The sequence below is a fragment of the Methylobacterium sp. Leaf100 genome (genome assembly GCF_001422845.1).
In the GTDB taxonomy this organism is placed as follows: Bacteria; Pseudomonadota; Alphaproteobacteria; order Rhizobiales; family Beijerinckiaceae; genus Methylobacterium.
Genome location: NZ_LMMW01000003.1, coordinates 57,672 through 234,376 on the forward strand (window position 1 = coordinate 57,672; position 176,705 = coordinate 234,376).

Genomic DNA, 176,705 nt, shown 5'->3' on the forward strand with positions numbered 1-176,705 from the left:
CAATCCCGTCCAATCGGGACGCCGGGAAAACGGATGCGACACGCGGGGGCTACTCCTGTTGCCCCGTTCTACAACCCCAGAGCAGAACGGCCAAGCCTTGGCGGTCGAGCCTCGGGGGCCACGTCGTGATGGCCGCTCCGATCCGCTCGAGGGGACGGGCTGATCCGAGAGAGGCCGAACCATCTCACAGAGGCCAGGTCACCTCACAAAGGCCAAGTCACTTCATAGAGGCCAAGTCACTTCATAGAGGCCAAATCATCCGGTCCTCGGCCGCGTGACCGCCGATGCTCAAGGCCGGACGCGTCGCACCGGGCTGGCGCAGGGGGTGGTCGAGGACGTGGAGGCCGTACATCTGTTCGAGCCAGGGCTCGTCGACGAAGGGCCGCCGGTAGCGCAGGGTGCGTAAGGTATCGATCTTTCGCGATGCCGAGGCGCCCTGGTTGAACTCGTCGATGGCGAGCAATTGCCCGCACCAGCGGTTGCGGAACAGGCTGCCGATGCGGGCCGGGCCGCCGATGGTGTCGTCGAAATAGGCCGGCACCACGGGGAGCAGGCAATCGGCCTTCGCCCCCGAGAACAAGGTCAGGCAATCGACGCTGGAGCGGTAGATGTCGACATCGACGCTGACGAAGCCCACCGGCATGGCGGGCGTCAGCCCCGCGATGAAGCCCGGCAGGGTCTCGGCGATGTCGCCCCACACCATTTTGGCGTGCTCCGACAGCGCCTCGGGGTCGCGGGTCGGGAAGTCGCCCGCCTGCCAGATCTCGGGATGGTCGCGCACATCGACGAGCGGCGGTAGGCCCGCCCCGGTGTCGAAGCCGTAGATCGTGAAGCGCACGCCCGTCACCGCCGTGACCTTCGCGGCAAGCTCCGACAGCGCGCGTAGACCCGCCCCTTCGGCGACGCCGAACTCGATGGCGGCGACGTGGTCGATGCCGGAAAAGCGCGCGACGTCGGCCGCCGTCAGCAGGCCGAACAGGTAGAACGGCCGCGCCTCGACGTCGTAGCGCGCCCGCTCGCGCAGGTCCGTGGAGGCGGCGGCGCGGGCGCGCTCGGCGAGCAAAAACTCCGGATAGCGTCCGTTGAGCGGTGGAAGGGCCTCAGACAGGAGACTTCTCCTCGTGCGACTGCCACTGCACCGTGCGGGGCGTGGCGTCGCCCTCTTCGGCATGGCGCGAATAGTAGAAGAACGCCAGGGACTTGCGCGTCCGCCCCTCGGGGCAGGCCAGCGGCTCGGGGTGACCGTGATGCGAGGTCGACAGGGTGCTGAACACTGCGAGCCGGTTGAAGTGCGGCATCACCCGCGCTTCACACTTCGTGGCGTCGCGGTTCCAGAGCTGGAGGTCGCCGCCCCAGGACTCGTCCCAGTCCTTGTTGAGGTAGAGGATCGCGTTGAGCTTCCGGTAGAGCCCGAACGGCTCGATCATGTTGAAGTCCGCGTGCACCCGGAGTTTCCCGCCCGGCAGGATCTGGTGCATGCCGCCGCCGTTGAGGCACGGGTCGGAGATGAGGTCCTTCAGGCCCGTCAGCGTCTCCAGGAAGTGCAGGAACGTGTAGGAATTGAACGCGTAGCACATGTTGTGGATGAGCGGCGGTGCGCCCTCCATCCGCGAAGCGTGGCGCACCCCGAGCTTCTTCGGCTGATTGACCGTATCGCCCGCCTTCCAGTCGAACCACACCGGATCATCGACCCCCGGATAGGCGGCGTGGATGCGCTCGGCCACGTCGGCGGGCAGGAAGTCGTCGATCACCACGTGCGGGAACGGGTGCGCGCCGTTGTAGCCGGGCGCGTAATGCGCCGCCTTCTCCTGGAGGAACGCGTCCTCGAACTTGAAGAAGGGCTCGCCCACAGGGGGGAGGGGAGCCGGGGCCGCTCGCTTGAAGAGGTTCAGCATCGACGCGATGTCTCGAAAGGGTGGGGCAAGCGATGTCGGTCCGCGCCGTGGCGGAATCGTGACGCTCACAACAGGGAGGCGATGAGCGCCTTCTGGCGCGGCAGGCAATGGCCGTGGAGGTCGTAGCGCTCGAGGATGGTGCGGCGCGCCTCCAGCCGGATGGCGTCGTAGTCGCGCGGGCGCTCCAGCACGGCGCGGACCCGCTCGGCGAGCGCGTGGGCGTCGTGGAAATCGACGAGCAGGCCGTTGTGGCCGTCGACGATCACCTCCTCCACCGGGGGCGTGCGCGAGCCGATCACCAGGCACTCGGCCGCCATGGCCTCCAGCATCGACCAGGACAGGAAGTACGGGTACGTCAGATAGATGTGCGCCGAACTCACGTAGAGCACGTCGAGGAAGGTGGTGTAGGGCACCCGCCCGAGGAAGTGGACGCGGGTCGCATCGATCTCCAGCTCGGCGAGCAGGCGCTGCCGGTGGGTCTCGCCGTTGGGCAGCGGGTTGCCGTAGGCCGGCTCGTCGGCCCCGATGATCACGAAATGCGCCTTCGGCCGGGTCTTGCACAGCTCGGCGATGGCCCGGATGGCGGTGGGGAAGCCGCGCAGGGGCTCCAACCCGCGCCCGACATAGGTCACCACCTCGTCGGCGCTCGTCAGCACGCGCCCGTCCGGGAGGGTGAGCTTGCCCCGGGCCGGGCGGCGGATCGACACCGTGTCGATGCCGTCGTGGATCACGTTGAGCTTCTTCTGGATCGAGGCCGGATAGCTTGCGTACTGATAGTGCATCGGCGTCAGGCCGGCGTCGCACAGCTCGGCCGACATCACGTTGGCGGTGTTCTTCATCCGGAACACGAACGGCGCGTCGCGGTCCACGGGCTCGGTCGGTTCGAAGTCGGCGAGCGGCTTCGCGCGAAGATACCACTCGAAATAGCCGAGCACCGGCACCTTCGGGTAGAGGTCCTTGACGTACAGGAGCTCGCCCCAGCCCACGTGGCCGATGATGAGGTCCGGCACCACCTTGAGCTCGGTCTGGAGGTGGAGGAGCGCCTTCGTCACTTGTCGCGCGTAGGTGAACTGCGCCATCACCGGCATCTCGTTCTTGACGTCGATCTGGTACTGGACCCGCTTCGTCCCCATCGATTCGCCCCCACCGGCGGTGATGAAGTAGACGTCGTTCCCCGCCGCCGCCATCGCGGGGGCGAGGTTGCGGAACTGCGCCGGGATGTTCTGATGCACGAAGGCGATCACGGGCTTTTTCGACACGCGCGGAACTTTCAGCGGCTCAACAATCGACGCGCCCTATAGCGCACCGCCACATTCTCGGCCATTGCGCCCTGTAGCGACGGGGACCGAACGAGGGACCGAGGACCGATGCAACACCTGTTTTCGCGTTTCCTCGCGAAACCCGCGGCGAAGTCGGTCCCGGCCGAGGCCCCCGGAGTGGCCCCGCAGGCCGCCACCACCCTGCCGCCCCTCAACATCCGGTATTACACCGACTACCCCACCTGCAACCTCGCCTGCTCCTATTGCGTGGCCGGCCACGGCACCACGTTCCAGAAGCCGCCGACCTCGAAGTGGGACCCCGCGCGCTACCGCCGCGTCATGCACAACATCGCGCAGCTGCCCTATGCGGTGAACATCCGCATCGGGGTGGGCGGCGAGTTCTTCGTCTCCAAGGATCTGGTGGACGGCGCCCGCACCCTGTCGCAGAGCCCGAACCTCCACGCCCTCAACCTCATCACCAACCTCACCCTGTCGGTGCCGCAGTTCGAGAAGACCTTCCAGGGCTTCGACGAGGCGAAGATCGCCATGGTGGCGAGCTTCCACCCCGAGCAGATCAAGGACCACGAGGCGTGGTTCGACAAGGCGGCCGAGTTCAACCGCCGCTACGATTTCGCCGTCATCATGGTCGCCTTCCCCGAGGCCCTCGACGTGCTGGCCGACTACAAGGCCCGCCTCAACGCCCGCGGCGTCGACGTGTTCATCCAGCCCTTCGTCGGCCCCCACCAGGAGAAGTGGTACCCGCAGGCGTATTCGGACGCGGAGCGCGCACAGATCAAGGCGATGATCTACTCGCGGCACGATTACGAATACCTGCTCAACGCCAAGCGCCCCGGCGCGTGCAACGCCGGCTACCGGGCGATCTTCATCGACCCCATGGGCGTCGTCACCCCCTGCGGCATGGGCAAGTACCACGGCTCGCTCGGCAACCTCGCCGAATCACCCGAGATCACCCTGCGCAACGGGCCCGCACCCTGTCCGTTCTCCTCGTGCCAGTGCGATACGGAAAACGTGAACACCGTCGAGTTCCACACGCACTACGAGAAGAGCGGCGCCAACCAGCACCGCTACCGCTACCGCTTCGAGGACCTCGCGGCCCTCGACGAGCGCTACGACGAGTGGAAAATCCATTACTGAGAAAAAAACAAGCCGGCTCATGGGCTTGTTCGTTGCCTGAACGTCCCATTCAGGTGGAACTCTGTGATACTTCCACAACACGAATTTGAGGATTTCAGAGGCCTGTGCGGTTAACCCAAAATCCGGTTGCACCGCGCTCGGTTCTCTGAAAAAAGAGCCCAACCTTAAACGGAACACTCCTCACGAAGGGGTCCCCGCGGTGGGTGTCACGGTACTGGCAAGAATAGCCGGGCTGCGAAGCGAATTTCTGTAGAAGACCCCAGGAGAGCTTTATGGCTAGCTTCATTTTCGACGGCTCGGCGAGCATTACCGCTGCCAAGACCGATACTGTTGTCATCTCCGCCAACCCGGCTACCTTCACCAGCGTGTCCGAGTCCGGCGGCAATGTGGTGTTCAACTTCGGTGGTCGTCTTCTGACCGTCACGGGCACGACCTTCGGCGACAACACCACTCAGTACCCGAACATCAGCCTTCAGGGCGGCGGTACGTTTTCGACGGGTCAGGCAGGCCCCGGTGCGACTGCTGCCAATGCTCTGGTCATCGGTTCGACCGGTACGGTTGCTGCTAACGTTTCCCCGGCCGATGCGGCCCCGGGCGTCAAGGCCCTTTTCGGTGGCCTCGGTGTTTCTGACCCGAACGATGGCGCTGACACCTTCACCATCGGCAACAAGGGCAGCTTCCTTGTTTACGGAAACGCTGGTGCCGACACGATCCAGCAGACCGGCGCTTTCGATTCCACCAGCTTCGTTACTGTGTTCGGTGGCAAGGGTCAGGACGGCATCACTCTGAACGGTGGTGGCGGTACCAACACCAACGCTAAAATGGCGATCTATGGCGGTGAGAGCACCGACGTTATCTCCGTGACCAACACTGGCACGAACTCCAACACGACCATCTTCGGCGGCGTTGGCGCGGCTGATGCGGCTGACAGCGCCGATCAGATCACCTTCAACGGTGGTGGCCTGGTCAACATCTTCGGCAACGCTGGTAACGACACGATCTCGCTGGGCACCGCTGGTGGTGGTCTCGACTCGACCGCTGCTGTGACCATCCACGGCGGACGTGATGCCGACAGCATCTCGGTGAACGTTGCGAACGTGAAGGCCTCGGTTGTTGCCTACGGTGACGAGAACAACCTTGGCACTGCGAATGCCGACACGATCCGCGTATCTGGCAACGCTGGCACGACCGTGATCTTCGGTGGAACGGCTGCTGCTGACGCCGCTGATGGTAGCGACAACATCATCTATGCTGGTCAGGGCACGGCGACGATCTACGCTGCTGGCGGCGACGACACGGTGTTCCTCAACACCATCGGTGCCACGGCGGACTCGACCAGCACGGTGACCGCGTTCGGCGGAAACGGCAACGACACCTTCGTCGTCGCTAACACGTCAACGGCGACTGGCACTCAGACCATCACCCTCGGGGCTGGTGTGGATTCGGTTGTCATCGGTGGCTTTACCAACCCGGTGGCCCCCGTCGTTGCTGCCAACGGTGGCAACACTGATGTCACCTTCCAGGCCCTTTCTGCTGGCAACTCGGAGACTGTTTCCGGTTTGACCTTCACGGCCACCGAGAACCTGACGGACGTGCAGGTCGCCGCGAAGTTTGCGAACCTTGCCTCCGGATCGACCGCTGCGACGCTCAACACGGCTAACGCAGGCGTTGGTGGTATCTTCTCCGGCACGCTCGGCACCGCCACTGCTGCTAGCACGACGGCTGTCGTTACCTTCACGGGTGCCGTCGCTCAGTCCGCTGCTACGGCGGCCTACGCTGCCGTGTCGGGAACGGGTGTCACCATCACGGACTTCGTTGGTGTCGCTGGCGGCGATAAGCTGACGATCCAGAACGGCATCTCTGCTTCCGGTACGTTCAACATCGTCGACGCGTCATCTGCCACGACGCAGCAGGCTGCTCTCGATCTCGCCGTTCGGACTGGAACGACTGGTACTGTCTCCGCTGTTGTGTTCCAGGGCAATGCCTTCGTGGTTGTCCAGAACGATGGTAACAACGTGTTCAACGCGGGCACGGACCTTGCGATCAAGCTGACTGGCGTGACGGATCTCGCCGCTCTCTCGACTGCCACGACCATCGTCTAAGCTTTCGACGACAATCATTTAAGGGAGGGGTGGCTTAGGCCACCCCTTTTTTGCATGGAACGATGCCCCAGTCCTGACACAAGCTCATGTTCAGTGACAAACTATTGTTCAGCTGAGTCGGTGGTGCTGATGTCGCCGTCGATTGACCCGAAGCGCAATCACCCAACCGGATTACGGCATGTCTCAAATGCGGGTTAATTTGCTCGACCAGACATTGCGGTCGGCTATGAAGCCGCTTGGCTATGCTTTCCTGTTTAGCTTTGCCACAAATGTCCTGTACTTGTCGCTGCCGCTTTACATGGTGCAGTTGTACGGTCGAGTATTTGCAAGTCAGAGCGTAGCCACACTAGTAATCATGGCGCTCAGTGTGACGGGCGCTTTTCTGATCTCTGCATTTGTTGACCATTACAGGTCGGGAGTTTTAATTCATTTTGGCGTGCTGTTCGATCGCCTGTTGTCAAGGCATGTCTTCGGCGCTCTTTTCGCTGCTGAGCTAAAAAATAATGCTGGCCAGAGCCAAGTTATACGTGACCTCGACGTTTTTCGTCAGACACTAACCGGCAGCGGCATGGCCGTGTTTTTCGATCTCCCCTGGCTGCCAATTTTCATGGGCGCCTTGTTCCTGATCGATCCATGGGTCGGCCTACTCTGTCTCGTCGGCGGCTTAATCTTACTTGGTCTCGCGATTCTACAAGATCGCGTGTCGCGAAAAGCCTTGATGCATGTGAACAATGCCGCCATTCGAGGATATCAGTTCACTGACATGGCTTTGCGAAATGCTGAGGTCGTCAAAGCACTCGGTATGCTGCCCGCTTTGACGAAGCGTTGGCAGGTGGATCGCCTGACCATGATCGAAGGGCAGGCTCACGCCAGTGAACTAGCCGGAAAGATCGGGGAACTCATCAAGTTCACCCGCATGCTGATTCAGATCATGATCCTTGCCCTCGGCGCCTTTTTGGTTCTCAAGCAAGTCATCGGACCCGGCGTTCTGTTCGCCAACATGATCCTATCTTCTAAGGCCCTTGCCCCGTTCGAGCGGGTCGCTGCCTCGTGGCAAGGCCTCGTCGAGGCCGGGCAGATCTACAAGCGTTTGACGAAGCTGCTCGATGGCTACGAGCCTAACCCCGTCGCCACAGCGATGCCCCGGCCGACCGGTCTGATCGAGGTCCAGAACCTCGTCTTCACGCTGCCGAACGCCAAAGAGCCGCTGCTCAAAAATATCTCGTTCGCGCTCCGGCCCGGCGAGGCCCTCGGCATTATCGGCCCCTCGGGCGCCGGCAAGTCGACCCTGACCCGGATGCTCATCGGCATCTGGAAGCCGACGGAGGGTCATGTCCGCCTCGACGGCATGGAGGTCCATGCCTGGGACCGCGCCGCCTTCGGGCGCCACGTCGGGTACCTGCCCCAGGACACGGAACTGTTCACCGGCACCGTGCGCGACAACATCGCCCGGTTCCGCTCGGACGTGTCCGACGAGGCCGTGACCCGCGCCGCCCAGGAGGCCGGCATCCACGACCTCATCGTCCGCCTGGAGAAGGGCTACGAGAGCGAGCTCGGCGCCTCCGGCACAACGGTGTTCTCCGTCGGCCAGCGCCAGCGCCTCGGCCTCGCCCGGGCGCTGCTCGGCGACCCCAGCCTCGTGGTGCTGGACGAGCCCAACGCCAACCTCGACACCGAGGGCGAGGCCGCGCTCCTCGACGTGCTCGGCGCCCTTAAAAGCCGCGGCGTCACCGTGGTCATCGTCTCCCACCGGGCCTCCGTGTTCCGGCACGTCGACAAGATCCTGTTCGTGCGCGGCGGCGAGGTCCAATCCTTCGGCGACCGCGACGTGATCCTCGGCCAGCTCATGCAGCCCGCCGGGGTCCCCGGCACCGCCGAGACCCGCGCCGCCCCGCCGCCGGCCGTGGCGCAGGGGTAGGGCCACCCGCACCTGCCACACGGCAGGGCACCTCGGAGCCGCGCCGGGACTCCCTCTCCTTTCAGGAGAGGGGACCCGCGCCCGATCCCCGCTTCGTTCGGGATTCCCGCAAAGGGGAGGGAGGGGCGCCCAACATCGGCCGCAGAGCGGCCTCACCACACGGTTCAGACCGATCGCCCGAAAAGGCACTCCGATGAAACTCCCCGCCAATCTCGGCCAGACCGTGGGCACCGCCATCGGGCGGATCGTGCCCGTGAAGATGCCGGCCTTCGCCCTGGCGCCGGCCGCCCCCATTCCGCATTCCGCCGACGAGGCGGAGATTCTGCGCGAACTCGAAGCCCGGGTGAGGAAGCCCATCGTCGCCGGCATGGCCGTGGTGGTGGTGTTCGTGCTCGGCACATTCGTCTGGTCGGCGGTGGCGAGCCTGCACGGCGCCATCGTCACCCCGGGCTACCTCCGGGTCGAATCCAGCCGCAAGACCATCAAGCACCGCGACGGCGGCGTGGTCCGGGAGATCCTGGTGAAGGAGGGCGCCGTGGTGAAGCAGGGCGACGTGCTGATCCGCATGGACGACACCATGCCGCGCGCCCAGGCCGAGGTGCTGTCGAACGGCCTCGACGGCCTGCTGGTGCAGCGCGCCCGCCTCCACGCCGAGCGCGACGGCGCCGACAGCATCACCCTGCCGAAGGAGATCGTGGCCCGCGCGTCCGAGCCCGACATCGCCATGATGATCCGCGACCAGGAGAACCTGTTCAAGACCCGCAAGGCCTCGATGGAGAGCCAGTTCGACGTGCTGCGCAAGCGCATGGACCAGTCGCAGACGCGCCTCGCCGGCCTCGACGCCACGATCAAGTCCATCGAGAGCCAGTCCGCCCTGATCCAGGACGAACTCGTCGGCGTGCAGTCGTTGTACGAGAAAGCCCTGGTGCCGAAGGCCCGGGTGCGCCAGCTCGAGCGCTCGGCCGCCGAACTCGTCGGCAACCGCGGCGCCCAGATCTCCGAGGTCGCCCGCACCAAGGAGCTGATGTCCGAGTCCGAGTTCCAGATCGCCAGCATGCGCCAGACCCGCTACGCCGAGGTGGCCGAAGCGCTCCGCGACGTCCAGGCCAAGATCAACGACACGCTGCCCCGCCTCCACGCCGCCCGCGAGACCCTCGACATGGTCGAGGTCCGCGCCCCCGACGACGGCTACGTGCTGAACCTGACCCAGTTCACCAAGAACGGCGTCGTCACCCCCGGCGAGCGCCTCATGGACCTCGTGCCGACCGACGCCCCCCTGGTGGTGGAAGCCAAGCTCAAGCCCGACGAGGCCTACGAGGTCACCCAAGGCATGAAGGCGCACATCCAGCTCGCCACCTACGAGGCGCGCCAGCTTCCGCCGATCCCCGCCACCGTCACCAAGGTCTCGGCCGACCGCCAGCAGGACCAGCGCACCGGCGAGCCGTACTTCACCGTGGAACTCTCCATCGAGCCCGAGGCCCTCAAAGACCTCGTCAAGCACATTCGCCTCTACCCCGGCATGTCGGCCACCGCCATGATCGGCACCGGCGAGCGCACGGTCCTCGACTACGTCACCAGCCCGGTCCGCGATTCGCTGAAGGGCGCCCTCAAGGAGCGCTAGGCGAACCGCGCCGGCGCAAGGCACCCTTCCAACTTTCGCGGTTCGTCGAAGGTTTATCGGTGCGAGACCGCCTCGGGTGATTTCCGTCCGCTACAACTTTAGGGGCACCTGATGCCATCGGAAACGCGCGCCGACGCCATGGCGGGACTGAACGCTCGTTCTCTGGCTGCCAGGCCATGGGTCCAGCCGGGCTACCGTTACCGTCCCGCCAGCCAGCATGATCAGGCGGGACACGACTTTCGCGGCACGCATCCCTATTTCGGGTGGACACACGTGCAGATCGACGAGATCGAGCTGACGATGTTTTCGAGCAACGACGATGGCGTTGCCATGGTCTACCACGCGTTCGGACCGGACGCCTATGAAGCGGCCAGCGTCGCTGCGTGGCTGGCCATCGCGAAACATTCGGCAGCCGTGGCCGATGTCGGATCATTCACGGGCTTGTTCGGCATCTTGGCGCAGGTCGCTGCCCCCAATGCATCGGTGATCGCCATCGAACCCAATCCGGCCGTGCGTGCGCGCTTGTTCATGAATCTCGTGGCGAATGGTTGCTACCCGAAACTGAAAGTTGCCCCCTACGCCGTCTCGAACGCGCTCGGTACATTGTCGCTGCATGTCGCCTGGGGGCCGGACATCCTTGATACGGGATCGTCATTGAACGCTCCGCAGAACCGGCCGGACTGGCTCCCCATAAGGACGGAGATCGTGACGGCGGCGCCGCTCGACGTGATCCTGGCGGAACACGGATTTGCGAAGCTGGATCTGATCAAAATCGACGTCGAAGGCGTTGAGGCTATGGCTTTAGCCGGAGCTCGCAAGACATTGGCAGATCAGCCCACCCTGTTTCTGGAGGTTCAAGGGCATGAGAACTTCGCCGCCTGCTATGCAATTCTGGCAGCGCACGGCTACCGTGTCTCTGCAATCGATGACGAGAACCTGCGGCTAATTCCGTACGAGGGATCGTCTGCGGCTGAATGGTTCTCCGAGAACGTTGGTGCACGAGTAATGAATTATCTCTGCGTTGCACGTTCGGAGCATGAGGAAATGGCCCGCCATGGTCTCGCTCGCATACAAGCAAAGATCAGATAGTCGGCACAACCGAATATCAATGTAAAGTCAGCAATAATTACAAAAATATTACCAGTCAAACCCGCATATACTAAGCCTGATTAATTTGGGATCTAGTTTATAAGCTCCAGCATTTCCCGGGCAACATCAGAAGCGTCGGGTAGATATCGTAGGGTGAGGAAATTGGCTTGCTGCTCCAAAACCTGCAGGGCCGGGGGATAATGGTAGGTCGAGGTGTTTCCAGCCAATCCATCAATGAGCAAGTAGTTGGTGTTGATCTGCTCCGTAACATTGAGGCATGTGATACGACGGTTGGGGCAGAAGATACTGGCATGCAAGAATGAACCTGCAGACCCCATGATACGCTCGCGTGACGACATCAAGCGAATTTGATCAACGAAACTCAAGGTCTCCGGATAGACGATTTCGACACCTGCCTGATCGAGAACCGTCTCGATTTCGTGCTCATTGGTGATCCGGCCTACCGCTGACATTAGCCTGGTCTTCGAATAGTAAATCGGTGTGGTGTTTTGATTAATAGAACTCGTGGCTCGTATACGGTCACCCATCTTGCGGCACATGTCGCCATAGACCTGATAGCCCGCGGATTGTTCCTCCAGGCTCGTACTTGGAATGACGACAGAGCGGACGCGTGTAGGTTCGTGAAAATTTACGAAGTCCCGCGGCGATAGACCGAGCAGACCGAAGGCGGCGGCAATGAAAGGCACGCCGAACCATTCAGCCGGCGTTCCAGGTCCATGACACAGGATCGGAGTCCGGGGCGAACGAATGCGCGCCATGGCCCAGAAACGCGGGAGGGTGTTGATCAAGAAATGCCCAAAATGCGGGTTGATACGTCCACCGTAGATGTATGCTCCGTGGAGGGCCTCACACGCGATGTCTTCCGCGGTGAGGCTGGTCTCCAAACGTTGATCCGGCGGGATATGCGTGCGTTCACGGTAATCCGTCGCCGCGGCGATGGGGGTTCCGTCCTGTGCGAACAACCCCCAAGCCTGACCATGGGTGTAAGGTAAGTAGAATCCGTCCTGCACGACGGAGACGTCCGGTTCGAGGCCGCGAATTTCCGCGGTACCCCATAAGCTCGTGCAGGATCGGAGGAGGCTCATGGGGACTCAATAGTTGACGCGAAGCGATTCGTTGCCGATCATTTTCATAAATTTATTAATCATTGGCGCGCGCTCGAAAACAAGAATGCTGTCGTAGGCAGTCATTGCGATTGTTTGTCGCGTAAAGGCACTTGGGGCCACGGTACCGTCCTTGACGTGATCCGCATTGAGATCGTCGATAAGCCCTTTGAAACGTTCGACCATGGACCGCGGATCGTTACGACCGCCGCCGTAATCCGGCCAGTATGCGGTATGCATATCCTCGATCATGTAGATACCATTGGCGGCGATACGCTCGTAGAGAAACTCGAACGTCGCCGTGACATGCGCCATGTGATGGCTGCCATCATCGAGTACGGCATCGAAAACACCGAACTCATCGATCAACGATTGCAGGAAAGCGGGGTCGGACTGATCACCGATCCTTACGGCGACTTGCTCGTCACCGTACTGTCGGCAAACATCATTGATGTCGATGGTGACGATACGTGCAAGCGGCCCGAGCCAACGTTTCCACATCTGCGACGAACCGCCATTCCCGGCGCCGATCTCAAGAAATGTTACAGGCTGGCCGACATAGCGACCGAAATGGCGCTCATAGGCGAAGAAGTAGTGCCCCGATTTGTGGATTGGTCGACCGGTATTGGAGAGAAAGATTTCGTACAAGGACATGTGGCGTTCGGGCTCCGGATGTATCATGGACTCGTACGCTCGTTCGGGCACTGCGCGAGCGGGTCGTCCGTCAGTAGTTTGTTTGTCGTCGGATCCCCGCCTCTTCTGTTGGTGGGGAACGCGGTTTATCGAATTTATACCCGTTTGCTCGTGGCAGATCGGAGCAATTTCAGGGCCGGGCCGATTTCATCCTCGGGCCTGGAACCGTAATGCCTTGCGGCGGGATTGCTCAATCATCCGGAGCTGATGGTACGAAGCGTGCCTTCGACGCCATGCGCCTCCCTTCCCCCTATCGCTTGTGAACCCAATTCCTATGGTCTCGCTCGGTACCCGGTGTTAGGCCAACGTGCTACAGGAATCGACGATAGAGCGAACGAAGCCGATACCCTGATCCATGCGGTATGTGGGTGATTGGTCCGGCGTCACATGATAGGGATGGCAATGTAAGGACAGCAAACCGCCCTCAAGTCAGCTCTTAGACACGCCCGGAAAATATTGCATGTTCGTTAGGCGGCTATTTCGCAAAAGTTCTCGAGTCGGCAAAACCAATTCAAAAAGTTTCGATCATAAGTTTTACCGCACATATTATTCGGATCTATCGAATGTTTCGACCCCCCGTGCGTTGCTAAAGCACTACACGGCGCATGGTCGTCGGGAGGGACGTTACCCGCATGCATCCGCTCTCATGGACGCCTTGAGTTCTGAGCTAGGGCAACTACCAACTGATTTCCATGCTGAACGCTATCGTCAGCTCAATGGTGATCTTTCTCATATACGAGAGGACTGGGCGCTCGCGGAACACTACCTGCGTTTTGGTCGCGGGGAGGGTCGGGCGTACGCCCTCCCAGACGACTTCGACGCGGCATTCTATCAGCGCTACTATCACGACCTATCCGAGATTCCGGATGGCGGCCTGATCGAGCATTTCTTACAGTTCGGTCACCTGGAGGGGCGAGCGCCGAACCCGCGCGTGCTCATCAGACGACTCGAAGAAGAATTCGGGCGGCTTCCGGACGATTTCATTCCGAGCCATTACCGCCGGCTCTACGGAGACCTCTTCGATAAGGTCGCACCCTGGGAACTGCAGGAGCATTTTCTGCGCCATGGTCGGGCTGAGGGCCGCCCCTATCGCCGTCGGCGGAACGAGGCCGGCGAGCGGGATCTTGCCAATATCCGCGGGGCCGCCGCCGCAGCCGGTGTTTTGCCCGAGCCCGTGCTTGACCATTTCATGCTCTACGAATTTTCCATCCTGAATGCGAGCTGGCTTCCCCATCGCCCGGCTTCACGCTTGGAGGGTATCCACTTGTTCCTGGAACAGGGGGTCGAACGATTGGCACCCATGTCCATGAAGGCCAAGTTCGATCCACAATTCTACCGCTCGCAGTTTCCCGACAAGGCGTCCTTGGGTGATGTCGAACTCTATCGCGATTGGCTGAGTTTCGGGATCGTCGATGACGTTCCAGGCAGCGAAGGAAGCGCCCTGGCTCAACTGATCGGTGAGGACACGTTCCCCGACTGCTTCGATGACGTAGCCTATGATGCCAGCCAAGCTTTCAGCGAGAAGCCTTTTCCCGCGGGTCGGTTCGCTGCCCTCGCGCATTTCGTCGCCGGCGGCTTTGTCGAGCATCATCGAGTCGTGCGGGGGGCCGGTGCAGCTCGCCTGTTTGGCCAGATCGCCAACTATCATCTCATCCGCAACGATCACGATAGGACCCTGACGGCCGCCGGGCACGGACTTGCCGCCGCTCCCTCGGACCCATTGCTCCTACACCAACGCGCCGAAGCGCTGCGAGCACTCGGCCGCGATGGTGAAGCGACAGCCGACTATGCCGTAGCGGCCAATCTCCCTGGGGCGGGCTTGTGGACCCATATTCACGCCGCTTTGGGACTGGCTGCCAAGCCTGGTGCATCCGAGGAGGCACTCGACCGGATCGAACGATCGGCCAGAACCTTCCGTGGTGCACCAGAATGGCGGATCGCTGCGCATCAGACCGTCGCGCTTGTCTTCGCCAGCATCAGCCGGGACGCAAAAGCCCTTTATGCGCTCGGCCGGCGACAGGAGGCCGACGATCACCTTACCGCCTGTCTCGACCGGTTGACGGGGGTCATTGCAACCGTCGACCCCTTACCGGGGCGACTTCCGCCACTTCGCAACGGCCGGATCGTGGTCGTTGCCAATCGCGACCTCCCCCAGTGCGACCACTACCGCGTGGTGCAGAAATGTCGGCAGCTCGAGCATGGCGGATGGACCGTCGAACTTTTCAAGCAGGACGAGGCGGATCGATGCCGATCGAGCCTCGACTCTGCGTCTGCGGTGATCTTCTATCGAGTCGCAGCCTTTCCCGCGGTTTTGCATGCAATTCTTTATGCAAAGGCGCTCGGGCTACCGACGTTTTATGAAATCGACGATCTGCTGTTCGACCCGCGACATTACCCTGATCCGTTCGACAGTTTCGAGGGGCAGATCTCCGAACAGGATTATATTGAACTTCAGTATGGCGTACCGCTGTTCCGTTACGCCCTAGGCTTGTGCGACGCTGGATTTGCGTCGACACCTGCCCTGGCGGACGCCATGCGGCCGCATCTTCCTCAAGGATCCTGTCACGTTCTGCGCAATGGGCTCGACCAGCGCAACGAACCCTTCCTCGCACAACGGGCGGCCCCCTTCTCGGAGGGCTCCGTAACGCTCTTCTACGGATCGGGGACGAAAGCCCATAACCGGGATTTCACCGTCCTCCTTGCCCCCGCCCTGTTGGAAATTTTAGCCCGCCATCAGCATGTGCGGCTCGTGATCGCCGGCTACCTCCACCTCGACGTACGGTTTGACGCATTCGCGGGCCAAGTTCGACAACTCGGCTTTTGTCGGGACGTGGCGTCCTATTGGGACGTCCTTTCCGCCACCGATATCAATCTTGCGGTGCTCATGCGCAGCCCCATGGCGGACGCCAAGAGCGAGATCAAATGGTTGGAAGCCGCCATGTGCGGGGTTCCGTCGATCGTTTCCGGGACGCGCACCTACCGGGAATTGCTCAGCGATGGGGTCGACGCGGTGCTCGCCGATACGCCCGAAGATTGGCTTCAGGCCCTCGACCGGTTGATCATCGATCATACTCTGCGGCGGGCAATCGGGGAGCGGGCTCGTCTGAAAGCGTTGCGCGAGTACGGATTGGATCAGGCCGTCGCGGTTCTTACCCATGCACTGCCGCCGCCGCGGCCTGAGCCCCCCAATCTTATGGGAACCGCTCAGCCTCGCCCGAGAACCTACCGGCCGGTCGCTGGGCGAAAGCCGCGTGTTCTCATTCTGAATGTCTATTTTCCCCCGCAACTCGTGGGTGGGGCGACGCGCGTCGTTCGGGACAACCTGGATCACTTTCTCGATCATGCCGCTGACCGTTTCGAATTCGCGGTCGCGGCGGCTGACGATGGCGCTCACCCGGCCTACAGCACGCGCATCGACCATTACCGTGGCGCACCGGTGTACCGGATCGCGCCACTTCAGAGTGAGCATGGTGGTTGGCAACCGTTCGACGCGCGCATGCGCGAGCCCTTCGACGAACTTTTGGATCGCTTCGATCCCGATCTCGTCCACGTTCACTGCGTGCAGCACCTCACCGGTACCGTGGTGGAAGCCGTTCGGGCGCGTGGCATTCCCTATGTTGTCACGCTCCACGACGCGTGGTGGATCTCGGATTTTCAGTTTCTCGTCGATGCGGATGGACGCGTTCATGCGCCCTCCGCAGATCCGTTGATGGACGCCACGAACGGCTCCCTCGACCCGATCGCTTCTTTGAGTCGGCGTAGGAAGCTCGGAGACCTGCTCGATGCTGCACACGCTCTCATCGCCGTCTCGGAGAGTTTCGCCGGTCTTTATCGTGCGGCCGGACATCCCCGAACGGTCGCTGTGTCGAACGGGGTCCCGGTGATGGCTTTTGTACCACGGCGTCCGGGCCCGGCGGGACGCGTGCGCCTCGGACAGATTGGTGGTCGGACAACGCACAAGGGCGCAACCTTGATCGAATCCGTCGTGCGGACCGGAGCCTTTCCAAACCTTGATCTCACGCTTGTCGATCACGCGCGAGCGCCTGGGGAAACCTCCACGGAGATCTGGGGGAGCACACCGGTTCGTCTCATCGGGCGACAGCCGCAGGACTCCATCGCCGAGCTCTACGCCGAGCTCGACGTCTTACTCGCGCCTTCCTTGTGGCCGGAAAGCTATGGCCTTGTGACCCGAGAAGCGCGTGCTGCCGGACTTTGGGTCGTTGCGAGCGATAGGGGTGCCATTGGAGCGGATCTAACCGACAAGGTCGACGGGTTCCGTATTGATGTCGAATCGCCTGACTCCCTGCGTGACGTCCTAGTCTGCATCAACAACGATCCCGTGCGCTTCAGCAAAAGCCCGTCGGACGTTCGCAGTTCGGAACGGACCACGGCGGATCAAGGAAACGACTTGCTGAAGCTATACGAACGCATCGTCGTTTCGGAGGTAGGCGCTCAAATTATTACAACGCCTAAAAACTAAACATGATTTAAAAATAGGGCACCTAACGATAGAATTAAATAGTATTCAATACCGTATATGAACTATAGTGATCGATTTAATAGAATTTCAACGAATTATTCTCCACTGTCCCACATACACAAAACCTCAGGTTTTATATGCTCATCTACATGTGCCTGATAAACTTAGGGCGCTAAACATGGCGCTTGTCCAATCCCCCTCATAGGCAACATTTTGGGCGTGCTAAAAGAACGCATCAGTTGCGTTGCCACCACCGCCGCGGGGGGGCGTCCTTGGATTTGGCTTGCTGAATCGCCGATTCCAATCGACCAATCTGATCGTTTTTGGCCTGTAACGCCGCTCGCAATTCGGCGACCTCAGCGCCCTCAATGAGCAGGGCTGCGATCCGGGCCTCTGCTTCGGCCCACTTCGCGTTTGCGCTGCGAGCCAAGTCTTGTGCCGCATCGCGCTCCGCCTGGAGGCCAGGGATCAACATATTTCGGCCCTGGGCGTCCTCGAACCCTTTATTCGTTGCGTGCAAAGCCGGTACGAACGCGGCGCAGGCTGTTGCAAAGGCTGCATGGGTCTGATCCAGAACCACGGAGACCGGCTGCTGCCCAGCTCCTTCGTGCGCTGGTGTCAGCTCCCGCACGTAGGATGTCACGGCGTCCTGAAGCCATGGGTGGAGATGGTCGATGCTCCCGGACCCGGCCCGGCTCCGCCTGAGATCAGGATCGATGAACCTATCAAGCGCGGCGAGGTCTGCTTCCGACAAACGGGGGAGGGGCAATTGCAGGGTTTCGACCACCCGTCGCATCACCGACCGGCCGTCCGCCAGAAGATCCTCGTAGCGGAGGAAAACCCGGCGCATCCCACGGCTCTCACGCTCCGCCTCGAGGACGTAGCGCAGCCATGTCATCAGGGTGTTGGGCAAGGGAAAACCATCCCGGGCGTGCAGCGAACGCGCCACCTCGTCGGGGTGGCGGAACGGTAGGACAGCCACGGCGTCGAGGTCGAGGATCGCCGCAACGCGCCGCCATAGGGGCATCAGCTTGCAGGTGCGCGGATCCTTGACGACGAAAACCGGGGCGTCCCCGAATTCCGCTCGCACAATGTCGACAAGTTCATCGATGAATTCCTGCGCGGCCGGGGAATCGTACCAAGCGTCGGGAAACCTGTCCCAATCCCACCAATGCATGCCAGCCGATGCCAGCACCCGGTCGTGCAGGGCGACGATTTCCTTCGGTTCGAAATGCCCCTTTGGATTGTCGTCTGAGAGACCAAGCCCTTTGGCCGGCATAGTCGCTCCGAGCACGCCGAGCGCTCCCGCCACGGTGGACGTCCCGCTGCGATGCATCCCGATCACGAGGACGAGGGTCCGCCGCGGGCGCTCAGATCCGGATCCCGTCACGCTCATTCCACACTCACCTCACCATCCCGGGTTGGGATCCTGTTCACCGATACCAGTGCTCTTGAACGATCCCAAGCGCCTGCCCGAACTGAGCCAAGGCTCAGACGGTGGCAGGCCAAACGCCACTGCACCGCTCCGGGTTTCCCGGAGGCCATTTGGTTTGGGTCAGGCGGCCAAGGCTTGTGCCTCGGCCTTGGTCTAGTAGCGCGCTTCTGCCTCGGCGGGAGGCACGTTGCCGATTGGTTCGAGCAGCCTGCGGTGATTGAACCAATTCACCCATTCGAGGGTGGCATACTCGACGGCCTCGAATGATCGCCATGGTCCGCGCCGATGGATCACCTCGGCCTTGAACAGGCCGATTACCGTCTCGGCGAGCGCATTATCGTAGGAATCTCCGGCGCTACCGACGGCGGATTCGATGCCGGCCTCGGCAAAGCGCTCTGTGTAGCGGATGCTCACGTATCGCGAGCCGTGATCCGAATGACCGACAAGGGCGCTACCGGTGGAGGGGCGGCGCTCGTGCAGGGCCGGCTCCAAGGCATCGAGCACGAAGTCGGCCCGGGCGGAGCGCGATACACGCCAGCCTACGATTCGGCGCGCGAAGACGTCGATCACGAAGGCCACGTAGACGAAACCGCCCCAGGTTACCAGGTAGGTAAAATCCGCGACCCACGATCTGTTCGGGCACGCGGCCTTGAACTGCCGGTTTGGCCTGCCCCGTGAAAAGTGGTCCTCCCTGAGGTATGATGGTGTGGAACGGCTCTGCTTGCGGCAGCGCTGATCTGGGTTTTGATTCCGGATCAGTTCTCGAACGCAGAGGAACCGAACATGTCTAAGATCCACGTCGTCGGCCTCGATCTGGCCAAGCAGATCTTTCAAGTGCACGCGATCTCCTTGGAGGGCGCCGGAGTGGTGAGGCGGCAGTTGCGTCGCTCGCAGGTGCTGACGTTCTTTTCCAAGCTGCCATCCAGCCTCGTCGGGATGGAGGCGTGCGGTGGTGCTCACTTCTGGGCGCGTGAGATCGCAAGACTTGGCCATCAGGTGCGCCTCATGCCCCCGAGCTACGTCAAGCCTTACGTGAAGCGCGGCAAGACCGATGCCGGCGATGCCGAAGCCATCTGCGAAGCGGTGAGCCGCCCAACCATGCGCTTCGTGCCGGTCAAGACGGCCGAGCAGCAGGCCGCCGCCATGGCGCTGAAGACACGTGATCTGCTCGTACGCCAGCGGAACCAGGCGGTGAACGCGTTGCGGGCTCACCTGTCGGAGTTGGGTATCGTGAGCGGCACGGGGCTCAGCCGGGTTGCCGGTCTGATGGAGATTGTCAGAGACCCTGACGATGCGCGGCTCCCGGTCATCGCGCGGCAGGCGCTTAGGGATCTAGCCGATCACATCGAAGCGTTGAATGAGCGCCTTCACCGCTTGGACCGCGAGATTGTAGCCCAGTCACGGGAGGATGCGGATCTCCGGAGGCTGACGGCGATCCCTGGTATCGGACCGATCTCGGCAGCGTCGCTGAAGGCCCTCGTCCCTGATCCAAGTGGCTTCGTCTCGGGACGGCACTTCGCAGCTTGGCTTGGCCTGACACAGCGCGCTCATTCCAGCGGAGGCAAGGAGCGTCTGGGCCGGATCTCGAAGATGGGCAATCCGACCTTGCGAACCTTGCTGATTCTGGGCGCGACCACGGTCCTGCGCCACGCGCGCAATGGTGGCAAAGCTTCGCCGTGGTTGCAGGCGCTCCTGTCGCGTCGTCCTCCGAAGGTCGCCGCCGTTGCGCTGGCCAACAAGACGGCGCGCATCGTCTGGGCTCTCCTCACGAAGGGTAGCCATTATCGGAACCCCGGTCTCGCTGCATCGAGCGCAATGGGCGCCTGACGGCAACGACCGGACAGAGCTGACCGGCGGACCGCTGCCGGGCAGGGATAAGGTGTGCAACAGCAGCGATGAGACCCGACGGGACGTTACCCCGAAGTGAGACAGGCCTCCAAAGCCGATGCACTTCCGAGCGCGCAGGTATGATCTGCCACTCACCTCGCGGACTCCATCGAGGCCAGCGGTCTATGACCGCGCCCAAAGGCCGGACATATGACTGCACCGTTCGCGGTGGGGGATCTGTTGCTGAGCGCTCTTGTCCGCAGGGCCGTTCCACATATGGCTCTGAGCCATGAGGAGGGTGTCATCATGGGACGGAAGAAGCATCCGGCTGAAGAGATTGTTGCCAAGCTGCGGCGATGAAATGCTTCGATCGGGGTTCTAGGAAGGGTCGTCGCCCGCCGGGTGTCGGGCCAGATCAGCCTCCGGCCCAGGGCGCCACCCCGGGCCAATCACAGGGGCCTACCCTCCGCATCCCGGATCGTCTCGAAGCCGGTCATGCGAGCGGCCGGCCCGCCAACCGGCGCACGATCCTGCGGAGCCACGCGACCTGCGTGGCGCGGGCTCGCAATCTGTCGCGCGCCGTCATCAGGACCGTTGCGAAGCGACCACGGGCGGTAATGGCCTCGTCGTAGCGGACCAGCGGCATCAGGGCGTTGGCCCAATCGTCCTTGTAGGCCTCTTCGCCGACGGTAAAGTCGAAAACCCGCAGGCCGTCGTCGAAGGCCTGGCGCAGCAGAGTCTCGGTCATAAGGCGTCCGGTACTGAAACGGCGCCAGCCGTCCGCCTCCCATCCGATCAGGAGGAGATAGAAGCGGCTGCGATAGACGAGGCCGAGATGCGCTGCCACGGCCGTGCCCGAGACGTTGAGCGAACTCCCGTGGATTCGCCCCTCCGGAAGGTCGATCCGGGCCATGGCGTCGTAGAAATCGGAGAAGGCCGGGACGGCGAACCAATCCTTGGAGTGGGTCTCACGCCATCGCCGCGACTTCATCCGCTTCAGCGAGACGATAAGCGCCCGCATGCCGGCGTCATCGTCGGCGACGACGAAGGCAATGGGTCCCACTTCGGCGAGTCGGCGGCGACAGCGCTGCGTGTCGGCCCAGAATCTCGGGCGCAGGGTCCCTGTCAGCGCTTCGTATCTGTCCGGGAACGTCACGCTTCGCGCTTGCCCGGCAGCGTTGACGCCCGGCAAAAGGGCGAGGGGATTGGGCACCCGCTCCCCGACCGCTCCCTCGGGCGGGTCCAGGGTCACGGGCATCCGTGTCAGGCAAACGACGTCGTGGGACGGCAGGGCGGCAGTGATCCGGCGCCACAGAGCTTGCACGGCCGTGGCGTCGAGGCTGCGGGCGAAGTCGGGATCGATAGCGGGCGCGTTGTAGTCGGTGACGATCCCACCGAGAAATTCCAACGTGCGCAGGCCGTTCCGCCGAGTGATGCCGAGGGGCAGGACCATTTGGATGCGCGCATCCGCCATTACGACGATGGCGGGTTCTATGTGAGCCTGTGCGCCGAAGGTATCGGCCCAGGCCTGGAGCCAAGCGTGACGCGCGAAGGCGTAGCCCGCCAGGCCGGGCGTCTCGAGATCCGTGGCAGCGGCGCGCACCGACGGATAGATGCGGAGGGTCAACTCGTCCATCAGCGATGCCCCTTCGGCATTGTCCATCAAAGCAGCTTGCCGGCGACCTGCGCGACCTTGAGCCGGCGCGCGCCCGTATCGGGAGCGTTGCGCAGGCGCGCGACCGCCCAGAGGGCGCCGACTAGCCTGAGTTGCACCAGACCATGCGGCGACCGGGGCGGTCGCGGCGCACGTACAGGTCGTAATCCTCGCCCCCCGAGCGACTGAGGCGCGGATCGAACGGGTCGGCCTCGGGAAACAGGTATTGCGCCGCAGAAGCGAGTTGCCGGTGCCGATCCAGCGGTCGCTCGCCTGCGCGTCGTAGCCGATACCCAAGGCGGTGCCGCTGGGCTGAGGGGGCCGGCGTTCGTAGGTGCGGCCGCCAGCCGTCAGGCGGCGGACTTTTGCTCCCCCCAATGCCGATATCCATCGACGATCACTGATGCTCCGCCTCGCGAAAAGGCGTCCTGCTGATCGACGGTTTTGCCGTAACAGCAGGAACGCTGGCGGCGATGGATTCATCGGATGGGCCTGACCGACAGACGCCCGACCGCAGACTGATCGCAACGCCGCACGCGATCGTGGGCCCGCATGTTCAGCACCTCCAACGTTCGGGCTCGATCCCATAGGGGCGCTCGGGACTGAGCCGTGAATCGTACCAACGGCTAGCAAGCAGTCGCTCCTCGAGCCCAGCCAACAGGCCTGTCCGGTCGACTGGAAGAATGAGGCCGGGTGCCGGTTTCCACACCGTTCGTAGGTAAGGCGTGACCGCAACGATCCGGGCGTTGTGGACCGCGTCGAGTCCGAGACGAATCATGAGCTCGTCGGAGGTCAGAGCGTCGCCGCTCGTGCGGAGGACCCGTTGCAGGGCCGAGATCCGGATGACGACGTTGGTCGGTGCGGCAACGTCGACACAGCGCTGGGTATGGATCTGCCCGTGATAGGAGCCGTCGAACGTCCGGCCGAGATTTGGGTCGAGCACCGTCCCGTCCGGGCAAAAGAACGCCCCGGACCACGTGATGAGGGTTCCCGTGGCATCGGTGAGCAGACCCGAGGCGACGTCGAGGCGCTCGTCCCACAGGGCGAGGGCCGAGAGCTCCAGCAGATCGGCCTCAACGGGCGACGCCCCGGTATGCAGGTACAGCCATTCGGCGTCCGTGCTCGCAGCGGCCCGCAACACAGCCCCGCCGTCTCGCCAAGCCTCCTCGACACAGAGATTCATGACACTGTCGAGGGTGCGCCGTGGTCTCAGCGACCACATGCCGGTGTGCTGGCCGCTCTCGTTCGAACGCACGGCGACATCGCCCGACCGCCCGCGTGCCTCGACCAACCGATCGAGGACGAACTTCTGTGAGGCCACCGCTGCAGGCTTGTCCCCGGTCTCCGCCGAGGCCGTCGACCCGGGATTTATCCGCCAGGCGTAGAGCAGTTCCGGCACATGCACGGGCTCATGCCCGACGGCCCAGGCCCGGCCGATGGCATCCCAATCGTGGCACCAGGTCGCGCGATCATCGCTGTACGCGTCGATCTCGACGAGGAAGTCGCGCCGCCAAGCCATGAGATGGGTCTGATAGCAGCAGTTCGCAGACAGAAACGGATCGAAGGCGGGTTTGAAGAACGGGCTCGCCTTGGCGGAGGCGGGATTGGACTTGAACTCGTCCGAGTAGAACACCCGTGCCTCGGGGAAGCGCTCGATCCAGTGCGCCATCACCTGGAGCGCGTCGATGGTGAGGTAGTCGTCGGCGTCGAGGGGTACGAGGATCTCGCCCTCGGCCGCGGCGAGCCAGGTCCGGTTGGCGCCGGCGATGCCGGCGTTCGCCTCGTGCCGGATCACCCGGGCATGGCCCGCGGCCTCGACCTTGGCGAGCCAAATCAAGGTATCCTGCCGGGTCGATCCGTCGTCGACGATGACGATCTCGCGGTTGGTGTAGGTCTGCAATAGGCAGGATTGCAGCATTTCCTCCAGGAAGGCGGCCGGCTGGTCGTAGACTGGCACGCAGAGCGTGAACCGGATCGCGCCGGAGGTTGGGTAATGTCGGATGCGCCAGGCGATATGGCGATCAAGCCAATTCTCGAACGCGGCCGGGTCCGTCTCGACGGGGGCCCGCTCGGGCCGAAGCAGCACACGGTAGGTCGGATCGCGCTGGTCGAAGCCTGGGTTGAAGTACGGATCGCGCAAGCCCGGCCAGCGGGCGTAGAGCGCTTCCTTCTCGCAGCGATAGGTGCCGGTCTTCGAGGCACTCTCGTAATGATAGACCCGCACGCCCGGATCGACGACGCAGGTGCGGCCGGATTCGCGCAGGCGCAGGCAGAAATCGACGTCGTTGTAATTGAGCGGGAAGCGCTCGTCGAAGCCGCCGAGCGCCTGATAATCGGCGCGGCGCACGATGGCCATGGCCCCGGTGACGCCGAACACCTCGCGCCGACACTGCAGGAGATTGCCCGTGGCGCCGGCATGGCTCGGGGCGACGAACAGCCCCGCGTGTGAGGGCCCCTGTTCGAGGAGGATAACCCCGTTGTGCTGAACGGTGCCGTTCTCGAACAGGCAAAGGGGGCCGATCATGCCGACATCCGGATGCGCGAGCAGGAAGGCGACGAGTTCCTCGCCGCCGCGCGCCGTCATGGCCTCGACGTCGTCGTTCAGCAGGCAAACGAATTCACCCGCGGCGGCGGCGACGCCGATGTTGAGTTTCCGCGCGATGTTGAGGGAGCGGTCCTCGTAGTGCACCAAGCGAATACCCGGTGTCTCGGCGAGTTGCGCGTTCTGCTCAGCGGAAAGATCGCCGTTGTGGACGATCACGTATTCCCGGTTCGGATAGAACTCCGTGTTCTCGAAGCTCCGGACGCAGTTCAGGATCAGATTGATGCGCCGGTCCCGCACCATCCTGGACCCCGCCCCCGTGGGAATCACGTAGGACAGAAGTGGTGCCGCGGCCGGCAGGGTGTAGTGCGTGCGCCAGAATCCATCGCCGAAGCCGGGCGAGACGGACGCCCCCGGATCGCGCTGCCGGGCGAATTCGAGGAGCGACGCCTCCTGGCGCCCGACGCTGTAGGATTTCGTCGTCATCGACGTCGCTGTCGAGGTCGGCGACGCGCGCCAGACGTAGCCGATCACCGGCACGTGGATCGCCTTCTCGACATGGCGGGAGGCGCGCAGGACGAAGTCGTAATCCTGAGTGCCGTCGAAGTCCGGCCGGAACGCGCCCACGGTCGCGAGAAAGTCCCGGCGGTAGACGGAAAGGTGAGAGAGATACATGGTGTTCTCAAGAAGAACCGGCGACCAGCCGGGCTTCAGAACCACGTCGTAGAGTTCGCCCGTGTCCGAGATCTTGCACTCGTCGGTGTAGACGAGGTCCGCATCGGGCTCGGCCTCGATCGCCTTCCAGATCGCCTCGAACACGGTACGCGGCAGCAGGTCGTCGTGATCGACCAGCGCGACGTGCGTCCCGTCGGCCTCGGCGATGGCGCGATTCGTGCCGCCGGCAATGCCGAGGTTGCGCTCGGCGAACACCACGGTGACGCGGGGATCCGCGGCTGCGATCCGGCGCAGGGTTCGCAGCGTATCGGGCCGCTCGGATCCGTTGTCGACGATGATCCAGCGCCAGCCGACGTAGCTCTGATTGAGCAGGGTCTGAAAGAGTTCCTGGAGATAGGAAGGCTCGGTGTTGAAGGCCGGCGTCACCACGCTGGGGCGAAACGCCGGGTCCGACAGGCCGGCGGTGGCCTCTGAACGGGTGGGCTCGCACAGGTCGCGCAGACTGAGTTGCTGACCGATCCCGCGGGGGTTCAGGGGCGCCTCACGTCCCTCCAGGGTTCCTGTGCGCAACCAATGCACGAGGGGATTGATCGCGCTGGCGCGGACATCGGGGTAGCGCTCCAGGTAGGTCTGGCCGTGGAAGAACAGCGACGGCTCGCGCTCCTGGAGGTGCCCGCTCGTGAGGTAATGGGCAATGGGATCCATGCCGTCGGCGGCGACGTCGGGATAGGTGCGCAGATAATAGCCGACATCGAACAGGCCGCTTCGGGCGACGAGTTCATAATCGGAGGCGATACCAGCACCGGGCGGTAGGGCGCCGCGCAATGGTGGCCGCCGCCCCTCGACGAGGCCCACGCGTACCCAATGCACCAGGGGTGCGGTATCCACAGCATCGGGATAACGGGCGTGGTAGCCACGTCCATCGAAGAATTCCGACGGCTCGCGTCCCTCACGAAAACCCGAAGTGACGTAATGTGCCACCGGATCGAACCCAGCCGCGGCGACGTCAGGATTTTCGCGTAAGTAGTAGGACCGGTCGAACAATCCGCTGCGCACCGCAACGTCATAGTCCGAGCCGATCCCGGCTCCGACGTCGGTCAGGGCGCGGATCGGTGCGTCGCGACCTTCACCCAACCCGATACGCAACCAGTGAATCAAGGGCGCGATATCGGCGAGGCCTACGTCAGGGTAGCGCGCGCGGTAACCACCTCCGTCGAAGTACCCCGATGGCTCACGATTCTCGCGAAAGCCCGAAGTTAAGTAATGTGCGACGGGATCGAGGCCAGCCTCAGCTACATCCCGATTCTCCCGCAAGTAGTACGCTCGATCGAACAAACCACTTTGGATCGCGATGTAGTAATCGGAGCCGCCTTCCGGCTCGGCTATCCCGCTGTGGAATGGAGCATCGCGGCCTTCGGCCAAACCGATGCGCAACCAATGAATCAGGGGCGCAGTGTCTGCGAGCCCAACGTCGGGGTAGCGGGCGCTGTAACCACACCCGTCGAAGAACCCAGACGGCTCTCGGTTCTCTCGAAAACCGGAAGCGAGGTAGTGAACCACCGGATCGAGACCGGCTTCGGCAACATCCTTGTTCTGCGAAAGATAGTATGCACGATCGAACAGCCCACTTCCGTTTGCCAGGGCATAATCGGAGTCGTGACCTGGGCTCGGTAGGACGTGGATCGGTGGATGACGCCCCTCCGTACGACCGATACGAAGCCAATGGACGAGCGGGGCCATGGCTCCCGTCGCCACATCGGGGTAGCGTGCACTATAGCCACGTCCGTCGAAGAACGCGGACGGCTCACGATTATCGCGATAACCTCCCGTCAGGTAGTGCGCCACCGGATCCAAACCGGCCTCGGCAACGTCGGCGTTCTGCGTGAGATAGTGTGCCTCATCGAACCAGCCGCTGCGGGCCACAAGATCATAGTCGGACCCAGGACCGTGCAGCCCTGACGGGCCAACGGCTACGGGTGCGGAACGGCCTTCGTCGTGACCAACTCGCAACCAATGCACCAGTGGATTCACGCCCGCCGCTGCGATCTCGGGATGCCGGGCGAGATACGCGGCGCCGTCGAAGAATGCCGAGGGCTGAAGCCCATCCGCATGGTCGCTACGCAGGTAGTGAGCGACGGGATCCAACCCGGCTGCGGCCACTTCCGGATAGGTTCTTAAGTAGAACGCGGCATCGAACAGGCCGCTACGGGCGACAAGATCGTAATCGGTCCCGGGGCTGACGCCTTCGCTACTTCGGATCGGTGCAAAACGGCCTTCGTGAAGTCCAACGCGCATCCAATGGACGAGCGGGGCGAGATTGCTTGAGCGGACGTCAGGATAACGTTCAGCGTAGGTCTGGCCGTCAAAAAATTCAGACGGCTCCCGTCCTTCAGAGAAGCCGTTAGTGATGTAATGGAGGATCGGATCCATGCCGCTGTCCGCGACATCGGGATTCGCCCTCCGATAGTAGCCGACGTCGAACATCCCACTTTGGGCAACGAGCGCGTAATCGGTACCCGGCCGCGCAAGGGTCGGAGCGGTGCGGACGGGCGCTACGCGTCCCTCCGCGCTACCGAGGCGCAACCAATGGACCAGAGGATTGATGCGCGCGTCGCGAACGTCTCCATTCTCGGTGCGATAGCGGGTTCCATCGAAGAATGCCGATGGTTCGCGTCCGTCGAGATATCCGAATTGGAGATAATGGACGATGGGATCTTCCCCGGAGGCAGCAACGTCCGGATTGGCCGCGAGATAGTAGCCAATATCGAAAAGACCGCTGCGGGCGACCAAGGCGTAATCCGACCGGACTTCACCAGAGATCGGTGACCGACCCATGCGTACGGGGGCCGGCCTCCCTTCAGCTGCACCCGAGCGCAACCAATGGACGAGAGGGTTGATACCCTCGCTCTTGATCGCGGGGTCCGCCTCCCGGTAACCCGTGCCATCGAAGAACGCTGAGGGTTCACGCCCCTCGACGAAGCCGATGGTGAGATAATGATGGATCGGATCCGCCCCATTCTCGGCGACATCCGGGTTCTCACGGAGATAGTAGCCCCGATCAAATAACCCGCTGCGTGCAAGCAGATCGTAGTCGGATTGAATCGAGAGGTTGCTGTCGTGCCGCGTGCGGGTGCCGAACAAGGCTTTGATTGATTTCATTACGTCAGAATGTCCAGCAGTCGCACGGTTGAACTTCCAGCCGCCGGGACCCGCCTGCCCCCGAACAACCAGCAATGACGATACCCCTACGGCATCGTGACGATTCCGCGGGATGGGATGGCACCCCCGCGCGGATCGATCCCACATCCTTCCCCAAGCAGGCGTGGCCGCAGCCTAATGCATAGGCATTTTTCATCGTCCGTTGGTTGTCAAGCAAAACGCGGCGCTCACTTCTCTGGGGGTACAGGGTGGGTCACGCCAGAATCAATGGCCTTATGACCATACAGTCACGTAGCCGACCTCGCATCCGTCACCTCGGTCACCGATTTTCGCCATCGCGCATATCGAGGATACGCGTGCGGCCGTCATCCACAGACGCATCGTGCGATCGCCTGTCCGCGACGGAGACCGTGTCGGCTTTGGGCAGAACGGGCGCAGAGGGCGGTGCGAGATCCAGCCCGAGGAAGTAACGGGCGAAACCGATCCGAGCGGCTTCCGCGTCGGGAAACGGGCCGAGCGCACCGAGCCCACCAATCTCTTCGATGATCACATAGAGCCCATCGGCACGCTGTTCGTGACGCCAGTTCTCATGAAACAGATCACCTGCCATTGCCCCAACCCTTTCGGCCCTCACGCGGCGCAGCCTCCCTGCAGGTTCGAAGCTCCCTGCTCCTCACCTCAAAAGGCAGAGAAAAGGACCGAGGCGGCTGCGCTTCCGCCCCTGCATACAGGGTGGTCACATCGGTATCAGTTCGCTCGGCACGGCGCCGGGCAGGACCATTCGTCCTGAGACCCATGCCGGTCCACCGAGATCGAGGTGGGCAGCGATGACGCCCCACAGCGTCAACGGTAAACTCAGTCCGGCATCGGCGGCGCTTCCGCGGGGTCGAACATCGGATCGCGCGGTTCCGGCGCTGCCTGCTCGCGGACACGACGACGCGGAGTCGGACCCGTCGTACAATTGCTGCAGATGGACGAGGTCGCGCGACGAACGCGATCGTCGAAGGCCTTCTCGCGGACCTTGCGCTCGGCCTCGGCGCGATCACGCCGCGCCTGCGCTTCCTCCGATGACGTGGACGGCGCGTCCGGCGTGGCGGTTTCGAGCCGAGGCGCGGACGGCCTCGGCTTATGAGGACTCGGATCGGGTTGCGCCGAAGCACCCAAGGGTAAGCCTGTCAGCAGGCCCGCGACCAGAAGGACAGCACGCATTTCCGTAAACCTCACGCTGCCGGGACCCGTAGCATATCGGACATTCGACGTCGCCGAGGGGCCGGCATAAACCGCCGCCGCATCGGCAAGACTTGCCGGGGCGCAGCGCCGCCCGGGACGAACGATACGACCTAAGCCCTTGATTTTCCGAGACAACACCGACGGCATACGGATTGCTGACCCAGGTATGACCGATCTCGCGGACCCCAAGGCCGACCATGGACATTTTCAGTGCGCTACAAACCGCGGTGTCGGGCCTCCAGGCCCAGTCGTATTCGCTGAACAACATCTCGGGCAACATCGCCAACTCGCAGACAACCGGGTTCAAGCGGGTCGATACGAACTTCGTCGACATGATCGCCGAGCAGCCGTTGAACAAGCAGGTCTCCGGCTCCGTCGGCGCCTTCTCACGGTTGACCAACACCATTCAGGGCGGCTTGGTTTCCACCGGGATCGACACCAACATGGCCCTGAGCGGGCAGGGGTTCTTCACGGTTCAGACGAAGACCGGCGACGCGGCGGGTCAAGCCAGCTTTTCCGCAGCCCAGTACTTCACCCGCCGGGGCGATTTCAAATCCGACAACCAGGGTTATCTCGTCAACGGGGCCGGCGGTTACCTGACCGGCCAGAGTCTCGACCCCCGGACCGGACAGACCACCGGGACCGGCCCCATCAAGATCTCGACGGCGTCGCTTGCCGCCAAACCGACGACGAGCATTGCCTACGGCGCCAATCTGCCGATGACGCCGTCGACCAAGAATGCCGTCGCGGGCAATGCCGACTCGGCACTGCTCAAGACCCTGACATCCGGGGCCTACACCCCCGTTCTCACCGATCCGGCGGCCCCCGCCCTGGGAACGCCGATCAAGGGAAGCGATGCCACGAAATTCCTCAACGACACCCTCTCCGGGGGTTCGCTCACCGCCTATACCGATTCCGGCGCTCCGATGACCGTTCAGATGCGTTGGGCCAAGGTCCAGAACGGAGGCGCGGCCACCGCCGCCGTGACGGCCGATCCGACGGCGACGCCACCCATCGCCGCTGCGCCGGCCAAGCCCGCAACCGATGACGTGTGGAACCTGTTCTACCTCGGCAACTCGAATGCCGGCGCCGCGGACGACGCCTGGCAGAACGTCGGCCAAGCGTTCACCTTCAAGAGCGGCCAGCTCACGTCGCCGACCGCCCCGATCATCCCCGACCTTACCGTCGACGGGGTCAAACTCAGCAATGTCGGCCTCAACATCGCCGCAGGCGCCCTGACCCAGTACGCCACCAGCGAAGGAAGCGTCCGCACCGACACGGTGCAGCAGGACGGCTACGCGTCGGGTACCCTGACCTCGCTCTCGGTCACCAGCGACGGCAAGATCACCGGCACCTATTCCAACGGCAACTCGGCGGCCCTCGCCCAGGTCGGGATCGTGCAGTTCAAGAACGCCGACGCCCTCAAGGGCGACACCAACGGGACCTACACCCAGACCCTCGATTCCGGCGCGCCGATCTCCGGCCTCAACGGATCGTCCGTCGTGGGTGGCGAGATCGAACAGTCGAACACCGACATCGCGGCCGAATTCTCGAAAATGATCGTCACGCAGCAGGCCTACTCAGCCAACACCCGCGTGATGTCGACGGCACAGACCATGATGAGCGACCTGATCAATATCATTCGCTAACATCGATGCTATGATGAAAACGAAACATCAACCATCCAAGTCATCTTTCTAGGAATGCCGCCCCTGCGAACGTTTTCTGCCTCACTTTCCAGAGCAGATTAGGAACGCAAGGGGTACCCGGCCGCAGGACGAACACCCTGCACGCCCGCTTCAGGACCTCGCGCGAGGGGAAGGCCCGAATCGATGTCGCTGAACGCGATCAACACCGCCACGGCCGGCCTGCAGGCGATGCAGGCCCAGATCGGCGTCGTTTCGCAGAACATCGCCAACGTCAACACGGTCGGCTACGTCAAGCGTGTCCAGTCCTCCGTTGCCCAGAACGACGGAACGGGCATCAACAGCGGCGATGTCTCGCGAATTCTCAACGCCACGTCGCAGAAACAACTGCGTTTGGAGAGCTCCGGCGCGGCCTATACGAGCATTGCCGCCAACGTAGGGACGCAGCTCGATGCGCTCTACGGCGTTCCCGGTTCGAGCACATCCCTCGATGGAGTCCTCAACGGATACACGCAGTCCCTCCAGGCACTCGCCAACGATCCCACGGTGAGCTCCGTACGCGCCACCGTAGCCAGCAACGCTGCGACCCTCGCGAGCCGGATCGGCACCATCGCCAACGGCATCCAGACCCTGCGCACGGGGATGGAATCGCAGATCGCCAGCGACGTGAAGAGTGCCGGTTCCCTGCTCAGGTCCATTGCACAGCTCAACGTGAAGATCGTCGCCGCCAACGGCATCGGTGCCAGTCCCGATCTCCTCGATCAACGCGACCAGGCCATCAACCAGCTCGCCCAGTACATGGACGTTCAGGCGACCCAGGTGGGCGATGGCTCGATCACGGTGATGACCCAGTCGGGCGTCACCCTGGTCGATCACGGCGTTTCCGCATCGCTCGGCTTCGACAGCCGCGCGGTGTTGAGCCCCGAGGCCCTCTATTCCACGGAGGCGGGCAAGAGCGGCGTCGGCACGATCACCGCAACGACACCCGGTGGCGCTCGGATCGATCTCCTCGCCACGGGCGCCTTGCGCTCAGGCTCCCTCGCGGCCGCCGTGACCGCCCGCGACGACACCCTGGTCCAGGCACAGCGCCAGATCGACGAACTGGCGGCCGGGCTGGCGCAATCGACCACGGACCGCACGGTGAGTGCGCCAGGCGGCACGGCCATCGACATTGCCGGGCTGAAGAGCGGCAACCGCATCACTCTCACCCTCGCGAACGGATCGCAGATCGCCCTCGTCGCCTCGAAGGATGGCAACGCGGCGTTCAGGCCGGGCGACGTCGATGCCGGTTCAGTCCGGAGCTTCACCCTCGGCGCGAATGATGCCGCCATGGCGTCCAGCATCGGCGCGGCGCTGGGGGCGGACTATTCCGTTGCGGTCGCCGGCGGACAGCTCACGATCACCCGTAGCGCCGCCTCTACGGCTTCAGCCATCGCGACGGTGGGTGCCACCGTGACGGTGCCCACCACCGCGACGGAGACGAAGAGTTCGGCCAACACCGCCGAGATCGCCCTGTTCGTCGATTCGGGCCGAACCAACGGCCTCTACACGGGCAACTTCGATGGCGGCTCGCAGCTGACGGGCTTTGCCCAGCGCATCGCCCTCAATCCGGCGATCAAGGCCGATACCAGCGCCCTGGTGCTGTCCTCGGCGACGACCCAGTCCGGCGACGCAACGCGTCCGCAACGGATTTTGGACGGGCTGATCACCCGCCCCTACACCTTCTCGGCCGCTTCCGGCATCGGCGGCGTGCGGGCGCCCTTCACGACCAACGTGGCCGACTTCACCTTGCGCATCATCGACGCGCAGGGAGCGAACGCGGCGTCGAGCCAGAGCCTGGACGAAGGGCAGCAGATCGCCCTCGCGACGGCACAGAGTCGGTTCTCCAGCGAATCCGGGGTCAAGATCGACGAGGAGATGGCCAACTTGATCCAGCTCCAGACCGCCTACGGCGCCAACGCGCGGGTGCTCACGGCCGCCCGCGACATGCTCGACACGCTCCTGCGGATCTGAGCCGTGGTCCCGCCCAACGTCGTCCGTCCTCCGTTCCCGGGATCGCGCCCATGACCATCACGCCCTTCGCGGCCGGCAGCTACACCACCACCTTGAACACGCAGCGCCTGCTCGCGACCAAGGACAAGCTCGACACGCTCACCACCCAGCTGACCACGGGCCGGGTGGCGGAGACCTATGGCGGCTTGGGTGCCTCCCGTACCACGAGCTTGAGCGCACATGCCCAGGTCGCGCGCCTCGATGGTTACGCCGCCAGCATTACCGGCGCCCTCAACCGCATCACGCTCGGCTCGACCAGCCTGCAGAATCTGTCCAAGGTCACGTCGACAACGGTGAGCGGCATCGCCGAGGGATTGACCAACACGAGTTCGTCCTCGGCCCGCGACACCACCCGCCAGACGGCTGTGGCCAACCTCGACCTGTTCGTCGATACCCTGAACCAGAACTACGCCGGAACCTACCTGTTCGGAGGGCGCGCCACAGATACGCCACCCGTCATCTCAGCCGACGAGATCCTCAACGGCGACGGCACCAAGGCCGGCCTCAACGCCATGATCGCCGAGCGCAAGGCCGCCGACGGGATCACCGGGACGGGAAACCTCAGCATTCCGGCCACCGGGACGGCGGCGGTCACGGTCTCCGAGGGAGCGAGCGCGATCGGACGCGCGAATTTCGGGTTCACCCTGCTGGGCATCGACAGCTCCAATAAGGCCGCGTTCAGCGAAAATCTGGACGCGGCCAGTGCGCCGAGGGTGGCTCTCGGTTTCGGCACGCAGCCGACGGACGGCGATGTCGTGCGGCTCAGCGTCAACCAGCCCGATGGCAGTCAAGCCTTCGTCGATTACACGGCGCGGACAGGCCCCGCCCTCGGAGCCAACGAATTCCTGATCGGCACCGATAGCGGCGCCAAGCTGAAGTTGGCACTCGGGCAGAGCCAGATGGCGGCTCCCGCAAGTCTCGCCGCGCAACCCGTCGACGGCGCGTCGGTCCCGGTGACCATCGTGCAGCCCGACGGCACTCGAACCGTCGTAACCTACACGGCACGCACGGTCGCAACGGGCGCGGCCAACGAGTTCGTGATCGGGCCGGACACGGCCGGAAGCTTCGCCAGCCTGACGATGGCCGTCGGGGAAAGGGGGATCGCCGCCGCCCAGAGCAAATCTCCCCCGGGCGTGACCCTGGCCCTCTCGGGCGGTACCCCTGCCAGCGCCTCCCTGACGGTCAGCGCCGTCACGCCGCCCAAGGACGGCGACACCATCACGCTGACCCTCGGCCTGCGCGACGGCACCCCGACGACGATCACGCTGACGGCCAGGACCGTCGCGGACAGCAAGGATCCTTCGGTTTTCGCCATCGGCGCCAGCCCGGAGGCGACGGCCCTGAACATCCAGAAGGCGCTTTCCGACACGGTGAAGACGAGCGCCGGCACGACGCTCGCGGCCTCGTCCGCCGTCCTGGCCTCCAAGGACTTCTTCGCGGGCTCGAAGTCGGACGCGTTCGCCCCGCGCCGGGTCGACACCGCCACCGGCGGCTTCTCCACCAATCCAGCCGGCAAGACGGTGATCTGGTACACGGGCGACGAGAGCCTCGCCGATCCGCGTGGCACGGCAACCGTCCAGGTCAGCAGCGGCCAATCCATCGGCATCGGCGCGCAGGCCAACGAGGCCGGCATCCGCAACGCGCTGGCGGGCATCGCCGCCCTGGCGAGCGAGAGCTTCGCCAGCACCAAGGAACCGAACGACACCACCCTTTCGGCCGCGGACCGGACCTTGGCGTTGAGCGAACGGAGCCGTTACACCGCCTTGACCGACCGTGTCCGCACCGTTCTCACATCCAAACAGGACGATCAGGGCATCGCCCAGATCGCCACCGAACTCAGCCTCGCCGCGGCCCAGATCACCAACGCCAAGGCACAGAACGGCGCCACCAAGGCGCAACTGCAGAACACCCTCGCGGGCACGGATTCGATCTCCACCGAAGAAGTCGCATCCAAACTTTTGGCCATGCAGAACCAGTTGCAGGCGAGCTATCAGGTGACCTCGATGCTCTCGAAACTGACGCTGGTGAACTACCTGTCGTGAGCGACTGGGTCGGGCCGGCCTTTCTGGCAGGCTTGGTTCGCTTCGGCATTCACGGCTCGGGTCGCAGGACTCGCCCCGCACATCGGGCCCTTGCGGTATCGCGGGCCGCCGGTCCGGTTCGCGCGATCCCGGCGTCGATCGTTCTGGACCCGGGCGGCGTTCACATCGGAGTTCGCAACAGGCCGCACCTTACCGGGGCTTCGGATCCAAGGGTGGAAACGGGCGCGGTCGCGCCGCGTATCGTCGTTGTGGCTGCGTCACTCGCCCCGACAAGACCGGTTTGCGCAAAGCGCGATCCTGCATCCATGCCTCCGGTCGGAAACACGACGCAGTCGTGACCCGTCGCACCCAACGCCGAGATGGGCGCGACAGGCATCCCTCCTGGATGGTCGCGGGGAGGTCGTAGAGCGCCTCGGACTGACGGAGGCTTTCCGGTCGACCGAACGACGCCTGCATCCGTATCGTCGGCGGCGCGGCGCAACATCGGACCTCCTGCAGGAGCCGTCCCTTGCCCGGTGGGCTCGAGTGATCGACTCTGCGCCGCACCTCGATGATGTCCAGGGAGAACGAGAGATGGAATCGATCGGCCGGGATCTCGCCGAAATGCAGCGGGTTCCCCTCGCGGCATCGCATATCGCAGCCCTTCGGGCCGTTGGGGTCGAGCGGCATTACCCGGCCGGGAGGTTCCTGGCACGTGCTGGCGAGCCCGCTGATCGATTCGTCTACGTCGAAACGGGCGAAGTCGAAGTGGTGAACCCATTCACGGACGAGCGCCATCTTCCGTCGACACTCGGGCCGACGCAGTTCATGGGCGAGATCGCGTTCCTGAATGGCGGCAACTGGTCGATGCCGATGCGGGCGGTGCGGGATACCAGCGTGATCGAGGTGCCGCGACTGGAGATGCTGCGGCTGATGTCCGAGATCCCCGAGATGTCGGACATCGTCATCACGGTGCTCGCCGCCCGCCGTCGGCGGCAACTCGACACGCAGGACGGCACCTTGGTCCTCCTCGGCGAGGACGACGACCGGGCGGTTCGGCGGATTGCGGAATTCATGAGCCGCAACCGCCTGCCCTACAGGTCCTACGCGCTGGCAAGCCCGGAGGCCGATGCCGTGGCACGAAGCTGTTCGATTGCCGTCGACAGGCCTGCCGTGATCTTCGGACGCGACATCGTCGTGACCGAACCCACATCCGACAAGGTCGCGCATCTGCTGGGCCTCAACCACGACCTCGTCGACGACGAGGCTTTCGACGTGCTCATCGTCGGCGGTGGCCCCGCCGGCGTTGCGGCCGGCGTCTATGCGGGCGCCGAGGGGCTGCACAGCCTGGTGATCGAGGATGTCGCGATCGGCGGCCAAGCCGGGACATCGAGCCGCATCGAGAACTACATGGGATTTCCGACCGGGATCTCCGGCGCCGATCTGGTCTGGCGCGGCGAGGTCCAGGCGATGAAGTTCGGGACGCGGTTCGCCATGCCGCGCCGGGTCACCAGACTGGATCAGCTCGAAAACGGAGCGTTCTGCGCCACGTTCGAGAACGATCAACGGGTTCGCGGCCGTGCCGTGGTCGTTGCAACCGGTGTACAATATCGTCGCCTGCCGATCGATCGGCTCGAAGCGTTCGAGGGAGCCGGCGTCTACTACGCGGCAACGGAAATCGAAGCGCGTTACTGCCGGAATGCCGAGGTCATCATCATCGGCGGCGGCAATTCAGCCGGTCAAGCTGCGATGTTTCTCAGTCGGTCGGCCAAGCATGTTCGCCTCCTGGTGCGCGGACCGTCGCTCGCAGCCTCGATGTCGCACTACCTTTCGAGCCGTCTGGAAGCGGACCCGGCGATCACGATCGACTACGGCACCGAAGTCAGCGCTCTCCATGGCGAGCACCGTCTCGAAGCGGTCACCACCCGCAGCGTTGTCGATGGAACCCTTCGGACGAGCCCGGTCTGCGCCGTCTTCGTGATGGTGGGGGCCGCACCCAACACCGGATGGCTCTCGGGCCTCATCGAACTGGATGGCCACGGCTTCGTGCTGACCGGAGACGCGATCGGGGCAGGATCACCTTACGCGACGTCACATCCCGGAATCTTCGCGGTGGGCGACGTCCGCGCAGGCTCGGTCAAGCGTGTGGCCTCGTCCGTGGGCGAAGGCTCGGTCGTGATCTCCAAGGTCTGGGAGTATGTCCGGCACTGACGGCGCAGAGCTTCTCAATGGGAATGAGACATCGACGGCTCAGCGACGCCCCGGAACGTGGCGCTGCGACGAACCCACCGGCCAGGAAAGCTGGCTCGCCTATCCGCATTCGGTCGCGCGATGGGGTCTCGGGAGGTCGCATGCCTCAGCACGGGCCGATCGCATCGTTCGCTCGACCGGGTGCCTGGATGGAGGGACCGAGCACCGGCAGAGCGACCTCATTCCGAAGGCGCCCGATGTCGTTCACCCGCAAGCATTGTCGCCTGAGAAGCTGTCGTCTCCCGGTCCCGTGCTGGAAGGCTTCAAGCGAACCGCCATAGCCCCCGTAAGCGATCGACTACACTTGAGCGAAAAACTTCGTGCCGGCCACACCCGTGATGGTGAGGGCGATGAAGGCCATCTGGGTCGAATTCACTTTCTCGCCGAAGACCAGCGCGCCGAACACGACCACCCCGACGGCGCCGAGGCCGGTCCACACTGCATAGGCCGTCCCGGCCGGCAGACCACGCATGGCAAAAGCCAACAGGCCCATATTGACGAAGCTCAGGACGATCGGGACCGACGAGGTCGCCCAATCTCCCCGCACAGCCGCCCATTTGAGGCTCAAGGCCCAAGCGATTTCCGTGGCCACCGCCACGCTCAGAATGACCCACGCCATGGGGTGACTCTCCGATGCGGGCTCGAAAGAAAACGCTGCAGCCGGAAACCCGGAAGAGGCCGAACAGCTCCGCCGAGCACCGGGGCCCGACCCATCGAAGGCGAGAGACTTAGTGCACCGCAACATTCCTGTCGATGCCGCAAATCGAGGCATCGCACCTCACCCCGTTGCCGCATGGTTGGGCAATCGAGCGTCTTCAAACGCTGCGTCGGTTGACGGCCCGAATGCCGATCCGCGGTAGGACGCCGGATTAATCCATTCTGGTCTGAAGCCACGTTGTGCCCCTGCGCCTTGCGAGAAACCTTCCATCGACGGCTGCAGGCGACCGATCGAGCGTCTCGCCACCCCGGGATCCCGCGCGACACATCGTCCAAAGAAGCAACGAGAGCCATCGGACCCACGGCCCATGCCTCCCGTTCAATCGATCGCCCGACCACTACCGAGCAGCGAAAAGGTCGCGTAACGCATCGGGCGCGCGGGGGATTTCAAATTATCATATGATAATGCATCGGTATCACGCACATCTAGAAACGCTTCCAGCGTCGGCGGAGCAATAAGAGAGGCGGGTGCCTTGAAGAGCAGAGCGCTCGCGCCACAAGTGAAAGGCGAAGTTGCTATGCACCCGGTTTCCAACAACGCTCCCATGACCATGCTGCTGCGCAAGCTCGACAGCATCGCCACCCTCTCGAATGAGGAGCAGGAAGCCGTTCGCAATTTGCCGGCGCGGACGCGGACCCTCGAGCCCGGGCAGGATATCGTGCGGGAAGGCGACAAGCCCTCGCAATGCTGCCTGGTCCTCGAAGGCTGGCTGTGCCGCTACAAGATCCTCGGCGAGGGTCGCCGCCAGATCTTCTCGTTCCACATTCCCGGCGACACTCCCGATCTGCAGAGCCTCCACCTGCCGGTGATGGATCACAGCCTCGGCACCGTGACCGTGGCCACGGTCGCGTTCATCCCGCACGACAGCGTCCGTGACCTGACTCTGCGCTTCCCGCGCCTCGGGGCGGTGCTGTGGCGCGACACCCTGATCGACGCGGCGATCTTTCGGGAATGGATGACCGGCATGGGCCGCAAGTCGGCCNCTGCGCTTCCCGCGCCTCGGGGCGGTGCTGTGGCGCGACACCCTGATCGACGCGGCGATCTTTCGGGAATGGATGACCGGCATGGGCCGCAAGTCGGCCTATGGCCGGATCGCSCACCTGTTCTGCGAGATGTACCTCAAGCTCGAAGCGGTGGGCCTCGCCGGCGATCACCGCTGCCCCCTGCCGATCACCCAGACCGAACTCGGCGATGCGCTCGGCCTCACCACCGTGCACGTGAACCGCACCCTGCAGGAGATGCGGGGCCAGGGGCTGATCACYCTGCGCAGCAGCACCCTGGTGGTCAACGCCTGGAACGACCTGTGCCGCTCCGCGGAGTTCGATCCCACCTACCTCCATCTGAAGAAGCAGGCTGACGGATGAGCCTCCACCTCCAGCCTGTGCAGGTCRCGACGGGCAGCAACGATACCGAGAGCCATCTCGTGTTCGACGATGGGTTCCTCGTGGCGATCCTGGTTCACCTGTGCGAGCAGCACGGGTCGGACGCCGGCCGGTGGTTCCTCGAAGCCGGATTCGGCCGCGTCGACCATCCGAACCCGCCGACCTTCGCCAGCCTCGGCGCCGCCTCTTTTCCTGAACGTCTGCGACCTTTCNGGGCAGCAACGATACCGAGAGCCATCTCGTGTTCGACGATGGGTTCCTCGTGGCGATCCTGGTTCACCTGTGCGAGCAGCACGGGTCGGACGCCGGCCGGTGGTTCCTCGAAGCCGGATTCGGCCGCGTCGACCACCCGAACCCGCCGACCTTCCCCAGCCTCGACGCCGCCCAGGACTGGATCACGCACCGCCTCGCCACCACCGACGATACGACCTCCTAACTCGGGAAAAACGAGCGTTGTTCGGCCCCTCGAACGCCCGAAAGACAACGGGTCATCGGGCGATGAACGCAAGACCCACAAGGTGAAAGCCCTGGTTGGCCCCGAAGTGTCCGACGGTGTCATCCCGAAAGGCCGAGGGCAAGGGCGAGACGTTCGCGTGCCCGGCTCACCCGGCTCTTCACGGTACCGACCTGACACCCGAGCACCATCGCGGCCTCCGTGTGGAGCAGGCCGTCGACCATCACGAGCAACAGGGTCTCGCGTTGCTCCGGCGGGAGGTCGTTCAAGGCGAACTGTAGCTCGGCGAGGGCAACGCGGTGTTCCTGCTCGGGCGGCGCGGAGACCGAACCGGCGATGACGCCGTCGACGTCCTCGACCTCCCGGCGGAAACGCTTGCGCTGGTTCAGATGGATGTTGCGCAGGATCGTGAACAGCCACGCGACGAGGTTGGTCCCCGTGCGGAACTGGGATCGGTGCTCCCATGCCCGCATGAGGGTCGCCTGAACCATGTCGTCTGCCTCTGCGGCATTGCCGGTACGGAGCAGAGCGAAGCGTCGGAGACGTGGCACCACGGCGATGAGTTCGTCGCCGAACGCCTTCGTGATCTGACGTTCGGCCTCGGCGTCGAGCAGGGCGGCTCGCAGACGTAGCAGAACTCGGCCGAGCCTCGTATCGGCATCGACCGTATCCACGCTGGGAATGAGTTCGTTCAGCCGTGCCCCGATCTGATCCTGGACATGACGGGGCAATCCTTCGCTCGGCGAAGGTTCGTCGGTGACGATGCTTGTCAGCATTCTGGGGAGGAGTCCTTGTTCGGGATATCAGCCCTGAGAGGCTGCCCCTCTACGGTAGATTCTACCGGGCCGGTTCTGGATGATCGTTCACATTCACGTCAATGATCCAGATATACCGGTCTGCGGACCTCCCGGCCCGGAACCGTCCGTCCACGACCGCTGTTACGGCCTGGCTTGAATCGAGCGGTACGGAAGGCGGTGGGACGTGGTGGTTGCCGTCGACAGGCATGAGCTTCGGCAGATCATCGCCGGCCTCAGCGAGGGCGTGATCCTGGTCGAGCCCGACCAGACCATTGCCTATGCCAACGAGGCGGCCCTCGCGATGCATGGCGCGGAAACCATCGGCGAACTCGGCGAGACCGTGGACGATTATCGTGGGCGCTTCACACTGCGCTACCGCAACAACCACGCTCCGAACCAATACCCCATGGAGCGCGTCGTCTCGGGAGAACGTTTCCACGACGTCATCGTCGAGGTGACCCGAACGGACCGGCCAGAGGTCGATTTCGTGCACTCCCTACGCAGCCTCGTCGCCACCGACCGGGAGGGCAATCCGAGCTGTCTGGCACTCATCCTCAAGGACGTCTCGGAGCAGTTCGAGGCGGAGGAGCGCTTCGAAGCCACCTTCAACGCCAATCCGGCACCTGCAGTGATCTGCCGGCTGTCGGACCTGCGTCACGTCAAGGTGAACCACGGTTTTCTGGAGATGACCGGTTATACCCGCGACGCCGTGATCGGCCGCAGCGTCTACGAGGTCGACGTGCTGGCAGGCGCCCGCAGCCGGGATCTGGCGATCGCCCGGCTCAATACCGGCGCCACCATCCCGCAGATGGAGGCTTGCCTCGATCTGCCCGATGGCAGTTCGCGCTTCGTCATCGTCGCCGGCCAACCCATCGAGTTCGGCGACGAGCCCTGCATGCTCTTCACCTTCGCCGACCTGGAACTGCGCCGCAAGGCGGAGAAGGCCCTTCGTCAGAGCGAGGAGCGCTTCGCCAAGGCGTTCCACCTCACTCCCGTGCCGACCCTGCTGGCACGGGCCGAGGGATTCTCCATCACCGGCGTCAACGAGGCCTTCACCCGGGTGTTCGGTTACAGCGCCGACAAGGTCACGGGACGTACGCCCGCGGAACTTGGTCTCTGGGTGCACGACGCCGCACGAACCCGGTTCGAGACGGCGGTGGCGCGCACCGGCTATGTCCTCGGCCTGGAGGTCTGCCTCCGGCACGAAGACGGCACCAACTTCGATTGCCTCGTCTCGGCCGAGCGCGTGGAGATCGGCGACCAGACCTTCGCCCTTCTGGTGCTGCAGGACATCACCGAGCGCAAGCGCACCGAGCGGGAGCTTTTCGAAGCCATCGAAACCGTCATGGCCGACACCTCCTGGTTCAGCCGCGGACTCATCGAGAAGCTCACGACCCTTCGCCGGCCGGCGAGCGAGACCCGTGACGCCGTCGTTCCGAACGTGACGGGTCGCGAGCGCCAGATCCTCGACCTCATCTGCCGAGGACTGGACGACGATGGCATTGCACAGAAATTGGGGCTTTCGCGCAACACGGTCCGCAACCACGCCGCATCGCTCTACCGGAAGCTCGCCGTCCACAAGCGCTCGGAAGCCATCGTGTGGGGTCGCAACAACGGGTTCCCGATTTCGGAGGCTAGCAAATAAAAACTGCCTTACCAGTATATTTGCACCATTGCTCACGGGCCACGGCGGACCACTTGAGGGACGGGTTCGCACCGGACTTCGCGAAGCCAGTGGAAGCCAGTGCATGCGGAAGGCGATCTAGGTTTCTTCGTAGCTGGAAGGCCCGGAGAACGAAGCCGCCGGAGCATCGGCGCTCATGTCCGAAGTCGTGGGCGAGAAACCTCTCAGTAGTCACTACCGAAGCTCGAACTGAAACCGAACATTGCCGTTCAAACGTAGCTTCGCTCGCACGTTACAGCCGACGAACGTCATCGAAACGAGAACAGGAACACCATCATGGTCGACACGAATCGGATCACCGGCGCCGCGAAGGAACTCGGCGGCAAGGTGCAGGGCGCGGTGGGCGACCTCACGGGCTCGAACCGGGACTCGGTCGAGGGCCGCGCCCGCGAGGCGCAGGGTGCCGCCGAGAACCTGTACGGCCAAGCCAAGGACACCGCGCGCGATGCGGCCGACCACGTGGCCGAGACAGCCCGCGAGATCGGCGGCAAAGTTCGCGACACCGTCGGCAATCTGATCGGGTCCGGCGATGTCGAGGACCGCGCACGCCGGGCGCAGGGTGCCGCCAGCGATACCTACGAGCGCGCCGAGCGTTCCGTCCGCAGTGCTGGCCGCGAAGCGTACGACCGGGCGGAAGACGCCTACGAGACCGGCGCCCGTTCCCTTCGTCGGAACGGCAACGATGCCGCCAGCCAGATCGCGGAGCACCCCGTTGCCGCCCTCCTGGTGGCCGGCCTCGTCGGCTACGGCCTCGGCCTCCTCATCCACGGCCGCGATTGATCCGCAGAGCCGGCATCGATCGGTCCGACCGCGCCGCGACGGCTCGGTCGGACCGTTGAGTTCCACCCCAGACTGCCCCCTCGAACGACCGAACTTTTCGGACGACCGACGACCCGGAGTACCTGTACGTGTCCACTTCCCCCCTTCTCGCGACCTCGACCACCACGGCCTCGGCCGACACTCGCACCGTTCTGCTGAACCAGGTCTCGTGGGGCGCCATCTTCGCCGGCGCCGTCACAGCCTTGGTGACCCAGGTCATCCTGAACATGGTCGGCGTCGGCGTCGGCCTGTCGAGCGTCGGCCCCGTGGCCGCCGACAATCCTGCCGCTTCCACCCTGTCGATGAGTGCCGGCGTCTGGTTCGTCGGCTCGGGCATCGTCGCAGCGCTGGCCGGCGGCTTCATCGCCGGTCGCCTGTCGGGCAAGCCCGTCACGGGTGCCGCCGGCCTGCACGGCCTCGTCTCGTGGGCCGTGACCACCCTCGTGGTTCTGTACCTACTGACCTCGGCGGCCGGCGGCCTCATCGGCGGTGCCTTCTCGGGCGTGACCAGCACGCTCGGCGGCGCCGGCTCGCTCGTCGGCGGCACGGTGCAGACAGCGGCACAGGCTGCCGCGCCGTCGCTGTCGAAGATCTCGAACCCCTTCGACGGGATCGAGCAGTCGGTTCGGAACCAGGCCGCCGGTCAGGACCCGCAGGCCGCCAAGGATGCAGCCGTCGCCGCGATCCGCGCCCTGTTCACGGGTGACCCGGCCCAGAAGGCCCAGGCCGAGAACCGTGCCGCCGACGCGCTGGCCAAGGCTCAGGGCATCCCGGTCGACCAGGCCAAGACGCAGATCCAAGACTACAAGAAGCAGTACGACGAGACCATCGCCACCGCCAAGGTGAAGGCCGAGCAGGCGGCCGTCGCCGCCAAGTCGGCTGCCACCCAGGGCGCCTTCTACGGTGCGCTCGCCCTGATCCTCGGTGCGCTCGCCGGCTTCTTCGGTGGCCGCCTCGGCGCCCCGAAGCTCCACACCCTCGCCGACAGCTACGACGCCCGCCGCGTCTGAGACGATCCCCGGTCGGTCACCGCGACCGGCCGGCCTCCCGTTCATCCTCGAATCGAAGGAGCCATCCCATGAGCAGCACCACGGACAAGCTGAAGGGCCTCGCCAACGAGGCGGCCGGCAACGTCAAGCAGGCCGCAGGCAAGGTCACGGGCAACGACAAGCTCGTCGTCGAAGGCAAGGCCCAGGAACTCAAGGGCGAGGCCCAGCGCACCGTCGGCGAGGCCAAGGACGGCGTCGCCTCGCTCGTCGACAAGGTCACCGGCAAGCACTGATCCCATACGGGCGGCCGGTGACCCGACCGGGTCCCGCCGCCCCACCATTCGAACCCAGGAGTACCCATGAACGGTGACCAGTTCCGCGGCGCGTCCCGCCACCTCAAGGGTCGCGCGCAGACCGCCGTCGGCGGCCTCACCGGTGATCCGGCCCGGCAGGTGCGTGGCGCCGTCAACCAGGTGGCCGGCGGTGCGCAATACGCCTACGGCCGCGCCCGCGATCGGGCCGAAGATTACGTCGACGACGGACGGGATCTCGCGCGTGAAGTCCGGAGCCGGGCCGCTCATCTCATCGAGGAGGGACGCGGCGTCGCTCGCGACGCCCGCGAGCGCGGTACGGTCTATGGCCGCCAAGCCGCCCGCTACACCGACGACCATCGCGCCTCCGCCCTGCTCGGCCTCGCCGCCATCGCGTTCGCGGTCGGTTGGCTGTCCCGTTCCAGGCACTGAATTTCGCGCCGTGACGCACCCCAACCCCGGAGACCACCCATGATCCGCAAGCTGCTGACCGCGTTCGTGCTTCCGAAGATCATCGCCTACGTCAGCCGCCGCTTTCGCGGTCGGACCTCCGCTCCGTCGAACCGCCGGGGCTACTGACGTCGATCGATAGGACCGATCCTCACTCGATAGGTAACGACGTTCACATGAGACTGACTCTCGCCTTCGCGACCACCGTCGTCGCCGCTCTGGTCGGGCTACCGGCCCAAGCTTCTCAGGCAACCGCCGCGCCGATCGCGGCGCTCGAGCGAGGCGATGTGCCGACCACGTACGCTCAGTACCGGCGGTTCGGTCCTCGCCACGGTTGGCGCGGTGGACGCGCGTATGGCCGAGGCTACGGCTATCGGCGCGGCTACGGCCATCGGCGTGGTCCGGGCGTCGGCGCTGCGGTGGGGGCGGGCGTAGCCGGCTTGGCCGCGGGCGCCATCATCGGTGGCGCCATCGCCAACGCGCAGGCGCAAGCCGCTCCCGTGGTGGTGCAGGGAGGCCCCAATCCCGAGGCCGTCGCAGCCTGCGCTCGCCGCTTTCGTTCCTACGATGCGGCCAGCGGGACCTATCTGGGCAACGACGGCGACCGTCACGCTTGCCCCTGACACGGTCGCGCCCGATCCCAGCCTACATCGGGCCCGCCTTGATGGCGGCCCCGGGCTCGCGACGGCGGGGTTTCCGGAGCCCGATGCTTTCGCGAACGCTGCGCACCGCGGACACGTGCCGGCCCCCAAGGCCTCGGTGTAGATCATCGCATGCCCGAGCCGTGCAAGGCGGACCTCCACGTGGCTCCGCGTGGAACGCCCTCGGACTCAAGGCAAACAGAGAACCTGAAATGAACCTTCGTAAAATGGCCCTGCAGGCACTGACGCTCGCGGGAGCACTCGCCTTGCTCCCATCAGCGGTCGTAGCGCAGGAAGGGCCTGAGATGGAGGCGATGCGCGCGAGTTGCGGCGGTGATTACCTCCGTCTGTGCGCGGGTATGAAACCGGGCGGCCCCGAGGTGAAAGCCTGCTTCAAGCGCAATCGCCCGAACCTGTCGGAGGGATGCTCCCGGGCCATCGCCGCTTATGAACGATCGCATGGCGGCCCGTCCGACGAAGCGGACGACTGAGCCCCACAAGGAGCGATCCAGGGCCCGCACGGGCGCGCCATCACGAACTCCGGCACCGACCAGCGCCGGAGCCTGAACTTACCCGACCCTGTCCGCGCGCCGCCGAACGAAGGCAAACCGCCGGGCGGGCGACCCAGGTCATACGGCGGAAGAAACGGGAATCATGACCAAGTTCACCAAGATCATCACCTATCTGGTCGCCACGGCGGCCTTCGCCACGCTGATCCTCGTGGTTCTTCAATCGACGCGGATGCTCGCAAGTTCTTAGGGGCCGCCCCTTTACACGTATTCCGGAACCATTGGATCTTCCATGATCCGCTTTGCCAACATGGGAAGCCACCGCTTATTCTATCTTTCTATCGTTCGACTGACATTTTGGTGATGGAACGTCGTTTCTGCGTGCTTGTTTCCAGCGTCATCGTCACCTGGAGGCATACATGCGAATCGTGGCATCGGCCTTCTTGGTGTTCCGGGAACGCCGCAGGTCCGATCGTTTTCCGGTCAGCGGATTGCTGCCCGCAACGCCACCGCCGGATTGGCCAAGAAATCAACCGAGCGCTTATCCGAGCGGGCAACGCTATCGATGGGGTGATCCGCCGACAGTATCTCACGGCTTTGCACCTGCGATCGGCTATGATGCTTACCTCGGCGGTAGTGATCCTCCCCCGGTGGCTCTGCGATCCGCGAAAGCCGTTAAGGTGCTGTGCAGCATATGACCGTAAAAGCGGCGCATGCGTTACGCCCTCGTCGCCCTCCTCGTCGCCTACGCCTCCGCTGCTTCGGCGGGGCCATTCGAATTTCTTGGCGGCATTCCTGATGCGCCCGGGGTGGTGCATGGCGGATCGTTCGGGCTGACCGGACACGACTATTACGGTTCTTCGCAGACGGCAGGCGCCGGTCGTACGGAACAGGCGACCCGGCACGCCAAGGCACGCTTGCGTCATCCCGCCCCGGAGAAGCGGCTGCCCAATTCCTGACATGAAAAGCCCGCCGCGGATTGCTCCGGGCGGGTGAAGGTTGGGTCTCGTTGGGACTGAAGAACGGCCCAGCATCCGCGGGGTTCCACCCTACCCGGTTTTCATCCCGAAGCGCTGGACCAGCCCCCTCTCGCTCCAAAGGTCGGTGCAGACATCCGCGCCGGGCTCGGTCACGATCCGGATCGCCTCCTCGTCGCTGTCCGCCTGGATGTCTCGCACATGGATGATGCACCCGTCGTTGTGGCGGGTGATGGCACGGTAGGATCGCAGCGGGCGACGGTGATGTCCCGCGGCGAAAGACTTGGTTCTCGACAATACGGTCTCCCTGCCGCGCCATCGCGAGGTGATGGGAGGTACGAGCAGCAGGCCCCGGGAGTTTCACGCAACAACGAACGACCCACCGCCGAAGCCGGACGGTTCGAGGCCGGGCTCTCAAAGGGAAGCGCGATCTCGGGCGTTCGATCGGGGGTCGGCGATGGCATGGGTTGCTCTCGCCACACCATCGTCTCGACGTTCGGACCAGCAATCCCGCAAACCCCGCGCGTCTGACGCACCCGTACGTCGCATCGCCCGTCTCGCGGTGCTCTCACCGTCGGTCTTCGGAGGGCGCTGCTCATCCACGATGACGGCACCCCAAGGAGGGGCGCTGGATCGTGGCGATCAGCGAGCGCGAAGCCCGGCGGGCGGTTCAACCTGCACCGTAGCCACCCTCCTCGTTCGTCGGGTGGCGGCTCGGTGAATGATCGTCGTATCCGCCCGTCTCCGGGCCCGGATCATCCGCCGGCGCGACGTGCCCTGGCGATGTCGGTCCGGCTTCCGCCGGGTCCTCGGTGATCCTGGGCTCGACCAGGGATTTTCCCTTGGCGGGTACGTCGAGGCCGGCTGGCGGTGTCTTGTCCTGAGAGACCATTGCGCTCTTCCCAAAATCCGTTCTCGGAAGTGAATCGTGGGCGGTGTGACCCGGTTCCGCGTCATGCCCCATGCGTCGGGGAAGCATCCTCGACGGCCTCCCGTGCCGGCCAGCAGGGTTCTCCTCGACAACGACCGGCTTGCGGCTATCCTGTGGGGATGCGTTCCACCTCGGCCGCCTTCGCTCTGCTTCTTGTCGCCGGCAGCGCCTTCGGGCAGCCGATGCCGACGGTGCGTGACCTGCTCGCCGCCGAAACCAAGGCGACGCAAGGCTGTGAAGGAAGCGGCGATCCTGCGGCGATCCGCGAGCAGTGCGTGCTGCGCGACCGTCTGAGTGGTCGCCTGGCCCAGGCCGGCTATTGCTGGGGCAGGAAGGGACAGACCGACGCGAAGAAGGCGTGGCACCCGTGCGGGCCGGATTCGATCTACGTCGACGACGTCGAGGCGGTGCGCCGCTGACATGGAGAGCCCCACCTCGACGAAGCCCACTTGGCGAACGGCTGTCGTCCGCCTGTTGGCCCTCGCGGCCCGTCCCGTACGCAAGGCGCAGGGGCGGGGCGGAACGGTCGTCGAGGCTTACCGCGGCTACGGAACGAGCCGGGAGATCTTCCTGATCGGCCGCGTGTTCCGGCAATCGCACCCCGATCGAACGGCGAACGGCGACGATCTCCGGGCGAGCTTGCGTGACATCGCGTGCCGCATCCGCCGTCGAAAGATCGCCGGGGCCACCGTGACGGCACGCTTCGGCGGGGCGGAGGTTCGCGTCGCGACCGACCGGGACGGGTACTTTCGTGTCCACCTCCGCCCATGCGAGGCACTTCCCGGCGGGATCGCCTGGCATCCCGTCGCACTCACCCTCGAGGCCGATCCACCGGTGATCGCACAGGGGCAGGTCTACATCCCGCCGACGGGGTGCCGGTTCGTCGTCATCAGCGATATCGACGACACCATCATGCACACGGGCGTCGCCAACAAGTTCAAGATGCTCTGGCGCCTCTTCGTGGCCGACGCCGAGAACCGCGTGGCGTTTCCGGGCGCCGCCGCCCTCTGTCGCGCGTTCCACGACGGCGCGAGCGGCCATGAGGCCAACCCGATGCTCTACGTGTCCCGGGCGCCATGGGGCATCTACGAAATGCTGGGCGAGTTCTTCCGCCAGCATGCGATCCCCGTGGGACCGGTGCTGTTCCTGCGGGAATGGGGGCTGTCCTGGCGGCATCCCCTGCCGCGGAAGGCCGAGCATCACAAGCGCGAGCTCATCGGCCACATGCTGGCACTCTACCGCGACCTGCCCGTCGTCCTGCTCGGCGACAGCGGTCAACACGACCCGGAGGTCTACGCGCAGGTCGTGGCGGATCACCCGGGGCGTGTGCTCGCCGTCTACATCCGCAACGTCTCGCGCGGCGAGAGCCGCATCGTCGAGATCGAGCGCCTCGCCGTCGCGGTCAGTGCCGCCGGAAGCAGCCTCGTCCTCGCAGCCGACAGTGCCGTCATGGCCGATCATGCGATCGGTCTCGGCCTGATTGCGCCCGAGAGCGGTGGAGCAGTGTCCTCCGAGCGTGAAACCGCGAGCGATACCGAAACCGGGACCCACCGCGTCGGCGGATCAGGACCCGCGAACATCACGCAAACGGTCGCCGATGGGCATCTGAGAAGCCTCCTCGGGTCCGGGTCCGACATCCCGCCGAACATCGTCGTCGAACCGGCGGATCGGAACGGCCGGAGCACGCGTCAGGATCCGGGCTGATCGCGCACGCAGCGTTCGACACGATCCAGGACCCGGCCTCGGCGGTTCCGATGCAGTGTCTTACGCACCTCCGAGGGCTAACGCTGAAGGTGGCGACCGAGGATAAACCGGCGAGACGTTTCCCGGTCCTGGACGGTAATGGCTCGCTCTACAGAGGGCGACCCCGTCTTTCAGTGCGGAAAAACCACGCCCTACCGTCGATAAACAAAAGCTCGATTGAGCTCTGCGGCAGTCGCCATGGAGTTTGATACTGTATTGGCGCGCCTACGGGGAGTCGAACCCCGCTCTGATCCTTGAAAGGGACCTGTCCTAACCGATAGACGATAGGCGCTTTGGTTCACCAATACCAGTTTTCTACGTTCGCACAGCCGGGCAGTCAACCGCCTGTACCGGCCGAGAAGCATCCTTCGTTGACAGGCCTCGGATGCCTACCATGCCTGACCCTCGCAACCACGTACTTGGTAGGATGGTAGGGGAATAGAGGCGTCCTGGACCGCTAGACGAAGGGCGCTGGTCGGAGCGAGGCCTCTATAGGCGGGATCGGAGGCGGGGGCAACGGGCGTTTCCGGACAAGTTTGCCGCTTGACGAAAACGCCGGTGGCCGGTTTGTCGCGCAGGACAGCGGCGGGCGTTCCCCGGCCCCGCCCGGCACGAGCGGACAGCCCCCATGACCACGCGACGCGACGGCCCGCCGAACCGGCAGGCGAGACGGCCCGGCCCCGGCGGCGATCGCTTCCGCCCCCGCCCGGCAGGACCGGCGGGCGACCACGTGGTGCTCTACGGCTGGCATCCGGTTGCCCAGGCGCTGGCCAACGAGGGCCGGCGCCTGCACCGGCTCCTCGCCACGGAGAACGCCATGCTGCGCCTCACCGAGGAGATCGGGCAGCTTCGCATCGATCCCGAGTTGGTGCGGCCGAGCGCCATCAATGCGCTTCTCGGGGCCGATGCCGTGCACCAGGGCCTCTATCTCGAAGCCGATCCGCTGCCGGGCCCGGACCTCGAAGACCTGCCCGACGATGCCCTGCTGCTGGCGCTGGATCAGATCACCGATCCGCACAATGTCGGGGCCATCGTCCGTACGGCCGCCGCCTTCGGGGTCGCCGGCATCATCACCACGGCCCGGCACTCGCCGACCGCCACCGGCGTCCTCGCCAAATCGGCGTCGGGTGGCCTCGAGCACGTGCCCCTGGTCATCGTCCGCAATCTGTCGGAGGCGCTCATCGATCTCGGCGAGCGCGGCTTCACCCGCATCGGCCTCGATTCCGAGGCCGGGACCGATCTCGACACCATCGCTGCCAAGCGTCCGGCGGTGATCGTGCTGGGTGCCGAGGGCAAGGGCCTGCGCCAGCGGACCCGCGACAATTGCGACGTGCTCGCGCGGATCCCGTTCCGGGGCGAGATCCGCAGCATCAACGTCTCGAACGCCGCGGCCATCACCCTCTACGCCCTCAGCGTCGGACGCTGAGGCGAGCCCTTCAGCGCCAGAACGGCTTGAGATCGACGAGATCGGCATGGGCGTCCGCCGCCTTGGCGAGCAGGGCTTTGGTCTCGGCCTCGTTGTCCCCCGCCGTGAGGCCGGCGGCGAACAGCGTCTCGGCCGGGACCCCATCGCCCGCGGTGGCGAGGCTCGACAACACCTCGTGGGCGGTCGCCATGTCGTTCAGGGCCCCGAGATGGTCCTGGAGATCCGACACCGCCGAGACGAAGGCCTTGTGGCGCTTGTGCGCTTTCTTGTCCGTGTACAGGCTGGCGAAGAACTCGGCGCCGTAGCGCAACTTCTTACCCTCGATGCGCACCCGATGGCGCGCCTCATGGTCGAGACGTTCGAGGCGGCGGCCGCGCTTGCGGATGCGGCGGCGGATCCGGTCGAGGATGTCGGCGGCGAAATCCTCCGCCGTGGCATCGCGGGCGGGCGTCCCACCCTCCGCGGGTCCTTGCGTTCGCCACGCCCCCGTCTCGATCCAGGCGGCGACATCGAGGATCAGGCTGCGCCAGGCCGGCGATTCGAGGGTGGCGATCACGGCATCGTGCGCCCGATCGCGCTCGGCTTCGAGGCGGGTGCGCAGATCCTGGAGGCCGGCCTCTTCGGGGCGCTTCTGGAGTTCCGCCGGCAAGGTCGTTTCCAGGAAGACATCGAGGTTGCGAGCCCGGCCGAACGGCTCCGTCACGCGCTTGATCTCGTCCCGCAGGTGCGCGGCGGCGGGATCGCTCGTCAGGATCGGCTTGAACAGGGTCAGGGCCGATCGCAGACGCCGGAGCGCCACGCGGATCTGGTGCAAACCCTCCGGGTGGCGCCCGTGCAGGAACACGTCCTCGTTCAGGCGCAGGTGATGCAGGCAGGCCTGGGCGACGGCCCGGAACGCCTCGCCGGCCGTGGCGCCGGGTTCGAGGCGCACGGGACTGGCCTTGCTGGACTTGCGCAACGTCCCGTCGATGAGGCGCCAGCCACGGGCGCTCTTGCTGAGGGCACCGAGGCGCAGAGGAATGGTCTCGGCCAAGGCCTGGGCGAGGCCGAACAGGTCGCCAGGGCTGCCCTCATCGAGTTCGAGTTCGACTTCGCAGAGCGGTACGGCGCCCTCGGCCGTCTCGATGCGCCCCTGATCGAGGGTCACGGAGATGAGCGAGGCGCCGTGGACCACGAGACGGGTCGTACGATCCACCACGCTGGTGAAGACCGGCACGAGGGCGGGATCGGCCGCGTCGCCCAGGAGGGCCGGGACGGGCGTCTCGGCGAACGCCTCGGCGTCCGGCACCTCCCCGAAGATCTCGGCCTCCCATTCCGCCCGGTCGAACAGGCCCACGCTCGCGGAAGCGGCTTTGACGGTCTGGATGCGGCGGTCGCCCTCGCGGCGCACGCGAAGGGTCAGTCCGCCCTTGCGCAGGTCGCCCTTTGCCGTGTCGAAATAGGTCGAGCTGAGAACCACCGCCTCCGGCGTCCCGTCCGCCCGCAACAGGGGGTGGTTCGCGAGCGCGGCGAGGTCGGCGACCCCGCATTCCAGCTTCAACTCGATCTCGCGCGGCGTGGCCATGGTTCGTCCTGTTGTCGCGGTCGGGTCTGAGGGAACGGCCGACTTGCGCGATCTCAAAGCCGTCGCCCGGCATCCGTTCCCCCGGGGCAGAGCGGGCCTCGGGGTTCCTGTATGCGACAGGCGGCGCCGTCGACGCGAGCCGAACACGCACGATTTTTCGTTCGCGCGCGCCACTTTGTAGTGTAGCGGAGGGGAATTCGCGCCGGCCTGCGGGCAGCCGGGCGCCGAAGTTTTGAGTTTGGGAATGACGCGGGACCGGATCAGGGCCGATCGCCTCCTGGTCGAGCGTGGCCATTTCGAGAGCCGGGCGCGGGCGCAGGGCGCCATCGCGGCCGGTCTGGTGCGGGCCGATGGACGGGTGGTGGCGCGGCCTTCCGACCTGATCGCGCCGGGCGCGCGGATCGAGGCGCAGGCCCCGCATCCCTTCGTCTCCCGCGGCGGGCTCAAGCTCGTGGCGGCCCTCGACGCCTTCGGGTTCGATCCCGCCGGCCTCACCTGCCTCGATATCGGCGCCTCGACGGGCGGCTTCACCGATGCGCTCCTCGGGCGCGGGGCCGCCCATGTCTACGCCGTCGATGTCGGCCACGATCAGTTGCATGCCTCGCTGCGCACGCATCCCCGGGTCACGAGCCTGGAGGGGCACGACGCGCGTGCCCTCGACCGGACGACGATCCCGGTGGCCCCGATGATCGTCGCCATCGACGTGAGCTTCATCTCCCTCAGGCTGGTGGTGCCCGCCGTCGCGGCCCTCATGGGGGAGGGGGCGGCCCTGGCCGCCCTGGTCAAACCGCAATTCGAGGCGGGCCGAGACCGGATCGGACGCGGCGGCATCGTCCGCGACGCGGCCGTGCACGAAGCGGTCTGCGCCGAGATCCACACCTTCATCGCGGGCGCGGGCTTCACCGGCCTCGACCTGATCCCGTCGCCCGTCACCGGCGGCGACGGCAATCGCGAGTTCCTCATCGGAGCGCGCCGGAAAGCAGTTCCATGACCGATTCCCCCGACATCGTCACCATCGCCAAACTCGGTGCGCGTGGCGACGGGATGGCGACCGACGGAGCGGCCGTCGCCTACGCCCTGCCGGGCGAGCGCGTCGCCATCCGGCGCGAAGGCGGTCGCGGTCAACTCGTCTCCGTCGAGACCGCCTCGCCGGACCGGATCGACCCGTTCTGCCCGTATTTCGGAACCTGCGGCGGCTGCGCCGTCCAGCATTGGGCGCCCGAGCCCTATGCCGCCTGGAAGCGGGCCCTCGTCGGCCAGGCCCTGTCGCAGGCCGGCCTCGATGCCGATCCGGGGGCGCTGCAGGACGCCCACGGCGAGGGCCGCCGACGCCTGACGCTGCATGTCCGGGCCGGGGAGGCGGGGGCCAGGGCGGGCCTGATGGCGGCTCGCAGCCACGACCTCGTGGCCATCGACCATTGCCCGATCACCGTGGAAGCGCTCCACCGGGCCCCCACGGTGGCGACAGCCCTCAGCGCGCCCCTCGGGCACGGGCGAAAACCCCTCGATGTCGCCTTCACCTCGACCGATGCCGGGCTCGACGTCGACATCCGGGGCCACGGCCCCGTGGCCGAAGGGGTAAGGGCCGTCCTCGTGCGTCTCGCGGACGACCTCGACCTCGCGCGCCTGTCCCTGCACGGCGAGATCCTCGTCGAGCGCCGCCTACCCGTGATCGAGACCGACGGCATTCGCCTCAGCCCGCCGCCGGGCGGCTTCCTCCAGGCGACGCAGGCCGGCGAGTCGGCCCTCACGGCCCTGGTGCTCGCCGCCCTCGACAAGAAGACGAAGCGCGTCGTCGATCTCTTCGCCGGCAGCGGACCGTTCAGCCTCGCGCTGGCCAAACGCTGCGATGTCCATGCCGTCGAGGGTGAAGCCGCGGCGCTGGCGAGCCTCGACCGGGCCGTGCGCGCGACGCCGTCCCTGCGCCGGGTGACGACGGAGCGGCGCGACCTGTTCCGGCGCCCCCTCCTGCCGATCGAGCTCGACCTCTACGACGCCGTGGTGTTCGATCCGCCCCGGGCCGGCGCCCAGGCGCAGGCGGCGCGCATCGCCGAAAGCAAGGTACCGCTGGTGGTAGGCGTCGCCTGCGATGCCGGAACCTTCGCGCGCGATGCCGCCACCCTGGTGGCGGGCGGCTACCGGCTGGAGAGCGTGACGCCCGTGGACCAGTTCAAGTATTCGAGCCACGTCGAGGTGGTGGGTGTGTTCCGTCGAACGGTGGTGCGCCGCCGGCGGGCATCCCTCGCGTGAGCCCGCTCGACAAGTGCCGACCTTCCCCTAGCTGAGAAGCCATGCGCACCTCCCTGATGCTCCTCGGCCTATCCCTCGCCCTTGCGACACCGGCGCGGGCGGATCGCTGCGGCGATCTCATCGATCGCGTGACGGCGGCGACGCAGGCGACCCTCGTCCGGCGCACCGTCGATTTCGCGGAATTCTCGGCGGGGGAGGGCATCGGCCTGACCCTGGCCTGTGGCGACCTCTCGGCCGTGGGTGCCCAATTCAAGGGGGCGACCCTGCCGACGGGCTACTTCCCGCTGTTCGGACGGGCCGGGCAGGCGGTCAACGGCCTTCCCGCCGACACCCTCGCGGAGGCCGGGCGCACGGCGCGGACCAGTGCGGAAACCAAGCGCCATAGCAAGGTCGACGCGGGCAGGGCCCTGGTCACGTGCTCGGTCGCGAATTCCGGCAGCGATCTGGTGACGATCTGCGCGGCCATCGACAAGGACGACCGGACCTGAGGCGGGCCGGTCCCGATGCGGTCATGACCGCATGGCAAAGACCATGTAACCGGAATAGGTAACGGCCGCAGCCATCCAGAGCCAGATTGTGGTGTCCATGCCGCAACGTTAAGACCATGCTGCAGTGCAGTCGATCGGGCGGGTTGCCGCTGCGTCACCACCCAGCGCGTCGCGGTAGGTCCTTGTTAACCATAGGGTGGCGATCGTCCGCCCTCACAGCCGCCGACGGGGAGCCGATGCGCCGTTCGATCCTCGCCCGCTTCACCCTCCTGGCGACCGGAAGCATCGGTCTCGTCGCGGCGATCCCGCCTGCGGCCGCGCAGGAAGCGCTCGACGCCCGGGAGCAGGCGCCGCTGCTTCTCCGGATCCGACCGCCCGGCGAGGCGCCGCGCAATCTCGGCGCGGGATCGGGACCGATGACGGACGAGGAGGTCCGACAGGCCCGGGCCCGCAACGAGGCGGTGTGGGCGCGGGCCGATCAGCGCGCCCGTATCGCCATCGCGTCGGTCTGCACCGGCTGCCTCGCCCCGGTTCGCCCGCCCGCCGCACCACCTTCTCCGACCCCCGTCGAGGCAACCCCGGCTCCCGTCGCGGCGGCCCCGGCCACGTCTTCCCCCTTCGCACAGACAGGTGCTCCATGACGCAATCCCATCCCACCAGCGGTCCCGTCGCGGATCCGGCCTGCCCGGTCTCCCTCGACCTTCTCGGCGAGGTCTATCGGGCCGACGCCGACGATCTGCCCGAACTGCTCGCCACAATCGCCGAACCGACACGCTCCAAGCTCGCCGTCTACCTCTACGGCAAGAGCCACATGCACCAGCTCGGCCTGACCGTGGCCCGGGCCTGCGAGCGCGAGGATCTCGTGCGCGTCGCCGGCGAGATCGGCTCCGTGGTCTACGGACAGTCGCGCATGAAGCCGGCGCGTCCGGCCGTCCCAACGGAGGCCGCCCCCGCGCCCGCCCGCAAGATCAGCCTCGCCGGATCGCCCCCGAAGAAGATCAGCCTCGGCGGCTCCGCCGCGAAGGGCCGTTCGTTCGACTGAAACCCGGAGCGGCTCTCGCCGCCGAAGACTTGACTGGGGTGGGTGGCATGTTCGGCGCTTGGTGGAAACTCGGTCTCGACGCGACCCTGCTGGCGATGGAATCCCAGCAGGTGATCGGCCTTCGGCTGGCCAAGCTCGCTGCGGGTGGGAATTCCGCTCAGGTGGAAGCGCATCGCATGGTCAGCGAGAAGATCACGGCCGCGAACGAAGCGGCGCTGCTGCTGGCTCGCGGTGGTTCGACGGCCAAGGTGATGGCCGGGTATCGGCGGAAGGTCCGGGCCAATGCCCGGCGCTTGGCCAAGGGGTGAGGCGCGCGGCACGGTTAACCCGGCGTTAACCGTGCCCTTTCATCGTTCTCGTCGAATCCACGAGGAGAACGCGATGCATCCTTTCGAGCAGCAGGTGCGCGAGCGCGCCTACTTCATCTGGGAGGGCGAGGGCCGGGTTTACGGCCACGCCACCGATCATTGGCTCCGGGCGGAGCGTGAACTCGTCGCCGACAGGCCCGTCCAGGTTCGTCCGGTTGCCGCCAAGATCAGCCTCGCTCCGAGCCCCGCCCGCGCCCTGAAGCCCAAGACCGGCACCCGCAGCGCCGCCGCCAAGGCAGTCGAGACGGCAAAGCCGGCGAAGGCCCCCGCCGCCAAGGTCGCCAAGGCACCCGGCAAGGAGACCGCTTCGACCAAACCGGCTTCCACCAAGACGGCAGCGACGAAGACGGCCTCCGCCAAGGCCGCGGCCGCTCGGACCACCGCCCCGAAGACCACCGTCCCGAAGACCACCACGTCCAAGGTGGCCGCGGCCCGCTCCAAGGCGTTCAGCGCCGAAACCAGCGTGGTCATGCACTAACGACGCGTCTTCATGTCGGCATCGGCCCATGCCGAGAACCGGCCTCCATTCCCGACATCCTCGAAGCCCGCTGCCCGACCAGGGTGGCGGGCTTCGCCGTTTCACCGACTTGGGAACACCGGGATCAAGCGTGGCGTTGAGCCCTCGAACGATCCTTGGCCGGGCTCCAGGCCACGGCCCGGAATGCGAGGTCGATCATGAAGGCTCTGCTGTCCACCCTCGTCGCCGCGGCGATCGTCGTCCCGGTGGCGGCGCAGGCGACGCCGTATGGCTACGGCACCGCCCCGATCCCCGGCGAGGTCGAAACCGTGGCGGGCGTCGGCGGTCGCGCGCCGTGGAGCCGGCCCTACGAATACGACTCGGGCAGCGACAACGACCGTCGTCCCGAGCTGCCCTACTATCAGCAGGGCCGTGGCCAGCAGACCGGGGGGCCGGCCCGCAACCTCCTGCCGGATGACGGCCTGCACATCGTCCCGCGCTGAAACGGTCGATCTTCGCGTCGCGACGGAACGTCGGCCCACGCCAGCCGTTCGGCTGCATCGACGGCTCGGCCGGCGCGTCCCGCTCGGATGCGCGCCCTGCCGATCGTTTGGGGGCAGAATAGATGGCGTCGGCGGTCAAGGCGGTGATCTTCGATATCGACGGGACGCTTCTCGATAGCGTCGATCTCCACGCCCAGGCCTGGGTCGAGGCGTTCGCCCATTTCGGCATCGAGACGGAGCACGCGAAGGTCCGAGCCCAGATCGGCAAGGGCGGCGATCAGCTTCTCCCGATGTTCGTCGATCGGATCCGGGTGAAGCGCGAGGGCGAAGCCATGGAGGCCTATCGGTCCGACCTGTTCAAGCGCGCGTTCCTCGACAAGGTCCGGCCGTTTCCGGGCGTCCGCCCATTGTTCGAGCGGATCAGGGCCGAAGGTCAGACCATCGCGCTGGCGTCGTCGGGAAAGGCGGACGAAGTGGCGCATTACAAGGATCTGCTCGGGATTGCCGATCTCGTTTCCGTCACCACCACCTCCGACGACGCCGAACGCTCGAAGCCGTTTCCGGACATCTTCGCGTCGGCGCTCGCCAAGCTCGCGCCTCTGAACGCCTGGCAGAGCATGGTGGTGGGCGACACGGCCTACGATGTTCAGGCCGCCGCAAAGGCCGGCCTGCCCACCATCGGCGTCCTGTGCGGTGGTGTCTCCGAGGCCGAGCTGCGCGCGTCGGGCTGCATCGCCGTCGCATCCGATCCGCAGGACCTCTGCGATCGCTACGCCGAATCGCCCCTGGCGCGGTGAGGCGGACGGACGGGGTTCGCGTGCTTTCCCACACATGGATATCCACGGATTTCACGCGTGTACGGGTGTGCGCGCCCGAAATTCCATGCCGGCTATGGATAGGCGGCAAAAAGGGGGTGGCGCCGCACCGCGTCATGGCGTAGCGAGCCGCGCGGGATTAGCCTGATCACAGCGACGGATTCGTGGACCCATGCTCCAGTCGGCCATTTCGAGCGAGACCACCCAATTTCCCTGCGAGCAGACGCCGCTGCAGGACCTCATCGCTGCGGCGGTCGAGGATCGTTCGACGCCCATCAGCCGCCTCCTGCGTCTGATGTCCGCCCTCGACGCCGACGCGACGGCGAACCAGAATCTGCGTCATCAGCTCCGCGCCCGCATCGGTGCCCCCTTGAGCGCCTGATCGATTCGATCCGGGTCCGCGCCATCCTGCGGCGCGGCCGAGCCGTCCCGGATACAGTCCACTCCTAGCGTCTGCGATCACGCACGCGCCGCGTGGCGGCGGGTTGCAGGCGCCGCATGCACGACATGTAGATCTGGCGGCCGATGGCATAGAGACCGAGTCCCTTCGGGTCCGGCGTCACGAACACCTTCGCCCGGGCCTCGTTGCGACACGCCGCATCCTGCGGGCTCTGGATCGGCGTGGACGCCCCCTGGGCGAGGGCTGGATGCCCCGATCCGGCAAATCCGCCGAGAATGGCCGCAGCCATCACGATCCCTGCAACACGCCCGCCGATCCTGATCATTGTGAGGTTCCCCCGTCGTTCGGAACGAGCGTAGCAGAACCTTGGCCGCAACCGAGTGCGGATCACCGAAACCGCAGGATCAGGGCATCACCCAGGCGCATCGACCCGCGTCCGAAAGTGTCAGGCATTCGAACGGCGCCCCACCGATCATCGCCCTCTGCTCGGCCGCCCCCACTCTGTCGCGCGCGACGAGGCGGCAGCCGGAATGCCGGGGGAGGCGCGTGACGGCCGCCGCATGGTCGGTGCCGCCATCGCCCATCAACAGACGGAGCCCGACCAGGGTTTCGCAGGCGACGACCGGCTGTGCGGGCTCGGGCGCGGCCCGTGCGCTTCCCGTGAGAACCAGCATCAGGGCGCCCATGGCTCCGAGGATTCGTCTCATCGCGGTGCCTTGTCCTGTGTTCCCTTGTCCGTCGCGGTCTTGTCCATCGTGGTCTTGTCCATCGTAGTCTTGCCGGATGCGGCCTTGCCGGTCTCGGATTGGGTCCGGCGGCCCGGACGCGTCGGCTCGGCCGGTGCGACGGACCCGGCGATGGTCCATTGGCACACGCTGGTTCCGCGCACCGTGACGCAGTCGTAGGCGTGTCCGTTGAGGGCGGCATGATCCGCGAGGGCCACCACGGTCTCGCGCCCGAGGATCGCGCACCCGAGGTGATCGGCCTTGTCGTCGGAGAGATGGGCGGCCGCCTTAGCCGGATCGTTGGCGGTCTGCCGCAACAGAATGCGCAAATTCGCGAGCGAGGCGCAGCCGATGACGGCCGGCGCCGCGGGGGCCGCGACGGGGGCGGGGGCCGCGACGGCAGCCGAGCACAGCAGGAGCATCGAAAGGGCGAACCGCATGGCCAACGGCGTATCATGGGCGCGGCGCGGGCGGAACATCGGGATCAGGGCCGCCGAAGCTTGCCGAAGCGCTTCACCGCGCGCTCCCGGCGCAGGCGCGACAGACGGTCGATCCAGAAGATGCCGTCGAGCTGGTCGACCTCGTGCTGGAGGCAGGCGGCGCGGAACCCGGCCGCGCTCTCCTCCTGCTCGGCTCCGTCGAGGTCCCGGTAGCGAAGGCGGACCTGGGTCGCGCGATCGACCAGATCGGTGACGCCCGGCATCGAGACGCTGCCCTCCATCTGCGGCGCGCGCTCGGGCGAAGTCCAGACGATCTCGGGATTCACGTAGGTGGTCGCGGGATCACCGGGCTCCAGTCGAACCACCATCACCCGTTGCGCGCGTCCGAGATGGGGCAGCGTGAGACCGAGCGCCGACACGGCCTTCAGAGCTTCGAACAGATCGGCGGCGGCACTGCGCAGGGAATCGTCGAAGACGCGGACCGGTTCGGCGGGCAGGCGCAGGCGTGGGTCCGGGTAGAACAGGAGGGATCGAGCGGGCACGGCGCGACTCCGGTGCGAGAAGGGGTGCAGGCAGGGCTGATCTCACCTGCCCTCGACGTAGGGATGGGCCGGTGTGATGGCGCGGCCCTTGCGGCGGTATCCGAACGTCACCGCTTCGGACGGTGACGGGGCAACGATGAGGATACCGAATGGCGCGCACCCGGCACGATGCAAAAGCTCCGACGACGAACGGCGCCCGGCGCGGCGCCCACGAGTACGGCGAGGTGATCCTCCTCAGCCTGACCAGCGTGCTCGGGCTGCTCTGGGCCATCGTGCTGGTGACGCATTTCCACGCGCCCTTGAGCGGGTTCGGGCAGTCGCTCTGGCTGATGCGCTAGCGCCGGCGAGCGACTCCGCCGGTCAGTACTCCCACTCGGCCCCAACGCCGACGGCGGTACGGCCGTCGCTGCCGGCTTCACCCTGGATCTTGATGCGGCGCGTCACGTCGTAATCGACGGTGGCCGCCGTGTCGGCCGGCTTGGCACCGGCCTTCACGCCGACGCTGAGCCGGTCGCTGAGATAGCGAGAGGCACCGACGGCCGGCCCGCCGCTCGCCCCCGTCGAGATGTCCAGGCTGTCGAGGCCGAGCCCCTTGCGGGCCTGCTCGAACACATCGACGCCGCCGGCGCCCCCCGAGAACTGGGCCACGGCCTGGGCGAGCTGCAGGGCCTGGAACGGCGACAGGCCGCCGGACGCCTTCTTGAACAGCAGGCGCGACAGCACCTCGTCCTGCGGCAGGGTCGGGTCCGAAGTGATGGCGAATGCCGGCTGGCTCGCGGGGCCCGTCACGGCAATGCGGGCGGTGATCTCGGCGGCCTTGGTCTCGGCCAGGAAATCCAGATCCGGCTGCGCGATTTCGCCGCCGAAGGTCAGGCGTCCCCGGGTGAAATCGAGGCGCTGGCCGACGACGCTGAGACGGCCGCGCCGCATCTCGAAATCGCCCGTCGCGACGGGGTCGCGCGAGGATCCGGTGAGGCGCAGCGCCCCGCCGAGCTCGGCATCGATGCCGCGTCCCCGCACGAAGATGCGGTTGGGCGCGTTCACCGCCACATCGAGGGTGGCGTCGAAGGGGGGGGCGGCCTTGCCCCGCCGGCGTCCGGCCGCAGCGACGGCGGCCTTGCGGTCGGCACGGGCGGCGAGGCGGGCGCGGACGTCCGGCGGGGTGTTGACGTGGCGTACCCCCTCCAAGGGCTTCACGCTCGCGGGCAGGCGATCCGGCACCGTGACATCGACGGAGACGAGATCGACGCGGCCGGACACCTTCGGGGTCCTGGCGAGGGGACCGGTGAGGGCGAGGTTGAGGCTCGCCACCGCCGTCATCAGCGGGCTGGAGACGAGTTCGGCCCGTTCGGCATTGAGGCGCAGGCTGCCGGGAAAGCCCGCCGCAGGCTGGAGGGCGACGCGTCCATCGGCCCGCAACGTGCCGCCGTTGCGGGTCAGGGCGGTCAGGCGCTCGACCACCAGGGTGTCGCCGCGTCCGGTGACGCGGCCCTCGATGTTGGTGAGCCGGATGCCCTGGAGCGGGTCGGTGAAGGACCCGCCCGTGAGCGTCGCGGCCCCGTCCGCGCGGGGGGCCGCGAGGGTGCCGGACACCCCGGCATCGAGGGCGACGCGACCCGTGACGCGCTGACCGCCGACGCTGAGCATCGAATTGGCGAGGGCGGCCTCCAGGGTGCCGCGGAGCTTCAGCGCGATGGCCTCGCCGGCCGCCACCGGGACAGACCCCGAGACGGTCATCTCGGCGCCGCGCCCGGCCGAGACGCGCCCCTCGATGCCGGCGCGCCCGTCCGAGAGGGTCCCGCTCGCCTTGGCGTCGATGGGAGGCAGGCCGGCCTTGCGGGTCTCGGGCGTCACGAGGCGGGACAGGGTCAGGGCGTAGTGTCCCTCCGGCCGCTGCGACGTGCCCCGGAGATCCGCTTCGCCGTCGAGGGTGCCGGTGAGGGCGAGGCTCGGGGCTGCGATGCGCGCCATGGCGAGCGGTACGGCGCGGAGGCCGAGCTTGAGGTCCAGGCGCGATCCGGCCTGGCCCGACAGGCTGACCCGACCCGACCCGGCGGCGATCACGAGGTTGTCGATGAGCGCGCCGCCGTTCGCGAGGGTGATGGTTGCGGGCCCGGCGAGGGCGAGACGGTCGCCGCCGCGCGTGGCCGAGAAGCGGGCGAGTTCGATCCGGGTCCGATCGGCGGGGACGAGGCGCGCGGCGCCGTCGAGGTCGAAGCCGCGCGCCTTCGCCGTCAAGGTGATGTCGCTGGCGCTCGGAGTTCCGACGGCCGCGAGGCGCACGGTGTCGAGGGTCTCGCCGGAGACCACCACCCGGTCGGCGTCGACCCGGCCGTCGACGACGGGGCGGGCGCGAAGGTCACGGCCCGTGAGGTCGGCATCGAGGCGGGCGAGGCCGACGGTGCCCGCCCGGAGCGACGCGGCCTTGGCACGGATCGCGGCATCCTGGAGGCCACCGATGCGCGACAGGCTCACGGCGGCCTCGAGGCTTCCGCCGAGGGCGGTAAGGGCCAGGGGCGAGAGGTCGTCGAGGTTCGCCGCCGTCACGCTGAGGTTTCCTTCCGTGAGAAAGGAGCGTGCATCGACGGTGGCCTTCCCAGCGACGGAAACGGAGCCGAGGCTGAAGGCGAGGCGGTCGAGGGACCAGTCCTGGGGGAGACGGGCGAGGTGGGCGTCGCCGCGCAGGGCCTTTCCGGCGACGTCGCCGTTCAGCTTCACGGTTCCGTCCAGGGCGCCGGTGAGGTCGCGGAGCGTCGCCTCCAGGCGCAGGTCGCGGATGGGCCGCCCCTGTGCGCGCAAATCGTCCCCCGTGACCGTCGCGGTGAGGTCGGGCTTCTCCAGGGTGCCGGTCAGCCGGCCGTCGAGAAGCGCCCGGCCGGACAGGTTGGCATCGACGACGGAGAGGTCCTTGAGATCGACCAGGAGCTTGGCGTCGGCCATCCGGGCGGTGGCGCGGCCGTCGAGGCGCGCGACCATCTCGGCGCCCTCCAGGCGTGCGCCGTCGAAGCTGTAGCCGTCGTAGACCTGGGCGAGGCGGCCGGTGAACCGTGGGGTGCGGCCGAGCAGGCCGTCGAGGGCCGGCACCGAGAGGGCGAGGCGATCGGCCCGGACATCGACATCGGCGGTCACGGCCTTGCGGGCGGGGTCGCCGCCGAGCTTGGCCTGCGCGGTCAGGCTCCCGGCGAGGGAGCGGCCGGCGACCTCGGAGAACGCGGCGAGATCGGAGAGCGTCGCATCGACGGTCCCCGTCAGGGTGTTCTGGCCGACACTGCCCGCATACGTCGCGCGCGCGGTCGGCCCGTCGATCTCGAACCGGGCGACGTCGACGATCCCGCTGGGCTGGAGCGTGCCGCGGAACACGAGGGCGGCGCGCGCTCCGATGGCGCGGCGCAGGGCCGGGTCGGCGAGGGACAGGCCCTCGACCTTCGCGTCGGCGCTGAGGGCGAAGCGCGTCGCCGCGGCATCCGGCCCCGTCGGCGCCATGGCGACGGTTGCGTCGATCCGGTCGAGGGCGTTGCCATCGGCGCGCAGGCCGGCGGCCTTCAGCACGCCGTTGACGGCCGGACGGGCGATCGGCCCCTTGAGGCTGCCGTCGAACACGAGGGTGTCGAGTTCGGCGTCCCCCGCCTTGGTGGTCCCGCCCTCCGTGGGCACGGCGCGCGCCGCGACGATGAAATCTGCGATGCGGTCGGGGGTCAGGGACCCGCGCGCTTCGAGGCGCGCCGTGCGCGAGGTGAGATCGAGCCGGTCGATGCCGAAGGCGCCGCTGTCGGAGAAGCGCAGGCCCCCTTCGAGCTTCGTCGTGCCGGAGAACACGGCGGCGGCCGGGCCGGGCAGCAGCCCCTCGATGCGCGAGGCGAGGTCCAGGGCGAGGCGTCGGTCGGTGCCGATGCGCGAGATCCGGGCCGTACCCTTGGCGCCGAAGTCCGGTCCGGCATCGAAATCGAGGCGGGCGTTCCACGAATCGAGGGTCCCGCGCCCGTCGAGGTCGAGGTTGATCGCCGGATGGCCGGGGAGGTTGGCGCCCTTCGAGAGCAATCCGCCCGCCGGCTCGATCAGGGTGGTCTTGAGCTCCAGGGTCTCGCCCTTGGGCACGAACAGCAACCGGGCCGTGAAATCGCCGGCCGCGTCGAGGCGGCGAACCTTCAAATCGAGATCGAGCCCCTCGGACGGGGCGCCGAGCTTGGCCCGTCCGTCGGCGGCGAGGCGCGCCGGCTGGCCGGCCAACGCCTCGCCGAGCACGAGTTCGGCGAGCTTGAACGCCTTCACCTCGACCTTCACCGGCAGGTCGGGCAGCAGCGAGCCGTCCGGCTCCGGCTTGGCCGAGATGGGAGCGGGCAGGGGGCGGCGAAGAACCTCGAGGCGGCCGACCTCGAGGCTGTCGATCTCGAGGCGGCCCGAGAACAGGGCGAGGCGCCGCCAGACCAGGCGCGCCTTGTCGAGCTTCAGCCAGGCGCCGTTGGCGTCGCTGATGACGACATCGCGGATGGTGGCGTCGGAGGACAGGGCGCCGTCGACGGCACCGATCGCGACCTGCGAGCCGGGGGTGGAGAGCGCCTTCGAGAGCAGGCCGCCGAGGACGGATTTTTCGGCTTCGTCCGCGTGGGTCGGAACCGCGGGACCAAGAGTCACGACGGCCACCACCACCAGGACGGCGCGGACCGGTGCTTTTCCGCCGCGCGCGGAACGGGCCGTCGGACGGCCGCGGACTCCCCCGAAAAATCCCATCAGAACGATTGTCCCAGGCTGATGTAGAGGGCCACGGGGCGCTCGCGGTTGCCCTTGATGCGGTCCAGGGGGAAGGCGACGTCGACGCGGATCGGGCCGATGCCGGTGTAGTAGCGCAAGCCGAGCCCCGCCGCGTAGCGGATGCGCTCCTCGAAGTCGGGAACGCTCGACGCGAAGGCGGTGCCGGCATCGAAGAACGGCACCACGCCGATGGTGTCGGTGACCTTGATCCGGGCCTCGAACGAGGCCTCCAACAGGCTGCGGCCGCCGATCGGCAGGTTGAACGGACCGCGCGGACCGAGCGTCCGGTAGGGGAAGCCGCGCACGGAGCCGCCGCCGCCGGCGAAGAACCGGATGTTGGCGGGAATCTCGTTGAGGTTCGCGCCCGAGATCGAGCCGAAACCGATGCGGCCGGCGAGGATGTAGCGGGCCTCGTCGTCGAGCGCGTAGTAGGTTGAGCCCTGCGCCTTCGCCACGAAGATCGACGGGTCCGAGCCGAGGAAGCCCGCATAGGGCGTCGCCGACGCGATCACCCGAAACCCCTTCGTCGGGTCGAGGAGGTTGTCGGTGGAATCGTAGTTCACCGAGACCGGCACGCCGACGAGGCGGTAGTCGACCTTGCCGAGGGCGTCCTGCGAGCGGCCGGCCTGCCCGTCGATGCCGACCTGGGCGAAGAACGCGTCGGAGAAGCGGTGGCGGATGCCGACGGTGCCGCCGGCCGCGTCGCTGACGTACGATTGCTGCGCCTCGCGGCCGACGAACAGGTTGGCGACGAGGTCGTTGCGGGTGCCCCATAGGGCCGGCTTGACGAAGGTCGCCGAGAGGCGACCGCCGAGGCCGTTGGAATCGATGCCCGCGAGCTTGCGCTGCGTCGCATAGAGGTCGTTGCCGAGGTAGTAGACGTCGGCGTCCAGCCGCAGAGTCTCGCCGCCGCCGAAGAGGTTCCGGTTGGCGTAGTAGGCACGGATGCCCGGACCGTCGACGGTGGAGTAGCGGGCCGCCACACCGATGAGGTTGTGGTCGCGCTCGGTCACGTCCACGAAGATCGGCAGGTTGCCGGCGGGATCGAGGGCCTCGCCCTCGCGCACGCGGATCGAGCCCAAGGCCTCGACCTTGGCCACCGACCGGCGGATGTCGGCGATGGCCTTGGGCGAGTAGGGATCGCCCGGCTCGGCATAGATGAACGAGCGCACCACCGCCGGATCGAGGCCCGTGGTGCCCCGCACCGCGACCTCCCCGAGGCCCGCGATGGGACCCGGATCGATGGTGAACCCCACATCCATGACGTGGGCCGTGTCGTCGACCACGGGATCGCGCGAGACCGCCTTGGCGAAGGGGTGACCCAGCGCCCGGAAGCGATCGACGATCTTCGCTTCGCGGGCGAGCACCGTCGCGGAACGCGCCGGTACGTCGCTGTCCACACGGGTGAAACGGGGCGGCAGCACCTCCTCGGGAAAAGGCCTGCCGGAGGGATCGCGGGCGCCGACGGTGCGCAGGGTGTAGAGCGGACCGGCCGTGACGGAGATCCGAACCGGCACGAGGGCGCGGGCGCGGGAGCCCTCCGCGGCACCGGCCGCGGCGGCGACGCTCGACTCGCCCGTCAGCGTGACCCCATCGATGCGGATCTGCACCGTGCCCTGATAGTAGCCGTAGCCCGAGAGCACGTCGGCGAGGCGGCGCTGGTCGGCCTCGGCCCGGCGCACCAACCCCTCGCCGTCGGGCGGTGCGTCCTGACGCAGGCGATAGAGGGTCGAGGTGTCCTGCAGTGCCCGCAGAACGTCGTCGTCGTCGATCCCCTGGAACTTGACCGTGTAGGGCAGGGCACCGGCGCTCGGAACCGGGGGCTCCTCTTCGGATCCGAACAGGCCGAACAGATCGAACGCGGCCGCCGGCCGCGCCGCGATCCCACCGCCGGCGAGTCCGAGCAGAACGGGCAAGGCAGCATACGCCAGCGCGCGCGCAACGGCGGGACGCGAACCGGACCAGACGATTCTCACGAACGGCACATCCCGTTCCGTCTTCCGGTTCGTCCTGCCATGTCGATCGTTTCCCGGACTGGTCTCGGACCGGTCCTGTTCGCTGCCGTCATCCCGCCCCCGCTTCGATGCCGGTCCATACTAACCGTGTCGATCCGTCTCCGCGCGGTTAAACAGGCGCGACATGGCCGTCTCCGCACGATCGTGAAGCATCCTGCTGTGAAGCATCCTGCCCGATCGGTGACGTGCCGCCGATCGTCGTGGTTCCCCGGCAGATACGCCGTTCGGCGCGTCGTCGTGCAGAAGCCATCCAGCGTAGCCATCATGCCACACCGGGGCAACCGCAACGGGAGGCCTCAACTCTGGGGTGGATGGCCACCATCCTCGGGAAGTCATCCTTGGAAGTTCTGCGCGCAACGCCGAGAAACGACGACCCGCCATGCGGCCGAGACCAGCCCGAACAATTGTGCGGTCGTGCGGGAAGACCATCAGGCCGCCGTCGGTGGGGGCGAAAACCCGGATCGGCGGGGAACCCGACAAGCCTTCGCGCCTTGTCTGTGCGTCGCAGGCTTCATACATCCGATCTGTCGATCCAAGGCCGCCCCAAAGGGTTCGTGCATTCCCTCGGTCCTTTTCGGACCGTGCGGGGATGCTGCCTCGATCCGCCACAATTCACCGAACCTGCGGTCTGGGTTCCGCGCGTCATCGTGCGGGAAGGGCAGATACGACTTCACTGGACGAAAGGATAAGCCATGAGCACGGGCACCGTGAAATGGTTCAACGAGACCAAAGGCTACGGCTTCATCCAGCCGGATGACGGCAGCAAGGATGTGTTCGTGCACATCTCCGCCGTCGAGCGGGCCGGAATGCGCAACCTGATCGAGGGGCAGAAGATTTCTTACGAGATCGAGAGCGACCGTCGCACCGGCAAGCAATCAGCGGGCAACCTCCAGGCGGCCTGAGGCTCCCGTCGATGCCTCCCGGTGAGGCATCGATTCAACATACCGACGGGAAGCCGCTCGTCACCGGGCGGCTTCTGTTGCTTCCGCACCTGCGTTGGGGCATTGGCACCCCCGATCGACCCGAATTTTCAGCTGTTCTGTTTCACCCTACGGTCGCCCACCCCATGCGGTGCGTCCGGCCGCGACATGCCACGAGAAAGGTCAGATGAGCGCCTTCGACTACAGGAATTTCGACGACCGCCGAAAGAACTCCGCCAGCGCCAAGCAGATGCTGCTGGAAAAATTCAAGGCCCGCACCCCGGCGGATGACCCGGACATGATTGCGAAAGCCGAGGCCCGAGCCGCCGTTGCACGTGCCCGCGAAGAGCGGGCCCGGGAACGCGAAGCCGCCCGGATCGCCGCCGAGCGCCAGGCCGCGGAAGAAAAGCGGGCCCGCGAAGAGGCCGAACTCGCGGCGCAGATCGCTCGCGAAGAAGCGGAAGCACTCGCCGCCGCAGAGCGGAAGGCAGCGGAACTGGTCGAGAAGAAGGCCGCGCGCGACGCGCGTTACGCCGCCCGCAAAGCCAAGGCGCGCCGCTGAACGGGTGCCTCGGACATCGAGAGGAAGGGGTCGATGGTGTCATCGGCCCCTTTTTCGTGTCCGATCCGGCGTCGCTCAGGCTTCGGTTTCGGTCTCGGATTCGTTGGTCTCGACGGCTTCGTTCTGACCCTCGGCAACCTCGCCCTTCGGCTCGGTGTCGGCCTCGGGGCGCGGTCCGGCCTTGAACGAACGCCGGGGCGCGTTTCCGCGCTTCATCTGGGCGGGCTTCTCGATGGCGCCGAGCCGCTCCGAGAGGCGTTTCGCGCGCTCGTTGAAATCGTCGGTCGTGCGCGACTGGGATGCACCGCTCTTGAACGCGTTCGCCACTGGGGCCTCATGGAGTTGCCCAGGGCACGGAGTCGTGCGGGGTTGGCCATTCCCTAGCACGCTTCGCCCCATCGGTGGGGACTATCTTCGCGACAGTGGCCGTGCGCGCCTTGCGGCCGGGCGTCCCGTTGGCGAAACTGTCCTCACTCCCCTCAGCGAACGAAGGATTGTTCCCATGGCCGATGCGACCGCCGAGATGGTTCCCTGTGCCTGCGCCGACTGCGTCTGCAAGGTGAAGACCGGCACCGGGATCGAGCGGGACGGAAAGACCTTCTGTTGCGAAGCCTGCGCCGACGGCCATGCGTCCCATGACGGCTGCGGACATTCGGGCTGCGCCTGCCACGGCTGAACGACCGGACGGCGTGGGGCGGGTCGCCGCCCTACGCGCTCCTGATCACGGGGTCGGCCGCCTCCTTCGGCAGGCCGGCCTCGCGGGCCGTCTCCGTTCCTTTCCCGCCCGCCGCGTTGCCGAGGGTTCCCTTGCCCACGGTGCGGCGTGCCCGGAAGGCCGGACGCACCTCCGTCTCCTTGCGCTTGAGCATGGCGCGATACTCGTCGCGTCGCTCGTGGATCGAGGCGATGACCAGGCCCATGGGAACGCCGACATCGACGAGGACGGCCTCCGACAGTTGCAGGGACGCCTCGATGGTCTCCGGCACCGCGTCGTCGACGCCCATCTCGTAGAGGGCGGTGGCGTGGCGCGCGTCGCGGGCGCGGGCCACGATGGTGATGTCGGCCCGCTCCGCCCGCGCCGCCTCGACCACGGCCTCCACCGCACGCGGGTTGTCGAGGGTGACCACGAGGGCGCGCGCATTGGCGATGTCGCAGCGGCGCAGGAGTTCGGCGTTGGCCGAATCGCCGAAATAGACCGGATTGCCGAGGCGGCGGTACTCCGAGACCCGGGCGGCGTCGGCATCGAGGGCCAGGTACGGGATCTTGTGGCGGGCCAGCATCTCACCGACGAGGCGCCCGACCCGGCCGTAGCCCGCGATGATCACGCGGTTCTGCTGCTTGTCCGGCACCGGCTCGGCCCGCGCCCGCCCGAGTGGGCCGCGCGACATCCGCTTGCCGAGCCGCCGGGCGAGCACGGCGAGCGCCGGAATCGCGATCATCGTCACGGTGGTGACGATGAGGGCGGCCTGCCCGACCTCCTCGGGCACGAGGTTTCCGGCGAGCGCGCCCCCGATGAGCACGAAGGCGAATTCGCCGCCCGGGCCGAGCAGGAGCGCCGCCTCGAGGCCGACGGCGCGCGACAGCCTGAGGAACCGGGCGGCCGCGACGATGATCGCCCCCTTGATCAGGATCAGCCCCAGGGCGAGGCCCAGGACGGCGCCCGGCGCCGACATCAGCTGGGCCGGATCGAGGTTCATGCCGACGGAGACGAAGAACACCCCCAGCAGCAGGCCCTTGAACGGATCGATGGTGGCCTCGATGGCCCGGCGGTACTCGGTCTCGGCGAGCAGCAGGCCGGCCACGAAGGCGCCGAGCGTCATGGACAGGCCGGCGGCGGCAGCGGTCAGGGCCGTCCCGATGATGACGAGGAGGCAGGCCGCCATGAACAGCTCGGGCGAGCGCGTGCGCGCCACGAGCTGGAACAGGGGCCGCAGGGCGAGCCGCCCCGCCACCACGATGACCACGAGGGCCACCACCGCCTGACCGAGGGCGAAGGCCAGCGCGGCCCCGACATCGGCGCCGTCGCTGCGCCCGAGCACCGCGATGGCGAAGAGCACGGGGGCGACGGCGAGATCCTGGAACAGCAGGACCGCGAAGCTCGCCCGGCCGGCGGGCGTGTTGAGGCGCTTCTGCTCGGCCAGCACCGGCAGCACCACGGCGGTGGAGGACAGCGCGAGGGCAAGCCCGACGATGATCGTGGCCGCGAGGGGCACGCCGAGGGCGAACAGGATCGCGCCGATCACCACCGCGGACGCCACCACCTGGATCGAGCCGAGACCGAAGACGAGGCGACGCAGGGTGCGCAGGCGCTCCCACGACAGCTCGACGCCGATCATGAACATGAGGAAGATCACGCCGAACTCGGCCAGATGCGCGATCTCGGCGCGGTTGGCGATGGTGACGGCGGACAGCCACGGCATCGCTTCGGCGAAGCGGCCGAGACCGAACGGACCCAGAAGCGCGCCGGCGCCGATGAAGCCGAGTACGGGCGAGATGCGCAGGCGATGGAACAGCGGCACCACCACGCCAGCGGTGACGAGGAACAGGATCGCTTCCTTGTAGGAACCGGCGTGCATGTCCGTCATGGAGGCTGGGGATTTCCTTGAGCCGTGATGGGTGGCCGGAGGATCGTCGGCCCCGCCGATCATGCGGGGGGAGGGCGCGGGCGCGCAATCGGATTGTCCTCCGAATTCGTCGAAACCGACGCCCGGCAGAGTTGCACCGAAGACGCACCCCACAGCGCGGCGCAAAATCGGCACAATGGCCGCTTAGCCGGGGGCGTAACGGAATGTTAAGTCCCACGTTCGTCGCGTTTCGAGACACGAGTGCCCCATGCGAAAGACGCCGCCCAGCCGGGATGTCCAGCGCGAGCGACGCGAATGGCGTCGGGAATCCGACCGGTGGACCCACGAGCGCCACGTCGAGAAGGGCTACCGCATCAAGTGGGGCTACGTCGGCATCGCCTACCTGGTGGAGTTCATGGTCATCGGCGCATCCCTGTGGGGCGCCTGGCTGTTCGCCGGGGTCTACAGCGACGGCGACTCGAAGGCGTTCTACTTCATGCTGCTCGCGCCGCTGGTCTACGCGGCGGTGGAGCTGTGCCGGGTGCCGCTCGGCATCCTGGCGAGGACGCAGCGCTCCTACGCCATCCGGATCATGGCCATCATCGGCATCGTCTTCGCCGCCGGCGTGACCACGAAATCGGTCTCGCAGCTCGGCGAGATGATGTTCCACCCCCGCCTCATGGACGCGGCCAAGGCCAAGACCGCCCTCAAGGACGCGCAGGCCGACCGGGCGACCATCAATGGGCGGATCGCGGCGGCCGATGCCCGGGTGACGCAATACACCACGGAACTCGACCAGATCGAGAAGCGCGCGGCGGAGAACGCCAGCCAGCTCTCGGCCCTGCCGGCCCAGCGCTGCGAGCGGGTCTCCGGCACCAACAGCCGGGGCCAGCGCTACTCGAACCTCAAATGCGTCACCGACCCGCGCACGGCGACCCTCAACGCCAGCGTCGCCAAGGCCGGCAGCGACCGCGCCGGCGTGACGAAGGCCCTGGAGGAGGCCCGGCAGGCCCGCAGCGCCCTCGACCGGGGTGTGGTCGACCGCAAGGTCGCGGATGCGGAGCAGGCCTACCGTAACTCGGTCAACCGCTCGCAGCTGCACTCGTTCACCGCCATGGTGTACGGGGTCGATCCCATCGATGTGACGGATGCGCAGGTTCACGCCTTCCTGCGCATCTTCGTGTTCGTGCCGGCCCTGTGCGCCGCCTTCGCGTCGACGATCCTCGCCCTCTGCGCCGTCTCGGTCCGCAAGACCTTCATGGACGAGGACGACCTCGGCGCCACCGTCGATCCGGCGGCGACGCCCTACATGCTGGACTCCATCACCGACGCCCTGCGGCAGGAGATCGGGTTGGCCCAGCCCAAGCCCCCGCGCGAGGCACCTGAGCCCCAGCGTGAAGCGAACGCCGCCTCCGGCGAAGTCATTCCCATCGACCGGCGTCCGCCGGCGCAGGTGGCCCTGCCGGCCAGCGCGGGAGCGGGCGCATGAGCATCCACACCACCGGCACGCCGGAGAACGTCGTCCTGGCGCAGAACGTCAACGGGCGCCTGCGCGCGGAGACGAAGATCATCGCCGCCCGCGCCTTCCTGTTTCGGTCGCTGGGCTTCGGCGCCTTCTGCGCGCTCGCCGGCATCGGTCTGGGCGCGGCCTCCTACGGCTACGCCACGATGAACCAGTTCGACACGGCGGCGGAAAAGATCGCCGCCGCCATGCAGGCGGCCCTCTCCGACGTGACCCTGAAGACCAAAGGCGAGGTCACCCTCACCGACAACGTCCTCAAGCTCGAAGGCGGGATGCCGAAGCCCGCCGCCACACCGACCCCGACGAAGGCCCAGCTCGGCAACGACGCGGCCCCCGCCTCGAAGGCCATCGTGAACACCACCTTCACGGTGTTCAAGCAGGTGCCCTACATGGACGGCCAGATCGTCACCGGCTGGAACTTCCGGGCCAACGAAGACCAGCCGTTCCAGCAATATTGCTACTTCTCCCGCCGCACCAACGAGGCCAAGGGTCAGGTCGAGATCAAGATCGATCTCGCCATGGACGGCAAGACCCTGCCGCAGCCGCAGAAGTCCGACGTGAACCTCGGCATCCTGGCCTCGAACTGCGTGTGGCACGACGGAAAGACGCTGTGAGCGCGATCAGTCGGATTTGTGGGCGTCATCGGCGCGTATCGGATTGAGGAAGGGGAGGTCGGCGAAGTCCCGTTCGTTGTCTGTCACGACAAGGCAGGCATGGACCTCCGCGATGGCGGCGACGATCATGTCGAGGGCGCTGCGGGGCCGGCCTCGACGCCGGCCCTCGGCCATCAGGGCCGCCCAGGCGAGAGCGGCCGCCCCGTCGAACGGCAGGACCCGGCCGGCGAACAAGGCCAGCGGCCCCTCAGGCCCCGCGAACCACGCCTCCAACCCGTCGCGCCGGCGTCCGACCGGCAGTTCGAGGATGCCGCGCCGGATCTCCGCGACGGTCAGGGCGCTGATGAAGAGGGACGTGTCGGGCCGTTCGGCCATCCAGGCGATCAAGGATGTGGACGGGACCGGCTTGACGAGGTTGCTGAGGATGTTGGTATCGAGGAGGTAGCGCGTCACAGGTCGATCCTGCGCCCTTCCTCGTCGGAGCGCGTCAAGTCGAGGTCGAGCCCAACGAGGGGCGAGCGCCGCAGGGCGGCCAGAATTCCATCCGTCTTCGGCGCCGGTTCGTCCAGGACCGCGGACAGCGTGGCGCGCAGCCGGACAGCGGCAGGACCATCCTCCGTGAGGCGACGGGCGAGGGAGCGGATCAGGGCACGGTCGGCCTCGCGACCCATCACCTCGAAGCGGGCGATGCCGCGCTGGGTCAGGCGAGCCCGGTAGGCGCCGAGCGCCCGCTTCTGGGACGTGTTGTCCATGGCCGGTCTCCACTCTATATCCAGATATATATCCGGCACGCCCGAGCGAGACAAGAAGCGGACCCGGCGCCGTTTTCGCCTCCCTCGACCCGCACCATCGCCACGGACCGATCCCATGCGCTTTTCCGGCACCGCCGACTACGTCGCGACCTCCGACCTCACCACGGCCGTCAACGCCGCCATCGTGCTCGAGCGGCCGCTGCTGGTGAAGGGCGAGCCCGGCACCGGCAAGACGGTCCTGGCGGAGGAGATCGCCAAGGGTCTGGGCGCGCCGCTCCTGACCTGGAACGTCAAGTCGACCACCAAGGCCCAGCAGGGGCTCTACGAATACGACGCCGTCTCGCGCCTGCGCGACAGCCAGCTCGGCGACCCGCGCGTGTCCGACATCGGCAACTACATCCGCCGCGGCAAGCTGTGGGAGGCGTTCACCCATCCCGAGCGGCCGGTGCTGCTCATCGACGAGATCGACAAGGCCGACATCGAGTTCCCCAACGACCTCCTGACCGAGCTCGACCGGATGGAGTTCCACGTCTACGAGACCGGGCAGACGATCCGGGCCGAGCGCCGGCCCATCGTCATCATCACCTCGAACAACGAGAAGGAGTTGCCCGACGCGTTCCTGCGCCGGTGCTTCTTCCACTACATCCAGTTCCCGGATGCCGAGACGCTGAAAGCCATCGTCGAAGTCCACTACCCCGGCATCAAGCACCGCCTCGTCGAGGAGGCCTTGCGGGTCTTCCTCGAGACCCGCGCGGTGCCGGGCCTGAAGAAGAAGCCCTCCACCTCCGAGTTGCTGGATTGGCTCAAGCTCCTCGTCTCCGAGGACGTGACGCCGGAGACCCTGCGCGAGCGCGACGGCCGCAAGCTGATCCCGCCGCTCCACGGCGCGCTCCTCAAGAACGAGCAGGACGTGAGCCTGTTCGAGAAACTCGCCTTCATGATGCGGCGGGAAGGGCGGAGCGGCTGAAGGCGCTCGTCTCCGATCGCGTTCGGAATTAAGGTGCCTCCAGCGGACCTATGGCCGTCACCGAGTGGGAGTGCATCGCAATGGCCGAGGGCGAGCGCGTGACGGTCTCGTTTCCCGAACCCCTCGCGACCCAGATTCGTTCGGCCGTGCGGGCTGGCGAGTACGCGTCGATGAGCGACGCCGTGCAGGATGCCGTGCGCCTTTGGTCCGACCGGCGCGTTCGCGGCGAACGGGACGTCGCGGATTTGCGGCGGGCCTGGGATGCCGGCAAGGCCGGTGGGACGCACGGCAAGCTGGACTTCGAGGATCTTCGCCGCGAGGCCCGCGACCGGCTCGCGGCCACGCACGCGCAAGGCTTCCGGACGTCCGATGCCGGTTGAGGTCGTTTGGTCGATCCTCGCGCGGCAGGATCTGCTCGACCATTACCTCGCGATCGGCGCCGAGAACCGGCTGGCCGCCGAACGGATCTACGACCGCATCGAACTCCGGTCCCTGCAGCTCATGGACCATCCGCGCATGGGGCCACGCCGACCGGACATTCGCCCGTCGACGCGGGTTCTCGTGGAAGCGCCGTTTCTCATCCTGTACGAGACCTCGCCCGACCGCGACGAGGGACCGGTCGTCACGGGGGAAATCGTCCGCGTCATCGACGGGCGGCGCGATCTCGAACGTCTGTTCTGAGGCAGCCCTTCCGAACACGCCTTCGCGACCCAGATAGCGCCCATCGCCGCGTTCCATCCCCAGCAGCGGACCCGCTTCCATGAAGATGAAGAAACTCGGCCGCACCGGCCTCGACGTCTCGCCGCTCTGCCTCGGCTGCATGACCTACGGCATTCCCGAGCGCGGCCCCCATCCGTGGACCCTGAACGAGGAGGCGAGCCGGCCGCTCCTGCGCAAGGCCGTCGAGATGGGGATCAACTTCTTCGACACGGCGAACTACTATTCGGACGGGACCAGCGAGGAGATCGTCGGCCGGGCGCTGAAGGAATTCGCGCGCCGCGACGACCTCGTCATCGCGACGAAGTGCTATTACGGCCTCAGCGACCGTCCCAATGCCGGCGGCCTGTCGCGCAAGGCGATCTTCGCCGCCGTCGATGCCAGCCTGACGCGCCTCGGCACGGATTACGTCGACCTCCTGCAGATCCACCGCTGGGATTACGCCACGCCCATCGAGGTGACCCTGGAGGCGCTGCACGACGTGGTGAAGGCCGGGAAAGCCCGGTATATCGGCGCCTCGTCGATGTATGCGTGGCAGTTCGCCAAGGCCCTGTTCCTCGCCGACCGCCATGGCTGGACGCGGTTCTCGACCATGCAGAACCATTACAACCTCCTCCACCGCGAGGAGGAGCGCGAGATGCTGCCGCTCTGCGCCGATCAGGACATCGCCGTGCTGCCGTGGAGCCCCCTCGCACGCGGGCGTCTCACCCGCGACTGGGACGTGTCGAGCGCCCGCCAGGAGACGGATCTGGTCGGCAAGCGCCTCTACGACGCGACGGAAGCCGCCGACCGCGCCGTGGTCGAAGCGGTGGCGGCCATCGCCGAGGCGCGCGGCGTTCCCCGGGCGCAGGTGGCGCTGGCCTGGGTCGCCCAGAAATCGCCCGTGACGGTTCCCATCGTCGGCGCCTCGAAGCCCGGGCACCTCGACGATGCCGCGGCGGCCCTCGACCTCGCGCTGACGCCCGAGGAGATGGCGACCCTGGAGCGTCCCTACGTTCCGCACGCCGTGGTGGGCTTCAACTGAGAGATCGACGATGCTCCGTGTCCTGCTCCTGCGCCATGCCAAGTCCGATCGCCCGGCCGGGATGATCGACCTCGACCGGCCCCTCAACCCCCGCGGCCGGCGGAACGCGCCGCTCATGGCCGGCTATCTCGTGACCGAGAACCTGCGGCCCGACCACGTGGCCGTCTCGCCGGCCCGTCGGACGCGGGAGACCTGGGAACCGGTGCAGGCCGCCCTAGGTGCCCCGGACGCGACCATCGTGCCGGACATCTACGAGGCGCCCGACTCGGCCCTCTTGAAGGTTGTCCGCGCGACGCCCGATTCGGCACGCTGCCTCCTCGTGGTCGGCCACAATCCCGGCCTGCAGGACGTGGCGCTTCGCCTCGTCGGGTCCGGCCCGGCCGCGGCGCGCGACCGCCTCGCCGAGGGGTTCCCCACCGGGGCACTGGCCGTCCTGGATTTCGACGTCGAGACCTGGGCCAAGGTCCGCGCCGGCGCAGGGCGATTGGAGCGCTTCGTGGCGCCCCGCGATCTCGATGCCGACGAGGCGGCCTGAACCCGAGCCTCCACCTCTCATTGAACCGTTGCGGCGCCGGGCCGTTTCCCCGATCCCCGGTCAAGCTTTTCGCGTGTCGTGCTCCTCGCATCCTTCCTGATCCTGACAAGCTTGGCGTCGTCCCTCGCGGGCGGCCTCGAAACCGTGCGTCAGGGCCTGTCCGGACCGGCGCGGGATCCGGCGGCCGTCGCGGCGAAGCCCGTGGATGCGCCGCGCTTCGTGCCCGAAAGCCGTGCCGTCTCGAACTGGCGGATCGAGGCGGGCGAGGCGCTTCGCCCGGTCTCCCTCGCCCTGGCGGCACGCTGGTCCACGACGGAGCCGGCCTTCGTCGCCCGCTGCGTCAAGCTCAACAACTACTGGTGCATCAAGTCGGCGCGCTGGTCCGGGGAGATCGGCGCCGATGCCGAAGGCCATACGGGCTTCGCCACCGCCGCCGACGGTGCGGATGCGGCGGCCGGCCTGCTTCGACGCTATTACCGCGATCTCAACCGGCGCACGGCCCTTTCCATCGTCAGGCGCTGGGCTCCCGCGGAATGCCGGGGCACGCCTGCCGCAAGCCCGTGGGTGTCGGGTCCGGTGGCGCCGCGCGGCCTCGGCGGAACCCTTCGGGCGCGCTTCCTCGCCCGCAACACCCGGGCGGGGATGCCGCGCCGGGCGCTGGCATCACGCGGCGGCCCCCTCAGGGTCCAGCCGTGGTCGCCCCTGGCGCGGATGGGCGGGCGGGTGCCGCCGGCACCGGATCGCAAGGCTCAGCCCGCGAGAGGACCGGCTCCGAAAGCCGAGGCTACCGGAGGCCGAAGCTCCAGGGTCCAGGGCTCCATCGCGGCCGGACCGGCCCCCACGCCGCGGCACGGGCTACTGGTCCGCCCCTCCGAACTCCTGGTGAAACCGTCCGTCCTGATTGCCAAACCGTCGGTGCTCCTCGTCGAACCGAGTGCGGTCCTGGGCAACGCGACCCGTGCGGTGGAGACTGCGACAGCTCAGTTGCAGAAGCGGTTCGTCACGGAATCCGCCGCGCTCCCGCCCATTGCCGCGGGCCGCGGCGCCCTGCGCCCCCTCGATCTCACCGTGCCGGCACCCTTGTGCAGCAACGACGAGACCCGCATCCGCAACTACGCCGCGCGCATCGCCGGCAGTGTCGGCCTGAAGGTCGAGGACGATCTCAAGCTGTTCGGGCCGGACGGACGCCCGTTGCCCGCCCTGCGCGCGGTGATGCTCGCCATGTCGAACGTCGAGCTCGGCACCCTGCGGGCCGGCCCGGCCCTCGTGGACGCGGCCGTCGCCCGCCTGGATGCCGGAACCCTGGCGGCCATCGGCCCGCCGGCCCCGACGCCGTGAGCCGTGACCTTGCGGGCCGGGTGCCCCGGCGCCACTTCAGCCCTGCCGGATCTTCTGTTGGACTTCCCGCCGTTTCTCCCCGCCCACCATCGAGTCGTTCATGAACAGCTTTGCCGCGCGTGCGGGTTCCGCGGTCAAGGCCTTCGCCGAGGCGTCGAGCGACCTCCTGATCCAGCCGACGCTCCGGCTCGGCGTCACCGGCCTCGCCCGCTCGGGCAAGACCGTGTTCACCACGGCCCTGATCCACCACCTCGTGGAGGCCCATGCCCTGCCGGCCTTCGCCCCGGCCCACGAGGGCCGCCTGCGTCGCGCCCGCCTCGTGCCCCAGCCCGACGACGACCTGCCGCGCTTTCCCTTCGAGGAGCACGTCACGGCCCTGACGCGGGACCGCCTGTGGCCGCGCTCCACCGACCGGATCAGCCAGTTCCGCCTCGCCATCGAGTACGAGCGCAAGGGCGGCTGGCGCTCGGGGCCGGGCACCCTGATGCTCGACGTCGTCGACTATCCCGGCGAATGGCTCCTCGACCTCGCTCTCATCGACCAGAGCTACACGGCGTGGTCCCGCGCCACCATCTCCGGCACCCGCCGCAGCGGTCGCGCCGCCATGGCCGCCCCCTGGCTCGACACCCTGAAGGGCCTCGACCCGAAGGCGCCGCTCGACGAGATGGTGGCCGAGCGCGCCAGCACGGCGTTCAAGGCCTACCTCTCCGCCCTCAGGGCCGGGCCGGAATCCGTGGCGACCACGCCGCCGGGTCGGTTCCTCATGCCGGGGGACCTCGCCGGCTCGCCGGCCCTGACCTTCGCGCCGCTGGACGACCTTACGGATCCCCTCGATCCCGGTAGCCTCGCGGGGCTGATGGAGCGGCGCTTCGAGGCCTACAAGGCCAAGGTGGTCGAGCCGTTCTTCCGCAACCACTTCCAGCGGGTCGATCGGCAGATCGTGCTGGTCGACGTCCTCGCCGCCGTCGATGCCGGCCCGGCCGCCCTGGCGGAGCTCGAGGAGGCGCTGGATTCCGTGCTCTTCAGCTTCCGCATCGGCCGCAACACCATCCTGTCGCGGCTGTTCGCGCCGCGCGCCGAGCGCATTCTGTTCGCCGCGACGAAGGCGGACCATCTCCACCAGACCAGTCACGACCGCCTGGACGCGCTCCTGCGCCTCCTCGTGTCGCGGGCCATGCGCCGGACGGAGGCCGCGGGCGCCCGCGTCGGCACCGTGGCCCTCGCCTCCGTGCGCGCCACCCGCGAGACCACGATCCACGACGGGCCGGAAGTGCTCCGCGCCGTCTCGGGCACGCCGGAGGCCGGTGAATCCGTCGGCGACGAGACCTTCGACGGCTTGAGCGAAGCCGCGATCTTCCCCGGCGAACTCCCCGAGCGACCCGAGGCGGTGCTGGAGGGCGCGGTGCCGCCCGGCTCCCTACGTTTCCCGCGCTTTCGCCCACCCCTGGTGAAGCCCGACGCCCTCGGACGCCCCGGTCACCTGCCGCAGATCCGCCTCGACCGGGCGATGCAGTTCCTCCTCGGCGACAAGCTCTCTTGAGGCCCGCATGACCTCCACGCCCCCGCCGAACCGCCCCCGCGCCTTCCGAATCCCCGCCGCTGAACCGGCCGGGGTGGCCGAGGGCTTCGTGCCGCCCCCGGCTTCGCCTGCCCAAGTCCGCATCGTCGAGGAGCCGTTCGAGATCGTCGAGGCCGCCGACGGCACGCCCGTTCCGGTGGCGCCGAAATCCCGGGCGCCGTGGCTGTCGATGCTGCTCGTGGCGCTGGGCGGCCTCGTGTCGCTCGGCGTCGGCCTCTCCGTCGAGCGCCTCATCGCCGACCTGTTCGGCGCCGCCCCGTGGCTCGGCGCCGTCGCGCTGGTGCTCCTGGGCGTCGCGGCCCTCGGCCTCCTCGGGCTCGTTGTGCGGGAGCTCTCCGGGATCTGGCGCGAGCGGCAGATCGAGCGCCTGCGGGCCAGAGCCGTCGAGGCGCTCGCCGCCCGCGACCACACCGCGGCCCAGGCCGTGGTGCGGGATCTCAGCGCTCTCTATGCCGGACGGGCGGCTCTGGCGGCCGGGCGGACCCGCCTCGACACCCTGGGCGACGCCATCCTCGACGTGGACGACCGCCTTGGGCTCGCCGAACACGAACTTTTGGCCCCCCTCGACCGGCAGGCGCGCCAGGCTATCGCGACGGCGGCGAAGCAGGTTTCGGGCGTCACCGCGCTCAGCCCCCGCGCCATCGTCGACGTGGCGTTCGTGATCTTCGCCGCCGTGCGGCTGCTCCGCCGGATCGCCACCATCTACGGCGGGCGCCCCGGCTTCCTCGGCTTCCTGCGGCTCGCCCGCTCGGCGCTCGCCCACCTCACGGTGACGGGCGGCATGGCGGTGGGCGAGAGCATGATCCAGCAGGCCCTGGGGCTCGGCCTCGCCGCGAAGGTCTCGGCCAAGCTCGGGGAGGGTGTGCTCAACGGCCTGATGACCGCCCGGTTCGGCCTCGCGGCCCTCGCGGTCTGCCGGCCCCTGCCGTTCGTGCGCGAGGCGGCGCCGCGCCTGTCCGACGTGGCGGGATCCCTGTTCAAATCCGCCGAGGCGGCGGAGGAGGGCGGCGTCAGAGGTCCTTCATGAACCCGGCGAGGCGCATCAGTCCCTCCGGCCACGGACCGTGGCCCGAGGCCACGTTGATGTGTCCGGATTCGCCCGCATCCACCACGACGGCGCCCCACGCATAGGCGAAATCCTCGGCCCGCTCGTAGGTGCAGTAGGGGTCGTTGCGGCTCGCCACCACCAGGGACGGGAAGGGCAGGGGATCGCGCGGCACCGGCGCGAAGGCGGTGACGCTCGCCGGCAGGTTAGGCGTGGTCTCGACATCGGGAAACGCCACCAGGATCGCGCCGCGCACCACGCCGGGCGGGAAGTCCGGGGCCGCCTGAACGGCCGCCACCACGCCGAGGCTGTGGGCGATGATGAGGACCGGGCGCGTCGCCTCCGCCACGGCCGCGACGATGCGGGCGCGCCAGGCCGGGGCGTCGGGATGGTGCCAATCGTCCTGCTCGACGATGCGGCCGGTGGACAGGCGCTCGGCCCAGCGGCCCTGCCAGTGGCCGTCTTCGGAGCCGGCATAGCCCGGCAGGATGAGGATGTCGCAATCGCCGATCTTCATGGCTATCGCGATACCGTGTCGGTCCGGACCCGTCGAGCCTTCACGGCCCGTCGGACAGGGGATCGGCGAAGGCATCGACGGCCGCCCCCGCGAGGTTGGCGCCCGCGAGACGATCCCCCGCCGAGGCCGCATGGGCCCGGACCGCCCCGGGCAGGGCGTCCGTGAGGGCGGCCCGCTCGCGCGCCAGGGCGAAGGCCTCCGCCAGGGGGATCGCCCGGAACCGGATCGCTTCGCCCGGCCGGCGCTGGGCGACCCTTCGAAGATCGGCCGAGATCACCGTGGCGATCTTCGGGTAGCCGCCGGTGGTCTGCCGATCGGCCATGAGCACGATGGGCCGGCCGCTGCCCGGCACCTGCACGGAGCCCATGACGGTGGCGTCCGAGACGATGTTGTAACCGTGCGGCCCGTGGGCGAGGGCGGGCCCGTCGAGATGGATGCCCATCCGGTCGGCCCGATGGGAGACGGCGAAGGCCGCATCGGTGAACAGCGCGACGGCTTCGGGGGTGAACCGGTCCGCCTGCGGACCGAGAACCACCCGCACGGGGGCATCCGTTTCGAGGGGCAGGGGATCCAAGGATCCCGGGATGCCGAACGACCCCGGTTCACCGGGGGACGTATTCTCGCCGTCGATGACGTCACCGGTGCGCAGGCCACGGCCATGGAGGCCGCCGAGGCCGGCACGCTGGTGCAGGGCGGCACTGCCGAGGATCGACGGCACGGCGAACCCGCCCGCGCAGGCGAGATAGGCGAACACGCCCCGGCGCGGCACCTCGATGGCGAGGGTGGATCCCTCGCTCAGGGGAAACGCTCGATGGTCCGGCACCGGTACGCCGTCGACCCGCAGGGCGCAGGGCGCGCCGGCGAGCGCCATCCACAGGTCGCCGCCCTTCAGACGGAAGCGCCCACCGCCCAAACCGAGTTCGAGGGCGACGATCCCCAACGCGTTGCCCACGAGGGCGTTGGCCGCTGCCAGCGCCAGCCTGTCCATGGGACCGGAGCCGGACAAGCCCTGGCGCTGGTAGCCGCGCCGGCCACCATCCTGGAAACACAAGGCGCCCGTGCAGGCCTCGACGACCAGACGGGCGCTCACCGCTCCACCTCGGCCACGGGTTGGCCGGCTGCCGCCGCACGGTCGAGTTCGTCCCAGCGGGCGGGATCCGTGGGCACGAATTGGATGCCGTCGCCGGGCTCGAACAGGAACACCGGATCGCGCCCCGGCAGGAAGGCGCGCACGGGCGTGCGGCCAAGAAGATGCCAGCCGCTCGGGGCCGCGATGCTGGCGACGAGGGCCTGGACCCCGCCGATGGAGATGGTGCCCGCCGGCGTCGTCGGGCGCGGACTCGCGCGCCGCGACAGGGCAAGGCCCGGGTCGAGACCGTCGAGATAGGCGTAGCCCGGCAGGAACCCGATCATCACCACGCGGTACTCGGGCGCGGCATGGCGCGCGACAACGGCGGACGGGCTCAGGCCGTGATGGGCGGCGACCGCATCGAGGTCGAGGCCGAACGCGCCACCGTAGACCACCGGCACGCGCCAGACCCGAGCCGGCGGCCGGGCCGGGGCCGGGCGCCCGGCGAGGTCCGTCAAAACCGCCTCCAGCGCAGCCGGATCGATGGCGAGGGGGTCGAGGTGGATCGTCAGCGAGCGGTAGGTTGGCACCGTCTCGACGATTCCGGGCAGGTTCGCGTCCCGCAGACGCGCGTCGAGGGCGAGGACGCGGGCGTTGAGAGCCGGATCGATCCGGTCGCCGAACTCGACGGTCAGGGCCGTGTCGCCGCACCAGAGCAGGCGGATCGCCGGAGGGGTCACGTGCGCGTCGATGTCCGTGTCGAAGGATCGTCCCGCCCACGATAAAGGGGTGGCGCCCTTTCGGACACCACCCCCTGCCGTCGACAGGTGCTCGAAACGACCGTCAGTGCGGGCGCGCGGCCGGAATGTCGCCCGATGCCGCCGGGCCCTCAGGAGCGGTGGCACGCTGGGCGGCGGCCTGGAGGTTTTCGGGGTCGAGGGCGCTGGCCACGAACTCGCGGCCCCGATGGGTCACGTCGCGGGCGTAGCGCAGGCCCTGGTCGCGAACCTCGTCGGCCCACGGACCGACGGTCTCGTCCTCGCGGCGCGTCCGGGGCAGGAGCGCGCCGATGAGCAGGCCGGCCGCGAGTCCGACCACACCGACGAGGAGGGGATTTTCAGTGACGAAATCCCCGACCGCCGAACGTCCGTCGCGAAGACGCTCGGACCCGCGCTCAGTGAGATCGCCGATCCGGCGACGACCGGTGTCGCGGGCGTCGGTCGCCCAGTCGCGGGCATCGTCATAGGCGCCGGAGGCCCGCGCGCGCAGGTCCTGAGCCGTATCGGTGACGCGGTCACGCACGTCGCCGGCGATCCCGGCGGCGCGATTGGTCAGGTGATCGGCGGTTTCGAGGGCGGCGTCGCGCAAATCACCGGCGCGGGCGCGAAGATCGTCGGCGCCCGTATGGGACGGAGCCTCGTCGAGATGGCCACGCGGCATGCCTGCCCTGAGGGCGATGTCGTCGGGCAGGGAATGGATCTCGTCGCCGGGCTTGGGGGCGGGATTGGGAGAGTGGGTCATGGCAGGTTCCTCGTAGGGGTTGGCCGCGTCGGCGGCCCGGATCGGATTCAGATCTGGGTTTCCTGGCCGAGATCCTTGACGGGATGGCGCGTCGGCAGGTCGGGATCGTAGACCCGGTCGGCACCGGTCTGGACGACGGGCAGGCCGTCATCGGCCTGGCGCACCCGGCGCCGGGCCACCACGGCGGAGGCCGCGTCGGACGACATCCGATGGAGCAGCCAGCCGACGCCGGCGGCGATGAGCAGGACCGGCACGGGGTTGCGGCGCACGGCGTCGAGGGCGCCGTCGTAGACCCCGCTCAGGGGCGTGCGACGTGCGTTGCCGAGCATCTCGTCGACGATGCTCGACACCGAGAGCCGTTCCTGGATCTGGTCGATGGTCTGGTCGAGGCGGGCGCGGCTCGCCTCGATGTCCTTCTCGAGTTCGTTCAACGATCCGCTCATCCGGAGACCCTTTCAGACAACGCACGGGCGTCCTGACGGACCTGACGCGAGGTCCGCACGGGCGCGAGGGCCGAGAGCGACATGGCGTTGCGGCCGACAAGCGCGAGGATCACCGCCACGACGAGGAGGACGCCACCCACGATCAAGGCGGCCAGCGCTTCCGAATGAACCACCGTGGCGAGCCATTTCACCAGGGCGTCCACGAGGACGAAGAGGGCCACCACGCCGAAGACGGCGGCACCGACGAGGAGCCCGAGCCCGACGAAGAGCGAGCGTACGTTGCTCGTCATCTCGTTGCGGAAGAGGGCGATCTCCTTACGGGCGAGTTCGTTGGTCTCACGCAGGGCGTCGCCGATGAGGCCCTGGATACTGGAATTGGGTCCGTTCGACATCCGTGTCGCCCTCAGACGCCGTGATCGCGGTGAAGCCCGGGGGCAGGCACGTCGCGGAGGGTTCCGCCACGGAGCGAGCCGTCCCGGATCGGCGCATCGCGCAAGTCGAGATCGCGATCACGCACCGCGGACACGCTCGACGACTTGATGAAGCGCGCCACGACGAAGCCGGTCACGAAGGTGGCGACCGCAACGGCCACGGGCGCACGGCGGGCCAGCGCCTCGGCGTCCTCGTAGAACTCCGAAAAACTCTTGTTCTCGATCTGCGTGCCGAGGTGCTCGAGGCCCTCGGCCGCGCTGTCGAAGAAGGCGCGGATGTTGGGACGATCCTCGAACGTCTTGCTCGAATCCCGCACGGTGCGGGCGAGGTCGTTGACCGACTGGGCGGCGTCGCCCTTGCGGCGCTCGACATATTCTTCCGCATGTCCGCGCGCGGCGGATACGAAGCCGCGGCCGCGCTCCACCGCCACGTCGGCGATCCCCTCGACATCGCCGCGCAGGGCCTTCCAATCCGCCGTCTCGCGATTCGCGGCAGACTCGGCGCCGAGCGGTCCTGTGGCGGGCGATCCTGTGGGTTGATTGATGGTCACGGTGTTACTCCTCGGCGCTGATCGATGCGCTGTTGCCGCAGTTCAACAGCGTGCGCGGAGACAGGGTTCCGAACGGGCGCGGCGGGCGTGTCAGTCTTCGTTCAGCTGCAATTCCCTAAGGGGACAAAGCTTGACCGGAGAGCATGACAGTGGCGACCGTTCCAACCCCGAGCCCCTGTGGTCGACCCGTCCGGCAGGGCCCCGAAGCCGCGCCTATTTTGCCGTGAGGCGGGAGGGAGTGCCCCTTGACCGCACCGGTCTTAACGCGCTTGGCTGCAACCAACGGATCGCGCTCGGCTTCCGCGCGTTCACCCACTGTATCAGGTTGAGCGTGCGCGATTCCCGCGCAGCGCCCTGAGGACCGGAGCCGGCTTACGTGGCACGTCTCGTCATCGTATCGAACCGCGTCGCAGTCCCCGAGGACGGGGGCAAGGCCGTGGCGGCCGGCGGTCTCGCCGTCGCCGTGAAGGAGGCCTTCACGGCCTATGAGGGGTTGTGGTTCGGCTGGAGCGGCAACGTCGTCGAAAATCCCTCGACGGAGCCGACGCTGATCGACCGGGGACGGGTTCAATACGCCGTCGTCGATCTCTCGCCCCAGGATCACCGGGAATATTACAGCGGGTTCGCCAACCGCGCCCTGTGGCCGATCATGCATTATCGGCTCGGCCTCGGCGCCTTCTCCCGTTCGGACTATGCCGGGTACCAGCGCGTCAACCGGATCTTCGCCCGCGCGCTCGCCGACCTGATCCAGCCCGACGACATCATCTGGGTGCACGATTACCACCTGTTGCCGCTCGCCTCCGAGCTGCGCGGCCTCGGCATCGCCAACCCCATCGGCTACTTCCACCACATTCCGTGGCCGGCGGCGGACGTGTTCAACACCCTGCCGGCGAGCAACGACCTCCTGCGCGGGATCGCCGACTACGATCTCATCGGCCTGCAGACCGACCCCGACGTCCACAACCTGACCCGCAACCTCATCGACGAACTGCGGGCCATTCCGCTGGGCGGCGGCTCCCTGATGGTGGACGGACGCCGGACCCGCATCCGCAGCTTTCCCATCGGCATCGATGTCGCGGGCTTCAAGGAGGCGGCGGAAAATGCGGGCGCCAACCGCACCGTGCGCGAGACCATGGCGGGCCTGCGCACCCGCAAGCTTCTCATCGGCGTCGACCGCCTCGATTATTCCAAGGGCGTGCCCGAGCGCATGGAAGCCGTGGAGCGCTTCTTCGCCTCGAACCCGGACCAGCGCGGCAACGTCGTCTACATCCAGATCACGCCGAAATCGCGCACGGAGGTCCCCGAGTACGAGGATCTCAGCCGCGAGGTGAACGAGACCGTCGGCGAGATCAACGGGGCGCTCGGCGAACCGAACTGGACCCCGATCCAGTACGTCACCAAGGCCTATCCGAGGCCGGTGCTCGCCGGTCTCTACCGCGCCGCCCGCGTCGGTCTCGTCACGCCGATGCGCGATGGCATGAACCTCGTCGCCAAGGAGTACGTGGTCGCCCAGTCCGACGAGGATCCGGGCGTGCTGGTCCTGTCGAAGTTCGCCGGCGCCGCGCGGCAGCTGCCGGAAGCGCTGCTCGTCAATCCCTACGACCGGTTCGAGGTGGCCGAGGCCATCCGTACGGCCCTCTACATGCCGCGCGGCGAACGCCTGGAGCGGTGGAAGCCGATGGTCGAGCGCATGACGCGCGAGGACGTCGACTGGTGGGCGCGCAATTTCATGACCGAGCTGGAGAATTTTCGCAGCGTCGAGCGTGAGCCGACCCGCACGGCGGCCGCTGCGGAATAAGCCTTGCAGGCCCCCATGACGAGCGGCTGCCGCTCGTCTGGCTCTCCCTATCCCGGACGTTTCTGTGACTGACAGCATGATCGGCCTCGACGACGGCGTGCCTGCGCCGCTCGGGGCCCACTTCGACGGCCGCGGCGTCAACTTCGCGCTGTTCTCCCAGAATGCCACCGCCGTGGACCTGTGCCTGTTCGAGCCGGGCGAGCGGCTCGAGACGCGTCGTATCCGGCTCCCCTGCCGCACGGACGATGTCTGGCACGGGCACCTGCGCGGGGTGTTTCCCGGGCAGCTCTACGGCTACCGCGTGCATGGACCGTGGGACCCGGCGCGTGGGCACCGGTTCAATCCGGCGAAACTCCTCCTCGACCCCTACGCCCGCGAGATCCAGGGCCGTATCCGCTGGCACGACGCCCTCTACGGCCACCGCCGCGGCCTCCTGCGCGAGGACCAGATCGATCGGCGCGACAGTGCCGCCTACATGCCGCGCGGCGTCGTCACCGCGCCGGAGGTGCCCGACCTCGCCATCCACCCCGTGCGCCGGCCCGTGTCGCAGACGGTGATCTACGAGGCCCACGTCAAGGCGCTGACGCAGCTCCACCCCGACGTTCCCGAGGCCGCGCGCGGCACCTACGCCGCCCTGGCCCATCCGGCGATCATCGAGCACCTGCTGAAGCTCGGCGTCACCGCCGTCGAACTCCTGCCGATCCAGGCCTTCGCCGACGACCGCTTCCTCGTCGACAAGGGGCTGGTGAATTTCTGGGGCTACTCGCCGCTCAACTACTTCGCCCCCGATCCGCGCTATCGCGGGCCGGCCGGGATCGGCGGCCTCAAGGCGGCGATCCGCGAATTGGCCGCGGCCGAGATCGAAGTGTTCCTCGACGTGGTCTACAACCACACGGCCGAGGCCGACCATTCCGGCCCGACCCTGTCGTTCCGCGGCATCGACAACGCGAGCTACTACAAGCTCGACCCATCCAACCTGCGCCGGGAGATCGACTGCACCGGCTGCGGCAACACCCTCGACCTCGACCATCCCCGGGTGATGCAGCTCACCCTCGATTCCCTGCGCCACTGGGTGACGGCCTACGGCGTCGCCGGCTTCCGCTTCGACCTCGCCACCAGTCTCGGGCGCGTACCGCACGATTTCTCGGCGAAGGCTGCCTTCTTCCAGGCCGTGGCCCAGGATCCGGTCCTCTCGCGGGTCAAGATGATCGCCGAGCCGTGGGACATCGGCCAGGGCGGGTACCAGCTCGGCGCCTATCCCCGCGGCTGGAGCGAGTGGAACGACCAGTTCCGTGACAGCGTGCGCGGGTTCTGGCGCGGCGACCCGGGCGTGCTGTCGAAGGTCACGCAGGGGTTGTCGGGCTCCCGCGAGATCTTTGCCGCCTCCGGCCGCACGCCGCTGGCCAGCGTCAACTACGCCGCCTCGCACGACGGTTTCACCCTGGCGGACGTCGTCGCCTACGAGGACAAGCACAACCTCGCCAATGGCGAGGACAACCGCGACGGCCACGGCCACAACCTCACGCGCAATTACGGCGTCGAGGGTCCGAGCGACGATCCCGCGATTCTATCGGTACGCGCCCGCCAGAAGCGCAACATCCTCGCCACGATCTTCCTGGCGCAGGGCGTGCCGATGCTGCTCATGGGCGACGAGCGCTCGCGCAGCCAGAATGGGAACAACAACGCCTACAACCAGGACAACGCCACGAACTGGGTCGATTGGGAGAGCGACCCCGATCCGGCGCTCACGGCCTTCGTCGCGAACCTCACCCGCCTGCGCCGGGAGCAGCCGGCCCTGCGCCGACGCGACTTCCTCACCGGGGGTACCGTCGGTGAGGGCCCGTTGCGCGACGTGCACTGGCTGTCGCCCTGCGGGGCGGAGATGGATGGCGCGGCCTGGGCCGACGACGGCCGCCAGACTTTCGGCATGCAGATCGGCAATGATCTGCCCGATGCCGACCGCCTCCTGCTCCTCGTCAATGCCGCCGAGTCCCCGTGCGATTTCACCCTCGCGCCGATCATCGACGGACCCTGGAGCCTGATGTTCGACACCACACGGGCGACCGGTGCCGTACCCGAAGGGCAGACCCTGTTTCCGGCCGGGGCGCGCGTGCATCTCGAGCCGCGTGCGCTCTATGTCCTGCGGACACGACCGGCGACGTACGGGCGTTAACGCCACGTCCACTTGGTCGAGGAACCGATCCCGCACCGCACAATTCTCTTGGGGTGAGCGGTTGCCGGAGCGCGGGTCCGCCTTACCTCGAAACGATGGAACCAGAGCGCGGCCCGTAGCCTTTTGAAGGGTCGGCGGCTGCGTCCGCCCGTCGCCCCTCACGTGATCACGAAAGACGAACCGCAATGCGGCGAGCCCATGCGATGGCCTTCGGCGGCGAGGCGGGAAAAGACGGCGTGCGATTCGCCCTCTGGGCCCCCACGGCACAGAGCGTCGCCCTGGTGGTCGATGGGACGGACCACGACATCCCGGATGTCGGCGAGGGTTGGCGACGCGTGACCCTGCCGGGCGTGAAAGCCGGGGCACGCTACGGCTACCGCATCGACGACGATCTCGTGGTGCCCGACCCGGCGTCGCGGTTTCAGCCCGACGACGTGTCCGGCCTGAGCGAGGTGATCGACCCGCGCAGCTTCGACTGGAGCGATTCCGACTGGACCGGACGTCCGTGGGAGGAAACTGTCCTCTACGAACTCCATGTCGGGACGGCGACGCGAGAGGGCACCTACGCGGCCCTCGAAGGCAAGCTCGAGGAGCTGCGCGACCTCGGCGTGACCGCCATCGAACTTCTGCCGCTGGCCGACTTCAAGGGCACCCGCAACTGGGGCTACGACGGCGTGCTGCCCTACGCGCCGGACGGTGCCTATGGCCGCCCCGACGATCTCAAGCGCCTCGTCGACAAGGCGCATTCGCTCGGCCTGATGGTCTTCCTCGACGCGGTCTACAACCACTTCGGGCCGGCCGGGAACTACCTCCATGCCTATGCCAAGACGTTCTTCACGGAGCGGCACCAGACGCCGTGGGGTGCGGGCATCAACTTCGACGGCGAGACCAGCGGCCGGACGGTGCGGGACTTCTTCATCGAGAATTCCCTGTACTGGCTCGAAGAGTACCACTTCGATGGCCTGCGCTTCGACGCGGTGCACGCCATCCTCGACGATTCCGAGAAACACTTCATCGGTGAGCTCGCCGAGACCATCCGGGCGCGTCTGCCCGGCCGCCACATCCATCTGGTGCTGGAGAACGAGGCCAATCAGGCCAAGTGGCTGGAGCGCAAGGACGACGGCCAGCCCGTCCAGCACACGGCGCAATGGGCCGACGACCTGCACCATTGCTGGCACGTGCTGCTGACGGGCGAGGAGGCCGGCTACTACGAGAGTTTCGCGGACAAGCCCGTCGCGCATCTCGCCCGCTGCCTGTCGGAGGGCTTCGCCTACCAGGGCGAGCCGTTCCCGACCCTCGACAACCACCCGCGCGGCGAACCCTCGGCGCATCTGCCGCCGTCGGCCTTCGTCACCTTCCTGCAGAACCACGATCAGGTCGGCAACCGGGCGCTCGGCGAGCGCCTGAGCGCGCTCTCGGACCCGGCCAAGCTGGCCCTCGCCCGCGCCGGCCTGCTGCTCAGCCCGCAGATACCGATGCTGTGGATGGGCGAGGAGTGGTCGGCGACGGCGCCGTTCCTGTTCTTCGTCGATTTTGCGCCGGACGAGGAGCTGAACAAGGCCGTCCGCGAGGGCCGGCGGCGCGAGTTCAAGAGCTTCGCGGCGTTCGCGGACGACACCTCGGTGATTCCCGATCCGACGGAGGAGAAGACCTTCACGGATTCGCGGATCGACTGGTCGGAGATCGAGCGTGCGCCGCATCGCGGGGTCTGGGCTGACACCCGCAACCTGCTGCAGATCCGGCATCAGACCGTCGTGCCGCTCACCAAGACCGCCTATCGGGGAGCAACGGCTTCCCTGCCGCGTCCGGACGCCGTGGAGTGCACGTGGCGCTACGACGGCGGCTGGCTTCGCTTCGTTGCCAACTTCGGCGACGCGCCGCTCCAGACGGCGCGCGGCGGCGGCCAGATCGTCTGGTGCAACGGCGCCGACGTCGTCACCGGGCAGACCATCGAACTCCCGTCCTGGACGGGCATCTTCCTGACGGGTGTGAACTGATGAGCCGCGACCTCGAACGCCTCGCCGATCTCCTCGGCGTCGCCCCCGGCTACACCGACGCCTTCGGGCAGCCCGTCGAGACGAGCCTGGAGACCCGGGCCGGCATGATCGCCGCCCTCGGCTTCCCGGTGGGCACCGATGCCGAGATCGCCGGGAGTCTCGCGGAAGTGACGGCGGTCCGCGAGGGCCTCGTTCCGTCGCTCCTCCCGGTCGAGGCCCGACGGGCCACGCGGGTACCCCTGCGGGCGTCGGCGGCCGGCACCCTGGCGTGGCGTCTCGTCGACGAGCGCGGCCATGTCCGCGAGGGCCGCGTCGCGGTTTCGGCCTCAGGTGACGCCGGCTTCGAGCTTCCGCCGCTCACGCCCGGCTACCACCGTCTGACCGCGACCCTCGGCGAGCACCGCGCCGAGTCCTGGGTCATCGCCGCGCCGCAGCGCTGCTGGCGTCCGCGCGCCTATGCGGACGAGGGTGCGCGCGATTGGGGGCTCGCGGCCCAGCTCTACGGCCTGCGCTCGCCGGACAACCTCGGCATCGGCTCCTACGCGGATGCCGGGCGGGCCGCCCGCGACGCCGGCCTGCGCGGCGCGTCGTTCCTCGGCCTCAGCCCGGTCCACGCCCTGTTCGCCACCGACCGCACCAAGATCTCGCCTTATTCGCCGTCCTCGCGCCTGTTCCTCGAGACCCTGTTCATCGAGCCCGGTGTCCTGCCGGGCTTCGTCGGCTCGAAGGCGGCCGCCCTCCTCGATTCCATGTCCGCCCGCGTCGAGGCCCTGCGCGAATCGAAGCTCGTCGACCACGCCGGTATCTGGGGCGTGCTCTCGCCGGTGCTCCGCGCCCTGTGGCAGGAATCCGCCGTCCGCGATGGCACCGATGCGCGCTTTGCCGCCTTCCGCACCGCCGGGGGGGCCGATCTCGAAGCCCACGGCACGTTCGAGGCGCTGGCCGAACATTTCCAGGGCCAGGGCGCCCAATGGCTCGGCGATTGGCCGGAAGAGTTCCAACGCAACGGCACCGAGGCCGTGCGGGCCTTCGCGGTCGAGCACGCCGAGGCCGTGACCTATCACGTGTGGCTCCAGTACCTCGCCGACCGGCAGCTCGAAGAGGCATCCGAGATCGCGCTGGGCACCGGCATGCGTCTCGGCCTCTACCGCGACCTCGCCGTGGGCGCCGATCGCGGCGGGTCCGAGATCTGGTCCCACCCCGAGCGCTTCGCCAACGGCGTCTCCATCGGCGCCCCGCCCGACCTGCTCGCCCCGAAGGGCCAGGATTGGGGCCTCCCGGCCTTCCATCCGCTGGAACTGGAGCGGGACGGGCTCGCCGCCTTCCGGGCGCTGGTCCAGGCGAACATGCGCCACGCCGGTGCCATCCGCATCGACCACGCGTTCCAGCTCGCCCGCCTGTTCCTGATCCCGCTGGGCGCCACGGCCCAGGCCGGCGCCTACGTGGCGATGCCGTTCGAGCCGATGCTGGCCGTGCTGCGCCTCGAGAGCCACCGGGCGAAGTGCCTCGTCATCGCCGAGGATCTCGGCACGGCGCCCGAGGGCTTCTCCGATGCCCTGATGCAGGCCGGAATCCTGAGCTACCGCATCCTCGCCTTCGAGCGCGAGCAGGGCGCCCGCTTCAAGCCGCCGGCCGCCTACCCGCGCGAGGCGCTGACGGCCATCACCACCCACGACCTGCCGACCTTCCTCGGCTGGTGGCGCGGCGTCGACACCGACACCCGTCAAGCGCTCGGCCTCTACGATTCCGAGCGCGCCGACGCCGAGCGGCGCGAGCGCGTCGACGAGCGCACCCGCCTCACCGAGGCGTTGGCCGCCGAGCAGTTGCTGCCGAGCTACGATCCGCCGGAAGCCGCGCCCCTCGAAGCCGCCGCGCGCTACCTCGCCCGCGCGCCGTCGATGCTGACCGCCGTGCAGTACGAGGACGTGGTCTCCGAACTGTCTCAGGCCAACGTGCCGGGCTCGACGGAGGGCTATCCGAACTGGCGGCGCAAGCTCGACCGGACCCTCGAGGCCATCGCGGCCCCGGGCGGCCCCCTCGCCAAGCTTGCCGCCTCCCTGGCGGCCGAGGAACGCGGGCCGCGCTCGGGTGCCGCGCGCCTCGCCTCGGCCCCGCCGCGCGCCACCTATCGCCTGCAGTTCCACAAGGACTTTACCTTCGCGGACGCGGAGAAGATCGTTCCCTACCTGGCGAAGCTCGGCATCAGCCACGTCTACGCCTCGCCGATCCAGAAGGCGCGGCCGGGCTCGACCCACGGCTACGACATCGTCGATCACGCCACCATCAACCCGGAGCTCGGCGGCGAAGATGGCTTCGTGCGCTTCTCCGAGACCCTGCACGCGGCCGGACTGAAGCTGCTCCTCGACATCGTTCCGAACCACATGGGCGTCGGCGGGGCCGACAATCCGTGGTGGCTCTCGGTGCTGGAATGGGGCGGCCTGTCGCCCCACGCGGATGCGTTCGACATCGACTGGTCGCGCCTCGGCGCGAACAACAAGCTCGTGGTGCCGTTCCTCGGCGACCGCTACGGCGAGGCCCTGGAGAAGGGTACGCTCGAACTGAAGTTCGACCCGCAGAAAGGCGCCTTCAGCGTCTGGCACTACGAGCACGAATTCCCGATCTGCCCGCAGCAATATCCGACCATCCTCAACCGCTCGCTAGCTGCGCTGGGCGACATCGAGGACGCGGCGGCCCTCGAAGTGCTGGGGATCTCCGAACGCCTGCGCCTCATGGGCGAGGAGACCAATGGGGAACGTCGCATGGCTTTCCCGGCCGAGGCCGAGGACCTGAAGGAGCGCCTCGTCGAGGCGGTGGCGGCGTCGCCCGCCATCGCGGAGGCCATCGGGCGGACCCTTCGCCTGTTGAACGGCGCCAAGGGCCATCCCGATAGCTTCGGGCCCCTGCACCGCCTGCTGGAACAGCAATCCTACCGGCTCGCCCATTGGCGGGTGGCGGCGAGCGACATCAACTATCGCCGGTTCTTCGACGTGAACGGGCTCGCGGGCCTGCGCGTGGAGAAGTCGGATGTGTTCCAGCGCTCGCACGAGACGGTGTTCCGCCACATCCGCGAGGGCCGCATCGACGGCCTGCGCATCGACCACATCGACGGTCTGGCCGATCCGCAGGGCTACGCCCGCGCCCTGCAGGCCGCCGTCGGCCCCGGCTTCTACGTCGTCGTGGAGAAGATTCTGGAGCCCGGCGAGCGCCTGCGGCCATGGCCCGTCGCCGGCACCACCGGCTACGACGTGCTGAACCAGCTCGACGGCATCCTGGTCGACAGGAGCAAGCAAGCGGCGATCCGCGACCTCTACGAGGCGCGCACGCATTTCGACGAGCCCTACAAGTTCATGCTGCGGGCCGCCAAGGCCGAGATCCTCGAGATCAGCTTCGCTTCGGAACTCGAGGTGATGACCTCCGACCTCAAGGCCGTGGCCGATGCCGACCGGCGCACCCGCGACTTTTCGGTGAACGCCATCCGTCGGGCGCTCATCGAGATCATCGCGCGTTTCCCCACCTATCGCAGCTACCTGCCGGGCGACCTCGACGAGAGCGACGTCGAGGACGAGGATGTCCGCCTTATCGAGAACGCTGTGAAGAAGGCCAAGCGCTGGAGCGCCCTGCCGGACCGCTCCGTGCACGACTTCGCCGCCGACGCCATGCTGGGCCGCATCGACGTCACCGGACCGGGCCGCCCCGATCCGGCGGTGATCCTGCGCTTCCGTCGCCGCTTCCAGCAGCTCACCGGCCCGGTCATGGCGAAGAGCCTGGAGGACACGCTGTTCTACCGCTTCTCCGAATTGCTGGCGCTGAACGAGGTCGGCGGCGATCCGGGCGAGTACGGCATCGACGCGGAGCATTTCCACGCCCTCCAGGCGGCCCGGGCCCGCGACTGGCCCAACGCCATGATCGCGACGGCGACGCACGACACCAAGCGGGGCGAGGACGCCCGCTCGCGCCTGCTCGCCCTCTCGGAGATGCCCGGGGACTGGGCCGAGGCCTGGACCACGTGGCGGGAATTGGCCGGGCCGCACCTCACCACCATCGACGGCGAGGCGGTGCCGGATGCCAACGACCAATGGATGTTCTTCCAGGCGATCCTGGGCGCGTGGCCGCTGGAATTGCTTGACGACGACGAGCCCGCGGCCATTGAGGATTTCCGCACGCGCCTCGACGCCTATTCCGAAAAAGCCCTGCGCGAGGCGAAGCGCCGGTCGAGCTGGGTCAACGTCGACGAATCCTACGAGGGCGCCGTCCACGCCCTCTTCGCCAAGCTCGTGGTCCCGGGGTCGGAGTTCCTGGCGCGGATGCGGCCCTTCGCCAAGCGTCTGGCGCATCTCGGCATGATCGCGGGCCTCGGCCGCACGGTGCTGAAGGCGACCCTGCCGGGCCTGCCCGACACCTACCAGGGCACGGAGTTCTGGGACTTCTCGTTCGTCGATCCCGACAATCGTCGCCCGGTGGACTATCCGGCGCTGGCCCGGTCCCTCGAACAGGGCGGCGACGTCGCCGACCTCCTGGCGCATTGGAGCGACGGACGGGTGAAGCAGGCGACCCTCGCCCGGTTGCTCGCCGACCGCACCGAGCGGCCGGCCTTCTACGCCGAGGCGGACTACCAGGCCGTGGTGCCGACCGGCGGGCGCGCCGCCCATGTCATCGCGTTCACACGTTCGGATGCGACGAGTGGCGCGGGCGACCTTCTGGTGGCCGTGCCGCGCCTCGTTTCCGACCTCGTCGGGGATGCGGTGTGGAGCGGGGCGGGGTTCGCTGGAACATACCTGCCGGTGATGGCTGAAAGTGCCTGGATCGACCTCGTCACCGGGGAGACCGCCGAGGCGACGGACGGACGAATCGAACTCGACCGCCTGTTCGCGCGTCTGCCCTACGCGGTCCTGAAGCGGACGGCTTAAACGCCTTTCACAACCCTCCCCCCTGCGGGGGAGGGTTCCTGCGGAGCAGGCGGGAGAGGGGACGCCCCCTCCGGACACCGCGCTCCCCTCTCCCGACCCGCTTCGCGGGCCACCCTCTCCCGCAGAGGGGAGAGTGAAAGCGCCAGACACCAAACCCCAATGGAGCACGCATGAACGCACCGAGCCCCGCAACGCGTACCGCCCCGCGGACCGACGCCGGCGTGGTGACGCTCCCGCAGAGCCTCGCACCCCGCGCCGAGGGACCGCGCATCTACAACCTGTTCCCCCTCCTCGTCGGACGGGTCTCGGCCTGGACGGCCGAACTGCCGCGCATCGCCGGCCTCGGGTTCGACTGGGTGTACCTCAACCCGTTCCACCAGACCGGCGGCTCGCGCAGCCTCTACGCGGTGGCCGACACCGACCGCCTCGACGAGCGCTTCCGCGACCAGGACGGCACCTCCGACGACGAGCAGATCCGCCGGTTCTGCGCCGCAGCCCGCGCTCAGGGCCTTTCGGTGATGACCGACCTCGTGGTCAACCACACCGCCCGGGACGGCGCGCTCGCCCGCGACCGGCCCGACCTGTTCCTGCGCGACGCCGACGGCGAGATCGAGAGCCCCTACGCCGTCGATCCCGACGATCCGAGCAAGCGCACGGTCTGGGGCGATCTCGCCGAGCTCGATTATCACACGGACAAGAGCCGCACGGAGCTGACCGCCCTGTGGTCTGGCTACGTCAACCGCCTGCAGGATCTCGGTGTCGCCGGCTTCCGCTGCGACGCCGCCTACAAGGTGCCGGCCCCCGTGTGGCGCGACCTGATCGGGGCCGCCAAGGCGGTGGAGCCCGGGTGCCTGTTCGCCGCCGAGACCCTCGGCTGCACCTTCGAGGAGGCGCAGGCGACGGCGGGCGCCGGGTTCGACTACCTGTTCAACAGCTTCGCCTGGTGGGACCTCCGGGCTCCCTGGGCCCTGGAACAGTACGACCGCCTGCGCGTCGTCGCCCCTTCCATCGCGTTCCCCGAGAACCACGACATGGCCCGCCTCGCTGCGGATCTCGACGGCGATGCCGAGGCCGTCGCCCGCCACCTCAAGGCCCGCTACGCGCTCGCGGCCTTCTTCTCGGCCGGCGTGCTCATGCCCATCGGGTACGAGTGGGGCTACGCCAAGAGCCTGCACGTGGTCGAGACCACCCCCGAGGCCCGTGAATCCAGCACCGGCATCGATATCTCTGCCTATGTCACCGCCATCAACGCCCTGCGGGCCGAGCTCTCGGCCGCCAACGTCGAGGGGGCGCAGGCGCGGATCTCGGCTCCCGACGCGGATTTCGTCGCCCTCCTGCGCTTCGACACCGGCCACGGCGCCTCGGCCCGCAACGCCGTGCTGGTGCTGCACAATCCCGGCGCGACGCCCGTGACGCTGGACGCCGCCCCCCTCGTCGCCCGCACGGGCGGGATGCTCGGTGCCTTCACCGACCGCACGCCGGACGTCGCCCCCATCGCGTTCACGCCCGGCATCAGCATCGACCTGCAGCCCGGCGAGGTCCGCATCCTGAGCGCCACCCGCGACACGGTCGCGAAGGAGCCGCCGCTCACCACGCCGACGGGCGAGGGCCGCGTCGTGATCGAGGCGGTGTCGCCCGAGATCGACGGCGGCCGCTCGGCGGTCAAGCGCGTGGTCGGCGAGAGCGTCCACGTCACCGCCGACATCTTCAGCGACGGCCACGAGATCATCGACGCCGAGATCCTGTCCCGCGTCGTCGGCGAGGAGATCTGGGCCTCCGACCCGATGGCGTTCATCGAGAACGACCGCTGGGGCGGGCACTTTCCCCTGGAGCGCAACGGCCGCTACGAGTTCACCATCCGGGCGTGGCGCGACGCCTTCTCGTCCTGGATGCGCGATACCCTGAAGAAGCGCGACGCCGGGGTCGACGTCCAGCTGGAGACCGTCGAGGGCATCGCCTTCGTGGTCGACGCCACCGACGAGGCCGACGGCGCCGATCGCGAACGCCTGAAGGCGCTGGCCACCGCCTTGGACGCCGAGACCACGGGCTCGGCGGCCCAGCTCGATCTCATGCTGGCGCCGGAGAACGCCCGCCTCGTCCGCCGCTACGCACCGCGGGTGAACCTGTCGCGCTATCCCGTCAACGTGCCCGTCATCGCCGACCGCCTCGCAGCCCGGTTCTCGGCCTGGTACGAGATCTTCCCGCGCTCGCAGTCCATGGACGTCAGCCGCCACGGCACCTTCGACGACGTGATCGCTCGCCTGCCCGAGATCCGCGAACTCGGCTTCGACGTGCTGTACTTCACCCCGATCCACCCCATCGGCAAGACCAACCGCAAGGGCAAGAACAACACCCTCAAGGCGCTGGAAGGCGATGTCGGCTCGGTCTACGCCGTCGGCTCGGAGGCGGGCGGGCACGAGGCGGTGCATCCCGACCTCGGCACCCTCGACGATTTCCGCCGGCTGGTGGCGGCGAGCCACGCCTACGGCATGGAGATCGCCCTCGACTTCGCCATCCAGTGCTCGCCCGATCACCCCTGGATCAAGGACCACCCCGAGTGGTTCGAGTGGCGGCCCGACGGCACGCTCAAGTTTGCCGAGAATCCGCCGAAGAAGTACGAGGACATCTCCAACGTCCACTTCTACGGCGGTGCCCTGCCGTCCCTGTGGATCGAGCTGCGCGACATCGTGCTCGGCTGGGCCGCCCTGGGTGCCCGCATCTTTCGCGTCGACAATCCGCACACCAAGCCGATCCCGTTCTGGGAGTGGATGATCGGGGAGGTGAACGGCCGCTACCCGGACGTGATCTTCCTCGCCGAGGCCTTCACCCGGCCCAAGATGATGAAGAAGCTCGCCAAGGCCGGCTACCAGCAGAGCTACACCTACTTCACCTGGCGCGACACCAAGGCCGACCTCATCGCGTATTCCACCGAATTGGCGGGTGAGATGGGCGAGTATTACCGGCCGAACTTCTTCGCCAACACGCCCGACATCAACCCGATCTACCTGCAGACCAGCGGGCGGGCCGGATTCGTGGTGCGCGCCACCCTGGCCGCGACGCTGTCCAGCGTCTGGGGCATCTACAACGGCTTCGAACTCTGCGAGGCCGCGCCCTATCCCGGCAAGGAAGAGTATCTCAACTCCGAAAAGTACGAGCTGAAGGCCTGGGACTACGACCGGCCCGGCAACATCCGTGAGCACATCGTCAAGCTCAACCGCATCCGCCAGGACAACCCGGCCCTGTGGGATTTCCGCAATGTGGTGTTCACGGGCGCCTACAACGACGAGATCATCGCCTACGCCAAGACGACGCCCGAGGGCGACAACTGCATCTTCACCATGGTCAACCTCGACCCGAAGAACCGCCAGGAATGCACCTACGAGGTGCCGCTCTGGCTTCTCGGCCAACCCGACGACGGCGCCGTCGAGGTCGAGGACCTGTTGCTGGGCTACACGTTCGAACTGCGGGGCAAATCCCACCGCATCGCCTTCGATCCGGCCGAGCGTTCGGCCATCGTCTGGCGCCTTCGGGCCCCGCGCCGGGTTGCGCCTTGAACGCACCCATGTCAGCAGAAACCCCGGCGATCGGACCCGATCGTCGCGGTGTCGCCTCAGTGTCGGCGCCTATCCCTCCGACGGACGCCGCACCCGGCGATCCCCGTACGGGCCCCGGTGCGCACACTCCGACCACGCCCTTGAACTCGATGCATGAGGCAACGACGCGATGATCGATCGCAGCGATCCGCAATGGTACCGTGACGCCATCATCTATCAGATCCACGTCAAGTCGTTCTTCGACTCGAACAACGATGGGATCGGCGATTTCGAGGGCCTGACGCAGAAGCTCGACTACGTCCGCGACCTCGGGGTCACGGCGATCTGGCTGATGCCGTTCTATCCGTCGCCCCTGCGCGACGATGGCTACGACATCGGCGACTACCGTGAGGTCAACGCCTCCTACGGGACCATGGAGGAGTTCCGGAAGTTCGTGGAGGCCGCGCACGAGCGCGGCCTGCGCGTCATCACCGAGCTCGTCATCAACCACACCAGCGACCAGCACCCCTGGTTCCAGCGCGCCCGCGAAGCGCCGGCCGGGTCGCCGGAACGCGACTTCTACGTCTGGTCGGACACCGACACGCCGTATTCCGACACGCGCATCATCTTCCTCGACACCGAGACGTCGAACTGGACCTGGGACCCCGTCGCCAAGCAATATTTCTGGCACCGGTTCTACAGCCACCAGCCGGATCTCAACTTCGACAACCCGGTCGTGCTGGAGGCCGTCATCGAGGTGATGCGCTACTGGCTCGACATGGGTGTCGACGGTCTGCGCCTCGACGCGATCCCCTACCTCATCGAGCGCGACGGCACGAACTGCGAGAACCTGCCCGAGACCCACACGGTCATCAAGGCGATCCGCGCCGCCCTCGACGCGAGCTATCCCGACCGGATGCTGCTGGCGGAAGCCAACCAGTGGCCGGAGGAGACGGCGCAGTATTTCGGCGACGGCGACGAATGCCACATGGCGTTCCACTTCCCCCTGATGCCGCGCATGTACATGGCCATCGCCCGGGAAGACCGGCACCCGATCACCGACATCATGCGCCAGACCCCGGAGATCCCCGAGGGCTGCCAGTGGGCCATCTTTCTGCGCAACCACGACGAGCTGACCCTGGAAATGGTCACCGCCGAGGAGCGTGATTACCTCTGGTCGTTCTACGCCGCCGAGCGCCGCGCCCGCATCAATCTCGGCATCCGGCGCCGCCTCGCGCCGCTCCTCGAGAACGACCGGCGCAAGATCGAACTCATGAAGTCCCTCGTCCTGTCGATGCCGGGCACGCCGGTGTTGTACTACGGCGACGAGATCGGCATGGGCGACAACATCTATCTCGGCGACCGCGACGGGGTGCGCACCCCGATGCAGTGGTCGCCCGACCGCAACGGCGGCTTCTCCCGGGCCAATCCGGCGAAGCTGTTCCTGCCCTCCGTGCAGGACCCGATCTACGGGTTCGACGCCATCAACGTCGAGGCGCAGACCCAGTCGCAGACCAGTCTGCTGAACTGGACCCGGCGCATGATCGCCATCCGCAACAACTCCGTCGCCCTCGGGCGCGGCGGCATGCAGTTCCTGTATCCGTCGAACCGCAAGGTGCTGGCCTGGATCCGCGAGTTCGAGGGCGAGCGCGTTCTGTGCGTCGCCAACCTGTCGCGGGCGCCGCAGGCGGTGCAGCTCGATCTGTCGGAACTGCGCAACGCCGTGCCCATCGAGCTCACCGGCGGTTCGGAATTCCCGGCCATCGGCGAGCTGCCCTACCTGCTGACGCTACCGAGCTACGGCTTCTACTGGTTCTCCCTGAGTGCCGCCAACACCGGCAGCATCGGCCCGCAGCCGGAGACGCCGGAACTGTTCACCCTCGTGCTTACCGGCGGCATCGACACCCTGATGGCGGGCCGCGAGCGCACCGCCTTCGAGCGCACCGTGGCGCCGCGCTTCATCGCCACCCGGCGCTGGTTCGGCGCCAAGGGCTCGCGCATCAAGTCCGTGCAGGTCATCGACAGCGTCGCTCTCAAGGACGACACAGGCGAGGCGCGCTTCCTCCTGCCGCGCGTGGCGGTCCATCTCGCCAACGGCGAGCGGCAGGATTACTTCGTGCCGGTCGCCGTCGACGAGGGCCGCGAGGACGAGACCCTGATGCCGTTCGCCGTGGCCCGCGTCCGGCGCGGTCCGCGCACGGGCCTGCTGTTCGGCGCCTCCGCCTCGCCGGCCTTCGCCGTCGCCATGGTGGAAGGCATGCGGGAAGGCCGCGAACTGCCCACCGAGACGGGCAAGCTCGTGTTCTCGACCACCTCCGCCTTCGACCCGGCGATCACGTTCGATGCCGGCGAGGTGCGCAACCTCAGCGCCGAGCAGAGCAACACCTCCATCGCCATCGGCTCCAAGATGATGCTGAAGCTGCTCCGGCGGCTCCAGACCGGCGTGCATCCCGAGATCGAGGTCGGGCGCTTCCTCACGGAGACGGCGCATTTCTCCAACACGCCGGCGCTGCTGGGCGTGGTCGAGCATGTCGATCCCGACGGCGTCCGCACCGCCATCGCCGTTCTGCAGAAGTTCGTGCCGAACCAGGGCGATGCCTGGACCCTGATGCTGGAAGGCCTGCGCCGCGACTTCGACACGGTGGTGCTCGCCCCCGAGAGCGAGGCGCCGACGCCGGACGAGGCCTTCGAATCCCACCTGCGCTGGGCGGTCCTGCTCGGCCGGCGCACGGCCGAGATGCACAACGCCTTCGCGGTGGAGACGGACGACCCGGCCTTTGCGGCCGAGCCGTTCGAGCATGCGGACCTGCAGGCGCTCGGCGAAGACACCCGCCGTCAGGCCGAGCGCGCCTTCCGGGGCCTCGACGCCCTGGCGGGACGGGCGGCCAACGTGGCGAGCACGGAACTCGCCGGCCGCCGCCGCGAGGTCGAGGACGCCATCGAGGCGCTCACGGCCCGGGCACCCGTCGGCGCGATGAAGACCCGCATCCACGGCGATTACCACCTCGGCCAGGTCCTGGCCGCGGAGGACGACCTCATCATCGTCGACTTCGAGGGCGAGCCCTCGCGGCCGGCCGACGAACGCCGCCTCAAGTCGACGCCCCTGCGCGACGTCGCCGGGATGATGCGCTCGTTCGCCTACGGTGCAGAGACCGTGACCCGTGAGATCGCCGTGCGCTTCGCCGATTCGGAGGAGCGGGCACGCCGGGCCTCCATCGCCTGGCGCGGCATGATCGATGCAGCCTTCCTCGACGGCTACCGGGAGGCCGTGTCCGTGAGCCGCGCCGCCGTTACGGACGCGGAGACGGAGAGCCGGTTGCTGAAGCTCTGCCTCCTGACCAAGGCCCTCTACGAGGTCGATTACGAGGCGAACAACCGTCCCGACTGGATCGAAATCCCCGCACGTGGGGTTCTGACCATTCTGGACGACATCAAGAAAGGCGTTTGAATGACGGGCATCGACGAGACGTTCGCGGGCCGCACCGGGCACGCATCGGCAACCTCGGGGGCCGCGAACGTAACGCCTGTTGCCACGGGCACGCGGGCGCCTGCTGAGACGCGCGGCGTGCACCCCGACGCGGTCGCCGCCATCATGTCGGCGAACCACGGCGACCCGTTCTCGGTGCTCGGCCCCCACGAGGTCGGGCCGGGCACCTGGGAGGTTCGGGCCGTGCTGCCCGAGGCGAAGGGCGCCACCCTGCTGACGGCGGGCCAGCGCATTCCGTTCGAGCGCAAGCACCCGGACGGCTTCTTCGTCGCCCGGGTCGAATCCCAGGGCCGCCCGCTCTACGAACTCGCCGTCGAGGACTGGGACGGCACCGAGCGCACCCGCCACGACCCCTACGGCTTCGGCTCGTCCCTGGAGCAGCACGACATCGACGCCCTGCGCGAGGTCGGCAGCAACGTCACCTACCGCATCCTCGGAGCCCAGGCGCGCGACGTCGACGGAATCCAGGGCTTCCGCTTCGCCGTATGGGCCCCCAACGCCCGCCGGGTCAGCGTGGTCGGCGACTTCAACGCCTGGGACGGCCGGCGCCACCCCATGCGCCTCTGGCAGAATGGCGGCGTCTGGGAGCTGTTCATCCCCGGTCTGAAGGCCGGCGCGCACTACAAGTTCGAGCTGCGCGGCCCCGACGGTACGGTCCTGCCCCTCAAGGCCGATCCCGTCGCCTTCGCGGCGCAGCACCCGCCGGAGACCGCCTCCGTGCTCCAGGGGACCAGCACCCCGACCTGGAGCGACGCGAAGTGGATGGAGACGCGCGGGGTCAAGGACCCGCGCTACGTGCCGATCTCGATCTACGAGGTCCATCTCGGGTCGTGGGCGCGGGTGGCCGAGGAGGGCAACCGCTACCTCACCTACAAGGAGCTCGGCGACCGGCTCATCCCCTACGTGAAGGACATGGGCTTCACCCACATCGAGATGCTGCCGATCACGGAATTCCCGTTCGACGGCTCGTGGGGCTATCAGCCGGTCTCGCTGTTCGCGCCGACGAGCCGGTTCGGCACGCCCGACGACTTCGCCGCCTTCGTCGACGCCGCGCACGCGGCCGGCATCGGCGTGATGCTCGACTGGGTGCCGGGCCACTTCCCGCTCGATGCCCACGGTCTCGGCCAGTTCGACGGCACGCACCTCTACGAGCACGCCGACCCGCGCCAGGGCTTCCACCAGGATTGGGGTACCTACATCTACAATTTCGGCCGCACGGAGGTCTCGACCTTCCTCGCCGCCAACGCCCGGTTCTGGCTCGAACACTACCATCTCGACGGCCTGCGCGTGGATGCCGTCGCGTCGATGCTCTACCTCGACTATTCGCGCCGGCAGGGCGAGTGGATCCCCAACCGCTACGGCGGCAACGAGAACCTGGACGCCATCGACTTCCTGCGCAAGACCAACGAGGCCACCTACAGTCACGCCCCCGGCACCCTGACGGTGGCGGAGGAATCGACCTCGTGGCCGGGCGTCTCGCATCCGACCTACACCGGCGGCCTCGGCTTCGGCTTCAAGTGGAACATGGGGTGGATGCACGACACCCTGAACTTCGTCTCGAAGGAGACGATCCACCGGCGCTACCACCACCACGACCTGACCTTCGGCCTGCTCTACGCCTTCTCGGAGAACTTCATCCTACCCCTGTCCCACGACGAGGTGGTGCACGGCAAAGGCTCGCTGCTCGGCAAGATGACCGGCGACCGCTGGCAGAAATTCGCCAATCTCCGGGCCTATTACGGCTTCATGTGGGGCCATCCCGGCAAGAAGCTGCTCTTCATGGGCTGCGAGTTCGGCCAGGAGAAGGAGTGGAATCACAACCAGTCCCTCGACTGGCACCTCCTCGACGATCCGCATCACCAGGGCGTCAAGGATCTGGTGCGCGACCTCAACCACCTCTACGCCGCCGTGCCGGCCCTCCACACCCGCGACACGGAAGCCGCCGGCTTCCAGTGGCTGGTGGCCGACGACCAGGACAACAGCGTCATCGCCTGGGCCCGCAAGGGCCGCGAGGCCGGCGAAGTCGCCATCGTGGTGTCGAACTTCACGCCCGTGGTGCGCGAGGGCTACCGCATCGGCGTGCCGGAGGCGGGCTTCTATCGCGAGGCCATCAACTCCGACGCTGAACGCTACGGCGGCTCCAACGTCGGCAATATGGGCGGTGTCCGGGCCGAGGCGGTGCCGAGCCACGGCCAGAGCCATTCTCTCAACCTGACGATTCCGCCGCTCGCCACGACGATTTTCGTGCGCGAAGACTGAGTCGGGTTCCTACGCGGGTTCCATGAAAAGCCGGCGGTGTCCTCGCAACGCCGCCGGCTTTTTCGTAGGCCCATGGCCTCAGCCATCCTCCAGGGGGAACCGCTCAGCGACCCAATAGGGTTCGAGGGGGCTGCCGACGATGTTCTCCGCCTCCCACCGGTGCAGGAGCGCGGCCAACCCCGCCCGATCGTCGGCCATCAAGGGAACGCCGACCTCGCAGAGGCGGTCATACATCGGTTGGCGGCGCGCTTCGTCCAGGATGCGGTCCGGGCGATAGTAGCCGTCGGTCTTCGCCCACATTGCCCGCGCTGCGTCGAGTTCGCCAAGGGCAATGGCGGTGATGAGATGCCAATACGGATGGAGATGCCCAATCGTGGCAGGGCGCGTACGAGCGAAGTTCAGGCACTTGCGTGTCGTATCCAGGGGTCGAAGCGTCGCGATCGCATCGGCTTCGACCCGCGTGACAAAGTCAGCGTACATCGTCGGATCAGACCAGAACCAACCTTGCCCTCCCGCGAAACCAGCCGATCGCCATATCCGGTCACTGCAGCGGCCGAGTCCCTCCCACGACCAAGTACTGGGCATAAAGAACTCGGACAGATGCCACCTGACGACACACCAATCCGGATCGCTGGTTCGGTCGATCAAAACGAGTCGCCCAACCGATCCCACCGGGCGAAGCCAGAGTGTCTGGTGTCCCACGAGGACGAGGTCCGGGTTCCTTTCCAGAAGTGGCTGCACCAGGCTCTTGATCTGACGCTTCGTCGTCATGGCTGCGGCTTGATCTGGTTCATGATGATACCTCGGGACTCAGGATAGTTAAGCTTGGCAGCTCTCACCAGACGCAATGCCCGCTTGGGCTCCAGATATGTATTCCCTGTTTTAATATCGTAGATACAAACCATATTTTTTCGAGTTAGTTCATAAATATCCAGCCGTATTGTATCCAATCTGCCTTATTTCAGCTCTTATCCATCATCATTCAAAGAAAATTCGACCTTCACGTTAGGATAAATTCGAGCAAGGATTGTTCGTCCAGCATCAAGATGGATCATACTCCCAAGTCTGGTATTATCCAGAAGCGGGTTCAGAGCCTTTAACCGCTTGGCCGCTTCGTCCGTCGTCGCCTGCACCGCGCGATTGAGAGGGCACTCTTGGTCGAGGGTCGCCTGGTCGACCCTGCCGACCCAAGCGAGCGGGTAGTTCTTTCCCGCATACGGTTCGAAATGGTAGCTCATGACCGTAGTTCCGGGGGCCTTACCGAAACTCGGCCCCCGCGCGGCGAGGTAGGCGAACAGGAACGCCGACGCTTCCAAAGTCGCCGCCGGGTGCGACGACGAACGGCACGACCGGCAGGAAGACCGGCCGAATCGTCGCTTCGGGCGGGGTCCCCGATCCCGCGAACGTCGCGCGCGAGAGCACCTCGCCGGTCTGTCCGTCGCGGATGGTCTGGACGTCGCCCTCGGTCTCGAACAGGCGGCTCTCGCCGTCGGGCGTGATGACCCGGTGCTGCTCGTCCCAGTCGCCACGTCCGGAGCGGACCCGGATCGACAGGACTTCGCCACCGCCCTCCAGCAACGTCCGCTGCTGCGTCTGCGTCGGTGCACCGCCCCCGCCTCCGGACGGGCTCCACTGCCCGCCGCCGCCCTGGCCCGCCGGAACGCGGGGCTGATTTGGGTCGTACTTCCGCATCAGGTGGCGGACGCGGAGCAGCTTCGTCTGCGTGGTCAGAAGGGCGAGGCGAAGCCGCATCGCTTCGAGATCATGGGTCGTCCGAGGATAGGTGGCTCGGGCGCGCGCTGGCATGGCGAACACCTTTGTCCATGAAATGTTCTACCGTAAGATGCACAAAATAGGAAATTATTCAAGATAAATCGGCTCTGCCCGCGCGTCCGCTGGCGAGTGCCCGAACGAAAAACGCCGCCCCGGAAACGGGACGGCGTGATGGTAACACTGCAAAGAACCCGGTCCGCGAGGGACCGGAGGAGGGGACTCAGATGGCCTGATGGCGCGGCAGCAGCTTGCGGTTCACCAGCATCTCAGCGATCTGCACGGTGTTGAGGGCGGCACCCTTGCGCAGGTTGTCCGACACGCACCAGAACGCGAGACCGTTCTCCACGGTGGCGTCCTCGCGGATGCGCGAGATGTAGGTGGCGTCCTCGCCCGCCGCCTCGTGCGGGGTCATGTAGCCGCCCGGCTCGCGCTTATCGACCACGAGGATGCCGGGGGCCGAGCGCAGGATCGCCCGGGCCTCGTCGGCGGACATCGGGCTCTCGAACTCGACGTTGACCGCCTCGGCATGGCCGATGAACACCGGCACCCGCACGCAGGTGGCCGTGAGCTTGATCTTCGGGTCGAGCATCTTCTTCGTCTCGGCCATCATCTTCCACTCTTCCTTCGTGAAGCCGTCTTCCATGAAGACGTCGATCTGAGGGATGACGTTGAAGGCGATGCGCTTGGGGAACTTCTCCTGCACCATCTGACCGGCGGTGAAGACCGAGCGGGTCTGCTGGAACAGCTCGTCCATGGCGTCCTTGCCGGCGCCGGAGACCGACTGGTAGGTCGAGACCACCACGCGGGTGATCTTCGCCACATCGTGCAGGGGCTTCAGGGCGACGACGAGCTGGGCCGTGGAGCAGTTCGGGTTGGCGATGATGTTGAGCTTGGAGAAGCCCAGGATCGCGTCCGGGTTCACCTCGGGCACGATGAGCGGCACGTCCTGATGGTAGCGGAACGCCGACGAGTTATCGATGACGACGCAGCCGGTCTGGCCGATGCGCGGCGACCATTCCTTGGAGGTCTCGCCGCCCGCCGACATCAGGCAGATGTCCGTGTCGGAGAAATCGTAGGAATCGAGCGCCTGCACCTTCAGGATCTTGTCGCCGAATGAGACCTCCTGCCCCATGGAGCGGCGCGAGGCGATGGCCACCACCTCGTCGGCGGGAAACGCCCGCTCGGACAGGATATCCAGCATCTCGCGGCCCACATTGCCCGTGGCACCGACGACGGCGACCTTGTAACCCATGATCCTCACCAATCCGCTCGAAGCGCCCGGCCCGGGGCCGGCGCCCGGCACGAGCGCGGCAGCACCATTCGGGATCGGACGCCGTGTCCAGACCCTCCCCGCCGTGCGCCGCGCCGCCCCTTCGGGTGGTGCGGTCGCCTGCCGGCCGCGGAGGTCACACCGCAGCGCGGCATGATTCGTCAAGGGCGGGAGCAAGACGCCTTGCTCCCGAACCTGTCAAGGGTTCGGAGCCCTGGGGAAGGGCGCCTACGCCACCCGCGCCGGCCGCTGCGCGAGACCGTCGCGGATCTCGGCCAGGATCGCGTAGGAGCGCCGGCGGGCCGCCGGATCGTGGATCGCGCTCGCGACCATGAGCTCGTCCGCTCCGGTCTCGGCCACCAGATCGACGAGGCCCCGCGCGACGGTCTCGGGCGACCCGACGAGGGCGCGGGCGAGCATCCGCGAGGCCTGGGCCTTCTCCGCCGGCGACCAGTAGGTCTCGATGCTGTCGATGGGGGGCTGCAGCAGGCCGCGCGTGCCGCGCAACAGGTGCGTGAACTGCTGCTGGGCCGAGGTGAACAGACGGCGCGCCTCGGCATCGGTGTCGGCCGCCACCACGTTCACACCGATCATGGCGTGGGGCTTCGGGCACTGCGGGGAGGGGGTGAAGTCGGCGCGATACGTCGCCAGGGCCGGCAGCAGGGCGTCCGGGGCGAAATGCGACGCGAAGGCGTAGGGCAACCCGAAGGCGGCGGCGAGTTGCGCCCCGAACAGGCTCGACCCCAGGATCCACAGGGGCACCTTCAGCCCCGTGCCCGGCACGGCCTGCACCGCCTGACCCGGCTGGAGATCGCCGAACAGCGCCTGGAGTTCACGCACGTCCTGCGGAAAGGTGTCGGCTGCCTCCGGCATGCGGCGCAGGGCCCGCGACGTGCGCGGATCGGTGCCGGGCGCGCGGCCGAGGCCGAGGTCGATCCGGCCGGGATACAGCGCCTCGAGGGTGCCGAACTGCTCGGCGACCACCAGAGGCGCGTGGTTCGGCAGCATGATGCCGCCGGCACCGACGCGGATGCGCTGCGTGCCGCCCGCGAGATAGCCGACCACCACCGCCGTGGCCGCGCTGGCGATGCCGATCATGTTGTGGTGCTCGGCCACCCAGTAGCGCCGGTAGCCGAGATCCTCCGCGTGTCGGGCGAGCGCGAGGGCGTTGCGCAGGGCATCCCCGGGGGTCGAGCCCTCGGGCACCGGGGCGAGGTCGAGGACGGAGAGCGGAATCATAGCGTGTCGGTATCCCTGATCGCGCCCGAGCTCGGACCTGAACGTCCCCCGTTCGAGAGATCGCGACGGGGAAGCGCGGAGACAAGCCGGGGCTCCCATGCGGCCGCCGCATGGGTCGGCGCCCCCGACCTTTAAGGTGCGATTCACCGAGACCGAGAAATCCGCCGCCGATCCCCGCGTGGGAAACCGGATCGTACCGGGTGATCCGCGAGGGTCGACGCCACGGGTCGTCCAGGGGGGCCGCTCGTCCGGCGGAGGGGTGCGGTTGCGGCGGATCACCACGAGCGACGACACGGCGGAGAGACCCGGTTCGACCGGCGGCCAGCGGCATCCCTCGACGGCCCTGCGGATCTCCGCGCGCCTCGCCTGCGCGGCGGCCGCCATCGCAGCGCTCAGCCTGCTCGCCCGCGAGAACGGCAGGACCGGCCCGCCGCCCGGGGCGCTGGCGGGCGATGCCCCGACGGTCATGTCCGAGGCGCCGAAGCCGTTCGTGCCGAGCGTGGGCGTCGCCGTCCGGCCGGCCGTACCCACCGCCATGGCAGCGCCGCGTTTCCGCCTCGACGATCCCGATGCCCTGGAGCCGGCCCGTGCCGAGGGAACCCGCATCGATCCCGCCAGCGGGCGTCGCGAGGAGACCCTGAACCAGGGCGCTTTCCCGAACATCGAGGCGCCCTATCTGCGCCTGACCGTCGGCGACACGGGGCAGGGGGACCCCACCCCCGGCCTGTTCGTCACCCTGGTGCGGCGCGCGGCGGACGGGCCGGGCCTGTCGGTGATCCGCACGGGCGAGCGTGGACGCCTCGCGACCAAGTTCGGCCTGATCGAGACCCTGGAGGCGACCTTCAGCGGCCCCCTTGACCGGGTCTGCACCGGTTTTGCCGGATCGGCCGGCGCGGCGCTCCGCTTCGAAGGCTGGCTCTGCGCTCCCCTCGGGCAGGCACCGGAGCCCCGCGCCGTGGCCTGTGCCCTCGACGCCCTGGTGCCCCTGGCGCCAGGCGTTCCCGGCTTCGATGGTCCGCGCGATCCGGCCTGCCGCCCGGCCCCCGACACCCGAACCGGCTCCCTGGCGGTGGTGGGCAAACGAAAAAATGAGGCTCAAGTGCGGCGGAACACGCAAGCGCGGCCATAATTGTGGAACCAGCCCTGGGCTCGCACGTCGTATCCCCATAAGGACGGCCGAGTTTCTTAATCAGTTCGGCCTACACATCCTCCTCTCATCTGAACAAGGTGCATCATGCGCGCTGCCACGATTGCCCTGATGGGCGCCCTGACCCTCTCCGGCGTCGGACTCAACACCGCCGCCGAGGCCCAGGGCCGCTACGCTCCCGCCGGCGTGCGCGTGAGCCAGCCGCTTCCGATCCGCATTCGTCCGCGCAGCTGGCTCGATGCCGGCAACGTCGTCGAAGCCAACAACGGTTCGGTCAGCAACCCGGCCACCAACCCGCAGCTCATCACGGCGAGCTACCTGAACTCCCCGCCCTACGGCCGCAACGATCGTTTCGGCACCGGCATCCTGGCCGATCCGATCACCAACGGTCCCTTCATCGGAGCCCGGTCGAGCGCGATCCGCAACATCGACTTCTCACCGCTCGACCCGATCCTCGATCCGACCTCGCCCCTGGCCGGTCGCTACTGAGCGATCCGATCGCGACGTGAATCGAGCGGCGTCGTCCCCCGGGACGGCGCCGCTTTCGTTCGCCTCGAAGAGCTTTCGTTCGCCTCGAAGACATGTCGAATTCCCGTCGCGTCGCGATTACAACGGCGAATCTCCGGCCGCACCGTCGCCCGCCGGGTCGGACGCGCCGCACATGATCACAGAGGAGACGGCTCGCGACGTGCCCCGAGGGTCTGGCTGGCGCCGAGCCCTGCGCTGGCTGCCGATCGCGTCGCTGGTCACCGTATCGCTGGCGATCCTCGTCTCGGGGGTCGCACACCTCCTCGACCTCGACACGCTCCTGGCCTCCCGCGCCTGGCTGACCACGGCGGTGGCAGGGAATCCGATCGGCGCCATGGCGGTGGCGGCCCTCGCCTACGTGACTGCGGTGGTCGTTTCCGTCCCCGCGAGCCTGTTTCTCACGGTCCTGTGCGGCTTCCTGTTCGGCATCGTGCCGGGCGCGCTCATCGCCGTGGCCTCGGCGAGCACGGGCGCGGCCATCGTCTTCTCCATCGGCCGCGGGCCCGCCTCGGAACTGCTGCAACGGCGGGCGGGTCCACGCCTGGCCGGCCTCGCCGAAGGGTTCCGCCGCGACGCCTTCGGCTACGTCGCCTTCCTGCGGCTCCTGCCCATCTTCCCGTTCTGGCTGACCAACCTCGCGCCGGCCGCGTTCGGCGTTCCCCTGCGCACCTTCCTGCTCGCCACGATCGTCGGCCTCAGCCCCGGTGCCCTGGTCTACGCCACCACGGGTGCCGCCATCGAGGAAGTGGTGGCGGCGCACGAGACCGCGAAGGCCGCCTGCATCCTGGCGGACGGCGCGGATTGCGGGCAGACCCTGACCCTGCGCAGCCTGATCACTCCGAAAATGCTCGCCGGCCTCGGTGCCCTGGCGGCCTTCGCACTCCTGTCCGTCGTGCTGCGCCGCCGCCTGGCCCGACGACCGGGACGGGATCGAGGCGACGACGCGGATATCGGTTCCGGCATCTGACGCGCACGGCCGAAAGCGCAGCCCGGTTTTCGTTCATGTAGAATCGTACTAGAAACGGCGTCCAAGCCAACCACATTCCTGTCATGATGCGGGAAAAGCATACCGGCTGGGAGACATCCCGCCAAAACCTGGACTGTCGCCTCGTATATTTTATTCAGAACGGCGATCCGAGCATCGAATTTCGCGTCGCTGTTCCGATGGACCTTGCTGGGCATGATACGTGATGTTCGATGGATCGAGACTTCGATCCGGAACAACGATCACGATTGAGAGCTTTTCACACGAAATTCCTATTGCCGAGGTTGAAAGTCTTGACCAGGTCTCGCTCCGAACCCGAGACTCTCTCCATGGGCACGCCCGTCACCGCCCCGGCGGCGGACGCGGAACCGGTCCATTCCTGGTGGATCCGCCGGAGGATCGGCCTCTCCGGCCGGGTGTTCCTGCTGACCGTCGCCCTCGTCGGCCTGTGCGAGGTCCTGATCTACGTTCCGACGGTGGCGAACTACCGGGTGATGTGGTTGTCGGACCGGATCGCGGCGGCCCGGGTGGCCGCCCTCGTGGTCGATGTCTCGCCCCGTTCCGGCGTCTCGAACGACCTCACCGAACGCTTGTTGCGCGGCGTCGGCGCCCAGGCGGTGATCGTGTCCGGCAGCGACGCCCGCAAGGTCATCGCCCGTGAGCCCCTGCCGGACTCCGTATCCCGCGTCGTCGATCTCGGGGCCAACAGTTGGGGGCACTCCATCGCGGGCACGTGGTCGACCCTGTTCCTGCCGGCATCAACGCCGATCCGGGTCGTCGGCAAGCCCCAGGAGGGCTTCGATCCGGTGGAGGTCATCCTCGACGAGGCCCCCCTGCGGCGCGCCATGGTGGCGTTCTGCCTGCAGTTGCTCGGCACCTCGCTGATCATCGCGGCGGTCGTCGCCGGCCTCGTCTTCTTCGTGCTGCAGCGGGTCATCGTACGGCCGGTGCGGCTGCTCGTCTCGAACATCACCGCCTTCGCCGACGATCCGGAGGAGACCGCCCGGGTCATCGTTCCGTCGGGGCGCAACGACGAGCTCGGCGACGCCGAGACGGCCTTGGCGCGAATGGAGACGGCCCTGGCCGGCGAGCTGCGGGCCAAGCGGCACCTGGCCGATCTCGGCCTCTCCGTCAGCAAGATCAACCACGAGATGCGCAACCTTCTCACCACCGCGCAACTGCTCGGCGATCGCCTCGAAGGGGTCACCGATCCGGTGGTGCAGCGCGTCGCCCCGCGCCTGGTCGCCACCCTCGGCCGCGCGATCCGGTTCTGCGAGGAGACCCTGGCCTACGGGCGGGCGACGGAACGCCATCCCCAGCAACGCACGGTTCCGCTCGCGCCGCTCCTCGCGGATCAGGCCGATCTGTCCGGGTGCGCGCCGGACTCGCCCGTAGTCATCCAGGAGCGGTGCACAGCGGACCTCACCGTGCATGCCGACCCCGAACAGCTGTCGCGGGCGCTCGCCAACCTCGTGCGCAATGCGGTCCAGGCCATGGCGGACGAGAAATCGAACGATGCTCCCCGGATCATCCTCGAGGCGAGCCGGACCGGCGACACCGTTATGATCCTCGTCAGCGACAACGGTCCGGGCCTGCCGGCACGCGCGCGCGCGCATCTGTTCGCCCCGTTCAAAGGGTCGACCCGGCCCGGCGGTACCGGCCTCGGCCTCGCCATCGCGGCGGAGCTCATCGGCCTCAACGGCGGCACGATCACCCTCGATCAGAGCGAGACCGGCGTCCGGTTCCGGATCACCCTTCCGGCGGAGAAGCGGGCCTGACTTAAGGCCCTGCGCCGACGCCCCGGCAGGCCTACTCGGCCGCCGCCAGGGTGAGACCCGGGACGGTGATGCCGATGTCGCGCAGCAGTTCGGCGTCGGCATCGGTCTCGTTGTTGGCCGTGGTCAGCAGGCGCTCGCCGTAGAAGATCGAGTTGGCCCCGGCGAGGAAGCACAGGATCTGCGCCTCGCGGGTGAGGTCCTTGCGTCCGGCGCTGAGGCGCACGCGGGCGCGCGGCATCACGATGCGGGCCGTGGCGCACATGCGCACGAGGTCGAGGGGATCGACGGGCGGGCGCTCCTCCAGGGGCGTGCCCGCGACCGCCACCAGGGCGTTGATCGGCACGCTCTCCGGGTGCGGTGCGTGGTTGGCCAGCACCTGCAGCATGGCGGCGCGGTCCGTCACGGCCTCGCCCATGCCGACGATGCCCCCGCAGCACAGGCCGATGCCGGCGTCGCGCACGTTCTGAAGGGTGTTCAGACGGTCCGCGTAGGTCCGCGTGGAGATGATATCGCCGTAGAAATCCGGCCCGGTGTCGAGGTTGTGGTTGTAGGAGGTCAGCCCGGCCTCGGCCAGACGCGTCGCCTGCGAGGGGTTGAGCATGCCCAGCGTCACGCAGGCCTCCATGCCGAGATTGCGCACGCCGCGCACCATGGCGAGGACCGCGTCGAACTCCGGCCCGTCCTTGGGCTGGCGCCAGGCCGCGCCCATGCAGAAGCGGTGTGCGCCGGAGGCCTTGGCGGCGGCGGCCTCCTTCAGCACGGCGTCCACGGGCATCAGCCGCTCGCGCGGGACGCCGGCCTCCTTGTGGTGGGCCGATTGCGGGCAGTAGGCGCAATCCTCGGGGCAGCCGCCGGTCTTGATCGACAGGAGCGCCGCCCGCTGAATGTCGGCCGGGTCGTTGTGGGCGCGGTGAACCTCCGCCGCCCGATAGACGAGGTCGAGGAGCGGCAGGTCGTGGATCGCCTGGATCTCGGCCACGGTCCAATCGTGCCGGATGGCGGAGGTCGCCAGGGCGGGGCGGGGTGCGGCAAGCGCGGTCATCGTCTCGATCATGGCTCCAGAAGACGAATCCCGGCCGGAAAATCAAGCCGGCCGCCGAATTCCCGCGCCCTCAGTGGGTCGGCTCGCCCGCCGCGACCTTGGCGGTCCAGTCGTCGAAGGCCACCACCTCCTGGCGCTGGGTGCCGAGGCCGTCGATGCCCAGCGTCACCACATCGCCGCTCTTGAGGAAGCGCGGCGGCTTGGCGCCCATGCCGACGCCGGGGGGCGTGCCCGTGGTGATGACGTCGCCGGGCATCAGCATCATGAAGTGCGACAGGTAGGCGACGATCTGGGCGACGCCGAAGATCATCGTTGCCGTCGAGCCGGTCTGCATCCGCTCGCCGTTGACGTCGAGCCACAGGCCGAGGGCGTCGAGGCGCGGGATCTCGTCCAGGGTGACGAGCCAGGGACCCAACGGTCCGAAGGTCGGGCAGCCCTTGCCCTTGGTCCAGGTTCCGCCGCGCTCGAGCTGGTATTCGCGCTCCGACAGGTCGTTGCAGACGCAGACGCCCGCCACGTAGGACAGCGCCTCGTTGGCGTGGACGTAGGAGGCGCGCGCGCCGACCACGATGGCGAGTTCCACCTCCCAGTCCGTCTTGGCCGACCCCTTCGGCAGGATCACCCGGTCGTTCGGACCGACGATACAGGACGGCGCCTTGTTGAAGACGATGGGCTCGGCCGGGATGCTGGCGCCGATCTCGGCGGCATGGTCGGCGTAGTTGAGGCCGATGGCGATGAAGTTTCCGGTGCCGGCGACGCAGGGGCCGAGGCGCGTGTCGGGCGGCAGCAGGGGCAGGCTCTCGGGGTCGATCATGCGCAGGCGGTCGAGCCCTTCCCGCGAGAGAGCCAGACCGCCGAGATCGCGCACGTGCCCGGACAGGTCGCGGAGACCGCCCGCCGCGTCCACCATCCCCGGCTTCTCGTCCCCGCTCGCACCGTGCCGCATCAGCTTCATCGCGCAACTCCCCCGCATGAACCCAGAGACGCCATCGCTCACCGAGGGCGCCGCCGCTAGGGTGACGCAGACGCGGCCAGACCGAAACCCCACGGCCCGCTGTTACAGGAATGCGACACCCGTCGACGGAAACCGAGCCCCGATCACTTTTGCGTCGAATCGGGGAACGATCACGAGACGGTTCACATCTGAACTAAAATTATCCGTCGTCGGGGCGATACGTGAAGCGCACGAGAACGACAATCATTCGACAGTTCAGTCAAGAAAATATACTACTCAATTCAAGCAACTCTCCGATTTGCGAAGTCGCGAACAGTCCGCCACTCTGCCCCTCAAGATGCCGGCTTCGAGCATCATTCCAGGGCGGGGAAGACATCCATGGCAATCACGTTGCGTTCCATCGCCCTCACGGGCGTCTCGTCGGCGATGCTCCTCGGCGGGATCGCGGATGCGTCCGCCGGCGCCTTCGGCATCCGCGAGCAGAGCACCCTGGCCCAGGGCCAGGCCTTCGCCGGCGCCGCATCCGGCTCAGGCGGCGTCTCGTCCATGTTCTGGAACCCGGCGGCCGTGACCATGCGTCCGGGCTGGGTGACCGAGCAGAACCTCACCTTCATCGGCCTGTCCGGGCACATCACCCCGCAGACCGGCACCAATCCGGGCTTCCTGCCGCTCGGCGGCAGCAACGACATCGGCCAGGGCGCGATCGTGCCCTCGGGCGCGACCTCGTACCAGCTCAACGACCGGCTCTGGATCGGCATCCAGACGGGCGCCCCGTTCGGCCTCGTGACCAAGCCGCGCAACGTCTGGGCCGGCGAACTCTACGGCCGCTCCAACCGGATCTTCACCCTCGCCTTCAATCCGGTGATCGGCTTCAAGGTGAACGAGTGGCTGTCCGTCGCGGCCGGTCCGAACATCGAGTATTTCCGCCTCACCCTGCGTCAGGCGGTGCCGCTGCCGATCAACCCGGCCGTCCTGCCGAGTTCGTTCCTCAAGGGCGATTCGTGGGGCGTCGGCTTCACGGCGGGCGCGCTCATCACGCCGCGGGACGGCACGATCTTCGGCGTCGGCTACCGCTCCTCGGTCCATCACGACATCGAGGGCTCCATCGGCGTGCCGCTGCTGGCCCTCGCGCCCCTGGGCGGTCAGGTCCGGGCCAACCTCAACACGCCGGAAAAGCTCAGCGTCGGCCTCACCCAGGCGGTGTCGCCCGTGGCGCGCGTCAGCCTCGGCTTCGAGTGGGACAACTGGAGCCGGCTGGGCACCGTCGGCATCGTCTCGAAGACCCGCGGCGTGCCCGTGAGCTTCCTGCCCCTGAACTACAAGGACGGGTTCACCTACTCCATCGGCGGCGAGTACGACTGGTCGCCCGCTCTCACCGTGCGGGCCGGCGTGGCTTACGAGGAATCGCCCATCGACGTCTCGAACCGCTCCGTGCGCCTGCCCGACAACGACCGCGTCAACGTCTCGGTGGGCGCGAGCTACCGTTGGAGCGAGAAGCTGACCCTGAACGTCGCCTACTCGCACCTCTTCCTGGACAAGGGCCGCATCCTGTCGGGCGCGGGCCGCGACTACAACGTCCAGAACATCGCCTTCGCGGGCGTGGCCGAGGGCAGCGCCGACCTCGTCTCCGTCGGTTTCCGCTACGTGTTCGGGGACGTGGCGGTGCCGGCCGCCGCACCGATCATCCGGAAGTATTGAGCGCCGCGTCCCATCCCCGACCGTCGCGCGGAGCACCTGGGCCAACCCTTTCCCTTTTGCGGGAGCAGGCAGGAGAGGGGCGACCTCTCCGGATGGGGCGCACCCCTCATGCGAAAATTCGTACCGGCCCGACCCGCTGCGCGGGCCACCTTCTCCCGCACAGGGGGAGAAGGATTCTTCGGTGCGTCGCCGGCGCCCGACACCGAAATTTCTTGACAATATTCCTATTTCGTGGTTCAGTCCGGTCACTCGCCTCCCACGCGGGAGGCCCCCCGGCGGACCGGGTCGGGGGGCTCGGGGGAGGAGACGGCGCCTGCGTCGATGGCCCGGTTCGCCATCGCCCCGGGCGGCACACGCGACGCAAGGTGCCCTGGACGGGGAGGCCGTGTTGAGGCTGACTCCGGGACCCTGGGGCGCACCGAGACAACGGACGGTCCGCCCACTACGAGGCGGGCTCGGGGCTTGACCCTGATCAGTCGGCTGCCGCACCGGCGTTCCCGAAAAGGGGCGTCGCGTCGCGCGGAGGTGGGCCGCTACTAGCCGAGTCGTGTCGTGCCGTGTTGGACGCCGTGACGTCGAAGAGGGTCGGCTCCGCCAGACGGGGCCGGGCCGAGGGACGCCGGGAAACCGGCTCAAACCTTTACAAACGTGGTTTCGCGGCGTCCCGCGTCTCCCGTTGCCAGCCGTCCCCCGCGCCGAACCGGCGGCGGGGCGCTGGCGCGTGCGCGGTCAAGCCTTCATCCGCACATACGTTCCGGGCGCGGGCCCGAGGGAGGGAAGACCGGCCTCGCCGGGTACACGCGCCGGCACGCGGGCCGGGGCCTGATGCTCCAGCCACGTGAACCAGTACGGCCACCACGAGCCCTTGGTCTCCGTCGCCGCCGCGATCCACTGGTCCAGGGTCCCGCTCACGGGGCCTCCGGTCCAGAAGCCGTATTTCGGCTTGGCCGGCGGGTTGACCACCCCGGCGATGTGGCCGGATCCGGCCAGCACGTAGTCGACGGGACCGCCGAACTTGGTCGAGCCCTCGAACACCGACAGGGCCGGGGCGATGTGGTCCTCGCGGGTGGCGAGGTTGAAGACCGGCACCTCGACCTTCTTCAGGTCGAGGCGGACGTTGCCGAGCATCATCTTCCCCTGCGCCAGGGTGTTCTCGAGGTAGCAGTTGCGCAGGTAGAACGAGTGGTTGGCCGCCGGCATCCGGGTGGCGTCGGCGTTCCAGTACAGGAGGTCGAAGGGCATCGGCGTCTTGCCCTTCACGTAGTTGTTCACGACGTAGGACCAGATCAGGTCGTTGGGTCGCAGCATGTTGAACGCGGTGGCCATGCCGGTGCCCTCGAGGTAGCCGCGCTTCTTCATGCGGGCCTCGATGAGGCGGATCTGGGTCTCGTCGGCGAACACCTTCAGGTCGCCCGCATGGGTGAAATCGACCTGGGTGGTCAGGAAGGTGGCGCTCCTGATGCGCTTGTTGCCCGTGGCCGCCTGCATCGCCAGGGTGACGGCGAGCAGGGTGCCGCCGACGCAGTAGCCCGCCGCCGCCACCTCGTTCTCGCCCGTGGCGATGCCGATGGCGTCGATGGCCGCCTCGATGCCCTCGCGCATGTAGGCCTCGAAATCCTTGTCGGCGTGGCGCTCGTCGGGGTTCACCCACGAGATGCAGAACACCGTCAGGCCCTGGGACACCATCCAGGCGATGAGGCTTTTGGCCGGGTTGAGGTCGAGGATGTAGAACTTGTTGATCCACGGCGGCACGATGAGGAACGGGCGCTTGATCACCGTCTCGGTGGTGGGCGCGTACTGGATCAGCTCCATCAGGTCGTTGCGGAACACCACCTCGCCGGGCGTCACCGCCACGTTGACGCCGACCTCGAAGCCCGCCGCCGGGTCGGTCTGGCGCACGCGAAGCTGACCCTTGCCGGCCTCGATGTCCTCGGCCAGCATCTTCATGCCGCGCACGAGGTTGGCGCCGTTCTCGTCCAGGGTGTGGCGGATGAGCTCGGGGTTGGTCATCACGAAGTTCGACGGCGACAGGGCGCCGACGATCTGGCGCAGGTAGAACTGCGCCTTGTGCCGGGTGTGCTCGTCGATCCCGTCGGCATCCTCCACCAGGCCTTCGGCCCAGCGCGAGGTGATGAGGTAGCTCTGCTTGATGAAATCGAAGATCGGGTTGGTCGACCATTCGGCGTGGGCGAAGCGCGTGTCCTTGGCCTCCGGCACGGCGACGGGCTGGGCCGCCTCGCCCTGGAAGCGGTTCCAGGTCTGGCCCCACAGGTTGATGAAGGCCTCGCTGAGCTTCGCCTGCGCCTCGACGGTCTTCTTCGGATCGACGAGCCAGCGTTCGGCCACGGTCCCGAGGGTCCGCACCACGTCGTTGACTTCCTCCGGCGGCTCGGGGGGCGCCTTCAGCACATCGATCTCGGTGGCGGGCTTCATGTAGACGGCAGCGGCCCGACCGAACTCCTCCATGAACCGGCTGGCATTGCGCGACAGGGCGTCGATGTCGGGCAGCGGTGTCGTCCGTTCGGTCGTCACGCGGTCATCTCTCCCTGGCCGAAGGCGCATTCGCGGGGGACCGGCACCGGGGTGGGCGACGGCGGCGCGGGGCCTCGTTTCCGACAAATTAACGCGGCATCGGGAGCTTACGCCAGACCGCATCGCATTTCATCGGCCAACATCCGTCATGCTCCGGCTCTCCATGATCGCCCCTGCGCGCATCGTCGCGACCGCCGCCTGCCTCGTCGCCGTGGCGGCGTTCGCCGGGGCGTGCTCGAGCGACCTCAATCCCCTGAAGGCCGCCTATCAGCCCGGCCCGGCCGCCCCCGCCTTCGTGGCCGAGTCGCGCAAGCCCGGCGGGGACTTCCTGCCCGTGGGCGTCTCGGCGCCGGCCCGCTCGATCCGGGCGAAATCCGCCGAAGGCACCAAGGCCCTCGAGGCCGAACTCGAAGGCGCGCGCGGCCGCAACGAGGCGCAGGGGCGCTCGGCCGAGAGTGCCGGCCGTGCGACCCGCCCGGCCTCCGCGACGCCCTGAAGCATCCGCCGGGACCACCCTGCGGACCACCCCGAGACGAACTTTCCTTGGGAGCGGGGCCAAAAAGATAACGGTCGGCGCGAAACGCGCGAAGTGTTAGACCACGCCGGCATCTCCGGGTGATGACAGCCCTTTACCTTTCGCGCGCCTCGGTCCCGATCCGCGCCCATGGACACCGTGAAGGCCATGACCGACTTCCATCGCATCAAGCGCCTGCCGCCCTACGTCTTCGAGCAGGTGAACCGGATCAAGGCCCAGGCCCGCGCCAACGGCGCCGACATCATCGATCTCGGCATGGGCAACCCGGACCTCGACGCGCCGCGTCACGTCATCGCCAAGCTGGTCGAGACCGCCGGGCGTCCGCGCACGGACCGGTATTCGTCGTCCAAGGGCATCGCCGGCCTGCGCCGGGCCCAGGCGAACTACTACAAGCGCCGCTTCGGCGTGAGCCTGAACCCCGACACCCAGGTGGTGGCGACGCTGGGCTCCAAGGAGGGCTTCGCCAACATGGCCCAGGCCATCACGGCGCCCGGCGACGTGGTGCTGGTGCCCAACCCCAGCTACCCGATCCACGCCTTCGGCTTCCTCATGGCGGGCGGCGTGATCCGCTCGGTGCCGGCCGAGCCGACGCCGGCCTTCTTCCCCGCCGTCGAGAAGGCGATGCAGCACTCGATCCCCAAGCCCGTGGCGATCGTGGTCTGTTATCCCTCGAACCCGACGGCCTACGTGGCGAGCCTCGATTTCTACCGGGACCTCGTCGCCTTCGCCAAGCGCCACGAGATCATCATCCTGTCGGATCTCGCCTATGCCGAGGTCTATTTCGACGGCGAGCCGCCGCCCTCCGTGCTGGAGGTGCCGGGCGCCATCGACTGCACGGTCGAGTTCACGTCCCTGTCGAAGACGTTCTCCATGGCCGGCTGGCGCATGGGCTTCGCCGTGGGCAACGAGCGGCTGCTGGCGGCGCTGACCCGGGTGAAATCCTACCTCGATTACGGCGCGTTCACGCCGATCCAGGTGGCGGCGACCGCCGCGCTGAACGGACCGGAGGACTGCATCGCCGAGATGCGCTCCATCTACAAGAAGCGCCGCGACGCCCTCATCGAGTCGTTCGACAAGACCGGCTGGAAGATCCCCAGCCCCTCCGCCTCGATGTTCGCCTGGGTGCCGATCCCGGAGAAGTACCAGGCGCTGGGCAGCCTCGAATTCTCCAAGCTCCTCCTGGAGAAGTCCGACGTGGCGGTGGCCCCCGGCATCGGCTTCGGCGAGCACGGCGACAACTTCGTGCGCATCGCCCTGGTGGAGAACGAGCAGCGCATCCGGCAGGCCGCCCGCAACATCCGGCGGTTCTTCGACAGCTCCGATCGGACGCTCCACAATGTGGTGCCCCCGGCCGCCGCCCCGGCCGGATCGCCCCCCCTCGCCAAGGCCGGCTGAGGCGCAAGGCCGCCTGAGGCGCAAGGCCGGCTGAGGCGCAAGGCCGGCTGAGGCGTACGCCGCCGCACTTGTTGCGCGGCGGCGACAGGCACCCGCAAAGCGGTGCACGGGCGGCCGGCGCGGCTTGTCACCCGTGGCCGGCATCCGCAGGGTCGGGCGATGTCGCGAGTTTCATTCGCAGAGGATCGCATGCGCCGATTGACCCTGATTGCCGCGCTGGCGCTGGCCGCGTCGGCCGGCGCCTGCGCCCCGAAGCCCATCGTCGCCCGTGACCCCGTCCCGGCGCCGGCGCCGGGCCTCGGCTATGCCTGCGGCTCGCGCCCGGTGGTGCTGAACGCGTTCTACTCGAACTGCACCCCGATCCAGCGCGAGTCCGAGGTGGTGATCCACTCCAAGGGCTGACGGCAACGCGCCTTTCCGTTTCCCACAGGGCGAGGCCGCGCAGTCGCGTGGTGACGCCGAAGGGCCACGGACAGGGCGCCGGGTTTGCGCCATGGTGGGCGGCAGACGTATCCCTCCGATCCTCTCTCCCTGGAGCCTGCCCGTGTCGCTGACCTCGCGAACGATCCTCGCCGCCGGCCTCGTCGGGCTCGGACTCACCGCATCGGCCGTGGCCGAGACCCGCTACCACGCCGCCGACGGACCGGTGGTCCTACCCACAGACTTCGCCACGGGACGTCCGTTCCCCGATGATCCGCGCGCCATCCCGGTTCCGAGCGTGATGAACGGTGGGGGGTTCGGTTTCACCGGCACCGAGTATTTCAGCGACAGCCACAGCGAAGGCCGCCTCGACGGCTCGACCCGTCCGCGCGAATACGTCCTCAACCCGGCCCGCATCGGCCCGCAGGATTATCGCCGCTGAGGATCGGACGGCGCGCCCCGGGTGGGCGTGCGCCGCAGGCGTGAATCCACGAGGACGGCGCCGGCGATGCCGGCTGCGTACGCCGTGAGGTTCCACAGGGAGAAGATCCGTCCGAGCAGGAGCTGTCCGGCCAGGGTTGCCCGGAATGCGTCGAGCCCCGGCGCGTGGACGAGGCGCACCAGCTCGACGGCAAGCGCCACGAGGGCGGCCAGGACGACGATGCGGCGGCGCGGGCGCGGCAGGACGGTCGCCACGAGGCCGTAGACCATCGCGCCCCAAAGGATCGACCCGCCATACTTCACCAGGGCCGGCGGCAAGCCCAAGGGCACGAGGCGCAGGACCGTGCCCATCGCCACAACCGCGACGGTGGCGGCGAGGAGCGTCGGGCGTTCCTGGGGCGGGGCGGTCGCGGTTCATGGTCCGGGTCGTCATCGGGGAGCGCTCCGGCGTTTACACCATGCGGGCGGGTCGGTATCACCCGCGCTCACACCTCGCACACGAGCCCGAAACACCAGATGCGCGCCGAGATCGAACAACTCTCGGATGCCGCCAAGCAGTCGATCGGACTGCTGAGGAGGCATCTTTGACTGGGATACCGTCGAAAAACGCCTCGCGGAGCTGAACGCGGCGTCCGAGGACCCGGCCCTGTGGAACGATGCGGAGGCCGCGCAGAACGTCATGCGCGAGCGCACGCAGCTCGACGAGGCCTTCACCTCCATCAAGCGCCTGTCCCAGGACCTCGACGACGCCGCCACCCTCATCGAACTCGGTGAGATGGAGGGCGACCAGGACACGGTTCTGGAAGGCGAGAACGGCGTCCGCGCCGTCGAGAAGGAGGCCGCGCGCCGCCAGATCGAGACCCTCCTGTCCGGCGAGGCCGACGGCTTCGACACCTATCTCGAAGTCCATTCGGGGGCCGGCGGCACGGAGAGCCAGGACTGGGCCAACATGCTCCAACGCATGTACGGGCGCTGGGCCGAGCGCAGGAAGTACAAGGTCGAGATCGTCGAGTGGTCGGACGGCGACGAGGCCGGGATCAAGGGCGCCACGCTCCTGATCAAGGGCCACAACGCCTACGGTTGGCTCAAGACCGAGTCGGGCGTGCACCGGCTGGTACGGATCTCGCCCTACGATTCGAGCGCGCGCCGGCACACGAGCTTCGCCTCCGTGTGGGTCTATCCGGTGATCGACGACCGCATCGTCATCGAGATCAAGGAATCCGACTGCCGCATCGACACCTACCGCTCGTCGGGCGCCGGCGGCCAGCACGTGAACACCACGGATTCCGCCGTGCGCATCACCCACAATCCCACCGGGATCGTGGTGGCGTGCCAGCAGGAGCGGTCGCAGCACAAGAACCGGGCCACCGCCTGGAACATGCTGCGCGCCCGCATGTACGAGGCCGAGTTGAAGAAGCGAGAGGAGAAGGCCAACGCCGAGGCCGCCGCCAAGACGGATATCGGCTGGGGCCACCAGATCCGATCCTACGTGCTGCAACCGTATCAGCTGGTGAAGGACCTGCGCACGGGGACGCAATCCACCGATCCGGACGCGGTACTCGACGGGGCGCTGGATCCGTTCATGGAGGCATCCCTGGCCCAGCGTGTCTACGGCGGCGCCGACGCGGTCGAGGATCTCGACTGAGGCTTTTCGGGCGACCCTTCTCTCAAGGAACCTGAGCGAGGGCGTCGGCCAATCGAAGGAAGCGCTGCGGATCGACGGGCTCCCCGTCGATCCGGGTCTCGTAATGCAGATGGCTCCCCGTCGAGCGGCCCGTCGAGCCGACGCGGCCGACGAGGGCCCCGGCTGCGACCCACTGCCCCGGTGTCACCGCGGAGGCTGAGAGATGCGCGTAGCGTGTCGCCAGCCCGTGGCCGTGATCGATCTCCACCATGTTGCCGTACCCGCCGTTGTAGTCGGCGACCGTGACGCGTCCGGCCGCCGTGGCGTAGGCCGGCTCACCGGTCTCGGCGCGCAGATCCAGGCCCGTATGCATGGCGTAGCCCCGCGTGAACGGGTCGAGGCGGGCGCCGAAGGTGCTCGACACCGGCATGTCGCCGGCGATGGGCCGTCGCAGGGGCAAGGTCTCGGTGATGCGGCGAAGGGCGGCCGCCTCGGTGACGGCCCGTTGCGCCTGAGCAGCGGCGATCCCGAACGGATCGTCGCCGAGGGGCACCAGGGGTCCGCCGAGGCCGGGCTCGCGCGACTCGAACCGCGACGGATCCAGGCCTGTTCGGGCAACGAGTCCGCGTAGGCGCTGAGCCGTGCGTCCGGCACTCGCGCCGATGCCGGCGACCGCTCGGGACTGAGCCTCGGCCAAGCCGTCGAGGCGGCGCGCCAGATGGGCCACGACGAGGCCGGTGCGGCGGAAGGATTCCCGGGCGCCGCGCAGATCCAGGGGCTCGACCGGGGAATCTACAGCCGGCCCCGGTTCCGGTGTCGGGAACGGCTTGGCCGTGGCGCCGGGACGCCGCTGGGCGCCCTCACGCACGATCTCGTCCTCGGCCGGTACCTGGGCCGGCAATTCGGGCAGGCGGGACGCCATGGGGTCACCGGCCAAAGCCGAGAGTACGCCCTGACGCGATTCGAGGGCAGCCTGGCGCCGGGACAGATCGGCCAGACGCGTCGCGAGGCCGTCGCGCGTCGTCACCTGCTCCACGGTTGCCCGTTCGAGTTCGAAGCGGAGGGCGGCGATGCGCGACTCGTAGCCGTACTGCATCGTACTCTGCTGCGACACGAAGCGAGCCAGCACTTCGTCGTGGAACACGAGGTAGTAGGTGGCTCCACCGGCCCAGGCCGTCGAGAGTGCCAACGCTGCTCCGAGGACCCACAGACCGGGTCCCCGCCCGAAGGGACCGGCTCCCGGTCCGGCCACGTCCTTGGGCTTCGCCGTGTCGTGGGGCTGACGGGTGAGGAAGGGCATCGACGTGAACCTGATCCAACACGCACCATCTGGCCGGATCAGGGTTAACGAAGGCTCACCATCACGCCTTGGGATTCACCATGCGGGTCAGGGGCGTCACGCCGATGCCGGCTCAGGCCTCGCCCTGCGCCGCCGCCAGGACCTCCTCGGCATGGCCCGGAACCTTCACCTTCGGCCAGATCCGGACGATGCGGCCCGAGCGGTCGAGGAGCATCGTCGTACGCTCGACCCCCATGTACTTCCGGCCGTACATGCTCTTCTCGACCCACACCCCGTAGGCCTCCAGCATGGCCTTCGACTCGTCCGAGGCCAGCGGAAAGGTAAGGTCGTACTTCGCCCTGAACTTGTCGTGGCTCTTCACCGAATCGGGCGAGACTCCGATCACGATCGTGTCGGCAGCCGCGAATGCCGGCCCGAGGGCGTTGAATCCCTGCGCTTCCAGGGTACACCCGCTCGTGTCGTCTTTCGGGTAGAAGTACAGAACCACCTTGCGGCCGGTGAGATCGCCCAGGCGGATGGCGTCGCCGCCAGCCCCGGGCAGATCGAAGTCGGGAGCCTGATCTCCGGTAACGAGGGGCATGATGCCTTCCTTTCGGCCGATTGATGGTGTGCCTGGGGCCAACGCCATGGCCCGGGTCGAATGCCCGAGAAGCCTTTCCTCCACGGACCGCCGCTCGATAGCCCGAGGGTGCGTTCCGATCCAGCGGCTCACGGATTGATGGTTCAGGACACGGTCACGGGTTTGCGGCCGGGCCGCGTGGCCGGACGGCGGCGGCGCTGGGTCCTCTGGCCCGTGCTGATCCTCGTGCTCGGCGTCGGCCTCGGGCTCGCCGGCCTGGTCTGGCGCCTGTCCAGCGGTCCCCTGCGCATCGACGGCATGTCGGAGCGCGTCGCATCGGCCATCGCCGGCAGCATCGGCACGGGCTGGCGCGTGACCTTGCGCGACAGCGCCCTGGAGCTCGATTCGGAAAATTCCCTGGCCCTGCGGGTGGCCGGGCTCGACATCTACAACTCCGAGGGTGCCCTCGTGGTGCGGGCGCCGCAGGCCGTGGTGAGCCTCGACACCTGGGGCCTCGCCCGCCTCTCGGTCCAGCCGCGCGCCATCGAATTCCGCGACCTTCAGATGACCGCCCTGGTGCATCGCAACGGCGCCATCGCGTTCGCGGCGAACGACCCCGATCAGGCCGGGGCCGTCCAGCCCCATACCCTGCCGAGCGTCGACGCCACGCAAGGGGCCGTCTCGCCGATCTCGGCCACCGTGGCGTCGATCTTCGGGGTGGTGCTGGATTCCGCCGGGATCGTCGGGGCGCTCGACCGGGCGCGCATCACCAACGGCCGCCTCACCCTCATCGACGACGACGCCCGCCAGCGCGCGGTGTTCGAGCACGTCAACGGCCTGTTCCGGCGCGACGCCACCCGCAACGCCCGCGTGTTCGAACTGCGCATCGACGGTCCGCACGGGGAATGGCGCTTCGGCGGCGACGTGCAGGAGGCCGGCGGCACCCGCCGCACGGGCATCATCACCCTCGACGATCTGCCGATCACCGACCTGCTGCTGCTCTCCGGTCAGTCGAAGCTGCCGGTGGAGACCGACCTCAAGCTCTCGGCCAAGGCCGACGTCGCCCTCGACGCCGGACGGATCGAGTCGATGACGGCCACGATCCGAACCAGCGACGGCAATTTCCTCATCGAGGAGAAGGACTTCAATCCCGTCACCATCGACAGCCTCGCGGCGAAGGTGAGCTGGGACGAGGCGGGCCGGGCGATGAAGCTCGATGCCCTCGACTATCGCGGCGCCGGCAATTCGGCTCATCTCACCGGGGCCTGGACCGCAGGGGCTCCGGATTCCGACATCGCCTGGACCATGAGCCTCGCCGGGCAGGACGCCACCCTGCGGGGCGCCAACGCGCAGGACCGCCCCGTCGCGATCGAATCCCTGTCGGCGCATCTCACGGGGCGGGCCGGCGGCATCGCCATCGACGATTTCTCCGTCAAGGCCGGCCCGGCGAGCGGGCGGATCACCGGCACCCTCGGCACCACCGCCGACGACGACGGGCTGACCCTGCGCATCGCCGCGGCCAACACCGATGGGCGCATGGCCATGCGCCTGTGGCCCGAACACGTGGCGCCGGCGGCGCGCAACTACCTCGTCGATTACCTGCGCGGGGGAAAAGTCGACAGCGTCGACATCACCGTCGACATGAGCGGCAGCGAACTCGCCGCCGCGACGCGCGGCGAACCGATGCCCGACAATGCCGTGCACATCGCCTTCGCCGTCTCCGACGCGACGCTCGCGGTCTCGGACGACGCGCCGCCCCTGAGCCGTGGCCGCGTCACCGGTGTCATCACCGGCCTCACCACCACCATCCGCAACGTGACCGCCGACCTGCGCATGGCCGACAACCGCGTCCTGTCCATCACCGACGGATCCTTCGTCATCCCGAAGATCACCCCGGAGGCGGTGGTGGCGCAGATCGGCATGCGCCTCGGAGGCGGGGCCGATGCCCTCGTCTCCCTGATGCAGACGAAGATGTTCAAGACCCTGACCGGCGTCGACATCGATCCGGCCAGCGTGAAGGGCACGGCCGACCTACGCATCGACTTCCCGCTGAACCTCAAGCAGATCCCCGACCTCCCGGACCTGCCGGTGACCATCGGGGGCACGCTCACGGATGTCGGCGTCGACAAGGCCTTCGGCAAGGAGCGCCTCGACGCCGGGCGGTTCACGGTGTCCTACGATCGCGGCGCCTTCGCCCTCAAGGGCGATGCCCGCGTCATGGGCTCGCCCCTCACGGTGGATCTGCGTCAGCCCAAGCCCGGGGCGCCTGGCGAAGTTCTCGTCGGTCTGAGCCTCGACGAGGCCCTGCGCGCCAAGAAGGGCCTGCCCGTCGCGCCCCAGCTCACCGGCGCCATTCCGGTGAGGATCGCCGTGCCCATCGGACGCCCGGGTTCGGGCAAGCCGCCGATCCGGATCGAGGCCGATCTGGCCCGTGCGGGCATCGACGGCATCGTGCCGGGCTTCACCAAGGCCGCCGGAAAACCTGGCCGCCTCGCCTTCACGTTGATCGAGAACGCGTCGGGTGGCGGGTTCGAGCTGCGCGACATCGTCCTCGACGCAGCCCCGGCTGCGGCGCGGGGTACGGCGAGCCTCGGGGCGGACGGCCAGTTCGAGCGGGCCGATCTGTCGAGCCTGAAGCTCTCACCGGGCGATGACATGCGCCTGCAGCTCGAACGCTCCGGAAACACCTATCGGATCGGCGTCAAGGGCGCCGTGGCCGATGCCCGCCCGATCCTGCGCGGGCTCACCGGCCAGGATGGCAAAAGCAAGGGCGACGCCGCCCCCAAGGACATCGACGCCGACCTCTCCCTCGCCATCCTCACGGGCTTCAACGGAGAGGCTCTGACCAACGCCTCCGTCAAGCTCGTCCTGAAGGGCAAGGACGTCCGCTCCGGCCGGGTCCAGGGCCGCTTCGGAGCGGCCCCGTTCACCGCTCAAATCGGCCGCTCGGACCAGGGCCCGACCCTGACGCTGGACACCCAGGATGCCGGCGCGACCCTGCGGTTCGCCGACATCTACAAGCGGATGTATGGCGGCCGGCTGATCATGAGCACCGCTCTCAACGACGGACCGCAGGCGGGCGTCGTGCAGATCCGCAATTTCGTCCTGCGCAACGAGCCGGCCCTGTCGAGCATCATGGCGCAGGGACCGGCGAGCAGCGAGATCGTCGATGCGCGCGGCCGCAAGCAGATCGTGCAGAACGCCGGCAACGACGTGACCTTCGACCGCCTGCGCGCCAATTTCGTCCGCACCGGCGCGCGGGTCGACTTCACCGACGCGGCGATCTCCAACGCCGCCATGGGCTTCACCCTGAACGGCTACCTCGACACGGCGAAAGAACGCACGGACATCAACGGCACCTTCGTGCCGCTCTACGGCCTGAACAACGTGGTGTCGCAACTGCCGATCCTCGGACAGCTCCTCGGCGGCGGGCACAACGAGGGTCTGTTCGCCCTCAACTTCCGCGTCGCCGGCCGGCTGTCGAAGCCCGATGTCAGCGTCAATCCCCTTTCCGCCCTGGCGCCCGGCATCCTGCGCAAGCTCTTCAGCGCCGGCGGGGGCAACGACGGGATCATGGGGGCCGCGCCCATGGGCGAGACCGAACGATAGGCCGCGCAGCCCGGGCCGGGGCGTCTACCCGACCTTCAGCAGCACGTGCTTCTTGCGGCCGAAGGACAGCTTGATCACCCCGTCCGCCGTCACGTCGCCCGTGCGCAGCACCGCCCGCTCGTCGGTCAGCGCCACGTCGTTCACCCGCAGGCCGCCACCCTTGATCTGGCGGCGGGCCTCACTCGTGGACGGCACCAGCTTGGCGTATTCCGGACCGAAGGCCGAGAGCACGCCGAGCCCGGCATCGAGGAGGTCGGCCGAGACGATCACGGTCGGCAGATCCTGCGACACGCTGCCTTCGACGAAGGTCTTCCGCGCCGTCTCGGCGGCACTGTCCGCCGCCTCGCGTCCGTGCATCAAGGCCGTGGCCTCGCTCGCCAGGACCTTCTTGGCCTCGTTGATCTCGGCGCCCTGCAGCGCCGACAACCGGGCGATCTCCTCCATGGACAGCAGGGTGAACAGCTTGAGGAAGCGGCCGATATCGGCGTCCTCGGTGTTGCGCCAGAACTGCCAGTAATCGTACGGCGAGAGCATGCCGGCATCGAGCCACACGGCCCCGGCGGCGGTCTTGCCCATCTTGGCGCCCGAGGCCGTGGTGAGGAGCGGGCAGGTGAGGCCGTAGAGCTGCGGCGTGCCCATCCGGCGCCCGAGATCGATGCCGTTGACGATGTTGCCCCATTGGTCCGAGCCGCCCATCTGCATCGTGCAGCCGTAGCGGCGGTTCAGCTCGACGAAGTCGTAGGACTGGAGGATCATGTAGTTGAATTCGAGGAACGACAGTTCCTGGTCGCGCTCCAGCCGCATGCGGACGCTGTCCATGGACATCATCCGGTTGACCGAGAAATGCCGGCCGATGTCGCGCAGCATCTCGATGTAGTTGAGCTTCGTCAGCCACTCGGCATTGTCGACCATGGTGGCGGCATTGCCGCCGCCCTCGAACTTGAGGAACCGGGCGAACGTCTTCTGGATGCCGAGCTTGTTCTCCTCGATCTGCGCGAGGGTGAGGATCTTTCGCGATTCGTCGCGGCCGGAAGGGTCGCCGACCCGGGTGGTGCCGCCGCCCATGAGGGTGATGGGCGTGCCGCCCGTGGCCTGGAGCCAGTGCAGCATCATGATCGACAGGAGGTGGCCGACATGGAGCGAGGCCGCCGTGCAATCGTAGCCCACATAGGTGGTGAGCCGGCCTTCCAGCGCCGCCGCGTCGATGCCGGCAAGGTCCGAGCCCTGGTGGATGAAGCCGCGCTCGGACAGCACTCGGAGGAAATCGGATTTCGGAGCGAAGGCGTCGGGCGCGGGGGACATGGACGGTTCCGGTGTCGGAGGATCACGGGGGTGGGACACGGCGCGGACCGGCGTGATAGCACCGCGCGTCATTGCGCCGGCTCTTAGCAGGGCTGACCGAGGAAGGCACGACCATGACCATGATGCGCGCCATCGGCCTGATGAGCGGAACGTCCCTCGACGGCGTCGACGTCGCCCTCATCGAGACCGACGGGCACGACGTGCGGGTGGTGCAGAGCCACAACGGCTACCTCGAACCCCTCGGCCCCACGGGCTATCGCGGCTACTCGGACGAGGATCGCGATCTGCTACGCCGCGCGCTCGCCGATTCGGAGGCCGTCACGGCGCGGGAGGATCGGCCGGGGTGCCTTCCCGAGGCGGAGGCCTTCGTCACCGCTGCCCATGCCGAAGCGGTGGAGAGTTTCCTCGCCGACAACGGCCTGACGCCCGCCGACATCGACGTCATCGGCTTCCACGGCCAGACCGTGGTGCACCGGCCCGACCAGCGCATGAGCGTGCAGATCGGCGACGGGGCGGCGCTCAGCCGTCGCCTCGGCATCCCCGTGGTGTCGGACCTGCGCCACGCCGACATCGCGGCGGGCGGACAAGGCGCCCCCCTGGTGCCGGTGTTCCATCAGGCGCTCGCCCGCGCCTCGGGCTTCGAGGGCGCGCTCGGCATCCTCAACATCGGCGGCGTCGCCAACGCCACCCTCATCGCCTCGAACGGCGACGTCATCGCCTTCGACACCGGGCCGGGCAACGCGCTCATCGACGACTGGATGCGCGAGCGCACGGGCCGCCCCCTGGACGACGGCGGCCGCACCGCCGCGCGGGGACGCCCCGATGAGCCGCTGTTGGCCTGGCTCCTCATCCACCCGTTCTTCGCGCGCCGGCCGCCGAAGTCGCTCGATCGCAACTGGTTCTCGCACAAGCTCGCCGGACAGCTCTCGACGGAGGACGGCGCGGCGACGCTCACGGCCTTCACGGCCCGCGCCGTGGCGCGGGCGTTGGACCACGCGCCCGAGATTCCGGCCCGCTGGATCGTCGCCGGCGGAGGGGCGCGCAACGGCGAACTGGTGCGCCTCCTGAACTACCACCTGCGCGCCGAGATCACGACGGCCGACGCCATCGGCTGGTCCTCGGCCTATCTCGAGGCCCAGGCCTTCGCGCATCTCGCCGTGCGCTCGCTGAAAGGCCTGCCGATCACCTTCCCGTCGACCACGGGGGTGCGCGAGGCGATGACGGGCGGCGTGCTGGCGCGGCCGGAGTACTGAAGGCATTCACACCGATTCGTGACCGGACACGGTGGCGGCGGCGCGCGTTCTCTCCTGGAATTCCTCCAGACGAGAGAACCATGGGCGAGACCTACCTGCGCTATCACGACGGCATCGAGACGCCGAAACCCGACGAGGATGCGGTGATCGACAAGATCATCGCCTCGATGATCCGCGAGAGCGGGACCACGGCGAAGCGCTACGGCCACGCCGTGCGTGCCTCCCACGCCAAGGTCAGCGGCGTGGTCGTGGGCGAGCTGCACATTCCAGACAACCTGCCGCCGGAACTGGCGCAGGGCCTGTTCGCCAGGCCCGGCACCCATCCGGTGGTGGTGCGATTCGCCCAAGGCCCCGGCGAGCTCCTCAACGATTCCGTGTCCACCCACCGCGGCATGGCCATCAAGGTGTTCGGCGTCGAGGGCGAGAAACTCCCGGGTCACGACGCCCCGACGCAGGACTTCGTCCTCGCCACCGGCCCGGTCTTCCCCAACCCCGACGCGGCGGGCTTCCTCGGCAGCATGAAGCAGCTCGAGCTCGGCACCAAAGCGCCGGAAGATGTGAAGGTCATCGTCTCGAAGATGGCCCAGGCCGCCAACACCCTAGTGAAGACCTTCACCGGCAAGGACACGCCGATCTTCGACTTCTTCGGCCACGCCCCGAAACATCCCCTGGCCGAGCCGTATTACAGTCAGGCGGCCCTGCGGTACGGCGACCACGTCGCCAAGCTCGGCGCCTTCCCGGCGACGGCGGCCCAGGGCGCCCTGGCCGACGCGACCCTCGACCCCGGGGCGGACCCGGACGTGTTCCGCCATGCCGTGACGGCGCAGTTCCGCGAGGCCGAGGCGGTGTTCGAGATCCGGGTCCAGCTCTGCACCGATCTCGACGCCATGCCCATCGAGGACGCCTCGAAGGAATGGTCCGACACGAAAAGCCCCTATCGCACGGTGGCCCGCCTCGTCTTGCCTGTGCAGGTGGCCGACAGCCCGGCGCGCCTCGCCTACGCCGACGACGTGCTGGGATTCCGCCCCGCCCATAGCCTCGCCGCGCACCGGCCGCTCGGCTCCCTCATGCGGGCACGCCTCAAGACCTACGCGGCCCTCTCGCGCTTCCGGCACGAGCGCAACGCCGTGTCCGAGGTGGAACCCCGGGGAATCGCTGACGTCCCGGCCTGAAGACCGCCGGGCCGGCGCCGCATGGGACGGGCGCCGGCCCGGCATTTGTGACTCGCGAAGACCCGCGCTAGAGCGGGGGCACCATGTCCCACAACACCTTCGGCCACCTCTTCCGCGTCACCACCTTCGGCGAGAGCCACGGCGTCGCCCTCGGCTGCATCGTCGACGGCTGCCCGCCCGGGGTGCCCATCGAGGCCGCCGATATCCAGGCGGAGCTGGACCGTCGCAAGCCCGGCCAGTCGCGCTTCACCACTCAGCGGCGCGAGCCCGATCAGGTCCGCATCCTCTCGGGCGTGTTCTCGGACGACCGCACCGGCGGCCGGCAGCTCACCACCGGCACGCCCATCGCCCTGGAGATCGAGAACACCGACCAGCGCTCGAAGGATTACTCGGAGATCCGCGACAGCTACCGGCCGGGCCATGCCGACTACGCCTACGACGCCAAGTACGGCATCCGCGACTATCGCGGCGGCGGACGTTCCTCGGCCCGCGAGACCGCCGCCCGCGTCGCCGCCGGGGCCATCGCGCGCCGGGTCCTGCCGGACGGCGTCGTCATCCGTGCCGCCCTGGTGCAGATGGGCCCGCACGCCGTCGACCGGTCGCGCTGGGACTGGGACGAGGTCGCCCGTAACCCGTTCTTCTGCCCCGATGCCGGGACGGCGGCGTTCTACGAGACCTACCTCGATGAGATCCGAAAGGACGGCTCGTCCATCGGCGCGGTGATCGAGGTGGTGGCCGAGGGCGTGCCGCCCGGCCTCGGCGCGCCGATCTACGGCAAGCTCGACGCGGATCTCGCCGCCGCGATGATGTCCATCAACGCCGTGAAGGGTGTCGAGATCGGTGACGGCTTCGCGTCCGCCGCCCTGCGCGGCGAGGACAACGCCGACGAGATGCGCTCGGGCAATGCCGGCGCCCCCACCTTCCTCGCCAACCATGCCGGCGGCGTGCTGGGCGGCATCTCCACCGGCCAGCCGATCGTCTGCCGATTCGCCGTGAAGCCGACCTCGTCGATCCTGACGCCGCGCATGAGCGTGACCAACGACAACCGGGACGTCGACCTCGTCACCAAGGGCCGCCACGACCCCTGCGTCGGCATCCGCGCCGTACCGGTGGCCGAGGCCATGATGGCCTGCGTCCTTGCCGATCACTATCTGCGCCACCGGGGGCAGGTGGGCGAGCGGGCCTGAGCCCGCCCCACCCCGCCGTACCCGCCATCGTGATTCCGAGAGATTTGCCCGTGCCCCACACCCATGTCACGCAGGCCATCGAGGCCTATGCCCGCGGCGAGATCGTCGTGGTCACCGACGACGACGATCGCGAGAACGAGGGCGATCTCGTCGTCGCCGCCTCCCTCTGCACGCCGGAGAAGATGGCCTTCATCGTCCGCAACACCTGCGGCATCGTCTGCGCGCCCCTGACCCGGGCCGAGGCCAGGCGCCTGCGCCTCGATCCCATGGTGGCGGCCAACGATGCGCCGCTGGGCACCGCCTTCACCGTGACGGTGGACGTGAAGCACGGGCTCACCACCGGCATCTCCGCCGAACAGCGCTGCAACACCGTACGGGCGCTCGCCAACGGCAACATGGGCGAGTCGGACTTCGTACGGCCCGGCCACGTCTTCCCCCTCATCGCCAAGGATGGCGGCGTGCTCATGCGCTCCGGCCACACCGAGGCGGCCGTCGACCTGTGCAAGCTCGCCGGTCTCCCGCCCGTCGGCGTGATCTGCGAGCTCGCCAACGACGACGGCACCGTGATGAAGGGCCCGCAGATCACGGCCTTCGCGGACACGCACGATCTGAAGCGCGTCTCGGTGGCCGACCTCATCGCCTACCGGCAGGCTCGTGAAAAGCTGGTCGAGCGCGTCGGGACCTTCCCGGTGACCACGGAGGCGGGCGTGATGACGGGCTACGCCTACACCACGCCATTCGAGACCGTGCAGCAATTCGCTTTCGTGTACGGCGACATCGGCGACGGCCGCGACGTGCTGGTGCGCCTGCACCGCTCCAACGTGGTGGCCGACGTGATCGAGGGCGGCCGGCAGATCGAAGCGGTGAAACGCCGCTTCGTCCAGGAAGGCCGGGGCATCCTCGTCTACCTTCGCGATGGCTCGGCGGGTGTCCCGCTCCAGTCCTACGCCGAGGAGGGCGCGGAGGCCCAGCGCGTGCGGGCCTGGCGCGAAGTCGGCCTCGGTGCGCAGATCCTGCGCGACCTCGGTGTCGTCTCGATCCGGAACCTCGCGACCTCGTCGCGGGCCTATGTCGGCCTGTCGGGCTTCGGGATCGAGTTTTTGGGGGACGAGCGCCTGGAGGGGTAAGATGCCGTGAGGTCATCCTGAATCACCATAGGGAAGCGCAACACGGAGGAAGGCCGGATCGTAGCCTCGTCCGCCGTGATCCGGCGGACGCTCACCGCCCCATCAGCGCGTCCACGTGCGCGGCCACCGACAAGCCCAGGCCCTTGAGGCTGTAGCCGCCCTCCAGCACCGAGACGACGCGCCCACCCGCGTGCTTCTCCGCGATCTCCATGACCCGGCGCGTGGCCCAGCCGAAATCCGCCTCGTCGAGCTGGATATGGGCCAGGGGATCGAGGCGGTGGGCGTCGAACCCCGCCGAGATCACGATGAGGTCGGGGGCGAACGCCTCCAACCGGCGCAGGATGCCGGCCTCGAACACCTCCCGGAAGCGCTCGCTGCCGTCGCCGGCGCGCAGGGGCACGTTGACGATGGTGTCGTGGTTGCCGCGCTCCGAGGCGGCGCCCGTACCGGGAAAGAGCGGCATCTCGTGCGTCGAGGCGTAGAGGACGCTCGCGTCGTCCCAGAAGATGTCCTGGGAGCCGTTGCCGTGGTGGACGTCCCAGTCGATCAGGGCGACGCGGGAGGCGCCGTGCGCCTGCCGCGCGTGGCGCGCCGCGATGGCGGCGTGGTTGAACACGCAGAAGCCCATGGCCTGCATGCGCTCGGCGTGGTGGCCGGGCGGACGCATGGCCACGAAGGCGTTGCGGCACTCGCCCTTCATCACCGCGTCGACGGCATGGACCGCCCCGCCGACGCCGCGCAGGGCCGCCTCGATGGTGCCGGGCGACAGCAGGGTGTCGCCGTCGATCTGGACGAAGCCTTCGCGCGGGGCGGCTTCGATGAGAGCCTGCACGTAGGGTACGGGATGGACCAGGGTCGGCACCGCCGCGTCGGCGAGGGGGGCGAGCCCACGCACGAGGCCGGCGAATCGCTCGTCCTCCAGCACCCGGTCCACGGCGCGGATCCGCTCGGCACTCTCGGGGTGCCCGGCCGGCATGGCGTGGTCGAGGGCAGCGGGATGGCTCACGTAAAGCGTCGTCACATCATCCCTCCCGAGCGGATGCCCGCCGTTGTCGTTGCGTTGAAGCAACAGGCGATGCAATTGCGCCACGTCTTCGTCGCGTGACCCTACGTTGGGATGCGCGCTCGGGTTAGGTTGCGCAAGACCTCATCAACCAAGTTCCTCATCAACCAAGTTTGTGTCGCGCCGGATTTTCGGCACGACGCGGGCATGCCGACAGGCCCGTTCCATGCGCCCACTTCCCCTCCTGGCCGCCCTCGCGTGCGCGCTCTCCCTGACCGCCTGCAACACGCAGACCGCCAACGTCGCCGCGCCGGGGGTGACCCAGACGGCCGCGGCGACGCCGGCCGCCCTCACGGGCGAGGCGCGCGACAAGGCGTGGATGAAACTCGCGCCCAGTGCCGTCATCGACCCGAAGATCGCCCGCGCCACCGTCGATTACCCTACCCGGGAAGCGCCCGGCACCGTGATCGTGGTCACGAAGGAGCGCCGCCTGTACTTCGTGCTGCCCGACGGCAAGGCCGTGCGCTACCCCGTGGCCGTCGGCCATGCGGGCATGGCCTGGGCCGGTACGGCGGAAGTCGACCGCAAGGGCGAGTGGCCGGACTGGAACCCGCCCCCCGAGATGCTGGCGCGCCGGCCCGATCTGCCCAAGCGCCTCGAAGGTGGACCGACGAGCCCGATCGGGGCGCGTGCCCTCTACCTCGCCGAGGGCAAGAAGGACACGCTGTTCCGCATCCACGGCACCAACGAGCCCGAGAAGATCGGCCAGGCGGTCTCGTCCGGCTGCATCCGCATGCTCAACGACGACGTGGTCGACCTCTACGACCGCGTGCCCATCGGCTCGAAGGTCATCGTGCGCTGATCGCACGGAGAGCGCACCGCCATCCGCCCGACCGGCGTCCGCGTCCCTCGGGTTTAGACATCTTTCGATAAGTCTCATTCGTGATCAGGCTTTAACCTGAACGTCGATTCAGATTTGGCCGTTAACTACTTGAAGCCTCCCGGCCCGCATAGTCCAACCATAGACACGGGCACAGACCGGCAAAGTCGAGACCGGAGAGGAATCAAGACATGATCAACCATTCGCTGCAGCTCTTCTGCAACCGTACCGTCGCCGCCGGCCGGATCACGGCCGGCGACGTCCAGGCTCTCGCCCGCGACGTGCTGCCGGACGGCTTCCTTACCCGCGACGAGGCCGACATGCTCATCGCCCTCGACCGAGCCGTGCCGCAGATCGATGCCGCCTTCGGCCCCTTCCTCATCGCGTCCATCGTCGATTTCGCCGTCTGGGGCGAGCGGCCCACGGGCACCATCGATGCCGGCACCGCCCGCTGGCTCGCCGCCTCCCTGCGCAACGGCACCGGCCCAACGCTCCTCGCCGGTCAGATCGCCCAGGCCGTGGTCCGCGAGGCCCAGTCGTGCGACGAAGCCCTCATCGCCTTCGCCCTGGAAGCCAACCGGCGCCGCGCCGCGGAGCCGGCCCGGATGGAGTTTCTCGCCGCGGCCTGAGAGGTCCTGCGGCGCGAACCTCCTGCAGGGCGAACGACCGGGGCAAGCCCCGGGCGCGCCGGGCGAGCACCGAACCGAAGAAACCCCGTCGTGCCGGGCCGGTCAGCTTTCCGAAGTCGGAGAACTGCTTTAACGGGAACGAGCTTGGGCGTCCCGCGCGCCCCGACCTTTCCTGACCGACCAGAGTGCCGGACCGATGTTCGAGAAGATCCTGATCGCGAACCGTGGCGAGATCGCCTGTCGCATCATCAAGACCGCCCGCCGCATGGGCATCAAGACCGTGGCGGTCTACTCGGACGCCGATCGTGACGCGGTGCACGTCGCCATGGCGGACGAGGCCGTGCATATCGGCCCGGCCCCGGCGGCGCAGTCCTACCTGCTCATCGACAAGATCATCGACGCCTGCAAGCAGACCGGCGCCCAGGCCGTGCATCCGGGCTACGGCTTCCTGTCCGAGCGCGAAGCGTTCCCGCGTGCCCTCGAGGCCGCCGGCATCGTCTTCATCGGCCCGAACCCGCACGCCATCGCGGCCATGGGCGACAAGATCGAATCGAAGAAGGCCGCCTCCGCCGCCAACGTCTCCACGGTGCCGGGCTTCCTCGGCGTCATCGAGAGCCCGGAGCACGCCGTCACCATCGCGGACGAGATCGGCTATCCGGTCATGATCAAGGCGTCGGCCGGCGGCGGCGGCAAGGGCATGCGCATCGCCTATTCCTCCGACGAGGTCGCCGAGGGCTTCGCCCGCGCCAAGTCCGAGGCCGCCTCGTCCTTCGGCGACGACCGGGTGTTCGTCGAGAAGTTCATCACCGATCCGCGCCACATCGAGATCCAGGTGATCGGCGACAAGCACGGCAACGTGATCTACCTCGGCGAGCGCGAATGCTCGATCCAGCGCCGCAACCAGAAGGTCATCGAGGAGGCGCCGTCGCCGCTCCTCGACGAGGAGACACGGCGGAAGATGGGCGAGCAGGCCGTGGCTCTGGCCAAAGCCGTGAACTACGACTCCGCCGGTACCGTCGAGTTCGTCGCCGGCCAGGACAAGTCGTTCTACTTCCTCGAGATGAACACCCGCCTGCAGGTCGAGCACCCCGTCACCGAGATGATCACCGGCCTCGACCTCGTCGAGATGATGATCCGCTCGGCCTACGGCGAGACGTTGCCCCTGGCGCAGACGGACGTGAAGCTCAACGGCTGGGCCGTCGAGAGCCGCGTCTACGCCGAGGACCCCACCCGCAACTTCCTGCCCTCCATCGGCCGCCTCACCACCTACCGGCCGCCGGCCGAGGGTCGGTTCGGCGACGCGATCGTGCGCAACGACACCGGCGTGGAGGAGGGCGGCGAGATCGCGATCCACTACGATCCGATGATCGCCAAGCTCGTGACCTGGGCGCCGACCCGGGCGCAGGCCATCGAATCACAGGGCGAGGCGCTGGACGCCTTCGCCATCGACGGCATCCGCCACAACATCCCGTTCCTGTCGGCCCTGATGGCGCATCCGCGCTGGCGCTCGGGCAACATCTCCACGGGCTTCATCGCCGAGGAGTTTCCCGAGGGCTTCTCCGCCCCCGAGCCCAGGGGCGAGATCGCCCAGGTCATGGCGGCGGCGGCCGCTGCCATCGATCACAAGCTCAACGAGCGCAAGCGCGGCATCTCGGGCCAGATGCGCGATCCGGCCCTGCTCCACTTCGAGCGCGACCGTGTCGTGATCCTGGCGGATGCGTCCTATCCGGTGACCGTCGATGCGGTCGGCGGCACGCTCATCGTCACGGGCGAGGACGGCACCACCTGGACCGTGCAGAGCGAGTGGCGCCCGGGCGAGCCCGTGTGGCAGGGCGAGATCGCAGGCAAGCGCGTGGCGATGCAGGTGCGCGGCCTCCTCAACGGCGTCGCGCTTCAGCATGCGGGCGCGGCGGCGCAGGCCCGGGTCTACACCCGGCGCGAGGCCGAACTCGCCGCCCTGATGCCGGTGAAGGTCGATGCCGGGTCGGGCAAGCAGGTGCTCTGCCCGATGCCCGGCCTCGTCAAGGCGATCCTGGTGAAGGAGGGCCAAGAGGTGAAGAACGGCGAGCCGCTCGCCATCGTCGAGGCAATGAAGATGGAGAACGTGCTGCGCGCCGAGCGCGACGCCACCGTCTCGAAGATCGCGGCGAAGGAGGGCGACAGCCTCGCCGTCGATGCGGTGATCCTCGAATTCGCCTGACGCGGCGCGGCCCGTGCCGCTCTACTTCGCCTACGGGGCCAACATGGACGCGGCCGCCATGGCCGCGCGCTGCCCCGGCTCGCGCCTGATCGGGCAGGGCCGGCTCAACCGCCACCGCTTCATCGTGATGCGCGAGGGCTACGCCTCGGTGGTGCGTGATCCGCGCGCCACCGTGTGGGGCGTGGTCTGGGAACTCGCGCTGGCCGACGTGCCGGCGCTGGATCGCTACGAGGGCGTGGCCGGCGGCCTCTACATCAAGGCCTATCAGCCCATCACACTGAAAGGCGGAGCCAAGCGTGCCCTGATCTATCTCGGCGGCAGCTCCGCCCAGGGAGCACCGCGTCCGGGTTACCTCGAATCGGTCCTGGCGGCGGCGGATGCGGCGCAGCTACCGACCCCTTACATCGCCGAACTGCGCGGCTGGCTGCGGGGCCGAGCCGCCTGACAGGAGTATTGCCATGAGCCGGATCAGAACCGTCGAGGCGATCATCCACGGCCGCGTGCAGGGCGTTGGCTACCGGTTCTGGACCAAGGGCGAGGCCGAGCGCCTCGGCCTCTCGGGCCACGTCCGCAACCGGCCCGACGGCACCGTGGCGGCGACCTTTTCGGGGGAGGCCCACGCCGTCGCGGCCATGCTCGCCGCTTGCCGGCAGGGGCCTCCAGGGGCACGCGTGACTGAGATCACCGAGGCGGAGGGACCGGTCCCGGTGGCGGGCTTTCAGATCCTGCACGACTGAAACGGCCGCACGGGCCCGACCCTGGACAGGGAGCGGCCATCCGGGCTAGCGCCGGAGCGGTCGCGATCGGCCCGGCATCAGGCGCACCCGATGATCACGGCGGACTTCTCCTACCTCGATTTCGCGGCCCTGTGCTTCTTCGTGGCGGCCTGGGCCGGCTACGGCATGGCGGTCTCGCGGATGCGGGGCCGGCGCACGAGCCTGAGCCAGATCATGAACCGCCAGCGCGAGATCTGGGCGGAGCAGCTCATCCACCGCGACAACCGGGTGGTGGACACCACCATCAACGCCTCCCTCCAGAACGGTACCGCGTTCTTCGCCTCGACCTCCCTCATCGCGCTCGGCGGCGTCCTGACCCTGTCGCGCTCGGGCGACGACGTACTGACCCTGTTCGGGGCGCTGCCCTTCGGCGCCGTCGCCACCCGGACGACCTGGGAGATCAAGGTCGCGGGGCTGGCGGTGGTGTTCATCTACGCCTTCTTCAAATTCTCCTGGGCCTACCGGCTGTTCAATTACGGGGCGATCCTGCTCGGCGCGGTGCCGCCCAAGGGCTCCAGCGCCAGCATGGCTGAGATGGAACTCGCCGCGCGGCGTGCCTCCGCGATGAACATCGCGGCCGGGTCCCATTTCGCGCGCGGGCAGCGGGCGTTCTTCTTCGCGCTCGCCTATCTCGGATGGTTCGTGAGCCCGGTTCTGCTGTTTCTCACCACGACGGCGGTGGTCTGCGTGATGTGGCGACGTCAGTTCAGTTCGAAAATTCGCGCCGCCCTCCTGGCGCAGGACGACGGGACAGGGCAGGGGTTGGACCCATGACCAATCCGAAGAAACCACCCCGCAAGACCGCCATCGCCCGGATCGCCGCCGCGAAAGCCCTCAAGGGCAAGAAGGCCGCTGCCAAGAAGGCGAGCGAGGCACCCGGCACCAAGACGCCGCCGGCCCCGAAGGCGGCAGCCCCACCACCCCCCGCGCCATCGGTCCGCAAGGGCCCCAGCGAGGAACTCATCGCCGAGACCATCCTGCGCCTCCTGGCCGAGCGCGGTCCCGGCAAGACCGTCTGCCCCTCGGAGGTTGCCCGCGACATCGGCGGCGCCCAGCCCGAAGTGTGGAGCCCGATGATGCAGCCGGTGCGCCGCATCGCCGTGCGGATGACCAAGGCCGGTCAGATCGCGATCATGCGCAAGGGCAAGCCCGTGGAGGATGTCGACGATTTCCGCGGCATCTACCGGCTGGCGCTGCCAGCGGCCGGCGTCGATTCGGCCGGAACCGACGAAGCCTGAGGCGCCGGCATCCAGGCGTCGGTGTAGCCGGCGAGCCGATAGACCACGAGGCCGATCCACTCCTTGACCACGACATCGAGGAGGGCGAGCCCGTCGGAGGCGAAGCTGTTGAAACGCACCGCGTCGCGCGGCCCGGCGGTGCGGTAGTCGACGGGATAGGCGGCCACGGTGAAGCCCGCCGCGCGGAAACACCCGACGGCGCGCGGCATGTGCCAGGCCGAGGTGACGAGGAGCCAGCGCTCGCCGGGCTTCGGCTTGACGAGATCGGCGGTGAAGGCGGCGTTCTCGCGGGTGTTGCGCGAGCGGTTCTCCAGGATGAGACGGGTGCGCGGCAGGCCGAGGCCGTCGGCGGTGCGGCCGACGATTTCGGCTTCCGACATCTCGCCCGGCCGCAGCGCGGCGCTTCCGCCCGTGAAGGCGAGACGCGCGTCGGGATACCGCCGGGACAGATCGATGAGGGCGAGCTGGCGTTCCCCGGCGTCGTTGACGACGAACTGGTCGCGCGCCGCCGACAGGCGCGTCTCGACGCCGCCGCCGAGGACCACGATGCCGGTGACCGGGGTTCCGTCGTCGACGAAAGCCGGGAACCGATCCTCCAAAGGCAAGGCGACCCAGAGGGCGAGGGGCGAGAAACCGGCGACGAGAAGCCCGAGGCCCGCCGCCCCGGCGAGCACACGTCCGAAGCGACGCCAGCGCCCGACGGCTATGAGGAGCATCCCGGCGACCACGGCGAGAATCAGCGCGTTGGACGGCGTGATGACGAAGAAGATCAGCTTCGAGAGCGGAAAGAACATGGCGCGGGAGCGGCCTTCAGGGGAGGGAACGCGAGACCCGGACCGGCCTCATGCCTCAAGGATCGGTGGGTAGGCATGGACACGACCCTGCGGATCCTCGACCCGCCAGCCGGCCGCCGTGGCGCGGAGGTAGTCCGGCCCCACCGGCACCTTGCCGTGGCCGCCGGGGATGTCGAGGACATAAAGCGGCTGGGCGAGGCCCGACAGCCGGCCGCGCAGATGCCCCATGAGGGCGCGCCCCGCATCGAGATCGGTGCGCAGGTGGCCGGTGCCGGGCGCGAGATCGCCGTGGTGGAGGTAATACGGCTTGATCCGATGCTCCACGAAAGTCCGCATCAGCCGGCCCAGGGTGTCGGGGTCGTCGTTGACGCCGGCGAGCAGCACGGTCTGGCTCACCATGGGAATGCCGGCATCGACGAGGCGGGCGATGGCCGCCGCCGCCGCGGGGGTGAATTCGCGCGGGTGGTTGGCGTGGAGCGCCACGAACACCGCGCCGCCGAACTGCTTCAGGGCCGCGACGAGGCCGTCGGTCACGGTCGCGGGCTCGACCACGGGGACGCGGGTGTGGAAGCGCAGCACCCGTACGTGCGGGATTTCCCGCAGCGCCGAGGCGATCAGGGCCAGCCGCCGCGGCGAAAGGGCGAAGGGGTCGCCGCCCGTGACCACCACTTCCCAGATCTCCGCCCGGCCGGCGATATAGGCGAAGACTGCATCGAGTTCGGCGTCGCTCAGGGTGCCGAGCCCGTCGGGGCCGACCCGCTCGCGGCGGAAGCAGAATCGGCAATAGACGGGGCAGACATGGAGCGGCTTCAGCAGCACCCGGTCGGGATAGCGGTGGACGAGGCCGGCGAGCGGGCTGTGGGCGTCGTCGCCGATGGGGTCGGCATCCTCCTCCGGGCGCGTCGCGAGTTCCTCCGCCCGCGGCACGAACTGGCGGGCGATGGGATCGTGGGGGTCGGCCGGATCGATGAGGTCGGCGAGATCCGGCGTCACCGACACGGCGTAGCGGGCGGCCACGGCCTCCAGGGCGGGGAGGGCCGCGGCGTCCACCAGCCCGGCCCGCGCGAGGTCGGCGGGGCTCTTCAGGGGGCGGTTCACCGGCGCCCCCCGGTGACGGGCGTCCACAGCACATCCTCGATATGAGGCGCGCCGACGGCGAGCATCACCAGCCGGTCGAGGCCGAGCGCGATGCCGCCGGCCTCGGGCATGAGGGCGAGGGCGGCGAGGAACGCCTCGTCGATGGGGTAGCGCTCGCCGTAGACTCGCTCCTTCTCGTCCATCTCCAGGGTGAAGCGGCGGCGCTGCTCGGCCGGATCGGTGAGTTCGCCGAACGCGTTGGCGAGTTCGACGCCGCAGGCGTAGAGCTCGAACCGCTCGGCCACGCGCGGGTCGCGGGAGCTCGGCCGGGCCAGCGCCGCCTCGGACACCGGGTACTCGCACAGGATCGTCGGGCGCCCGATGCCGAGACCGGGCTCGATGCGGGCGACGAGAACGCGGCTGAAGAGGTCCGCCCAGGTGTCGTCCTCCGCCACCCGCAGGCCCGTTGCCAGAACGGCCGCCGCGAAGGCATCCCGATCCGTCGTTCCGTCCGGCGCGACGGTGGCCAGGAGATCGATGCCGACCTCCGAAAAGGCCTCGGCAAGGGTCACGCGCCGGAAGGGTGCGAACGGGTCGGCCTCGCGGCCCCGGTAGGCGAGGCGCCGGGTGCCCGCCGCCTCGGCCGCCAGAGCCAGCACGTCGGCGCAATCGCGCATGAGTTCGGTGTAGTCCTCGCCCGCCCGATACCATTCGAGCATCGTGAACTCGGGGTGGTGCAGGGGGCCGCGCTCGCGGTTGCGGAACACCCGCGCGAAACTCACGATCCGGCGTTCGCCCGCTGCCAGCAGGGTCTTGCAGGCGAATTCCGGGGAGGTGTGCAGATAGAGCGGATGGCGCACGCCATCGGGACCGAGGATCTCCGTCGCGAAAGCGGAAAGGTGTGCCTCGTTACCGGGCGACACCTGAAGGCTGGCGGCCTCGACCTCGATGAAATCGGCCGCCGCGAAATGGCCCCGCAGGGCGGCGGTGATGCGGTTGCGCGCCATCAGGGCCGGACGCCGGTCGGCGTGGCGGTCCGGATGCCACCAGGGGGAGGGAGCGGTCATCGCCGGGGCCATATCACGGGCGGCCGGGCGTCTCCACGTCTCAGGGCCTTCCTTCCATCCTCCACCCGGTCCTGCGGCTGGCAACGGGGGCACGGATAGGGTAGTGGCGGAACGACGATGTCGCTCCCGTGGACCCGAACCGCGCCGGGGCGACCGACCCGTTTCTCGAGACACGAACAGGACCTGACCCCGTGAAGGTGATCGCTTCCACGCTCCGCAAGGGCAACGTCGTCGACAAGGATGGCAAGCTCTACGTCATCCTGACGATCGAGAACATCCACCCGGGTAAGGGCACCCCGGTGACGCAGCTCGACATGCGCCGCATCACCGATGGGGTGAAGGTGTCCGAGCGCTACCGCACCACCGAGTCGGTGGAGCGTGCCTTCGTCGAGGACCGGGAGCACACCTTCCTGTACGAGGACGGCGAGGGCTTCCACTTCATGAACCCCGAGACCTACGATCAGGTGGCGATCCAGAAGGACGTGATCGGCGATGCCGCGCCCTACCTTCAGGAGGGCATGAAGGTGATGGTCTCGATCCACAACGACGTGGCGCTCACTGTCGAGCTGCCCCAGCGCGTCACCCTCGAGATTACCGAGACCGAGCCCGCCATGAAGGGCCAGACGGCGTCGTCGTCCTACAAGCCGGCCATCCTGTCGAACGGCGTGCGCACCGCCGTGCCGCCGCACATCGCCGTCGGCACCCGCGTCGTCATCATGACGGAAGACGGGTCCTACGTGGAGCGCGCCAAGGATTGAGGCGTCATGGCGCCGGGGCTGTGCCCTCGGCGGCTTCGTAGCAGCCCTGCGACAGGGCCTGCGCCCTCGCCCGCTCGGCGACCGTGAAGGTCCGCTGCGCCTGCGCCCATAATCCGTCGCGGCGGAACGCGCCGACGACGCAGCGCGCCGCGACCCGACAGGCCGCGGCCTCGCCCCCGGTCGCGACGCAGTTGCGGGCATAGACCGTCCGAAACTCCGCCTCACCGGCGCGCGGATGCGGCCCGGTGAGGGCGGCGATGCCGGAGAACAGGGCCAGCAGCACGGGCTGGTGGACGAGGTAGACGGCGAGGCTGTGCCGCCCCGCCCAGGCGGTCGCCCGCCCGGGCCCCCGCACGGCCCGCCAGCGGCCGAGGCGGGTCTTCGCCAGGCGCGGTCCGCCGAGGCGCCCGGCGACGATCCCCACGAGGACCAATCCGAACCACGGGAACAGCGGCACGTAGTCGTTGGTCTGCGGCAACGTCTTGCCGAGGCCGAGGAAGAACAGGACCGGGCTGTCGAGGGCGCTCCCGTCCGCCAAGCCCCACCCCGCAACACCGGGAGCCGCGATCACCAGGGCGGCGCAGACAGCCGTGACCACGGCCGGGGCGAACAGGAACGGCAGGGCGAGCACGCTGGCGACCGCGATGCAGTGCAGGATGCCGAAGAACACGTAGCTCCCGGGAAACAGCAGATAGGTGGCGACCGTGACGGCCAGCGCCGCCCCGCCGATGCGGGCGAATCGTGTCAGCACCGCCCGTCGCCGGATGCCGGTGCCATGGGCGAGCACGAGGCCCGCCCCGACGAGGATCAGGAAGCTGCCGGCGATGAGGTGGGCGGCGATCCGGCCGGGCGGCGTGAGCGCGTAATTCTCCGGGGTCAGCCGGAGGTACCCGAGATCCCAAGTGGCGTGGTAGGCCGCCATCGCCGCGAGCGCCAAGCCCCGGGCGACGTCGAGGGCGTCGATCCGCATCCGCGGGGGCGGAACGGGAGCCGCGTCGGAATCGGAAGGGAAGGGAGCCATGCCGCTCGCCGTACCATCGAACCGGCGCCCCCGCGATCCCCTGTGGCACCGGCACCCGCGTCCCGAACAATGCAACATGGATCAACCCGGCGGGTGATCAATTAGGCTTCCGGAAGGTGACGACTTCGTTAATCTCCCTTCCGGATCGCGTGGCGTGATTCGGGTGTGGGTTGCTGAATGTCGGACGATTTCGGGGCGGGCTCCTACGGGGGGCATTCGGCTGACACGCACGCGGATGCCCGCTCCGGCGAAGGCCTGGGTGGCGAGGTCCAGCGCCCCCTCGACCTCATCGAGGTCGCCGGCCGCATCAAGTGGTTCGACGTCGCCAAGGGCTTCGGCTTCATTGTGCCCGACGACGGGACGGCCGACGTGCTGCTGCACATCACCTGCCTGCGCCGCGACGGCCATCAATCCGCCAGCGAGGGCGCGCGCGTCGTCGTCGAGGCCACGGAGCGGCCGCGCGGCTGGCAGGCGTTCCGGGTGATCTCCCTCGATCAATCCACCGCCCTGCACCCGTCCGAACTGCCGATGCCGCGTACCCATGTGAGCGTCACGCCGACGAGCGGACTCGAGACGGCCGTAGTGAAGTGGTTCAACCGCCTGCGCGGCTTCGGCTTCCTCAGCCGAGGGGACGGCACGCCCGACATCTTCGTGCACATGGAGACGCTTCGTCGCTACGGCATCGCCGAACTCAAGCCCGGCGAGACCGTTCTCGTCCGCTACGGCGACGGCTCCAAGGGCAAGATGGCGGCGGAAGTCCGCTTTCCCGACGGTGTGCTGCCCGCCTCGCACTGACACCGCCCGCCACCGACGAACCTTCGATCGACGATCGTCCCACCGAAGATTTTGCCACCGAAGATTTTGCCACCGACGAATGAGTACCGCGTTGTCGAATATGCCCGCCTTCCTGCGTGCGCTCTGCGCCGTTCTGTTCCTCGGCTCGGGCCTTCAGGCCGTACCCGCGCAGGACGCGGCCTCCGGTCCGACCGAACCCCTCACCATCGCATCCCGGAACGGGCGCCACGCCTTCGCCGTGGAGGTGATGCGCACGGATGCCGACCGTTCGCGCGGACTGATGTATCGCCGCACCATGGCGCCGGACCACGGCATGCTGTTCGACTTCCAGGCCGTCGCCCCCGTGGCCATGTGGATGAAGAACACCTACCTGCCCCTCGATATGGTTTTCATCCGCCAGGATGGATCCGTTGCCCGCGTCGCGCAGAACACCGAACCGCTCTCGACCAAGGTCATTCCCTCCGGCGAGCCGGTCCTGTCCGTGCTCGAGCTCAATGCCGGCACCACCGCGCGGCTCGGCATCCACGCCGGTGACCGTGTCGAGCATCCCCTGTTCCGTAAACCCTGACGCCTCAATCGAACACAACAAGAACATCGCTTGACGCTCGATTCGATTCGAGCCAATGTTCCCTCATTGTTCTAAACGACGCGCCCATCACCGACCGGGTGATTCGCGTGGCGCCGATGGGGGACATCATGATCAGCCGGCATCCGGACGAGACCCGCGTCACCGCCGAAGCCCCGTTCGAGAACGCCGAATGGAGCGTTTCGCCGGAAGGACTGGAGCATCGCCCCAGCGGTTATTTCATCGCCCGCGATCTGCTCGGCATGCGTCGGGGCGACCTGTGGGAATGGCCGCTTCACCTTTCGGAAAAGAGCTGGTGCCGAGCCCTTCCGTTCCGTGAAGCGTTCCTCGCGGCGCTCAGCGCCTTCGAGATCCCCCGGGACGCGGGTCTCAGTGCCTCCTTTGCGACCGGCTTCGGTCTGAAGGCCGGCCAGAGTCCCGCGAAAACAGCCGACGATTTCGTGGCCCTCGGCGATGTGCTCCGCCCCAAGGGCCGCAAGCAGGTGGATACGCGCAACAAGCAGGCGGATGCGCGCAAGCGGAGCGTTTCGCCCGAGATCCGCGGCGGGCACCGACGGAACGGTACGCCGGTGCCGTATCGTGCGGTCGAAGCCTCCCCCCAACGCGCCGCTTACTGAAGCACGTTGCTCTCCGGTCACTTGGCCCTAGATGGGGGTCGAGGACTGGAGAACAGCATGAAACAGGATCGCGCAGGCGGAACCGGCATTGCGAGCGGCCTCGAAGGCATGCTGACGCCGCCCTTCTCCCGGCGTGGCTTCGTGATGACGAGCCTGATCTCCGGGCTCACCCTCGCGACCACCGCCGTCGAGGCGCAGGTGATCCATACGGACGCAAGCGGTCTCGTGGCGGGCGAGGTCCAGATCCCCGCAGGCGACGGCCCGATGCCGGGCTATCGCGCCATGCCGGAAGGACAGGGACCGTTTCCGGTCATCCTCGTCATCGAGGAGATCTTCGGCGTCCACGATTACATCAAGGATATCTGCCGGCGCCTGGCAAAGGCCGGCTACTGTGCGGTGGCGCCCGAATTGTACGCGCGTCAGGGCGATCTCTCGACCATGACGGACGTCAAGGTGATCGTTCGGGACGTGATCTCGAAGACGCCCGACGCACAATGGATCGCTGATCTCGATGCCTCCGCCGCCTGGGCCGTCGCGGCGTCGAACGGCGACGCGTCACGACTCGCGACGATGGGCTGGTGTCGGGGTGGGCGCGGTGTCTGGCTCTACGCCGCCCATCGCCGCGACCTGAAGGCCGGTGTGGCCTGGTACGGCGCGCTCGGCGGTGAGCGTACGGCCCTGCAACCCCGCACGGCGGACGATGTCGCGGGAGAGATCAACGCGCCGATCCTCGCCCTCTACGGCGGCGCGGATACGGGGATTCCCGTCGCCTCCGCCGAGGCAGCGCGCGACAAGGCCCGGGCGGCGGGCAAATCCGTCGATCTCGTGGTCTACCCGGACGCCCCGCACGGCTTTCACGCCGATTACCGGCCAAGCTATCGCCGCGAGCCTGCGGAGGATGGATGGACGCGCGCTCTGGCGTTTTTCAAGGCGAGAGGCGTGTGACGACTGCAGAGGCTGTGCGACGTGATTGACGGGAAGTGCGGCACAGTTGCTGCATCGACCAAAAAAGCGCCCTGTTCGACGCCCGCAGGAACGACACATTCACCGGGTAGTTCACAGTTCTGGCAATACGAGGATCGGCCCGCCATCCTGGCTTGAAGAGCGTTCCGGACCCATGAGTGCTGCACCTCCGTCGGACGCACGCCCCGTCATCCTCGTCGTCGAGGACGAACCCGACGAGCGCTACCTCGCGGCCGAGATGCTGGAAGAGACCGGTTTCCGGGTGATCGAAGCCGAGACCGCCGAGCGCGCCCTGGCGATTCTCCAGGATCGCGGCAACGAAGTCAGCGTGGTGTTCTCGGATGTGCGGACTCCGGGTCCCATCGGGGGGTTCGAGTTGGCTCGTATCATCGGGGTCACCTGGCCTCGGGTGCGCGTGCTTCTCACGTCGGGCGACGCCGGCGACCAGCCGAGCGATCTGCGGATGTCCGCGACCTTCATTCCGAAACCATGGCGCGCCGAAGACATTCTGGCCTGGGTGCAGGAAGCGGCCGGTCGGTCCGCCGCGACGCAGACCGGGCCCGACGTCATCGGACTCGGCTGGCCCGAGACCAGGATCATCGTCGGTAAAGTGGAAACTTGAGGACATACGGATCGTCCGGGTCGGTGGCGTGAGGACAGATCCTCACTCGTGCATCGGATTCGAGGCGCGGCGTCGCGGTTCACCGCCGGACGTGACGATCTTCGGGTCTAAAATTGTCTGTCTAGATTTGCCTGATCCGGCCCGACGAGTTCAGATACCCCAACGAGTGCGGCGGGAATGCCGCACTCGTTGGGAGGTTTTGCCCCAGCGTCGCACGCATCCCGCGATCTGCTATGTCTCGACCAGCGGTCCGCTGCCGTTCCGAATTCGCCCGTCGAGCACGCCATGCGCCTGAATGTCCGCCCCGGCCTCATCGCCGCCTGCCTGTGCAGCCTTGCTGTCCTGTCCAATCCCGCTTCGGCCGCTGCTCCGCCGGTGCAGCCGATGGAGGGGCCGGGCGGCGTTGGTGATCGCACGGCCACCATCGTCAAGCGGGCCCTCGGGCGGGCCAGCGCCGCGACGTTCGTCTTCCACAAGGCCGGGGCCGCGCCTGCCGAAGGGCGGCCCGTGGCCATCTTCCTCCACGCCTGGGGCGCACCGAACCCGCAGGCCTACGGCTCTTGGATCGATCACCTCGCTCGCGCCGGCTACCTCGTGGTGTTCCCACGCTTCCAAGAGATCAATCGGACGCGGCCGGCCGACGCTTCCGCCAATGCGGCCCGCCTGATCAAGTCTGCGCTGTCGGACCTCGCCGGCGATGCCGACGCCAAGCCGGACGAGAAGCGCATCGCCCTCATCGGCCATCTCGCCGGGGCACCCATCGCCGCCAACATCGCCGCCGACGCGGCCGGTCAGGGCCTCCCCACCCCGCGTCTCGTCTTCGCGATCATGCCGGGTGGCATCGCCAGCGACGCCAAGGCACGCGGCATCGTCCTGCATGATCTCTCGAAGATCGCGCCCGAAACCCTCGTGGTCACCGTGATCGGCGATCGCGATGCCCGCGCGGCGGATCTCGCGGCGCGTCGCCTCCTGCGGGAGGCGAGCGCCGTGACACCCGAGCGCAAGCTGTTCCTGCGCGCCCTGTCGGACGATCACGGATTCCCCGCCCTCACCGCGACCCTGGCCTCCCCGGCGGGTGCGGACGCCGCCTATGACGGCGGCGCCCTGAAGCTGCCCCCCGATCCGCCGCGCGACCCGAAGCAGCCGGCCCCTCCGTTCAAGTGGACGCCGGACATGGCGCTCACGGGCGAGCAAACCACCCTGGTCGCGCAGATCAACAACGCCCGGACGGACAGCCTGGACTATCTCGCGTACTGGAAGACCTTCGATCTTGCGGCCGCGGCGGCCTTCAACGGCGCCGATGCACAAACCTTGAAGAGCAACCCGCGGTTCAGCGACATGGAGCGTTGGGCCGACGGCTGGCCGGTCAAGCGTCTCGTCATGGAAACGCCGCGGCTGACACCACATCCGGCCCCCGTCGCCGCTCCGGCGGCAGCGGCGCGCGCCAAGCCGGCACCCCGCCGGCCCTGAGTCCCGCACGATCTCGCACCGGTGGCCTCGATGAAGCTCTTCCATTCGCATTTCTCGCCGTTCGTGCGGAAGGTCATGGTCGTCGCCCATGAACTCGGCCTCGCCGAGCGCATCGAACTCCTACCCAGTGCCGCACACCCGACGAAGCGGGACACCAATATCCTCGCGCTGCACCCCCTGGCCCAGGTCCCGACCCTGATCGCCGACGATGGTCACGCCATCGCCGACAGCCGCGTGATCTGCGAGTACCTCGATGCGCTGGGCGGCGGCATGTTCCCCGCGCCCGGCCCGGCACGGTGGTCGGCCCTCAACGACCAGTCCACGGCGGACGGCCTCCTCGATGCCGCGCTGCTCATCCGCTACGAACTGACCGTACGAGAGGAGGGCGAACGTTCGAGCGCGTGGATCGCCGGACAGACGGCCAAGATCGAGAGCGCGCTGGATACGTTCGAGGCCGGCGTCGCGGCCCTGGCCGACCGCATCGATATCGGCACCATCGCGGTCGCCTGCGCGCTGGGCTACCTCGATCTGCGCTTCCCGGATCTGGCTTGGCGCCGGCGCAGTCCGGCCCTCGCCGCCTGGTTCGAAGGCTTCGACGCGCGCGCGTCCATGCAGGCGACACGACCGCCGGCGGCCTGACCCTCGGCGTCACGGCACGGGGAGATCCTGGCGCAAGCCTTGCGACGCAGCATCCGGGTCCACCGGACGAATCGCCATGCCCGATTTCCTCGCCACCCTCCTGGCAGCCCTGGTGTTCTGCCTCGGCCTGATCGCGCTCAACGCCCTGACGCGGCTGGCCCTGCAGTGGCAGGTGGCGCCGACGGACCTCGCCGAGAACGGCATGCTGCAGTACGGGCTCGCCGCGGCCGCCGCCGTGACGGTCTGGTCGCGGACCGTCCGACCCCGGATCGCCTGACCCGTCCGATCGGGCGCACCCGAGCCGGTCGCCCGAGCGCCGGTCGCCCGATCGCGGGTCGCTCGAGCGCGAGTTGGACGCGCGACGCGGTCGCGCGTCCAACTCGAGTCGCCGATCCTAGAAGTAGGACTTCAAGGTCCCGCGGCGGCGTACGTCGAGGGTGGCGCAGTGGAACGAGCCGCCGAACGGGCCGTAGGACAGGAACGGCGCCGGGATCGGATCGAATCCCCAATCCTTGAGCGCCTTGATCAGCGTCGGCTGGCTCTGGTCGACGACGATCTTCTTCTCGTCGATGGCGAGCACGTTGATCGAGGTCCAGGGCGAGCACATGGAGATCTTGCTCATGAAGCCCTCGACGGGATCGGGGCGCGGCGCGATCAGGATGTCCCACGTCTTGAGCACGGCCGGCAGCTTCTCGACGTCGATGTAGTCCGGGTTCACCAGCACCTTGCCGGGTGCGAGCGGCATGAACGAGGAGTCGATGTGCATCGGCTGCGGGCAGCGGCTCTCGATCTCGTGGATGCGGAAACCCGGACCGAGGTGGCGGCGCAGCCACTCGATGCCCATGAGGTTGGTGACGTTGGAGCGGGTCACGAACAGGTCGCGGCCGCAGCGGACGAAGTCGGCGGCGTCGAATACCGGCTCGAACTCGTTCACGGTGAACTGCATCGGCTCGCCGGCCTTCAGGTTCGGCACCCGATAATCGTAGTTGTACAGTTCGTCGGTCAATTGCGGGCGGGGAGCCGAGGTCCAGCGCGCCCCATTGCGAAAATATTCCTTGAAGAGCGCGCGGTAGGCATCGCCCTCGAAGTAGCGCGAGCGCCAGCACATCGGGCTCTCGATGATCTCGTCGCCGATCACGAGGTACGGGTCGCGCGGACACGCGACGCAGAAGCCGCGCGAGGACCAGCGCGGCGCGCGGAACTTCTTCGAGAAGTCGATGCTGTCGGGGCGGCGGATCTTCACGCCCTCGCCGGCGAGGATCGAGATGAAGTTGTCGAGCTCCTGCTGGGCGAGCTTCTTCATGAACTTCGGATAGCGGAAGCCGGACGCGAAGCGGTAGAACGGCTGGGCGGCCCGCGGCAGGTTGAAGATCACAGTCAGGTGGTGTGTCGGAATGGTCGCACCGTCGAGGCTTCCGACGATGACCTCCTCCAGAGGGTCCCACTCGTTCCAGGCCATCACCGGCGAGGACGGCTTCGGCGTTCCCGGCATGCCGAGACCGGCGGTGGCATAGCGGTCGCCACGACCGTCCTGATCGACGGCCTCGCCCGTCGTGATGTGTGATTCGCGGTCCATGATCCGTACCCCTGTCGCGCGTCCTGCGGGTGATTTTCGGGGCTTGGCCCCCCTGCCGCTTTGGTCCGCACTGTGTCTATCGGGTGATAGACAACGGTTCCCAAAGCTGCAACTTCCGATGACGTTCATCGCTTCCGGCGGTCTTCTGACCCGGAAACACGGCGGGATTTCAGCAGAGATCGGCCGAACCGACGTCCGAAAGGGGACCATGAAGCGTTTGACGACCTTGGCCCTGATCGTTGGTCTCTGCACCGTCGTCGGTCTGTTCCTGTCCTCGGGCCTCGAAGACGTTGCGGCCGCCGTGGTCAGCGCCGGATGGGGCGCCCTCGTCGTCGTGCTCGCGCGCGCCGTGGCCGTCGCCTGGGCGGGCTTCGGCTGGTTCGTGATCTTCCCGCGCTTCGAACGCCCGTCCCTGCGCGACAGCGTTGTCCTTCGCTTCGTGCGCGAGGGCATCAACACCCTGCTGCCCGTGGCGCAGGTCGGGGGCGACTTCGTCGCCGCCCGGCTCCTGACCAAGCGTGGCGTCTCGGGGGGCGTCGCCGGGGCCAGCATGTTCGTCGATCTGATGACTCAGGCGGTCACGCAGTTCCTGTTCACCGTGGCCGGCGTCGCCCTGCTCGCCTGGCTCGCCGGAGACGGGCCCATCGTCCGCACCGTGGCCGGCGGCCTCGCCGTCGCCGCACCGGCGCTCGCCGCGTTCTATCTCATCCAGCGCCGCAGCGGTCACAAGGTGATCCAGGGGCTGGTCAGCCGCTTCGCCGGCTCGCGCGAGTGGCGCGCGCTCGGCGCCATCGACGTGCTCTACGATGCCCTGAAGCGTCTCTACGGAAATCACGGCCGGGTCGCGGGCGGCATCGGCATCCACCTCGTCGGCTGGCTCATCGGCACCATCGAGGTCTACGTCTGCCTGCATTTCATGGGCTATCCCGTGAGCTTCTTCGAAGCGGTGGTGATCGAGAGCCTGGCGCAGGCGGTGCGCGGCGCGGCTTTCGCCGTACCCGGGGCGCTGGGTGCTCAGGAGGGCGGCCTCATCGCCCTCTGCGCCATCTTCGGCATCCCGGCCGAGGCGGCACTGGCCCTCTCCCTCGTCAAGCGCCTCGCCGACCTCCTCGTCGGAGTTCCTGGCCTCCTCGCGTGGCATGCCCTCGAGGGCAAGGCCGGACCGGCTCCGGAGAGCGGCGAAGCGTTGCCGGCCCGTCACGCTCCGCCCCAGACCGCTCCCATGGGCGTTCCCTACGGCAACGATCGCGGCACCACGCTTCTGCGCCCCGTAGACGGCGAACTGGGGGAGCTGAAGAAGTGCGCCTGATCCCCGTTCTCCGCGCCAGCCTCGTCGCCGCCCTGCTGTCGCTCGGCGCGCCCGCACAGGCGGCCGACGACTTGGCGGTGGGTGCCGTTCGCACCCTCTACGGCAGCTTCGAGAGCGCCCTCAAGGACGGCCCCGGCGACGTCCGCACCCGGGCCGCCGCCATCGGCCCGACGCTCACCGAACGCATGGATTTTCCCGCCATTGTGCGTGTCGCCGTCGGCCCGAAATGGAACGGATTCACCCCCGAGCAGCAGGGTGCCCTGACCGAAGCCTTCGCCCAGTATTTCATCGCCACCTACGCTACCCGACTTCGGCAGGCCGCCGGCGGGACCTTCACGGTGAAGCCCGAGAGCGAGGCGCGCGGCGCGAACCGGCTGGTCCAGAGCGAGGCCGCCAACGCCGATGGTGATTCGTCCCAGGTCGATTACCTCGTCGGACCGGGCAACCGCATCCAGGACGTCTATCTCAACGGCAACGTCAGCGAGGTCGCATCCCTGCGCGGCAGCTTCGCCGACCCCCTCAAGGCGGGCGGTGCCGACGGGCTGCTGAAATTCCTACGCGAACGCACGGCCGGCATGCTCACCGTCAAACCGGCGCCTTAGAGTCCGGCCACAGCCGGTCTCACCACCGACGTCCCGATCTTCGCGCCGCCCCCTCGCGGCACTCTCACGAGCCCCGTGACCGAGCGATGCCCCCATGGAATTGATCTGGCTCTCGCACCTGTTGCTGCTACTCGCGCTCGCGGGCTGCCTCTACGGTCTGACCGCCGCGGCTCTCGCCGGCCGGTTCGCCCGGCGCCCGGCGCCCGTCCTCGTGGGCGCGGCGCCGTCGGTGACGATCCTCAAGCCGCTCTGCGGCATGGAGCCGAACCTCTACGAGAACCTCGAGACTTTCTGCCAGCAGGCCTATGCCGGCCCCGTGCAGGTGGTGTTCGGCGTCCAGAATGCCGCCGACCCAGCCATCCCCGTGGTGCGCCGCCTGGCGCAAGCCTATCCTGCCCTGCGCCTCGACCTCGTCGTCGACGCGCGCCAGCACGGCTCCAACCGTAAGGTCTCGAACCTCATCAACATGTCGGGCGAGATCGCCCATAGCGTGGTGGTGCTGGCCGACAGCGACATGGTGGTGAAGCCGGATTACCTCGCCCGCATCGTCGCCGAGCTGGGCCAGCCCGGCGTCAACGGCGTCACCTGCCTCTATCACGGCGTGCCGGCCCACCGGGGCATCTGGGCCCACCTGTCGGCACTGGCCATCGACGTGCAGTTCCTGCCCAACGTGGTGATGGGCACCTCCCTCGGGCTCGCGAAGCCCTGCTTCGGCTCCACCATCGCCTTCACGGCGAAGGCGCTCGCCGAGATCGGCGGGTTCGAGGCGTTCCGGGACGATCTCGCCGACGATTACGCCATCGGCGAAGCCCTGCGGGCCGGCGGCGGCCTCGTGGCGATCCCGACCTTCACCATCGGCCACACCTGCGTCGACACCGATCTCTCCGGCCTGTGGAGCCACGAGCTCCGCTGGAACCGAACCATCCGCAACGTCGATCCGGCGGGCTACGCCGGCTCCATCGTCACCCACGCCTTCCCGCTCGCCCTCATGGGCGCGCTGATCCCGGGGGCGGGCACCAACGCCCTGGTGGTCGCCGCCCTGGCGCTCGCATGCCGCATCGTCCTGTGCGTGCGCCTCGAGCGGGCCTTCGGGCTCGCGTCGCACCCGTACTGGCTGTTGCCGATCCGCGACATCCTCTCGTTCATGAACTTCGCCTGGAGCTTCGTCTCGGGTGCGGTGACATGGAAGGGCCACGATTATCGGGTGGTTGCGGATGGCACACTGATCCCCGAGCGAAGCCTCGGCCACGATGCTGGTGCATCCTCGCTCTGATCTTCGCTTCTAGCTTCCCGCCCGCCCCCGTTCCTTTCTCGCTGAGGCCTTGAACCCCATGCGCACCCTCTTCCTGCAGGCTCCCACCTTCGACGGCTTCGACGGCGGCGCCGGCTCCCGCTACCAGGCCAAGCGCGAGATCAAGTCGTTCTGGTACCCGACCTGGCTCGCCCAGCCGGCGGCCCTGGTGCCGAACTCGAAGCTCATCGACGCGCCGCCGCACAACATCAAGCTCGCCGAGATCGTGGCTCAGGCCAACGACTTCGACCTCGTGGTGCTCCACACCTCGGTGCCGTCGTTCAAGTCCGACGTGAAGACCGTCGAGGCGCTGAAAGCCGCCAACCCGAAGCTCATCGCCGGCCTCATCGGCGCCAAGGTCGCGGTCGACGCCGCCGGCGCCATGGCCCAGGCCCCGTGCATCGATTTCTGCGCCCGCAACGAGTTCGACTTCACCGTCAAGGAAGTCGCCGACGGCACCCCGATGTCGGAGATCAAGGGCCTGTCCTACAGGGACGCCAACGGTGTCGTGATCCACAACGTCGATCGCGAGATCATGACGGACATGGATCAGCTGCCCTTCGTCACGAGCGTGTACAAGCGCGACCTGCAGATGGAGAAGTACTTCATCGGGTACCTGAAGCACCCCTACATCTCGTTCTATTCCGGCCGTGGCTGCAAGAGCCGCTGCACCTTCTGCCTCTGGCCGCAGACCGTCGGCGGCCACACCTACCGCACCCGCTCGGTCGCGCACGTGATCGAGGAGATCAAGTACTGCCTGAAGGAGTTCCCGCAGACGAAGGAGTTCTTCTTCGACGACGACACCTTCACCGACAATCTTCCTCGTGCTGAAGAAATCGCGCGCGAATTGGGCAAGTTGGGCGTGACCTGGTCGTGCAACGCCAAGGCGAACGTGCCGCGCGAGACCCTGAAGGTCCTCAAGGAGAACGGCCTGCGTCTGCTCCTCGTCGGCTACGAGTCCGGCAACCAGCAGATCCTGAACAACATCAAGAAGGGCATGCGCGTCGAGGTGGCCGAGAAGTTCACCAAGGATTGCCACGACCTCGGCATCGCCATCCACGGCACCTTCATCGTCGGTCTGCCCGGCGAGACCCGCGAGACGATCCAGGAGACCATCGCGTTCGCCAAGCGCATCAACCCGCACACCATCCAGGCGTCCCTGGCCGCCCCCTACCCGGGTACCTTCCTGTACAAGCAGGCGGTGGAGAACGGCTGGCTCGACATCGCCAATGCTGAGCTCGTCGACGAGAACGGCGTGCAGATCGCGCCGCTGCACTACCCCCACCTGTCGCATTCCGAGATCTTCGCGGCGGTGGAGGAGTTCTACCGGAAGTTCTACTTCCGCGCTCCGAAGATCGCCTCCATCGTCTCCGAGATGGTCCGCTCGCCCGACATGATGAAGCGCCGCCTGCGCGAGGGCGTCGAGTTCTACCGCTTCCTCAAGGAGCGTCAGGGCACCGCCAAGGCCGCGTAAGCAGCTCAGGTCATCGACCGATCGCGGCCGGGCCCAAAGCCCGGCCGTTCGCGTTCCGGGGTTCGGGGCCAAGGCCCCGGCGGGTCGAGGGCGGAGCCCCGCTCTTCCTCCTTCCAGGGCTCCGCCCTGGACCCACGAGAGGGCTTGCCCTCTCGACACCCCGTCGTTGGGAGTTTTCGTGAAGCGTCTCGTCGTGACGGCCGACGATTTCGGCTTGAGCCTCGCGGTCAACGAGGCCGTCGAGCAGGCCCATCGCGAGGGCATCCTCACGGCCGCGAGCCTGATGGTCGGCGCGCCCGCCGCTGCCGATGCCGTGGCTCGCGCCCGGCGCCTGCCCACGCTCCGGGTCGGGTTGCACCTGGTGATGGTCGAGGCGTGGCCGACCCTGCCGGCGGCCAGCCTGCCCGATCTCGTCGGCCCGGACGGCCTCATCCGCAGCGATATGGGCCGGCTCGGCCTCGACCTCGCCCTGAAGCCCTCGGCGCGGCGTCAACTCGCGGCCGAGATCACGGCCCAGTTCGAGGCCTACCGGGCGACGGGCCTGCTCCTGGACCACGTCAACGCCCACAAGCACTTCCACGTCCACCCGCTCATCGCCGGCGCGGTGCTGTCCATCGGCCGCCGCTTCGACATGCGGGCGATCCGCGTGCCGCGCGAGCCACGCGCGATGCTGCGCGCTGCCGAGCCGGGCGCCGACCCGAAGCCCGCCCTCGACAGTGCGCCGTGGGCGGCGCTGCTGGCCGTGCGCGCGCGTCAGGCCGGGCTGCTGATTCCCGACCGGACCCTGGGGCTCGCCTGGTCCGGCTCCATGACGCCGGAGCGCGTCGCCGGTCTCCTGGCCCATCTGCCCGATGGTCTCACGGAACTCTACACCCATCCCGCCACCGGTGGCGGGTTTCCCGGCGAGGCGCCCGGCTACGCCTACGCGGCCGAGCGCGATGCCTTGATCGCGCCGGCCGTACTAGCGGCCTTGGCGGCCTCCGGGGCGATCCGCGGTGGCTTCTCGGATTTCACCTCATAGGTCGCCGCCTCACGGAAAGCGGGCAGCGAGGGGGTGGTCGCGCAGGGCGTGATCGACGGTCGCCAAGCGGCACGACTCGACATGACACTGTACGAGCAGCATCCGATCGAAGGGGTCGCGCGTCGGCGGAACGGGGTCGATGCAGGCCAGAGCATGCGCCGCACTGACGGGAAGACGTGCGATGCCGAGGGCTTCGTAGAAGAGCGGCAAACTCTCAAGCGGAAGGCCGGGATCGAGCTTCCCCAGCCCCGTCTTGATCGCAATCCCCCATAAACTCGCGACACTTGCGAACGCGAAAGACTCGGGTTGTCTCAGGCATTCCGCAAAGGGGTAGCTGACCTGATGCAACCGTCCGAGGGAGATGGCGAGTAGGATGTGACTGTCGAGGATCAGTCTCACGGCAGCGGAAGCGGTCGAAGCAGGAAGTCTTTCGGCAAAGGGTCGTCGAAATCGCCCGGGATGAAACCGACAGTGCGACGAATTCCGTGCTCGCGCAGGAATGCCTCGCCCGCGGCGAGGTCGATTCCCCCGGTTCGCTTCTTATGCGGTACGAGATCGAAGACCGGCGTGCCGTTCCGTGTGACGACGATCACGTCGCCGCCATCGACGCGCTCGGCTAACTCCGAAGCCCGGTCCTTCACGTCGTCGATTGAGACGATCATGTGGGACAAGCGCTCCCATGACTGCTCACAACCTGAGAATGCGTACGCCAGTCCTGAAATAGCGTCCACTGTCGGTCTTCGTGGGTCGCGTCCACATACGCAAAACGGGCGCGGATCCGATCCGCGCCCGTTCGTCGTTCCGGGAAGGAAGGCGGGCCTTACTTCGCCGCCACAGCCTCGGCCGGGCGCCGGGCCTTCAGGTCCGGCGGCACGGCGGCGTCGCCTTCGGGGCGCTTGGGGTCGGGTTGCTTCGGCGGCGGGCCGAGGAAGGCCGGAACCACGAAGAACGCCGCCACCAGGGTGAAGAACAGCGACAGGGCCAGCAGCTTGCCCATGCTGGCCGTGCCGGGATGGCTCGACAGCACAAGGGAGCCGAACGCCGTGCCGGTGGTCAGCGCAGAGAAGAAGATCGCCCGGGTCAGGCTGGACGCCAGCATGTCGGCGACGCCCGCCCGCCAGGCGATGACGTAGTAGATGTGGAAAGCCACACCCACGGCGAGCATCAGCGGCATGGCGATGATGTTGGCGAAGTTCAGCGGCATGCCGACGATATGCAGCGCCATCAGGGTCCACAGGGTCGCGAGCACCAGGGGGCCGAGGGTCATCGCCACATCCCAGGGTTTGCGCAGGGCCACCGACAGGATGATGAAGATGAGCACCAGGGCGGTCAGCGCCGCCTGCACGAAGGCACCCAGGATGGTGTAGCTCGACGAGGTGGTGGCGACCGGCGCGCCCGTGGCGTGCGGCGCCACGGTCTGCACCTCCTTGGCGAAGCGGCGCAGGACGACGTTGTCGTTGGCGTCTCCGCTCGGGTGGACCTCGATCCGCGAACGCCCGTCCGCCGTGACCCACTCCGCCTTCAGCTTGGGCGGAAGGTTGGCCAGGGTGATCTTCTGGGGGTTCAGCAGACCGCCCAGACGCGTCAGCAGGGTCTTGAGGTCCGTGGTCAGGGCGACGCTGGCGGCTTCGCGCTTGGCGACGGGCGCCGCCGCGAGGGTGTCGAGGGTGCCGGCCAGGGTCCCGGCCGTCTTGGCGGCCGGAGCGGTGCCGGTGAGGGTCCGCAGGGCGGCCGCCGTGTCCTTGATCGCCTTGACGTTGTCCGCGTCCGTGGGCGGCGGCGGCTTGCGGCCTGGGTTCAGTGCCGGCCCGAGGAGCTGGGCCGTATCGGCGATGACGGCGAGCTTCGCGTCCTGGTCGCGGGGCACGAAGGTGTCGATGTCGATGACCTTGGCGACGGACGGCAGCTTGCGCAGCTTCGCGGCGATCTCCGGCACCGCCTCGGGGGAGGGGGCGAGGACGTCGATGAGGTTCGGGCTCGTCTCCGGGTCCTTGATCAGATCGAGATAGGTGGCGATCGATTCCACCTTCGGGCTGCGCAGGTGCATCGGATTGGAATCGAACGGCAGCTTGAACAGCAGGGGAATGCCCGCCACGGTCACGAGGCCGACGCCGATGAGGACGGCCTTACGGTGCTCGATGATCCAGTGGTCGACCCCCGCCATCCAGGCGGTCTCGACGGCCTTCGCCTCGGTCTTCGGCTTGAACACGGCGATGAGCGCCGGCAGCAGGGTGAGCGAGAACAGGTAGGCGACGATCATGCCGACGCCGGCGATGAGGCCGAGTTCGGACACGCCCCGGAAGGCGGTGGGCAGGAAGGCGAAGAAGCCGGCGATGAGCGAGATGGCGGCCAGCGTCAGGGACCAGCCGACGCCGCGCGCGGCGGCACTCAGGGCCGAGGGCAGGTCCGGCTGCTCGAACCGGTCCGCTCGATAACGGACGGCAAACTGGATGCCGAAATCGATTCCGAGCCCCACGAAGAGGGCGGCGAAGGCGACCGAGATCGGGTTCAGCTCGCCCACCATCAGCAGCCCGAGGGCCGCCGTGACGATGAGGCCGGCAAAGGTGGTGATGAGCACCGCGCCCACCAGGGAGGCGGAGCGCAGGGCGAGCCAGACGAACAGCACGATGGCGCCGGTGGTGACGCTGTAGTTGAGGAACGCGTCCTCGGCGAGCGTCGCGAACTCATCGTCGGCCACGGCCACGGGGCCGGTCAGGCGCATGCGGGCGCCACCGCCGACCTCGTACTCGCCATTGTTGATCTTGAGATCCGCCGCGATCTTGCGGACGACCGCCGTCGCCGTGGCGCCGGGCTGAAGGGCATTATAGTCCAGCACCGGCTGGATCATCACGAACTTGCGCAGGTCGGTGCTGTGCAGCTTGCCGTTGGACAGGAGCGTCTGCCACGATAGGCGCGCTGGCTCGCCGGCCAGGACCTTGCGCAAAGTCGCGTCGATCTGGGCCATCGGCCGATCGAGGTCCTCGACCTTGGCGTCGCCGCTCTTGACGCCCTTCGCCCCGAGGCTGAGCACCCGCATGATGCCGCGCAGGGACGGGTCGGCGGCGAGCGGCCCGAGCAGGCCCTGCTGCTGGACGAGCTGCTCCGTGGTCTTGGTCAGTTCCTCCTGCGACATGAGCAGGAAGCCGTTCTTCTCGTAGAACGGCCCGCCGTCCGGGCGGTAGACGGACTCGATGGTGTCCTTGCGCTCGGCCAGGGCCTTGGCGAGATTGGCCGCCGCCTCTTCGGCCTCCTCGGGCGATTTCCCGTCGATGACCGCCACGAGGGTTCCGGTCCGCTGCGGGAACGCCTTCTCGTAGGCGATCTCGTCCTGGCGCCAGGGGACGTCCTTGTCGATCAGCCGCTCCACATCGGTGTTGATGCGGAATAGGTGGGCGGCCATGCCGGCGCTCGCGGCGGTGGCGAGGGCGACCAGGGCTATGACCAGCCAGCGGCGCTGGACGGAAAACGCGACGAGCCGTTCGATCACGGGTATCCTGCCTGCTTATGCGATGTGGTCCGGGCGGGGCCGGCGGGGTCTGTGGCCACCGGCCGTGGAGCCGGAACACGCGGATCGCGCCATGTCCGACCGTCGGGTATCACCAATCGGCACGATCCACGAATGCGAACACCCTCCCGGCGGCGGTCGGCCGACGGCTTCGATACGACGAAACCGCGCGCGACGCGCCGATCCTGACGCCTGGCTCAGTAAGGGTCCTGCGTCCAGAATGCAACGCATCCCATGTTTTGCGAAGGTCCGGGCTTTCGGAGGCGGAATCGGCTCCACGGCATGCGTGGCATGCAGGTCGGTAGTCCAGCGCCGTCAGGAAGAAGCGCCGGTCGGTACGACGCCTCGCCTCAGAAAACTCACGATCCGGGGGCTTGTCTTCCACCATCACGGCGGCTGGGGGTTCCGGCTGGCCGTCCCGTCACCAACGCCCACTGCACGCCGATCCCCGGCCCTGTGGCCGGATTATCCCAGGGTCGCGGAAACCCGCACGGTCGAGGTCGGTTGTGCGTCGTTTCGGATTGGTTCCAATCTAGGTCGCTGGAATTCCGATTTTTTTCACGCTAAGCAGCCCGATACATCGGGGCCAGCAACAAGGAGCCACGTCTTGGGTATTCCCCTCCGGTACGTCGCGAAGATTGGCGGCTACATCCTGAAACAGCACCTCACCGGCCGCAAGCGCTACCCGCTCGTGATGATGATGGAGCCGCTGTTCCGCTGCAATCTCGCCTGCGCCGGTTGCGGCAAGATCGATTACCCGGACGAGATCCTGAACAAGCGCCTGCCGGTGGCGGATGCCCTCGAGTCCGTGCGCGAGTGCGGCGCCCCCATGGTGGTCATCGCCGGCGGCGAGCCGCTCCTGCACAAGGACCTGCCGCAGATCGTCGAGGGCATCATCGCCCAGAAGAAGTTCGCGATCGTGTGCACGAACGCGTTGCTCCTCGAGAAGAAGATCAAGGAGTACAAGCCCAGCCCGTACTTCACCTGGTCGATCCATCTCGACGGCGACAAGGAGATGCACGACGGCTCGGTGTGCCAGCGCGGTGTCTACGACAAGGCCGTGGCCGCCATCGCCAAGGCGAAGGAGATGGGCTTCCGCGTCACCATCAACTGCACCTTCTTCAACAACTCGTCCTCGGACAAGATCGCCGACTTCTTCGACAGCGTGACGAAGATGGGCATCGACGGCATCACGGTCTCGCCCGGCTACGCCTACGAGCGTGCGCCCGACCAGCAGCACTTCCTGAACCGCAAGGCGACGAAGGATCTGTTCCGCGGCGTGTTCCGCGCCGGCAAGGAGAAGGGCCGCCAGAAGTGGGCCTTCCAGCAGTCGGGCCTGTTCCTCGACTTCCTGGCCGGCAACCAGACCTACCATTGCACGCCCTGGGGCAACCCGACCCGCACCGTTTTCGGCTGGCAGAAGCCCTGCTACCTGCTCGGCGAGGGTTACACGGCGACCTTCAAGGAACTGATGGAGGAGACCGACTGGGATTCCTACGGCACCGGCAACTACGAAAAGTGCGCCGACTGCATGGTCCATTCGGGCTACGAGGCGTCCTCGGTGGTGGATTCGGTGCGCAAGCCCTGGAAGCCGCTCATCCAAGCGATCCGCGGGATCAAGACCGAGGGCGAGATGGCCCCCGAGATCAATCTCGACAAGCAGCGCCCGGCCGAGTTCGTGTTCTCGCGCAACGTCGCCCAGAAGCTGTCCGAGATCAAAGCCTCCGGCGTCGACACCAAGCGCGAAGCCCGCAACCGCACGGCGGCCTGAGCCGCCTCGGCGCCGGCAGAGTCCGGCGCCGAACGATCCCGAACGAAAAGCCCCGCGACACCTTCGTGTCGCGGGGCTTTTCGTTGTCCGAAATCCGTTCGTCCTACGGTACGCCGAGGCTCGCACCGAGCAGGGGCCGGCACCGCTTCAGGACCGCGAAGGCTCGCCCGGAATCGCGGGCGAGGTGCATGAGGGGGCCGATCTGGCGTGGATCGCGCAGGATCGCCATGAGCACCGCGACGATGTCGGGCTCGCCGTTCGGTTTCAGCGCCTGCGCCGCGAAGGCCGGGATCGCCCGTTTGGCCGGATCGCAGATCACGCGGATCGCCGCGAAGGGCAGGCCGTGCCGGGCCGCGAAGGCGGCGGCGACGTGCGATTCCATATCGACGGCGACAGCCCCGGTACGGGCGTGGAGGCTGGCCTTGTCGGTAGGAGCGAGGATCGCCGTTTCCACGCCGGCGACGGCCGCCAGGACGGAGCCCGACGCCGCGAGCCGGGCCATCAGCGCATCGGCCACGGCTCTGTCGGCTGGATAGCTCCGGTCACCCGCAACAATCTCGGTGGCGACAACCACATCCCCCGCCGCGAGGTCGGACGCGAGTCCTCCGGCGATGCCGATGCTGACCACCGCGCGGCATTCCGGCGGCACTCGGACTTCGAGGAGGGCGCGCAGGCGCCGCGGGTCGCCGCCCGCCCCGATGGCGATCACCCCCGGTCCGGCGGCGAGACGCGCTTCCTTGGCGAGGCCGGTGACGGCGAGGACGGGGAGCATCGGATTTCCAGACACCAAGCCGGCCCTCCCCGGAGCGGGTAGGGGCGGGCGCGCCCCTACATTCCGAACGCGACCGTCCGGGTGTTGGACTGCTTCAGATTGCGGAAGCGCGCCATGGCCCAGAGCGGGAAGAACTTCGGGTAGCCGTGGTAGCGCAGGTAGAACACCCGCGGGAAGCCGGTGGCGGTGTAGCGCTCCTCGGACCAGAAGCCGTCGGCCCCTTGCGTCCGGGTCAGGTAGTTGATGCCACGCACCACCGCCGGATCGTCGGCCTCGCCCGCCGCCATGAGGGCGAGCAACGCCCAGGCCGTCTGCGAGGCCGTGGAGTAGCCCGGCTCGAAGGCCGGATCGATCTTGTAGGACGATGCGTCTTCGCCCCAGCCGCCATCCGGGTTCTGGATGCGGATGAGCCAGGCCACGGCCTTGCGGATCTCGGGGCTCGCCGGATCGACGGCGGCGGCATTGAGGGCGCACAGCACCGACCAGGTGCCGTAGATGAAGTTCATGCCCCAGCGACCGTACCACGAACCGTCCTCCTCCTGGTCAGCGAGGAGGTAGGAGACGCCGCGGTCGAGGGCCTTCGAGCTGTCGCGGGTCTCGCCGAGCTGGGCCAGCATCGAGACGACGCGGGCGGTGACGTCGGCGGTGGGCGGGTCGAGCAGGGCGCCGTGATCCGAGAACGGGATGTGGTTGAGGTAATGATGGTTGTTGTCGGCGTCGAACGCCGCCCAGCCACCGTCGCTCGACTGCAGGCCCTCGACCCATTCGCGGGCCCGCGCAATGGCGTTGGCGTAGTCGGGCACGTCGGCGACCAGCCCGTGCTGACGGGTGGCCCGATCCATGGCCATCACCACGACGGCGGTGTCGTCGAGGTCGGGGAAGTGGGGATTGGCGTACTGGAACGCCCAGCCGCCGGGACGCACGTTCGGGCGGCCCGCCGCCCAATCGCCCTTGATGTCGAGGACCTGAAGGGGCTTGAGCCAGTCGAGGCCGCGGCGGGCCTGCCGCTCGGCCTCGGGGCCGCCGGCTTCCAGCAGGGCATGGCCGGCCAGCGCCGTATCCCACACCGGGGACAGGCAGGGCTGCACGTAGGCCTCGTGCTCCTTGACCACCACGAGCTTCTCGATGGCCTCGCAGGCGATCATCACCTGCGGGTGGTCGGCGGGATAGCCGAGCACGTCGTACATCAGCACGGTGTTGACCATGGCGGGGAAGATGGCGCCGAGGCCGTCCTCGCCGTTGAGGCGCTCGCTGACCCAGGCCTCGGCCTTGTCGATGGCGCGCTGGCGGCGCTTCTTCGGGAAATGCGCCTGCGTGACTTGCAGCACCCGGTCGATGGCCCCGAAGATGGGCGTCCAGGGCCAGGTCGCGTGCGGGCTGCCGGGCCAGTGACGGACGTGCTCGGGCGGCGTCACGAACAGTTCCGGCACGCCGAGGCCGCGCGGGTTCTTGGCCAAGGGCTTCTTGGCCTGAAGCACCAGCAGGGGCACGATCACGCAGCGCGCCCAGTAGGACACCTTGTCGAGGTGGAACGGGAACCACTTCGGGAGGTGCATGATCTCCACGGGCATCACCGGCACGGCGCGCCACGGCACCTGCCCGAACAGGGCCAGCAGGAAGCGGGTGAAGACGTTGGAATTGGCGGCCCCGCCGCGCGACAGGATCGCCTCGCGCGCACGGCGCATGTGCGGCGCCTCGATGGAATCGCCCGTGAACTTGAGGGCGTAGTAGGCCTTGACGCTCGCGCTCATGTCGAACGGCCCGTCGTGGACCAGGGACCAGCCCCCGTGCTTGCCTTGCGTGCGGCGCAGGTAGTTGCCGATCTTGGCCTCCAGGCCCGGAACAATCTCGGTCGCGCGGAACTGGTGGAACATGATGTATTCGGACGGAATCGTCGCATCGGCCTCGAGCTCGAAGCACAGGTGCCCGTCGGCATGGGAGAGAGCCGCGAGGGCGTGCGTCGCGCGCGTGATGCCGCGCTCCACATCCTCGATGGAGATCTCCTGCGTCTTGGGGCGCTGCAGCGCCTCGACCTTCTTGAATGCCTCTCGCATCGTCCTCGCCTCACCGGCCTTCAAAGCCGCCGCCATACCTCAGGCCGCGCCGCGCGCGCGTGCCCGTGCACACTCGCCCGCCGGGCGTGCGAGTGCGTGCGCGGCGGTCGTTCCCGACCGGATCGCGCCTTCGATCGTCGATGGCAGACCGGTCGCGGTCCAATCGCCTGCCAGGACGCAATTGCGGTGGGCCGTCTGAGCGCCGGATCGGCGCGCGGCCTCGGCAGGCGTCGCCGCGAAGGTCGCCCGCTTCTCCTTGACGATCTGCCAGCTTGGCAGTTCTGGCGCAAGTCCGCACAAAGTCGAGACTTCGGCCCAGATTTGTCGACCTAAGTCTTCCCGCGGCACGTCGAGGAGGCGATCGGCGCCGCTGATGGTCACGGATAGACGATCCGGATAGGCGAACAGCCACTCCGTCAGTCCATTCACCACGCCGAGCAGTAACGGTGCGTTCGCGGGCGGAACCACAGCGAAATGCGCGTTGACGATGGAGCGGTAGGCCTGCGGCGCAGCCAACCCCGGAATCAGGTCCGCCGCCACCCAGGGTGGCAGGGCGACCACGACCGAATCATCGGCGCCGAGAACGATGGTCTCGTCGCCGAACACGAGTTCGGTGACCCCGGCCTCGTCGAACGTCAGCGAGCGCAGGCGATGCCCGAACCGCATTTCGGCGCCGTACCGTGCCAGATAGGCCACAGCCGGATCGACGAACGCCGCCGAGAGCCCGGCCACCGCCACGAGGGGACGGCTCGCAGCACCTCCGGCCCCGAGGGTCTCGCGCAGGATCGTGGCGGCGAGGCCGACGTCGCTCTCCTTCGGCTCGGTGTTGAGGGCCGCGATGAGCACCGGGTGCCACAAGCGGTCGTAGAGCAGGCCCTCGCAGGCCATCGCCTCGCCGATGGTCCCGCCCTGGCCCGGCGCCTTGCCGGCGGCGGCCTTCAGGATGCGCAAGGGGGCGAGATAGTCCGATGCCTTGGTGCCCGGCACCCGGCGCGAAGCTGCAAGCACCCACCAGGGGATCCGGCCGGCGTTGGGGCGCAGGGTCCAGCGCTCGCCGGTCTTCAGGTCGGCGAAGGGGAACTCGGCTTCGGCCGGCCCCGAGAGGGCATCGGCCGGGGCGCCGATGGTCTTCATGAAGCCCAGCGCCGAGGTGTTGCCCGACAGGAGCAGGTGGTTGCCGTTGTCGATGGTGAGACCGAGGGTCGGGTCGTAGTACGAGCGGCAACGGCCGCCGGCCTGCTTGGCCGCCTCGTGCACGATCACGCGGCGTCCGGCCTCCACCAGGGAGACGGCGGCCGAGAGCCCGGCGAGCCCGGCGCCGACGACGTGGACGGTACCGGCCATCAGACGATCCCGTGACGCAGGGCGACGGCGACGAGGGCGGCCTTGGCCGGCTTCACCCGGGCGCGGGGCTTGGCCCAACCGCGCGCCAGCACGGCGTCGAGGTAGAGCCGGTAGGCCGCCGCCATGAGACGGGGCGCCTTGGTGACCTTGCGCGGGCAGCGGGCGATGATCGCCCAGGTCTCGCGGTAATGCTCCTTCGCCTCCTCCGCGACGGCGGCACAGACTTCGCCGATGCGGGGATGGTCGATGGCCGCCTGCGGCGTCGGATCGGTCAGGCCGATGGCGAAAAGCTTCTCGCGGGGGAGGTAGAGGCGGCCGCGCTCGGCATCTTCGTCGATGTCGCGCAGGATGTTGGTGAGCTGGAGCGCGCGGCCCTCGTGATGGGCGAGCGCGATGCCTTCGGCCTCGGCCACACCGAAGATGCGTACGGAGAGACGGCCGACGGCACTGGCGACCCGGTCGCAGTAGAGGTCGAGGGTGGCTTCGTCGGGGGCGACGATGTCCTCGAACGCGTCCATGGCCATGCCGTCGATGACGGCGTGGAAATCCGCCCGCAACAGGCCGTAGCGCCGGATCGGAACCACGAGGTCCTGCACCCGGGGCACGGGCCGTCCGGCATAGAGGGCGTCGATGTCGGCGGCCCAGCGGTCGAGCTCAGCCCGGCGAATCTCGGCGGGACCGCCGTCATCGGCGACATCGTCCACGGCGCGGCAGAACGCGTAGACGGCATACATCGCCTCGCGCCGTTCCTTCGGCAGGAGCCGCATGGCGGTGTAGAACGACGAAGATTTCGCCGGCAGGGCCTCGACGGGCGCCGTCTCGGGCAGGGGCGTGGCGGTGGCGCTCATGCGCGTGTCCCCAGCGCATGGCGACGCAGGGTCCGACCGCGCAGGGGGCGCCGCGCCAGGGTCGCGGCAATGCCGCCGAGCGCCGTCAGGGCGAACGCCGCCTTGCCGTGATGGACCTTCTCGGACAGGGGATCACGCTCCATCAGGCCCCGGCACAGCACGACCGCGAGGCGGTGGATCGCCGCGATCTCGAGGCTGAGGCGCAGGTCCGCGATGAGGTCGGGCAGCACGGCGCCCTCGTCCAGGAGCCCCATGGTGCGTGTCGCCAATTCACGGATGACGGCGCGCAGCGCCGGCGAGGCCTTGGCGGCGCCCAGTGCCTCGACGGTCACGCCATGCTTCTCCAGGGTTTCGCGCGGGAGGTAGACCCGGTCGTTGCGGGTGTAGTCCTTCCCGCAATCCTGGAGGTGGTTGATGATCTGCAGCGCGGCGCAGATGGCGTCGGACGGCCCCCAGACCACGGACGGATCCTCGCCGTGCACGTCGAGGACGTAGCGTCCCACCGGCATGGCCGAAAGTCGGCAATAGGCGATGAGCTCGTCCCAATCGGCGTAGCGGGTCTTGCGCGCATCGAGGCGAAAGGCGTCGAGGAGTTCGAGCGCGTGGGTCGCCGGCAAGCCTCTCGCGAAAAGTTCGCGCTTGAGGGGCTCGGCCTCGGGGTCGGACGGACCCTTGCCCGTGAGGGCGTCGGCGAGCGCGTCGAGCAGCTCGATCTTACGCTCGGGCGTCAGCGTGGTGTGGTCCGCGACATCGTCGCCGGCCCGCACGAAATCGTAGAAGGCCAGGATCGCGCCCCGGTTCCTCGGGTGGATCAGGTGCGACGCGACGGGAAAGTTCTCGTCCTTGTGGCCCTTGCCGGAGCGGGCCTCCGTGGCGTTCTGCAGGATGGCGCTCACTTGAGGCGTCCCTCCTGGCGGAACCACGCGATGGCGTCGGACAAGCCTTCGCGGTAGGGGCGGGCGGTGTAGCCGAGTTCGGCTCGCGCCTTCGCATCGGTGAAGAACATGCGGTAGCGCGACATCCTGATGCCGTCGATGGTGGCGAACGGCGCCTTGCCGGTGAAGCGGGCGATCTGCTCGGAGACGAACGCGATCGGGTAGACCACGGCGCGCGGCAGGTTCACCGTCGGCGCCTTGCGGCCGACCATGCCGGCGATGTCGGCGAGCATCTGCGAGAGCAGGACGTTCTCGCCGCCGAGGATGTAGCGCTCGCCGACCCGTCCGCGCTGGAGCGCGAGCAGATGGCCGTAGGCGACATCGTCCACGTGGGCGAGGTTGAGGCCGGTGTCGACGAAGGCGGGCATGCGTCCGAGCGCCGCTTCCAAGATGATGCGGCCCGTGGGCGTCGGCTTCACGTCGCGGGGGCCGATGGGCGTCGACGGGTTGACGATGACCACGGGCAGGCCGTTGCGCGCCGCCATCTCCTCGACGACCCGTTCGGACACAACCTTGCTGCGCTTGTAGGCGCCGATGGCGGTGCCGGGCGTCAGGGGCCGGGTCTCGTCGGCGGGCGTGCCGTCGTCGTGCGGTTTGATGGTGGCGACGCTCGACGTGTAGACGATGCGCTCGATGCCGGCCCGCAGGGCCTCTTCCATGAGGATCACGGCGCCGTCGCGGTTGGTCGCGACGATCTCCTCGGGGTTCGGCGCCCACAGGCGGTAATCCGCCGCCGCGTGCACGAGGTATCGCTGGCCTTGCAAGGCGGCGGCGACGGCCGTCCGGTCGCGCATGTCGCCCTCGACCACCTCGACGTCTGTCCAGGTCAGATTGGTGCGCGGCGATGTGGCCCGCACCATGATCCGCACCCGAAATCCGGCCTTGCGGAACACGTCCACGAGGGCGGCGCCCAGGAAACCGCTCGCACCGGTGATGAGAACCGGGCCGGCATCGAAGGGGCCGGTGGGGGTCGCCTGTGGCATTTCTCTCGCGGGTTCAAAAGCAAAAGGGGCGCAGCGGGTTTGGGACCGCAGAACCCGGCGCTTTTGTCATCGAAATAGACCCCCGACAAGCGCAGTCGGGTCACACCCAGGCGCATCCGCACGGGGCTGGCCCGCGCGGATGCGCCTGATGGGACCAGTCAGGCGAGGCGCAAGCGGCTCGATCCGGCCTTCCGCTCGGGCAGGGTATCGCGGGCGGTGCGGGCGATGGATTCGGCGTCGAGGCCGGCCTCGCGGTACATGGCGTCGGGGGAGTTGTGGTCCTGGTAGGTGTCGGGCAGCGTCAGGGTCCGCACCCGGACCCGGCCGGCATCCAGCGCGCCCTTCTCGGCCAGCAGATGCAGCACCATGGCGCCGAAGCCGCCCACCGAGCCCTCCTCCAGGGTGATCAGCACCTCGTGGCTCGCGGCGATCTTCACCTCCATGGCGGCGTAGGGNCGCTCGGGCAGGGTATCGCGGGCGGTGCGGGCGATGGATTCGGCGTCGAGGCCGGCCTCGCGGTACATGGCGTCGGGGGAGTTGTGGTCCTGGTAGGTGTCGGGCAGCGTCAGGGTCCGCACCCGGACCCTGCCGGCATCCAGCGCGCCCTTCTCGGCCAGCAGATGCAGCACCATGGCGCCGAAGCCGCCCACCGAGCCCTCCTCCAGGGTGATCAGCACCTCGTGGCTCGCGGCGAGATCGAGGATCATGGCTTCGTCGAGGGGCTTGGCGAAGCGGGCATCCGCCACCGTCACCGCCACACCCTCGGCCTCGAGGAGATCGGCGGCCTTGAGGGCCTCGGAGAGACGCGTGCCGAGGCTCAGCAGCGCCACCCGCGCGCCCTCGGGCCGGCGCACGATCCGGCCCTTGCCGATGGCCAGCGCTTCGCCGCGCTCGGGCAGGTCGACGCCGACGCCCTCGCCRCGCGGGTAGCGCARGGCGATCGGGCCGCTGTCATGGGCGTGGCAGGTCGCCACCATGTGCACGAGCTCGGCCTCGTCGGAGGCYGCCATCACGGTCATGTTCGGCAGGCAGCAGAGRTAGGCCAGATCGAACGCGCCCGCATGGGTCGCGCCGTCGGCCCCCACCAGCCCGGCCCGGTCCAGGCAGAACCGCACGGGCAGGTTCTGCAGGGCGATGTCGTGCACCACCTGATCGTAGGCCCGCTGCAGGAASGTCGAGTAGATCGCCACGAACGGCTTGTAGCCCTCCGTCGCCAGGCCGCCCGCGAAGGTCACCGCGTGCTGCTCGGCGATGCCGACGTCGAAGGTCCTGTCCGGATGCGCCTTGCCGAACAGGTCGATGCCGGTGCCGCCCGGCATGGCGGCCGTGATGGCCACCACCTTGGGGTCGGCGTCGGCGCACTTGATCAGGCTCTCGCCGAACACGCGGGTGTAGGCCGGCGCGTTGGGCTTGGCCTTGGCCTGCACCCCCGACAGCACGTCGAACTTGACGACCCCGTGGTAGCGGTCGTCGCTGGCCTCCGCCGGGGCGTAGCCCTTGCCCTTGCGGGTGACCACGTGGAGCAGGATCGGCCCCTGCTCGGTGTCGCGGACGTTCTTGAGGATGGGAAGCAGGTGGTCGAGGTTGTGCCCGTCGATGGGCCCGACATAGTGGAAGCCCATCTCCTCGAACATGGTGCCGCCGCCGACCACCAGGGAACGGGCGTATTCCTCCGCCGCCGCCGCGCGCTGGTAGAGCGCCTTCGGCAGCAGCTTTCCGAGCTGCTTGGCGGTCTCGCGGAGCGACTGGTAGGTGCCGCCCGAGGCCAGGCGCGCGAAGTAGGCCGACATCGCCCCCACCGGGGGGGCGATCGACATGTCGTTGTCGTTGAGGATGACGATGAGGCGCGAGTGCAGCGCGCCGGCGTTGTTCATGGCCTCGTAGGCCATGCCGGCCGACATCGAGCCGTCGCCGATCACCGCGATCATGTTGCGGCGCTTCGGGGCTGGGGCGCCCTTGGCCTTGGCCTCCGCCTCGTCGAGGTCGCGCGCCACCGCCATGCCGAGGGCCGCGGAGATCGAGGTCGAGGAATGCGCCGCGCCGAAGGGGTCGTAGACGCTCTCCGAGCGCTTGGTGAAGCCCGACAGGCCGCCGGGCTGGCGCAGCGTCCGGATGCGGTCGCGCCGGCCGGTGAGGATCTTGTGCGGGTAGGCCTGGTGGCCGACGTCCCAGACGATACGGTCGTCGGGGGTGTCGAACACGTGGTGGAGCGCCACCGTCAGCTCGACCACGCCGAGCCCCGAGCCGAGATGCCCGCCGGTGATCGACACCGCCTCGATCATCTCGGCCCGCACCGCCTCGGCCACCGCAGGCAGATCGCTCTCGGGAAGCCGACGCAGCGCGGACGTCTCGTCGAGACCGTCTAGAATCGAG

153 protein-coding genes, 1 tRNA gene and 1 pseudogene (1 of these 155 only partly in view) are annotated in these 176,705 nt (G+C 67.9%); 93 read left to right on the top strand and 62 right to left on the bottom strand.

Annotated elements, in window-relative coordinates:
• The 4 genes from ASF25_RS03910 to ASF25_RS03925 form a co-directional block, all read right to left on the bottom strand.
• Positions 1–42: the 5' portion of a hypothetical protein gene (locus ASF25_RS03910; protein ID WP_156368855.1), read on the bottom strand. 1,044 nt of this gene lie to the left of the window's left edge; the window shows 42 of its 1,086 coding nt (coding positions 1–42); it begins with the start codon at positions 40–42; its stop codon lies beyond the left edge, outside the window.
• A gap of 199 nt (positions 43–241) precedes the next feature.
• A complete protein-coding gene (locus ASF25_RS03915; protein ID WP_056303381.1) occupies positions 242–1,063 on the bottom strand; it encodes a hypothetical protein in 822 nt (273 codons plus the stop codon).
• Positions 1,064–1,100: 37 nt separating this feature from the next.
• Positions 1,101–1,895: a 2OG-Fe(II) oxygenase gene (locus tag ASF25_RS03920; protein WP_056303383.1), complete on the bottom strand. Its 795-nt coding sequence runs from the start codon at positions 1,893–1,895 to the stop codon at positions 1,101–1,103.
• A gap of 65 nt (positions 1,896–1,960) precedes the next feature.
• Entirely contained in the window at positions 1,961–3,154 is a 1,194-nt protein-coding gene (locus ASF25_RS03925) for a glycosyltransferase (protein ID WP_156368856.1), read from the bottom strand.
• 108 nt (positions 3,155–3,262) lie between these two features.
• Here ASF25_RS03925 and ASF25_RS03930 point away from each other — a divergent pair, with 108 nt between their 5' ends.
• The 5 genes from ASF25_RS03930 (at position 3,263) to ASF25_RS03950 (ending at position 11,039) form a co-directional block, all read left to right on the top strand.
• Complete coding sequence (locus ASF25_RS03930) at positions 3,263–4,309, top strand: radical SAM protein (protein ID WP_056303385.1); 1,047 nt, start codon at positions 3,263–3,265, stop codon at positions 4,307–4,309.
• Positions 4,310–4,581: 272 nt separating this feature from the next.
• A complete protein-coding gene (locus ASF25_RS03935; RefSeq protein ID WP_056303386.1) occupies positions 4,582–6,411 on the top strand; it encodes a hypothetical protein in 1,830 nt (609 codons plus the stop codon).
• 178 nt (positions 6,412–6,589) lie between these two features.
• The gene (locus tag ASF25_RS03940; RefSeq protein WP_200927268.1) at positions 6,590–8,329 is read left to right on the top strand and encodes a type I secretion system permease/ATPase; all 1,740 of its coding nucleotides are present in this window, start codon (positions 6,590–6,592) and stop codon (positions 8,327–8,329) included.
• A 193-nt stretch (positions 8,330–8,522) separates the two neighbouring features.
• Complete coding sequence (locus tag ASF25_RS03945) at positions 8,523–9,950, top strand: HlyD family type I secretion periplasmic adaptor subunit (RefSeq protein WP_056303389.1); 1,428 nt, start codon at positions 8,523–8,525, stop codon at positions 9,948–9,950.
• A gap of 138 nt (positions 9,951–10,088) precedes the next feature.
• The gene (locus tag ASF25_RS03950) at positions 10,089–11,039 is read left to right on the top strand and encodes an FkbM family methyltransferase (protein WP_210168820.1); all 951 of its coding nucleotides are present in this window, start codon (positions 10,089–10,091) and stop codon (positions 11,037–11,039) included.
• A 92-nt stretch (positions 11,040–11,131) separates the two neighbouring features.
• Here the strand turns inward: ASF25_RS03950 and ASF25_RS21765 are convergent, their stop codons facing one another.
• Positions 11,132–12,145, bottom strand: a complete 1,014-nt coding sequence (locus ASF25_RS21765) for a glycosyltransferase family 61 protein (protein WP_082502478.1) — start codon at positions 12,143–12,145, stop codon at positions 11,132–11,134.
• A 6-nt stretch (positions 12,146–12,151) separates the two neighbouring features.
• On the bottom strand, positions 12,152–12,817 hold the full coding sequence (locus tag ASF25_RS03955; RefSeq protein ID WP_056175053.1) for a class I SAM-dependent methyltransferase: 666 nt from the start codon (positions 12,815–12,817) through the stop codon (positions 12,152–12,154).
• Between the two features lie 685 nt (positions 12,818–13,502).
• On the opposite strand from ASF25_RS03955, the gene ASF25_RS03960 reads away from it, so the two are divergent.
• Positions 13,503–17,336, top strand: coding sequence for a glycosyltransferase (locus ASF25_RS03960; protein ID WP_082502479.1), 3,834 nt, complete (start codon positions 13,503–13,505; stop codon positions 17,334–17,336).
• Positions 17,337–17,571: 235 nt separating this feature from the next.
• Here the strand turns inward: ASF25_RS03960 and ASF25_RS03965 are convergent, their stop codons facing one another.
• Both ASF25_RS03965 and ASF25_RS03970 read right to left on the bottom strand, forming a co-directional pair.
• Positions 17,572–18,732, bottom strand: a complete 1,161-nt coding sequence (locus tag ASF25_RS03965; protein ID WP_056303392.1) for a sulfotransferase family protein — start codon at positions 18,730–18,732, stop codon at positions 17,572–17,574.
• A gap of 192 nt (positions 18,733–18,924) precedes the next feature.
• A complete protein-coding gene (locus tag ASF25_RS03970) occupies positions 18,925–19,611 on the bottom strand; it encodes an IS3 family transposase (protein ID WP_280137320.1) in 687 nt (228 codons plus the stop codon).
• Between ASF25_RS03970 and ASF25_RS03975 the strand changes: the two genes are divergently transcribed.
• Positions 19,555–20,598 (top strand): IS110 family transposase, encoded by a 1,044-nt coding sequence (locus tag ASF25_RS03975; RefSeq protein WP_056303395.1) that lies wholly within the window; start codon positions 19,555–19,557, stop codon positions 20,596–20,598. The genes ASF25_RS03970 and ASF25_RS03975 overlap by 57 nt on opposite strands.
• 493 nt (positions 20,599–21,091) lie before the next feature.
• Here the strand turns inward: ASF25_RS03975 and ASF25_RS03980 are convergent, their stop codons facing one another.
• The 4 genes from ASF25_RS03980 to ASF25_RS22535 form a co-directional block, all read right to left on the bottom strand.
• Positions 21,092–22,234 (bottom strand): GNAT family N-acetyltransferase, encoded by a 1,143-nt coding sequence (locus ASF25_RS03980; RefSeq protein WP_056264528.1) that lies wholly within the window; start codon positions 22,232–22,234, stop codon positions 21,092–21,094.
• Between the two features lie 574 nt (positions 22,235–22,808).
• The gene (locus ASF25_RS21770; protein WP_082502481.1) at positions 22,809–28,775 is read right to left on the bottom strand and encodes a glycosyltransferase; all 5,967 of its coding nucleotides are present in this window, start codon (positions 28,773–28,775) and stop codon (positions 22,809–22,811) included.
• 172 nt (positions 28,776–28,947) lie between these two features.
• Positions 28,948–29,238 carry a hypothetical protein gene (locus ASF25_RS04005; RefSeq protein WP_056174657.1) on the bottom strand — a complete coding sequence of 97 codons (291 nt, stop codon included), beginning with the start codon at positions 29,236–29,238 and terminating at the stop codon, positions 28,948–28,950.
• Between the two features lie 245 nt (positions 29,239–29,483).
• Entirely contained in the window at positions 29,484–29,837 is a 354-nt protein-coding gene (locus ASF25_RS22535) for a hypothetical protein (protein WP_156368857.1), read from the bottom strand.
• Between the two features lie 218 nt (positions 29,838–30,055).
• Between ASF25_RS22535 and ASF25_RS04010 the strand changes: the two genes are divergently transcribed.
• From ASF25_RS04010 to ASF25_RS04025, 4 genes are all read left to right on the top strand, one after another.
• Complete coding sequence (locus ASF25_RS04010; RefSeq protein WP_056303404.1) at positions 30,056–31,507, top strand: flagellar hook-basal body complex protein; 1,452 nt, start codon at positions 30,056–30,058, stop codon at positions 31,505–31,507.
• Positions 31,508–31,690: 183 nt separating this feature from the next.
• Entirely contained in the window at positions 31,691–33,517 is a 1,827-nt protein-coding gene (gene flgK, locus ASF25_RS04015; protein ID WP_056303406.1) for a flagellar hook-associated protein FlgK, read from the top strand.
• Between the two features lie 50 nt (positions 33,518–33,567).
• Complete coding sequence (locus ASF25_RS04020; RefSeq protein WP_056303409.1) at positions 33,568–35,598, top strand: hypothetical protein; 2,031 nt, start codon at positions 33,568–33,570, stop codon at positions 35,596–35,598.
• Positions 35,599–36,171: 573 nt separating this feature from the next.
• Entirely contained in the window at positions 36,172–37,788 is a 1,617-nt protein-coding gene (locus tag ASF25_RS04025; protein WP_056303411.1) for a cyclic nucleotide-binding domain-containing thioredoxin-disulfide reductase, read from the top strand.
• Between the two features lie 337 nt (positions 37,789–38,125).
• Here ASF25_RS04025 and ASF25_RS04030 read toward each other — a convergent pair whose 3' ends face one another.
• Positions 38,126–38,446 carry a multidrug efflux SMR transporter gene (locus tag ASF25_RS04030; protein WP_056303413.1) on the bottom strand — a complete coding sequence of 107 codons (321 nt, stop codon included), beginning with the start codon at positions 38,444–38,446 and terminating at the stop codon, positions 38,126–38,128.
• Between the two features lie 643 nt (positions 38,447–39,089).
• Here ASF25_RS04030 and ASF25_RS22540 point away from each other — a divergent pair.
• From ASF25_RS22540 to ASF25_RS23340, 3 genes are all read left to right on the top strand, one after another.
• On the top strand, positions 39,090–39,527 hold a 438-nt coding region (locus ASF25_RS22540), incomplete at its 3' end, for a Crp/Fnr family transcriptional regulator (RefSeq protein ID WP_244472891.1).
• A gap of 82 nt (positions 39,528–39,609) precedes the next feature.
• Positions 39,610–39,909 (top strand): helix-turn-helix domain-containing protein, encoded by a 300-nt coding sequence (locus tag ASF25_RS22545; RefSeq protein WP_056174669.1) that lies wholly within the window; start codon positions 39,610–39,612, stop codon positions 39,907–39,909.
• On the top strand, positions 39,906–40,139 hold a 234-nt coding region (locus tag ASF25_RS23340; RefSeq protein WP_210168821.1), incomplete at its 3' end, for a hypothetical protein. The genes ASF25_RS22545 and ASF25_RS23340, both read left to right, overlap by 4 nt.
• A 343-nt stretch (positions 40,140–40,482) precedes the next feature.
• Here ASF25_RS23340 and ASF25_RS04045 read toward each other — a convergent pair.
• Positions 40,483–41,157, bottom strand: coding sequence for a sigma-70 family RNA polymerase sigma factor (locus tag ASF25_RS04045; RefSeq protein ID WP_056303416.1), 675 nt, complete (start codon positions 41,155–41,157; stop codon positions 40,483–40,485).
• Between the two features lie 205 nt (positions 41,158–41,362).
• On the opposite strand from ASF25_RS04045, the gene ASF25_RS04050 reads away from it, so the two are divergent.
• The 10 genes from ASF25_RS04050 to ASF25_RS04095 all read left to right on the top strand — a co-directional run bounded on the left by ASF25_RS04050 (position 41,363) and on the right by ASF25_RS04095 (position 50,193).
• Positions 41,363–42,823, top strand: a complete 1,461-nt coding sequence (locus ASF25_RS04050; protein ID WP_056303417.1) for a PAS domain S-box protein — start codon at positions 41,363–41,365, stop codon at positions 42,821–42,823.
• Between the two features lie 315 nt (positions 42,824–43,138).
• Positions 43,139–43,642, top strand: coding sequence for a CsbD family protein (locus ASF25_RS04055; protein WP_056174677.1), 504 nt, complete (start codon positions 43,139–43,141; stop codon positions 43,640–43,642).
• Between the two features lie 128 nt (positions 43,643–43,770).
• A complete protein-coding gene (locus tag ASF25_RS04060) occupies positions 43,771–44,691 on the top strand; it encodes a hypothetical protein (RefSeq protein ID WP_056303419.1) in 921 nt (306 codons plus the stop codon).
• A 68-nt stretch (positions 44,692–44,759) separates the two neighbouring features.
• Positions 44,760–44,963, top strand: a complete 204-nt coding sequence (locus ASF25_RS04065; RefSeq protein WP_056174681.1) for a CsbD family protein — start codon at positions 44,760–44,762, stop codon at positions 44,961–44,963.
• A gap of 66 nt (positions 44,964–45,029) precedes the next feature.
• Positions 45,030–45,413, top strand: a complete 384-nt coding sequence (locus ASF25_RS04070; RefSeq protein WP_056303420.1) for a CsbD family protein — start codon at positions 45,030–45,032, stop codon at positions 45,411–45,413.
• Between the two features lie 194 nt (positions 45,414–45,607).
• Positions 45,608–46,054 carry a BA14K family protein gene (locus ASF25_RS04075; protein WP_056303422.1) on the top strand — a complete coding sequence of 149 codons (447 nt, stop codon included), beginning with the start codon at positions 45,608–45,610 and terminating at the stop codon, positions 46,052–46,054.
• Between the two features lie 230 nt (positions 46,055–46,284).
• Complete coding sequence (locus tag ASF25_RS04080; RefSeq protein ID WP_082502482.1) at positions 46,285–46,563, top strand: hypothetical protein; 279 nt, start codon at positions 46,285–46,287, stop codon at positions 46,561–46,563.
• A 731-nt stretch (positions 46,564–47,294) separates the two neighbouring features.
• Positions 47,295–47,540, top strand: a complete 246-nt coding sequence (locus tag ASF25_RS04085; RefSeq protein ID WP_056303424.1) for a hypothetical protein — start codon at positions 47,295–47,297, stop codon at positions 47,538–47,540.
• Positions 47,541–48,608: 1,068 nt separating this feature from the next.
• A complete protein-coding gene (locus ASF25_RS04090; RefSeq protein ID WP_056303426.1) occupies positions 48,609–48,908 on the top strand; it encodes a hypothetical protein in 300 nt (99 codons plus the stop codon).
• A 1-nt stretch (position 48,909) separates the two neighbouring features.
• Positions 48,910–50,193, top strand: coding sequence for a phosphatase domain-containing protein (locus ASF25_RS04095; protein ID WP_056303428.1), 1,284 nt, complete (start codon positions 48,910–48,912; stop codon positions 50,191–50,193).
• Between the two features lie 256 nt (positions 50,194–50,449).
• On the opposite strand, the gene ASF25_RS04100 is transcribed toward ASF25_RS04095, so the two are convergent.
• Positions 50,450–50,524, bottom strand: a tRNA-Glu gene (locus ASF25_RS04100).
• 336 nt (positions 50,525–50,860) lie between these two features.
• Between ASF25_RS04100 and rlmB the strand changes: the two genes are divergently transcribed.
• Positions 50,861–51,658: a 23S rRNA (guanosine(2251)-2'-O)-methyltransferase RlmB gene (gene rlmB / locus ASF25_RS04105; RefSeq protein ID WP_056303429.1), complete on the top strand. Its 798-nt coding sequence runs from the start codon at positions 50,861–50,863 to the stop codon at positions 51,656–51,658.
• 10 nt (positions 51,659–51,668) lie between these two features.
• Here the strand turns inward: rlmB and ASF25_RS04110 are convergent, their stop codons facing one another.
• Complete coding sequence (locus ASF25_RS04110) at positions 51,669–53,222, bottom strand: CYTH and CHAD domain-containing protein (protein WP_056303431.1); 1,554 nt, start codon at positions 53,220–53,222, stop codon at positions 51,669–51,671.
• 244 nt (positions 53,223–53,466) lie between these two features.
• Here ASF25_RS04110 and ASF25_RS04115 point away from each other — a divergent pair, with 244 nt between their 5' ends.
• The 10 genes from ASF25_RS04115 to ASF25_RS04160 all read left to right on the top strand — a co-directional run bounded on the left by ASF25_RS04115 (position 53,467) and on the right by ASF25_RS04160 (position 59,527).
• Positions 53,467–54,213, top strand: a complete 747-nt coding sequence (locus ASF25_RS04115; RefSeq protein ID WP_056303433.1) for a TlyA family RNA methyltransferase — start codon at positions 53,467–53,469, stop codon at positions 54,211–54,213.
• Positions 54,210–55,472 carry a methyltransferase gene (locus tag ASF25_RS04120; protein ID WP_056303435.1) on the top strand — a complete coding sequence of 421 codons (1,263 nt, stop codon included), beginning with the start codon at positions 54,210–54,212 and terminating at the stop codon, positions 55,470–55,472. Before ASF25_RS04115 ends, ASF25_RS04120 begins: the two co-directional genes overlap by 4 nt.
• 41 nt (positions 55,473–55,513) lie before the next feature.
• A complete protein-coding gene (locus tag ASF25_RS04125) occupies positions 55,514–55,960 on the top strand; it encodes a hypothetical protein (protein WP_056174701.1) in 447 nt (148 codons plus the stop codon).
• 236 nt (positions 55,961–56,196) lie between these two features.
• On the top strand, positions 56,197–56,601 hold the full coding sequence (locus ASF25_RS04130; RefSeq protein ID WP_056303437.1) for a hypothetical protein: 405 nt from the start codon (positions 56,197–56,199) through the stop codon (positions 56,599–56,601).
• On the top strand, positions 56,598–57,002 hold the full coding sequence (locus ASF25_RS04135) for a hypothetical protein (RefSeq protein ID WP_056174705.1): 405 nt from the start codon (positions 56,598–56,600) through the stop codon (positions 57,000–57,002). The genes ASF25_RS04130 and ASF25_RS04135 overlap by 4 nt, the downstream gene beginning before the upstream one ends.
• A 47-nt stretch (positions 57,003–57,049) precedes the next feature.
• Entirely contained in the window at positions 57,050–57,310 is a 261-nt protein-coding gene (locus ASF25_RS04140; protein ID WP_056174707.1) for a hypothetical protein, read from the top strand.
• Between the two features lie 73 nt (positions 57,311–57,383).
• Entirely contained in the window at positions 57,384–57,848 is a 465-nt protein-coding gene (locus ASF25_RS04145; protein ID WP_056303440.1) for a DUF2934 domain-containing protein, read from the top strand.
• A 197-nt stretch (positions 57,849–58,045) separates the two neighbouring features.
• Entirely contained in the window at positions 58,046–58,330 is a 285-nt protein-coding gene (locus tag ASF25_RS04150; RefSeq protein ID WP_056175060.1) for a hypothetical protein, read from the top strand.
• Between the two features lie 122 nt (positions 58,331–58,452).
• Positions 58,453–59,127, top strand: a complete 675-nt coding sequence (locus tag ASF25_RS04155; protein WP_056261697.1) for an HAD family hydrolase — start codon at positions 58,453–58,455, stop codon at positions 59,125–59,127.
• A gap of 190 nt (positions 59,128–59,317) precedes the next feature.
• Positions 59,318–59,527: a hypothetical protein gene (locus ASF25_RS04160; RefSeq protein WP_056303442.1), complete on the top strand. Its 210-nt coding sequence runs from the start codon at positions 59,318–59,320 to the stop codon at positions 59,525–59,527.
• A 64-nt stretch (positions 59,528–59,591) separates the two neighbouring features.
• Here ASF25_RS04160 and ASF25_RS04165 read toward each other — a convergent pair whose 3' ends face one another.
• From ASF25_RS04165 to ASF25_RS04180, 4 genes are all read right to left on the bottom strand, one after another.
• On the bottom strand, positions 59,592–59,834 hold the full coding sequence (locus tag ASF25_RS04165; RefSeq protein WP_056174715.1) for a hypothetical protein: 243 nt from the start codon (positions 59,832–59,834) through the stop codon (positions 59,592–59,594).
• 115 nt (positions 59,835–59,949) lie between these two features.
• Positions 59,950–60,252 (bottom strand): hypothetical protein, encoded by a 303-nt coding sequence (locus tag ASF25_RS04170; RefSeq protein WP_244472892.1) that lies wholly within the window; start codon positions 60,250–60,252, stop codon positions 59,950–59,952.
• Positions 60,249–60,710, bottom strand: a complete 462-nt coding sequence (locus ASF25_RS23170; protein WP_200918686.1) for a hypothetical protein — start codon at positions 60,708–60,710, stop codon at positions 60,249–60,251. The genes ASF25_RS04170 and ASF25_RS23170 overlap by 4 nt, the downstream gene beginning before the upstream one ends.
• A 44-nt stretch (positions 60,711–60,754) precedes the next feature.
• Entirely contained in the window at positions 60,755–61,252 is a 498-nt protein-coding gene (locus ASF25_RS04180) for a peptide deformylase (RefSeq protein ID WP_056174719.1), read from the bottom strand.
• A gap of 149 nt (positions 61,253–61,401) precedes the next feature.
• Here ASF25_RS04180 and ASF25_RS04185 point away from each other — a divergent pair, with 149 nt between their 5' ends.
• Entirely contained in the window at positions 61,402–61,590 is a 189-nt protein-coding gene (locus tag ASF25_RS04185; protein ID WP_056303448.1) for a hypothetical protein, read from the top strand.
• A gap of 22 nt (positions 61,591–61,612) precedes the next feature.
• On the opposite strand, the gene ASF25_RS04190 is transcribed toward ASF25_RS04185, so the two are convergent.
• On the bottom strand, positions 61,613–65,980 hold the full coding sequence (locus ASF25_RS04190) for a translocation/assembly module TamB domain-containing protein (RefSeq protein WP_056303450.1): 4,368 nt from the start codon (positions 65,978–65,980) through the stop codon (positions 61,613–61,615).
• Complete coding sequence (locus ASF25_RS04195; RefSeq protein WP_244472893.1) at positions 65,980–67,917, bottom strand: autotransporter assembly complex family protein; 1,938 nt, start codon at positions 67,915–67,917, stop codon at positions 65,980–65,982. Before ASF25_RS04195 ends, ASF25_RS04190 begins: the two co-directional genes overlap by 1 nt.
• A gap of 791 nt (positions 67,918–68,708) precedes the next feature.
• Here ASF25_RS04195 and ASF25_RS04200 point away from each other — a divergent pair.
• Positions 68,709–68,918, top strand: coding sequence for a cold-shock protein (locus ASF25_RS04200; protein ID WP_056174725.1), 210 nt, complete (start codon positions 68,709–68,711; stop codon positions 68,916–68,918).
• A gap of 205 nt (positions 68,919–69,123) precedes the next feature.
• Entirely contained in the window at positions 69,124–69,498 is a 375-nt protein-coding gene (locus ASF25_RS04205; RefSeq protein WP_056174727.1) for a DUF6481 family protein, read from the top strand.
• 75 nt (positions 69,499–69,573) lie between these two features.
• Here ASF25_RS04205 and ASF25_RS04210 read toward each other — a convergent pair whose 3' ends face one another.
• Entirely contained in the window at positions 69,574–69,825 is a 252-nt protein-coding gene (locus ASF25_RS04210; protein WP_056174729.1) for a hypothetical protein, read from the bottom strand.
• Positions 69,826–70,000: 175 nt separating this feature from the next.
• Between ASF25_RS04210 and ASF25_RS04215 the strand changes: the two genes are divergently transcribed.
• A complete protein-coding gene (locus ASF25_RS04215; protein WP_056094491.1) occupies positions 70,001–70,174 on the top strand; it encodes a metallothionein in 174 nt (57 codons plus the stop codon).
• Between the two features lie 31 nt (positions 70,175–70,205).
• Here the strand turns inward: ASF25_RS04215 and ASF25_RS04220 are convergent, their stop codons facing one another.
• A complete protein-coding gene (locus tag ASF25_RS04220) occupies positions 70,206–72,083 on the bottom strand; it encodes a cation:proton antiporter (RefSeq protein ID WP_056303452.1) in 1,878 nt (625 codons plus the stop codon).
• A 247-nt stretch (positions 72,084–72,330) separates the two neighbouring features.
• Here ASF25_RS04220 and ASF25_RS04225 point away from each other — a divergent pair, with 247 nt between their 5' ends.
• A complete protein-coding gene (locus ASF25_RS04225) occupies positions 72,331–73,551 on the top strand; it encodes a hypothetical protein (RefSeq protein WP_056303454.1) in 1,221 nt (406 codons plus the stop codon).
• On the top strand, positions 73,548–74,198 hold the full coding sequence (locus tag ASF25_RS04230) for a hypothetical protein (RefSeq protein ID WP_056174735.1): 651 nt from the start codon (positions 73,548–73,550) through the stop codon (positions 74,196–74,198). The genes ASF25_RS04225 and ASF25_RS04230 overlap by 4 nt, the downstream gene beginning before the upstream one ends.
• Before the next feature lie 6 nt (positions 74,199–74,204).
• Here ASF25_RS04230 and ASF25_RS04235 read toward each other — a convergent pair whose 3' ends face one another.
• Positions 74,205–74,651, bottom strand: coding sequence for a PIN domain-containing protein (locus ASF25_RS04235; RefSeq protein ID WP_056261711.1), 447 nt, complete (start codon positions 74,649–74,651; stop codon positions 74,205–74,207).
• On the bottom strand, positions 74,648–74,950 hold the full coding sequence (locus ASF25_RS04240; RefSeq protein WP_056303456.1) for a hypothetical protein: 303 nt from the start codon (positions 74,948–74,950) through the stop codon (positions 74,648–74,650). The genes ASF25_RS04235 and ASF25_RS04240 overlap by 4 nt, the downstream gene beginning before the upstream one ends.
• Before the next feature lie 115 nt (positions 74,951–75,065).
• Between ASF25_RS04240 and ASF25_RS04245 the strand changes: the two genes are divergently transcribed.
• The 8 genes from ASF25_RS04245 to ASF25_RS04280 all read left to right on the top strand — a co-directional run bounded on the left by ASF25_RS04245 (position 75,066) and on the right by ASF25_RS04280 (position 82,137).
• On the top strand, positions 75,066–75,917 hold the full coding sequence (locus ASF25_RS04245; protein WP_056174741.1) for a MoxR family ATPase: 852 nt from the start codon (positions 75,066–75,068) through the stop codon (positions 75,915–75,917).
• Between the two features lie 80 nt (positions 75,918–75,997).
• Positions 75,998–76,297: a type II toxin-antitoxin system ParD family antitoxin gene (locus ASF25_RS04250; RefSeq protein ID WP_056261875.1), complete on the top strand. Its 300-nt coding sequence runs from the start codon at positions 75,998–76,000 to the stop codon at positions 76,295–76,297.
• Positions 76,287–76,598, top strand: coding sequence for a type II toxin-antitoxin system RelE/ParE family toxin (locus ASF25_RS04255; RefSeq protein ID WP_056261714.1), 312 nt, complete (start codon positions 76,287–76,289; stop codon positions 76,596–76,598). Before ASF25_RS04250 ends, ASF25_RS04255 begins: the two co-directional genes overlap by 11 nt.
• Positions 76,599–76,677: 79 nt before the next feature.
• The gene (locus ASF25_RS04260) at positions 76,678–77,658 is read left to right on the top strand and encodes an aldo/keto reductase (RefSeq protein ID WP_056174745.1); all 981 of its coding nucleotides are present in this window, start codon (positions 76,678–76,680) and stop codon (positions 77,656–77,658) included.
• Positions 77,659–77,668: 10 nt separating this feature from the next.
• Positions 77,669–78,193, top strand: coding sequence for a histidine phosphatase family protein (locus ASF25_RS04265; protein WP_056303459.1), 525 nt, complete (start codon positions 77,669–77,671; stop codon positions 78,191–78,193).
• A gap of 111 nt (positions 78,194–78,304) precedes the next feature.
• Complete coding sequence (locus ASF25_RS04270) at positions 78,305–79,531, top strand: hypothetical protein (protein WP_244472894.1); 1,227 nt, start codon at positions 78,305–78,307, stop codon at positions 79,529–79,531.
• Between the two features lie 100 nt (positions 79,532–79,631).
• A complete protein-coding gene (locus tag ASF25_RS04275) occupies positions 79,632–81,071 on the top strand; it encodes a YcjX family protein (RefSeq protein ID WP_056303463.1) in 1,440 nt (479 codons plus the stop codon).
• Positions 81,072–81,078: 7 nt separating this feature from the next.
• Positions 81,079–82,137, top strand: a complete 1,059-nt coding sequence (locus tag ASF25_RS04280) for a TIGR01620 family protein (RefSeq protein WP_056303465.1) — start codon at positions 81,079–81,081, stop codon at positions 82,135–82,137.
• On the opposite strand, the gene ASF25_RS04285 is transcribed toward ASF25_RS04280, so the two are convergent.
• From ASF25_RS04285 to ASF25_RS04315, 7 genes are all read right to left on the bottom strand, one after another.
• Positions 82,121–82,672, bottom strand: coding sequence for an alpha/beta hydrolase (locus ASF25_RS04285; protein WP_056303466.1), 552 nt, complete (start codon positions 82,670–82,672; stop codon positions 82,121–82,123). The genes ASF25_RS04280 and ASF25_RS04285 overlap by 17 nt on opposite strands.
• Before the next feature lie 40 nt (positions 82,673–82,712).
• A complete protein-coding gene (locus ASF25_RS04290) occupies positions 82,713–83,762 on the bottom strand; it encodes a biotin-dependent carboxyltransferase family protein (protein ID WP_056303468.1) in 1,050 nt (349 codons plus the stop codon).
• Complete coding sequence (gene pxpB / locus ASF25_RS04295) at positions 83,759–84,481, bottom strand: 5-oxoprolinase subunit PxpB (protein ID WP_056303470.1); 723 nt, start codon at positions 84,479–84,481, stop codon at positions 83,759–83,761. The genes ASF25_RS04290 and pxpB overlap by 4 nt, the downstream gene beginning before the upstream one ends.
• 103 nt (positions 84,482–84,584) lie before the next feature.
• Positions 84,585–85,262: a hypothetical protein gene (locus ASF25_RS04300; RefSeq protein WP_056303472.1), complete on the bottom strand. Its 678-nt coding sequence runs from the start codon at positions 85,260–85,262 to the stop codon at positions 84,585–84,587.
• 47 nt (positions 85,263–85,309) lie between these two features.
• Positions 85,310–85,705: a DUF3618 domain-containing protein gene (locus tag ASF25_RS04305; RefSeq protein WP_056174760.1), complete on the bottom strand. Its 396-nt coding sequence runs from the start codon at positions 85,703–85,705 to the stop codon at positions 85,310–85,312.
• On the bottom strand, positions 85,702–86,097 hold the full coding sequence (locus ASF25_RS04310) for a phage holin family protein (RefSeq protein ID WP_056303474.1): 396 nt from the start codon (positions 86,095–86,097) through the stop codon (positions 85,702–85,704). The genes ASF25_RS04305 and ASF25_RS04310 overlap by 4 nt, the downstream gene beginning before the upstream one ends.
• Positions 86,098–86,108: 11 nt before the next feature.
• Positions 86,109–86,687 carry a hypothetical protein gene (locus ASF25_RS04315; RefSeq protein WP_244472895.1) on the bottom strand — a complete coding sequence of 193 codons (579 nt, stop codon included), beginning with the start codon at positions 86,685–86,687 and terminating at the stop codon, positions 86,109–86,111.
• 376 nt (positions 86,688–87,063) lie between these two features.
• On the opposite strand from ASF25_RS04315, the gene ASF25_RS04320 reads away from it, so the two are divergent.
• From ASF25_RS04320 to glgB, 7 genes are all read left to right on the top strand, one after another.
• Complete coding sequence (locus tag ASF25_RS04320; RefSeq protein WP_056174763.1) at positions 87,064–88,485, top strand: trehalose-6-phosphate synthase; 1,422 nt, start codon at positions 87,064–87,066, stop codon at positions 88,483–88,485.
• A 76-nt stretch (positions 88,486–88,561) separates the two neighbouring features.
• Complete coding sequence (gene glgX / locus ASF25_RS04325) at positions 88,562–90,658, top strand: glycogen debranching protein GlgX (RefSeq protein ID WP_056303476.1); 2,097 nt, start codon at positions 88,562–88,564, stop codon at positions 90,656–90,658.
• A gap of 185 nt (positions 90,659–90,843) precedes the next feature.
• Positions 90,844–92,655, top strand: coding sequence for a malto-oligosyltrehalose trehalohydrolase (treZ, locus tag ASF25_RS04330; RefSeq protein WP_056303478.1), 1,812 nt, complete (start codon positions 90,844–90,846; stop codon positions 92,653–92,655).
• On the top strand, positions 92,655–97,562 hold the full coding sequence (locus tag ASF25_RS04335; protein WP_056303480.1) for a malto-oligosyltrehalose synthase: 4,908 nt from the start codon (positions 92,655–92,657) through the stop codon (positions 97,560–97,562). Before treZ ends, ASF25_RS04335 begins: the two co-directional genes overlap by 1 nt.
• A 170-nt stretch (positions 97,563–97,732) precedes the next feature.
• Positions 97,733–101,116: a maltotransferase domain-containing protein gene (locus ASF25_RS04340; protein ID WP_056303482.1), complete on the top strand. Its 3,384-nt coding sequence runs from the start codon at positions 97,733–97,735 to the stop codon at positions 101,114–101,116.
• Positions 101,117–101,285: 169 nt separating this feature from the next.
• Positions 101,286–104,543 (top strand): maltose alpha-D-glucosyltransferase, encoded by a 3,258-nt coding sequence (gene treS / locus ASF25_RS04345; protein WP_056303484.1) that lies wholly within the window; start codon positions 101,286–101,288, stop codon positions 104,541–104,543.
• Positions 104,544–106,841, top strand: coding sequence for a 1,4-alpha-glucan branching protein GlgB (gene glgB, locus ASF25_RS04350; RefSeq protein WP_056303486.1), 2,298 nt, complete (start codon positions 104,544–104,546; stop codon positions 106,839–106,841). It begins immediately after the preceding gene.
• A 78-nt stretch (positions 106,842–106,919) separates the two neighbouring features.
• Here the strand turns inward: glgB and ASF25_RS22550 are convergent, their stop codons facing one another.
• The 5 genes from ASF25_RS22550 to ASF25_RS04370 all read right to left on the bottom strand — a co-directional run bounded on the left by ASF25_RS22550 (position 106,920) and on the right by ASF25_RS04370 (position 111,123).
• A complete protein-coding gene (locus tag ASF25_RS22550) occupies positions 106,920–107,612 on the bottom strand; it encodes a hypothetical protein (protein ID WP_156368858.1) in 693 nt (230 codons plus the stop codon).
• 197 nt (positions 107,613–107,809) lie between these two features.
• Entirely contained in the window at positions 107,810–108,079 is a 270-nt protein-coding gene (locus ASF25_RS22555; protein ID WP_156368859.1) for a hypothetical protein, read from the bottom strand.
• Between the two features lie 19 nt (positions 108,080–108,098).
• On the bottom strand, positions 108,099–108,593 hold the full coding sequence (locus tag ASF25_RS04360) for a hypothetical protein (protein WP_056303490.1): 495 nt from the start codon (positions 108,591–108,593) through the stop codon (positions 108,099–108,101).
• 241 nt (positions 108,594–108,834) lie between these two features.
• A complete protein-coding gene (locus ASF25_RS04365; protein WP_056303492.1) occupies positions 108,835–109,866 on the bottom strand; it encodes an aspartate-semialdehyde dehydrogenase in 1,032 nt (343 codons plus the stop codon).
• Between the two features lie 246 nt (positions 109,867–110,112).
• Positions 110,113–111,123 carry an LLM class flavin-dependent oxidoreductase gene (locus ASF25_RS04370; RefSeq protein WP_056303494.1) on the bottom strand — a complete coding sequence of 337 codons (1,011 nt, stop codon included), beginning with the start codon at positions 111,121–111,123 and terminating at the stop codon, positions 110,113–110,115.
• A gap of 265 nt (positions 111,124–111,388) precedes the next feature.
• Between ASF25_RS04370 and ASF25_RS04375 the strand changes: the two genes are divergently transcribed.
• From ASF25_RS04375 to ASF25_RS04390, 4 genes are all read left to right on the top strand, one after another.
• On the top strand, positions 111,389–112,252 hold the full coding sequence (locus ASF25_RS04375; RefSeq protein WP_244472896.1) for a hypothetical protein: 864 nt from the start codon (positions 111,389–111,391) through the stop codon (positions 112,250–112,252).
• Positions 112,253–112,357: 105 nt separating this feature from the next.
• Complete coding sequence (locus ASF25_RS04380; RefSeq protein ID WP_056174784.1) at positions 112,358–112,759, top strand: hypothetical protein; 402 nt, start codon at positions 112,358–112,360, stop codon at positions 112,757–112,759.
• Positions 112,760–112,931: 172 nt separating this feature from the next.
• Entirely contained in the window at positions 112,932–113,765 is an 834-nt protein-coding gene (locus ASF25_RS04385) for a VTT domain-containing protein (protein WP_056303496.1), read from the top strand.
• A 347-nt stretch (positions 113,766–114,112) separates the two neighbouring features.
• Positions 114,113–115,561, top strand: a complete 1,449-nt coding sequence (locus tag ASF25_RS04390; RefSeq protein ID WP_082502483.1) for a HAMP domain-containing sensor histidine kinase — start codon at positions 114,113–114,115, stop codon at positions 115,559–115,561.
• Between the two features lie 31 nt (positions 115,562–115,592).
• Here ASF25_RS04390 and bioB read toward each other — a convergent pair whose 3' ends face one another.
• Together bioB and ASF25_RS04400 are read right to left on the bottom strand one after the other, a co-directional pair.
• Complete coding sequence (gene bioB / locus ASF25_RS04395) at positions 115,593–116,615, bottom strand: biotin synthase BioB (protein WP_056303497.1); 1,023 nt, start codon at positions 116,613–116,615, stop codon at positions 115,593–115,595.
• 58 nt (positions 116,616–116,673) lie between these two features.
• On the bottom strand, positions 116,674–117,558 hold the full coding sequence (locus tag ASF25_RS04400; RefSeq protein WP_056303499.1) for a fumarylacetoacetate hydrolase family protein: 885 nt from the start codon (positions 117,556–117,558) through the stop codon (positions 116,674–116,676).
• A 378-nt stretch (positions 117,559–117,936) separates the two neighbouring features.
• Between ASF25_RS04400 and ASF25_RS04405 the strand changes: the two genes are divergently transcribed.
• Positions 117,937–119,256 (top strand): outer membrane protein transport protein, encoded by a 1,320-nt coding sequence (locus ASF25_RS04405; RefSeq protein ID WP_056303502.1) that lies wholly within the window; start codon positions 117,937–117,939, stop codon positions 119,254–119,256.
• Between the two features lie 729 nt (positions 119,257–119,985).
• Here the strand turns inward: ASF25_RS04405 and phaC are convergent.
• Complete coding sequence (gene phaC, locus ASF25_RS04410; RefSeq protein ID WP_056303504.1) at positions 119,986–121,788, bottom strand: class I poly(R)-hydroxyalkanoic acid synthase; 1,803 nt, start codon at positions 121,786–121,788, stop codon at positions 119,986–119,988.
• A gap of 148 nt (positions 121,789–121,936) precedes the next feature.
• Between phaC and ASF25_RS04415 the strand changes: the two genes are divergently transcribed.
• The 4 genes from ASF25_RS04415 to ASF25_RS04430 all read left to right on the top strand — a co-directional run bounded on the left by ASF25_RS04415 (position 121,937) and on the right by ASF25_RS04430 (position 124,580).
• Entirely contained in the window at positions 121,937–122,284 is a 348-nt protein-coding gene (locus tag ASF25_RS04415; RefSeq protein ID WP_082502484.1) for a hypothetical protein, read from the top strand.
• Between the two features lie 186 nt (positions 122,285–122,470).
• Positions 122,471–123,718, top strand: a complete 1,248-nt coding sequence (locus ASF25_RS04420) for an LL-diaminopimelate aminotransferase (RefSeq protein ID WP_056175075.1) — start codon at positions 122,471–122,473, stop codon at positions 123,716–123,718.
• 189 nt (positions 123,719–123,907) lie between these two features.
• Positions 123,908–124,120, top strand: a complete 213-nt coding sequence (locus ASF25_RS04425) for a hypothetical protein (RefSeq protein WP_056261778.1) — start codon at positions 123,908–123,910, stop codon at positions 124,118–124,120.
• Positions 124,121–124,262: 142 nt separating this feature from the next.
• Positions 124,263–124,580, top strand: coding sequence for a hypothetical protein (locus ASF25_RS04430; RefSeq protein ID WP_244472897.1), 318 nt, complete (start codon positions 124,263–124,265; stop codon positions 124,578–124,580).
• Here ASF25_RS04430 and ASF25_RS04435 read toward each other — a convergent pair.
• Positions 124,568–124,930 carry a DUF2809 domain-containing protein gene (locus ASF25_RS04435; protein ID WP_056261891.1) on the bottom strand — a complete coding sequence of 121 codons (363 nt, stop codon included), beginning with the start codon at positions 124,928–124,930 and terminating at the stop codon, positions 124,568–124,570. The two genes, ASF25_RS04430 and ASF25_RS04435, sit on opposite strands and share 13 nt — an antisense overlap.
• Positions 124,931–125,095: 165 nt before the next feature.
• Between ASF25_RS04435 and prfB the strand changes: the two genes are divergently transcribed.
• A protein-coding gene (gene prfB, locus ASF25_RS04440; RefSeq protein WP_156368860.1) for a peptide chain release factor 2 occupies positions 125,096–126,224 on the top strand; the annotation gives its coding sequence in 2 pieces (ribosomal slippage) (positions 125,096–125,164 and positions 125,166–126,224; 1,128 coding nt in all).
• Between the two features lie 22 nt (positions 126,225–126,246).
• On the opposite strand, the gene ASF25_RS04445 is transcribed toward prfB, so the two are convergent.
• Both ASF25_RS04445 and ASF25_RS04450 read right to left on the bottom strand, forming a co-directional pair.
• Positions 126,247–127,503, bottom strand: coding sequence for a M23 family metallopeptidase (locus ASF25_RS04445; protein WP_082502485.1), 1,257 nt, complete (start codon positions 127,501–127,503; stop codon positions 126,247–126,249).
• A 112-nt stretch (positions 127,504–127,615) separates the two neighbouring features.
• Positions 127,616–128,083, bottom strand: a complete 468-nt coding sequence (locus ASF25_RS04450) for a peroxiredoxin (RefSeq protein WP_056174802.1) — start codon at positions 128,081–128,083, stop codon at positions 127,616–127,618.
• Positions 128,084–128,221: 138 nt separating this feature from the next.
• On the opposite strand from ASF25_RS04450, the gene ASF25_RS04455 reads away from it, so the two are divergent.
• Entirely contained in the window at positions 128,222–131,671 is a 3,450-nt protein-coding gene (locus ASF25_RS04455) for a DUF3971 domain-containing protein (protein ID WP_056303506.1), read from the top strand.
• Between the two features lie 24 nt (positions 131,672–131,695).
• Here ASF25_RS04455 and tyrS read toward each other — a convergent pair whose 3' ends face one another.
• On the bottom strand, positions 131,696–132,973 hold the full coding sequence (tyrS, locus tag ASF25_RS04460) for a tyrosine--tRNA ligase (RefSeq protein WP_056303508.1): 1,278 nt from the start codon (positions 132,971–132,973) through the stop codon (positions 131,696–131,698).
• A gap of 113 nt (positions 132,974–133,086) precedes the next feature.
• On the opposite strand from tyrS, the gene ASF25_RS04465 reads away from it, so the two are divergent.
• The 4 genes from ASF25_RS04465 (at position 133,087) to ribB (ending at position 137,712) form a co-directional block, all read left to right on the top strand.
• Entirely contained in the window at positions 133,087–134,226 is a 1,140-nt protein-coding gene (locus tag ASF25_RS04465; RefSeq protein ID WP_200927269.1) for an anhydro-N-acetylmuramic acid kinase, read from the top strand.
• Between the two features lie 80 nt (positions 134,227–134,306).
• Positions 134,307–135,398 carry a catalase family protein gene (locus ASF25_RS04470; RefSeq protein ID WP_056303511.1) on the top strand — a complete coding sequence of 364 codons (1,092 nt, stop codon included), beginning with the start codon at positions 134,307–134,309 and terminating at the stop codon, positions 135,396–135,398.
• Between the two features lie 83 nt (positions 135,399–135,481).
• Positions 135,482–136,585: a chorismate synthase gene (gene aroC / locus ASF25_RS04475; protein WP_056303513.1), complete on the top strand. Its 1,104-nt coding sequence runs from the start codon at positions 135,482–135,484 to the stop codon at positions 136,583–136,585.
• 50 nt (positions 136,586–136,635) lie between these two features.
• Entirely contained in the window at positions 136,636–137,712 is a 1,077-nt protein-coding gene (gene ribB, locus ASF25_RS04480) for a 3,4-dihydroxy-2-butanone-4-phosphate synthase (protein ID WP_056174811.1), read from the top strand.
• Positions 137,713–137,803: 91 nt separating this feature from the next.
• Here ribB and ASF25_RS04485 read toward each other — a convergent pair whose 3' ends face one another.
• Complete coding sequence (locus ASF25_RS04485) at positions 137,804–138,733, bottom strand: histone deacetylase family protein (protein WP_056303577.1); 930 nt, start codon at positions 138,731–138,733, stop codon at positions 137,804–137,806.
• 208 nt (positions 138,734–138,941) lie between these two features.
• Between ASF25_RS04485 and ASF25_RS04490 the strand changes: the two genes are divergently transcribed.
• The 7 genes from ASF25_RS04490 to ASF25_RS23495 all read left to right on the top strand — a co-directional run bounded on the left by ASF25_RS04490 (position 138,942) and on the right by ASF25_RS23495 (position 144,438).
• A complete protein-coding gene (locus tag ASF25_RS04490) occupies positions 138,942–139,577 on the top strand; it encodes a L,D-transpeptidase (protein ID WP_056303515.1) in 636 nt (211 codons plus the stop codon).
• Positions 139,578–139,786: 209 nt separating this feature from the next.
• Positions 139,787–140,224 (top strand): hypothetical protein, encoded by a 438-nt coding sequence (locus ASF25_RS04495; RefSeq protein WP_056174816.1) that lies wholly within the window; start codon positions 139,787–139,789, stop codon positions 140,222–140,224.
• Positions 140,225–140,420: 196 nt separating this feature from the next.
• A complete protein-coding gene (locus ASF25_RS04500) occupies positions 140,421–142,424 on the top strand; it encodes an acetyl/propionyl/methylcrotonyl-CoA carboxylase subunit alpha (RefSeq protein ID WP_056174818.1) in 2,004 nt (667 codons plus the stop codon).
• A gap of 13 nt (positions 142,425–142,437) precedes the next feature.
• Positions 142,438–142,869 (top strand): gamma-glutamylcyclotransferase, encoded by a 432-nt coding sequence (locus tag ASF25_RS04505; protein WP_056303517.1) that lies wholly within the window; start codon positions 142,438–142,440, stop codon positions 142,867–142,869.
• Between the two features lie 13 nt (positions 142,870–142,882).
• A complete protein-coding gene (locus tag ASF25_RS04510; protein WP_056303520.1) occupies positions 142,883–143,161 on the top strand; it encodes an acylphosphatase in 279 nt (92 codons plus the stop codon).
• Positions 143,162–143,251: 90 nt separating this feature from the next.
• Positions 143,252–143,974 (top strand): DUF599 domain-containing protein, encoded by a 723-nt coding sequence (locus ASF25_RS04515; RefSeq protein WP_056174824.1) that lies wholly within the window; start codon positions 143,252–143,254, stop codon positions 143,972–143,974.
• 188 nt (positions 143,975–144,162) lie between these two features.
• Positions 144,163–144,438, top strand: a complete 276-nt coding sequence (locus ASF25_RS23495; protein WP_056303578.1) for a DUF3253 domain-containing protein — start codon at positions 144,163–144,165, stop codon at positions 144,436–144,438.
• Here the strand turns inward: ASF25_RS23495 and ASF25_RS04525 are convergent.
• The 3 genes from ASF25_RS04525 to epmA are packed head-to-tail and all read right to left on the bottom strand — an operon-like array spanning position 144,381 to position 147,376.
• Positions 144,381–145,232: a YdcF family protein gene (locus ASF25_RS04525; protein WP_056303523.1), complete on the bottom strand. Its 852-nt coding sequence runs from the start codon at positions 145,230–145,232 to the stop codon at positions 144,381–144,383. The two genes, ASF25_RS23495 and ASF25_RS04525, sit on opposite strands and share 58 nt — an antisense overlap.
• 48 nt (positions 145,233–145,280) lie before the next feature.
• Positions 145,281–146,330 carry a lysine-2,3-aminomutase-like protein gene (locus ASF25_RS04530; RefSeq protein ID WP_056303582.1) on the bottom strand — a complete coding sequence of 350 codons (1,050 nt, stop codon included), beginning with the start codon at positions 146,328–146,330 and terminating at the stop codon, positions 145,281–145,283.
• A complete protein-coding gene (gene epmA / locus ASF25_RS04535) occupies positions 146,327–147,376 on the bottom strand; it encodes an EF-P lysine aminoacylase EpmA (RefSeq protein ID WP_056303583.1) in 1,050 nt (349 codons plus the stop codon). The genes ASF25_RS04530 and epmA overlap by 4 nt, the downstream gene beginning before the upstream one ends.
• 191 nt (positions 147,377–147,567) lie before the next feature.
• On the opposite strand from epmA, the gene efp reads away from it, so the two are divergent.
• A complete protein-coding gene (gene efp, locus ASF25_RS04540) occupies positions 147,568–148,134 on the top strand; it encodes an elongation factor P (RefSeq protein ID WP_056174827.1) in 567 nt (188 codons plus the stop codon).
• Positions 148,135–148,138: 4 nt separating this feature from the next.
• Here the strand turns inward: efp and ASF25_RS04545 are convergent, their stop codons facing one another.
• A complete protein-coding gene (locus ASF25_RS04545; protein ID WP_056303526.1) occupies positions 148,139–149,155 on the bottom strand; it encodes a heparan-alpha-glucosaminide N-acetyltransferase in 1,017 nt (338 codons plus the stop codon).
• Between the two features lie 177 nt (positions 149,156–149,332).
• Between ASF25_RS04545 and ASF25_RS04550 the strand changes: the two genes are divergently transcribed.
• The 8 genes from ASF25_RS04550 to ASF25_RS04585 all read left to right on the top strand — a co-directional run bounded on the left by ASF25_RS04550 (position 149,333) and on the right by ASF25_RS04585 (position 155,124).
• Positions 149,333–149,950 (top strand): cold-shock protein, encoded by a 618-nt coding sequence (locus ASF25_RS04550; protein WP_056174832.1) that lies wholly within the window; start codon positions 149,333–149,335, stop codon positions 149,948–149,950.
• 100 nt (positions 149,951–150,050) lie between these two features.
• Positions 150,051–150,518 carry a DUF192 domain-containing protein gene (locus ASF25_RS04555; RefSeq protein ID WP_244472899.1) on the top strand — a complete coding sequence of 156 codons (468 nt, stop codon included), beginning with the start codon at positions 150,051–150,053 and terminating at the stop codon, positions 150,516–150,518.
• A 128-nt stretch (positions 150,519–150,646) separates the two neighbouring features.
• A complete protein-coding gene (locus ASF25_RS04560; RefSeq protein ID WP_082502491.1) occupies positions 150,647–151,153 on the top strand; it encodes a hypothetical protein in 507 nt (168 codons plus the stop codon).
• Between the two features lie 108 nt (positions 151,154–151,261).
• Complete coding sequence (locus ASF25_RS04565; protein ID WP_056175091.1) at positions 151,262–152,098, top strand: dienelactone hydrolase family protein; 837 nt, start codon at positions 151,262–151,264, stop codon at positions 152,096–152,098.
• Between the two features lie 172 nt (positions 152,099–152,270).
• Positions 152,271–152,738 (top strand): response regulator, encoded by a 468-nt coding sequence (locus tag ASF25_RS04570; protein WP_056303528.1) that lies wholly within the window; start codon positions 152,271–152,273, stop codon positions 152,736–152,738.
• 285 nt (positions 152,739–153,023) lie between these two features.
• Positions 153,024–154,208, top strand: a complete 1,185-nt coding sequence (locus ASF25_RS04575) for a hypothetical protein (protein ID WP_056303530.1) — start codon at positions 153,024–153,026, stop codon at positions 154,206–154,208.
• 30 nt (positions 154,209–154,238) lie between these two features.
• Positions 154,239–154,847, top strand: a complete 609-nt coding sequence (locus ASF25_RS04580) for a glutathione S-transferase (protein WP_056303585.1) — start codon at positions 154,239–154,241, stop codon at positions 154,845–154,847.
• Between the two features lie 76 nt (positions 154,848–154,923).
• The gene (locus tag ASF25_RS04585; protein ID WP_056303532.1) at positions 154,924–155,124 is read left to right on the top strand and encodes a hypothetical protein; all 201 of its coding nucleotides are present in this window, start codon (positions 154,924–154,926) and stop codon (positions 155,122–155,124) included.
• A gap of 117 nt (positions 155,125–155,241) precedes the next feature.
• Here the strand turns inward: ASF25_RS04585 and ASF25_RS04590 are convergent, their stop codons facing one another.
• A complete protein-coding gene (locus ASF25_RS04590; protein ID WP_056174843.1) occupies positions 155,242–156,423 on the bottom strand; it encodes a hypothetical protein in 1,182 nt (393 codons plus the stop codon).
• 208 nt (positions 156,424–156,631) lie between these two features.
• Here ASF25_RS04590 and ASF25_RS04595 point away from each other — a divergent pair, with 208 nt between their 5' ends.
• The 5 genes from ASF25_RS04595 to hpnK all read left to right on the top strand — a co-directional run bounded on the left by ASF25_RS04595 (position 156,632) and on the right by hpnK (position 162,120).
• A complete protein-coding gene (locus ASF25_RS04595) occupies positions 156,632–157,732 on the top strand; it encodes a flippase-like domain-containing protein (protein WP_056261831.1) in 1,101 nt (366 codons plus the stop codon).
• Entirely contained in the window at positions 157,723–158,334 is a 612-nt protein-coding gene (locus tag ASF25_RS04600) for an ABC transporter substrate-binding protein (protein WP_056303534.1), read from the top strand. Before ASF25_RS04595 ends, ASF25_RS04600 begins: the two co-directional genes overlap by 10 nt.
• Positions 158,335–158,428: 94 nt before the next feature.
• Positions 158,429–159,607, top strand: coding sequence for a bacteriohopanetetrol glucosamine biosynthesis glycosyltransferase HpnI (hpnI, locus tag ASF25_RS04605; RefSeq protein ID WP_056174847.1), 1,179 nt, complete (start codon positions 158,429–158,431; stop codon positions 159,605–159,607).
• Between the two features lie 58 nt (positions 159,608–159,665).
• Positions 159,666–161,099, top strand: coding sequence for a hopanoid biosynthesis associated radical SAM protein HpnJ (hpnJ, locus tag ASF25_RS04610; RefSeq protein ID WP_056094321.1), 1,434 nt, complete (start codon positions 159,666–159,668; stop codon positions 161,097–161,099).
• Positions 161,100–161,277: 178 nt separating this feature from the next.
• A complete protein-coding gene (gene hpnK, locus ASF25_RS04615) occupies positions 161,278–162,120 on the top strand; it encodes a hopanoid biosynthesis-associated protein HpnK (RefSeq protein ID WP_056303535.1) in 843 nt (280 codons plus the stop codon).
• A gap of 9 nt (positions 162,121–162,129) precedes the next feature.
• Here the strand turns inward: hpnK and ASF25_RS04620 are convergent, their stop codons facing one another.
• From ASF25_RS04620 to ASF25_RS04630, 3 genes are all read right to left on the bottom strand, one after another.
• Complete coding sequence (locus ASF25_RS04620) at positions 162,130–162,519, bottom strand: type II toxin-antitoxin system VapC family toxin (RefSeq protein ID WP_056303537.1); 390 nt, start codon at positions 162,517–162,519, stop codon at positions 162,130–162,132.
• The gene (locus ASF25_RS04625) at positions 162,516–162,782 is read right to left on the bottom strand and encodes a type II toxin-antitoxin system prevent-host-death family antitoxin (RefSeq protein WP_056303539.1); all 267 of its coding nucleotides are present in this window, start codon (positions 162,780–162,782) and stop codon (positions 162,516–162,518) included. Before ASF25_RS04625 ends, ASF25_RS04620 begins: the two co-directional genes overlap by 4 nt.
• Positions 162,783–162,940: 158 nt before the next feature.
• Positions 162,941–165,607 carry an MMPL family transporter gene (locus tag ASF25_RS04630; RefSeq protein WP_056303541.1) on the bottom strand — a complete coding sequence of 889 codons (2,667 nt, stop codon included), beginning with the start codon at positions 165,605–165,607 and terminating at the stop codon, positions 162,941–162,943.
• A 625-nt stretch (positions 165,608–166,232) separates the two neighbouring features.
• Between ASF25_RS04630 and hpnH the strand changes: the two genes are divergently transcribed.
• A complete protein-coding gene (gene hpnH / locus ASF25_RS04635; RefSeq protein ID WP_056174854.1) occupies positions 166,233–167,396 on the top strand; it encodes an adenosyl-hopene transferase HpnH in 1,164 nt (387 codons plus the stop codon).
• A gap of 103 nt (positions 167,397–167,499) precedes the next feature.
• Here hpnH and ASF25_RS04640 read toward each other — a convergent pair whose 3' ends face one another.
• From ASF25_RS04640 to dxs, 8 genes and pseudogenes are all read right to left on the bottom strand, one after another.
• Positions 167,500–168,168, bottom strand: coding sequence for a phosphorylase (locus tag ASF25_RS04640; RefSeq protein ID WP_056303542.1), 669 nt, complete (start codon positions 168,166–168,168; stop codon positions 167,500–167,502).
• 56 nt (positions 168,169–168,224) lie between these two features.
• Positions 168,225–170,222 (bottom strand): squalene--hopene cyclase, encoded by a 1,998-nt coding sequence (gene shc / locus ASF25_RS04645; protein ID WP_056261852.1) that lies wholly within the window; start codon positions 170,220–170,222, stop codon positions 168,225–168,227.
• Positions 170,223–170,261: 39 nt separating this feature from the next.
• On the bottom strand, positions 170,262–171,566 hold the full coding sequence (gene hpnE, locus ASF25_RS04650; RefSeq protein WP_056303544.1) for a hydroxysqualene dehydroxylase HpnE: 1,305 nt from the start codon (positions 171,564–171,566) through the stop codon (positions 170,262–170,264).
• A complete protein-coding gene (gene hpnD / locus ASF25_RS04655; RefSeq protein ID WP_056174862.1) occupies positions 171,566–172,414 on the bottom strand; it encodes a presqualene diphosphate synthase HpnD in 849 nt (282 codons plus the stop codon). The genes hpnE and hpnD overlap by 1 nt, the downstream gene beginning before the upstream one ends.
• On the bottom strand, positions 172,411–173,310 hold the full coding sequence (hpnC, locus tag ASF25_RS04660) for a squalene synthase HpnC (RefSeq protein WP_056303546.1): 900 nt from the start codon (positions 173,308–173,310) through the stop codon (positions 172,411–172,413). The genes hpnD and hpnC overlap by 4 nt, the downstream gene beginning before the upstream one ends.
• Complete coding sequence (gene hpnA / locus ASF25_RS04665; protein WP_056174866.1) at positions 173,307–174,332, bottom strand: hopanoid-associated sugar epimerase; 1,026 nt, start codon at positions 174,330–174,332, stop codon at positions 173,307–173,309. Before hpnA ends, hpnC begins: the two co-directional genes overlap by 4 nt.
• A 158-nt stretch (positions 174,333–174,490) precedes the next feature.
• The coding region (locus tag ASF25_RS23345) for a transketolase C-terminal domain-containing protein (protein WP_280137323.1) at positions 174,491–174,787 on the bottom strand (297 nt) is incomplete at its 5' end.
• Position 174,788: 1 nt separating this feature from the next.
• A pseudogene (gene dxs, locus ASF25_RS04670) lies at positions 174,789–176,705 on the bottom strand (1-deoxy-D-xylulose-5-phosphate synthase); the annotation flags it as partial.

Coding starts and splice junctions, on each gene's coding strand:
- ASF25_RS04280 (WP_056303465.1), top strand. CDS start 81,079: ATGACCTCCACGCCCCCGCCGAACCGCCCCCGCGCCTTCCGAATCCCC.
- ASF25_RS04550 (WP_056174832.1), top strand. CDS start 149,333: ATGTCGGACGATTTCGGGGCGGGCTCCTACGGGGGGCATTCGGCTGAC.
- glgX (WP_056303476.1), top strand. CDS start 88,562: ATGATCGGCCTCGACGACGGCGTGCCTGCGCCGCTCGGGGCCCACTTC.
- ASF25_RS04020 (WP_056303409.1), top strand. CDS start 33,568: ATGACCATCACGCCCTTCGCGGCCGGCAGCTACACCACCACCTTGAAC.
- ASF25_RS04555 (WP_244472899.1), top strand. CDS start 150,051: ATGCCCGCCTTCCTGCGTGCGCTCTGCGCCGTTCTGTTCCTCGGCTCG.
- ASF25_RS04170 (WP_244472892.1), bottom strand. CDS start 60,252: ATGAGACGAATCCTCGGAGCCATGGGCGCCCTGATGCTGGTTCTCACG.
- ASF25_RS03965 (WP_056303392.1), bottom strand. CDS start 18,732: ATGAGCGTGACGGGATCCGGATCTGAGCGCCCGCGGCGGACCCTCGTC.
- ASF25_RS04390 (WP_082502483.1), top strand. CDS start 114,113: ATGGGCACGCCCGTCACCGCCCCGGCGGCGGACGCGGAACCGGTCCAT.
- ASF25_RS04010 (WP_056303404.1), top strand. CDS start 30,056: ATGGACATTTTCAGTGCGCTACAAACCGCGGTGTCGGGCCTCCAGGCC.
- ASF25_RS04285 (WP_056303466.1), bottom strand. CDS start 82,672: ATGAAGATCGGCGATTGCGACATCCTCATCCTGCCGGGCTATGCCGGC.
- ASF25_RS04160 (WP_056303442.1), top strand. CDS start 59,318: ATGCTCCAGTCGGCCATTTCGAGCGAGACCACCCAATTTCCCTGCGAG.
- ASF25_RS04490 (WP_056303515.1), top strand. CDS start 138,942: ATGCGCCCACTTCCCCTCCTGGCCGCCCTCGCGTGCGCGCTCTCCCTG.
- ASF25_RS04225 (WP_056303454.1), top strand. CDS start 72,331: ATGCGAAAGACGCCGCCCAGCCGGGATGTCCAGCGCGAGCGACGCGAA.
- ASF25_RS04415 (WP_082502484.1), top strand. CDS start 121,937: ATGCTCCGGCTCTCCATGATCGCCCCTGCGCGCATCGTCGCGACCGCC.
- tyrS (WP_056303508.1), bottom strand. CDS start 132,973: ATGTCCCCCGCGCCCGACGCCTTCGCTCCGAAATCCGATTTCCTCCGA.
- hpnE (WP_056303544.1), bottom strand. CDS start 171,566: ATGGCCGGTACCGTCCACGTCGTCGGCGCCGGGCTCGCCGGGCTCTCG.
- ASF25_RS04075 (WP_056303422.1), top strand. CDS start 45,608: ATGAGACTGACTCTCGCCTTCGCGACCACCGTCGTCGCCGCTCTGGTC.
- ASF25_RS04455 (WP_056303506.1), top strand. CDS start 128,222: ATGGTTCAGGACACGGTCACGGGTTTGCGGCCGGGCCGCGTGGCCGGA.
- ASF25_RS03980 (WP_056264528.1), bottom strand. CDS start 22,234: ATGGACGAGTTGACCCTCCGCATCTATCCGTCGGTGCGCGCCGCTGCC.
- ASF25_RS04085 (WP_056303424.1), top strand. CDS start 47,295: ATGCGTTACGCCCTCGTCGCCCTCCTCGTCGCCTACGCCTCCGCTGCT.
- treS (WP_056303484.1), top strand. CDS start 101,286: ATGATCGATCGCAGCGATCCGCAATGGTACCGTGACGCCATCATCTAT.
- aroC (WP_056303513.1), top strand. CDS start 135,482: ATGTCCCACAACACCTTCGGCCACCTCTTCCGCGTCACCACCTTCGGC.
- shc (WP_056261852.1), bottom strand. CDS start 170,222: ATGCGAGAGGCATTCAAGAAGGTCGAGGCGCTGCAGCGCCCCAAGACG.
- ASF25_RS03930 (WP_056303385.1), top strand. CDS start 3,263: ATGCAACACCTGTTTTCGCGTTTCCTCGCGAAACCCGCGGCGAAGTCG.
- ASF25_RS04005 (WP_056174657.1), bottom strand. CDS start 29,238: ATGGCAGGTGATCTGTTTCATGAGAACTGGCGTCACGAACAGCGTGCC.
- ASF25_RS03940 (WP_200927268.1), top strand. CDS start 6,590: ATGTCTCAAATGCGGGTTAATTTGCTCGACCAGACATTGCGGTCGGCT.
- ASF25_RS04640 (WP_056303542.1), bottom strand. CDS start 168,168: ATGCTCCCCGTCCTCGCCGTCACCGGCCTCGCCAAGGAAGCGCGTCTC.
- ASF25_RS04595 (WP_056261831.1), top strand. CDS start 156,632: ATGAAGCGTTTGACGACCTTGGCCCTGATCGTTGGTCTCTGCACCGTC.
- ASF25_RS04165 (WP_056174715.1), bottom strand. CDS start 59,834: ATGGCTGCGGCCATTCTCGGCGGATTTGCCGGATCGGGGCATCCAGCC.
- ASF25_RS04080 (WP_082502482.1), top strand. CDS start 46,285: ATGAACCTTCGTAAAATGGCCCTGCAGGCACTGACGCTCGCGGGAGCA.
- ASF25_RS04380 (WP_056174784.1), top strand. CDS start 112,358: ATGCGCGCTGCCACGATTGCCCTGATGGGCGCCCTGACCCTCTCCGGC.
- ASF25_RS04515 (WP_056174824.1), top strand. CDS start 143,252: ATGATCACGGCGGACTTCTCCTACCTCGATTTCGCGGCCCTGTGCTTC.
- treZ (WP_056303478.1), top strand. CDS start 90,844: ATGCGGCGAGCCCATGCGATGGCCTTCGGCGGCGAGGCGGGAAAAGAC.
- ASF25_RS04400 (WP_056303499.1), bottom strand. CDS start 117,558: ATGAAGCTGATGCGGCACGGTGCGAGCGGGGACGAGAAGCCGGGGATG.
- ASF25_RS04055 (WP_056174677.1), top strand. CDS start 43,139: ATGGTCGACACGAATCGGATCACCGGCGCCGCGAAGGAACTCGGCGGC.
- ASF25_RS04030 (WP_056303413.1), bottom strand. CDS start 38,446: ATGGCGTGGGTCATTCTGAGCGTGGCGGTGGCCACGGAAATCGCTTGG.
- ASF25_RS23170 (WP_200918686.1), bottom strand. CDS start 60,710: ATGCGGTTCGCCCTTTCGATGCTCCTGCTGTGCTCGGCTGCCGTCGCG.
- ASF25_RS04580 (WP_056303585.1), top strand. CDS start 154,239: ATGAAGCTCTTCCATTCGCATTTCTCGCCGTTCGTGCGGAAGGTCATG.
- ASF25_RS04510 (WP_056303520.1), top strand. CDS start 142,883: ATGAGCCGGATCAGAACCGTCGAGGCGATCATCCACGGCCGCGTGCAG.
- ASF25_RS04185 (WP_056303448.1), top strand. CDS start 61,402: ATGGCGCGCACCCGGCACGATGCAAAAGCTCCGACGACGAACGGCGCC.
- ASF25_RS04155 (WP_056261697.1), top strand. CDS start 58,453: ATGGCGTCGGCGGTCAAGGCGGTGATCTTCGATATCGACGGGACGCTT.
- ASF25_RS04265 (WP_056303459.1), top strand. CDS start 77,669: ATGCTCCGTGTCCTGCTCCTGCGCCATGCCAAGTCCGATCGCCCGGCC.
- flgK (WP_056303406.1), top strand. CDS start 31,691: ATGTCGCTGAACGCGATCAACACCGCCACGGCCGGCCTGCAGGCGATG.
- ASF25_RS22535 (WP_156368857.1), bottom strand. CDS start 29,837: ATGCGTGCTGTCCTTCTGGTCGCGGGCCTGCTGACAGGCTTACCCTTG.
- ASF25_RS04215 (WP_056094491.1), top strand. CDS start 70,001: ATGGCCGATGCGACCGCCGAGATGGTTCCCTGTGCCTGCGCCGACTGC.
- ASF25_RS04625 (WP_056303539.1), bottom strand. CDS start 162,782: ATGATCGTCTCAATCGACGACGTGAAGGACCGGGCTTCGGAGTTAGCC.
- ASF25_RS04025 (WP_056303411.1), top strand. CDS start 36,172: ATGGAATCGATCGGCCGGGATCTCGCCGAAATGCAGCGGGTTCCCCTC.
- ASF25_RS03975 (WP_056303395.1), top strand. CDS start 19,555: ATGTCTAAGATCCACGTCGTCGGCCTCGATCTGGCCAAGCAGATCTTT.
- ASF25_RS04130 (WP_056303437.1), top strand. CDS start 56,197: ATGCGCCGTTCGATCCTCGCCCGCTTCACCCTCCTGGCGACCGGAAGC.
- ASF25_RS04190 (WP_056303450.1), bottom strand. CDS start 65,980: ATGGGATTTTTCGGGGGAGTCCGCGGCCGTCCGACGGCCCGTTCCGCG.
- ASF25_RS04405 (WP_056303502.1), top strand. CDS start 117,937: ATGGCAATCACGTTGCGTTCCATCGCCCTCACGGGCGTCTCGTCGGCG.
- ASF25_RS03960 (WP_082502479.1), top strand. CDS start 13,503: ATGGACGCCTTGAGTTCTGAGCTAGGGCAACTACCAACTGATTTCCAT.
- ASF25_RS04565 (WP_056175091.1), top strand. CDS start 151,262: ATGCTGACGCCGCCCTTCTCCCGGCGTGGCTTCGTGATGACGAGCCTG.
- ASF25_RS03935 (WP_056303386.1), top strand. CDS start 4,582: ATGGCTAGCTTCATTTTCGACGGCTCGGCGAGCATTACCGCTGCCAAG.
- ASF25_RS04450 (WP_056174802.1), bottom strand. CDS start 128,083: ATGCCCCTCGTTACCGGAGATCAGGCTCCCGACTTCGATCTGCCCGGG.
- ASF25_RS03920 (WP_056303383.1), bottom strand. CDS start 1,895: ATGCTGAACCTCTTCAAGCGAGCGGCCCCGGCTCCCCTCCCCCCTGTG.
- ASF25_RS03945 (WP_056303389.1), top strand. CDS start 8,523: ATGAAACTCCCCGCCAATCTCGGCCAGACCGTGGGCACCGCCATCGGG.
- ASF25_RS22555 (WP_156368859.1), bottom strand. CDS start 108,079: ATGAGCTACCATTTCGAACCGTATGCGGGAAAGAACTACCCGCTCGCT.
- ASF25_RS04145 (WP_056303440.1), top strand. CDS start 57,384: ATGCATCCTTTCGAGCAGCAGGTGCGCGAGCGCGCCTACTTCATCTGG.
- ASF25_RS04150 (WP_056175060.1), top strand. CDS start 58,046: ATGAAGGCTCTGCTGTCCACCCTCGTCGCCGCGGCGATCGTCGTCCCG.
- ASF25_RS04230 (WP_056174735.1), top strand. CDS start 73,548: ATGAGCATCCACACCACCGGCACGCCGGAGAACGTCGTCCTGGCGCAG.
- ASF25_RS04575 (WP_056303530.1), top strand. CDS start 153,024: ATGCGCCTGAATGTCCGCCCCGGCCTCATCGCCGCCTGCCTGTGCAGC.
- ASF25_RS03950 (WP_210168820.1), top strand. CDS start 10,089: ATGGCGGGACTGAACGCTCGTTCTCTGGCTGCCAGGCCATGGGTCCAG.
- ASF25_RS04110 (WP_056303431.1), bottom strand. CDS start 53,222: ATGGCCACGCCGCGCGAGATCGAGTTGAAGCTGGAATGCGGGGTCGCC.
- ASF25_RS04260 (WP_056174745.1), top strand. CDS start 76,678: ATGAAGATGAAGAAACTCGGCCGCACCGGCCTCGACGTCTCGCCGCTC.
- ASF25_RS04095 (WP_056303428.1), top strand. CDS start 48,910: ATGGAGAGCCCCACCTCGACGAAGCCCACTTGGCGAACGGCTGTCGTC.
- ASF25_RS04310 (WP_056303474.1), bottom strand. CDS start 86,097: ATGTCGAACGGACCCAATTCCAGTATCCAGGGCCTCATCGGCGACGCC.
- ASF25_RS04305 (WP_056174760.1), bottom strand. CDS start 85,705: ATGAGCGGATCGTTGAACGAACTCGAGAAGGACATCGAGGCGAGCCGC.
- ASF25_RS04385 (WP_056303496.1), top strand. CDS start 112,932: ATGATCACAGAGGAGACGGCTCGCGACGTGCCCCGAGGGTCTGGCTGG.
- ASF25_RS04115 (WP_056303433.1), top strand. CDS start 53,467: ATGACGCGGGACCGGATCAGGGCCGATCGCCTCCTGGTCGAGCGTGGC.
- ASF25_RS04585 (WP_056303532.1), top strand. CDS start 154,924: ATGCCCGATTTCCTCGCCACCCTCCTGGCAGCCCTGGTGTTCTGCCTC.
- ASF25_RS04255 (WP_056261714.1), top strand. CDS start 76,287: ATGCCGGTTGAGGTCGTTTGGTCGATCCTCGCGCGGCAGGATCTGCTC.
- ASF25_RS04065 (WP_056174681.1), top strand. CDS start 44,760: ATGAGCAGCACCACGGACAAGCTGAAGGGCCTCGCCAACGAGGCGGCC.
- ASF25_RS04500 (WP_056174818.1), top strand. CDS start 140,421: ATGTTCGAGAAGATCCTGATCGCGAACCGTGGCGAGATCGCCTGTCGC.
- ASF25_RS04220 (WP_056303452.1), bottom strand. CDS start 72,083: ATGACGGACATGCACGCCGGTTCCTACAAGGAAGCGATCCTGTTCCTC.
- ASF25_RS04275 (WP_056303463.1), top strand. CDS start 79,632: ATGAACAGCTTTGCCGCGCGTGCGGGTTCCGCGGTCAAGGCCTTCGCC.
- ASF25_RS04525 (WP_056303523.1), bottom strand. CDS start 145,232: ATGTTCTTTCCGCTCTCGAAGCTGATCTTCTTCGTCATCACGCCGTCC.
- ASF25_RS04590 (WP_056174843.1), bottom strand. CDS start 156,423: ATGGACCGCGAATCACACATCACGACGGGCGAGGCCGTCGATCAGGAC.
- ASF25_RS04495 (WP_056174816.1), top strand. CDS start 139,787: ATGATCAACCATTCGCTGCAGCTCTTCTGCAACCGTACCGTCGCCGCC.
- ASF25_RS04365 (WP_056303492.1), bottom strand. CDS start 109,866: ATGGGTTACAAGGTCGCCGTCGTCGGTGCCACGGGCAATGTGGGCCGC.
- ASF25_RS04250 (WP_056261875.1), top strand. CDS start 75,998: ATGGCCGAGGGCGAGCGCGTGACGGTCTCGTTTCCCGAACCCCTCGCG.
- ASF25_RS04570 (WP_056303528.1), top strand. CDS start 152,271: ATGAGTGCTGCACCTCCGTCGGACGCACGCCCCGTCATCCTCGTCGTC.
- ASF25_RS04135 (WP_056174705.1), top strand. CDS start 56,598: ATGACGCAATCCCATCCCACCAGCGGTCCCGTCGCGGATCCGGCCTGC.
- ASF25_RS04545 (WP_056303526.1), bottom strand. CDS start 149,155: ATGGCTCCCTTCCCTTCCGATTCCGACGCGGCTCCCGTTCCGCCCCCG.
- glgB (WP_056303486.1), top strand. CDS start 104,544: ATGACGGGCATCGACGAGACGTTCGCGGGCCGCACCGGGCACGCATCG.
- ASF25_RS21770 (WP_082502481.1), bottom strand. CDS start 28,775: ATGTGGGATCGATCCGCGCGGGGGTGCCATCCCATCCCGCGGAATCGT.
- ASF25_RS21765 (WP_082502478.1), bottom strand. CDS start 12,145: ATGAGCCTCCTCCGATCCTGCACGAGCTTATGGGGTACCGCGGAAATT.
- ASF25_RS04090 (WP_056303426.1), top strand. CDS start 48,609: ATGCGTTCCACCTCGGCCGCCTTCGCTCTGCTTCTTGTCGCCGGCAGC.
- ASF25_RS22550 (WP_156368858.1), bottom strand. CDS start 107,612: ATGACGACGAAGCGTCAGATCAAGAGCCTGGTGCAGCCACTTCTGGAA.
- hpnA (WP_056174866.1), bottom strand. CDS start 174,332: ATGCCACAGGCGACCCCCACCGGCCCCTTCGATGCCGGCCCGGTTCTC.
- ASF25_RS04070 (WP_056303420.1), top strand. CDS start 45,030: ATGAACGGTGACCAGTTCCGCGGCGCGTCCCGCCACCTCAAGGGTCGC.
- ASF25_RS03955 (WP_056175053.1), bottom strand. CDS start 12,817: ATGTCCTTGTACGAAATCTTTCTCTCCAATACCGGTCGACCAATCCAC.
- ASF25_RS04335 (WP_056303480.1), top strand. CDS start 92,655: ATGAGCCGCGACCTCGAACGCCTCGCCGATCTCCTCGGCGTCGCCCCC.
- ASF25_RS04205 (WP_056174727.1), top strand. CDS start 69,124: ATGAGCGCCTTCGACTACAGGAATTTCGACGACCGCCGAAAGAACTCC.
- ASF25_RS04425 (WP_056261778.1), top strand. CDS start 123,908: ATGCGCCGATTGACCCTGATTGCCGCGCTGGCGCTGGCCGCGTCGGCC.
- ASF25_RS04560 (WP_082502491.1), top strand. CDS start 150,647: ATGATCAGCCGGCATCCGGACGAGACCCGCGTCACCGCCGAAGCCCCG.
- ASF25_RS04240 (WP_056303456.1), bottom strand. CDS start 74,950: ATGGACAACACGTCCCAGAAGCGGGCGCTCGGCGCCTACCGGGCTCGC.
- ASF25_RS04300 (WP_056303472.1), bottom strand. CDS start 85,262: ATGACCCACTCTCCCAATCCCGCCCCCAAGCCCGGCGACGAGATCCAT.
- ASF25_RS04125 (WP_056174701.1), top strand. CDS start 55,514: ATGCGCACCTCCCTGATGCTCCTCGGCCTATCCCTCGCCCTTGCGACA.
- ASF25_RS04045 (WP_056303416.1), bottom strand. CDS start 41,157: ATGCTGACAAGCATCGTCACCGACGAACCTTCGCCGAGCGAAGGATTG.
- hpnI (WP_056174847.1), top strand. CDS start 158,429: ATGGAATTGATCTGGCTCTCGCACCTGTTGCTGCTACTCGCGCTCGCG.
- ASF25_RS04245 (WP_056174741.1), top strand. CDS start 75,066: ATGCGCTTTTCCGGCACCGCCGACTACGTCGCGACCTCCGACCTCACC.
- ASF25_RS04200 (WP_056174725.1), top strand. CDS start 68,709: ATGAGCACGGGCACCGTGAAATGGTTCAACGAGACCAAAGGCTACGGC.
- hpnJ (WP_056094321.1), top strand. CDS start 159,666: ATGCGCACCCTCTTCCTGCAGGCTCCCACCTTCGACGGCTTCGACGGC.
- epmA (WP_056303583.1), bottom strand. CDS start 147,376: ATGACCGCTCCCTCCCCCTGGTGGCATCCGGACCGCCACGCCGACCGG.
- ASF25_RS04420 (WP_056175075.1), top strand. CDS start 122,471: ATGACCGACTTCCATCGCATCAAGCGCCTGCCGCCCTACGTCTTCGAG.
- rlmB (WP_056303429.1), top strand. CDS start 50,861: ATGACCACGCGACGCGACGGCCCGCCGAACCGGCAGGCGAGACGGCCC.
- ASF25_RS04360 (WP_056303490.1), bottom strand. CDS start 108,593: ATGCGGCTTCGCCTCGCCCTTCTGACCACGCAGACGAAGCTGCTCCGC.
- ASF25_RS04465 (WP_200927269.1), top strand. CDS start 133,087: ATGACCATGATGCGCGCCATCGGCCTGATGAGCGGAACGTCCCTCGAC.
- hpnD (WP_056174862.1), bottom strand. CDS start 172,414: ATGAGCGCCACCGCCACGCCCCTGCCCGAGACGGCGCCCGTCGAGGCC.
- bioB (WP_056303497.1), bottom strand. CDS start 116,615: ATGATCGAGACGATGACCGCGCTTGCCGCACCCCGCCCCGCCCTGGCG.
- ASF25_RS04140 (WP_056174707.1), top strand. CDS start 57,050: ATGTTCGGCGCTTGGTGGAAACTCGGTCTCGACGCGACCCTGCTGGCG.
- ASF25_RS04370 (WP_056303494.1), bottom strand. CDS start 111,123: ATGATTCCGCTCTCCGTCCTCGACCTCGCCCCGGTGCCCGAGGGCTCG.
- ASF25_RS04120 (WP_056303435.1), top strand. CDS start 54,210: ATGACCGATTCCCCCGACATCGTCACCATCGCCAAACTCGGTGCGCGT.
- ASF25_RS04435 (WP_056261891.1), bottom strand. CDS start 124,930: ATGGGCACGGTCCTGCGCCTCGTGCCCTTGGGCTTGCCGCCGGCCCTG.
- ASF25_RS04445 (WP_082502485.1), bottom strand. CDS start 127,503: ATGCCCTTCCTCACCCGTCAGCCCCACGACACGGCGAAGCCCAAGGAC.
- ASF25_RS04340 (WP_056303482.1), top strand. CDS start 97,733: ATGAACGCACCGAGCCCCGCAACGCGTACCGCCCCGCGGACCGACGCC.
- ASF25_RS04470 (WP_056303511.1), top strand. CDS start 134,307: ATGGGCGAGACCTACCTGCGCTATCACGACGGCATCGAGACGCCGAAA.